This window comes from Pseudomonas moorei (genome assembly GCF_042846945.1).
Classification (GTDB): Bacteria; Pseudomonadota; Gammaproteobacteria; order Pseudomonadales; family Pseudomonadaceae; genus Aquipseudomonas; species Aquipseudomonas moorei.
In genome coordinates this window covers 6324359-6533399 of the sequence record NZ_AP035776.1, presented here as the reverse complement: position 1 = coordinate 6533399, position 209041 = coordinate 6324359, and the positions used below count along the sequence as shown (strand labels likewise).

Sequence of the window (209041 nt, the reverse complement as noted above, 5' to 3'; positions counted from 1 at the left end):
GGAAACTCCTAAGGGGCCAGACTCGTCTGGTGGACGCGATTGAATGCTTGGGCAATGCCCTGATTTATGCAGGGTTAATAAGCAAGAACGCGGCCAATGTTAAATTTACGTTATTAATCAATGGTTTATGAGTTTTTTGAAAGGCGCGGTCACGGCTGGCTGTAGCGAAATCGCTACAGCAGTGCGTAAAGAAAAAAGCTTAAGGGGATCAAAGCCTTGCGCAGCGCTGGTCGGGAAGGGGTGTAGCGATATCGTTCCGCTGTAGCGCTTTCAGTACAGATGAAGGTCGCTTTTAGAGTGATTTCTTGCTGGACACGAAGCCCGTGAGAGCGAGCTTGCTCCCACAGGGATCTGCGGTGATTCAGGCGTTGGCGGCGTCAGGCCTTGTTGGGAATGCCGTACTTGCGCAAACGGTGGGCGATCGCGGTGTGGGAGGTTTGCAGGCGGGTAGCCAGTTGGCGGGTCGAGGGATAGCTGACGTAGAGTTTTTCCAACAGATCCTTTTCGAACGCTTCCATGGCTTGTTCCAGGCTGTCGACGTCATGGTCGCTCTGGCGCGCCACCGAGGTGCCGGCGATGTCGAGGTCGCCGATGTCCACCAGGCTGCTTTCGCAAATGGCGGCGGCGCGGAAGATCACGTTTTGCAGCTGGCGGACGTTACCCGGCCAGCGATTGCCCAGCAGTGCCGGGTAAGTGCCTGGCGCGAGACGACAGACCGGCCGCTGGATCTGCGCGCACGCCTGCTGCATGAAGTAGCGGGCCAGCAACAGAATGTCCTGGCCGCGCTCGCGCAGGGGCGGGACTTCGACGTTGAGCACGTTGAGGCGATAGAACAGGTCTTCGCGGAACAAGCCTTCACTGACCATCTTCTCCAGATCGCGGTGAGTCGCGCTGAGGATCCGCACGTTGACCTTCACCTCGCGATCACCGCCGACCCGGCGGAAACTGCCATCGTTGAGGAAACGCAGCAACTTGGCTTGCAAGTACGGCGACATTTCACCGATCTCATCGAGAAACACCGTGCCCTGGTTCGCCAGTTCCATCAGTCCCGGTTTGCCGCCCCGCTGGGCACCGGTGAAGGCGCCGGGGGCATAGCCGAACAGCTCGCTTTCGGCGAGGTTCTCCGGCAATGCGGCGCAGTTCAATGCCAGAAACGGAGCGTTGTGTCGTGCACTGATGGCATGGCAAGCCCGGGCCACCAACTCCTTGCCGGTGCCGGTTTCGCCCTGGATCAGCAGCGGCGCATCAAGGGCCGCCACGCGTTGCGCGCGCACCTTGAGCGTGCGGATCACTGGCGACTCACCCAGCAACGCATCGAAACCTTCGGCGTGATCGTGGTGCAGCGCCGACAGGCGTTCGCCGATGCGGTTCGGTTGATACAAGGTCAGCAGCGCGCCAGCGTCAGTGATGGGAGTGGCGTCCAGCAGCAACGTCTGCCCGTTGACGGTAATTTCCCGCAGCGGCAACCGGAAGCCGTGTTCGAGCAGGGCGTCGAGCAGGGCCGGATCAGCAAACAGGTCGGCGACGCTTTCACCGGCCGGTTCACGACCGTACAGGGCAATCAGGGCCGGGTTGGCCAACAGCACCTTGCCGCCACTGTCCAGCGCCAGCACCGGGTCGGTCATGGCCGCGAGCAACGCGTCGAGCTGCAAGTGCCGACGCTGGCCGGGCAGGATGTCGACCACCGTCACCGCTTGCACCCCGCGCACGCTGAACAGCGCATCACGCAGCTCTTCAAGGACTTCCGGGCTCAGGGTCGGGGCGTCGATATAAACGTTGGGCGGAACCATCTCCACCGCATCCAGGTTGAGATTGCGCCCGCCGAGCAAGGCCAGGACTTCCTGGGTGATACCGACGCGGTCGATGAAACTGACGTGGATACGCATGGGGCGGCAATGAATTCTGGACGGCGAAGGGGGGCAAGTATGCCTTGGCGCGGGCCAATGGTGAAATCCCGCGCACAATTTATGGGTAATGACAAACCTTGTGCGAGCCTGCTCGTGAAGGCTATCTGACCGTCACCACCACTGTGCGCGGTGGGAACCCAATTCAGAGGCCGCGATCGTCCACTGCAGGGGGGTACCGGTGATCTTCAATGGAACCCGCAGCCGATGCGCCGGCCCCCAGGTGGTCTGCTCGAGCACAAGCCCCTGATCGCCTTCTTCCTCTGCGCGCAATAACGCTTCGGTCCCGGGTCCATTCTCGATCAGTAACTTCGCCGTGCGCGCCAGTGACAGCCGCGCCGATCCACCACTACCGTTGCTCAAGCGTTCAGCCAACAGCTGGATCGCACTGGCCGCCATCAGGTAGCCGGTAGCGTGATCCAGGGCTTGCAGTGGCAAAGGTGTCGGCTTGTCCGCGTGCTTCCAGAGCATGCCGGCCTCGGCAATTCCGCTGCTCATCTGCACCAGGCTGTCGAAGCCCCGACGGTTTTGCCAGGGGCCGCTCCAGCCATAGGCGTTCAGGCAGACATCGATCAGCCCCGGGGCCAGCCTTTGCCGTTCGGCGACGCCGTAGCCCAGGCGTTCCAAGGCATCGGCCCGGTAGCCGTGGAGCAGAATGTCGGTGTCCTTGAGCAAGTGTTCGAACACGCTGCGATCGGCCTTGTCATGCAGGTCCAGGCGCGCGCAGCGTTTGCCCAGGGTCATTTCCGGCACCACGCCGGGCTCGTTCCAGGTGGGCGGGTCGATACGCAAGACGTCGGCGCCGAGGCCCGCGAGAAAACGGCTGGCGACAGGGCCGGCGAGCACACGGGTCAAATCCAGCACTTTGATCCCGGCCAAGGGTTGCGCGACCGAACCTTGCCAGGTCTTGGCGTTCTGGCTTTGCTGGCGGGCGAAATCGATCAGCGGTTCAGCGTTCACTGCCAGTCCCTGCGGGTGAGTCTGCCATTGCGGCCAACTGCGCATCTCGGCGGCACATCCCCCGGCATCGACCACGGCCTGCTCCAGGTCACTCTTGGCCCATTGCGCGACTTTGCTCGCCATCGCTGCCCGGTCGGCACAGGCACCGAGTACCGATTCGGCAGCCGCGCGGTGATGGGGCGCATTGGTGTGCAGGCGAATCCAGCCATCGCGGGTGGCGTAGTCACCGGCGACCGGGTCCCACAGCGGCGGCACGCTCCAGCCCATCGGGCGGATCGAGGACGAGAACCAGAACGAGGCTAATCGGCGATCGACTTCAACCTCGGGCAGGCGACCGGTTTGCTGATGCAGCAACTCACTGACGGCCTGGCCGGCGGCGGCGATGCTGGCGCACGCCAGGTCGGTAACAGCAAATGCCGAGGGCAGGGCGCCACTGGCGGTGAACGAAATCGGGGTGTGGGGCAAGCCGAGTGCGGCTTGAATGGACGTGAGTAGATCAGTCATCGAAGGCCTTCCGGAGCGAGAGCCCGAGCATAGAACAAATAGATGGTCGGTCGAATTAAATCCTGTGGGAGCGAGTGAGCTCGCTCCCACAAGGGTTCTATACGCGGAACTCCCACAAGGGTTCTATACGCGGAACTGATCCATCAGCTTCATCTGGTGGGTGGTCAGGTTGTTGAGCTGGCTGCTGATCTGCGCCGATTCGTTGGCTTGCCCGGTCAAGGTTTCGGTGACGGTGCGGATTGCCGAGACGTTGCGATTGACCTCTTCGGCCACGGCGCTTTGCTGTTCGGCGGCGCTGGCGATCTGCAGGTTCATGTCGCTGATCACGGTCACTGCGTCGCTGATCTTGCTCAGGGCCTGGACGGCCTGCTGGATCTGGCCGGCATTGCTGTGGGCCTGAGTCTGGCTTGAGTGCATGGTGGCGACCACGCCGCGTGTGCCGCTCTGGATGCGTTCGATCACCAGGCGAATTTCCTCCACCGAGTCCTGGGTGCGTTTGGCCAGGTTGCGCACTTCGTCGGCGACCACGGCAAAGCCGCGACCACTTTCGCCGGCACGGGCGGCTTCAATCGCCGCATTGAGCGCCAGCAGGTTGGTTTGTTCGGCGATGCTGCGGATCACTTCCAGTACCGATCCGATCTGCTCGCTGTTGACCGCCAAGGCTTCCACTTCAGTCACGGCCTTGCTGACTTCCTCGGCCAGTTGATTGATGTCGCGGGTACTGCGCTCGATGATCTGCATGCCATCGCGGGCGGATTGGTCGGCGCCCTTGGCCGCATTTGCCGCATTCGATGCGCTGTTGGCAACGTCGTGGGCCGTGGCGCTCATTTCGTTGGATGCGGTGGCCACCTGGTCGACTTCACGGAACTGCACCAGCATGCCTTCACTGGTCTGGCGGGCGATTTCCGCAGACTGGTCGGCGGTGCCGCGAGCATCAGTGATGCTCTGCTTGATCTGCGCGATGGTCGGTTGCAGCTTGTCGAGGAAGCGGTTGAACCAGCTGACCAGTTCGCCCAGCTCATCCTTCTTGCTGTAGTGCAGGCGTTGGGTGAGGTCGCCGTCGCCGCTGGCAATCGCCTTGAGCATCTCGGCCACGCTGTTGATCGGACGGGTGACGCCCGAAGCAGTCAGCCAGATCAACAGCAAGCCGATCAGGCCGGCAATGATCGCGATGCCCACCGCTTTGATCGTGCCGCTTTGTTGGGCGTCATCGAGTACTGCTTGCAGCTTCACCGAATCGGCCAACAGCACTTGTTTCGGCAGGTCGATCACCACGCCCCAGGCCTTGGCGTCAGGAATCGGACTGACCGGGTACACCGCGCGGATCAGATCGCCCTGTTGGAGAATTTTCGGTGCGCCGCCACCCAGCAGTTGCAGGATGTCCTTGCCCTCGGCACCCAGGGTGTCGCCGATGCTTTTGCCGACTTTGCCGGCGTCAATGCTATAGGCCGCCATCACCCCGGTGCCGGAGACGATCAGCATATGCCCGGCGCTATTGAACAGGTCGCGCTGGGAGTCGACAGCCGCTGCCTGCAGGGCGTCGAGGGCGATGTCGACACCCACTACGCCAATGGACTTGCCATCCACCAGCAGCGGTACGGAAATGGTGGTCATCAACACTTCCTTGCCACCGACGGTATCGGCGTACGGGTCGAGCAGGCAGGTGCGCTTGGTGTCGCGAGGGCAGGTGTACCAGACGTTATACGGGGTACCGCTGAGGTTCAGAGTGGTCTTGGTCATGTCCTCTTCGACCATGATCGTATTGAGCGATTGCCCCCCCGCACGACTCCAGTAAGTGGCAAAACGTCCGGCTTCGTTGGACTGGCGAGCGGCGTCATTGGCGAACTCGCTGTCCTTGCCATCCAGGCCATTGGGTTCGAACGCCAGCCAGATCCCCAGGACTTTGCTGTTGCGCTCGAACGCGGTTTTCAGGCTCTGGTTCAGTTCTTCACGCAGGGCGCCCGCCTCCTGGGAGCGCTTGGCCGCCATGGTGCGCATGTCCTTGATCTGATCAGCCAGCGCCGTCACCACCGTGAGGGTCTCGCCAAATGTCTTCTGTACCCGCACCGCTTGTTCGGCAGCCTTGGCCTGCAGCAAATCCTGCACGCTGCTGGTGAGCATCTTGCTGCTGGAGGAACTGACCAGCTCATTGTTCTGATCGGTCTGGTAGACGTTCATGCCCTCGATCAGGGCGACCACGCCAAGCAGGCACAGACCGGAGAGCAAGACAATTTTCAGGCGGATGGACAGTGAGTCGAACATAGGGCGAACTCGCGAATGGATGAGGGGTGACTATGAGTCCGGGGCCGACTCGATTCGCCAAATCCATTCAGCGCATTCAATCCACATCGGCGAGGGTGGGGCATTGCATGAGGGTGATGCCGACGAACGGTAGTTGTTGAACGTTTGCGCAGGAAAATGTGCCGAAAATCAGGTTAAAAACGGGGAAAGTCGCGGCCAGACTCAGGAAGGTTGCGCAAGTGATTCGGGGCGCGACCAGATCCACAGATTACCCAGCCCCATGCCCGCAATCGCCAGGTAGATTGGCCAGCCATGATCGAGCATCACCAGCATCAACGTGGCGCACAGCAGCATGCTGACGGTGGCACTGACCTTGGCCCGGCGCGCAATGATTTTGCCATTGCGCCAGTTACTGAGGATGGGGCCGAACAGCCGATGGTTTTCCAGCCAGGCACTCAGGCGTGGCGAGCTTCTGGTCGCCGCCCAGGCTGCCAGCAGGATGAACTCGGTGGTTGGCAGGCCGGGTATGACGATGGCGATCAGGCCGATACCCAGGCTGACGCAGGCCAGCAGGCCGAAGAGCAGACGAGTGAGTTTTGATGAGGAAGGCATTTTCTCAGAGGGGCGCTCGTGAGGCGGATCGGAATCTTTCAGGTTTACTCGGTCCCTGTGGGAGCGGGCTTGCCCGCGATAGCAGTCATACAGGCAACATCCCGTTTGAATGCCTGTCCGTCATCGCGAGCAGGCTCGCTCCCACGGGGGATCAAGTTATTTCAGACCGGTTCAGCCGCAGTGGCGTAAGCCTGTTCCAGCAACAGGGTAAAGCGGTTGAACGCTTCGATGGCGCCTTTATCCAGTTCGGCTTCTTCCTGAGCACTGAGCGGGAGTCCATCGAGGGTTTTGACGAAGCTTTTCCAGCCTTCTGCGCGACCACCGGCCGGTTCGCCAAGGTGGCGGGCGCCGAAGGTTTCGCTCAGGCCGAGGCCAATGGCACGCTTGATCAGGAAGGCTGCGCCGAGTTTTGAGCCTTCGGACACGAAGAGCCAGCCCAGAGCCTGGGCTTTACTCGGGTTGAACAAGGCGCCAGAAACCGGTGCCGGCACTTCGGTGTCCAGGTCCGCCAGGTCGGCTTTTGCGGCTTCGGCCCGGCAGCGAGCTGGCAGGTCCGGGACGATGGCGGTCAGTCTGGCATCGTTGTACAGCGACGCCAGCTCCGACTGGAACAGGTATTGCGCCACCACGAAACGGGCGAAGTTGGCCTGGGTTTCGAACGGTGCATGGGCTTTGACCAGCGCATCGAGTCTGGAGTGAGGTTCGTGGGTGATCTGGTTCAGGCGTTGCGAGCGCAAGGCCGGGCGTTGAGCCGTTTCCTGAGTGGTCATGAGAAGTCCTTGAGAAAAAGTAGAGCCTGGTAACGAGACGTATGGGCAGGTGCACGACAGTAAAAATTCCTCACGGCGCAGCTGAATGAAGCTGCGTCGCGAGAAGGTCAGGATCAGATATCCCAGATCAGATTGACCGCGAAGTTGCGACCCGGTTGAGTCAGGCGATCAAGGTTGGCCGGTTGCGTCACCGAGGCTTCGCCGACGCTGTCGTAACCGCGCACGTCATTCCACAACCAGTACTTCTTGTCGGTCAGGTTGTAGACGCCGGCGCTGACGGTGACATCGTCCTTTACCTTGTAGAAACCACTCAGGTCCAGCACGCCGAAGCCCGGTGTCTTGAATTGACTGCTGACGCCGTCCGGCGACTTGAAGTTGCTGTCGTCGACACGATTTTTCTTTTTCACCAGCGTCCAGCTCAACAAGCCGCCGTAGTTGTCCTGGTCGTAACCGACTCCGAACACACCCGTCAGCGGACTGACGCTGTTGAGCGGCTCGCCGGTGTCATCGTTGCGCCCGTAGGCATAAGCCACGGAACCTTGGGTGTAGAGGCCTTGCGGCGCACCAAAGGCATCGAGGTTCAGGCGACCTTTGACTTCCGCGCCTTTGATGGTGGCGTGCTTGATGTTGGCACTCTGGAAGGTCGGTTCGTCATAACCCGGCGTGACGGCATCTTCGTTGATGAAATCGCGGTACTTGTTATAGAACACCGCCACATCGAAGGCGCCTTGCTCAAAGTTGCCGCGCAGGCCGGTCTCGTAGCTTTTGCTCTTTTCCGGTTCCAGGTTCGGATTTGGCTCTACGCGGTAACCGGTAACGGTGTTATCGAAACGCCCGTACAGCGCCTTCGCGGTCGGGGTGCGGAATCCTTCGGCGTACTGGCCGTACCAGGTGTACTCGTCGGTCAGGGCGTAGGTCAGGCCGAACTTGGGCGACACTTTGTGCCAGGTCTTGTTCTGGTCGCTGACTGTGCCGCGACCATCGGCCGCCACGGTGTTGAGGAATTCCTGGGTAATGTGCGGCTTGAGTTCGGTGTAGTCGTAGCGCAGGCCCGGCAGGAAGGTCCAACGGTTCCAGCTGATCTGGTCCTGGGCGAACAGGCTGTAGGTGTTGATGGTCGGGTCCGGGAAGTCGCTGGATTTTTTCAGCACGTCCGCTGCACTGGTGGCGCCAACCACCCGGCAGCTACCGAAGACGGCGAGGCAGGTGCCGTTGCCGCTGCGTGATCCGGTGACTTTCTGTTGCTTGATAGTGGTGCCGTAGGTCAGCAGGTGTTCGGTGTCGGCAATGCTGAATGATTTATCCAGTTGTGCATCGAAGACCCACTGCTTTTCTTCGTAGACCGTGTCTCGGGTCCGCAGCACTTTGCGTGACATCGGATAGTAGAACTCCTCGGTGCTCTGATCGGTCTTGGCAACCTGGTGATTCAGACTCCACTTGACGTTGTCCACCAGCAGGCTGTCGAGGGCGAAGCTGTGTTCCAGGCCGAATCGTTCGCGGGTGATGGTGTCGTTACCGGTGCGCCACTGGTACATGCCGCCCGGCAAGATGCTGTTGGGAATGGTCGGTTGGCCACCGAAGAACGGGCCGCCATAAGCGCTTTTCTGGTCGGTGTCGCGGTCGTCCTTGTACTTTTCGTAGACAAGGCCCAGGCGCGCATCCTCTTTGTAGTTCCAGCCGACTTTCGCCAGCACGTTGCTGGCACGCACGTCTTCCGGGTTGGCGGCGGTACGCGCCAGCCCTGTGCCGTTGTTGCTGCCATAGGATTCGGTTTCGTGGCCATCGCGCTGGCTGTAATGCAGCAAGCCATCGAACTGATCGGCGCGGCCCGCCACGGTGGCGGATTTGAGCCAGCTGTCGTCGGCGGAGCTGTAACCGGTCTTCAGCCGTGCACCGACATCCTGGCCGGGCTTGATGATGTCGTCGGGGTCGAGCGTGAAGTAGCTGACGGCACCGCCGATGGCGTTACTGCCATAGAGCACCGAGGCCGGACCGCGGAGGATTTCGACACGTTTGACGATTTCCGGGTCGACGTAGTTGCGCTGGGTCTTGGCGTAAGGGCCGTTGAAGAAGCCGTCCGGTACTTCGACGCCATCGACCTGGGTCAGGACCCGGTCACCGTCGATGCCCCGGATGTTGTAGCCACTGATCCCGCCGCGGGTGCCTGTGCCGCCCACGGCAACTCCCGGTTCGTAGCGCACCAGTTCCTTGATGGTGTTGACGTTGTTGCGATCCAGCTCTTCGCGTGTATGAACGGTGACGGTGCTGGGCACGCTGTTCACGTCCTGCTCCTGGCGGGTGGCGCTGATGGTCACCTGTTGCAGGTTGAGGGTGCCGCTGTTGTCACGCTTTTCCAGCACGATGTTGTTGTTGCCCAGTTTGCGATAGCTCAAGTCGGTCCCCACCAACAGGCGATCCAGGGCTTTCTCTGGCGGCAGCGAGCCGCGTACACCCGGCGATGCCACACCTTCGGCCAGCTCTGCCGACAAGCCAACCTGCCAGCCTGTAACAGCGGTAAACGCATTGAGCGCCGACACCAGTGACTGCGGCGCAATGGCGAACGAATAGTCGCCCATGTTGCGGCTCGGCTGTTCGGCAGTGGCGGCCATGAGCGGTGCAGTGCCGGCCATCAGGATGGCGGCGGTCAGTAGCGACAGCATGCGGGAAGGTGAAGAGGACTGGCGGGTAAGGCGAGAGGACATCGATAGCGCTCCGTGTCGCACGAATCTTTATAGGTGCTGATTGGCATGTGTAGATGCGAATCAATTGCATTGGCTATAACGAGACGTACGGGAAATGACTATCGAGTAAAAATAATTCTCATTTAATTCAGGATCACGAGCGCCGGGAACTCCCGGAGTTTGGCGGAGGTGATGTGAGCCAGTGAGCGGACTGCGTCCAGCGGCTGATCGAGGCGGTAATTACCCGTCACCGAAACATTGGCCAGTTGCTTGTTGTTGTTGATGATCCAGCCCGGATAGTAGCGACGAAGTTCCGCCAGCACCTGGCTCAGGGGGCAGTTTTCGAACACCAGTCGGCCCTGAACCCACGCCAGGTCGGTGGCGGCATTCAGCCTGGCCGGTCGGTCGAAACCGTTGGGGCCGATGCGAATGCTTTCTCCGGCGCTCAAGCGAACGCGTTCGTCGTCGCGAGTGGCGCGCAGATCGACGTCTCCGCGTTGTACTCGCACCTGAGTCACGCCATCCAGATAACGCACGGCAAATGCCGTATCCCGGACGCTCGCCGTGACCAGGCCGGCGTCGATTTCCAGCGGTTGGCCTGCATGAGGTTGCACCTCGAAATAGGCTTCGCCCTGATACAGCCGTGCCACGCGTTTTTGATCGTTGATGGTGCTGGAAAACGCCGAGTTGGTGTTGAGCAGGACTTTCGAGCCGTCCTCCAGTTGCAGGCGCTGACGTTCACCGACCACAGTCAGGTGATCGGCCTGCAGGCGCATCGGCAAATTGCTGAAACTGAACAGGCCGAGGATCAGCACAGCGGCGATGGCCAGGGCTTTGCAGTGGGGGCGCAGGTGCGAGATGACGGTGACTTTCGCCAGGGGCGTGGCCAGGCTTTGGGCGCACTGGGTGACGGGCTGGCCGTTCCAGATAGCCTGGGCCTTGGCGAACGCATTGGCATGCGCCGGATCGGCCGCGAGCCATTGGTGGAACTGACGGGTCTGTTCTTCGCTTGGGTCGTCCAGCACGATCAGCCAGTCGAGGGCCTGGTCCATCGCATCTGCACTGTCCTGCGCCGGGGAGGGCGAAGGGAGGCGGTGGGTGTCCGTCACGGTGTTTCCTCGGCAGGGGCGTGTTGAAAAGCAGTTTCAAGCGACAGGCTGCAAGCTGCAAGTCGTTCGTCGTTGGCTTGCCGCTTATGGCTTGGAGTGGCTGTTCTCTGCGACTCCGATACAAATCGTCATGATCAGCTTCAGCTCTTTTTGCACGGTGCTCAGGGATACACCGAGCTTCTCGGCGATTTCCAGATAGCTGTGACCGTGCAGGCGACTGAGGACGAAAATCTGCTGCTGACGAGGGCTGAGTTGACCGAGGCGTACGTTCAAGCGCTCAAGCAATTGTTCGGCATGGACGGCGTCCTCGGCATTGCTCGCGGGGGCGGCGACGCTTTGCACCACCTCCGGCGGCACGTCTTCGACCATGGTTCGCGAGTGGATTCGCCGCGCACGCAGATGATCCAGCGCCAGGTTGCGGGCGGTCTGGAAAACGAAGGGTTCAAGGTGATCGATGGCCCGCTCGCTGAGCGCACGGGTCACGCGCAGGTAGGTCTCCTGCAGCAGGTCTTCGGCGGTGCTGTGGTTGTTGACCATCCGCTCCAGCGTGCGCAGCAGAGAGATTCGCTGGGTAATGAAGACATCGTTGAAGCGCGATTGACTCACGGGAGAACCTGATCCATTCCAAGCGGATGATAATGCTTATCATCCGCTCTAATGGTCAAGTATTGATTTTCGAAGGGTTATGCGCGACCCAGCAGGTAAGACGCGTAATCCGGAATTCGGTGCGCATGCGCCTGATCCATCAGTGGGCTGCTGAGCAAATAGTCGGCGCTGCATTCGTTGCATGCCACCGGAATGTTCCAGACCGCCGCGACCCGCAGCAGCGCCTTGATATCCGGGTCGTGCGGCTGGGGTTCGAACGGGTCCCAGAAGAACACCAGCATGTCAACCCGCTGTTCGGCGATGCGCGCGCCGAGCTGCTGGTCACCGCCCAGCGGGCCGCTGATCATGCTCTCCACCGGCAGGTCGAGGCGTTGTTGCAACAACAATCCCGTGGTGCCGGTGGCAACCAGTTCGTGTTGCGCGAGTTTGTCTTTCTGCCGCTCGGCCCAGTCCAGCAAAAACACCTTGCAGTGGTCGTGGGCGACCAAGGCGATACGCTTGCGCGCCGCCAGGGTCTTTTGTGTAAAGCTGATGCCAATCATCGGTTGTTGCTCCAGAAATGAAATGCACCTTGTAGGAGCGAGCCTGCTCGCGATGAACCAAAGAACACCGCGGAGTATCAGATTCCCCGCGTTATCGTTCACGACCATCGCGGGCAAAGGGCGTGCTGCTTATTCAGCGTTGCACAGCGCCAGGCAGTTATCGAGCATGCGGTTGGAGAAGCCCCATTCGTTGTCGTACCAGGCCAGCACCTTGAGCAGCTTGCCGCTGACTTTGGTGTGGTTGGCGTCGAAGATCGACGACAGCGGGTTGTGGTTGAAGTCGCTCGAGACCAGCGGCAGGGTGTTGTAGCCGAGGATCTTCGAGTGCTGACTGGCTTCCTTGAGCAGCGCGTTGACTTCATCGGCCGACGCTTCGCGCTTGAGTTGCACGGTCAGGTCGACCAGGGAAACGTTGATCACCGGTACACGCACGGCCATGCCGGTCAGTTTGCCCGCCAGTTCCGGCAGCACCAGGCCCACCGCTTCAGCGGCACCGGTCTTGCTCGGGATCATGTTCTGGGTGGCCGAACGGGCGCGGTACGGATCGGTGTGGTAGACGTCGGTCAGGTTCTGGTCGTTGGTGTACGCGTGGATGGTGGTCATCAGACCGCTTTCGATACCCAGTTCGCGGTGCAGTACCTGGGCCACCGGGGCCAGGCAGTTGGTGGTGCACGAAGCGTTGGAAATAATCTGGTGCGACTGGCGCAGGATGTCGTGGTTGACCCCGTAAACCACCGTGGCATCGGCACCTTTGGCCGGCGCCGAAATAATCACTTTGCGCGCGCCGGCCGTAATATGCGCGGCAGCCTTGGCGCGGTCGGTGAACAGACCGGTGCATTCAAACACCACATCAATCCTTTCCGCGGCCCATGGCAGGTCGGCCGGGTTGCGGATGGCGCTGACCGAAATGCGGTCGCCGTTGACGGTCAGGCTTTCCTGATCATGCTGGACATCGGCTTCGAACGTGCCATGAACGGTGTCGTACTTGAGCAAGTGCGCGTTGATCGCGCTGTCGCCCAGGTCATTGATGGCGACGATCTGCAAATCCTGGCGATAGCCTTGGGTATAGAGTGCGCGCAGGACATTACGGCCGATACGGCCAAAACCATTGATCGCGATTCGAAGAGTCATTTGTCAGCGCCGCCGTCGTTTTGTTGTTGGAATTACAAGATTATTCGCAAAAAAATAGAAAACAAGCCTTTTTAGTGGCAATATTTTGTTCAATCTACAACGAGTGACCTGAATCAACTGGTCCGATTGATCAAGAAAACCGTCTGTCATCCCATCAACAACGGCTCTTGTTCAGCATAGACAATCAGGTCGCCACATCCGTTAGCCTGGAGTTCTACACATGCATCCCCGCGTCCTTGAGGTCACCGAACGGCTTATCGCCCGCAGCCGCGCCACGCGTGAGGCTTACCTTGCACTGATTCGCAGTGCGGCCAGTGACGGTCCGATGCGCGGCAAGCTGCAATGCGCCAACTTCGCCCACGGCGTGGCCGGCTGCGGCAGCGACGACAAGAACAGTTTGCGGATGATGAACTCCGCCAACATTGCAATTGTTTCGTCATATAACGACATGCTTTCGGCGCACCAACCGTACGAAGTCTTCCCGGAGCTGATCAAAAAAGCCCTGCGCGAGATCGGTTCTGTCGGTCAGTTTGCAGGCGGCACCCCGGCCATGTGCGATGGCGTGACCCAGGGCGAGCCGGGCATGGAACTGAGCCTGCCGAGTCGCGAAGTGATCGCGATGTCTGCCGCCGTGGCGTTATCCCACAACATGTTCGATGGCGCGCTGATGCTCGGCATCTGCGACAAGATTGTGCCGGGCCTGATGATGGGTGCATTGCGTTTCGGCCATCTGCCGATGATTTTCGTCCCGGGCGGGCCGATGGTGTCGGGCATTTCCAACAAGCAGAAAGCCGACGTGCGCCAGCGCTACGCCGAAGGCAAGGCCAGCCGCGAAGAGCTGCTGGAATCGGAAATGAACTCCTACCACAGCCCCGGCACCTGCACCTTCTACGGCACCGCCAACACCAACCAGTTGCTGATGGAAGTCATGGGCCTGCACTTGCCGGGCGCTTCCTTCGTCAACCCGAACACGCCGTTGCGCGATGCCCTGACCCGCGAGGCGGCGCATCAAGTGACGCGCATCACCAAACAGAACGGCAACTACCTGCCAATCGGCGAAATCGTCGACGAGCGTTCGCTGGTCAATTCCATCGTCGCCCTGCACGCGACCGGCGGCTCGACCAACCACACCTTGCACATGCCGGCCATCGCCATGGCGGCAGGCATTCAGTTGACCTGGCAAGACATGGCCGACCTCTCCGAGGTGGTCCCGACCCTGAGCCACGTCTACCCGAACGGTAAAGCCGACATCAACCACTTCCAGGCGGCGGGCGGCATGTCGTTCCTGATCCGCGAACTGCTGGAAGCCGGGTTGCTCCACGAAAACGTCAACACCGTGCTGGGCCACGGCCTGAGCCGTTATACCCAGGAGCCGTTCCTCGACAACGGCGAGCTGGTGTGGCGCGAAGGCATTACCGAAAGCCTCGACGAAAGCATCCTGCGTCCGGTGGCTCGCGCGTTCTCGCCAGAAGGCGGCCTGCGGGTGATGGAAGGCAACCTCGGCCGTGGCGTGATGAAGGTTTCCGCCGTGGCTTTGGAAAACCAGATCGTCGAAGCACCGGCCATGGTGTTCCAGGATCAGCAAGACCTGGCCGACGCGTTCAAGGCCGGTTTGCTGGAGAAGGATTTCGTTGCCGTGATGCGCTTCCAGGGCCCACGCTCCAACGGCATGCCGGAACTGCACAAGATGACGCCGTTCCTTGGCGTGTTGCAGGATCGCGGCTTCAAGGTCGCGCTGGTGACCGACGGGCGCATGTCCGGCGCGTCGGGGAAAATTCCGGCGGCCATTCACGTCAGCCCCGAAGCTTATGTGGGCGGCGCTTTGGCGCGGGTGCAAGAGGGCGATATCATCCGCGTCGATGGCGTCAAAGGCACCCTGGAGCTCAAGGTGGACGCCGAAGAATTCGCAGCGCGCACGCCGGCCAAGGGCCTGTTGGGCAACAACATCGGCACCGGTCGCGAACTGTTTGGTTTCATGCGCATGGCCTTCAGCTCGGCGGAGCAGGGCGCCAGCGCCTTTACTTCTGCCCTGGAGACGCTTAATTGAAACTGGCTTTGGTCGGTGACATCGGTGGGACCAACGCACGTTTCGCGTTGTGGAAAAACCAGCAACTGGAATCGGTCCAGGTGCTGGCGACGGCAGACCACGCCAGCCCCGAAGAGGCGATCAGCCTCTATCTGAGCGGCCTCGGTCTGGCGCCGGGGGCCATTGGTTCGGTGTGCCTGTCGGTCGCGGGGCCCGTGAGTGGCGATGAATTCAAGTTCACCAACAATCACTGGCGCCTGAGCCGCAAGGGCTTCTGTCAGACCTTGCAGGTGGATCAGCTGTTACTGGTCAACGACTTCTCGGCCATGGCCCTGGGCATGACCCGTTTGCAGCCAGGCGAATTCCGCGTGGTCTGTGAAGGGACGCCGGAACCCCTGCGCCCGGCCGTGGTGATTGGCCCTGGCACCGGTCTGGGCGTCGGCACGTTGCTGGATCTGGGTGAAGGCCGTTTCGCGGCATTGCCGGGAGAGGGTGGTCATGTCGATTTGCCCCTGAGCAGCCCGCGGGAAACCCAACTGTGGCAACACATTTATAACGAGATTGGCCACGTCAGCGCCGAAACGGCATTGAGCGGTGGTGGTTTGCCACGGGTGTACCGGGCGATTTGCGCGGTGGACGGTCATGAGCCGGTACTCGACACCCCGGAGGCGATTACCGCTGCCGGGTTGGCGGGTGATCCGATTGCCCTGGAAGTGCTCGAGCAGTTTTGCTGCTGGCTCGGTCGCGTGGCCGGCAACAACGTGCTGACCACGGGCGCACGCGGTGGCGTGTACATCGTTGGCGGGGTGATTCCGCGCTTCGCCGATTTCTTCCTCCAAAGCGGTTTCGCCCGGTGCTTTGCCGACAAGGGCTGCATGAGCGATTATTTCAAGGGAATTCCGGTGTGGCTGGTGACGGCACCGTATTCCGGGTTGGTGGGGGCGGGAGTGGCGCTGGAGCAGGCTTGAGACCGCGTCGCCTTCATCGCTGGCAAGCCAGCTCCCACAGGATCACCGGCATTTTCAGAATGTGTACATAACCCTGTGGGAGCGGGCTTGCCCGCGATAGGGCCAGAACAGGCAACAAATATTCGAAGGTCATCAGGCATAATCCGCCCAATTCAAACAACAAGGACGCCGCCCCGTGAGCTCAGTCAACAAGTCGATATTGTTGGTCGATGACGATCAAGAGATACGCGAGTTGCTGGACACCTACCTGACCCGCGCCGGTTTCCAGGTCCGTACCACGCCCGACGGTGCCGGTTTTCGTCAGGCGTTGAACGAGGCGCCGAGCGATCTGGTGATCCTTGACGTGATGCTGCCCGATGAAGACGGTTTCAGTCTGTGCCGCTGGATTCGCCAGCACCCGCGCCGGGCCCAGGTGCCCATCATCATGCTTACCGCCAGCTCCGACGAGGCCGACCGTGTCATCGGCCTGGAACTGGGGGCGGACGATTACCTCGGCAAACCCTTCAGCCCCCGTGAATTGCAGGCGCGGATCAAGGCCTTGTTGCGTCGTGCACAGTTCGGTCAGGAGCGTTCCGGCAGTGAAGTGCTGGCCTTCGATGACTGGCGCCTGGACATGGTCAGCCATCGGTTGTTTCACATCGATGGCGAAGAAGTGATTCTCTCGGGCGCCGATTTTGCCTTGCTGAAACTGTTCCTCGATCACCCGCAGGAAATCCTCGACCGCGACACCATTGGCAACGCCACCCGTGGGCGTGAGTTGATGCCGCTCGATCGCATCGTCGACATGGCGGTCAGTCGTCTGCGCCAACGCCTGCGCGATACCGAAAAACCGCCGCGCCTGATCCGTACCGTGCGCGGCAGTGGCTACCAACTGGCAGCCAATGTGGTTGCCAGCAATGGTCACTGAGTTTTTTCGCACGCTCGCGGCGAAGGTGCCGGTGCCGCGCTCGCTGCTCGGGCGCATGTTGCTGTTGACCTTGCTGGCGGTGCTGTTCGCGCAGACGCTGTCGAGCGTGATCTGGGTCTCGCAACTGCGCGCCACCCAGCTTGAAGGCCTGGTCACCAGCGCCCGCAGCCTTGCCCATTCCATGACCGCCAGTGTCAGTTACTTCCGTTCGTTGCCGGTGGCGTTTCGGCCGCTGGTGCTCGACCAGTTGCGCAGCATGGGCGGCACGCGGTTCGTAGTGACGCTCAACGACAAACCCCTGGGCATGGAAGTGTTGCCGGTTACCCCGCGCAAGGCGGCGGTGATCAAGGCGGTGGATGAAGTGCTGCGTCAGTCACTGGGCCAGGACACGGACATTTCGGTGACCTTCGTCAGCCCCGAAGACCTGCGGATCTTCAATGCCGGTCTGAAGCTCGATGAGCTGCCACGCTCCTGGGCCCATTACGCGCTGACCCTGGAGCCGGTGAATCCGCCAGTGCTGGTTACGCAAATCCAGATGGCCCCCGGCGAGTGGTTGTACATTGCTTCGCTGTTGCCCGAGCCCTACACCAGTCTTGAAGAGCAGGGCCTGCCATCGCAGCAGGTGTGGTTCATCGTCCTCACCAGCGGCTTTCTTCTGTTGTTCATCGGCTTGTTGGTGCATTGGCAGAGCCGGCCACTCAAGCGTCTGGCGCGGGCGGCACGGGATCTGTCCCTGGGCGCCGACGTCGAACCTGTGGCCGAGGGCGGAGGCAGCGAAGTGGTGGAGGTCGGTCGTGCCTTCAACACCATGCGCGAACGCATCAGCCGTTACCTGACCGAGCGCAGTCAGTTGTTCAGCGCGATTTCCCATGACTTGCGTACGCCGATCACCCGCCTGCGCCTGCGGGTCGAATTGCTCGAAGACGAAAAACTGCAGGCCAAGTTCGGCCGCGATCTGGATGAGCTGGAGCTGCTGGTCAAAGGCGCATTGCAATGTGTGAAAGACACCGACATTCACGAAAACATCGAACAGGTGGATCTCAATCACGTACTCGATTGCCTGGTGGAGCCGTACCTGGCGCCAAACGGTAACGGTCGCGTGACTCAGCAAGGGCGTGCGCTGGCGCCCTATCCGGGCAAGCCGCTGGCGCTCAAGCGCTGTATCGGCAACCTGATCGACAACGCCTTGAAGTATGGACAGAACGCTCATCTGCATATCGATGACGATGACAGTGCATTCGTGCTGCATGTCGACGATGAAGGGCCAGGAGTTCCGGAGCAACGACTGGAGCAGGTGTTCGAGCCGCACTTCCGCCTGGCCGGGCAGCAGCAAGGGTATGGGTTGGGGCTGGGCATTGCGCGCAACATTGCCCACAGTCATGGCGGCGAAGTCAGCCTGCAAAATCTGCGAGAAGGTGGCTTGCGGGTGACCCTTCAGTTACCCCGCTCGCTGGATTGACACCGACCCTGTGGCGAGGGGCAAGCCCGCTCGCCACAAGTATTCACTCAGTGTCTATTGTCACAGCCTGGTGACATAACTCGCCCCCTTCGTTACAAGCCCGCCACCGCCCGTTGTTTAGACTGCCCTGCAGTCATAACAACAAAAAAGGTCCTCCATGCACAGCTTCCAACCGGCCTTCAGCAGTTGGCTGAACGCGCCTGCTCATCAGCAATGGCTCGCCACCGAAGGCCTGCGCCTGTTGGCGTTCGCCAAGGCTTCTAAGCTTCCCGAAGGCTTCGGTAACCTCGATGAAAAAGGTCACCTGGTGGCCAATGCGCAAGCCGAAACCATGAACACCGCGCGCATGACCCACAGCTTCGCCATGGCCCATATCCAGGGCTTGCCGGGGTTTGCCGAGCTGGTGGATCACGGCATCAACGCCCTGCGCGGGCCGTTGCGTGATGCCGTTCATGGAGGGTGGTTCGCGGTCGCTGAACACCGTGACGGCAACACCGGCAAAAACGCCTATCTGCACGCTTTCGTCGCGCTGGCTGCCAGTTCCGCGATAGTCGCGCGACGGCCCGGGGCGCAAGCCTTGCTCGACGATGCCATCGATATCATCGACACCTATTTCTGGAGCGAGGAGGAGGGCGCCATGCGCGAATCCTTCAACCGCGACTGGAGCAGCGAGGAGGCCTATCGCGGCGCCAACAGCAACATGCACGCCACCGAAGCCTTCCTCGCCCTGGCGGATGTCACCGACGACAACCGCTGGTTGTGCCGCGCCCAGCGCATCGTCGAGCGCGTCATCCATGGTCATGCGGCTGCCAACGATTACCTGGTGGTCGAGCATTTCGACCGCGCCTGGCAGCCACTGCGCGACTACAACCGCGACAATCCGGCCGACGGATTCCGTCCCTACGGCACCACGCCGGGCCATGGTTTCGAATGGGCGCGGTTGCTGTTGCACCTGGAGGCGTCGCGGGTACAAGCCGGGATGCTCACACCGGGATGGCTGGTCACCGACGCAGAAAAGCTCTTTGAGCACAATTGCCGTCATGGCTGGGACGTCGATGGCGCGCCCGGCATTGTCTACACCCTCGACTGGGACAATCGCGCGGTGGTCCGCCATCGCCTGCACTGGACCCATTGCGAAGCCAGCGCCGCTGCCAGCGCGCTGCTCATGCGTACGGGTGATGAGCAATACGAGCAGTGGTACCGACTATTCTGGGAATTCTGTGACAGTCATTTCATTGACCGTTGCGATGGCAGCTGGCATCACGAACTCGACCCGCTGAACCGCCCGAGTGCCGATATCTGGGCCGGTAAACCCGACCTATACCACGCCTGGCAAGCGGTGCTGATTCCGCGCCTGCCGCTGGCGCCGAGCATGGCCAGTGCGCTGGCAACGGTGTTCCAGAGCGGTTCTATGTAACCATGCAGTGACATTCGCGCGTCCCTTCGTTACCTGCGAAGGGACATCCCCTGTTTAAAATCCTATGCAGCGCAAGCACCAGACTTGCATGCATAACAACAAGAAAGGTACTACTAGATGAATGCGATTTCTCGCCTCGCTACTGTCATTTCTCTCGCCTCAATACTCCCTGTTGCTGCATTCCCCATCAGTGCCCTTGCCGCCGATTCCAAAGGAACGGTGGAAGTTGTTCACTGGTGGACGTCGGGCGGTGAAAAAGCAGCGGTCGATGTCCTCAAGGCACAAGTCGAAAAAGACGGCTTCACCTGGAAGGACGGCGCAGTCGCCGGTGGTGGCGGTGCCACGGCCATGACCGTTCTGAAAAGTCGCGCAGTGGCCGGTAACCCACCAGGCGTCGCTCAGATCAAGGGACCGGACATCCAGGAATGGGCCTCGACCGGCCTGCTGGACACTGACGTCCTCAAAGACGTTGCCAAAGAAGAAAAGTGGGACGGTCTGCTCGACAAGAAAGTCTCCGATACCGTGAAGTACGACGGTGATTACGTGGCCGTGCCGGTGAACATCCACCGTGTGAACTGGCTGTGGATCAACCCGGAAGTCTTCAAGAAAGCCGGTATCACCAAGAATCCAACCACCCTCGAAGAATTCTACGCCGCTGGCGACAAGCTCAAGGCCGCCGGTTTCATTCCGCTGGCCCACGGCGGTCAGCCTTGGCAGGACAGCACCGTGTTCGAAGCCGTCGTGCTTTCGGTCATGGGGGTCGATGGCTACAAGAAAGCCCTGGTCGATCTGGATAACAAAGCGCTGACCGGTCCGGAAATGGTCAAGGCGCTGACCGAGCTGAAGAAAGTCGCGACCTACATGGACGCCGACGGCAAAGGCCAGGACTGGAACCTGGAAGCTGCCAAGGTCATCAACGGCAAGGCCGGCATGCAGATCATGGGTGACTGGGCCAAGTCCGAGTGGACCGCCGCCAAGAAAGTCGCCGGCAAGGACTACGAGTGCGTAGCGTTCCCGGGCACCGACAAGGCGTTCACCTACAACATCGACTCTCTGGCGGTGTTCAAGCAGAAAGACAAGGGCACGGCTGCCGGTCAGCAGGACATCGCCAAAGTCGTGCTGGGTGAAAACTTCCAGAAAGTCTTCAGCATCAACAAGGGCTCGATCCCGGTGCGCAACGACATGCTGGCCGATATGGGCAAGTACGGTTTCGACTCGTGCGCCCAGACCGCCGCCAAGGACTTCCTGGCTGACGCCAAGTCCGGCGGCCTGCAGCCGAGCATGGCGCACAACATGGCGACCACGCTGGCGGTACAGGGCGCGTTCTTCGACGTAGTGACCAACTACATCAACGACCCGAAAGCCGACCCGGCCGATGCGGCCAAGAAACTGGGCGCGGCGATTCAGTCGGCCAAGTAACCGTTAGCAACGCCGGCTCTTGCAGGAGCTGGCTTGCCAGCGAAGGCGTCATGTCAGCCGACTCATCCACCGCCTGACGCAGCGCTTTCGCCGGCAAGCCGGCTCCTACAGGGGACCTGCATGTAGTTTTTATTCCCACGTACTGGATTTCCCCATGAGTTCTGTTGCTGTGTTCAGCAAGGCCTCGCCGTTCGATGCATTGCAACGCTGGCTACCAAAACTGGTGCTGGCGCCGAGCATGTTCATCGTTCTGGTGGGCTTCTATGGCTACATCCTGTGGACGTTCGTTCTGTCGTTCACCACCTCGACCTTCCTGCCGAACTACAAGTGGGCGGGCCTGGCGCAATACGCACGGTTGTTCGACAACGACCGCTGGTGGGTGGCGAGCAAGAACCTGGCGCTGTTCGGCGGCATGTTCATCGGCATCACGCTGGTGATCGGCGTGATGCTGGCGGTGTTTCTCGATCAGCGCATTCGTCGCGAAGGCTTCATTCGCACCATTTACCTGTACCCGATGGCGCTCTCGATGATCGTCACCGGTACCGCATGGAAATGGCTGCTCAACCCGGGCATGGGCCTGGACAAACTGTTGCGAGACTGGGGCTGGGAAGGCTTCCGCCTGGACTGGCTGATCGACCCGGATCGCGTGGTCTATTGCCTGGTGATCGCCGCTGTCTGGCAGGCCTCGGGTTTCATCATGGCGATGTTCCTTGCCGGCCTGCGTGGCGTTGATCAATCGATCATCCGTGCCGCGCAGATTGATGGCGCAAGCATGCCGCGCATCTACTGGAAAGTGGTGCTGCCAAGCCTGCGTCCGGTGTTCTTCAGTGCGGTGATGATTCTGGCGCACATCGCGATCAAGAGTTTCGACCTGGTGGCGGCGATGACGGCCGGCGGCCCGGGTTACTCCTCGGATCTGCCTGCGATGTTCATGTATTCCTTCACCTTCAGTCGCGGCCAGATGGGCATGGGCTCGGCCAGTGCGATTCTGATGCTCGGTGCGATTCTCGCGATCATCGTGCCTTACCTGTACTCCGAGCTGAGGACCAAGCGTCATGACTAGTCTCGCTGCCAAACCCGCCATCAGCCTGAGTCGCATCGCGATCTACGCGGTGCTGATCCTCGCCGTGATGCTCTACCTGATTCCGCTGGTGGTCATGCTGTTGACCAGCTTCAAGACCCCGGAAGACATCAGCACCGGCAACCTGTTGAGCTGGCCGACCGTGGTCAGCGGCATCGGCTGGGTCAAGGCCTGGGCCACGGTTGACGGTTACTTCTGGAACTCGATCAAGATCACCGTTCCAGCGGTGCTGATCTCCACGGCCATCGGTGCCTTGAACGGCTACGTGCTGTCGATGTGGCGTTTTCGCGGTTCGCAGTTGTTCTTCGGCCTGCTGCTGTTCGGCTGCTTCCTGCCGTTCCAGACCGTCCTGCTGCCGGCCTCGTTCACCCTCGGCAAGATGGGCCTGGCGAGCACCACCACGGGCCTGGTGTTCGTGCACGTGGTCTACGGCCTGGCGTTCACCACGCTGTTCTTCCGTAACTACTACATCAGCATTCCCGATGCGCTGGTCAAAGCCGCGCGCCTCGACGGCGCGGGTTTCTTCACCATCTTTCGCCGGATCATCCTGCCGATGTCGACGCCGATCATCATGGTCTGCCTGATCTGGCAGTTCACTCAGATCTGGAACGACTTCCTGTTCGGGGTGGTGTTCTCCAGCGGTGATTCGCAACCGATCACGGTGGCGTTGAACAACCTGGTCAACACCAGTACCGGGGCCAAGGAATATAACGTTGATATGGCGGCGGCGATGATCGCCGGTTTGCCGACCCTGCTGGTCTATGTGGTCGCAGGCAAGTATTTCGTGCGCGGGCTGACAGCCGGCGCAGTCAAGGGGTAATCATGGCTACGCTCGAACTTCGCAACGTAAACAAGACCTATGGCGCCGGCTTGCCGGACACCCTGAAGAACATCGAACTGTCGATCAAGGACGGTGAGTTCCTGATCCTCGTCGGCCCGTCGGGCTGCGGCAAGTCGACCCTGATGAACTGCATCGCCGGCCTTGAAACCATTACCGGCGGCGCGATCATGATCGGCGACCAGGACGTCAGCGGCATGAGTCCGAAGGATCGCGACATCGCGATGGTGTTCCAGTCCTACGCGCTGTACCCGACCATGAGCGTGCGCGAGAACATCGAGTTCGGACTGAAGATCCGCAAGATGAGCCAGTCGGCCATCGATGAGGAAGTGGCTCGCGTGGCCAAGCTGTTGCAGATCGAACACCTGCTCAATCGCAAGCCGGGCCAGCTGTCCGGTGGTCAGCAACAGCGCGTGGCGATGGGGCGGGCGCTGGCACGCCGTCCGAAGATCTATCTGTTCGACGAACCACTGTCCAACCTCGACGCCAAGCTGCGGGTCGAGATGCGCACCGAAATGAAACTGATGCACCAGCGTCTGAAGACGACCACTGTCTACGTGACACACGACCAGATCGAAGCCATGACCCTGGGCGACAAAGTGGCGGTGATGAAGGACGGCATCATCCAGCAGTTCGGCACGCCGAAAGACATCTACAACAACCCGGCCAACCTGTTCGTGGCGAGCTTCATCGGGTCGCCGCCGATGAACTTCATCCCCCTGCGTCTGCAACGCAAGGACGGTCGTCTGCTGGCATTGCTCGACAGCGGCCAGGCGCGCTGCGAATTGCCGCTGAGCATGCAGGACGCCGGTCTCGAAGACCGTGAAGTGATCCTCGGCATGCGTCCGGAACAGATCGTTCTGGCGAACGGCGGAGCCAACGATCTGCCGACCATTCGCGCGGAAGTCCAGGTCACCGAACCGACCGGTCCGGACACCCTGGTCTTCGTCAACCTCAACGACACCAAGGTCTGCTGCCGCCTGGCGCCGGACGTCGCTCCGGCCGTGGGCGAGACCCTGACCCTGCAGTTCGATCCGGCCAAAGTGCTGCTGTTCGATGCCAAGACCGGGGAGCGCCTGGGGGTTGCAGGTGTGCCGAAGGCCGAAGCGCACGCCGCCAACGTCGCGCAATTCAAAGGCCGCTGAACAAGAAAACGGTAGGAGCGAGCCTGCTCGCGATGGACGTCAACGATGACACCGGAAACCTGACACCCCACGGTGTTGTCAGGTTTATCGCGAGCAAGCTCGCTCCTGCAGGGGGGATACGTGACGGGTGGCCTGTCATCCGTCGCAACCGTTGTAACCGCGTTAATCAAAAAGTTAATAACAATAAAACGAGGATGTAGGGATGAAGATGAAGAACAAGGCCCGGTTGATCTGCCAGGTGTCAGCAGCGGCAGCACTGGTTCTGGCCGGTAATGCGATGGCCGATGAAGCGTTCAGCTCCGACTCCAAGTGGATGACGGGCGATTGGGGTGGCGAGCGTACCAAGCTGATCGAGCAAGGCATCGACATCAAGATGGACTACGTCGGGGAAGTCGGCGGCAACCTGCATGGCGGGTTTAACGACGACAAGACTGCGCGCTACTCCGACCAGTTTGGCCTGGGGGCCGCGCTGGATCTGCAAAAACTGCTGGGCTGGGACAACACCCAGGCCAAGATCCAGCTCACCAACCGTAACGGCGAGAACATTTCCAATGACCGTATCGGTGACCCGCGTGCCGGCACCTTGAGTTCCTCTCAGGAAGTCTACGGTCGTGGCCATATGGTCCGTCTGACCCAGTTGTGGATTCAGCATCAATTCTTCGACAACAAGCTGGACGTCAAGGCCGGTTACTTCGGTGAAGGCGAAGACTTCAACACCTTCCCGTGCGAATTCCAGAACCTGGCGTTCTGCGGTTCCCAGGTGGGTAACTGGGCGACCAACATCTGGTACAACTGGCCGGTCAGCCAGGCGGCGATCCGCGTGAAGTACAACATCAATGACGAGCTCTACGCTCAGATTGGCGCGTACAACCAGAACCCGTCGCAGCTGGAGCACGGTAACGGCTTCAAGCTCAGCGGCAGCGGTACGGCGGGCACCGTGTTGCCGGTCGAACTGGTCTGGTCGCCGAAGGTCAACAGCCTGCCTGGCGAATACCGTGTCGGTTACTACAAAAGTACCGCCCCTGCCAACGACGTGCTCGAGGACGACAATGGCCAGAACGCCGCGACCACCGGCAACCCTTATCGCGTCCACGATAGCAAGCACGGCTACTGGTTCGTCGCGCAACAGCAACTCACCAGCCACAACGGTGATGCTTCTCGCGGTCTGAACATTGCCGCCAACGCCACTTTCCACGACAAGGACACCAACTTCATCGACAACTACCAGTCGCTGATGTTTGTGTACAAGGGCCCGTTCGACGCGCGTCCGAAAGATGATGTGGGCATCGGTTTCGCCCGTATCCATGTCAACGATGACGTGAAGAAAAACGCAGAGCTGGTCAATGCGTCCAATGGCGTTTCGGATTACAACGATCCGGTGTTCTCGCCGATTCGTGAAACCGAATACAACTACGAGATCAACTACGGTTTCCACGTGACCAACTGGCTGACCGTGCGTCCCAACCTGCAATACATCACACACCCGGGTGGTGTGGATGAAGTCGACAACGCGCTGGTGGCCGGCCTGAAAATTCAGTCGGTGTTCTGACGCTGTTGCGATAAGCTCTTCTCCATGTGCGCATTTTTGCGGACAGCCTAGGCTGTCCGCTTTTTTTTGTGCGGACCTTTGGCCAGTCGGCCGCAGTATGAGTACACCCATGTTTTTCAGGACCGTGGCACATGCTTGAGCATCCACTACAACGCTTCTTCAAATCCTTGCGCGAACGTCCGGTGTTTGCGTGGGAGCGCTATCAGAAGCGCGACGTGTTGGTGATCGATCATCCGCTGTGTCAGGCGGTGTTCAGTCGTCAGGGCGCGCAGTTGCTGCATTTCCAGCCCAAGGGTCAGAAACCGTGGCTGTGGTGTGCGGCGAAGTGGCCGCAGGTCGGTGCCATTCGTGGCGGCGTACCGGTGTGCTGGCCGTGGTATGGCCGTCATCCAAGTGAAAATGCCTGGCCATCCCATGGCTGGGCGCGGTTGATCGACTGGAAACTGATCGACAGCAGCCATGATGACGATGGGGTGCGATTGCACTGGCAGCTTCAGCTGTGCGACTGGCAAGTGGACCTGCACGCGCACCTCGGCGAGCGCATGGATCTGCGCCTGAGCACCGAGCATCAGGACAGCCTGCCGTGCCGGCTGAGCCAGGCTTTGCATGCTTACTGGCGTATTGGTGACGTCGGTGAGGTAGCGCTGTCTGGGCTGGAGGGCGCGCAGGGTTATGACCAATTGAATCGGCAGATATGTCAGCAGGAAGGCGAGTTACGCGTGGAGGGCGGCTGTCAGCGAGTGTTCCAGCACGATGGCGAACTGCAGCTCAACGACCACGCCTGGCAGCGGGCATTGTGCATCGACACGGGGGATGCGGCCGATACGGTGGTCTGGCATCCGGGCTCGCGGCCGTTGCTCGGCGTGACCTGGAATGAGGTGTCGGAGTTTGTCTGTGTGGAAGCGGCGAGCGGTGGCACCGACAGCCTGTGCCTGAAGCCGGGGGAGCGAGCGCATTTGAGCTTGCAGGCGCGGGCGGGGGGTTAGATTTGTGCTGTTGCTGCTGGCCCCATCGCCGGCAAGCCAGCTCCCACAGCGTCCGCGCCGAACCTGAAATTCGCGAACGCCCATGAAACCTGTGGGAGCTGGCTTGCCAGCGATGAGGCAGGACCGTTCAGCGCAGATTTCGGATCAATTAAACTCGTCACCCACCGGATACCGGCTCGCATTCAAACTCTCTTTGATCTTGCGCAAATGCGGCTGGAAATCCACGCCACGGCGCAAGGTCATGCCGGTGGCGAGCACGTCCAGCACGGTGAGCTGGATGATCCGCGAAGTCATCGGCATGTAGATGTCAGTGTCTTCCGGCAGCGGAATGTTCAGGCTCAGGGTACTGGCCTTGGCCAGCGGCGAGTTCTCGGCGGTCAAACCCAGCACCGACGCGCCGTTTTCCCGGGCGATGCGCGCCACTTCCACCAGTTCGCGGGTGCGTCCGGTGTAGGAAATGATCACGAACAACTCGCCGGTATGCGCCACCGAAGCAATCATGCGCTGCATCAGCACGTCGGCGTGGGCGGTCACGGCCAGGTTGAAACGAAAGAACTTGTGTTGCGCATCCAGGGCCACCGGGGCCGAGGCGCCGAGGCCGAAGAAGTGAATCTGCCGGGCCTGGATCAACAGGTCGACGGCGCGGCTGATCAGGTTCGGATCGAGGGCCTGGCAGGCACTGTCGAGGGAGGCGATGGCGCTGCCGAAAATTTTCTGGGTGTAGGCTTCCGGATTATCGTCGGCTTCCACCGCACGGCTGACGTACGCCGCGCCACTGGCCAGGCTTTGGGCCAGTTGCAGCTTGAGTTCGGGGTAACCGCTGACGCCGAATGAACGGCAGAACCGGTTGACCGTCGGTTCGCTGACCGAGGCGGCCTGGGCGAGGGCGGCGATGCTGAAGCGAGTGGCCTGCTGTGGGTTGAGCAGGATCACCTCGGCGACTTTGCGTTCGGCCTTGTTCAGCTCTTCAAGGCGATTCTGGATCTGTTCCAGTAAATTTCGCACGCGGTCCATAGTGAGTTTCCTTGATTCACCGGCGCCGATAAGCGCGCGGCTAATGCAAAAAGGGCCTTTGGTGTGGCCCATAACGGTGGCCTATCCTACTGATGGCTCTGACCGACCACCACTCGGAATCTGTATTTTGCGAAAATGTTGTGGTTATTACTACATTTTCCCTTGAGTGATGCCTTGAAAAAAGGTATTTGTAGCTTAACTTGATAAAAGAACAAACATCATGCCTTCGATTACGGTTGAACCGTGCACCTTTGCCTTGTTCGGCGCCCTTGGCGACCTGGCCTTGCGCAAGCTGTTTCCTGCCCTTTATCAACTCGATGGTGCGGGCCTCCTGCACGAGGACACGCGGATCATCGCGCTGGCCCGTGAGCCGGGCACCGAACAGCAGCACCTGGCGTTCATCGCCGCCGAGCTGCGCCGCTACGTCGGTGCCAAAGAGCTGGACGATGCCGTGGTCGAACGCTTCCTGGCCCGCCTGAGCTACCTGCACGTCGACTTCCTCAAATCCGAAGACTATGTGGCCCTGGCTGAGATGGCCGGCAGCGCACAGCGGGTGATTGCCTATTTCGCCACGCCGGCAGCGGTGTATGGCGCGATCTGTGAAAACCTGGCGAAGGTCGGCCTGGCGGAAAACACCCGCGTGGTGCTGGAAAAACCCATCGGTTCGGACCTGGAATCCTCGCGCAAGGTCAACGATGCCGTGGCGCAGTTCTTCCCGGAAAATCGCACTTATCGCATCGACCACTACCTGGGCAAGGAAACGGTCCAGAACCTGATCGCCCTGCGTTTCGCCAACAGCCTGTTCGAAACCCAGTGGAACCAGAACTACATCTCCCACGTGGAAATCACCGTGGCCGAGAAGGTCGGGATCGAAGGCCGCTGGGGTTACTTCGACAAGGCCGGTCAGCTGCGGGACATGATCCAGAATCACCTGCTGCAACTGCTCTGCCTGATCGCCATGGATCCGCCGGCCGACCTGTCCGCCGACAGCATCCGCGACGAGAAAGTCAAAGTCCTCAAGGCGCTGGCGCCGATCAGCCCGGAAGGCCTGACCACTCAAGTGGTGCGCGGCCAGTACATCGCCGGCTACAGCGAAGGCAAACCGGTGCCGGGTTACCTGGAAGAACCCAATTCCAACACCCAGAGCGACACCGAAACCTTCGTCGCCCTGCGTGCCGACATCCGCAACTGGCGCTGGGCCGGCGTGCCGTTCTACTTGCGTACCGGCAAGCGCATGCCGCAGAAGCTCTCGCAGATCGTCATCCACTTCAAGGAACCGTCGCATTACATCTTCGCTCCCGAGCAACGCCTGCAAATCAGCAACAAGCTGATTATCCGCCTGCAACCGGACGAAGGCATTTCCTTGCGTGTCATGACCAAAGAACAAGGCCTGGACAAGGGCATGCAGCTGCGCAGCGGTCCGTTGCAGCTGAATTTTTCCGACACCTGGCGCAGCGCACGGATTCCCGATGCCTACGAGCGGTTGTTGCTGGAAGTGATGCGCGGCAATCAGAACCTGTTTGTCCGTAAAGATGAAATCGAAGCCGCGTGGAAGTGGTGTGACCAGTTGATCGCCGGGTGGAAAAAATCCGGTGATGCGCCCAAGCCGTACGCGGCCGGGTCCTGGGGGCCGATGAGCTCCATTGCTCTGATCACGCGGGACGGGAGGTCGTGGTATGGCGATATCTGATTTGAAACTGCCTCAGGGCGTCAGCGCCCGTGAGTTCAAGAACCCGGCGCAACTGGCTGAAGGCCTGGCGCTGGGCGTGGCCAAACAACTGCGTGAGGCCATCGACGCCCAAGGCACCGCAACACTGGTGGTGTCCGGGGGGCGTAGCCCGGTGGCGTTTTTCCAGCACCTGGCCAAGCAGGCGCTGGACTGGTCGAACGTGGTGGTCAGCCTGGCGGATGAGCGTTGGGTACCGATCGAGCACGCCGACAGCAATGCCGGCCTGCTGAAGAAGTATCTGCTGCAAGGGCCGGCGGCCAAGGCGCAGTTCCTGAGCCTTTACAGCGCCACTGCCAACCTTGAACAGGCGGCTGAACAGGCCGACCGTTTGCTGGCTGAATTGCCGGCAATCGATGTGCTGGTGCTGGGCATGGGCGATGACGGTCATACCGCGTCGCTGTTCCCCAATAGCCCTAACCTCGCCGACGCCTTGAAAGCCGATGGCACGCGTCGTTGCTACCCGATGCTGGCGCCGACCGTGCCGCATCAGCGCCTGACCATGAGTCGTGCGCTGCTGGCTTCGGCCAAACATAAAGTGCTGTCGATTTCCGGTCAGTCGAAGCTGACCACCCTGAACACCGCACTGGCTGGTGACGATGTCGCCGCATTGCCGATTCGCGCGTTTTTGCAACCCACGTTAGAGATTTACTGGTGCCCATGAGCCAAGGAACAGCCGCTATGACAAACCCATCCCCGACCGTTTCCATGGCGGACAAAGTTGAACTGATCGACAGCCTCTGTGCCAAGGCGCGGATTCTGCCGGTGATCACCATCGCTCGCGAGCAGGACATTCTGCCGCTGGCCGATGCGCTCGCCGCCGGTGGCCTGACCGCGCTGGAAGTGACCCTGCGTTCGCAGTTCGGCCTCAAGGCCATCCAGATCCTGCGTGAGCAGCGTCCGGAACTGGTGACCGGTGCCGGCACCGTGCTCGATCGCCACATGCTGGCGGCGGCGGAAGCTGCCGGTTCGCAGTTCATCGTGACGCCGGGCATCACCCGTGACCTGCTGGAAGCCAGCGTCGCCAGCCCGATTCCACTGTTGCCGGGCATCAGCAACGCTTCGGGCATCATGGAAGGCTATGGTCTGGGCTATCGCCGCTTCAAGCTGTTCCCGGCTGAAGTCAGCGGCGGCGTCGCGGCCATCAAGGCACTGGGCGGCCCGTTCGGCGAAGTGAAATTCTGCCCGACCGGCGGCGTCGGCCCGGCCAATATCAAAAGCTACATGGCGCTGAAGAACGTCATGTGCGTGGGCGGTAGCTGGATGCTTGATCCCGAGTGGATCAAGAACGGCGACTGGGCCCGCATTCAGGAATGCACCGCCGAAGCCTTGGCGCTGCTGGACTGATCCGCTTCACCTGACACCTCGTTGTGTGTTCTACGGCTTTTCGGTGCGCTTGGTCGGCGCACCGTTTTTTTTGCCCGCAAAAAAACAGGTGTGCGAGCACGTTCGCTCCCACAGGGACATCATGCGATACATACTTACCGCATGACGTGTTTTGGCCAGTGCTAGCCTGCGTTCATCTTATGGAAGAGAGAACGTCATGGACGACAACACTTCGGCAGCACCCGTTTACCTGCTTTCCCCGGAACAGATTGCCGGCCCCTATTTCCGCAACCCGAAACTGATCAGACGCAATATCAGCGAAGGTGCCGATGGCATTCCGCTGGTGTTGCGGCTGGCCATCGTCGACGCCATGACCGGCCAGCCCGTCACCGACGCGCTGGTGGACATCTGGCACTGCAATGCACGGGGGGCGTATTCCGGCTGGAGCAAGGTCAATCCGGATGTGGAAGTTGATGCCGAAGACATCGGCTCGGTCCCGCGAACCGACGACGATACGTACCTGCGCGGCGGGCAATTCACCGACAAGAAAGGCATCGCCCGGTTCACCACGATCTGTCCGGGGTTTTATGCCGGCCGCACCTTGCACATCCATGTCGCCGTTCGCATCACCAGCGGTAACAACTACCTGCAGGAGCGACACGTCGCGTGGGTCGGTCAGTTGTACTTCCCCGAGGTCGCCGCGCGCTCGGTGCTCAATGCCCGGGAGTACAGCGGTCGCGCCATCCCCGCACTGAGTAACGATCAAGACTTTTTCTATCAGAACATGGGCGGCGAAGCCTCGACCCTGAACATCCACACTCTCGGTCGAGACTCCAATGAAGACGGCTTTTTCGGGCAGATGACCATTGGCATCGACACCTTCGCGGCGTCATCCCGGATCAAGCCCGAGGACTTCGACAAGTTCACGGTGTGAGTCAACTCAGCTCGGTCAGCGCCGTGATCAGTTGGGCCATGTCGGCAGCGGTGGTGGTCAGTCCCGGCGTAATGCGAATGCAGGGACCGCAGGCCGCGCCGCTGCGCATCACGGTGAACAGGTTGTAGTCGTTGAGCAGCCTCTCGACCATCAGCTGCTGATCGTTGTGTGCAGTGAAACGCATCGAGGTGATGCCGCAATACAGTCTTGGGTCATCCGGTGTCATCACTTCAATGCCCGGCAGCTCATGCGCTGCTCGAACCCACAGGTTGCGCAGGTAATTGAGCCGCATCCCCTTGGCGGCGGCACCGCCCATGGCCCAATGCTCCTCAAGCACCAGCGGCAGGGTCAGCAACGCCGGGATGTTCGGGGTGCTGTAAGGCGTGCGGGCGCGAATGTCGGTCATCGGGTAATGCATCTCGCCCATGTCCGGGTCGATGTCAGCGAGGCGTTCAGGGGCAATGTAGAGGAAGCCCAGGGTTAGCGGCGCGCCGATCCACTTGTGCAGGTTATAGGCGGCGAAAGCGATGCCAAGCTCTTCAAGATCGAACTCCAACTGGCCCAATGCATGGGCTCCATCGAGAATCACGTCGACCCCGTGTTCCCTGGCTGCGGCGGCAATCGCCTGTACCGGCATCACCAGACCCGTGCGATGGGTGACGTGGGTCAGGGCCATCAGCTTGAGCCGTGGATAACGCTCGAAAGCATCGCGGTAGGTGGTCAGCAAACTGTCGAAGCTGGCGGGATGCCGGTGTTCGATCTCGATCACTTCGACGCCGCGATGATGCGCCAGCCAGCGGATGGCGCCCTTGACCGTGTCGTACTCCAGATCACACATCAACACCTGGTCGCCCGGCTGAAGGCGGTTGTAGTTACGGATCAGTGACTGCAAGCCGTCCGAGGCATTACGGGTAAGCGCGACAGCTTCGGCGGGCACGTCAATCAGTTCGGCCACCTGTGCACGGATCTTCAGGCCGTCGCTCGCCTCGAAGCGCTGGCGTACGTACACCGAGTTACTGCGGTTGATCAGCTCGATGTTGCGCTGATATTCCTCGACCACCGTGCGCGACATGCGTCCGAAGTAACCGTTTTCCAGGTTGATCGGGCCGGGCTGGACATCGTAGCGATCGGCGAACGTCCGCCAGAAGGATTCATCACGGGCACGGCGGGTGTTATCGGGCATGGGCAACTCGAAGAGTGGATGTCAATGACGTGGTGCAGGTTTGCCATGTTTGGCGCGCAAGGGTTCGAGCAATTCAGACAAGCCGTTGTGATCGATTTCCTGCATCAAGGCCAACAGACCGCCCAATTCGCCGTGGGGAAATCCTTCCCGGGCAAACCAGTTCAGGTAGGGGCCGGGCAGGTCGGCAATGATTCGGCCCTTGTATTTGCCGAAGGGCATCTGGCGAGTCATCAGCAATTCGAGTTTTTCAGGGTTCATCTATCAATCGCCTGGATTCAATCAGTCTGGAAAATACAGGCATTCTGCATGCAGGCCAAATGACAGATCATGCAAAAGAAACGGATACAGATTTAGCCGATATTCATAACTGATTGAAATACATAGGGTAATTTCTCAGTCGAAAGCTGGCATGCGAGGTGCAACACCTATAGCACCTTTCATCCAACCGCAAGGAATTGAAAAATGACCGACGTGAATAAAGAAGCGATTTCTGTACTCAACGACCTGATTGAAACCAGCAAGGACGGTCAGGAAGGGTTCAAGACTTGCGCTGAAGACATTAAACACCCAGAACTCAAGACCCTGTTCGTGCAACGTTCCGCCGAGTGCGCCACGGCGGCTTCCGAACTGCAGAATGCGGTTCGTTCCATGGGCGGCGATCCGGAAACGTCCACCAGTGTCAGCGGCGACTTGCACCGTCGCTGGGTCGACGTGAAGTCGATGTTCACCGGCAAAGACGAAGAAGCCGTGCTCAATGAAGCCGAGCGTGGTGAAGACCATGCCTTGAAGGCCTACCGAGAAGCCATGGAGAAAATCAACAAGCATAACCTGGTGGGTATTCGCGACCTCGTTGAGCGTCAGTATCACGGCGTGCAACGCAATCACGATCAGGTAAAAGCCCTGCGTAACCAGGCGCGCGCACGCTCGTAAGCGTACGTTTGCTGTCAAAAACGCCAGCCAGTCTGGCGTTTTTTTGTGCCTTGGAATGAGTGCTGGACGGGATATGGATAGCTAGCTAATAATTTGTTTCTCAAGTTGTTCACCGAAGCCGTCTATCGTTAAATCGTCCCTTCAAGAGTCCATTTCGTGCCTATCACTTTCCAGGCCTTGTTTGCGCCTGACCTCCGCGCTGTGCAATTCGCGATCAAGACCCTGATCGGCGGAGGCCTGGCGCTGTGGCTGGCCTTGCGTTGGGGACTGGAGCAACCGGCCTGGGCGCTGATGACGGCGTTCATCGTGGCGCAGCCATTGTCCGGCATGGTGCTGCAAAAGGGCTTGGCGCGACTGCTGGGTACGTTGGTCGGGACGATCATGTCGGTGGTGTTCATGGGCATTTTCGCCCAGGCGCCGTGGCTGTTCCTGTTGGCCTTGGCGCTGTGGCTCGGGCTGTGCACGGCGAGTTCGACCTTGCTTCGCAGTGCCTGGTCCTATTCATTTGTACTGGCCGGCTACACGGTGGCGATCATTGCCTTGCCGGCCATTGCCCATCCGCTGACGGTGTTCGATCAGGCCGTGGCGCGCTGCACGGAAATTAGCCTGGGGATTGTCTGTGCCACCGCCAGCAGCGCCTTGCTCTGGCCGATGCGGGTCGAGCTGCAACTGGCAGATCAGGCCCGTGCGGCCTGGCGAAGTGGTATGAACGCCGCGCGCGCGACCCTGGCCGGCGATGGTCAGGCGCGAAAGGGTTTGCTGGAAATCCTCGGCCGAATCGTCGCGGTAGATGCCCAGCGCGAACACGCCTGGTTTGAAGGCCGTCGCGGCCGGCAACGTGCGCGCGCCATCAGTGGTCTGAGTCAGAAACTGTTGATGCTGCTGCGCATCGCCCGTTCGGTACGTCGTCAGTGGAAGCAGTTGGTGCCCCAGGAATCGGCGCAATTATTGCCCTGGATGAGCGAAGTCCAGGAGGCACTGAACGGTGGCGATCCCGCGACGTTGCAAGCCTTGCGCCCACGCTTGCTTGATGCGTCCCATGACCCGCACATAAGCTCCGCGCAAAGCTATTGCCTGGTGCGGCTGACCTTGTTGATGGACACCGCGCTGGCGGCCGGTATGGCGCTGCAAGCGGTGGAGCAGGGCGGTGAAACCCTTGACCCGCCACGATCCCTGACCCCGCACCGTGACTTGTCCCTGGCGCTGGTGTTCGGTGCCCGCAGCGCGCTGGCCTTTCTGGTGGTTTCGAGTTTCTGGCTGGCGACGGCATGGCCCGCCGCGACTGGGGCGTTAGTGCTGACGTGTGTGGTGTGCAGCCTGTTCGCCAGCCGTGAGAACGGCGCGCAGATCGGCATGAGTTTCATGCGCGGGATTTTCCTGGCCATCCCGGCGGCCTTCATCGTCGGGCAGATCCTGCTGCCACAATGGAGCGGTTTCGCGATGCTCTGCATGGGCCTGGGCGTGCCATTGTTTTTCGGGGCGCTGGGCATGGCCAAACCGCAGATTGGCGCCACGGCGACCTCGTTCTGCCTGCACTTCATTGTGCTGGTGGCACCGTTGAATCAGATGAGTTTTGACGTTGCGGTGTTTTTCAACAGTGCGCAAGCCATGGTGATCGGCGTGGGGGCGGCGGTGCTGGCGTTTCATTTGCTGATCCTGCGTAATCCGACCTGGCATGGCCGACGCCTGTTGGCCGCGACCCTTGACGACCTGGTGCGCCTGACCCGGCGCAATCTGGCCGGGGCCGAGAGCTGGTTCGGCGGGCGCATGGCTGATCGTTTGCTGCAATTGGCGCGGCATTATCCGGAGCTGCCGGAGCCGGCACGCAGTCGCTGGGACGATGGCTTGCTGGGCCTGGACATCGGCGATGAACTGCTGCACCTGCGCTTGAGCCTGGCGGTGGCGCAGTTACCGGTCAGCGCGCCGCAACAGCGTTATCTGGAACAACTGGAAAAAGTCCTGCAACAAGGCCCGGCCGGCAGTCGCGCCGAGGCGTTGGCCGAGTCGAGCGAAATCTTGTTGCAAACCCTGTATGCCTTGCCCCCTGACGACGCGGTGAAGCTGGCCCAGGGCGCGGTGCTGCAATTGCAAAACAGCTGGCGTGCCTGGTGCCGCCAGCAGGAGGAGGTTCATGGGCTTGCGTGAGTGGGCGGTGGGCGGCGTGCTGCTCAGTCCGTTTCTGATTTATGTGGTGCTGGCGCTGCTGGTGACGGGCGCCTTGCGCCTGCTGTTGCGGCTGACCCCGATGAGTCGCTGGATCTGGCATGAAGCTCTCTTCGATTGCGCCTTGTACGTCTGTGTATTGACCGGGATCACCGTCGTCCTCGGTCCCTTATAAGGAGTTGAATATGCGTACCCCCGTACGTGTCGCAGTTACCCTGTGTCTGGTGGCAGTGGCGATTTTTGCCGGGTTCCATTTATGGCAGTACTACATGCTCACGCCCTGGACTCGCGATGCGCGAATCCGTGCCGATGTGGTGGTGATTTCCCCTGACGTGTCGGGTTGGGTGCGAGAACTCAAGGCTTATGACAATCAACAGGTGAAGGCCGGCGATCTGCTGTTGAGTATCGACCGTGACCGTTTCGAAGCCGCGCTCGAGAAGGCTCAGGCGGTGGTGCAGACCCGCCAGCAACAACTCAGTTTGCGTGAGCGCGAAGCCAGCCGTCGTGCCAGTCTCGGGCCGCAAGCGATCAGTGCCGAACTGCGTGAGAACGCACAAATCAATGCTGGCATCGCCCGTGGCGAACTGCGTGAAGCCCAGGCTGAAGCCAAGATGGCGGAAATCAACCTGGCCCGCAGCCAGGTCCACGCGCCGCGCAATGGCCACATCACCAACCTGCGCCTGGCCGAAGGCAATTACGTAAATGCCGGGCAGTCGGTGATGGCGTTGATCGACGATTCAACCTTCTATGTGCAAGCGTATTTCGAAGAAACCAAGCTGCCGCGGATTCGCGTCGGCGATCCGGTGAAAGTCTGGTTGATGAGCGCCGGGGAGGCGTTGCAGGGACACGTGGAAAGCATCAGCCGCGGCATTACCGATCGCAATACCACGCCCGATGGTCAATTGCTGGCGGAAGTGGAGCCGACTTTCAACTGGGTCAGGCTGGCGCAACGGATTCCGGTGCGGATCAAGCTGGACAAGGTGCCCGAAGGACTGAATCTGAGTGCCGGGATGACGGCGAGCGTGCAAGTGCAGGAGGGTGAGCGCTGAATTGTGCCTGAGGCGAGGAAGCTTGCTCCCTCGCCTCAGGTTAGTGGTGGATCAACCGATGCTGATCGCCGGCAACTCGGTCAGGGTCACGCTCTGCTGTTTGCGCGGCGCCAGAATCTCCGCTTCGCCATCCACCACCAACTCATCACGCTGGTTGAACACGCGAGTGGCAATACGTACACGAAACTTCGGCAGTTTCTCGAGAATCTCCAGGCGCACCGTCAGGGTGTCGCCAATCTTCACCGGCTTCTGAAAGCTCATCTGTTGGCCGATGTAAATGGTGCCCGGCCCAGGCAACTCGCAAGCCACTGCCGCACTGATCAGTGCGCCGCTGAACATGCCGTGGGCGATACGCTCCTTGAACATGGTGCTGGCGGCGTATTCGGCGTCCAGGTGTACCGGATTGTGGTCGCCCGACATCGCGGCGAACAACTGAATGTCGCGCTCTTCGACGGTTTTGCTGTAGCTGGCGGTCTGGCCGACTTCGAGGGCTTCGTAAGGGGTGTTGGTAACCTGGGTCATCTGTCTCAATTCCTGTGACGAATAAAAAAATTCACAAAAAAGCTATTCGGTTCGGGGTGGCCGGCGGTTGCTCAGGGCCTGGGCGATCCAGGCCAGCACGTCGGCGGTCACTTCATCGCGGTTGCTCTCGTTGAACAGTTCGTGTCGCGCCTGCGGGTAAATAGTCAGTTGCAGGCTCTGGCTGCCGGCCTTGCGCAGGGCATTGGCCAGATCTTTCAGACGTTTGCCTTCGCTCACCGGATCACATTCGCCGCCGATCACCAGCAGTGGCAGGCCCGGATCGATCTGAGCGAGATTGGACGCTTTGCTGATTTGCTGCAACCCGCCGAGCAAATCGATCCACAGTTGATTGGTGCAGCGAAAGCCACAGAGCGGGTCATTGGCGTATAGATCGACTTCCGCCGGATCGCGGCTGAGCCAGTCGAACCGGGTGCGCGCCGGGTTGAATTTCTTGTTGAACGAGCCGAATGACAACCATTCGATCAACCTGCTGCGGCCCTTGGGGCCTTGGCGCATACGTTCGAAGCGGGCGATTTGACGCGCTGCGCGATAAAGCGCCACAGGCTGGAAGTTCGAACCACTGAGAATCGCCCCGTGCAGGCTGGCGCTGTGATGCAGCAGATAACCCTGGGCAATGTAGCTGCCCATGCTGTGACCCAGCAGCACAATCGGCACGCCGGGATGCTGCTGGCCGATGTGCTGGTTGAGGCACGCCAGGTCGCCTACCACTTTGACCCAGCCGTCGGTGTCGGCGAAATGGCCGAGGGTCCCGCTTTCGGCAGTTTTGCCATGTCCGCGCAAGTCCGGTGCATACACGCCGTAGCCCTGATCGCAGAATTTTTCCGCCAGGCGTGCATAGCGGCCGCTGTGTTCCGCCATGCCGTGAGCCAACAGGATCACGGCCTTCAGACTGCCTGCCGGTAGCCACTGGTTGACGAAGACACGGCTGTGGTCGCTGGTGGTCAGCCAGAAAGTGTTGTGGATCATGGCGGTTCCTTTCCATAGAGGCGGCAGTACTGCAAGGGATACGGCTTGGTTGCATTGTATAGCGCATCCTGCATCGGGCGTCTGATCAGCCCACGCCACGGCAGGAAGATTCACACGATCTATGACGCCTGTGTGCATATTTGCCTGATTCGCCATAGCTGCTAGTGTCCGTGAAGCTCCGCTTTTCGCTTTTCTGCTTGTAGAGGGATATCGAGAGAAATGACAGAAAAGCGGCCCCGGATAGGTTCAGGTAAAGAGGACAAGAACAATGCAACCTGATTTCTGGAATGACAAACGCCCGGCCGGCGTGCCCCTGGACATTGAAGCGGGTGCCTACAAGTCGGTGATCGAGGTGTTCGAACGTTCCTGCAAGAAGTTTGCTGACCGCCCGGCGTTCAGCAACATGGGTGTCACCCTGACCTACGCTGAACTGGAACGCCATAGCGCGGCCTTCGCCGGTTACCTGCAAGCCCACACCGACCTGGTGCCGGGGGATCGCATCGCGGTGCAGATGCCCAACGTCCTTCATTACCCGATCGCCGTGTTCGGCGCGTTGCGCGCCGGGTTGATCGTGGTCAACACCAACCCGCTGTACACCGCTCGGGAGATGCGTCATCAGTTCAAGGATTCTGGTGCCCGAGCGCTGGTGTACCTGAACATGTTCGGTGCCAAAGTCCAGGAAGTAGTGCCCGACACCGACCTGCAGTACCTGATCGAAGCGAAGATGGGCGACCTGATGCCTGCCGCCAAGGGTTGGCTGGTCAACACCATGGTCAGCAAGGTCAAGAAAATGGTCCCGGCCTATCACTTGCCCCAGGCGATTTCCTTCAAGAGTGCGCTGCGCCTGGGCCGGGGCCTGGGGATCAAGCCGCTGAACGCCGGCCTCAATGACATCGCGGTGCTGCAATACACCGGTGGTACCACCGGGCTGGCCAAGGGCGCGATGCTGACCCACGGCAACCTGGTGGCCAATATGCAGCAGGCGCGGGCCTGCCTCAGTCAGACCGCCGTCGACGGCCACCCGCTGCTGCGCGAAGGCCAGGAAGTGATGATCGCGCCGCTGCCGCTGTACCACATCTATGCCTTCACGGCGAACTGCATGTGCATGATGGTGACGGGCAACCATAACGTGCTGATCACCAATCCGCGGGACATCGGCGGCTTTATCAAGGAACTCAAGAACTGGCGGTTTTCGGCACTGTTGGGCCTCAACACGCTATTTGTCGCGCTGATGGATCATCCGGATTTCAAGACCCTGGATTTCTCCAGCCTCAAGCTCACCAATTCCGGCGGCACCGCGCTGGTCAAGGCCACTGCCGAGCGCTGGGAGCAACTGACCGGGTGCCGCATCACCGAAGGCTACGGCCTGACGGAAACCTCGCCAGTGGCTTGCACCAACCCCTATGGCGACCAGTCGCGCATCGGCACGGTCGGCTTGCCGGTGCCGGGCACCACGCTGAAGGTCATCAACGATGAAGGCGTCGAGCAGCCGTTGGGCGAGCGCGGCGAACTGTGCATCAAGGGCCCGCAGATCATGAAGGGCTACTGGCAGAAGCCCGAAGCCACCGCCGAAGTGCTGGATGCCGAGGGTTGGTTCAAGTCCGGTGATATCGCGGTGATCGACCCGGACGGGTTTGTGCGCATTGTCGATCGCAAGAAGGACATGATCATCGTCTCGGGTTTCAACGTGTACCCGAACGAAATCGAAGACGTGGTCATGGCCCACCCGAAAGTCGCCAACTGCGCGGTCATCGGGGTGCCGGACGAGCGCTCGGGCGAAGCGGTGAAGTTGTTTGTGGTGGCCCGTGAAACGGGTGTCAGCCTTGAAGAGCTGAAGGCGTACTGCAAGGAAAACTTCACGGCGTACAAAGTGCCCAAGCACATCGTGTTGCGTGAGTCGCTGCCAATGACGCCGGTGGGCAAGATCCTGCGACGGGAATTGCGCGATATCGCCTGATCGGTGAATGGCCGCGCTTTGCGCGGATCGGTGTAGGAGCGAGCTTGCTCGCGATGGTCTTGAACCATGACGAGTAAAGCCGGATGCCCCGCAGCGGCCTCGAGCTTTTCGCGAGCAAGCTCGCTCCTGCATAGATTTAAGCCCCGATTTTCGGGGCTTTCAGGGCTTTATAGAATTTTTGCTCTAAAATGACCGCTTGTCATTCTTGAGTCACAAAAGTGACCGTAGAGGCCGCTTTTGGCTCTAGTCGACCCTTGGCAAAGCTGCTACTCTCGGCGCGCTTTGTGACTTCTCGGCCTTGTAAAAAGCCAGACTCACCAATAAACAAACACCAATAATAATCGCATCAAATGCGGTGCTGAATTCGCGTTGCTGAGGAGTGGGCTTCCATGAACGAAGACTTTTGGAAGGATAAGTACCCAGCTGGAATTGCTGCCGACATCAATCCAGACGAGTACCCGAATATTCAGGCAGTGTTGAAGCAATCCTGCCAACGCTTCGCCAACAAGCCGGCGTTCAGCAACCTGGGCAAGACAATCACCTACGGTGAACTGTACGAATTGTCCGGTGCCTTTGCTGCTTACCTGCAACAGCATACCGATTTGCAGCCTGGCGATCGAATCGCCGTGCAACTGCCCAACGTGCTGCAGTACCCGATTGCCGTCTTTGGTGCCATCCGCGCTGGCTTGATTGTGGTCAATACCAACCCGCTGTACACCGCGCGGGAAATGGAACATCAATTCAACGATTCCGGCGCCAAGGCCCTGGTGTGCCTGGCCAACATGGCGCACCTGGCCGAGACCGTGGTGCCAAAGACTGGCGTCAGGCATGTAATCGTCACCGAAGTGGCCGACCTGCTGCCACCGCTCAAGCGCCTGTTGATCAACAGCGTCATCAAGTATGTGAAGAAGATGGTCCCGGCGTACCACTTGCCAAAAGCCGTCAAGTTCAATGACGTGTTGAGCAAGGGGCATGGCCAGCCAGTGGCGGAAGCCAGCCCGGCCAGCAGCGACGTGGCAGTGTTGCAATACACCGGCGGAACCACCGGCGTGGCCAAGGGCGCCATGCTGACCCACCGCAACCTGGTGGCGAACATGCTGCAGTGCAAGGCGCTGATGGGCTCCAATCTCAATGAAGGCTGCGAGATCCTGATCACGCCGCTGCCGCTGTACCACATCTATGCGTTCACCTTTCACTGCATGGCGATGATGCTGATCGGCAACCACAACATCCTGATCAGCAACCCGCGCGACCTGCCGGCGATGGTCAAGGAGTTGTCGAAGTGGAAGTTCAGCGGTTTCGTCGGCCTCAACACCCTGTTTGTCGCCCTGTGCAATAACGAAGGTTTCCGCAAGCTGGATTTCTCGGCGCTGAAAATCACCCTGTCCGGCGGCATGGCCCTGCAACTGGCTGCGGCCGAACGCTGGAAAGCGGTCACCGGTTGCGCCATCTGCGAAGGTTACGGCATGACCGAAACCAGCCCGGTGGCGACGGTCAACCCGATCCAGAACATTCAGATCGGCACCATCGGCATTCCGGTGCCGTCGACCCTGTGCAAAGTCATCGACGATGCCGGCGTGGAACGGCCAATGGGTGAAATCGGCGAACTGTGTGTGAAAGGTCCGCAGGTCATGAAGGGCTACTGGCAGCGTCAGGAAGCCACCGATGAAATCCTCGACAGCGAAGGCTGGTTGAAGACCGGTGACATCGCGCTGATTCAGCCCGATGGCTACATGCGCATTGTCGATCGCAAGAAAGACATGATCCTGGTGTCCGGTTTCAACGTGTACCCCAACGAGCTGGAAGACGTACTGGCGACCCTGCCGGGCGTGTTGCAATGCGCGGCCATTGGTATTCCGGACGAGAAGTCGGGTGAGGCAATCAAGATTTTCATCGTCGCCAAACCGGGCGTGAACCTGACCAAGGAACAGGTGATGGAGCACATGCGCGCCAACGTCACCGGCTACAAGGTGCCGCGCTCCGTGGAGTTCCGCGATGCATTGCCGACCACCAACGTTGGCAAGATCCTGCGTCGCGAGTTGCGGGATGAAGAGTTGAAGAAGATCAAGGCGAAGAACGCCGCCTAATCAAAAAGCCCCCGCAGATGCGGGGGCTTTTTGTTAGCGCTCTTGTGGCGAGGGAGCGGGGTTATTGGCGGAACGGCGCGAAATTGACGTTGGTGCCCGCCGGGCGCATGTCCTGCAGGTACGAGTCCTTGTCGGCGCTCAGTTCCAGGCTCAATGCAGCCTTGCGCTTGCCCTGGTTGCGCACCACCAGGCCTTCGAGTTTCTCGCGCAGGAATACTGTTGGCACTTTCAGGTGCAACAGTTCGTCGGTTTCCGGGGTGTGCATCAGCAGGTGAATCCACTCGTACTGACCAATGGCCAGACGCGCGACCGGAATATCGAACCACCAAATGTTGCGGTTGCGGTTCAATTCAGTGAAATGGCAGTTGTTGACGCCAAGCACAGCACCGCCGAGTTCCTGGTTTCTGCGGGCAATGGCCTGCTTTTTATCGAGTTTCATAACATTCCTACGGGATTGGATCTTCAGCGCCATGGCCTGAATACGTTGCGCATTCTCGGGGGTTGCCGGGCAAACATAAAGCCCAACCTGCGCTGAACGATGAAATGGCGAGGTGAAAATAAATGAAACTCCGTGCAAACGCCTCCGGTCAACCTTGTGTAACGACCTTTTTCATCGAGATGTTCACAGGAGAAACACCATGAGCAGCACTGGCGATAAAGTTAAAGGCATGGCCAACGAAGCAGCCGGTAACGTCAAGCAAGGCGTGGGCAAAGTCACCGGTAACGACAAAATGCGCGCCGAAGGCGTGATGCAGGAAAAGAAAGGCGAAGCCCAACAAGCCGTTGGTAAAGCCAAGGATGCCCTGAAGAAAGGCATCGATAAGGCGTAACTCAGCCTTTAATAAAGGCAAGAAACGGCCATCCGCGGATGGCCGTTTTTGTGTCAGCCTGAACTTGAACCCTGAAATTGTTTCAAAGTCGCCAGCTAGAGTATTTTGATGTAGAAAACGGCCCTTGAGTCGCCACGACTTGACCCACCATTTTGTTTGCGGCGAATGGAGACGCTAATGATTTTCCCGGACATGAAAGGTCTGCCCTTGCATCGTGTGATGGTGCGCACGGTCACCGAGTTCATCGACGACGAGATGTCGACCTATGCCTCGGCGCTGGCCTATCAAATGCTGTTTTCGCTGTTTCCGTTCATTCTGTTCCTGATCGCCCTGATCGGTTTCCTGCACTTGCCGGACTTCTTCTCCTGGCTGCGCCTTCAATCAGAACTGGTACTGCCGCCTCAGGCCCTGGAGCAAGTGAACCCGGTGATCGACCAGCTCCAGCAGTCCAAGGGTGGGCTGCTTTCAGTGGGTATCGTGATCGCCCTGTGGACGGCCTCGGCTGGCGTGCGGCTGATGATGAGCGCGATGAACGCCGCCTACGATGTGGTCGAAGGCCGGCCGGCGTGGAAGCGTTTTCCGCTGTCGATCATCTACACCGTCGGCGTCGCCGGCATGCTCTTGATCGCGGCCGCATTGATGGTGCTGGGGCCGCAGGTGATGAGCTGGATCGCGTCGCAAGTCGGCCTCGAATACTTCATCGTCACGCTGTGGACCATCGCGCGCTGGCCGGTGATCGTGATTCTGTTGATGGTGGCCGTGGCACTGATCTACTACGTGATGCCCGACGTCAAACAGGAGTTCCGCTTCATTACACCGGGCTCGGTACTGGCGGTGGTGGTGTGGATCATCGCGTCCCTGGGCTTCGGTTTCTACGTCAAGGAGTTCGCCAACTACAACGCCATGTATGGCAGTATCGGCGCGATCATCGTGCTGTTGCTGTACTTCTATATTTCTTCCGCGGTGCTGCTGCTCGGTGCCGAGATGAATGCGGTGATCGAGCACATGTCCAAGGAAGGCAAGGACCCGGGTGAAAAAGTCCCCGGCGAGCACGGCCCGAGCATCGAACCCAAACACCATGTGTCGGGACTGGGCCGGGATCACTCGCTCAAACCGACCACTGACGAAGCCTGACCATGATCCGTGAAATTCTGAAAATGGGCGATGAGCGCCTGCTGCGCATTGCCCCGCCGGTGCCGGCCGAGATGTTCGACAGCCCGGAACTGTGGCAATTGATCGACGACATGTTCCAGACCATGGAAAGCGTGGGCGGTGTCGGCCTGGCTGCGCCGCAGATCGGTGTCGATCTGCAACTGGTGATCTTCGGCTTCGAGCACAGCGAGCGGTATCCGGATGCCGAAGCGGTGCCGCAGACGATCCTGATCAATCCGTTGATCACCCCGCTGAGTCCGACCCTGGAAGAGGGCTTCGAAGGTTGCCTGTCGGTGCCCGGTTTGCGCGGCGCCGTGGATCGTTATCAACACATTCGCTACGAGGGCTTCGATCCCAAGGGCGAGCCCATCGTGCGCATCGCCACCGGGTTCCATGCGCGAGTGGTGCAGCATGAGTGCGACCACCTGATCGGCCGGTTGTACCCGTCGCGCATCCACGATTTCAGCAAGTTCGGGTTTACCGAGGTGATGTTTCCAGACCTTGATCCGAACGCCGACGATTAACGACGCAAAACCCTGCAGGCGCTGGCCTGTCAGCAAAAGCGACGGAGCCATCACCGCCTGGCGCCGACAATCGGGCATCAGGCGGGCGTCACTTTGCAGGTTTTACAAACCGCAGCGTCATCCGCTCCGACTTTCCGATCACCCTGTGGTCCTGACCAATGGTTCCAGGCCCATGGCGATCATCGGTTTGCTGCGGGCATAACGGCTCAGGCGCTCGGCCATGGCATAGGGCATCTGTGGATCGAAGACAAAGCCGCGACGCTCATAAAAACCGCGCAAGTCCGGGTGGCAGAACAGCCAGACGGGGTTTTCGGCGTCCTTCACCGCGGCGGCGATCAATGCAGCGGCGATGCCTTGCCCGCGACAGGCCGGATCGACAAACAACCCCGTCAGCCAATGCCCGCCGGACACCGGACGCAAACACAACGCCCCGACGATTTCGTCGCGCCGGGCAACCCACAATTGCGCGTCGCGGACCGCTTTCATCGACGATTGGTGGGCGCGATAAAACTTGTTCATCAACGGCCATAACGGCTCATCGAGCCGGGTGTACTGAGTGTTGGGCATGGGACCGGACTGTCGGTGTGCAAAGCCGGCGATTATAAAAGAACGGGACCCCAAGGATAGGTGTATACCTGATCTCACATCCCGTGTGAGTGGAGTACGCATCATGTCCAAAGGTATGGATTCAAAGAAAGCAGCGAAGAAAAAACCGGCAAAAACCGCCATTGAGAAGCGTGCGGACAAGAAGGCCAAGAAGGTCGATATTTTCGGTCATTGATCCCGTGATCAGGGAGCCCGGTCCTCGGGCTCCCGCTGTCACCCGCACCGCACCCGTTGCAACCCCTCATTGCTGAACCGATTTTGTCCTCAATACTGGCCGACTAGTGGCCTTGCTTAGCCATGACGGCTGTCTATGCTCATCTGTAACTAACTATGTCGGTGGCCTTCGGGTGACCGGCGTTTAACCGTGAGAGTGCGCATTCCAAGGCACCGAGGCGGGGCAAAATGGAGCAATCGAGTAAAGGGAGTTTGCTTTTGAGTACGTTAGGGCTGGCCCGATTCCGGGCTATCAAGAGAAGGATGTCTTGATAAGAGTGTCGTTAAAAGGACCCTCCGATTAAACATCATTTATCACCTGACAAGTCCTTCCCGTGGAGGGGCGCGTGTACCTGTTCTGTGGAACGTAGTGGTGGATGTGAAAGATCAGCAACTTTCATTAATCAAAAGACCGCGCTCAAGGTGGTACGAACATGTTCAACCTACATCACAAGGCTGACCGGCAGGAAATCGAACGTATCAGCTGTGCGCTGGGCGAGGCCAACGCCAAGTTGGCCGCCATCAGCCGTTCGATGGCGATGATTGAATTTACCCCGGACGGCATTGTGCTCGATGCCAATGAAAACTTTTGCAGCGCCATGGGTTACAGCGTTGAAGAAGTCCGCGGCAAGCACCACCGGATATTTTGTGAAGAGGCGTTTTACCGCAGCGAAGAGTACGCCAAGTTATGGCGCGACCTGGCCCGTGGCGAGCCCATCAGCGGCACCTTTTTGCGCTTGAACAAGGACGGCAAGGAGATCTGGCTCGAGGCCAGCTACATGCCGGTTTACGGCCCAGACCGGCAAGTCCGCAGTGTGATTAAAATCGCCACCGACATCTCCGCCAGAGTCTACGAAGAACACCAAAACGAAAGCATGCTCGCGGCGATCGGGCGTTCCATGGCGGTGATCGAGTTCACCCCCGACGGCAAGGTGATCACGGCCAACGAAAACTTCCTGAAAACCATGCACTACTCGCTCAATGAAATCGTCGGCCAGCATCACAGTATGTTTTGCCACCGCAGCGAAAGTGAATCTCCCAGCTACAGAGCGTTCTGGGCCTCACTCAATCGCGGGGAATACCACTCGCACCGATTCGAACGCAAAGACAAGTTCGGCCACATGGTTTATCTGGAGGCGTCCTACAACCCGTTGTTCGACACCAAAGGCCGGCTGTACAAAGTGGTGAAGTTCGCCAGCAACATCACCGAGCAGGTCACTACCCTGCAAACGGCCGCGGAATCAGCCCACAGCACCTCGGTTCAAAACGACGCCTGCGCGCGCAAAGGGTCGGAGGTGGTGCAGCAAACGGTGCAGATCATCCAGGATATTTCCCGCGACTTGAACGAAGCGGCAGTGAGCATCGATGCCGTCAGCAAACAGTCCGACATCATCGGCACCATCGTTCAGACCATTCGCGGCATTGCCGATCAGACCAACCTGCTGGCCCTCAACGCCGCGATCGAGGCAGCCCGTGCCGGCGAGCATGGGCGCGGGTTCGCGGTGGTGGCCGACGAAGTGCGCAGCCTGGCCGCACGCACCAGCCAGGCGACGGTGGAGATCGTCGAAGTGGTGCGCAAGAACCACGATTTGTCATTGAGCGCGGTGTCGAGCATGCAGTCGAGCTTGAGTCGAACCGGGCTCGGGGTAGAGCTGGCAAATGAGGCGGGGGAAGTGATTCTGGAGATTCAACAAGGGTCGCGGCATGTGGTGGATGCCATCAGCCAGTTCAATTCGACCTTGCAGTTGAATTAATTGTGATCCGATGAAAGGGGCCCCGGAAGAGGCCCCTTTTGGTTCCGGCGCCATCAAAGCGAAGCGAGGAACTTGTCGACCACCTGGCTGCTGCCTTTATCGCTGCTGCCGGTGTCTTTCTCGGTCTGTGCCAGTTTCACCTTGTCTTGCATGCGCTCGGCGATCTCTTTGCCGATCGCCAATTGTTGCGCAGGTGGCATGGCTTTCACATCGTCTTCCGTGAGTCCCATCCCTTGCAGAATACTGTCGTGCAAACGCTGTTCAGGCGATTTGCTCATGTAGTCCTTGAATTCGTCGGTGGCCGAGCCACTGCCGACCTTGTCCTGGGTGTCGGCCGGTGAGCTTGCAGTCGTCGCTTGCAGGTTCACGCGGGTCTTGGCGAAGGCTTCATCCAGGTTGTCGCTGATCGTGCTGGCCTGGCTGACCTGCTGAGTGGCGATTTGGGTGGCGGATGCCTGCACCTGCTCGCTGGCCTGCGCGGTTTGCGACTGCACATTGTTTTGCAGCGCTTGCATCATGGCGCCTTGAAGGCCGCCCTGAAGTCCGGCAGCGGCTTCGGCGTTCGGATCTTCACCGAGCCGTTTGGCGAGTGGCATGACCATGTTCGATTTTGCACTGACCAACATGATATGTAGACCTTGTGGGTAATGGCGGTGCTGTGCGTTGAGCAATTAGCATGCCTATAAGAAAAATATCTTATATATCAGCATCTTGAGTGATTTTTCCAGGCGGGCAACGAGCGTTTTCGGTCAAGCCTTGCCGCCAAACGGCAGAGTTCTACCGCAAGGGCTCACTGGCACCCTCAAGGCAGGCCATTGCAGCAATGCTTGAGAAATCCAGGGTGCTGCGCCAAACGCCTGAAATACTCGTCGATGGCCGGGAAATCGGGGCGTTCGATCGGCGTCATCAACCAGCGATTGACCGACAGCCCGACGACGATATCGGCCAAAGTGAATTTTGGCCCGGCAACATAAGCCTTGGTGCTTGCCAGCTGATGCTCGAGGATGCCCATTTTCTGATTCCAGCCACGCACGCTGACCTCCACTCGATGCGGGTCCTGGAACTCCGGATCCTTGCGCACCAATGCCATGAACGCATAGCTCCAGGACGCATTGAGCTCGATCGCCTGCCAATCCATCCACTGTTCCACTCGGGCGCGCGCGGCTGGATCGGTGGGCAGCAGTTCAGCATGGTGATGGTGGTGTTTGCCGGCCAGGTAGCGGCAGATGGTGTTGGACTCCCACAGCACCCCGTTCTCATCGATGATCACCGGCACCTGCGCATTGGGATTGAGCCGCAGAAACTCGGGGCTGTGGGTCGAGGCAAAACCGCTGCCCCAATCCTCACGCGTGTAGGACAGGTCCAGCTCCTCGCACGTCCACAAGACCTTGCGGACGTTGATCGACGAGGCTTTACCGAGAATTTTCAGTGCATGTTCCATTTTGCGACTCCGTTAGCGAATTGACGCGCTACGGGAGACTGGCAGGGTGCGGACCGGTTGGCGACATTCGTTGTTCTGAAAAGGTTAGTTGAAATCCGATGGTCCGTCCTTACGTGCTCTCGCGCACCTTCAACTCAAAACCCATGTCCTGCACCGGTTTGGCCACGGTGTTGCCGGCCATCAGCGTCAACATTTGCTCCGCCGCACGACGACCAATCGCCTCGCGCGGGGTGTTGATGCTGCTAAGGCGCGGGACCATGTGTTCCGACATGGGCAGATCGTTGAAGCCGAGAATCGCCACTTGCCCGGGAATCTTGATTCCACAGCGCATGGCTTCGAGCAATGCTCCCTGGGCCAGGTCGTCGTTGCCGAAGAAAATCGCATCGACATCGGGGTGACTGGCGAGCAGTTGCAGGAACAGTTCGCCGCCCAAGCCGACCGAGGAGGCGCGCGGGGTCAGGACTTCCAGGTCCGGGTCATACAAACCGGCCTTTTGCAGGGCCTTGCGGAAACCTTCGCCGCGCAGCAGCGTGCGCTGGTCGAGTTGCGCGCCGATGTAGGCCAGGCGCTTGCGCCCGCGGGACAGCAGGTGTTCGGCCGCCGTTTCGCCGGCAGCCAGTTGCGAAAAACCCACGCAATTGAGTCCGGCGGCGCTGTCGAGCTCCATCATGTAGACGCAGGGAATGTTGCTCGCTTCGATCATCCGCCGCGAACTTTCCGTGCGGTCGAAACCGGTCAGCAGCAAGCCGCGCGGCTGGTAGGCCATGTAGTTGCGCAGCAGGTTTTCTTCTTCGTCGCGGGAATAGTGGAAGTTGCCGATCAGCACTTCGAAGCCCTTGGGACGCAGCACCTGATGAATGGCTTCCAGGGTGTCGATGAACAACAGGTTGGACAGCGACGGCACCAACACCACCACCGAATGGCTCTGGGCCGAGGCCAGGGCGCGGGCAGCCGGGTTGACCACGTAGTTGAGTTCAAGCGCCGCTTTCTGGACTTTTTCCACCAGTTCGGCGGCCACGGTGCTGACGCCGCGCAGGGCGCGCGAAGCGGTAATCGGGCTGACACCGGCCAGTCGGGCTACTTCGTTCAGGGTAGGGCGGCCAGTGGTTCGTGTGTTTTTATCGTTTTTGGTTGAGGTCATCGACGGCTTGCCAAACAAAATTCAAGGCACTAAGGTAGCGCTGTCTCGATGCAGCTGCAAATGCGTGAGCGAGGGTTTGCCTGATCCTCGCTTTTTGGCGTTGGGAACGAACATGCTGCAACCCACAAAAATGACAAGAAGGCGTCGGCAACTTCTACTTTTGGTCTAGTGTCATACTGGCAAAGGTAGCGCTGTCTGCGCGCTGAGGTGTTACATGAATCATCCCATCACCGCCCTGGTCATCATGGGCGTTGCCGGTTGCGGCAAGACCTGCGTCAGCGAGGCCCTGTGCCAGCTCAGCGGCGCCACTGCCATTGAAGGCGACACTTTTCACCCTGCCGCCAATATCGAAAAGATGAGCGCGGGCATCCCCCTGAACGATGAAGACCGTGCCGGCTGGCTCGACAGCCTGTGCGATGAGTTGCGTCGCGTGGACGCCCTGGGTCAGCGCCCGGTGCTGACGTGCTCGGCGCTCAAACACATTTACCGCGAACGCCTGCGCAGTGCCTTGCCGGGCCTGGGCTTCGTGTTTCTTGAACTGACCCCTGAAGTCGCCGCCGACCGTGTTTCCCACCGGCCGGATCACTTCATGCCGTCGACCCTGATCGACAGCCAGTTCGCCACCCTCGAATCCCCCGTCGGCGAGCCCTTGACCCTGGCCCTCGATGCATCGACCCACAGCGTCGATGAACTGGCCGTGCAGGCGCACCACTGGTGGCTGGCCCATGGCTTGAAACGTACCGGTTGATTTTGCTCGCAGAGATAGCGCTGTCCTTATGACTTTCGAATTACCCGCTTTAATAACAACAACAACCAGGAGACACCCCTAATGTTTGGCATGTCCCACGAGACGTTCCTGCTGCTCGATGCAGTGGTCACGGTGATCGGGCTCATCGTTCTGATCACCAAGTTCAAGTTGCATCCCTTTCTTGCCCTGATCATCGCCGCCGCCTTCCTCGGGCTGACTTCCGGCATGCCAATCGGCACCATCATCAAGGCGTTCCAGGACGGCTTCGGTGGCGTGCTCGGTTTTGTCGGGATCATCCTCGCGCTGGGCACCATGCTCGGCAAAATGATGGCCGAGTCGGGCGGGGCGGACCAGATCGCCCAGACCCTGATCCGCGCCTTCGGCAAGGAAAAAGTGCAGTGGGCCATGATGTTCGCCGCGTTCCTGGTGGGTATCCCGTTGTTCTTCGAAATCGGTTTCGTGCTGCTGATTCCGCTGGTGTTCATCGTCGCCCGTCGTACCGGTGTGTCGATCATCAAGATCGGCATCCCGTTGCTGGCCGGTCTGTCCGCCGTCCATGGCCTGGTGCCGCCGCACCCGGGTCCGCTGCTGGCAATCGGCGTGTTCGGCGCCGACATCGGCAAAACCATTCTGTACGGTCTGATCGTTGCGCTGCCGACGGCCATCATCGCCGGCCCGATCTACGGCACCTTCATTTCCAAGTACATCCCGGGCAAACCTAATCAGGAACTGGTGGATCAACTGGCTCGCGAGCCGGAAGCCGGCGATCTGCCGAGCTTCGGCATCACCCTCGTCACCGTGCTGCTGCCGGTGTTCCTGATGCTGCTCAAGACCTTTGCCGACGTAGTGCTGCCCGATGGCAACTTCTTCCGCACCTTCATGGACCTGATCGGTCACCCGATCTCGGCCTTGCTGCTGGCCTTGCTGCTGTCGCTGTATACCTTCGGCTACAAGCAGGGCATCGGTTCCAGCCAGATGATGAAATGGCTGGACGCGAGCCTGGCGCCGACCGCCGCGATCATCCTGATCATCGGTGCCGGTGGTGGCTTCAAGCAGATGCTGGTGACCAGTGGTGTGGGTGACGTGATCGGCCACATGGCGGTGAACGCGCAAATCTCGCCGATCCTGCTGGCGTGGCTGGTGGCGGCGGTGATCCGCATCGCGACCGGTTCGGCAACCGTGGCGACCATCACTGGCGCAGGCATCGTGGTGCCGGTGGTGGGGATGATTCCGGGCGTGAACCGTGAGCTGCTGGTGCTGGCCACCGGTGCCGGTTCGTTGATCCTGTCCCACGTCAACGACGCCGGTTTCTGGCTGGTGAAGCAGTACTTCAACATGACCGTGGCGGAAACCTTCAAGACCTGGACCGCGATGGAAACCATCCTGTCGGTGGTGGGCCTGGGCTTCATTCTGCTGTTGTCGTTGTTCGTTTAAAGCTAAACGCCAGACACAAAAAAACCGCAGCGATGCGGTTTTTTTGTGGGTGATTTATTTGTGGGAGCGAGCTCGCGAAGGTGTGTCAGCTGCATACACGTTAACTGACCCACCATCGCGAGCAGGCTCGCTCCTACAGGGTTTTCTGTCAGGCGCTGGATTTGGCGATCAACCCATCGGCCCGGAACATCCCGCGAATGCCGCGAACGGCCTGACGAATCCGGTCCTGGTTTTCGATCAGCGCGAAGCGCACATGATCATCCCCGTACTCACCAAAACCCACGCCTGGCGAGACACAGACTTTGGCTTCGGCCAGCAGTTTCTTGGCGAACTCCAGTGAACCCAGATGGGCATAAGCCTCGGGAATCTTGGCCCAGACGTACATCGACGCCTTTGGATTCTCGACCATCCAGCCCAGCTCATGCAGGCCTTTGACCAGCACGTTACGGCGCTGGCGGTATTGCTCGGCGATGTCGAGCACGCATTGCTGGTCGCCTTCGAGCGCTGCAATCGCCGCGACTTGCAGCGGGGTAAAGGTGCCGTAGTCGTGATAACTCTTGATCCGTGCCAGGGCGTTGACCAGTTCCGGGTTGCCGACCATGAAACCGATGCGCCAGCCCGCCATGTTGTAGCTCTTGGACAGGGTGAAAAACTCCACCGCGATGTCCTTGGCGCCCGGCACCTGCATGATCGACGGGGCTTTCCAGCCGTCGTAGACGATGTCGGCATAGGCCAGGTCATGCACCACCAGCACGTCGTACTGCTTGGCCAGGGCAATCACCCGCTCGAAGAAGTCCAGCTCCACGCACTGCGCGGTGGGGTTGGACGGGAAGCCGAGGATCATCATTTTCGGCTTCGGAATCGAGCCGCGAATCGCGCGCTCCAGTTCGGCGAAGAAATCCACGCCCGGTACCAGCGGCACCGAACGCACCTGGGCGCCGGCAATCACGGCACCATAGATGTGAATCGGGTAGCTCGGGTTCGGCACCAGCACGGTGTCGCCCTGGTCGAGGGTCGCCAGCATCAGATGCGCCAGGCCTTCCTTGGAACCGATGGTGACAATGGCTTCGGTTTCCGGGTCGATGTCGACCTCGTAGCGATCCTTGTACCAGTTGGAAATCGCCCGGCGCAGGCGCGGAATGCCCTTGGACGTCGAATAGCCATGGGTGTCTTCGCGCTGGGCGACGGTCACCAGTTTCTCGACGATGTGCGGCGGCGTGGCGCCGTCGGGGTTGCCCATGCTCAAGTCGATGATGTCTTCGCCACGACGACGGGCGGCCATCTTCAGCTCGGCGGTGATGTTGAAAACGTAAGGGGGGAGTCGATCTATGCGCGCAAAGCGGCGCGGCGAACCTTGTTCGGCCATTGTTGCCTCGGATAACGTAAGCGCCCGGAACCGTCCGAGCGACGCTGGTCACTGCGGTGACCTGTGCGGAATGTACGGTCAGCTGTGGCAGACTGTCCAGCCTCCATGTAAACAAATTTTTCCGAAGGAATTGGGACGATGGAATTCACCAGCGGCTTCTTGCTGAGCCTTTCGCTGTGCCTGGACATTGGCGTGGCCAATATCGCCATGATCACCCTGGCCATGCAGCGCGGCTATTTTCAAGGCTTTGCACTGGGCCTGGGCACCTGCGTCGGCGACCTGATCTACGCGGTGCTGGCGCTGGCCGGCATGACGGTTTTGCTGCAATACGAAACCGTGCGCTGGGTACTGTGGATCGGCGGTTCGGCGTTGCTGGTGTATTTCGCGGCGAAGATGATTTATTCGGCGATCCATCATGAAGCGCTGTTGGCCGAAACCGCCGAGGTGGGTCACAACTCGCACCGCAAGGAGTTTTTCCGCGGGATCTTCCTGGCCATGTCCTCGCCCAGTGCGATTCTCTGGTTTGCCGCGGTGGGTGGCACGTTGATCGCGCGATCAGGCGGCGGTGGCCCGCTCAGTTCGGCGCTGTTCCTCGGCGGTTTTCTTTGCGCCGGTTTGCTGTGGTCCGCCGGCCTGTGCTTTGCCGCGAGCCATGGCGGCAAGTTGCTCGGCGACAAGCTGCTGCGTTACTCCTACATGGCATCGGCGGCGATCTTCTGTTATTTCGCGGTGTACGTGATTCTTTCTGGCTACAACGAGTTCGTCGGTGCGGCCGCCGTCGAACAGTTGCACGCGCTGTAGGTGGGCGAAACGGGTTTGGCTTCTATACTCCCAGCCGAACCCCTTTTTCCTTCCAGGAGTCGAGTCATGGATGAGCAAAAAAGCGTCGAATTGTTGGAACCCCGCTTCGAACACGGACACTTCCTGCTGATTGCAGGGCTTGGCGGTCCCTTCACCCCGCAGACCACCGCAGGCATTCCCGCGCTCTGGGAAAAATTCGGTCCCCACATCGGCAACGTGCCGGGTCAAAAGGGGGAAGTCACCTACGGCGTCTGCTGCAATTTCGATGGCAAGGGTGGATTTGATTACATCGCCGGGGTCGAGATCAGCAAGCTCGATGATTTGCCCGAGCAATACCGTTGGGTCGAAATTCAGCCGCAGTATTACGCCGTGTTCGAGCACAAGGGGCCGCTGGACGCCTTGCCGCAGACCTTTCGCTACATCTGCGATACCTGGTTGCCTCAGTCCGGGCACCAAGCGGCGGACGCCCCGGAATTCGAACGCTACAGCGAAGACTTCAACCCCAGGCTCAACACCGGAAAGCTGGAAATCTGGCTGCCGATCAAGGCCTGATCAGCCGCATCGAGAGATGTATCGACGATTCGTCTCTCGATGTCACGGGGAGGCTGATTTATGATCCCCGGCTTTCCCATCGCTGATTCCGAGTTGCCATGAACACCGTCATCCGTCACGTCACGCCTGCCGATCTGGACCGTTGCTACGCCATCGAAACCCTTGCCTACGAAGGCGATGAAGCGGCGACGCGGGAAAAAATCGCCACCCGCATCGCCACGTGGCCCGAAGGTTTCATCGTTGCCGAAGTGGACGGCGTGGTGGCCGGTTTCATCAATTCCGGTGCGGCGTTTCAGGTGGAGATGTCGGACGAAGCGTTCAAGGAACTGATCGGCCACGACCCGGCCGGGCCCCACGTGGTGATCATGTCGGTGGTGGTGCATCCGGATTATCAGGGGCAGGGCCTGGCCAAGCGTTTGATGGGCGAGTTCATCGAGCGCATGCGCGCAATGGGCAAGACCAGCATCAACCTGATGTGCAAGGAGCGGCATATCCCGCTGTACGCCGGGTTTGGCTTTGCCTACGTCAAGCCATCGGCCTCGGACCATGGCGGCATGGCGTGGCATGAGATGGTGCTCGTTCTCTAAACCCGACCAGACCCCCAGATGGGTGGCGGGCCTAGAACATCAACCCCATCCGCCGCTCATAACCGATCCGTCCCTTGTACGCCTCGCCGCTGTCGACAAAACCATATTTGACATACAGGGCAATGGCCGCTGCGTTGTCCGCATCCACCGACAGCTCCAGCCCGCGAATTTCCGGCCAGGCCTGGCGGGCCGCTCCGGGCAAGTCCTGCAGGCAAGCCTTGCCATAGCCCTTGCCCTGGGCGCGCTGATCGACCTGCAAGGCATGCAGGGTGGCGCTGTGTTCGTCGGCCCAGGCGGGTAATACCGGCGGGCGTTTGAGCAGCAGGAAGGCCACGGGAATCGCGTCGGCCAACAGGGCAAATCCTTTGACGCCGGGGCCGGGCCTGGACAGCAGGGTGTGCAATGCACCGTGGATGTCACCAGAAAACCTGATTTGTTCCGGATGCACTTCGATGGCCTCGACCTGCTGGCGCTGCAGCGCATTCAGGCTTTCGTAAGGCACGAGTCGGGCTGTCACTGGAGTGTCCTTTTTCCTACGGAAATGAGCCTCGGATTCTAGCGAGTTTGCGTTCATGGATTATTTTTATTTCGGCTGTCGATCGGATGGATCGCCAGACGACTAAGGGTGTCTTCACAACAAAAACCACGGAGAACCACCATGAACGCCACACACGAAATCCAGGCCCTGATCGACACTTACCGTCAGGCGGTCATCGCCAAGGACGTCGAGAAAATCATGGCCCTGTACGCCGACGACATCGTCTCCTACGACGCGGTCAAGGCGTTGCAGTTTCGCGGCAAGGCCGCCTACCGCGCGCACTGGCTGGAGTGCATGGAAATGTGCCAGGGCCCGCACACCTTTGACTTCGACCACACCAACATCGTGGCCGATGAGCACATCGCCTTTGCCCATTGGCTGGCGCACTGCGGCGGCACCAATGACAAGGGTGAAACCCAGGCATGCTGGATGCGCGTGACGGCCTGCTACCGGCGTGAGGCCGGACAATGGCGCATTGTCCACGAACACTGGTCGGCCCCCTTCGACATGATGAGCGGTACGGCCCTGTTCAACCTGGAGCCCTGAACGTCGGGCTGTTGATCGGGAAGCCGCGCCAAACGGCCAATTCACGGCCATAGTTGATCTTCGATCCTGGAGAAGCTCATGAAATATTTATGCCTGGTCTACAGCGACGAGCACCTGCTGCATTCGTTGCCGGACAGCCCGAAGGACGCGGAGTGCATGGCGTACGCCGAGTCGGTCCAGGGCAGTGGCCGGATGGTCGCCGCCGAGGCGCTTGAGTCGGTGCAGACCGCCACCACCGTGCGCATGCGCAACGGCAAGTTGTCGATCACCGACGGCCCGTTCGCCGAAACCAAGGAGCAACTGGCCGGCTTCTACCTCATCGACGCCAAGGACCTCAACGAAGCGATTCAGGTCGCCGGTGACATCCCGGCGGCGCGGGTCGGTTGTGTCGAAGTACGCCCCGTTCGCCAGTTGAATCCTTGAGATGACGGTGTCGGTCAAGGAGCGAGTCGAGCAGGTTTATCGTGAGGAGTCGCGACGGATTCTGGCGACACTGATCCGCTTGCTCGGCGATTTCGACCTCGCCGAAGAAGCCTTGCATGAGGCGTTTTTCATTGCGGTCGAGCGCTGGCAACGGGACGGTGTGCCGGACAATCCGCGGGCGTGGCTGGTGTCCACCGGGCGCTTCAAGGCCATCGATGTGTTGCGCCGGCGGGCGCGCTTCGCTGCGTCTCGTCCGCTGTTGATCGCTCAGTTGGAAGCGCTGGAGCAGGCCGACTGGAGTGACGAGGACGTGGAAGACGACCGCCTGCGGCTGATTTTCACCTGCTGTCACCCGGCACTGGCGGCGGACGCCCAGGTGCCGCTGACCCTGCGGGAAGTTTGCGACCTGACCACGGAAGAAATTGCCCGGGCCTTTCTCTCGGCACCGGCCACCATCGCCCAGCGCATCGTGCGGGCCAAAGCGAAAATCCGTGACGCGAAAATCCCTTATCAGGTGCCGACCCTGGCGGAACTGCCCGAACGCCTCGACAGTGTGTTGCGGGTGATTTACCTGGTGTTCAACGAAGGTTATTCGGCGTCCATCGGCGCGCAGGTGACCCGCGAAGACTTGACCCGTGAGGCCATTCGGCTCGGTCGTTTGCTCATGGAGTTGTTGCCGGAGCCGGAGGTGATGGGGCTGCTGGCGCTGATGCTGTTGCATGAGTCGCGGCGCCCGGCGCGCACCTCCTCGAGTGGCGAGTTGATCCTGCTGGATGATCAGGATCGAACGTTGTGGGACAGTCAGATGATTGCCGAAGGCAGTGCGTTGGTGGAGCGGGCGCTGGGCACACGGCGATTCGGTCCTTATTGCCTGCAAGCGGCGATTGCAGCGGTGCATGCCGAAGCGCCGTCGGTGGAGCAAACCGACTGGACGCAGATTGTCGGTCTCTATGACGTGTTGTTGCGCGCGGTACCTTCGCCGGTGATCGAGTTGAACCGCGCCGCGGCCCTGTCGAAGCGGGATGGGCCGTTGGCGGGGTTGGCGCTGGTCGAGGCGATTCTGGAGCGCGGTGAGCTGCTGGATTATCACTTGGCCCATTCGGCGCGGGCGGAGTTTTGCCGACAGTTGGGGCGGGTGGAGCAGGCTCGGCAGGCGTATGAGCGGGCGCTGGAGTTGACTCGGCAGGAGCCGGAGCGGCGCTTTATCCGGGGGCGGCTCAGGGGGTTGAGGTGATGCGGGTGTATCGGCGGCCTCTGGGCCGACCGGGTTTTGGGTTGATTGCGTACATATCCATTGCTGCGGTAACGGCGGCTGGCGGTTTCGCCCTTACGGCGACTTACTTTTTTTTCAAACGCCAAAAAAAAGATAAGCAAAAAAAGGCTCGCCCCGGCGTCCGGCCCCTCGCTTAGGCTCGGCGTTCCTTCGCTGCGGTATCCATCCGGGGACACTGCCCTCCGGTCTGCTTCGCGACGACCTACATGCAGCGTGTTCGACTGCGTCGAACGGCGCTGCGCGCCACTCCCCGGATGCACACCTCCACTCAGCCTCCCGAAGGGGCGGGTGGATCAAGATCAAGAGCTGCAGGCGAGCTAACGCTCGGCCTGATGAGTGGTGAGGAGCGGATGGGGGTACGCCAACTTGCTTTTCTGTAGGAGCGAGCCTGCTCGCGATGAATGACCGGACAACGCGGGCATTCAGACAGCCCGCGTCATCGTTGACGTCCATCGTCGGAACGCCGCCCGGAGCTGGCTCGCTCCTACAGGGGGCCTGGCGAATGAAGTGGATCTTGCCGGTATCGTCGTTGCCGATGTAGATACCGTGGACCCTGGCCTGCCGCACTTTGATATAGCGCGATAGCGACCTCACAGCCAGCCAATCACCCGCAGATATACGCCATCTCTGTGGGCGCTAACTCACAATCAAACCCGCGCGACCCTCAACTTTGCTGCCGTGTCGCCGCCATCACGATCTCGCGAATACAGACATTCTGCGGTTGTTGGTACGCAAATGCGATGGCCGATGCCACATCCTCGGCGCTCAATACTGTCCCGCCCATGTCCTGTTTCCAGGCTTGGTAACCCGTCTTGATCGCTTCATCGGTGGTGTGGCCGAGCAGTTCGGTTTCTACCGCGCCTGGTGCGATGGTGATGACCCGCACGTTATGCGGTGACAGTTCTTCACGCAGGTTTTCCGACAGGCCATGCACCGCGAATTTGGTCCCGACGTAGGCCACGTGGTTGGGGAATGTCTTGCGCCCGGCCACCGAGCTGACGTTGATGATCGTGCCATGTTTGCGTTCGACCATCCCGGCCACTACCGCGTGCACGCCATTGAGCAGGCCTTTCACGTTGACGTCGAGCATCTGGTCCCACTCTGCCGGGTCCTGTTTGCTCATCTCGCCCAGCAGCATCACCCCGGCATTGTTGATCAGCGCGTCGGCCGGGCCGAACTGTGCTTCGGCTTCGGCCACGGCGGCGAGCAGGGTCGTGCGATCGGTGATGTCGACGCGGCGGCTGAGGGTATTGGGCAGATCGAGTGCTTGCAGGCGTTCGACCCTCCGAGCCAGTAGCAATAGCGGATGGCCGGCAGCGCTCAGCAAGCGCGCCGCGGCTTCGCCAATGCCTGAGCTGGCTCCGGTGATGATGATCAATGGCTTGTGCATGACTGGGCTCCTGGAATCAGAAAAACAAATAACTAAACGTGGAGCGCAGTATATTTACCGCCAAAGTGGCTGAAAAATGCCTTATTTCTCTGTCTGTCATCGGAACTGTCTATGGATATCCGCCACCTCAAAGCCTTTCTCGCGGTGTTCGAGGAGCGCAACATCACCCTCGCGGCCCAGCGGCTGTTCGTCAGCCAGCCGACCCTGTCGGTGACCATCAAACAGCTTGAGGAAGAGTTGGGCGCCAGGCTGTTCGTACGCCAGCCCCGTGGTGTTGATGTCAGCGATGAGGCGCGGGTCCTGTATCCCCAGGCCCTGCGGATGGTGGCGGATGCGCAAGCCTTGAGCCGGTTGTTCCTCGGCCAGGAAAACCGCACGCCGCTGACCCTGGGCATCGAAGGCGATATCGCCGACAGTCACATCGAAGCGTTCGTGCGCATGGCCCGACAGGCACTGCCCAACCTGCTGCTGACGCTGGAGGAAGGTTGCCGTGGTGACGGACGCCTGGCGGTGGAGGAGATGTGTTGCGAGGATGAACTGTTCCTGCCGCTGTGGGAGGAATCCTATGTGATGGCGCTGCCGGTGGGACATCCGATGGCCGCGGCGCAAAGCGCACAAGCCTGGACGCCGATCAGTGACTGGATCACCTGTCCACAGCACCCGTCTCATCAACGCTTGATGGCGCTGTACGGACGCTCGCCAGACGCGGTGGCGGGGCATGCTGGCTCGTTGAAACAGGCGCTGCACATGGTGGCCGCGGGCATTGGCGTGGCGATGTTGCCGCAGTCATTGGTGAGCGGGCAGGCGCGTGTGACGACCCGTGCGATGCACTTGCCGACCCCGACGCGCCGGGTGGGTTTGTGCTACGCCGCCCAGGCGCTGGAGTTGCCGGCGTTGCGTGGGTTGCATGAGTTTTTTCAAATGAATCAGCCGATGCGGGTTGGGGCGGCGTGATCGGGTTCAAATGATGGGGGGTTCCCCCCAAACATAGAGTCTCCCACAGATTCGGCACTGGGCCTGTGATCCTCATTCCAGCATCTTGGCCAGCAACCAGCTGCCCGCCGGCCCCGGCGGATGCAGTCGCGACCAGAGGGCATCCACTGACACCGTTTTCGGCCAGCCGCGCACCGGCAGTTCCTGCAAGGTACCCGGACCGAAGCGCGCCACCAGCCAGCGTGGCAAAGGTGCCCAGCCGAATCCGCCCTGGGCCATTTCCAGCAGCATCAGATAACTCGGCGCCGACCAGACGCGGCCCTTTGCCCGGCTTTCGTAGGGATTGACGATGGTTGCCAGGCGCAATTCACGGTGTTGCTGCAGCACGTCCTGATCAATGTATGGCAGCGCTGCCAGCGGATGTTCGGGGGAGGCGAACAGCGCGATGTCCGTGCGTTCATCCACTGTGGAGCTGACCAGATCTGGTGGGTAACTATCCTGCATTTCGGCGAAGGCCACCTGCGCCCGACCGCTCTGTACCAAGGCGATGAGGTCATCGCATTCGGCGATCAGGCATTCGAGTTCCAAGTCGGGATAACGCTGCTCGAAGGCACTGAGTGACGCTTCGAAGCGATCGGACTGGTAGGTGTCGGACAACGCCACGGTCAACTTCGCCTCGACCCCTTGGGACAGTTGGCTGGCCGCCATTTCCAGGCGACTGGTAGCGGCCAGAATGTCCTCGGCGCGCTGCAACATCACGTGCCCGGCCGGGGTGAGCGTGGGTTTGCGGCTGCTGCGGTCGAACAGTGTCAGGTTGAGGTCGATTTCCAGGCTGGCCACCGCCGCACTGATGGTCGACTGGCTGCGGCCCAATTTACGCGCCGCGGCGGAAAACGAGCCTTGGGTCGCGGCCTGGACGAAGGCCTGCAACACTTCTTGAGAGGCCATGAACTATCGCCTTGATCGATGGTTATTGATTATTAAGTATCGGTTCGGGGTGGGATCATGGCAACCACAGTCACTCAAGGAGTCAGGCCATGAGCGCCAACAAATCCATCACTGAGCGTATTTTCCAGGCCATCGGTTTCGAATTGCTGGCCATCCTGATCTGCACCCCGTTGCTGGCGTGGATCATGGACAAACCGATGCTCGACATGGGCGTCGTGACCCTGGTCATGGCCGCGCTGGCCCTGGCGTGGAACGTGGTGTTCAACGGTTTCTTCGATCGGATGCTCAAGCGCCTGGCCATTGCCCATAACGCCTGGGTTCGTGTGGTGCATGCGCTGATGTTTGAAGGCGGACTGGTGGCCCTCGGGGTGCCGCTGATTGCCTGGTGGCTGAACATCAGCCTGTGGCAGGCGTTTTTGCTGGATATCGGCGTGCTGCTGTTTTTCCTGCCGTACACCTACCTTTATCACTGGGTGTATGACGTGGTGCGCGAGCGCATGGTCATTCGTGAAAGCTGCGGCGCATAAACGGCGAGAGCGAGCTGGCTCGCGAACTGATCTAGGATGGCGGTTTGTATGCAGGGTCCTGCATTTGATGTATGCGTAGTATCGCCATCAATTGATAGGCCAGACGACCGCCGTCGCGCGTTGGATAAGGCGGCTCAATTCAGGCAGTTAAACTCTTCTAGGGTAATCCCTGATTCATTTCCATCAGGAAATATTCGCGGTGGGGCTGTTTATGTTGATCGGCATAATCGGTGTCGACGAAGTAAATCTGTTCATCGGCACCGATGGTTTAACCGTTTTAATCGTTTGGGTGGGTACTCACCAAGTCTGGAGGCCTATTTGAAAGTTTTCCCTCAAAGCGACGACCATTCATACGACGCATTGTTAAAAGTTATAAGCGGAAATATGATGTATAAGGTAGGAAAGGTGATCTCATGACTTGAATATTATTCATATCAAACACCTCAAGCAAGGCTTGTGTTTCGCCAGGGAAGTGAGGGCAGTTTAATTCATCAAACACTAAAATCGAACCTTTTGATAATCTTGGCTTTATTGCTTCTAGAACATCCTTTGTTGGTTTGTAAACATCCATATCAAAAATGGCCATCGATATGAGTGAGTGAGGATTTTCTTCAAGCCATTTTTTCGAGGTCACTGAAGCATCTCCCTTGATCAGGGAATATTTTTTCAAGTGATTATTAGGGCTTAGCGATTCTTGAGCTTGAAGAAGCCGATCTAATAAATTTTCATATCCATCGTCTATATGAAAATCACCGGACTTTACTAGTTTCCCATCTTTTTCATCAATGCTGGCAAACCCATTAAAAGTGTCAAAACCGAAAATATGCCTGGAGTAGTTGTAGGGTTCCTTGATGGCTCTAAGATTTAGTAATGTTGCTAAGCTGCTACCATAATGAACGCCAAATTCGCAGATCGACCCTGCAACGGGGAGCATCTCATCGTATAGGAAATTAAGATTTAAAATTCGCGCCAGTGTGGGTCTTGTCAGAGTAGCAACTGAAGGCCAATTCCAATATTCCCCTGCGATGGTATGAATCTGACCATGAATATTCCGCAACTCTTCGTATGCATCTGCCTGATTGGAGGGGGTGAAAAACAGCTGACCGTCTTTAGTTCTCATTTGCTTTCCATTAAAAAGTTAAGGCCGCTCGAAATTAATTTGCTTTGAATCAGATAAGCCAGTTTAGAAACTTTGCTGTGGATGTTGGATATATTTTGATTTGGCCTGTGTATGAGCCCCATACCTCCGATAATAATCGCTTCGAGTGTCAGTTCAGCGTTTAGTATCCTAGACCATACCTGTCGCGAAGCTTCGTAGCCGACTGTACCGCTTTCATATTCATTTGAAGAAGTCATCAACTTGACTTGAGTGGGAGTATCAATTGCATTGTTTATAAAGGTCTCAAGTCTTCCAAGCAAAAAATCAAAGAATTCATCACTTGCGGCGTTGTAGATCTGGCTAGTTTTTATGTTGATCCCAGAGCTGCACTGAATAAACGGTCCTGGATTTCTGCGCAAAAAATCTTGCGCAAGATCATAGAGTGATGCTTTATCCCAAGAGGCAGGGTATTGGTATAGTGATTGATTCGCATAATAATATCCTTTGTCAAGCCCCAGGTGCTTAAGGTTTGCAGTGGTTGCAGCTTGATAAAGCTTGAAGCGAGACTCAATCATCTCATCCGCGCTTTGATTATCAAAGGATGGGTAGTTAACTGGAAAACTATCAGCTATGCCAAACTGGATAAAAAAATAACGACGTTCAACAGGGACGGCACTCAAGCATTCATTGAGTTTATTAGTCAGTGCAGCCGGATACTCGTGCCAATTATCATTGGCATGAATAACAGCATCTGTTTCAGACGTGATGGTGACAATCGAATCATATTCCGTGAATTCTGGATTTTTGAAGCATCTCAACTCCACCCCTTCGACATAATAAGCTTCCTCTGTCAGTTCAACCGGATAACGACCTGTGAGACGCTCAATACGCTTGGACAGTCCATTTGTCTTGAATTTCGGGACGAAGAATGAAGCGCCAGCTAGATGTTTCTGAATAAAAAATTCGTCTAGGTGGTCGTCGTGACCATGCGAGATAATGATATTAAGCTTGCTGGCTGGAAGAGAGAGTATTTTTTCAATAGTCTTTAAGTTAGGTGAGGGGGTTTGAATCCAGCCGCCAAAAGCAGGTGAAATGTACCAAGGATCAGTAAGAAAAAAACTACCATTTTCCTCTAAGAGTAATGAGGCGTGATTAACAAACTCTATATTCATCGACGGGTCCCTCATAATCATCAATTTATTATAAATTCAAAAACATACTAGTTAAAAATTATATCATTTTTGTTTTCTGAACATTTATCTATATAAAAAAGCGAATGTACCACTTTGTATGCATTGCTAGTCACCTACTAAGGTACAGCTCCTTGGTCTTGGATTTTGTCGGAAGTTTGAATAGTGATCATTCACTCCGCCGCAAAGCAGTTAAGACGCTGGAATTGACGCTATTGTAAATGGTGGATATCGCCGGCGTAGATGGCTTCTATGAAGTCAGCTTTGTGTTGAAGCTGATTGATGTACAGATTCACGATTCCACTCCTGAATGCATCGAGTCTTTTATGAGTCGGCGTCACGCTAGCAAACTGAAGGGCTGCTGGACGTGTTGCGCGTCAATAAAGCGTAAGCTCCCGGGCTTGTGAGCAAATGCCGTGCCGCTGGACGAAAAAAAATCCCGGCGTGAAAACCCGCCGGGATGATGTGCTGCGAACCCAGGCTGCGCCCTTGGGTTTTGTACCTGTGGAAGCGAGCCTGCTGGCGAAGGCGGCGTATCAGTCGACATCAATCCTGACGGTCAGGCCGCTTTCGCGAGCAGGCTCGCTCCTGCAGGTGTTTAGCGATGGTTTAGAACAACTGCGTGAACAACCAGTACAGGCTGCCCGACAGCACAATGGCTGCCGGCAGGGTCAGTACCCAGGCCATCAGCAAGTTGCGGATGGTCTTCATCTGCAGGCCGCCGCCATTGGCGACCATGGTCCCGGCCACACCGGAAGACAGCACGTGGGTGGTCGAGACCGGCAAACCGAACATGTCGGCGGCGCCGATGGTCAGCATGGCCACGGTTTCTGCCGAGGCGCCCTGGGCGTAGGTCAGGTGGGTCTTGCCGATCTTCTCGCCGACCGTCACCACGATGCGTTTCCAGCCGACCATGGTGCCCAGGCCGAGGGCGATCGCCACCGCAATCTTCACCCACAGCGGGATGAAGCGCGTGGAGTTGTCGATCTGCTGCTTGAACAGTTGCAGCTTGTTGCTGGTGTCGGCGTCGAAACTGCCGACCTTGTTCTTGTCCATCAGGCGAATGGTTTCGCTGGTCAGGTACATGTCGTTACGCACGTTGCCCACCGCTTCGACGGGGACTTTCGACAGCGAGCCATAACCCTTGACCTGGTTGCCAATGCTACCGGTCAGCGCGGCAAGGGCCGGCACCAACTGCGGCGTGACGGCCTTGCTGCGCACATAGTCGGACAACACTGCCCGTGGGTCGGCGGGCGCGGGTTGCGGGGCACTTTTCACCAGGGCTTGCTGGGTGACTTCGGCCACCGCGGCGAATTGCAACGCCTGATCGGCCGGCATGGTGCGGTTCAGGGCGTAAGCCATCGGCAGCGTACCGACCAGAATCAGCATGATCAGGCCCATGCCTTTCTGGCCGTCGTTGGAGCCGTGGGCGAACGACACGCCCGTGCAGGTCACGATCAGCAGACCGCGAATCCACCAAGGTGGCGGTGTGTCGCCTTTCGGTTCCTTGTACAGCGCGCGGTTCTTCACAAAGGCGCGCAGGGCCAGCAGCAGTAGTGCGGCGAAGCCGAAGCCGACCAGCGGCGACAGCAGCAGTGCATAACCGATCTTGGTCGCTTGCGCCCAGTCCACGCCGCTGGTGCCGTCACGACCGTGCATCAGTGCGTTGGCCACGCCGACACCGATGATCGAGCCGATCAGGGTGTGCGAGGAGGACGCCGGCAGGCCCAGCCACCAGGTGCCGAGGTTCCACAGGATCGCGGCGATCAGCAGGGCGAAGATCATCGCGAACCCGGCGGACGAACCCACTTGCAGAATCAGCTCCACCGGCAGCAGGGCGATGATGCCAAAGGCCACCGCGCCGCTGGAGAGCAACACGCCGAGGAAGTTGAAGAAACCGGACCAGACCACCGCGACGTTCGGTGGCAATGAATTGGTGTAAATCACCGTGGCCACCGCGTTGGCGGTGTCGTGGAAACCGTTGACGAACTCGAAACCCAGGGCAATCAGCAGCGCCACGCCCAGCAGCAGAAACGGCGTCCAGGTGGTCACCACCGTGCCGAGTTCATTCATGTCGTGCATCAGGCTGTAGGCGGTAAACAGCAAGCCAATGGCCAGTACCGCAAAGAACACCACAATGGTGAACAGACCAGGTTTTTTGTCCAACTGCGGTTTTGCGCTACTGACGGGCGCCTGGGTGGCGGAGAAGGTGGGCGTAGCCATCACTGACATTCCTGAGGAGGGAGGTGTATCAGTGATAATCGTTGCCAATTATTACAAGGAGACTGCTTTGGATCAGGGTTTTGGTGTTTCGTGGGCCATCGATCTGTGTGTCCGGTGATGAAGGGCGTGTCAATAATCCTGCTGCTTGCGAAACGCCCAGCGTCCGGCGATCACTGTGAAGGTCGCGACCAGCGCCACCAGGATCCAGAAGCCTTCCGGATCACCGGCCAGCGGAATGCCACCAACGTTCATGCCGAAGAAGCCGGCAATGATATTGATTGGCAGCGCCAGCACCGTCACCACCGTCAGGGTGAACAGCGTGCGGTTGGTCTGTTCGTTGATGTTGGCGGCGATCTCTTCCTGCAACAACTTGATCCGTTCACCCAGCGCCGTGAGGTCGTTGATGATCAACGCGAACTCCTCGGTGGATTTGCGCAGCTCCTTCACGTCTTCCTTTTGCAACCACATCGGCGGGCGATTGAGCAGGCGCAACAGCGACCCCGGCTCCAGCGCCAGCAGCCGTTGCAAGCGCACCAGCACCCGGCGGTTGGCGCCCAGTTCGGCGCGGTTGGTCGACAGGCGCGAGGAGAGTAATTCGTCTTCGACCTGATCGACACTCAAGCTGGTCTTGCGCACGATCTGGGTCAGCACTTCGCCCTGATCGCGCAACAGGTGCACCAGCAGTTCCAGCGGTGAGCGAAAACATTCCCCGGCCTTCACCGAAGAGCGCAACTTGTCCACCGAGTGCAGCGGTTGCAGGCGCGCACTGATGATCAGCCGGCTGCGCACGCACACCCACAGCGTCGAGACATCCGACGAAACCATGCTGCTGAGGTTGAACACCACGTCGTTGACCACCGCCAGCAAGGCCGAATCGACATGCTCGATGCGCGTCGAACGCGAGCCCTCATGCAAGGCCTCGAAAAACTCTTCGGGCAAGTCCAGGTGGCTTTTCATCCAGCGTTCGCACGCGGCGTGGGCCAGATTCAAATGCAGCCAGAGGAATTCGTCGCTGTCGTTCGGTTGCTGCAAGCACTGCAATGCCCTGGCCGAATCGATCTCGCGACCACGCTCTCCGGGACGAAAACTGAAACCGTAAAGCAGGCCGAACAGATCCGGGTCGCGGTGGCTTTGATCGATGCTGTGGTTCATGAGAGCTCGCAAGGTGAGGCGCCTGCTGCGGGTTTTACAGGTTCACTTGCGCCGCATCATCGCAAGCGCTGATGACGTTTTTGTGACGATAAAGTGAAGGCAAACGATTGCTTTACCGGCGGTCGGATTGTCCTCAAGAACGGCTCTGGCACGCCGATCTCGCTTGGGGTAAGTTGCGCGCCTTTGGCCAGAGGCCAGCGCCGCAGACAGGGATGTCCGGATACCTTTCACGCCTTGAACCGGGCGTGTTTCATTCCTGTCATGAGTACTTTCCGATGTTTTTGCAAAAGTCCCTGAGAGCGCAAATTCTCGCCCTGCTGAGCGGCAGTCTGGTCGCGATGTTGCTGATCGCCCTGGCCTGTTTTCACTTTTTGTCCAGCGGTGTCCAGAGCTACGCCAACCTGATCGAGGGGCCGTTGCGCACGTCGCAGCTGATCGATGAGGCCAACCTGCAGTTCAAAGTGCAGGTGCAAGAGTGGAAAAACGTCCTGTTGCGCGGCAAGCAACCGGCGGACCTGGACAAATACTGGAAGCAATTCGAAGACCGTCAGCGCGATGTGCAGGGCATCCTCGGTGAACTGGCCGGGCAGCAGGGCATCGAACCGCCACTGAGATCCCGTATCGAACGCCTGCGTGACGAGCATCGCCAACTGGGCGCCGCGTACCAGAAGGGCCGTGATGCCTACCTGGCAGCGGGTGCAGATCCCGTTGCCGGCGACACCGCAGTCAAGGGCGTGGACCGTACGACCAGCGATCAGATGAGCGCATTGGTCAGCGAGTTGCGCCAGCAGGGCGTGGAGCAGTCGAAACAGCTCAGCGCCAGTGCCGATCGCACCGTATTGCTGGGGATCATCGTGATGCTGGTCTCGGGGCTGTTGATTGGCCTGTTGAGCCTGTGGCTGGTCAACCGCAACCTGGTCGAGCCGATTCGCAAATTGATCGAATACGTGGCGCAACTCAGCCAGGGCAAGTTTGCCGAGCGCGTGTCCAGCAAGCGTCAGGATGAACTGGGCAAACTGGCGATGGCGGCCAATACCTTGCGCGATTTCCTCGCGGAAACCTTCAGCCGTTTGCAACGCAGTGCCACCGATCTGGACAGCGCCAGCGGCGAGCTCAATTCGATTGCCAACTTGATGGCCTGCGGCACCAACGAGCAGTTCAACCGCACCGATCAGGTGGCCACGGCCATGAACGAAATGTCCGCCACCGCCCAGGAAGTCGCCCGCCATGCCGCCGATGCGGCACGGGCCGCCGACGATGCGGATCAGTCCGCGCAGCAGGGCGAGAAAGTCATGCAGGGCACCATCCACACCATCACCCGGATGCGCGGCGAAATCGCCAACACCGCCACGGTCATTCGTCAGCTGGAAACCGACAGCGGGCGCATCGGCAAGGTGCTGGAAGTGATTCGCGGCATCGCCGAACAGACCAACCTGCTGGCGCTCAACGCCGCCATTGAGGCGGCTCGTGCCGGAGAGGCGGGGCGCGGTTTTGCCGTGGTGGCCGATGAAGTGCGCAGCCTGGCCCAGCGCACGGCGGCCTCGATCATCGAAATCAACCAGATCATCCAGACCGTGCAGAGCGGTGCTGTGGACGCGGCCCAGGCGATTGAAAGCGGTCAGTCGCGCAGTGAGGAAAGCGTGCAGCAAGTCACCGAAGCCGGTGCCATGCTCGAACGCATCACCCTGGCCGTGGAAGCGATCCGCGACATGAACCGCCAGATCGCCACGGCCGCCGAGGAGCAGACGTCCGTTGCCGAAGACATCTCGCGCAATCTGACGGAGATCACCAGCATCGCCAGTACCAACCTGGACAACGTGCAGCGCACCGAGGCGGCGAGCAACAACCTGCACGGCTTGTCGGGGGCGTTGAACGAGGTGACGGCGCGTTTGAGCGCGTGATGAAAACGGCTGTGTACCTGCTTGCTTACCGAGTCGGTACACAGTCGATCTCAAGTGCAGGCATGGCGTGGCGATGATGGGGTGAATTCGAACCACTTTGGATAACGCCCATGGTCAGCATCACCTCCGTTTCAATCGCCCAGCCACTGTCGAGCACAGCGACGGCTTCGACCAGTGCCACCAGCACTACTGAAGACACCTCCACCACGGCAGCGACCGCGACATCGGCTGCAAGCGATGGCAGCAAGGTTTCCGCTGGCGGCGCACCGGCGTCGGGTGGCAGCAGCTCCAGCAGCAGCGAAGAGTCCGATGCGGTCAAGGAACTGCGCAAGCAGATCGCCGAGCTGCAAAAGCAGTTGCAGGAACAACAGCAACAACTGCAAGCGGCCCAGGCCAGGCAGGAAAGTGCCGATGCCAAGGCGGCTGATGTGGCGGCGGCTCAATCGCAGATAGCGACAACCTCTGCCTCGTTGCAAACCGCCACCGCATCGCTGTTGCAGGCTTTGCAGGAAGAGGGCGGCAGCACGTCCGGTTCGCTGGTCAGCACGTCGGCGTGAACTGAACACGCGCACAAGCCGCACGAGGGTCGGTCGTGCGGCTTTTGCGCGTGTCGCGGTTACTTGTCTTGCTTGTTCTTCAGGACCTTGCCGGTGGCGGCATCGATGTCCACATCCCACTCGACATTCTGCGCGTCGCGCAATTCGATCTCATACTCGTAACCATTGAAAGGGTTATCCAGCTCGGTTTTGGTGATCGATGCACCCGGGTGCAGGTCCAGCGCGATTTTGTTCAGATCTTCCAACGGCTTGATCTTGCCGTCCTTGACCAGTTGCGGGATCTCGTCCACGCGAACATCGGCCTGCGCGAAACCGGCGGTCAGGGTCAAGGTAGCGGCGGTGAACAGGGCTGTCAGGGTTTTCATGGGCGTCTTTCCTTGGATGAGCTGTTTGAGTGGCGTCAGGTTAAGAGAGGCCACTTAATTCAGCCTTAATTGCCAGGCATCGCTGGCAAGCCAGCGATGCGGGCGCCCCGATCCCCGATCAAAAACCGTTGTTCTGCAGCACCTGCGCCACGCTCGCCGACGCCGGACGCTTGTAGAACTTCAACAACTCGCTCGTGCGGTTGGTAAAGATGCCGTCGACCCCGGCGTCCATGACTTTCTGGTAATCCAGCGCATCGTCGATGGTGTAGACGTGCACCAACAGCCCCTGATCGTGGGTGTACTGGTTCATCCAGGGTTTCACCAGGTCAGCGTAACTTTGATCGCCACCGCGGGTCAGGGCCGCGGACGGGCCGGTGCCGATGGCGCCCTGGGCCTTGGCGTAGTCGATCCAGCGCTCAAATTCGGCTTTGTCTTTGGGCTGCTGTCTGGCGTAGTAAGCGGCTTTGTCTTTCTCGCCGGACTCGGCAAACGGCACGTTGGAGGCCGGCTCGATGTTGCCTTCTCCGACCCATAGCAGCAGGACCTTCGGCACCTGCGGCATTTCCTTTTGCAGCAGCTCAAGGCTGCTCTTCTCGAAGGTTTGCAGGATGACCTTGCCATTGCCCTGGCCGACAGCCACCTGGCTGTTCGACGGTTTGGAACCCGCTGGAATCAGCCAGCCACGGGCCTGGAGTTTTTCCTTGAGATCGCGCTCGATGCCGGGAAACTGCTTGGGCTCCTTGGTTTCGATGTACAGGCCGGGTTTGTGCAGCGGATTGCCTTCGGCGATGTCGATGATTTCATCGAGGGTGAGGATTTTCAGGCCGGCAAAGGCAGGCCGCGCACGATCGGGATAGGCGCTGTTGAACCAGCTGCCGGCGTCCAGGGTTTTCAGTTCGGCGAGGGTGAACGCGGTGGCCGGGCTGTCCTTGCGCTCGGGGAATCGGCTGGCGACGTCGGTGGTGCGTTGCAGGTTGTTGTCGTGCAGGGCGAAGAGCACGCCATCCTTGCTGCGTTGCAGGTCCAGTTCCAGGTAATCGGCACCGAGGTCGCGGGCGGTCTTGTACGCGGCGGCGGTGGATTCCGGCGCGTCGTAGGACGCGCCACGGTGGGCAATCACCGCCGGATGCGGGATGCCCAAATGCGTCGCCAGTGCGGCGGGGCCGGGTTCGCTGGCGGTCTGGTTTTGGGCTTGGGCCTGGCCCAGGCCGAGCAGCATACTCAACAGCAGGGCGCTTTTGCTGAAGGTAGTGGACATGGTCGAAATCCTTTCGCGATGGGTTGTCGAGGCCCTCTCTTGTAGCAACTGAGCGTTACAAGTGCCATCGCCTGATCGACATCCCTCTGTTCAACGTGTTTTTTTGCAGTACCCTTGGCCCCGGCAACTTCCCCGGCAGAGGGAAACCCACTCGCCTTCCTTGCTTGTAAACCATCCATCACCTTTTGTGAGGTTTTCATGCGCATCACTTCCCAGCTCATCTGCCAGGCCGCCGACCAACTCAAAGGTTTCGTCGGGCTCAATCGCAAGACAGGTCGTTACATCGTGCGCTTCAGTGAAGACGCTTTCGGCATGGACGTGGCCGATGACGGCATCATTCCCGCCAGCGAATTCGTCTGGGCGCCCGGTGCCGACCAGACCATGACCCTCAAGCGCGAGTTGATTCAGTTGTTGCTGGATCAGAACATCGATGACCGGATCAACATCACCGAGCCGTTGCGGGTGTACATGCAGCGGCGGGAAGTACCGGAGATTTTGGCGGTCAGGCAATCGGTGCGGGGTTGAGTGCGTGCGGTGAATCGACTGGCCCCATCGCGAGCTTGCTCGCGATGGCTGCCTCAATAACACCGCATCAACTACCGCTGGAACTCGTAAGCCCGCTCAACCCGACACACCCGCGTATGACAATGCGCATACCAGGTCGAGCGTCCCCGTTCGCGAATCGCGCTGTGCTCAGGATGCTGTTTCCACGCCAGAATCGCCGCTTCACTGGCCCAGTACGACACGGTAATCCCCAGCCCGTCATCGCCCCGGGCCGACTCCACTCCGAGGAACCCCGGCTGCTGGCGGGCCAGTTCGACCATGCGCTCGGCCGCTTCGGCATAACCCTGGTCACCTTCGGTACGCAACGAGGTGAAGATCACGGCGAAGTAAGGGGCCGGCGGCGTGTTGGCAATCATGAGGGCTGCCCCGTGGTGGCCTGGATGAAAGCCCGTACCAGCGGCGGCAAGGTGTCTTTGAGCGCGGCGCGTTCTGGCTGGAACAAGGTGGCGACAAAGAACGGATGCCCGGCGAGTTCTACCGCTCGCAAGCCGTGCGCCGAATCCTTCCCAACGCTGTGAAGGTCATGCCTGAACAGTGCTCGTTCGAACTCGGGATTCACACCGTAATTGCAGCGGTAGCCTTCACGTATTTCAGACGTTTCGTACGCCTTGGCGATCAACGAACCTTCACGCAAATGAATGCTGTCGATGGCCTCCACCAGCGAGCAGGCCAGCGGCGTGAGCAAGGCCCGCGCAGCGTTGGGCGATGTCTCGCCATGTTCGGCATCCGCCCAGCCCAGCACGTTGCGCGCATATTCCAGCACGGCGTGTTGAAAGCCGCCGCAGGTGCCGAGGAAAGGTCGCCCTTGTTCGCGGGCAAAACGAATCGCCCGTAACGCGCCGTCCATATTGCGGTAGGGGCTGGCAGGCACACACCAGAAACCGTCGTAGCCATCGAGCGGGGTGTCGGCGTGGATGCTGTCAGTCGCCAGCCAATGTCCTTGCACGTTGTGGCCGCCGTGTTCGGCAGCCATGTTCAGGGCCACGGGAATCGCTTGGTGTGCGGTGACGTGCGGGTCGTAGTCGCCGATCAGGGCGATGCGGATGACGCGGTTTTCCATGAGCAACCTCGGCGCTTGTTGATTCCTGGCGCTCACTATAGATTGGCGTTCACGCACTCAATATGGGCGTTTTCCCAAGTGATCAATGCAGCGACGCACTATCGACTGGACTACCCGGACCTGGCGCTGATTCTTGCACTGGTGCGCGGTGGCTCTCTGGCTCGGGCCTCGCAGCTGTTGCGGGTGGATGTCTCGACGGTGTTTCGGGCGGTGCGTCGACTGGAAGCTGCGTTGGGTCAGCTATTGTTCGAAAAAAGTCGCGCCGGCTACCTGCCGACCAGCCTGGCGCAGGCCCTGGCCGAACAGGCCGAGCGCGCCGAACAAGCACTGGAAGCCGCGCGCATTGGCGTGGAGCAGGGCGGTGAAGTCATCAGCGGCACCGTGCGCCTGACCTGCACCGACTCTGTCCTGCAAGGTTTGTTGCTGCCGGCGCTGGCGCCGTTCATGCCCAACTATCCGGCGTTGACCATCGAACTCAGTACCTCCAACGACTTCGCCAATCTCAGCCGCCGCGACGCCGACATCGCCCTGCGCCTGACCCGCACACCGCCCGAGCATTTGGTCGGGCGGCGATTGGCGGCCATCTCCTACCGGGTGTGCGCCAGCGCGAGCTATCTGCAATCGGTCGATACCCGTGACCTCGCCGCACTGACCTGGATCGCCCCGGACGAATTCCTGCCCGATCACCCGACCATCGCCTGGCGTCGTCAGGCATTGCCCGGCGTGACGACCGCTTATCGCTGCAACAGCATGCTGTCGGTGACCGAGCTGGTGCGGGCAGGGTTGGGGGTGGCGGCGCTGCCGGATTTCCTGATCCGCGACGGATTGCAGGCGCTGGGTGAGCCACTGCAGGGTTGCGACACTGCGTTGTGGCTGCTGACCCGCCCGGATTGCCGCGCCTTGCGCTCGGTGGTCACCTTGTTTGATGAACTGGGGCGGGCATTGAAGCTTGCCTTGGAAAGGTCAGCTTTTTGAGGGGGCCGAATTCAACACGTGTTGATGCATTTCCGAGGTCAGGTTTTCGATGCGTTCGCTCAGCTCCTTGGTCAGTTGAGTCAGGCGAGTGTTTTGTTCGAGTAATTGCAGCAGTTGCGCATTGTTCTTCGCCGCCTCTGCCTGTCGCTCACTGTTGGCGGTCGCCAGCGCTTCACGATGCTGGGCATCGGCATCGGACTGCGCTTTATCCCGTGCCGCCTGACGGGTCTGGGCCAACAGAATCAGCGGTGCGGCATACGCCGCCTGCAGGCTGAACGCCAGGTTGAGCAGGATGAAGGGATAGACATCGAAGTGGGTCACACCGGAGATGTTAAGGGCAATCCACACCGCGACGATCAGCGTTTGGGCACCGAGAAAAGTGGGCGTGCCAAAGAACCGCGCAAAGGCCTCGGCGCGCAGGGCGAACTTGTCATCGCCAAAGGTCGGCGCCAGGTGGGCGTGAGGACGATGAAAGCGCAGGTGATCGACGGGGGAGTCGGGTTTGTTTTTGGGTGTCGTGCTCATGGTGATCTCTGCTGGAGGCTGGGGCTTGGGCTCACTATAACCCCGACGTCAGTTTCATTCTGAAACACATTGCGCCGATTCATCCGCAGCCGCCCAACGCGAGACAACGCCAGCACATTGTCATTTATTGCAACTGGTAGCAGGCCAGGAACATATCCAGTGCCGACTCCACGACGGTGCCCTGCATCTCTGCGGACAAGCCCGGCAACCCCATGGAAACCTGCGGCCAGAACGCGAAGGATTTGAGCAGGCCCTGGACCTGTTGCGCAGCAAACCCGGGATCGACAGCTTTCAACCGACCATCGGCCTGGGCGGCACGAATCCACACCGTCAGGTTTTCTTCGCGCTCACCCATGCGAGCCACCATATTTTGTGCGCGCTCGGGGGAATGGATGGTGGCCGCGATTGCCACTCGTGCCAGGTTGAGAAAGTTGTCATCGCCCAGCATCTGCATTTTCGCCATCAGGTGCAGGCGCAGTTGTTCCCGCAGCGGTTGGTCAGAGCGATAGGGCGTTTCCTGCTCTGCCATTACGCGTGCCCACAATTGATTGAGGATTTCGGCGAACAACTCTTCCTTGCTGGGGAAGTGGTTGTACACCGTGCGCTTCGACACGCCGGCAGTGGCGGCGATCTTGTCCATGCTGGTGATGTCGAAACCGTTGGCACGGAATTCGGCAATGGCCGCCTGGATGATGGCGTCGCGTTTTCGGTCGGTGAGGCGCTGTGGAGCTGTCATAAGTACGCTTCGGCAGAGGTAAGTGGAAAATTACACTGGGCAGTTTACTTGTCATCCGCTTTGATGCAACCTAGAAACTACACTGTGCAGTGTAATGTTTTGTTAATCCTGCCCAGTGATAAACAGAACCATCCGGCTGATGCGTGCGTGCCTTGGCCATTTATCGTCCAACCTTGAGAAATCGGTTTCTTGCGGTTTTTCTGGAGTCATTCAGTCATGGCCAATACCACTTCCCCCGCGGACATCGTTGCCGCCTCTGAAGCGTCCCGTCAGACAGAAGGGCAATACCTCAACCATGCGCCGTACAAGCGCGAAGGCTTTCGCAAGACCCTGCGCATCCTGTGGAACGTGATCTTCCACAAGCCGCGCGACACCCGGCCGAGCGCCCCCGTGCCGGTGCAAACCCTGACCCAGGCGGCGCTGATTGCCGCGCCGAACCACAGCGTCTATCGCCTTGGCCATTCCACGGTGCTGCTCAAATTGCGGGACAAGTTCTGGATCACTGACCCGGTCTTCGCCGAACGTGCGTCGCCTGTGCAATGGGCCGGCCCCAGGCGCTTTCACCAGCCGCCGATCAGCCTCGAGCAATTGCCACCGATTGAAGCGGTGATCCTGTCCCACGACCACTACGATCACCTGGACTATCAGGCCGTGCTGCAACTCGCCGACAAGGCCAAGTACTTCCTCACGCCGCTGGGCGTGGGCGACACCCTGATTAAATGGGGCATCGACGCCAGCAAGATCCGGCAACTGGACTGGTGGCAGGACACTGAAGTCGATGGCATTCGTTTCGTCGCCACCCCTTCACAACACTTCTCCGGTCGCGGCCTGTTCGACGGCAACAGCACCCTCTGGGCTTCGTGGGTGATGATCGACGGCCACACGCGCATCTTCTTCAGCGGCGACAGCGGCTACTTCGAAGGCTTCAAACACATCGGCGAACAATATGGCCCTTTCGACCTGACCCTCATGGAAACCGGCGCCTACAACGTCGAGTGGCCCCACGTGCACATGCAACCGGAACAAACCCTGCAAGCCCACATCGACCTCAAGGGCCGCTGGCTGCTGCCGATTCACAACGGCACCTTCGACCTGTCGATGCACGCCTGGTACGAACCCTTCGACCGCATCCTGGCCCTGGCCTGGGATCGCAGCGTTTCGATTACCACGCCGCAGATGGGCGAGGCGTTCAACCTCATGTACCCGCAGCGCGGTGGTGCGTGGTGGTTGGAGGTGGAGGGGGAGAGTGATCGGGTGACTGTGCAGAATGCATAAGTTGCGTTGGATAGTTGGCGTTTCAGGTAAAAACGACGTCAAGCCGGCCCTCTTTTCGTGATCGGGGGGCCGACTTGACGACGATTTGCACATCGCGCCCCAGCAGCAACAGACACTCCATCATCTTGGCTTCACTGATGCCTCGGAACTTGCCGCGCAGCATCTCGGAAAGTTTGGGCTGCGACAGCCCTAAAATTTCCGACGCCTGGACCTGGGTTAAATGGCGTGCCTTGATGATTTCACCAATTTTTGCGGCCAGCTGGGATTTGACCCGCATTTCGTTGGAATCGGGAGTCCCCAGGTCTGCGTAGACGTTCCCGCTGCTTTCTTCGATTTCAATCATTTCCTGATCCTTTCGCATGATCCTGCGCGGCTTGAAGCCTCATCCTGATCAGATCGATGTCGCACTGCGCGGTTCTGATGCCACTAGTCGACTTTTTCTGAAAGCAGTGCAGAACATAAATGGCACTACCGAAACGAACGGTATAAGCGGCGCGGTAGGTATTCGTGTTGAAGTCCTCAATCAACTCTAGGATCCCGGCACCTCCAAAGCCCTTGAGAGGCTTGGCGTCAGGATGTTTCTTACCGCTTTGCGCCAGATCTAGAGCGTGCCCAAAAACATCCTGTACATCTGCGGGAAATTGCTTGAGATCTTTCTTGCTGCTACCGACCCACAGGAGTGGCTTCCTTGTACTCATGCGAAAATATACCTATATGGGAATAATCGTCAATCGATGCCTTCGATTACTCAACCATCGCAAAATCCGCCCGCTCCATTGGATTGGGGGTACAACCTCTCAGATTCATCCCGCGCCCCGGCGCAAACCCCGGGAAGAACACCAGCCCCTCGGCTTCAAACCGATACGCCAGTGTCAGCCGGGTGACGTCCCGCACATCCTGCTCTGCTTCGAAGCGCTGAATGGCCTCCACCGAAACCCCGGATTCGCGAGACAGTTCCTCCACGCTCCAGCCCAGCATCGCTCGGGCCTGGGCGCAGTGGGCCGGGGTGAATTGGAAAAGGGCGATACGTTCCAGGGTGATTTTCATCGCTTGAGAGGCCATGGTGTTCTCCGGGCTCGAGAGTGTTGATCCAAAATATACTGTGTTTTTGTACAGTTGTTTTGAGCCCGGATCAATTTGATTTTTCGATTTCTGCTATTTCGCCCCTTCCAACCAGACGGATGGCGGCTGACCCAAAAGGCGTCGGAACATGGTCGAGAAGGCCGCCGGGCTGTCGTAACCGAAATCCAGGGCAATGCTGGTCACCGGTTCACCCGCGACCAGCCGCGCAAGCGCCAGCACCACACAGGCGCGTTGCCGCCATTGGCTGAAACTCAAGCCGGTCTGTTGGCGAAACAGGCGATTGAACGTGCGCAAACTGACATGCAATTGATCGGCCCATTGTTGCGGCGATTGGTGGGCGTCGGGTCGCTGCACAAAGGCCTGGCACAACGCGAGCAGGCGCGCATCGAGCGGTAGCGGGATATGCAACGGCAGGTGAGTGCTGAGCGCCAGTTCGTGCAGCAGCAAATCGACCAGGGCGGCGTCGCGACTGTTTTCGGCGTACTCCAGCGCCATCTCCACTGCTTCCATCAACAGGTGCCGCATCAACGGCGACACACTGATGACCTGACAGCGCTGGCCCAAATCGATCGCACTCGGCTCGATGTACAAGCTGCGAGTGCTCACCCCCAGCATCAAGACCTCATGCGCCACCCCCGCCGGAATCCATACCGCCCGTTGCGGCGGCACCACCCAATTGCCGTCATGCGTGCTCACTTGCATCACCCCCGTGGCGCCATACAACAACTGCGCGCGACGGTGTGTATGACGGGGCAACCATTGGCCGTAGGCATAATCCGTACCGATGGCGACCACCGGGCGCGGCGTGGCGTCCAGCAGATCAATCGAAATATTGCGCATTGGGCCCCCCACGGTTGGCGTAAACGCAAACATTATTGGCTGACTTGCTGAAGCAGGCCAAGGCGCAGCGCTTTATCGTCGACCGCTCTCAATCAACGGACGACGCGCAATGTTCTATCTATGGCTGACACTCTTCGGCTGCATGAGCGGCGTTACCGCCGTGTTGTTTGGTTTTGGCGGCGGCTTCGTGGTGGTGCCATTGCTCTACCGCATGCTCATGGCCAGGCACGGTGTCGGCGACCCCATCGGCCAAGCGGCGATGCACATTGCCGTTGCCACCTCGACCTGCGTGATGATCGTCAATGCCCTGATCGCCACCGGAAAACACCACCGCGCCGGTCATCTCATTCGCCATTACCTGTGGCCGTTGGGCGGCTTCATTGGTGTGGGAGCGGCACTTGGCGCCATGGCCGCGATGCAGGCCAGTGGCCAACTCATTCGTTTGGCCTTTATCGCCTACCTGGGGCTGACCATTCTGGATTGCCTGTTCAGAGACGGCTTTCTCACACCTACCCAGCCGCGAAATCCACGGCGATTGAGTCGGTCAGAACAGTCTGGCGGCGGTGTGGGAATCGGCCTCATTGCCACCTTTCTCGGCGTGGGCGGCAGCGTCATGACCGTGCCGTTATTGCGTCGATGCGGACTGAGCATGTCCCAGGCGACATCCATGGCTAATCCGCTGAGCTTGCCCGTGGCGCTGGCGGGGACCCTGACCTACATGGCCATGGCCGGCTTCAGCGCGTTTGATCTGGGGCCGTGGTTTGTCGGATACGTGGATCTGCTGGCGTTTGCGGTGTTGACGGTTGGATCGGTGGTGGGGATTCGCCTGGCCACGCCCTGGATCGGGCGCATACCGGACTGGATTCACGCGCGGGTGTACGTCGGGTTACTGGTGCTGGTGATGATCGTCATGCTTTTCCCTGCTTTGGCGAGTTGAAGCCGCGCACAATACTTGGGCATCTCAGGGAGTTGTTTCTGATATCCACGTTCCGGGACTCGATTCCGCAACCTGACCTCGCCATAATCCGCCCCGAAATTTACCAGCGCCGTTCTCAAAATACGGCGCTACCACCGACTCATTCAAGGATCGATCCATGCTCAAAGGACTGTTGCGCCTGGCACCTCACGCCGCAGTGCTGTTCACACTGGCTTCCACTGCCCATGCCGAAGATAGCCGGCAGGTATTCACTGGCACCCTAGGCAAAATGCCGATCGTGGTGGAGCTCAACACCACACAGCAGGACGAAGTGACGGGTCGCTATTTCTATGAGAAGTACCACCGAGACTTGGCGCTCAGCGGCTCGCTGCAAGACAACAAGCTGACCCTCGTTGAGGGCGACAACCGCTTCGACGACGCTAAGCCGTTGCCAACCTTGAAGTTGGAACAGACCGCCAACGGCTGGCAGGGCGAGTGGCAAAGTCCGCAGGGCAAGATGCTGTTAGTAAAACTCTCGCAGGCCAAATTACCGGCAGCGACGTCGAGTGCGTTGCCCTTCATCGCCGGGCTGCCGAAGACCAATCCATACGAATATTTGCGCCTTCAGGGACTTAAGCTCAAACCCGCGAAAACACAAAACTTCATGGGCTATGAGCTGCAATGGTGGACGGAGCCTGAGTCGAAGCTCTCTATGTTCAGCGTGGAGTCCGGCTATGCAAAAGAGGATCAGCAGCGGATCAATGAACACCTGCTCGGACGGCTATGGAGTGAAGTGATCAGCTATCACAGCTGTCTGTTGTATGGCGGGGAATTTGCCGAATTCGAACAAAGAGCTACCGCCTCGTTTATCTCGTCCGACGTGGTTAGCCTGGACATTTTCACCGCTTACAGTTGTGGCGGTGCCCACCCGGACTTTGGGAGCTCTCCGATCAACCTCGACGTACACACGGGTGAGCTTTTGAAACTCAAAGACGTGCTGTGGGTTGGTGAGCCCAATAGCGCGGCAAGTGAATACGATCAGCAAAAAGTCATGGTGCCGTGGCTGATCAAACAATTCACTGCGCTCTACCCAGATGAAATGAAGAAGCCCGCCGAAGATGACGGCGACTGCGATTACACCGATGAAAGCATCTGGGGTTATTCGAACTGGCGCTTCACACCGAAAGGTATTTACCTCGGACCTTATTTCGCCCGCTACCAGCGCAGCTGCGATGGTCCCGAATGGCCGGTGCTGCCGTACTCGCTGGTCAATCAACACCCTGGTGCAGTCAAACTGCGACTGCCCCAAGGCTAGCCGTCACGCCAGCCCCGACGCCTCCCGCACAATAAAGTGATCCAGATTCTCAATGTTGGCACTGAACACCCCGAACGTCTGCTCGGGGTTTTTCTTGCTTGGCACCTGCTTCAGCTCGGGCGTCACGCCATAAAAGAAGCAATACAACTCGCGCCCGCTCTCGATGGCGTGCTTGATCTCCTCCAGGAACGCCTTGCGCTTGCGGTAGGTGTCGATCAGCTTCTTGCTCAGGTAAACATTGACCGAGTAAGGCTTCTTCTCGAACCAGACCTTCTTCTCGAAATCGATGCGGAAACTCTGGGTGTAGTCCTTGATTTGCTTGATCTTGCCCCAGTAAATCAGCCCCTTGTTGTCCTGCAGGTACTCGATCTTCTTGAAAAACGCGGCGTACGTTGCCGTGTGCTCGCCGATCTTCAACGGCATGCGCTTGAGCAGGTCCTTGTCGTCGAAGTTCGACACGAAACACTCCACCGGGTGGGCGAAGACGCTGGTCTTGTCCGGCGTCGAATCGTGGCTCGGCGGTTCGACACTATTGGCGGTCGAAGGCGTTGCGGGCTCATGCCCTTTACTGTCGGGCGCCACCGCCGCGTTGGATGGCTGGCGCACATACGCACGCCGAGTCAGTAACAATTCCGACGGGAAATGCTCCTCGCGACCGTCATCCGTTTCCGCCCCATCCGCCTCCACACCCGATGCCGGCGTCTTCAGGCTGACATAAGGACAACCCTCGACATGCCGCGTACTCGGCAAGTTCTTGAAGTGCGGCGTACGCACGTAATTCACATTCTTGGCATTGAACGTCCCCAACTCGTTCGCCACATCGAACGCCAAACGACAGGCATCGTTGGGGCACTGGAAGTGTTCCTTGGCGGAATCGAAGGCCATGGTCTCGTCGAAATTCAGATCGCGCACGTCATAGATCGACAGCTTGGCGTCGAGGCTGAGGCAGTAGGCGAGGTCGAATTTCATGGGCGGGCTCGGGTCCGTGAGGGGAAGGGTATTAATAGCGGGCGGCGGGGTGGGTTGCACTTACTGTTTTCAACACATTACTAAGCAACGGCAACCATAAGTTCTGTGAGCGTGCCTCCTCGCGATTCGCGAAATCAACACACCAACCCAGTCAGGCACCAAACCCCATCGCCACAGGTTTCGATTACTCGGGAATTAACCGTGGAACCTTCTTATAAAGCGAAGCCGTGAACTGTTCGCTGTCGCTCGAATGATGACAGCGACGATGACAGTTCGGGCACAACGCAACGGCGTTGGTGACTTGATCCGAGCCTTTGTCGGCAAGCGGTTTAACGTGGTGAACTTCCAGATAAGGCAAGCCAAGCTTCTGAAACGGAGCGGGTTCGCCACAGCCATCGCAATGACCTTCGGCTTCGTTGCGCACCCACGCCCTGACCTCCGGATCACGCACATAGACCGTGCCAGAGCTTGTTGCTCGCTTCGGTTTCTTAATGCCTTTTGGCGGTTCCTTATTCTGTTTTTTCTGAAGCAACGCAGCGCGACGTTCTAGCGTTTCTTCATCCGCAGTCGGAGCAGTGGGATCGTCAGGTTGAACGCCTCGCTCAGTGAGTGCTTCTCGAATTAATTGCTCAACGTTCGAACCGACGTTTTTGGCAGGCTTGTACCCCTTGATGAACTCCCGATCCATCTTCATCAGAACAGTAGAAATGTTCTGCATCCGGAATTCGACAGAGCCTTTAGTGCGGGTGGGTAAAGCCGTTTCGCGCAGAGCAAGATTCACTTCAGTCTTAACGAACTTCTGGCCGTTCAGCTCTAGGGCGAGCATTTTCAGATAGGCATCGACTGCAGCCTTAATCTCAGAAACGCTCCAGTCGCTGTCCTTTTTCTTTTCGCTCATAAGATCGCCGAGGGTTGAAAACCCTCGGACGATACTGAGTGGCCACTACGGCTGTCTACGAAAATTCCTACAGAAAATAGCGACGGATCTCTCGGTCATTCCTACAAACACGCCACCTAGCCCATCAAATGCTTCGACGACTGAAACACCTGGGCTACCTTCCGCCACCAAGGCTTAGCCATCGGTACGCGCCGCTGCGTTTGATCGTTTAACAGATACGGCATGTCCCGAAGTCGAATCCAACCTTCATTCTGCCAATGCAGCAGACTCAACGACATTTCCGGCCAATCCAATAAGCTCAACATCGGCCGATCCGAGTTTTCAGATTGCTCCGCATCGCGCAAGGCCGGCACCACCTGATGGGTTAACCACTCACGCAGCAAGCGATTTCCCGGAACGTAGTGATACACCAACAACGCATAGACACCGGACTCGCTGACTATCAGCTGTTTTTCTGGTTGCCGAAAATATTCAATCCACACAACGCGACGCTGGTCTTTGTCTAGTTTGCTGACCATACGATCACTCAGATGGACACCCATCAAGCGGCCGATATCGCGGGCGCTGAACCATGGCTGATTTTCAAGGAGGAGGGCGTGGAGGTGGAGGTTGTGGCGGGTGAAGATCGTCGGCCCATGAGGATCGCGCAAGATTGATCGGTGTGGAGTTTCTGTAGACATATCCCTTACCTCTACGTTGAAGTTGAAGAGGGCCAGAGCCCGACGTAGAGGATCTAAGAAATCCCAACGAGCCGTTCTCCTGCACATAGAGACGCGCATAAATAGCTGATATCAGCATGCGTTCTATGAGGAGGTTGGCTTCTACGTTGGGCGTTTCTTAGGCACCTGCGACAAAGATTAGAGACGCTTTGAACAGCAATCAATTCAGAATCCGCTGGAAGTCCTGTGAGAGGTTTAGCCGCTACTAAGAGTGTGAGTAGGAGTTTTCCTACTCCCAAAAAAAGCCCCGTTCTGATCGATGATCAGAACGGGGCTTTAATTTTCGATTTTCCGATTCACATCTTCAAATCACGGCGGCCTGAGGAATCAATCCCAGCTCAACGCCCCACCAGTCTGATACTCAATAACCCGCGTCTCAAAGAAGTTCTTCTCTTTCTTCAAGTCCATGATCTCGCTCATCCATGGGAATGGGTTAGTGGTGCCTGGGTACTCTTCTTTCAAACCGATTTGCGACAGGCGACGGTTGGCGATGAACTTGAGGTAGTCCTCCATCATGGCCGCGTTCATGCCCAGCACGCCGCGAGGCATGGTGTCGCGGGCGTATTCGATTTCCAGTTGAGTGCCTTGCAGGATCATCTGGGTTGCTTCTTCCTTCATTTCGGCATCCCACAGGTGTGGGTTTTCGATTTTGATCTGGTTGATCACGTCGATGCCGAAGTTCAGGTGCATGGATTCGTCGCGCAGGATGTATTGGAACTGCTCGGCGACGCCGGTCATTTTGTTGCGACGGCCCATGGACAGGATCTGGGTGAAGCCGCAGTAGAAGAAGATGCCTTCCAGAACGCAGTAGTAGGCGATCAGGTTGCGCAGCAGCTCTTTGTCGGTTTCGACGGTGCCGGTTTCGAACTTCGGATCGGAGATCGAACGGGTGTATTTCAGGCCCCAGGTGGCTTTTTTCGCGACCGATGGGATCTCGTGGTACATGTTGAAGATTTCGCCTTCATCCATGGCCAGCGATTCGATGCAGTACTGGTAGGCGTGGGTGTGGATCGCCTCTTCGAACGCCTGGCGCAGGATGTACTGGCGGCATTCCGGGTTGGTGATCAGGCGGTAGACGGCCAGGACCAGGTTGTTGGCGACCAGGGAGTCGGCGGTGGAGAAGAAGCCGAGGTTGCGCATTACGATGCGGCGCTCGTCGTCGGTCAGGCCTTCCGGGTTTTTCCAGAGGGCGATGTCGGCGGTCATGTTGACTTCTTGCGGCATCCAGTGGTTTGCGCAGCCGTCCAGGTACTTCTGCCAGGCCCAGTCGTACTTGAAGGGCACGAGTTGGTTGAGGTCGGCGCGGCAGTTGATCATGCGTTTTTCGTCAACGGCGACACGGGCGGAGGCGCCTTCGAGTTCGGCCAGACCTTCGGCGACGTCGAGTGCGTCCAGGGCAGCCTTGGCACGGGCGACGGCGGCGGAGTCAGTGGCGGTGACGGCACGGGCTTCCAGGGCGGCGGCACCGCCAGCGCTGTCGAGACGGTCCATATTGGCTTCGGTGGCGTGGCCAGCGTTGGCGCTCTTGACCGCTACTTCCGTGTCTTCTTTGTCGAATTCGTCCCAGCTCAGCATGACGTGTCGTCTCCTGCGTGAGGGCCAGATTGCCCGTGTGAAATTGATAGGTTGGTCTTTCACACGGCCGTACTGGCCGCGATGGATCTTAAGGAATCGTTTTTTGCAGCAGCTAAGGCAGGCAATAAAACAGAATTTGTACGGGGTTCCGAGAGCCACTGATGGGCGCAGAAAGCATCGAACGCTTCTGCGGGGCTTCAGACTGGCTTTTCATCCCTGTAAGGGAATATTGCAGGCCCGTTTAAGGCCGCATTATAGGGAAGTTTTCGGTGACGTGGTGCGGCGAAATGGCTCACGGATCGGTCGACAGGGACCGTTTTTCGGTCGGAGCGAGGGTTTACAGGGCTTTGGCCGGTGCAGATTTTTTTTCGTAAATGTTTGCCCTGGTTTATTTTTGCTCAAGAAATAACCAGAAAAGGCTTTTTTCACTACATCTTGTGTTTCGAAGGGGGTTTCTCAGGCTCCAGACACAACTAAGCCCGACCGAAGTCGGGCCGGGAGCGACCTTCAGTGATCAACTGAGATTGGCCGACTCGGTGCGCGCAAAACCCTCAGCCGTGACAGTGGCCGAGCCAGTATGGTCGTAGCCGTCGGCGGCCACTGCCGAACCCGTCATTGGGTAACCGTCAGCGACAAAGGTGGCCGAGCCGGTGTGGTCAAAGCCATCGGCGGCGAAGGTGTTGGCAGCCAGTACCGAGAGGGTCAGGGCGAGGATCAGTTTGCTTTTCATGGGAGTGACTCCAGGTTTGTTGGCGTTATGTGCCTTGGGTAGGGTTTTCATGCTATGCCTGACAAATCGATTAGAAATCGCACATAAATGCTTAAAGCAATCGTATTTGTAGATGTATAAGGTTCGGCGCTTCAGCGGCCTGATACTTCGGGCGGTTGGGTCGAACCTTGGGGAAATGAGGGGCGGGTGAATCAGCCGCTGGAGCAGCCGTTACCCATGACGCTGTAGCGCAGGATATGACGTTGGCCTTTGGAGTCGTCGTACTCCATTTTCATCGGGACAACTTCACAAACATTGGGGACTTCGCTTATGGATACAACTTTGGCGATATCCAAGTGCATTGAGTAAGTGTATTCCTCTACGGCGGGTTGCTGCTGCGCGACATCAGTCGAGACCTCATCTGCCATGGCGGTTGCGCACAGACTGCTGAGGGCCAGAACCAATAAAGCTTTCATTTAAGTTTTACCTTTCTAAGGTCGAGTGGGGTCACGCAACCTTTTTGGGGTTGCGTGTGGAGCCGAACTACTTTGATGTTGGGTTAACTGCCTTCGTGGGGGCTGTAACTTGTTTAACTCAGTTTGCCGGGTTGGCGAGGCAGATTTTAGGGGCGGGGGGCTTATTCATATAGCCATGCTTTTGATAAACACCTTTGACAGATTCCGTAACAATCCCGTGCAGGCGCGAACTTGCTCGTGATGAATCGTGGGGAGAGGCGGGGTGTCAGGTTTAGCGCGTTATCGTTCACGACCATCGCGAGCAAGCTCGCTCCTACTTCGTTTGGGGTAAGACGCGGCGGGCACTGTGTGGGAGGGTGGTGCTCTATTCAGGACATTTTGTATGGGCTTGTTACTACCATCGTCGAATGGTTCTATAGGGCCGGCCCGGGCTACAACGGGGTCATACAAAAACAACTATTCCACCGAGGTAAGAAAGATGAGTGCGGCTTCCCTGTATCCCGTTCGTCCCGAGGTTCTGGCCAACACGCTGACCGACGAGGCGACCTACAAGGCCATGTACCAGCAGTCGGTCGTCAACCCCGACGGCTTCTGGCGCGAGCAAGCCAAGCGCCTCGACTGGATCAAGCCGTTCACTACGGTGAAGCAGACGTCCTTCGACGATCACCATGTCGACATCAAATGGTTCGCCGACGGCACCCTCAACGTTTCCTACAACTGCCTCGACCGTCATCTGGCCGAGCGCGGTGATCAAGTCGCGATCATCTGGGAAGGCGATGACCCGGCGGAGAGCCGCCACATCACCTACCGCGAACTGCACGAACAAGTGTGCAAATTCGCCAACGCCCTGCGCGGCCAGGACGTGCACCGCGGCGACGTGGTGACGATCTACATGCCGATGATCCCCGAAGCCGTGGTCGCCATGCTGGCCTGCACCCGGATCGGCGCGATTCACTCGGTGGTGTTTGGCGGTTTCTCGCCCGAAGCCCTGGCCGGGCGCATCATCGACTGCAAGTCGAAAGTGGTGATCACCGCCGACGAAGGCATTCGTGCCGGCAAGAAGATCCCGCTCAAGGCCAACGTCGACGACGCGCTGACCAACCCGGAAACCAGCAGCATCCAGAAAGTCATCGTGTGCCAGCGCACCGGCGGCAACATCAAGTGGAACCAGCACCGCGACATCTGGTACGAAGACCTGATGAAAGTGGCGGGCACCGTCTGCGCGCCGAAGGAAATGGGCGCCGAAGAAGCGCTGTTCATCCTCTACACCTCCGGCTCCACCGGCAAGCCCAAGGGCGTGCAGCACACCACCGGCGGCTACCTGTTGTACGCGGCCATGACCCACGAGCGCGTGTTCGACTACCGCCCGGGCGAGGTCTACTGGTGCACCGCCGACGTCGGCTGGGTCACCGGGCACTCCTATATTGTCTACGGCCCGCTGGCCAACGGCGCGACCACGCTGCTGTTCGAAGGCGTGCCGAACTACCCGGACATCACCCGGGTGGCGAAGATCGTCGACAAGCACAAGGTCAACATCCTCTACACCGCCCCGACCGCCATTCGCGCCATGATGGCCTCGGGCACCGCCGCCGTGGAAGGCGCCGACGGCAGCAGCCTGCGACTGCTCGGTTCGGTCGGCGAGCCGATCAACCCGGAAGCCTGGGACTGGTACTACAAGAACGTCGGCAAGTCGCGCTGCCCGATCGTCGACACCTGGTGGCAGACCGAAACCGGCGGCAACATGATGAGCCCGCTGCCGGGCGCCCACGCCCTCAAGCCGGGTTCGGCGGCCCGTCCGTTTTTCGGCGTGGTGCCGGCGCTGGTGGACAACCTGGGCAACATCATCGAAGGCGAGGCCGAGGGCAACCTGGTGATCCTCGATTCGTGGCCAGGCCAGGCACGTACGCTGTACGGCGATCACGACCGCTTCGTCGACACCTACTTCAAGACCTTCCGTGGCATGTACTTCACCGGTGACGGCGCCCGTCGCGATGCCGACGGCTACTACTGGATCACCGGTCGCGTGGACGACGTGCTCAACGTCTCCGGCCACCGCATGGGCACCGCCGAGATCGAAAGCGCCATGGTCGCCCACCCGAAAGTCGCCGAGGCGGCGGTGGTTGGTGTGCCGCACGACATCAAGGGGCAGGGGATTTATGTCTACGTCACCCTGAAAAACGGCGAGGAGCCGAGTGAGCAGTTGCGTCTGGAGCTGAAGAACTGGGTGCGTAAAGAGATCGGTCCGATTGCCTCGCCGGATGTGATTCAGTGGGCGCCGGGCTTGCCGAAAACCCGTTCGGGCAAGATCATGCGCCGCATCCTGCGCAAGATTGCGACCGGCGAATACGAGGGCTTGGGGGACATCTCCACCCTGGCCGATCCGAGTGTGGTGCAGCATTTGATTGATACGCACAGGACCATGAATGTTGCGTAAGTAGCGTTCGGCGTCATCCAAAGCCCCGCCAGGTGTTGAGCCTGGTGGGGTTTTTTAATGTCTGGATTTTTGTGTTGGCAGTTCCGGCCTCTTCGCGAGCAGGCTCGCTCCCACAAGGAATCTGAGGGAATGCAATCATTGCGTTCGACACAAACCCATGTGGGAGCGAGCCTGCTCGCGAAGGCGGCCTGTCGGTCGCCCCTGATGCAACAGCCAATAATTATCGGTTTCCTCTGTAGGCTGTTTCCCGCTGTTACCCCTGACCCTTCAAGTTACCAAATGTGTAACCGCCTGCGCCGATACGGGGCATAGGGAAACGCCTGACCCCGTATCAGGGCGTTCAAAACGTCACTGAAAAATAAGAATCAACGCTGCGCTTGCCGGATTAGAAGGGTTTGCCAATAATAGGCCCGCAATTTGCAACGTAGATCGGTTCACTGTCTTTTTCTCTTGCATGATTTTGCAGGGCTGTCAACGTGCTCAACCGGCTTTCTCAGTGCTTCTGTAACTAGTTGTCGCATTGAAGAAATATCGGCTTCGGGCCTGTCGTTAGAATGCCGATCACTCGCTCGTCGTTGCCCGTGTTGAAATTTCGCACCTGCAATGTAGGACGCAGCAAAACTTTCCGGTTCCACTCATTCGCATATTGGGCTGTCGCTCACTCTGCCGTTTTAGCCCTTTACCGATGGAGTCCCAAGATGAAGAAACTCGTGCTGCTTGGCGCCCTGGCACTGTCCGTGCTGTCCCTGCCAACCTTCGCCGATGAAAAGCCTCTGAAAATTGGTATCGAAGCGGCTTACCCTCCGTTCGCTTCCAAGGCTCCGGACGGCAGCATCGTTGGTTTCGACTACGACATCGGCAACGCTTTGTGCGAAGAGATGAAGGTCAAGTGCGTATGGGTCGAGCAAGAGTTCGACGGTCTGATCCCGGCGCTCAAAGTGCGCAAGATCGACGCGATCCTGTCGTCCATGTCGATCACTGAAGATCGCAAGAAGTCCGTGGACTTCACCAACAAGTACTACAACACCCCGGCCCGCCTGGTCATGAAGGAAGGCACTCAGGTCAGCGAAGGCCTGACCGAGCTCAAGGGCAAGAACATCGGCGTGCAACGTGGTTCGATCCACGAGCGTTTCGCCCGCGAAGTCCTGGCCCCGCTGGGTGCCGAGATCAAGCCTTACGGTTCGCAGAACGAAATTTACCTCGACGTGGCCGCCGGCCGCCTCGACGGCACCGTGGCAGACGCTACCCTGTTGAATGACGGTTTCCTGAAGACCGACGCCGGTAAAGGCTTCGCGTTCGTGGGCCCGGCTTTCACCGACGTCAAATACTTCGGCGACGGCGTAGGTATCGCGGTTCGCAAGGGTGACAAGGCTGAGCTGGACAAGCTCAACGCCGCCATCGCCGCCATTCGTGAGAACGGCAAGTACAAGCAAATCCAGGACAAGTACTTCGATTTCGACATTTACGGCAAGTAAGTACGTCGCAACGAAAAGTCCGAAATGGCGCAAGCAACAGGATCTCTGAGGTTTGCGCCATTTTTTCATCCCAACTTTCGAGGACCTGAATCATGTTGAAAGGCTACGGGGCTGTCATCCTCGATGGCGCTTGGCTGACGCTTCAGCTCGCCTTGTCGTCCATGGCCCTGGCCATTGTCCTTGGCCTGATCGGTGTGGCACTGCGCCTTTCGCCGGTGCGCTGGCTGGCCTGGCTGGGCGATCTGTATTCCACCGTGATCCGCGGTATTCCCGATCTGGTGCTGATCCTGCTGATTTTCTACGGTGGTCAGGACCTGCTGAACCGCGTCGCACCGCTGCTCGGCTTTGACGAGTACATTGACCTGAACCCGCTGGCCGCCGGTATCGGCACCCTGGGCTTCATCTTCGGTGCGTACTTGTCGGAGACCTTCCGTGGCGCGTTCATGGCGATTCCCAAAGGTCAGGCCGAAGCCGGCATGGCGTATGGCATGAGCAGTTTCCAGGTGTTCTTCCGCGTGTTGGTGCCGCAGATGATTCGTCTGGCGATTCCAGGCTTCACCAACAACTGGCTGGTACTGACCAAGGCAACCGCGCTGATTTCGGTGGTGGGCCTGCAAGACATGATGTTCAAGGCCAAGCAGGCGGCAGACGCCACCCGTGAGCCTTTCACCTTCTTCCTCGCAGTGGCGGCGATGTATCTGGTGATCACCAGTGTCTCGTTGCTGGCATTGCGTCACCTTGAGAAGCGCTACTCGGTAGGCGTAAGGGCGGCTGATCTATGATCTTCGACTACAACGTCATTTGGGAGGCCTTGCCGCTGTACTTCGGCGGCCTGGTGACCACCCTCAAACTGCTCGCACTGTCACTGTTCTTCGGCTTGCTGTGTGCATTGCCGCTGGGCCTGATGCGCGTTTCGAAAAATGCTGCCGTCAATATGACGGCCTGGCTCTACACCTACGTGATCCGCGGCACGCCGATGCTGGTGCAGCTGTTCCTGATCTACTACGGTCTGGCGCAGTTTGAAGTCGTACGGGAAAGCTTCCTCTGGCCGTGGCTGTCGAGCGCGACCTTCTGTGCGTGCCTGGCGTTCGCCATCAACACCAGTGCGTACACCGCCGAAATCATTGCCGGCAGCCTGCGCGCCACGCCGAACGGTGAGATCGAAGCCGCCAAGGCCATGGGCATGTCGCGCTTCAAGATGTACAAGCGCATCCTGCTGCCATCGGCCCTGCGCCGGGCGCTGCCGCAGTACAGCAACGAAGTGATCATGATGCTGCAGACCACCAGTCTGGCGTCCATCGTGACCCTGATTGACATCACCGGTGCCGCGCGCACGGTCAATGCCCAGTTCTACTTGCCGTTCGAGGCGTACATCACCGCTGGCGTGTTCTACCTGTGCCTGACCTTCATTCTGGTGAAGGTGTTCAAACTGGCCGAGCGCCGCTGGCTGGGCTACCTGGCCCCGCGGAAGCACTGATATGGAACGCATTGATCATTCTTTGCCGTGGAGCCACCTGGGCAGCGAACGCCAGATTTCGGTGTTCCGCTTCGGCTCCGGTGAGCGCAAGGCCTACATCCAGGCCAGCCTGCACGCCGACGAACTGCCGGGTATGCGCACGGCCTGGGCACTGAAAAAGCGCCTGGCCGAACTGGAAGCCCAAGGCTTGTTGAACGGCGTGATCGAACTGGTGCCGGTGGCCAATCCACTGGGCCTCGGTCAACTGCTGCAAGGCAATCACCAAGGGCGTTTCGAGGCGGGCAGCGGCAAGAACTTCAACCGCGATTTCGTCGAGCTCAGCGCGCCGGTGGCTGCTGAAGTCGCCGGGCACCTGGGTGATGACCCGCACGCCAACATCCGTTTGATTCGCCAGGCCATGAGCGATGCGCTCGCCGCATTGCCACCGGCCAGCAGCCAGTTGCAGGGCATGCAGCGCATTTTGCTCAGCCATGCCTGCACCGCCGATGTGGTGCTGGACCTGCATTGCGACGCTGAAGCGGCGCTGCACATGTATGCCTTGCCGCAGCATTGGCCGCATTGGCGTTCGTTGGCCGCGCACCTGAATGTGCGGGTTGGTCTGCTGGCGGAGGATTCCGGCGGCAGCTCCTTCGACGAAGCCTGTTCGCTGCCGTGGTTGCGTTTGTCGCGCCTGTTCCCGGATGCGCAGATTCCGCTGGCGTGCCTGGCGACCACTCTGGAGCTGGGTGGTCAGGCCGACACCGGTCGTGCCGAGTCCGAGGCTCACGCCGAAGGCATTCTGGCATTCCTCGCCGAGCAGGGATTGATCAGCGGTGAATGGCCTGCACCTGCGCAGGACGCATGCGAAGGCATGCCCTTCGAAGGCACTGAATTGTTGTTTGCGCCGCACCCAGGTGTGGTGAGTTTCCTGCGCAAGCCCGGTGAATGGGTGGAAGCCGGAGACGAGATTTTTGAAGTGATCGATCCGCTGGCGGATCGGGTCAGCACGGTGTGTGCTGGTACGTCCGGGGTGCTGTTTGCCATTGAACGGCTGCGTTACGCCCAACCCGGTTTCTGGCTGGCCAAGGTGGCGGGGCGCGAAGCGCTGCGTCACGGGCGCTTGCTCAACGACTGACTGACTGCTTTTGTGAGAACCGACCGCATGTACAAACTTGAAGTCCAAGACCTGCATAAACGCTATGGCAGTCACGAAGTGCTCAAGGGCGTGTCCCTGAAAGCGGCAGCGGGTGATGTGATCAGCATCATCGGCTCCAGTGGCTCCGGCAAAAGTACCTTCCTGCGTTGCATCAACCTGCTGGAGCAGCCGCACGCGGGCAAGATCTTGCTCAACAACGAAGAACTGAAACTGGTGGCGAACAAGGACGGCGCACTCAAGGCTGCCGATCCGAAACAGCTGCAACGCATGCGTTCGCGCCTGTCGATGGTGTTCCAGCATTTCAACCTGTGGTCGCACATGACCGCGCTGGAAAACATCATGGAAGCGCCGGTGCATGTGCTGGGCGTGTCCAAGGCCGAAGCGCGTGAAAAGGCCGAGCACTACCTGAACAAGGTGGGTGTGGGTCATCGTAAGGATGCTTACCCGGGTCATATGTCCGGCGGTGAACAGCAGCGTGTGGCGATTGCCCGTGCGTTGGCGATGGAACCGGAAGTGATGCTGTTCGACGAACCGACCTCGGCCCTCGACCCGGAGCTGGTCGGCGACGTGCTGAAAGTGATGCAGGCCCTGGCTCAGGAAGGCCGGACCATGGTGGTGGTGACCCACGAAATGGGCTTTGCCCGTGAAGTGTCGAATCAGTTGGTGTTCCTGCATAAAGGTGTCGTCGAAGAAAGCGGCAACCCGCGCGAAGTGCTGGTGAATCCGCAATCCGAACGTCTGCAGCAATTCTTGTCGGGCAGCCTGAAGTAATCAGGGCTGACGTTGTGCACAGGGATAGTGCATGCTTCGCAGCCTAGAGATCGATCCCCGGTCCCTGTGGGAGCTGGCAAGCCAGCTCCCACAGGGGACGATGCTGGTTTCGAGATTTGCGTTCATTTACGGGCTAGCATTGGCCCATGCCTTCATCATTGTTTTTCGCTTCGGATTGCCCGCCATGACTGCCCATCGAATTGGTTTCCTTGTTTGGCCCAGCACTAAAGCACTGACGCTTGCGCTGGCTGAGGAGGCCTTGCGTGTTGCTCAGCGTGTGCATCCGGAGGTGGTTTACGAACTGTCGTTCCTGCAGGCCGAACCGCCTGCCGAAGGTGCCTGGCAATTGCCTGGTGAGGCGTGGACCGGCAAGCTCGAAAACTTTCAGAAACTGTTCCTGCTGGCAGATGAACCACCGACCAGCCTTGCTCCGGCGCTCAGCAGTGCGCTGAAGCAATTGGTGCGTGCCGGCTGTGTGATCGGCGGTCTGTCGGCGGGTGTCTATCCGTTGGCGCAACTTGGTTTGCTCGATGGCTATCGCGCGGCCGTGCATTGGCGCTGGCAGGACGATTTCGCTGAACGCTTCCCGAAAGTCATCGCTACCAGCCATCTGTTCGACTGGGATCGTGATCGTTTGACCGCGTGCGGTGGCCTGTCGGTACTCGATTTGCTGCTGGCGGTGCTGGCTCGCGATCACGGCGCCGAGCTGGCCGGTGCGGTCTCCGAAGAGTTGGTGGTCGAACGTATCCGTGAGGGGGGCGAACGCCAACGCATTCCGTTGCAGAATCGTCTGGGCTCCAGTCATCCAAAGCTCACCCAGGCGGTGTTGCTGATGGAAGCCAACATCGAAGAGCCACTGACCACCGACGAAATCGCCCAGCACGTGTGCGTGTCCCGTCGGCAGTTGGAGCGGATTTTCAAGCAATACCTCAACCGTGTACCGAGCCAGTATTACCTGGAACTGCGCTTGAACAAGGCCCGGCAGATGCTGATGCAAACCAGCAAGTCGATCATCCAGATCGGCCTGTCCTGCGGCTTTTCCTCGGGGCCGCATTTCTCCAGCGCCTACCGCAACTTCTTCGGCGCCACGCCGCGGGAAGATCGCAACCAGCGGCGCAGCAGCAGCCCGTTCGAGTTGTCCTCGGTGCCGTCGGAGCGCGGTTGATCCGCGCCTGACAGGGTTACTCGTCCGGGTCTGATTCTCCGGAAGATGACGCCTCCAGCTCGGCCCGCTCGATCACTTCCTCGACCCCGAAGTCGACGTTGGTCAACCTGAAATATTCAATCAGGATTTTCAAGCTGGCTTCGTTGAACGGATTGTTGCGCAGGTTGATGGTTTCGGCTGCCTCCATCGGCAACTCGAGGATATCGGTGGGGATCCGGGTGATCTGGTTACCGCTCAGATCAGCTGTGTCCAGGCTCTTGAGTTGCAGCAGGCCGGCAGGTAGTTCGGTGAGCCCGCAATTGTCCAGTTGCAGGCTGGCCAGCTCGGTCATCTGAGTGACATCCGGTGCGAGTCCCAATGGATTGTTACTCAAGTCCAGAAAGTCCAGTTGAGTCATCTCGGACAGGTTCAGGACGCTCTGCGCCGTCAGGGTGATGTTGCAATCGGGAAGGTTCAGCGAGGTCAGTTCGCCCATGCGGAAAATCGCGTCCGGGATATTGCCCAGATGAAAGTCGCGGATGCTGAGGGTCTTGAGTTTCGGGAAGCTTTCCAGGAACGGGCTGACGCCCATGGTCATGCCGCTTTCGCTATTGAGATAAACCATCGTGACATGGCTGAAGTCTGCACTCAGTGCCGGCAAATCAGCGTTAATGTGGGTGTCCAGGCTCAAGTCGTAGCTGGGCTGCAGCAAGTCGCTCATGTCATCGGCCCCGATCTCCCGACGCCAGCATCGCAGCACGAGCTGTTTGAATTCATCACGGGCCCAATGCTCGTTCAGCAGTTGCTGCGCGTTGAAAGGTTGTTGGGTGACGGGGTGGAGAGCGGGAATGTCGGCGGTCCAGGCAGCCAGTTCAGTTTCCAGAGTGGCAAGTTCGGCTTCCAGGCGACTCAGTTCGGCCCGCCCCTCGTCCAGTGTTCCAGGCAGCGAATACACGAATTTGCTCGCTTCTTCCTGGTCCATCATCGGATAAAGCGCTTGCGCACGTCGCAGGTCCGCCGCCTCGGCAAAGATGCCAAAGTCCTGGCCTGTCGCCAGGTAGTGTTGCTTGAGGCGTTCGCGGGATGCGGACGACAGTGTGTTATTGCCCAGGTCGAATCCTTCCTGACTGTCGGGTGGAAGTGAGAAAAGAGCTGTGGGCAATTCTTCGATCCGGTTGTCATTTAGCAGTGCAGTACGCAGACGCGGGCGAGTCAGCAAGTCCCTGGGCAGCTCGGGGAGGCCGGTGTGTGAGAGGTCTATGTAGTTCAGGTTGGGCATGCTGCCGACGTCCGCCACCAGGCCCAGCGGATTGTTATACATATCCAGTGTGGTCATTTGATTCTGTGCGGCGAGCGTGGCGTGGGCTTCGGGGCTGAGGCTGATCGCGCAATCGCTGAGAATCAGTTCTTCCAGTTGTAGCTGCGCGAGCACATCGGGAAGTCGACCCAGGTTGAAATAACGCAATTTCAGGGCTCGCAACCCGCTAAAACTGCGCAGAAACGCCTGCGTACCCCGCGTGGCGCCACAGCCATCCATGGTCAGCGTCTGAACACGACTGAAGTCGGCGGTCAGCGCTGGCAGCTCGCCAATAATCGGTTGATAGAAATTGAAGTCGGTCGTTGCGAATCCGTTCTGCGTGGGTGTCCATTGACGTCGCCAGCACTCCATCAGGTCGATCATGAAATGCCTTCGAGCTTGCATCTGGGTGGTGAGCTGTTCAGGCGTAAGCCTGGTTTGGGTTTCAGGCAGGAACGGCGGAACATCGTTGCACCAGGGAGACAGGGTGTCGTAGAGCCGCGAATATTCAACCATGAGTCGATTCAGTTCTGCCCGTGGCCCTGTCGGGTGTTGTTGCAGGCGCTCGACAAAGGCATCGAGTTCCTCGGCCGACAATTGCGGAAACAGGGACTGGACGCGGGCCTGCAGGGTGGGGGTATGGGTGGGAAGGTGCCGATAACCATCGCCGCCGCCCAACAGCCGCATGACCTTCGGATCATAGGCAGGTTTGAAATTGGACTGTTGAGCCAGTCGTGTGCGCAGCGCCTCGCGGCTCAGGGTGTGTTGGCGAATCAACTGTTTGAGCCGTGCCTCGTCGCCAATCTGGACGTTCAGCGCCATGCGCTCGCTGTCGGGCAACGCCTGTAGCAGGCTGTTAAAGAATGTGGTCGAACCGCTGAGTTCTTCTCCGTCCTGATCGAATGGCTGATAGGCGCCGTCTTCGCCGAGCACCAGTATTTTGCGCACGCTGGCGTCGGCGCTGCCAAGGCTGTCAATCAGGCGCCCGTCAGGGCTGTAGTGGCGAATTTCCAGACGCAAATGGCCGGTCCAGCCTGGCAGGTTTTCCAGAGAGTGCAGGGCCAGGCAATCGGTGTCGATGTTGTCCTCGGTCGACGGCAACTCAAGCCCTTCGTAGGCGCGTGTCACGCGCACTTGCAACCTGGCCTCCTGGCTCAGCTCCGCCAGTCTGGGGGAAACCTTTCCGCCCTTGAGTTGTTGCAGCTCCAGGTCGTTGGCCGTTGCGGCAATGGCTTCTGCGATGGTGGTCGGTAATCCGGGTTCGGCATCAATGAGCATTTGTGCCATGGAGTGAGCGCCACGCTCGAGTGTGCGGTAGCGCTGTTCGAACAGGCTCTGTCGCTTGCGTTGGGCGAGTTGGGCCAGTTTCTGGCGCAGGCTGTGCGTACGACTTTCGAGGCGGGGGGAGGGCAGGCCGAATTCTTCGCCCATCAAGGTTCTTGCTTCTTCGTCCGACAGGGCAAGCAGGAAGGTTTTTAGCAGATCGCCGTCCTTGAGGTTCGCGATATCGATTGGCACCCTCGGCACATTCGGTGCTGGACTTTGCCAAAGTATGTGCGCCTCGCCATCCGTCAGTTGCAGCCCTTTGGTTTTCGGCCAGTAGCCGTTGGCGTTGAGTAATTCGAGCTGGGTGACGGGGTTGGCCTTCAGATACACCTCAGGCCGGTCACTGCCGATTTGCTCGATAAAGGTTTGAATATCCTGATCGATCTTGAAGCGTTTGAGGGTGTCGGCCAGGAGTGGCGGTACCTGTGCGGCATTCATGTGCATCTGGCGCAGGACATTTTCGTGAGTGCCGCTGATGGAAAGCATGCCTTCGCATTCGCGCTCGGAAAAGCGTTGCATGTCCGGCCCGATACGGCGAAGCAAGGTGGCCTTGTCCCAGCTCAGGGGCTGGTCGACCTCGGTTTGCCAGGCGCCGGCCCTGTTGTGTTTGAGCGCGGGTTTGTAGGCTTCGGGGCGGGTCGGATGGTCGATACGATGCTCGCCCGTCAGTGGATTCTCGCTGACGGCGTAGCGTTTGTTCTCCAGGGATAGCAGGGTTTTGTCCTGATGACGGTGCAGCCCGAGCGCGTCCGGTTTTGATTCGTCGGGCAGCACGACGGGATGCTCGTAGGCGGTGAGGTCGGGTTGCCAGTAGCGGGGTTCGCCGTTCGGTCGTTTCACCGAGTTGAAGCGGTCGAAGAACTGCACGGTTTTCCCGGGCAGCGCCGCGCGCAGTTCTCCTGCGGCAATCATCCCGCCCACCGCAAACGTGCCCATCTGTACGGCGGATTCAACGACGCCCATCAAATGCCCGAATGCTTCGCGACCCTGACCCTCGGCCCAGTCGACGACGCATTCGAAGGTTTCGTCGAGCAACTGGTACGCCATGTAACCGAGCATCAACTCGCCAAGCAAAGGCACAAACGGCAGGGCAATGAAGGCAGCGATGTTCAACAGTGTTGAAGCGATTTCGGTGAAGGAATCCCAAAGTGCCCAACGGGCTCTCTGGTCGACCGTTGCCGTGGAGACCGCGATGACCCGCGCGTCGTTGAGAATCTTGTTGAGCTTCGACTGATACTGGTGAGTCCACAGGTCGCCCTTGATCGGCATTGAGGCGATACGCAGGTTGGCTCGTTGGTCGGGTTGCTCGCGCCAGGTCGGGCGCGGATCACCCGGCTCAACGGGTTGCCAGGTGATGGGCGCCAGTTGACTGTTCAATTGGACGAAGAAGTGGCCGCGATCCTCATGGTCGATGAAGCGGCTGAAGAACTGTTGATAGGTGGGCGCGCGCAGGCGCGTGCTCAGTTCCTCGGCAAAAGCGGCGGATGAGGGGTATTCCTTGACGGGATGTTCGGGGTCATCAGGGATGTAGGCCACGACCCTGGCCACTTCGCGTGCGCTCTCAAGGTCCGGGGCAAATAACAGAACGCCGGTCAGACGCGCGTTCATGATGGTCAGCTCGTGGCAGCCCCATGGCTGGCCGCGCAAGCGCAAATAAGGCAGATCGTCCAGCAGGCCAAGAATCAGCCGATGGGCATCACTGCCCAGCAGTTTTTGCATCTGCGCCATATGCAGGGCGGCGATCAGAGCGGTTTTCTGGCTGTCCTGGATTTTCGGTTGCAGCAGTGCCGCCGCCACTGGGTTGCTGATGCCCAGGTTGTCCTCCAGATACTCTTTATAACGCTGGCCAATATCCAGCTCCCGGCACAGGCGGGTGAAAGCCGTGATGGGCATTTGTTCCGTCATCTGCGGCAAGGTATCGAATCGCTCGTCGGCGGAGGGGGGCGTGATGTAAGTCGAGGCGGGCTCGAAGGCGTCCGTTTCGGTTTCGGCGCTTTCGAAGTTGTGCAGTGCAGCATCGAGCAGCGATACCGTCCAGACGCGCGCGGCCCCTGACTTCAATCGCAGCCAGGGAAGGTGGGTGGGGATATAAAGACGCAGGCAGGTATGGCGAACGTCCAGCTCCAGACCGAAATCGCGCTTGAGCGCGGCTTGCAGCAGCGGCTCGGCGAAGTCGGCGGGGCTTTGCAGATTCGCCATCATCCGATCGACCCGATTCTGGCTGGTCGCATGCAGGGCGATGAGTTTGCGCGGTTCCGCCTGCTGATGGGGTGGGGCGTCCTTGAGGTTGGCCGGCATGCCCGGGCTTATATGACTCAGTGCCTCACGCCGCTGGGGCGTTGCCTGGCGCAGCCAGGACGGGATGACGTTGATCAGATGCTGATAGTGGGCGTCCGGCCGGAGAGCATCGGTCGCCAGGGAGGTAGGTTGGATCGTCATGGGGGCGGTGGGCCGTCGAAGTTTGATAAGGCCCTTAGGAAACCGCGCGAGGGCGGATGACGTGCGGTACATATTTACCTCACTCGACCAATCGGCATCGGTTACAGCGGAGCAAGCCTGCCGCAAACGCTCGCCGCCAGTTAAACTGCGCCTTTGCGACCCTATATGTCGCATTGCCGTAAACCCGGGAAAATCCGGGGTTTGCGCTATAAGAAGTTGTCGCTTGGCGGCAAGGCCGGGCTGAAAACTGTCCTTACAATCCCCCCATCGCTCGCCAGTTTCAGGCGAGTGTTCGTCTTCAGGAGACTCCGATGTCCGTTGAGCACGCTGCGGTACAACGCGCCGATTTCGACCAGGTAATGGTTCCCAACTACGCGCCTGCCGCTTTCATTCCAGTGCGTGGCGCCGGTTCCCGCGTATGGGACCAGTCCGGCCGCGAGTTGATCGACTTCGCCGGCGGGATTGCGGTAAACGTATTGGGCCATGCGCATCCGGCGCTGGTCGGTGCGTTGACCGAGCAAGCCAACAAGCTGTGGCATGTGTCCAACGTGTTCACCAATGAGCCGGCCTTGCGCCTGGCCCATAAGCTGATCGATGCCACTTTTGCCGAGCGCGTGTTCTTCTGCAACTCCGGTGCTGAAGCCAACGAGGCCGCTTTCAAGCTGGCCCGTCGCGTTGCGTTCGATCGCTTTGGCAGCGAAAAATACGAAATCATTGCCGCGCTGAACAGCTTCCACGGTCGGACCCTGTTCACCGTGAACGTGGGTGGCCAGTCGAAGTACTCCGACGGCTTCGGTCCTAAAATCACCGGCATTACTCACGTCCCTTACAACGATCTGGCTGCTTTGAAAGCCGCCGTTTCCGACAAGACCTGTGCCGTGGTGCTGGAGCCGATCCAGGGTGAGGGCGGCGTACTGCCGGCCGAACTGGCCTACCTGCAAGGCGCCCGCGAGCTGTGCACCGAGCACAATGCGCTGCTGGTGTTCGACGAAGTGCAAACCGGCATGGGCCGCAGCGGCAAGCTGTTCGCCTATCAACACTACGGCGTGACGCCGGACATCCTGACCAGCGCCAAGAGCCTGGGCGGCGGTTTCCCGATCGCGGCGATGTTGACCACCGAAGACCTGGCCAAACACCTGGTCGTCGGCACCCACGGCACCACTTACGGCGGCAACCCGCTGGCGTGCGCAGTCGCGGAAGCCGTGATCGACGTGATCAACACCCCTGAAGTGCTGAATGGCGTCAAGGCCAAGCACGACAAGTTCAAGGCCCGCCTGGAACAAATCGGCGAGAAGTACGGCCTGTTCACTCAGGTGCGTGGCCTGGGCCTGCTGATCGGTTGTGTCCTGAGCGATGCCTGGAAAGGCAAGGCCAAGGACATCTTCAACGCCGCTGAAAAAGAAGGCCTGATGATTCTGCAAGCCGGTCCGGACGTGATTCGTTTCGCCCCGAGCCTGGTGGTTGAAGACGCCGATATCGATGCCGGTCTGGACCGCTTCGAACGCGCCGCAGCTAAGCTGACACAAGCCTGATAGACCTTTCGACGCCTGACCATTCAGGCGTCGAACCCAATTCTGATGCCGGACCCGCTTTCCCGTCGGAGCGAGCCTGCTCACGATGGTGTGTCAGTCGACATCATTGTTGCTGATCCACCATCGTGAGCAGGCTCGCTCCTACAAGGGGCCGGCTTATTTTCCTCGAAGAGTTTTTTAAAAAAGGAGTGACACCATGCTGGTGATGCGCCCCGCGCAAATGGCTGATCTGGGCGAGGTACAGCGTCTGGCTGCGGACAGCCCGATTGGTGTCACTTCCCTGCCGGATGACGTTGAACGCTTGAGCGACAAGATCGCGGCAAGCGAAGCCTCATTCGCCGCCGAAGTCAGCTTCAACGGTGAAGAGAGCTATTTCTTCGTCCTCGAAGACACCGCGACCGGCAAACTGGTCGGTTGCTCGGCAATCGTCGCGTCGGCCGGCTATTCCGAGCCGTTCTACAGTTTCCGTAATGAAACCTTCGTGCACGCTTCCCGCGAGCTGAAGATTCATAACAAGATCCACGTGCTTTCGCAGTGCCACGACCTGACCGGCAACAGCTTGCTGACCAGTTTCTACGTACAGCGCGAGTTGGTGGGTTCGCCTTGGGCGGAACTCAACTCCCGTGGTCGCCTGTTGTTCGTGGCCAGCCATCCGGAGCGCTTTGCCGATTCCGTGGTGACCGAGATCGTCGGTTACAGCGATGAAAATGGCGATTCACCGTTCTGGGACGCCATTGGTCGCAACTTCTTCGACCTCAACTACGCCGAAGCCGAGCGTTTGTGCGGTCTGAAGAGCCGGACGTTCCTCGCCGAGCTGATGCCGCATTACCCGATTTACGTGCCGTTGCTGCCGGATTCCGCCCAGGAAGCGATGGGGCAGGTGCACCCCCGGGCGCAGATCACGTTCGACATCCTCATGCGCGAAGGCTTCGAGACCGATCACTACATCGACATTTTCGACGGCGGTCCGACCTTGCACGCCCGTGTCTCGGGGATTCGTTCGATTGCCCAGAGCCGTGTGGTGCCGGTGAAAATCGGTGAGCCGGTCAAAGGCGCCCGTCGTCAATACCTGGTGGCCAACGCCCAGTTGCAGGATTACCGCGCGGTATTGCTCGAGCTTGATTACGCACCGGGCAAACCCGTCACCCTGGATCTGGAAGCTGCCGAAGCCCTGGGCGTCGGTGAAGGTGCGAGCGTGCGCCTGGTGGCGGTTTAACGCCTGCTTCAAAGAATGCTTAGAAAGCAGCGAGTTTCGCGGGTGGCGCAAGCGACCCGATTGAGGAGATAGCATGATCGTTCGTCCCGTACGCAGCAGCGATTTACCCGCTCTGATCGACCTGGCCCGCAGCACCGGCACCGGCCTGACTACCTTGCCAGCCAACGAAGAGCGCCTGGCCCATCGGGTCGGTTGGGCCGAGAAGACTTTCCGCGGCGAAGCCGGGCGGGGCGATGCGGACTACCTGTTCGTACTCGAAGACGACGACGGTCGCGTGGTGGGCATTTCCGCCATCGCCGGTGCCGTAGGCCTGCGTGAGCCTTGGTACAACTTCCGCGTGGGGCTGACGGTCAGCGCCTCGCAGGAGCTGAAAATCTATCGCGAAATCCCGACGTTGTTCCTGGCCAACGACCTGACCGGTAACTCGGAGCTGTGCTCGCTGTTCCTGCACGCCGACTACCGCAGCGGTCTCAATGGCCGCATGCTGTCCAAGGCGCGGATGCTGTTCATTGCCGAATTCCCGCACCTGTTCGGCAACAAGATCATCGCCGAGATGCGCGGTGTGTCCGATGAAGCGGGGCGTTCGCCATTCTGGGAGAGCCTGGGTCGGCACTTCTTCAAAATGGAATTCAGCCAGGCCGATTACCTGACCGGCGTTGGCAACAAGGCGTTCATCGCCGAGCTGATGCCGAAATTCCCGTTGTACACCTGCTTCCTCTCTCCAGAGGCGCGCAACGTGATCGGTCAGGTTCATCCTGACACCGAGCCGGCGTTGGCGATGCTCAAGAGCGAAGGTTTCAGCTATCAAGGCTACGTCGACATCTTCGACGCCGGCCCGGCCATCGAGTGCGAAACCGGCAAGATCCGCGCGGTGCGCGACAGCCAGGCTCTGGTGCTGGCCATCGGCACGCCGGGTGATGACGCCACGCCTTTCATTATTCACAACCGCAAGCGCGAAGACTGCCGGATCACTGCCGCACCCGCACGCTTCGCCGCCGGTACGCTGGTGGTCGATCCGCTGACCGCCAAACGTCTTCAACTCAACGCCGGCGATCAAGTGCGCGCCGTTCCGTTGTCCGCTGCTCGGGAGTCGAAATAATGAAGTCGCTTTACATTGCAGGTGAATGGCTTGCCGGTCAGGGCGAAGCCTTTGAGTCGCTGAACCCGGTGACCCAGCAGGTGATCTGGTCCGGCGAAGGCGCCACCGCCGCTCAAGTTGAATCGGCCGTACAAGCGGCGCGCCAGGCGTTTCCGGGCTGGGCCCGTCGGACCCTGGAAGAACGTATTTCGGTGCTGGAGGCTTTTGCCGCGGCGTTGAAGCACAACGCTGACGAACTGGCCCGCACCATCGGCGAGGAAACCGGCAAACCCCTGTGGGAAGCGGCGACCGAAGTCACCAGCATGGTCAACAAAATTGCGATCTCGGTGCAGAGTTACCGCGAACGTACCGGCGAGAAGAGCGGCCCGCTGGGCGACGCCACCGCTGTTCTGCGTCACAAGCCACATGGCGTGGTGGCCGTGTTCGGTCCCTACAACTTCCCAGGTCACCTGCCCAACGGCCACATCGTGCCGGCGCTGCTGGCCGGTAACACGGTGCTGTTCAAGCCGAGCGAGCTGACGCCGAAAGTGGCCGAGTTGACGGTCAAGTGCTGGATTGAAGCCGGTTTGCCAGCCGGTGTGTTGAACCTGCTGCAAGGCGCTCGCGAAACCGGTATCGCCCTGGCGGCGAACCCTGGCATCGACGGTCTATTCTTCACCGGTTCCAGCCGTACCGGCAATCATCTGCACCAGCAGTTCGCCGGTCGTCCGGACAAGATCCTCGCGCTGGAAATGGGCGGCAACAACCCGCTGGTGGTCGATCAGGTCGCCGATCTCGATGCCGCTGTGTACACCATCATCCAGTCGGCATTCATTTCTGCCGGTCAACGTTGCACCTGCGCGCGCCGTCTGCTGGTGCCGCAAGGCGCTTGGGGCGACACCCTGCTGGCGCGTCTGGTGGCGGTCAGCTCGACTCTTTCCGTCGGGGCCTTCGATCAGCAACCTGCACCGTTCATGGGCTCGGTGATTTCCCTCGGCGCTGCCAAAGCACTGATGGACGCCCAGGCGCAATTGCTGGCTAACGGCGCGGTGTCGTTGCTGGAGATGACTCAGCCTCAGGCGCAATCTGCTTTGCTGACCCCCGGCATTCTGGATGTGACCGCCGTGGCGGATCGCCCGGACGAAGAGTTGTTTGGGCCGCTGCTGCAAGTGATCCGCTACGCTGATTTTGAATCGGCGATTGTTGAGGCTAACGACACTGCCTACGGTCTGGCCGCTGGCCTGTTGTCGGATTCCGAATCACGTTATCAGCAATTCTGGCTGGAGAGCCGGGCCGGTATCGTCAACTGGAACAAGCAGTTGACCGGTGCTGCCAGCAGCGCGCCATTCGGTGGTGTCGGCGCCTCGGGCAACCATCGGGCCAGCGCCTACTACGCTGCGGATTACTGCGCGTACCCGGTGGCCTCGCTGGAAACCCCGAGCCTGGTATTGCCTTCGGCCTTGACGCCGGGTGTCCAGCTTTAGTGCGCCAAGAGGCCCTTCGGGCCTCATCGCCGGCAAGCCGGCTCCTACAGGATGCATGTGATTTCTGTGGGACCTGGCTTGCCAGCGATCGGTCGCGAAGCGGCCGCCAATGCTTTGTTATTGATGCCTATAAAAAACAGATTCTCGTGGAGCCTCGCTGATGAAATCCTATGAAGTCAATTTTGACGGTCTAGTGGGGCCGACCCATAACTACGGTGGCCTGTCCTACGGCAACGTGGCGTCCCAGAGCAACAGCCAGCAGTCTTCGAACCCGAAGGAAGCTGCGCTGCAAGGCCTGGCAAAAATGAAAGCGCTGATGGAAATGGGCTTTCAGCAGGGCGTGCTGGCACCCCAAGAGCGCCCGGACGTAGCGGCACTGCGTCGCCTGGGTTTCAGTGGTACCGACGCTCAAGTCATCGAGCGCGCCGCCAAAGACGCCATGCCTCTGCTGGTTGCCAGTTGCTCGGCTTCGAGCATGTGGGTGGCCAACGCTGCTACCGTCAGCCCAAGTGCGGACACTGCCGATGGCCGCGTGCACTTCACCGCCGCCAACCTGAATTGCAAATACCACCGCAGCATCGAACACCCGACTACCAGTCGCGTACTGGGTGCGATGTTCGCCGACCAGAAGCACTTCGCGCACCACGCGGCTCTGCCGGCCGTGGCGCAGTTCGGTGATGAAGGCGCAGCCAACCACACTCGTTTCTGCCGTGAGTACGGCGAAGCCGGCGTTGAATTCTTCGTCTTCGGTCGCAGCGCGTTCGACACCCGCTACCCGGCACCGCAAAAGTACCCGGCGCGCCAGACCCTCGAAGCATCGCAAGCCGTTGCCCGTTTGCACGGTTTGAGCGATGACGGCGTGGTCTACGCCCAGCAGAATCCGTCGGTGATCGACCAGGGTGTATTCCACAATGATGTGATTGCCGTCGGTAATGGCGAGGTGCTGTTCTATCACGAGGACGCGTTCCTCGAGACCGAGCAGATGCTGGCCGAATTGCAGGGCAAGCTCGCCAGGGTCGGTGGCCAATTTCAGTCGATCTGCGTGCCGCGTTCCGCTGTAACCGTAGAAGACGCCGTTCGCTCTTACCTGTTCAATAGCCAGCTGCTGTCCCGTCCGGACGGCTCCATGCTGTTGATCGTGCCGGAAGAGTGCCGTGGCAATGAGCGTGTCTGGCAATACCTGCAGGGTTTGACCAGCTCCGGCGGGCTGATCCGCGAAGTGAAAGTCTTCGATCTCAAGCAGAGCATGCAGAACGGTGGTGGCCCGGCTTGCCTGCGTTTGCGCGTCGCTCTCAACGAAACCGAACTGGCGGCGGTCAATCCAGGGGTTATCATGACGGCACCGTTGTATGGCACGCTGACCGAATGGGTCGACAAGCACTACCGCGACCGCATGACCGAAAACGATCTGGCGGACCCGCAATTGCTGCTTGAGTGCCGGACGGCACTGGATGAACTGACACAAATCCTTAAACTGGGCTCGGTTTATCCATTCCAGATCAATTGATCGACGGCGCGCTCGGGCACGACAGCGCGCCGCTTCATCTCCAATGAGAGCGTAATTACATGAGCGACAAACTGCAGCTGATCCTTGAAGACACTGATGGCACGCAACTGGAAACTTCCTGCACCCGCGTCGCGGTCATGTGGCAAGGCAAAGAGCTGTGGATCCAGCACGATGGTCGTGGTCAATTGCTGATTGGCGTGGACGTCGAAGAAGGTGACGCCGAATACGCCAACCTGCTGCTGCGCCCATTGGCGACTAATCTGGTAAGTCTGCAACTGGAAATGGAACCGGCTGAGCTCGGTGACGACGATCACGTCCATGGTCCGGATTGCAATCACGATCACTAAGGAAACCGCTCTATGCTCGCCCTCGGCAAACTGCTTGAACTGACCCTCGCCGGCCGCGAACCGGCGGAGAAGACTCAACTGACTGTCGAAGGCGTGCGCATGCGCTGGTTGAGCGAGGGCGCGCTGGAGGTCCGGCCGCCTGAAGCTCGCGACAATGGTCTGGACCTGCTGCTGTCGGCGGGTATCCACGGTAACGAAACAGCGCCGATCGAGCTGCTCGACCGTCTGTTGCATGACATCGCTCGCGGTGATCTGAAACCGCGTGCTCGTATTCTGTTCCTGTTTGGCAACCCCGAAGCGATTCGCAAAGGCGAGCGCTTTGTCGAGCAGGACGTCAATCGGCTGTTCAACGGCCGTCACGAACAAAGCAGCGGCTCCGAAGCGTTGCGCGCCTGTGAACTGGAGCGCCTGGCGGCGAGTTTCTTCAGTCTGCCGGACCGCGACCGCCTGCACTATGACCTGCATACCGCCATTCGCGGCTCGAAAATCGAGCAGTTCGCGCTGTATCCGTGGAAGGAAGGTCGTCAGCATTCACGCCAGGAGCTGGCCCGTCTGCGCGCTGCGGGCATGGAAGCGGTGCTGCTGCAGAACAAGCCGTCCATCGTTTTCAGTTCCTACACCTACGACAAACTCGGTGCCGAGTCCTTCACGCTGGAGTTGGGCAAGGCGCGGCCATTCGGGCAGAACGACGGGGTGAACGTGTCCCGGCTGGAAACTCGCCTCAAACAGATCATTGAAGGCTCCGAGCCGGCGCTGAATGAAGTGGCGCTGGATGGCTTGAAACTGTTTAGCGTCGCGCGGGAAATCATCAAGCACAGCGACAATTTCCGACTGAACTTGCCATCGGACATTGAAAATTTTTCGGAACTGGAAGTGGGTTATCTGCTGGCCGAAGACATCGCCCAGACCCGCTGGATCATCGAGGAAGAGGGCGCCCGGATCATCTTCCCGAACCCCAAGGTGAAGAATGGCCTGCGTGCCGGCATTCTGATCGTGCCGACCACCGACGAAAATCTGGCCTGACCGGATAACCCCCTGTAGGAGCGAGCTTGCTCGCGATGGACTAGAGAACGCTGCGGGGTATCAGATACGCAGCGTTATCGTTGCAGACCATCGCGAGCAGGCTCGCTCCTACAGGTTTTTGCGGTGTTTAGACTGCTACCGCACGTGGTTCAGTGCGGCGCAGGCTGCGGATCTTGAGCAGCGTATCCGCGCAAGTCTTCGCCGCTTCCTGGCCTTTATGCACGAAATGCTCGAAGAAGAACTTGTGGTGTTCTTCACCGGCATGGAAGTGGTGCGGGGTCAGGGACACCGAGAACACCGGCACTTCGGTTTCCAGCTGAACCTGCATCAGGCCGCTGACCACTGACTGGGCGACGAATTCGTGACGGTAGATACCGCCGTCCACCACGAGGGCTGCCGCTACGATGCCGGCATAACGGCCGGTCTTGGCCAGCAGCTTGGCGTGCAGGGGCATTTCAAAGGCGCCGCCGACTTCGAAGAAGTCGATGTCGGATTCCTGATAACCCTGAGCAATCATTTCGCTGACGAAGCCTTTACGGCTCTGATCAACAATATCCTTGTGCCAGCAGGCCTGGATGAACGCAACGCGTTCGCCGTGATGGTTTTTGCTTTTGCTGTCGATTGCGGTGGGTTGCATGTTCTGACTCCTGTTTGTGTGAAAAACAGGGCGTTATGAATCGAATGGGATTTAAGGGTACGCAGGCACAAGTGCCTGCGGACGGCGCTTTGGTACAGAGCCTAGGCGGCGCCAATCCCGTTCTCTCTTCATCCGGACTATGACCGTCGGCCCCGGGATCACACCGGGTCTGCTGACCTTGCCGCCAGTCACCGCCGAAGCCGTACTGTCACCAAGCGCTCGCGGGCTATGCGCGTTGCGCGCAATTACCGCCGGTGGGGAGTTGCACCCCGCCCTGAGAACGTTTTGCCGCCAGATTGTTTGGCGGCGCAGCGTTTTTAACACATATTTCCTACGCACGCATCGATGCTTTCTGATGAATCTAATCGAATTATTCACTGGATTAAGCCGTCTTTTCCTTCCTTGAGGGTTGATTATTCATCGGCATGACCGCAGTAATTCTCTTCTGAAAGGGAATTCCCCTGATTACCGAGGCCAGATTCATGAGTGTTATCGATCTTCGCAGCGACACGGTCACCCAACCCACCGCCGGCATGCTCGACGCGATGGCCACAGCGGCCACCGGTGATGACGTCTATGGTGAGGATCCGACGGTCAATCGGCTGGAAGCCGAATTAGCCCGGCGTCTGGGTTTTGCCGCGGCGCTGTTCGTACCGACCGGCACGATGAGTAATTTGCTGGGACTGATGGCCCACTGCGAGCGCGGTGACGAGTACATCGTCGGTCAGCAGGCACACACTTATAAATACGAGGGTGGCGGCGCGGCAGTGCTCGGTTCGATCCAGCCGCAGCCACTGGAAGTGCAGGCCGATGGTTCGCTGGACCTGGCGCAGGTCGCTGCTGCCATCAAACCGGATGATTTTCACTTTGCCCGGACCCGGCTGCTGGCGCTGGAAAACACCATGCAGGGCAAGGTCTTGCCGCTGGAATATCTGGCAAGGGCGCGCCGTTTTACCCGTGAGCACGGGCTGCAACTGCATCTGGACGGCGCGCGGCTGTACAACGCAGCGGTCAAGCTCGGGGTCGACGCCCGGGAAATCACCCAGCATTTCGACTCCGTCTCGGTATGCCTGTCCAAAGGTCTGGGCGCGCCGGTGGGTTCGGTGTTGTGCGGCTCGGTCGAGTTGATAGGCAAGGCTCGGCGCCTGCGCAAGATGGTCGGCGGCGGCATGCGGCAGGCCGGGATTCTGGCGGCGGCAGGCCTGTACGCGCTGGATAACAACGTTCAGCGGCTGGCTGATGACCACACCAATGCGCAGTTGCTGGCCGAGGGCCTGCGCGGGGCAGGTTTTGAGGTCGAGCCGGTGCAGACCAACATGGTCTACGTGCAGATGGGCGACAAGGCCGAAGCGATCAAGGCGTTCGCTGACGCGCGCGGGATCAAGTTGAGCGCGGCTGCGCGTTTGCGAATGGTCACGCATATGGATGTCAGTGCGGCGCAAATCGAGCAGGTCGTCGCGACATTCGTCGACTTTTCGCGCAAGTGATAGCGTTAGCGCTCCAATTGACTGTTTCTATCGTATAAACACGCTGTACCCCGCGCGCAGGGCCGATATAATGCGGCCCTTTGCCGTCGCTTCGTCTGTTGACGTTTCGAACAGGCCTTTGGCCGCAGCCTCCGTGGAAGAACCTAATGAAAAGCGCAGAAATCCGTGAAGCCTTCCTTCGCTTCTTCGAAGAGCAAGGCCACACCCGTGTAGCCTCCAGCTCTTTGATTCCGGGCAACGACCCAACCCTGCTGTTCACCAACGCGGGGATGAACCAGTTCAAGGACTGTTTCCTGGGCCAGGAAAAGCGCGCGTACACCCGCGCGGTCAGCAGCCAGAAATGCGTGCGCGCCGGCGGCAAGCACAACGACCTGGAAAACGTCGGTTACACCGCCCGTCACCACACCTTCTTCGAAATGCTGGGTAACTTCAGCTTCGGTGACTACTTCAAGCGTGATGCCATCACCTACGCCTGGACCTTCCTGACTTCCGACAAATGGCTGAACCTGCCGAAGGAAAAGCTCTGGGTCACGGTCTATGCCAGCGATGACGAGGCGTACGACATCTGGACCAAGGAAATCGGCGTTCCGGCCGAGCGTATGGTTCGTATCGGCGACAACAAAGGCGCGCCTTACGCGTCCGACAACTTCTGGACCATGGGCGATACCGGCCCGTGCGGTCCTTGCACCGAGATTTTCTACGATCACGGCGCCGATATCTGGGGTGGCCCACCGGGCTCGCCGGAAGAAGATGGCGACCGTTACATCGAAATCTGGAACAACGTGTTCATGCAGTTCAACCGTACCGCCGATGGCGTGCTGCACCCGCTGCCAGCGCCGTCGGTAGATACCGGTATGGGCCTGGAGCGGATCAGTGCGGTGCTGCAGCACGTGCACTCGAACTATGAAATCGACCTGTTCCAGAGCCTGCTGAACGCATCGGCCAAGGCCATCGGTTGCACCAACGACGCACAGGCTTCCCTGAAAGTCGTGGCTGACCATATCCGTTCTTGCGGTTTCCTGATCGCTGACGGTGTGTTGCCGTCCAACGAAGGTCGTGGCTATGTACTGCGCCGGATCATTCGTCGCGCCTGCCGTCACGGCAACAAGCTGGGCGCCAAGGGCAGCTTCTTCTACCAGATCGTCGCGGCGCTGGTTGCCGAGATGGGCGAAGCCTTCCCTGAGTTGAAATCCCAGCAGGCGCACATCGAGCGCGTTCTGAAGGCTGAAGAAGAGCAATTTGCCAAGACCCTGGAGCAGGGCCTGAAAATCCTCGAGCAGGATCTCGCCGAGCTAAAAGGCGACGTGGTACCGGGCGATGTCGTGTTCAAGCTCTACGACACCTATGGTTTCCCGATGGACCTGACCGGTGACATCGCTCGCGAACGCAACCTGACCATCGACGAAGAAGGTTTCGAGCGCGAAATGGAAGCCCAGCGCGTCCGCGCTCGTTCTGCCAGCTCCTTCGGCATGGACTACAACAGTCTGGTCAAGGTGGATGTTGATACCGAGTTCACCGGATACCACGCCACCAGCGGCTCGGCGAAAGTCATTGCCCTCTATAAAGACGGGCAATCGGTCGATGTATTGAGCGAAGGCGAAGAGGGCGTGGTGGTTTTGAACCAGACCCCGTTCTACGCTGAGTCCGGCGGCCAGGTCGGCGATTGCGGTTACCTGCAAGCCGGTGCTTCCCGCTTCGACGTACGTGACACCACCAAGACCGGTGGCGCGTTCCTGCATCACGGTGTGCTGGCGTCGGGTAGCCTGTTGATCGGTGCGCCGGTAGAAACCCACGTTGAGGCTGACGTGCGTCACGCCACCTCGCTGAACCACTCGGCCACCCACTTGCTGCACGCCGCATTGCGTCAGGTGCTGGGCGATCACGTTCAGCAGAAAGGCTCGCTGGTTGACAGTCAGCGCCTGCGTTTCGACTTCAGCCACTTCGAGGCGATCAAGCCGGAACAGCTCAAGGCGCTGGAAGAGATCGTCAATGCCGAGATTCGCAAGAACTCTGCGGTTGAAACCGAAGAGACCGATATCGAAACCGCCAAGAAGAAAGGCGCCATGGCGCTGTTCGGCGAGAAGTACGGCGACAACGTTCGTGTGCTGAGCATGGGCGGTAATTTCTCCGTCGAATTGTGCGGCGGTATCCACGCTAACCGTACCGGCGACATCGGCTTGCTGAAAATCATCAGCGAAGGCGGTGTGGCGTCTGGTGTGCGTCGTATCGAGGCAGTCACCGGTGCTGCGGCACTGGCCTACTTGAACGCTGCAGAAGAGCAACTCAAGGAAGCGGCCAGCCTGGTCAAGGGCAGCCGCGATAACCTGATCGACAAGTTGTCGGCTGTGCTGGAGCGCAACCGTCTGCTGGAGAAACAACTCGAGCAATTGCAAGCCAAGGCTGCCAGCGCCGCGGGCGACGATTTGTCGGCGCAAGCGCAGGACGTCAACGGCGTGAAAGTGCTGTCCGTGCGTCTGGACGGTCAGGACGGTAAGGCGCTGCTGGCGCTGGTCGATCAACTGAAAAACAAACTCGGCCGCGCAGTGATCCTGCTCGGCAGTGTCCATGAGGAAAAGGTCGTACTGGTTGCAGGTGTAACCAAAGACCTGACTGGCCAACTCAAAGCCGGTGATTTGATGAAGCAAGCCGCTGCGGCGGTGGGCGGGAAGGGCGGTGGTCGTCCAGACATGGCGCAGGGCGGCGGTACCGACGCTGGCGCACTGGATGCAGCACTGGCGCTGACCGTTCCATTTGTAGAGCAGGGTTTATAAGGCAGTGCTTTCGGCCCGCAGTCTAGTGGCGGGCCGCAACGCTGTTTGAGTGATTATTTGGGCGCCCTTCATGGGCAGAGGCGGCTTTGAAATGGCTTTGATCGTACAGAAATTTGGAGGCACCTCGGTCGGCACTGTCGAGAGAATCGAGCAGGTCGCCGACAAGGTTAAGAAATTCCGCGATGCTGGCGATGACCTGGTGGTTGTGCTGTCTGCAATGAGCGGCGAAACCAACCGTCTGATCGATCTGGCCAAGCAAATCAGTGGCGACGGACAACCGGTTCCGCGCGAACTGGACGTGATCGTTTCTACCGGTGAGCAGGTGACGATTGCCCTGTTGGCCATGGCGCTGATCAAGCGCGGTGTGCCGGCGGTGTCGTATACCGGTAATCAGGTGCGGATTCTGACGGATAGCGCTCACAATAAAGCGCGTATCTTGCAGATCGATGACCAGAAGATTCGCGGCGACCTGAAGGCTGGCCGTGTGGTTGTCGTCGCTGGTTTCCAGGGTGTCGACGAGCACGGCAACATCACGACCCTGGGTCGTGGCGGTTCAGACACCACCGGCGTAGCACTGGCGGCAGCCTTGAAGGCTGATGAGTGCCAGATCTACACCGACGTCGACGGCGTCTACACCACTGACCCGCGCGTCGTGTCCGTGGCTCAGCGCCTGGACAAGATTACCTTCGAAGAGATGCTGGAAATGGCCAGCCTCGGTTCCAAGGTTTTGCAGATCCGTGCGGTCGAGTTCGCCGGTAAGTACAACGTTCCGCTGCGCGTACTGCACAGCTTCAAGGAGGGTCCGGGCACCCTCATTACTATTGATGAAGAGGAAACCATGGAACAGCCGATCATTTCCGGCATCGCTTTCAACCGCGATGAAGCCAAGCTGACCATCCGTGGCGTGCCAGACACCCCGGGCGTTGCGTTCAAGATTCTCGGCCCGATCAGCGCCGCGAACATCGAAGTCGATATGATCGTGCAGAACGTCGCGCACGATAACACCACCGACTTCACCTTCACCGTGCACCGTAACGACTACCAGGCCGCGCAATCGGTGCTGGAAAACACTGCTCGCGAGATCGGTGCCCGTGAAGTCGTGGGTGACACCAAGATCGCCAAGGTTTCGATCGTCGGCGTAGGCATGCGCTCACACGCAGGCGTAGCTAGCCGCATGTTCGAATCCCTGGCCAAGGAAAGCATCAACATCCAGATGATCTCGACCTCGGAAATCAAAGTCTCCGTGGTGATCGAAGAGAAGTACCTGGAACTGGCTGTGCGCGCCCTGCACACGGCTTTCGAACTGGACGCACCGGCCCGCCAGGGCGAGTGATGCGTTTGCCAAAAGGCGCGGTCTGACCGCGCTTTTTGTTTTTTGAATGGCGTGACCCTCGAGACTGTTCTTTTGCTCGCGCTAGTCAATACTCAGGCATGTAGGCCATGACCGATTTTGGTTGTAGGTCGAGTGCCTTTTTTTTGCAGACTGTTGTCCCTGAAATGTAAGGCGTGAGGAGAAAGGTATGCTGATTCTGACTCGTCGGTGCGCAGAAAGCCTGATTATTGGTGATGGCGAAATCACCGTGACCGTGCTCGGCGTCAAAGGAAATCAAGTGCGTATTGGTGTGAACGCCCCCAAAGAGGTGGCTGTGCACCGTGAGGAAATCTACCTGCGTATCAAGAAAGAGAAGGACGAAGAACCAAGCCATTAATTTTTATCGTTTTTTATGTTTGCAAACGGGGAAGAAGCTGGTTAATATACGCCCCGTGTTGCGGAGAGCTGGCCGAGTGGCCGAAGGCGCTCCCCTGCTAAGGGAGTACACCTCAAAAGGGTGTCGGGGGTTCGAATCCCCCGTTCTCCGCCATTATTTTCGTAGTACGTTGTAATCTGGCTTCTTCGGTAAGTTGTTGAAATTACTAGAAAAAAGCGCTTTACAAACAGATTGAACGGCCTATAATGCGCGGCAACAAATGCACTCGTAGCTCAGCTGGATAGAGTACTCGGCTACGAACCGAGCGGTCACAGGTTCGAATCCTGTCGAGTGCACCATTTAAGAGTTGTTTGCAGTAATGTGAATGACTTGGCTTAAACCAGTTGTGATCTGGTATAAAAACACAAAATGCACTCGTAGCTCAGCTGGATAGAGTACTCGGCTACGAACCGAGCGGTCACAGGTTCGAATCCTGTCGAGTGCACCATACAACAGAAAGCCCGCATTTAATGCGGGCTTTTTGCCGTCTGGGATTTGGCTTTTCCTTTCGTGCACCCTCTTGCATCAAACTCTACGTTTGCACTTCGACCTCGCTTGGTGTCATAGCGAAAGCTCGTGGCCGAATTCCGGATGCTGATCTTGTCTGGTTTGCCCAAGGCGCTTTCGACGTCTTGTTGGCTCATGCCGGCAACGATGCGCTGATTGATGATTGCTTCTCGGCGTTCCCTGGCGCTGATCAGGTTTCCACATTTGTCTTCTGGCTGACCGATGACAGCCGGTTCGCGGTTTGTGAGTTTTCTTCCTGCTATTTCTCGATGGCTGGCTTCCGGTATGAGTGCGAGTGCCGTGCCGGGTGAGTAGGTTTGTACTTCCTGGGGTGAAAGCTGCTCACCGGCTTTGCAGCTCATTGTGGTGAAGGTTATGCGTCCGCCTGGTGCCTCACAGCGATGGATAGTGGTAGCGCGCTGCAAGTGGCAGGCAGAGAAGGGGGATCAGTAAAAGGCGGGATGATTTTTGTAGCATTCGACGTCCTCCGTGACAGTACTCGTCCAAAGGTAGCTGCTACATTTTCAGTTGCCGGTGTGTTTTCTTTTCAGGATGAGTCGTCGCAGTTTGAAGGATCAGGATGGCACTCAAGATTGTTTCGCAAGCGCTTGTTTCAGCCACGATTTTTTAACGTTTAAAACCGTCGGGCGGTGTTATCATTGCGCCCGTCAGCCCCGCCGGGGCTTGTGGAATACCTCCATGGACTTACCCAGTAGTTACTCAATACCCCGTTTTTCCAATCATGAATTGACTGATTGATGCTTCCGGCGTGCCCCGCTGCTGGGAGTGGAGTTCGCCTATGTCTGAAGTTGAAGTAAAGAAAACGCAAGAAAGCTTGCAGGACCGCCTTGCTCAAGTTGTTGAGCTGTTGCAGCGTCAGCGAGTAGTAGAAGACCTGACTCATCGCCAGGAAGGCCCGCATCACGATCGGGTCGAGAATCTGGTTCACCGGCAGAACCTCGTCGAATTGCAACGCAAACTCGATGATCTGCACTCCGCTGACGTCGCCTATATCCTTGAAGCCTTGCCACTGGACGATCGTCTGACGCTTTGGCAGTTGGTCAAGGCTGATCGTGACGGCGACATTCTTCTTGAAGTATCTGACTCGGTCCGTGAAACCCTGATCGCCGACATGGACGATCAGGAGCTTCTGGCCGCTGCCAAGGACATGGATGCCGACGAACTTGCTGACTTGGCCTCTGAGCTGCCGCGAGATGTCGTCCATGAGCTGATGGAAACGCTCGATGGTCAGCAGCGTGAGCGTGTTCGCTCCGCATTGTCCTACGACGAGGATCAAGTCGGTGCATTGATGGACTTCGAGATGGTGACCATCCGCGAGGATGTCAGTCTCGAAGTGGTTTTGCGCTACCTGCGGCGTCTCAAGGAGCTGCCCGGTCATACCGACAAACTGTTTGTGGTTGATTACGACGGCGTCCTCAAGGGGGTTTTGCCGATCAAGCGTTTGCTGGTTAACGACCCGGAAAAGCAAGTATCTGAGGTTATGGCCAGCGATCCGGTGAGCTTTCATCCGGATGAGGAGGCCTATGATGCCGCGCAGGCGTTTGAGCGATACGATCTTATTTCTGCACCTGTTGTAGACAAAAACGGGAAATTGATCGGTCGACTGACTATCGATGAAATGGTCGACCTGATTCGTGAGGAGGGTGAGAGCGAAGTTCTCAATATGGCGGGTCTGCGCGAAGAAGAAGATATTTTCGCGTCCGTCTGGAAGTCCCTACGTAACCGTTGGGCCTGGTTGGCGGTGAATCTGATCACCGCATTCGTCGCATCTCGGGTGATTGGCCTTTTCGAGGGCTCAATCGAGAAGCTGGTGGCGCTTGCGGCGCTTATGCCAATTGTGGCGGGTATCGGGGGCAATTCCGGCAATCAAACCATCACCATGATTGTTCGGGCGATGGCGTTGGATCAAGTCAGTACCGGCAATACGTCACGGCTGATGCGCAAAGAGTTGGCGGTTGCGCTGATTAATGGTCTGATCTGGGGTGGTGTGATCGGCATTGTCGCCTATCTTCTGTACAGCAGTTGGTCTTTGGGTGTGGTAATGACCGCAGCCATGACGCTCAATTTACTGCTTGCGGCGTTGATGGGCGTTTTGATCCCCATGACATTAGTGCGGCTTGGGCGCGATCCTGCCATGGGCTCCAGTGTGATGATCACGGCCGTGACTGACAGTGGTGGGTTCTTTATCTTCCTTGGTCTGGCAACGATCTTCCTGCTCTGAGATGCTTTTTTAAAGCCCGCTTACCGGCGGGTTTTTTTATGCCTGAATTTTGGGCAAAAAAAAGCCAGCGATTAGGCTGGCTTGAGCTTTCAGGTAATTACGAGGCGTCTGCGGCCATTTCGGCGTCATGTGCAATCAGCGAAACGAGTGCGTTTTGCTGGCGGTGGGAGAGTTGGCGGAAGCGTTGCAGCAATTCACGTTCGTGCAGTGAAAGTTCCGGGCTGTCCAGGCGCATGCTTAATTCTTCGCCCAGTGCACCCTCCTGAATGAGGCTCTGCTCAAGGCGCGCGATGATTTCGGAGTTCATGCTACGGTGATGATTGCGAGCCACCTCGGCAATGCGTTCACGCATTCCGTCTGGCAGACGTACGACGAACTTGTCAGCCGTACGGCTGGAATAAATTGCCTGTTTCAATGGGCGCATATATTTAACCGGTTAGTTCAGGGGAGCGGTTCTCGGGATTGGCCGCAGGATGTCTGATAGGACAAGCGCTCTGGCCAAATGTTCAACCTGAATTGATAAAGGCCCGCATCATGCCTCAAATTAGCCAGATCCTTGGCGTCAATTCTGTGACAAATATTGAACTGGATAAAGGCGTTATGCCAGCACCAATTATCAGAAATGCGGGCTGGGTTGAAAAGTTTGCCCAAGCGCGTATTGCTGACCGCGTCCTTCTGCCCGACAGTGGATGTCATGAAATCTGAAGGGCAAGTCATGCGAATTCAATTACTGTTCCTTACCTCTACAGGATAGTGGCAAATGGCCGATTTACTAGGGGTAGCTGCGCAGTCAATGCTTTTTAGGATGGATGGTGAGTCGTTCGCCATAGGGTGGGCGTGGATCCTTGGGAAAAACATCGTCATGCGGGTGGGCTTTTTTGCGTCGCGGTGAGCTCGCGATGAAGCGGAGGCATCTGCCTACACTTAAAATGCCTAAGGACGACATGACAAAGGCATGGTTGCCCGTTAACATGCACGCCGTCCCTTGCTTCGCGTGTTCTCGCGGGCAGCTTGTGTCTCAGTAGCTCAATTGGATAGAGCATCCCCCTCCTAAGGGGAAGGTTGGCAGTTCGAACCTGCCCTGGGACACCATTTCATTTGTAATTTCCAATTTCATCATTGCCTGTTGGTCATTATTCGGTGACTGCTGCGTATTGTCGTTCCTTTCCGCTTAGTCGCTTCTATATAGAGAGGCGATAGGGAGAGGGTCTTTCCTCCCTTCCGTAAGTAATTGATATAAAAACCAAATCAGTGCTTGACGGCAGATTCTGGAGGCCTATAATTCGCCCCACTTCCGGCGCAGTCGAAACGGAAAACTCCTTGATAAACAATGAGTTACGCAGTTTTCGGCAGCAGGTTGCTTCAGGTCATCGAAGTACGAAGGAAGTTGAAAAAGAGGTGTTGACAGCAGCGAGTAACGCTGTAGAATTCGCATCCCGCTGACGAGAGATCGAAAGCGCAAGTGGTTGAAGTTGTTAAGTTTTCCTTGAAAACTTCTGAAAATAATCACTTGACAGCAAATGAGGCTGCTGTAGAATGCGCGCCTCGGTTGAGACAAAGCTCTTAACCAACCGCTCTTTAACAACTGAATCAAGCAATTCGTGTGGGTGCTTGTGGAGTCAGACTGCTAGTCAACAGATTATCAGCATCACAAGTTACTCCGCGAGAAATCAAAGATGTAACCAACGATTGCTGAGCCAAGTTTAGGGTTTTCTCAAAACCCAAAGATGTTTGAACTGAAGAGTTTGATCATGGCTCAGATTGAACGCTGGCGGCAGGCCTAACACATGCAAGTCGAGCGGATGAAGAGAGCTTGCTCTCTGATTCAGCGGCGGACGGGTGAGTAATGCCTAGGAATCTGCCTGGTAGTGGGGGACAACGTTTCGAAAGGAACGCTAATACCGCATACGTCCTACGGGAGAAAGCAGGGGACCTTCGGGCCTTGCGCTATCAGATGAGCCTAGGTCGGATTAGCTAGTTGGTGAGGTAATGGCTCACCAAGGCGACGATCCGTAACTGGTCTGAGAGGATGATCAGTCACACTGGAACTGAGACACGGTCCAGACTCCTACGGGAGGCAGCAGTGGGGAATATTGGACAATGGGCGAAAGCCTGATCCAGCCATGCCGCGTGTGTGAAGAAGGTCTTCGGATTGTAAAGCACTTTAAGTTGGGAGGAAGGGTTGTAGATTAATACTCTGCAATTTTGACGTTACCGACAGAATAAGCACCGGCTAACTCTGTGCCAGCAGCCGCGGTAATACAGAGGGTGCAAGCGTTAATCGGAATTACTGGGCGTAAAGCGCGCGTAGGTGGTTTGTTAAGTTGGATGTGAAAGCCCCGGGCTCAACCTGGGAACTGCATTCAAAACTGACAAGCTAGAGTATGGTAGAGGGTGGTGGAATTTCCTGTGTAGCGGTGAAATGCGTAGATATAGGAAGGAACACCAGTGGCGAAGGCGACCACCTGGACTGATACTGACACTGAGGTGCGAAAGCGTGGGGAGCAAACAGGATTAGATACCCTGGTAGTCCACGCCGTAAACGATGTCAACTAGCCGTTGGGAGCCTTGAGCTCTTAGTGGCGCAGCTAACGCATTAAGTTGACCGCCTGGGGAGTACGGCCGCAAGGTTAAAACTCAAATGAATTGACGGGGGCCCGCACAAGCGGTGGAGCATGTGGTTTAATTCGAAGCAACGCGAAGAACCTTACCAGGCCTTGACATCCAATGAACTTTCCAGAGATGGATTGGTGCCTTCGGGAACATTGAGACAGGTGCTGCATGGCTGTCGTCAGCTCGTGTCGTGAGATGTTGGGTTAAGTCCCGTAACGAGCGCAACCCTTGTCCTTAGTTACCAGCACGTCATGGTGGGCACTCTAAGGAGACTGCCGGTGACAAACCGGAGGAAGGTGGGGATGACGTCAAGTCATCATGGCCCTTACGGCCTGGGCTACACACGTGCTACAATGGTCGGTACAGAGGGTTGCCAAGCCGCGAGGTGGAGCTAATCCCATAAAACCGATCGTAGTCCGGATCGCAGTCTGCAACTCGACTGCGTGAAGTCGGAATCGCTAGTAATCGCGAATCAGAATGTCGCGGTGAATACGTTCCCGGGCCTTGTACACACCGCCCGTCACACCATGGGAGTGGGTTGCACCAGAAGTAGCTAGTCTAACCTTCGGGAGGACGGTTACCACGGTGTGATTCATGACTGGGGTGAAGTCGTAACAAGGTAGCCGTAGGGGAACCTGCGGCTGGATCACCTCCTTAATCGACGACTCAGCTGCTCCATAAGTTCCCACACGAATTGCTTGATTCATTGAAGAAGACGATAGAAGCAGCCCGAAATTGGGTCTGTAGCTCAGTTGGTTAGAGCGCACCCTGATAAGGGTGAGGTCGGCAGTTCGAATCTGCCCAGACCCACCAATTTTGTGTGGGAAACGCCTGTAGAAATACGGGGCCATAGCTCAGCTGGGAGAGCGCCTGCCTTGCACGCAGGAGGTCAGCGGTTCGATCCCGCTTGGCTCCACCACTACTGCTTCTGAAGTTTGAAAGCTTAGAAATGAGCATTCCATCGAGCCGATGGTGAATGTTGATTTCTAGTCTTTGACTAGATCGTTCTTTAAAAATTTGGGTATGTGATAGAAAGATAGACTGAACGTTACTTTCACTGGTAACGGATCAGGCTAAGGTAAATTTGTGAGTTGCTCTTTGAGCAATGCGAATTTTCGGCGAATGTCGTCTTCACAGTATAACCAGATTGCTTGGGGTTATATGGTCAAGTGAAGAAGCGCATACGGTGGATGCCTTGGCAGTCAGAGGCGATGAAAGACGTGGTAGCCTGCGAAAAGCTTCGGGGAGTCGGCAAACAGACTTTGATCCGGAGATGTCTGAATGGGGGAACCCAGCCATCATAAGATGGTTATCTTAAGCTGAATACATAGGCTTAAGAGGCGAACCAGGGGAACTGAAACATCTAAGTACCCTGAGGAAAAGAAATCAACCGAGATTCCCTTAGTAGTGGCGAGCGAACGGGGACTAGCCCTTAAGTGGCTTTGAGATTAGCGGAACGCTCTGGAAAGTGCGGCCATAGTGGGTGATAGCCCTGTACGCGAAAATCTCTTAGTCATGAAATCGAGTAGGACGGAGCACGAGAAACTTTGTCTGAATATGGGGGGACCATCCTCCAAGGCTAAATACTACTGACTGACCGATAGTGAACTAGTACCGTGAGGGAAAGGCGAAAAGAACCCCGGAGAGGGGAGTGAAATAGATCCTGAAACCGTATGCGTACAAGCAGTGGGAGCAGACTTTGTTCTGTGACTGCGTACCTTTTGTATAATGGGTCAGCGACTTATTTTCAGTGGCGAGCTTAACCGAATAGGGGAGGCGTAGCGAAAGCGAGTCTTAATAGGGCGTCTAGTCGCTGGGAATAGACCCGAAACCGGGCGATCTATCCATGGGCAGGTTGAAGGTTAGGTAACACTGACTGGAGGACCGAACCGACTACCGTTGAAAAGTTAGCGGATGACCTGTGGATCGGAGTGAAAGGCTAATCAAGCTCGGAGATAGCTGGTTCTCCTCGAAAGCTATTTAGGTAGCGCCTCATGTATCACTGTAGGGGGTAGAGCACTGTTTCGGCTAGGGGGTCATCCCGACTTACCAAACCGATGCAAACTCCGAATACCTACAAGTGCCGAGCATGGGAGACACACGGCGGGTGCTAACGTCCGTCGTGAAAAGGGAAACAACCCAGACCGTCAGCTAAGGTCCCAAAGTTATGGTTAAGTGGGAAACGATGTGGGAAGGCTTAGACAGCTAGGAGGTTGGCTTAGAAGCAGCCACCCTTTAAAGAAAGCGTAATAGCTCACTAGTCGAGTCGGCCTGCGCGGAAGATGTAACGGGGCTCAAACCATACACCGAAGCTACGGGTATCACTTAGGTGATGCGGTAGAGGAGCGTTCTGTAAGCCTGTGAAGGTGAGTTGAGAAGCTTGCTGGAGGTATCAGAAGTGCGAATGCTGACATGAGTAACGACAATGGGTGTGAAAAACACCCACGCCGAAAGACCAAGGTTTCCTGCGCAACGTTAATCGACGCAGGGTTAGTCGGTCCCTAAGGCGAGGCTGAAAAGCGTAGTCGATGGAAAACAGGTTAATATTCCTGTACTTCTGGTTATTGCGATGGAGGGACGGAGAAGGCTAGGCCAGCTTGGCGTTGGTTGTCCAAGTTTAAGGTGGTAGGCTGGAATCTTAGGTAAATCCGGGATTCCAAGGCCGAGAGCTGATGACGAGTGTTCTTTTAGAACACGAAGTGGTTGATGCCATGCTTCCAAGAAAAGCTTCTAAGCTTCAGGTAACCAGGAACCGTACCCCAAACCGACACAGGTGGTTGGGTAGAGAATACCAAGGCGCTTGAGAGAACTCGGGTGAAGGAACTAGGCAAAATGGCACCGTAACTTCGGGAGAAGGTGCGCCGGTGAGGGTGAAGCACTTGCTGCGTAAGCCCACGCCGGTCGAAGATACCAGGCCGCTGCGACTGTTTATTAAAAACACAGCACTCTGCAAACACGAAAGTGGACGTATAGGGTGTGACGCCTGCCCGGTGCCGGAAGGTTAATTGATGGGGTTAGCTAACGCGAAGCTCTTGATCGAAGCCCCGGTAAACGGCGGCCGTAACTATAACGGTCCTAAGGTAGCGAAATTCCTTGTCGGGTAAGTTCCGACCTGCACGAATGGCGTAACGATGGCGGCGCTGTCTCCACCCGAGACTCAGTGAAATTGAAATCGCTGTGAAGATGCAGTGTATCCGCGGCTAGACGGAAAGACCCCGTGAACCTTTACTATAGCTTTGCACTGGACTTTGAATTTGCTTGTGTAGGATAGGTGGGAGGCTTTGAAGCGTGGACGCCAGTTCGCGTGGAGCCATCCTTGAAATACCACCCTGGCAACTTTGAGGTTCTAACTCAGGTCCGTTATCCGGATCGAGGACAGTGTATGGTGGGTAGTTTGACTGGGGCGGTCTCCTCCTAAAGAGTAACGGAGGAGTACGAAGGTGCGCTCAGACCGGTCGGAAATCGGTCGTAGAGTATAAAGGCAAAAGCGCGCTTGACTGCGAGACAGACACGTCGAGCAGGTACGAAAGTAGGTCTTAGTGATCCGGTGGTTCTGTATGGAAGGGCCATCGCTCAACGGATAAAAGGTACTCCGGGGATAACAGGCTGATACCGCCCAAGAGTTCATATCGACGGCGGTGTTTGGCACCTCGATGTCGGCTCATCACATCCTGGGGCTGAAGCCGGTCCCAAGGGTATGGCTGTTCGCCATTTAAAGTGGTACGCGAGCTGGGTTTAGAACGTCGTGAGACAGTTCGGTCCCTATCTGCCGTGGACGTTTGAGATTTGAGAGGGGCTGCTCCTAGTACGAGAGGACCGGAGTGGACGAACCTCTGGTGTTCCGGTTGTCACGCCAGTGGCATTGCCGGGTAGCTATGTTCGGAATAGATAACCGCTGAAAGCATCTAAGCGGGAAACTAGCCTCAAGATGAGATCTCACTGGAACCTTGAGTTCCCTGAAGGGCCGTCGAAGACTACGACGTTGATAGGTTGGGTGTGTAAGCGCTGTGAGGCGTTGAGCTAACCAATACTAATTGCCCGTGAGGCTTGACCATATAACACCCAAGCAATTTGCGCTTAAAAGCCAGATTGCGGTGTGTGAAGACGCAATGAACCGAAAGTTCGCACAACACACAAACTATCGCATACCCAATTTGCTGAAGCGTCGAAAGACGGTTCGGTACCCGAATTTCTTGACGACCATAGAGCATTGGAACCACCTGATCCCATTCCGAACTCAGAAGTGAAACGATGCATCGCCGATGGTAGTGTGGGGTTTCCCCATGTGAGAGTAGGTCATCGTCAAGATTAAATTCCGAAACCCCTATCTGCGTATGCAGGTAGGGGTTTTGTTTTGTCCGCAGGAAAGTGCCGTGATGGGCGGAGAGCGCCTGACGGTTGTGCCAGATTCCCGAGGCATTGCATTAGAAGCCTGTTTCGCAACGAAAAAGGGCAATTACCCTCCCGCCGCTTCAAGAGAATGGCACCACTGGCCGATAACTCATTTGGGCGCAGTGAGCTTGATTTCTCGCCATCTCTTTTCGTCGCTTCGTTCTGAGAAAATCGCTTGCTAGATAATGGCTACTCGCTATCATCTGCGCGCCGAAAAAGGCATAGAGTCTGCTCTTGTTTGCGTATTGGCCTTGTGGTTTTTCTTCTTAAATTGCCTGGAAATCTTCGATGCTGTCGTATCACCAAAAGAGCTTTTTGATCGTCGATGATTTTTCGGATTTCCGCAGTTCGGTCAGATCCATGTTGCGGGAGTTGGGTGTCAAGGATGTGGACACTGCCGATACCGGTGAGCAGGCGCTGCGCATGTGTTCGCAGAAGTCCTACCATTTCATCCTGCAGGATTTTCACCTCGGAGATGGCAAGAAGAACGGCCAGCAGGTACTCGAAGACCTGATGATCGAAAAGCTGATCAGCCATGAAAGTGTATTCGTCATGGTCACCGCTGAAACCAGCCAGGCAATGGTACTCAGCGCCCTGGAGCATGAGCCCGATGCTTACCTGACCAAACCTTTCAACCGCTCTGGCCTGGCTCAGCGCCTGGAGCGACTGGAGCAGCGCAAAACCTTGCTCAAGCCGATCCTCCAAGCCCTTGATCGTGGCAAGCCGGTTGAAGTCCTCAACGCCTGCATTGCCCTGTGCAAGCAAGACATCCGTTACTCGCCACTGTGCCTGCGCTATCGGGCTGATGCCCTGCGTGACCTCAATCAGAATGAGGCGCTGGAGCGCCTCTACGACAGCATCATTGCAGATCGGCCTTTGCCTTGGGCCTTTGCCGGCTTAGGTCAATTGCTGTTCAAGCGGGGTCAGGTTGCGCAAGCTAAAGGCGTCTACGAAAAAGCACTGAAAGTGTTCCCGATGATGCCGGCGCTTTACGACGGGATGGCGGATGTGCTGGTCGCCGAAGGTGATACCAAGGCCGCGCAGGCGGTGTTGGAAGAAGCGATTCGCTTGTCGCCACTGGCGGTGCGCCGACAAGCGCAGTTGGGCAAGTTGGCGATGACCAACGAAGATTTTGACACAGCCTCCAAAGCCTATCGTCAGGCTGTCAGCCAAGGAGCGCAGTCACGTTTCAAGGATGCGGAAAGCAACCTCGGGCTGGCCCATGCCTTGATCAGCAAAGGCAGTGAAAAGGGTCTGGATACGCGAACTCGCCTGGAGATCAATACGACACTGAGCGCTGTGGCCAAGGAAAATCCGTCCGACCCCGGTCTGCAAATTCGTGCGCGGTTAATGAAGGCTACCAGTCTTCTGCTCAACGACGGCGAAACTGCTGAAAAGCTTACTGAACAAGCAATGATGCGCCTTGAAGGCATGGAGCAATTCATGAGCGCGGAAGCTGCACTTCTGGTAGCCAAGCAACTACAGATGCTCGGACAACCCAGCGCAGGCGCCTCCATGTTGAAAAACTGTGCGGAAATCTATGGTGACGATCCAACCGTCATGAAGGGCATCGCCAAGCTGACCGACGATCCGGCTATCCTCAACTCCGGTAACGCTGCTGCCGACCTCAACCGTCAAGGCGTACGCGTGTACAAGACCGGTAATCTGGTCGAGGCCCGGGAAGTGTTCCGCAAAGCCCTGGCGCTACAGCCGAAAAACATCAGTATCGCGTTGAACCTGGCGCAGGCATTGCTGCATGGCACTGATACCAACGTGCCATCTGCCGAGCTCGAAGAATGTCGGACCTGCCTGAAAATGGTTGGTTTGATGCCTGACACCGATACCCGTTATCCGCGTTATAAGAAGCTTAAAAGCAAGGCGTTTGGCGAATGAACGACAACCAGCAGGCGTTGGATTTTTCTACGGTGATTGCTTCCACCGTACATGACATGAAGAACTCGTTGGCGATGCTGATGCAGGCCCATAGCCAATGGTTGGCGAATCTGCCCGGCACGGCCCGTCATTCCGCGGAGCAGGGCGTGATCGAGTTCGAGTTCGCTCATCTCAACGGCATGCTGGTGCAGTTGCTCGGACTGTACAAGTTGGGTGTCAATCAAATGCCCCTGCAACCGGCCTACCATGAACTGGATGACTTCATCGAGGCACAATTAGCGTGTCATCAGGACGTGTTCGCCAGTCGTGGTATTGCCGCTTCTTTTGAGGTCGATCCGCTGAGCCCTCTGGGTTTCTTCGATCGAGAGTTGATTGCATCGGTATTGGCCAACAGCATCAACAACGCCATTCGTTATGCCCGGCATGCGCTATTGATCACGGTCAGTGACGAGGCTGGGCAATTGGTACTGACCATCAACGACGACGGCGAAGGTTATCCGACCGAGATGATCGAGCGGCAGGCGGAATACGTGCAGGGCATCAATCAAAGTAGTGGTAGCACGGGCCTGGGTCTTTACTTTGCGGGACGGATCGCGGCCTTGCATCAGCGAAACGGCGTCGGCGGGCATACCAGAATCAGCAACGGCGGCCCGTTGGGGGGAGGCGTGTTCAGTCTTTACTTGCCCTGATCTTGCCGCTTTGGCATACAGCTTTTTGTTTGGCGCTGCTTGATATTCCGAACGCGCGGAGCCTATTTTGTACGGGTCGCCGTTCACGGCTCGCGTAAAAACAAGGATTGCGTCATGACAACGGATGACCTGAGATCACTCGCGCAACGATTGACGGGTATTGATGAGATTGAATGTGTCACGCCCGATTTGAATGGTGTGCCGCGGGGCAAAGTGATGACCGCCGAGGGATTCCTCGAAGGTCGGCGTTTGCAGATGGCGCGGGGTGTCTTGCTGCAATGCATCATGGGAGGTTATCCACCAGCACGTTTTTACGGAAGCGATGACGGCGACCTCGCGCTGGTTGCTGATCCTGCGCAGATTCACCGTTTGCCGTGGAGCAAGCAACCACGCGCATTTGCCATTTGCGATGCAGTCGAACTGACCGGCACCGGCTCCAATCTTTCGACTCGCGGTCAACTCAAATCAGTGATCGCGCGTTACTCCGCCCTTGGTCTGGCACCCGTTGTGGCAACCGAACTGGAGTTCTTTGTCTTCGCCCCCAATACCGACCCGACTCAGCCTTTCCAGCCGCCGAGGGGGCTGGATGGACGTCGCGAGGACGGTCATTCAGCGTTCAGTGTCAGTTCCAATAACGGCTTGCGACCCTTCTTCAGTGAGGTCTACGAATGCATGGCGGCTTTGGGGCTGCCGCGCGATACCTTCATGCATGAAATGGGCGTCAGCCAGTTCGAGATCAATTTGCTGCACGGCGATCCGCTGCTATTGGCCGACCAGACCTTCCTGTTCAAGCATTTGCTGAAAGAAGTGGCGCTCAAACACGGCCTCACGGTTGTCTGCATGGCCAAGCCGTTGGCGCACACGCCAGGCAGTTCGATGCATATTCACCAGAGCATCGTTGATATGGATAGCGGACGTAACGTATTCAGTGGCGAAGACGATCAACCGACGGCGACCTTCCATCATTTCATCGCCGGACAGCAGATCTGCATGGCCGATTTCACTGCGCTGTTTGCACCGAACGTGAACTCGTATCAGCGCTTGTTCCATCCCTTCGCATCACCGAATAATGCCTGTTGGTCCCATGACAACCGGGCGGCAGGCTTGCGTATTCCGGCCAGTTCGCCGGTCGCTCGTCGGGTCGAGAATCGCTTGCCGGGGGCTGATGCCAATCCTTATCTGGCAATTGCCGCAAGCCTGGCGGCGGGACTCTATGGCATTGAACGACAACTGGAACCGAGCGATCCGATCCAGGGCGAATTTGAAGTGCCGGACAATCTTTCGTTACCCTGTACCTTGCATGCAGCTCTGGTGCGTCTGAAACGTAGCCAATTGGCGAAGGAACTGTTCGGCTCGGAGTTCATCGAAGGCTACATTGCTTCGAAGACCCTGGAGCTGACCAGCTTCCATGATGAAATTACTCCCTGGGAAAGGCGTGTTCTAGCGGCCCAGGCCTGACGAAATGTCGACATCGGGCTATCGTTTGGATAGCCCGTTTCTCACTGCAAGGAGCCGCTCGGAACGCCGATGCGCCAAATCTGGAAATCCTTTCGAGCGCTTTATTTCGCCTCGCTGATGATGTTGATCGGTTCAGGCTTGTTGAGTACTTACCTGGCGTTGCGCCTGGCTGCCGACCATGTCGATAGCCTTTGGGTCGGTGCGTTGATGGCTGCCAACTATTTCGGTCTTGTGCTGGGTGGCAAGATCGGCCATCGACTGATCGCCCGGGTTGGTCATATTCGAGCTTATTCGGCCTGTGCCGGGATCGTTGGCGCGGCAGTGCTGGGCCATGGCCTGGTGAACTGGTTGCCTGCCTGGCTTTTCCTGCGGGTGATCGTCGGCCTAGGCATGATGTGCCAATACATGGTCATCGAGAGTTGGCTCAACGAACAGGCCGACACCAAGCAGCGCGGGATGGTGTTCAGCGGCTACATGATTGCTTCGTATCTGGGGTTGGTGCTTGGACAACTGATTCTGGTCATGCACCCAGGACTGGGGCTCGAGCTGCTGATGTTGGTCGCTCTGTGTTTTACCTTGTGCCTGGTGCCGGTGGCCTTGACCCGACGCATTCACCCGGCACCGTTGCATCCGGCACCGATGGAGCCTCGGTTCTTTATCAAGCGGGTGCCGCAGTCGTTGAGTACGGTGTTGGGAGCGGGGCTGATCGTCGGCTCGTTTTATGGCTTGGCACCGCTGTATGCCTCGCAGCAGGGGTTGTCCACCGAACAGGTCGGTCTGTTCATGGGTAGCTGTATTTTTGCCGGGTTGCTGGTGCAGTGGCCTCTGGGGTGGTTGTCCGATCGCTATGACCGGGCGCTGTTGATCCGCAGTTTCGCTTTCAGTCTGGCGCTGGCCGCTTTGCCGCTGGCGATCATGGAGCGGGTGCCGCTGGAGGTGTTGTTCATCGCCGGTTTTCTCTGCTCATTGGTTCAGTTCTGTCTGTATCCGTTGGCCGTGGCATTTTCCAATGACCACATCGAGGGGGATCGTCGGGTATCGCTGACTGCGATGTTACTGGTGACCTACGGGGTTGGTGCCAGCATCGGACCGCTGGTGGCCGGGGTGTTGATGAAGTTGTTCGGCAGCCAGATGCTTTACGCATTCTTCAGCTTTTTTGCGTTGGTCCTGGTGTGGCGAATTCGTCCGAAAGCGGTGACCAACCTGCACCAGGTGGAAGATGCGCCGCTGCACCACGTTGCCATGCCGGACAGTATGTCGAGCTCGCCACTGGTGGCTGCACTCGATCCGCGGGTGGATGAGCAGATGGTGCAGGAACAGATGCAGAACCCGATACCTTCCGAACCGGAGTCTGCATCGGAGCCTGAAGCAGATACGCCTCCGGAGCAGCCGGACACGGGCAGCGAAAAAAGTTTCACCGAGGCCAGGCCATAACATTGAGGCAAAAAAACGGGCAGTCACCGCAAGGGACTGCCCGCTTTTATTCAGACTTCTGTTTCAGAAGTCATCTTTGTCGAAGCGCCGCGCTTCGCGTTGCAGCTGATAGACGAACCGTTCGACCTGCCGTTGCACCAATCCGCTCATGTTATGGAAGCGCACACCGGCGAAGGTAGTGGAGATCTTTTCTTCAAAGTGCAAGTAACGCAACTCAACCGGGGCCATCATCTTGCCAAAAGGCAGGGCGGCCACGAAGCGGTCATAGACTTGACCCAATTGCAGGCTTCCAGAGATGTCGCCAGAGAAGCGCAGCTTGCAACCGGTAGCCGAGATGTCTAGCAACTTGCCGCTGATCGGTGCCTTGAGTTTCTCGCCATCCAGGTCGACGTCGACCAATTGTGCCAGTTTCAACGCAGCGCGGAACGCATTGCGGCGCTGATGGTAGACCACTTCATCGGGCAGTGCGCCGCGATAGCAACGAGTACCGCCGGATTCGTCGATGGTCAGCGGACCGTTGCTTTCCCAGGCAATACGCACGCCTTCGTGGAAGCCTTCGACCTTGAAGGGTTCGCCGGCCAACAAGTAACGTTCGCCGTCTCGGGGAATCATTTCGTCCAGGGCAATCATCTTGCTTTCACGATCAACGTCCACCAGATAGCTCTGGAAGCGCTGGCTGCGCTCATGAAACGTAATGATCAGCGGGTCATGACTTTCTTGCAGCTGGCGCAGGTTGCTGGAGATTTCCAGAGGCGTGCTAAGCACCTTGGGTGGCTGCGGAGCATCATCCGCATTTAAGGCATTGGACACGGTTAATCAATCTCCAGACAAGTTTTGACTACGGCTAGCCAGCATTTTGCCAGCATGTTTCGCGTCTTGATAGAGCGTGCTCATCGACAAGCTTAAGCCTGACTGAGCGGGCGCGGTTTCACAAGCTTGGAGAATGATCCGCTGGCATCGTAGAGCGCAGGAGGTTCGCCGCCGGTAAGAATTTTCAGCTGGGCAGCCGTAGCGGCTTGCTGTATCAGGATCGACTGACCGTTGCTGGCATTGGTGGTCTGGCACTGGGCCAGGAGGTTGGTCAGCACGTCGCTCTGCGCCAGCAACTGTTCGCCAATGCTCGAATGGCTGGCCAGCTGCTCCAGCCCGCTACGGTTGGTTGGCAAGTTGAGGCTGGCGAGAATTTCGCTGCGCTTGCGGCCATGCTGTTCGAGCAAAATGATCAATGCCTGTTTCTGTGCCAGAACGTTTTCGAGCAGGGGCATGTCGCGACCATGCAGGGCGAGGGACTCGGTCTGCAGTAACTCCAGCAATTGTTGCGCTGGAGCAAAATCGTCGGTGATCAGTTGCAGTAAATTAGTGTCGTGCATGGCTGGCCTTGGTTTTTAAGCGTCCAAAAGCCTGGCGCAGGCCGTGGGCCTAGCGCTGGGCTTCGAAGTTGAGCAGTTTGCTGGCTACACGGTTGCTGTCGACTTTGTAGCTGCCATCGGCAATCGCTGCTTTCAACGCGGCCACGCGGGCGTTGTCGACGACAGGCTGATCGCGCAGCGTATCAGTGACCTTTTGCAACTGTTGAGCCTCATTGCTGAGATGTACCGATTCCCCGCTCTTAACGGTGCTGGCCTGTTCGGCCGGGGTATTCAGCGCTGCGGACTTGCCGGCGTCGGCCGTTTCCTTGCTCGCGCTGGTACGTGTACTGCCCGTAAGTGACGAGGAGCTGTTCAAACGGCTGAAATCGATGACCATGATAAAAAACCTCTGGGAATTTGGACGCTTGCCCTGTTTTCGGCCATCCCCTGCAAAACTTTAGGCCCATTTATCCGGGAGCTTGCGCGCGTCGGCGCTTGCCCCGCATGGAGCACAGTTTAGGGAACAGCCTCAGGAAGCGCCATCTTCATGAACAGGGAGCCCTACATGGCTACTTCCACCTGCCCCGGCGCGGTGACCTGAGCTTTGATGACCCGCTGCGAGTTGAGGTTCTTGACCCGGATCTGTTCATTCAAGCCACCGTTGGCCAGCGCTTCGCCTGGCATTCGCACGCTGAGCGTACCACTGCGCGCGGTAATCACCACCTGATCGCCCTTGCGAACGACTTCCGCTTGCTCCATGTGCACCAGGGTAATGACCTGGTCGGCGACCATTGGTCGGGTAAGTTTTTGCCCGATCGCCTGATCCACCGAGGTCAAATATCCCTGGTTGATCAGGCTGATATCGCGCTCACGCAATGTCACGTCTCCAGGCTCGACAATGCCGGCGCGGCGCAGGGGGCGGGTGGTGGTCACAACGTCACGAAACAGGCGTACTTGAGCGGGTACGAAGACGGTCCAGGGGGATGCTCCCTCACACCGGACCTTGACCGTTACCCGGCCCAGTGGCTTGGCCGGACTCTCCAGCGAGGCTGTCAATTCCTTGTCGCACATCGGCATGCGCATGCGCGGATCGAGCTGGTTAACCTGGATTTCATAGCGACCTTCCGTTTGACTGGTGGCCAGATAGTCTTCTACGGTGAACTCAAGAAAGCCTTGGGTGACGCCGATAAGCATGTCAGGCAAGGTAACTGGGTCAGCAAGGGCAGGGCTGCCAGCGTTGAACAGGCACACAGTCGCCAGCACGCCGAGTAATCTGCGGTAGGGTGTGGTAAGGCGTCGAAAAAATGTCGGTTCTCTGTTCATAGAGAGATAAAAAGCAAGCGCCGTGCCGTTTAGAGATGAATGTGCGTCGCAACAACACTTAGCGTTGGTGTAGGAGTCTGGGCATGGCTGGTGTAATGGATTCGGTAAACCAGCGCACGCAACTGGTGGGGCAGAATCGCCTTGAGCTGTTGTTGTTCCGTCTTGACGGCCAGCAGCTCTATGGGATCAACGTGTTCAAGGTCCGGGAGGTGCTGCAATGCCCCCAACTGACACTGATGCCCAAGTCCAGTCCTGTCGTGTGCGGCGTGGCGAATATTCGGGGGGCGACCATTCCGATCCTTGATCTGGCGATGGCGACCGGCTCCGGGGGCTTGAAAGACAAGAACAACCCTTTCGTGATCATCACGGAGTACAACACCAAGACCCAGGGGTTCCTGGTGCGCTCGGTGGAACGCATTGTGAACATGAACTGGGAGGAGATTCATCCGCCGCCCAAGGGCACTGGCCGCGATCACTACCTGACGGCCGTGACTCGCGTCGACAATCAACTGGTCGAAATCATCGACGTCGAGAAAGTGCTGGCGGAAGTGGCGCCGACACCGGAAGCGATTTCGGTTGGTGTGGTGGATGTCGAAACCCAGCACAAGGCGCTCTCTCTGCGTGTGTTGACAGTCGATGATTCGTCGGTGGCACGCAAACAGGTCACGCGCTGCTTGCAAACGGTTGGCGTCGAAGTGGTGGCGTTGAACGACGGTCGGCAAGCGCTGGATTACCTGCGCAAACTGGTCGACGAGGGCAAGAAGCCGGAGGAAGAGTTCCTGATGATGATTTCCGACATCGAGATGCCGGAGATGGACGGATACACCCTGACGGCGGAAATCCGCAACGACCCTCGCATGCAAAAGCTACATATCATCCTGCATACTTCGTTGTCGGGTGTGTTCAATCAGGCGATGGTCAAGAAAGTCGGTGCCGATGACTTCCTCGCCAAATTCCGTCCTGATGACCTGGCATCCCGGGTAGTCGACCGGATCAAAGCAGCAGACATTAGCTAGGGGCGTTCGGCCCCCGGCAGTCAACACGATTTAAGAGGCGGCAGCATTGTCAACGGGTAATTTGGATTTCGAACAGTTCCGGGTATTCCTGGAAAAAGCCTGTGGCATTTTGCTCGGTGAAAACAAGCAGTATCTGGTATCGAGCCGTCTCAACAAACTGATGGAGCAGCAGGGTATCAAGTCGTTGGGTGAGCTTGTCCAGCGCATGCAGACCCAGCCGCGCAGCGGTTTGCGCGAGCAGGTGGTCGACGCAATGACCACCAACGAAACCCTGTGGTTTCGTGATACCTACCCCTTTGAAGTCTTGAAGAACAAGGTACTGCCCGAAGCGATCAAGGCCAGTCCCGGCCAGCGTTTGCGCATCTGGTCGGCGGCATGCTCGTCGGGTCAGGAGCCGTATTCGCTGTCGATGTCCATTGATGAGTTCGAGCGGGCCAACATGGGCCAGTTGAGGATGGGGGTGCAAATCGTTGCCACCGATCTTTCCGGCACCATGCTGACCAACTGCAAGACCGGCGAGTACGACAGCCTGGCCATTGGTCGCGGTCTGTCGCCCGAGCGACTGCAGCGATATTTCGACCCGAAAGGGCCGGGGCGCTGGGTCATCAAGGCACCGATCAAGAGTCGGGTGGAGTTTCGTTCGTTCAATCTGCTGGACAGCTACGCCAGCCTGGGCAAGTTCGATATCGTGTTCTGCCGCAACGTCCTGATCTACTTCTCTGCCGAAGTGAAGAAGGACATCCTGTTGCGTATTCACAGCACGTTGAAGCCTGGCGGTTATCTGTTCCTTGGTGCTTCAGAAGCGCTGAACGGATTGCCGGATCATTACCAGATGGTCCAGTGCAGCCCTGGGATCATTTATCAGGCGAAGTGATTTTGTCGGCGTCATAAAAACGGGAGTCCTTATGGGGCTCCCGTTTTTTTGTGTCTGGCGAGTACCGCGCCAGGAGTTGGCAAGTGGTGTACTCGGGATTGGATGCCAGGCGGCAGAAAAGCGGCATCCGGCGGAAACCCGTTGCCGCTTTTCTGGCATTGCCGCCTAGCCTCTGCCCGCAAAGCCCCGGTTTACGGGGTTTTCTGACTTGGCATGACGCTTGCTATGTCCATCGTACGAAAAATCAGGTCACCCGAAGGTTTCCCGACATGAGCATCAGCTTCGATAAAGCGCTCGGTATTCACGAACAGGCACTGGGCTTTCGCGCCCAGCGCGCTGAAGTCCTGGCCAACAACATTGCCAACGCCGACACCCCGAACTACAAGGCCCGGGATCTGGATTTCTCCAAAGTGCTCGCGGCACAGAGCGAGAAAAACCAAAACGGCACCATCGCCTTGAACATGACCAACAGCCGTCATATCGAAGCGCAAGGGCTGGGCAATGCTGACGAATCGCTGATGTACCGCACGCCGATGCAACCGTCGATTGACCAGAACACCGTGGACGCCCAGCTGGAACAGTCGAACTACGCGGAAAACGCGATTGGCTTCCAGGCCAGCTTCACCCTGCTCAACAGTAAATTCAAAGGGCTGGTGTCAGCCCTGCGTGGAGAGTAAGCCATGTCTCTATCCAGTGTTTTCAACATTGCCGGTAGCGGCATGAGTGCGCAGACCACTCGCTTGAACACCGTCGCTTCGAACATCGCCAACGCCGAAACCGTCTCGTCGAGCATCGACCAGACCTACCGCGCGCGTCACCCGGTATTCGCCACCATGTTCCAGGGCGGCCAGAGCGGCGGCAGCGATTCGTTGTTCCAGAACCAGGACGCTGCCGGTCAAGGCGTGCAGGTCATGGGCGTGGTCGAAGACCAGAGCAACCTCGAGGCGCGCTACGAGCCGAACCATCCGGCCGCCGACGCCAAGGGCTACGTCTATTACCCGAACGTCAACGTGGTGGAAGAGATGGCGGACATGATTTCCGCGAGCCGCTCGTTCCAGACCAACGCCGAAATGATGAACACGGCCAAAACCATGATGCAGAAAGTCCTGACCCTCGGTCAGTGATAAGGGGCGATTCAAATGAGTGTTAGCGATACCACCAGCAGTTTGAGCCTCAACGATATCCTGGCCAACTCCTCCATCAAGACCAACACCACGACGAATGGTCTGGCGTCAGCAACCAGCAGTGCTACGGGCAACCAAGCCTTGGGCAAGGACGCGTTCCTGCAATTGCTGGTCACGCAGCTGAAAAACCAGAACCCGCTGGAGCCGCAGGACAACGGCGCGTTCGTGGCCCAGTTGGCCCAGTTCAGCAGCCTGGAGGGGATCACCACGCTCAACACCACCGTGAGCGGTCTTGCCAGCAACTACAACTCGTCGCAAGCCCTGCAGGCTTCCTCGCTGGTGGGGCGTTCGGTCATCGCGCCGAGCGACAAGGCTGTGGTCGACACCACCAAGAGTCTCAGCGGTACGGTCGTCGTTCCGTCTTCGGTCGCCGACGTCAGCCTGAAAATTACCAATGCCGACGGCAAGACCGTACGCACCATCGACATGGGGTCTCAGAGCGCGGGCAATGCCAGCTTCATCTGGGACGGCAAGGACGATTCCGGTGTAACGGTTCCTGCGGGCACGTATAGCTTCGGGGCTGCGAGCACGATCGACGGTCAGTCCGTATCGCTTGTCACCAATCTGCCCGCCACGGTCAACAGTGTGACCATCAGTCAGACCGGCGGTGAGTTGATGCTCAATCTGGCCGGGCTGGGCAGCGTCGCCCTGTCCAAAGTACAAACCATTGGTATGTAAAGCCGACTAACCCGGCACAAAGGAGTGGATTATGTCTTTCAACATCGGCCTTAGCGGTCTCTTTGCAGCCAACAAACAACTGGACGTAACGGGCAATAACATCGCCAACGTCGCGACCACCGGTTTCAAATCGTCCCGTGCAGAATTCGAAGACGTGTACTCTGCGACTCGCCTGGGTACTGGTAGCAAGACCGTCGGCAACGGCGTACGTCTGGCCAACGTCTCCCAGCAGTTCAGCCAGGGTGATGTGAACAACACCGGTAACGTGCTCGACATGGGGATCCAGGGCAACGGCTTTTTCGTCCTGAGCAACAATGGTTCGCTGACGTACACCCGTGCCGGTACGTTCAAGACCGACAAGGACGGCTACGTCACCAACAGCGACGGCACTGCACGCCTGCAAGGTTACGGCGTCGACTCCAATGGCAAGATCGTCAATGGTGTATTGACCGACCTGCGAATCGATACATCCAACCTGGCACCAAAATCCACCAGCAGCGTTTCATCGACCATCAACCTGAACTCGACGTCGCCGGTAATCGACCAGACAGTCGCGGCGAACGCTTTCGATCCGTCCAAGACCGCGACGTTCACCAAGTCGTTCAGTACCCCGATTTACGATACTCAGGGCAACCAGCACACCATGGATCAATACATGGTCAAGACTGGGGCGAACACTTGGGATACCTATACCCTGATCGATGGTCGCAACCCGGACGGCAGTGACCCTACTGCTGCCGCGACGCCTCCGGTAGCATCGACGATGACGTTCGATAGCAGCGGAAAGCTGGTATCGGTCAGTACACCTCCTGGTCCGGTCATCAGCAGTGACCTGAAGATCAGCAACTGGACGCCGGGTACCGTGACCAATGGCGTGTGGGCAGCCAATGGGGCTTCTGCCGATCCGGCAGGTGTGACCATCGCCATGGCCAACACCACTCAGTTCAACGCTGACACCGCACGTTCGATTCCGTCGCAGAACGGTTACGCCACCGGCCAGATCACCAACCTGACCATCGACGGCAGTGGTGTGTTGCTGGCCAACTTCAGTAACAACCAAACAAAGCCCATCGGCCAGATTTCGCTGGCCAGCTTCACCAACGAACAAGGCCTGCAGCCCGTTGGCGGTACCAGTTGGAAAGAGACCTACGCGTCGGGTATTCCAGGCTACGATGCACCGCAGACCGGTACTCTGGGCTCGCTGGTTTCCAACTCTCTGGAAGAGTCCAACGTCAATCTGACCAACGAGCTGGTTGACCTGATCAAGGCGCAGAGCAACTACCAGGCGAACGCCAAGACTATCTCCACCCAAAGCACCATCATGCAGACCATCATTCAGATGACCTGATACTGGATAGCGCTGCATAAAAAGCCCCTCGTCAGAGGGGCTTTTTTGTGGAAGCTGAATTGGTCGACCCTGTAGGAGCGAGCGTGCTCGCGATGGACGTTAACGATCACGCGTTCCTGCTGATTAACCGTGTTGCTTTCGCGTACATCACGAGCAAGTTCGCTCCTGCGAGAAGCAAAAGAAAACCCCCGATCGGCCAGAGGCCCACCGGGGGTTTCAGACAAGCACCTTACGACGCTTGCAGGTTCAGCTTATTGGCAAGCTTCGCAATCCGGCTCGTCAATGGCGCAGGCCTTCGGCACGGGCGCTGGACCTGCTGGCGCAGCCAGGACCGAGTCGTCGCCGTGGTTGCCGCCACTGGAAACAGCGTTCAGCTTGCCGGTGTTGATGGTCGACTTTTCGGTGCTGGTCGCGGCCAGGGCGCGGAGGTAGTAAGTGGTTTTCAGACCACGGTACCAGGCCATGCGGTAGGTCACATCCAGCTTCTTGCCTGAAGCGCCGGCGATATACAGGTTCAGGGACTGTGCCTGGTCGATCCACTTCTGACGACGGCTTGCCGCGTCAACGATCCACTTGGTGTCCACTTCGAAGGCCGTCGCGTAGAGCTCTTTGAGTTCTTGCGGGATGCGTTCGATTTGCTGCACGGAACCGTCGTAGTACTTCAGGTCGTTGATCATGACCGAGTCCCACAGACCGCGAGCCTTCAGGTCGCGAACCAGGTACGGGTTGATCACGGTGAATTCGCCCGACAGGTTCGATTTCACATAGAGGTTCTGGTAGGTCGGTTCGATCGACTGCGATACGCCAGTGATGTTGGCGATGGTTGCGGTCGGTGCGATGGCCATGATGTTGGAGTTACGAATACCTTTTTGAACGCGGGCGCGCACTGGGGCCCAGTCCAGGGTTTCGTTCAGGTCGACGTCGATGTACTTCTGGCCGCGTTGCTCGATCAGGATCTGTTGCGAATCCAGCGGCAGGATGCCCTTGGACCACAGCGAACCCTGGAAGGTCTCGTAGGCGCCGCGCTCGTCGGCCAGGTCGCAGGAAGCCTGGATCGCGTAGTAGCTGACCGCTTCCATCGACTTGTCGGCGAACTCGACGGCAGCGTCGGAACCGTAAGGGATGTGCTGCAGGTACAGCGCGTCCTGGAAGCCCATGATGCCCAGGCCGACCGGACGGTGCTTGAAGTTGGAGTTCTTCGCTTGTGGCACCGAGTAGTAGTTGATGTCGATCACGTTATCGAGCATGCGTACGGCAGTGTTCACAGTGCGTTGCAGCTTGGCGGTGTCCAGCTTGCCGTTGACGATGTGGTTCGGCAGGTTGATCGAGCCCAGGTTGCAAACGGCGATTTCGTCCTTGTTGGTGTTCAAGGTGATTTCGGTGCACAGGTTCGAGCTGTGGACTACGCCGACGTGCTGCTGCGGGCTGCGCAGGTTGCACGGGTCTTTGAAGGTCAGCCATGGGTGGCCGGTTTCAAACAGCATGGACAGCATTTTGCGCCACAGGTCTTTGGCCTGGATGGTCTTGAACAGTTTGACCTTGCCAGGGTATTCGGTCAGGGCTTCGTAGTACTCGTAGCGCTCTTCGAAGGCCTTGCCGGTCAGGTCGTGCAGATCCGGAACTTCAGACGGCGAGAACAGGGTCCATTTACCGTCATCGAAGACACGCTTCATGAACAGGTCAGGAATCCAGTTGGCGGTGTTCATGTCGTGGGTACGACGACGATCGTCACCGGTGTTCTTGCGCAGCTCGATGAACTCCTCGATGTCCATGTGCCAGGTTTCCAGGTACGCACAGACAGCGCCTTTGCGCTTGCCACCCTGGTTAACGGCGACGGCGGTGTCGTTCACGACTTTCAGGAACGGTACAACGCCCTGGGATTTGCCGTTGGTGCCCTTGATGTAAGAGCCCAATGCACGAACAGGTGTCCAGTCGTTGCCCAGGCCGCCGGCGAATTTCGACAGCATGGCGTTGTCGTGGATCGCGTGGTAGATGCCCGACAGGTCATCCGGCACGGTGGTCAGGTAGCAGCTCGACAGCTGCGGACGCAGGGTGCCGGCGTTGAACAGCGTTGGAGTCGAGGACATGTAGTCGAAGGACGACAACAGGTTGTAGAACTCGATCGCGCGGTCTTCCTTTTGCTTCTCTTCGATCGCCAGGCCCATGGCCACACGCATAAAGAAAATCTGCGGCAGTTCAAAGCGCACGCCATCCTTGTGGATGAAGTAACGGTCGTACAGGGTTTGCAGGCCCAGGTAGGTGAACTGCTGGTCGCGCTCGTGGTTGATTGCCTTGCCCAGTTTTTCCAGGTCGAAGTCGGCCAGAACCGGGTTCAGCAATTCGAATTCGATACCCTTGGCGATGTAGGCAGGCAGGGCCTTGGCGTACAGGTCGACCATTTCGTGGTGAGTGGCGCTTTCGGCGACGCCGAGGAAGCCCAGGCCTTCGGCACGCAGGGTGTCCATCAGCAGGCGGGCAGTGACGAACGAGTAGTTCGGCTCACGTTCGACCAGCGTACGGGCAGTCATCACCAGGGCGGTGTTGACGTCGGTCAGGGCCACGCCGTCGTACAGGTTTTTCAGGGTTTCGCGCTGGATCAGGTCGCCGTCGACTTCTTCCAGGCCTTCGCACGCTTCGGTGACGATGGTGTTCAGGCGGCCCATGTCGAGCGGCGCCAGGCTGCCGTCGGCACGTGTGATGCGGATCGAAGGGTGAGCGTTGACCGCTTCTTCGGCCGGGGCACGTACGGCGCGTTCCTTGGAGCGGGCATCACGATAGATCACGTAGTCGCGAGCGACCTTCTGCTCGCCGGCGCGCATCAGGGCCAGTTCGACCTGGTCCTGGATTTCTTCGATGTGGATGGTGCCGCCCGATGGCATGCGACGCTTGAAGGTTGCGGTGACCTGTTCGGTCAGGCGGGCAACGGTGTCGTGGATTCGCGACGAAGCGGCAGCGGTGCCGCCCTCAACTGCGAGAAACGCTTTGGTGATGGCGACGGTGATTTTGTCATCGGTGTAAGGAACGACAGTGCCGTTACGCTTGATCACGCGAAGCTGGCCCGGCGCGGTGGCGGACAGATCCGAATTCGAATCAGCGGCCTGCGGCAAGGTGCCCTTCGGGTTCTCGCGAGTTGTGTCGGTTTGCATGGGTGTCTCCACGTTCTCTATGTTTGTTTGGGCACCATCACGGTGCCCACCGTTCCGTCCTGAAGCACTACAACCGGCGAATGCCGGGCATAACAACTTCGGGACAGTAGGAAGGGTGCTATTTGGGCGCCGCTTCCATGCCGAAGTCTTTGGCCGCACGCCTTGGGCGAGAGGCCGGGGTCCTTTGAGGTGACAGTTGGGGACTGCAACACCCGTACCGTTTTCACCCTTATGGGCCGAAATACAGTAACCATCCGCACGCGCGGTTTGGGCTTTCGAAATTACGTTTGGTTCAACCGGACGGTGGCAAGAAAAGCGCTTGAAATTGGTGTCCGGTTTGTGTTTGGTTTTTTGCGCAAAACCCTACATCTAGGGTTTTTTTGGCGCCGGGGTACAAGATAATGCGTTTTAGGGGGGGATTGCAACGTACTACCTGTGGATAAACCTGTGCGTAAATTGTGTGTGAAAGAGCGAATCGGCGTGTAGGCCGCAATGCTGCTGGACCGAACCTTTTTTCATCAATTTTCAGTGATCGAAAACGGCCGGGTGGATTTTTAAGGGCGCGAACCCTATCACAAAAAACCGACTTGTCCGAACGCATTTGCCGGCTTGTGTTCTGCGCGAGCGACGTTTATACAATCGGCCAGCATGTAGACAATTTATCCTCCCCAATCATTACAAAAAGACGGGAGGACCCTTCCTTATTAGAGTTCTTGGCAAATAGAGGTCCCCCGTGGAGCAAGAAGCCTGGCAGGTATTGATTGTCGAGGACGACCAGCGTCTGGCCGAACTGACCCGCGATTACCTGGAAGCCAATGGCCTGCGCGTGTCCATCGAGGGCGATGGCGCCCTGGCCGCAGCCCGAATCATCAAGGAAAAACCGGACCTGGTGATCCTTGACCTGATGCTGCCCGGTGAAGATGGCCTGAGCATTTGCCGCAAGGTCCGCGACCGTTATGACGGCCCGATCCTCATGCTCACCGCCCGTACCGACGACACTGACCAGATTCTCGGCCTCGACCTGGGCGCCGATGACTATGTGTGCAAACCGGTGCGTCCGCGTTTGCTGCTGGCACGCATCCAGGCGTTATTGCGGCGCAGCGAGGCGCCGGAAGCCGCGCCGGAAAAACAACGTCGCCTGCAATTTGGCCCACTGGTCGTGGATAACGCATTGCGCGAAGCCTGGCTCAACGATACGGGCATCGAATTGACCAGCGCCGAATTTGACCTGCTCTGGCTGTTGGTGGCCAACGCCGGGCGCATTCTATCCCGGGAAGAGATCTTCACCGCCTTGCGTGGCATCGGCTATGACGGCCAGGACCGCTCCATCGACGTACGCATTTCGCGCATTCGCCCGAAAATCGGCGATGACCCGGATCACCCGCGGCTGATCAAGACAGTACGCAGCAAAGGCTATCTGTTCGTCCCAGAGGCCTGCGTAGACTCGTCCCTGTGAACTCGATCTTCCTGCGTATCTACGGCGGCATGTGCGCCGCGCTGATCCTGGTGGCGGTGCTCGGGGTGCTGGCGTTGCACATGCTCAACCAGGTACGCAGCGAGCAGTACCGCGAGCGCCTGGCCCATGGCACGTTTTCGCTGATGGCCGACAACCTGCAACCGATGAACGAGACCGAACGCCATCGTGCCTTGCTGGTGTGGGAGCGGTTGCTGGGAATTCCGCTGGCGCTGAAAACCTTCAGTCAGACCGACCTTGACCTGACCCAACGCACCCGTGTGCTGCATGGTCAGGCGCTGGTGGAGCAGACCGGCCCGCATGCGGCCAAGGTGTACCGACTGGTCAGCGACAAGGAACAACTGGTGCTCACGGGGGAAGTCCAGCAAATCAGCGAGCAACTGGCCCGGGCGACGATTTACCTGTTGACCGACGAGTTGGTGCGCGTACCGGTGGCCGAGCAACCCGAGCGCTTGGCGCAACTGAAGCAGGACAAGGGCTTCGGTTTCGATTTGCGTCTGGTCACGGTCGATGAGGCGGACATGGACGAGGACCAGAGTCGTCGCATTTCCGAAGGCGACACGGTGATGGCGCTGGGCAAGGAAGGCGATTCGATCCGTGTGTTTGCGGGGATGGTTGGCACGCCGTGGGTACTGGAAATCGGCCCTTTGTATCAGATGAATCCTTATCCGCCGGAGTGGCTGGTGCTGATTGCCGCGCTGGGCCTGACCCTGATCGGTTTGATCGTTTACCTGCTGGTTCGCCAACTGGAGCGCCGCTTGCGCGGTCTTGAAGCAGCAGCCACGCGCATCGCCAAGGGCAGTCTGGAAACCCGCGTGCCGGCGCGCGGTGCTGACTCGGTAGGGCGTCTGGCGTCGGCGTTCAATGGTATGGCCGAGCACTTGCAACAATTACTGGCGATACAGCGTGAGCTGGTGCGCGCCGTTTCCCACGAACTGCGGACACCGGTGGCGCGCCTGCGTTTCGGCCTGGAGATGATCGGTTCGGCCACCACGCCGCAAGCGCTGGAAAAATACTGTGAAGGCATGGATCACGACATCGAGGATCTCGACCGACTGGTTGACGAAATGCTCACTTACGCACGGCTGGAGCAGGGCTCGCCGGCGCTGAACTTCCAGCGCATCGACCTGGATGCGCTGGTCAATCAGGTCATCGAGGAGCTGGCGCCGTTGCGTGCCGATGTCACGGTGCAGCGCGGGTTGTGCCTGTCGGCGGCCGATTGCGACGACGCCTGGGTCGAGGCCGAGCCGCGCTACCTGCATCGGGCACTGCAGAATCTGGTCAGCAATGCCATGCGTCATGCGCAATCACGGGTGACCATCAGTTATCAGGTTGGCCAGCAACGCTGTCGTGTCGATGTCGAGGATGACGGACCGGGCGTGCCGGAAATCGCCTGGGAGAAAATCTTTACCCCGTTCCTGCGTCTGGATGACAGCCGTACCCGCGCATCGGGTGGACATGGCTTGGGGCTGTCCATCGTGCGGCGCATTATTCATTGGCACGATGGCCGGGCGTTGATCGGCAAAAGCAAGAGCCTGGGGGGCGCGTGTTTCAGTTTGAGTTGGCCGCGCAATCAGGAGAAGCGATGAGATGTGCGCTGGATACGGGCCGCCATCGCCGGCAAGTCGTCCAAAACAGAAGTGAATGCGCCGCTAACCTGCGGGCGCCAGCTTGCCGACGATGGTGCCCTCAGGCCCGGATACTCACCAGACTCAACAACTGCCCGTCCCTGACCCCGAACTGCGCATCAAGCTCGGTGCCATTGCGCCACTCGGCGGACAGGTTCGTCAGTAATCGCAGCCGCACGTCTCCACGCTCGGTCCACTCCAGTACTTCGGCGTGTTCAAAGTAGAAGCGCTGCTGAACGATCGGATAGAGGGCCTTGAACAGGCTCTCTTTCACCGAAAACGTCAGGGTCACCCATAACGCCAGTTGATCGTGACGGCCGGCCGCCATGCGCTGCAGTTCCGGCGGGGTGAGGATCTCTGCGGCCAGACGCTCGGCCCGTTCGGCGTTGAGCAGGTTTTCCAGGTCCATCCCCAGGCCGCGCCAATGGCTTTTCTTCGCGACGATAGCGGCGGCGCGGCCCGTGCTGTGGGTGATCGAACCGCAAATGTGTGCCGGCCAGACTGGGGCCCGGTCTTCACCGATGGCCGGGCTGAGGTTCAGACCTTCCAGTTGCTGCAGCGCGGCACGGGCACAGACACGACCGGCGAGAAACTCGGCCTGGCGCTTGGCAACCGAGCGCTGGATGGTCGCCGGCGCTTCAATGGCGCTGCGCTGGAAATCATCGCTGAGCAGTTGTGAGGTATTGAAGTGCGTGCTCAGCAGCACGGTGTCGGGCAGCACATACGGCAGCGGCCAATGAGCATCGAGTGGGGAGCAGAAAGCGGGCAGGGCGGGGACGGAGTTCATGTCGGGCATTTTGCCGGGTTGGATTGACGCTGGGTAGTAGTTAAGGGCTTTGTGGCGAGGGAGCAAGCTTCCTCGCCACAGGCATGTTCGGCTCCCGACGTTGGGTGTGTCAGCTAAATATCTTTTTGAAAAACGCCTGCATGTCCGCCCAAGACTTTTCATCCGCCGCCTTGTTGTAACCGATGTCCGGCCCGCCATGATCGCCGTGGCTCAAGCGATCGGCATCAGGGTTACTGAAACCGTGCTTGGCACCGTCTAGGCTGACGAACGTGTAGTCAGCCCCGGCCTTGTCCATTTCGGATTTGAACGCAGTGACATTTTCGGAGGTGATCATGCTGTCCTTGGCGCCGTGTTCGACGAGAATTTTTGCTTTCACACTGCCCGGCGTAGCAGGCGTGTTGGTCGCCAGTGCACCGTGAAAACTGACGACACCCGCCAATGGCACACCCTGACGCGCGGCATTAAGCACCACGCCGCCGCCGAAGCAGTAGCCGATGGCGGCCATTTTATCAGGGTTGGTTTGCGGCTGTTTCTTCAGCAGATCGAGCCCCGCCTGGAACCGCGCACTGGCCGCTGCACTGTCCTTCAATACCGCTTGCATGAATGCCATCGCGTCGTTGGGGTGTTCGGTGTTCTTTCCATCGCCATACATATCAATGGCCAGGGCACTGTAGCCCAGGCCGGCCAGATCCCGGGCCCGGCGTTTGGCGTAGTCGTTCAGCCCCCAGAACTCATGCACTACCACGACACCAGGGCGCGGCCCCTTGATTGCATCGTCGTAAGCGTAATAGCCGATCAGTTTCGTGCCGTCGGCACTCTGATAAGGAATTTCCTGAGTCTTGATGGCGGCCTGGCTAAGCCCGCTCAGGGTCAGCAAGGCGAGAGCAAGGAATATACGCATGGTCGAATCTCCTGTTGAAGCTCATTGTAATACTCGGGGCGAGTTGGTTCAGCTTAGGTTAAGCCCGCGTTCAGGGTGAGTTCAGGGCTGCGTGAGTAGTCTTGCCCCGTAGCCAACAAACAAGTAGCTCACAAGGAGTTCTACCATGAATGGATTCAAAAACTTGCTTCTGGCATTCACCGTTTTGAGCGCAAGCTCGGCAGCGTTTGCATCCGACGATACTTTCGGCAGCCTTACCTTTGGGCAGACCAGTGACAAGATCAAAAAGTCCCACGCCCTGAACGACAACCTTAACCATCCAAACGCCGATGGCGTGATTGGCAAGGACAACACCTGGGGAGTGCGCCTGGGGCAGCAAAACAGCCAGGGCCGCTATTACGCCACTTACGACAACGTGTCGGGCTCGCACAATGGCATTAAACTTCGTCAGGAAAATCTCCTGGGCAGCTACGATCTGTTCTACCCGGTGGGTGGCGATACCAGGCTGTTCGGCGGCGCCTCCGCCGGACTGACCAGGATGACCCAGGAATCGCCAGGCTTCAGTCGCGATCGAAACATCGGTTATGCGCTGGGTGGACAGGCGGGAGTTTTACAGCAGATTTCGCGAAATACGTCCGTTGAACTGGGGTACCGTTATCTGCGCAGCAATGCCAGCACCGAGATGAGCGAGCGCGGTGGTAGCAAACAGGGTTCGCTAAGCCTGACCAGCAGCGCCCAGACATACGTTTCCGCCAACTACGCGTTCTGAAAAAAGCGTTCGCGACAGGCCGGCCCCGGATCAACCAGGAGGTTGAACCGGGGCCGGCCCGTAAACTATCGAGGTGCGCTGTTCGTACCTCTGGAGAAATTGATTTGCCTTGGAGCGCGTTATGAAACTGCTGGTCGTTGAAGATGAGGCCCTGTTGCGTCATCACCTGCAAACCCGGTTGACGGACAGTGGCCATGTCGTCGAGTCTGTGGCCAATGCCGAAGAGGCTTTGTACCAGACCGAACAGTTCAATCATGACCTGGCGGTGATCGACCTCGGCCTGCCGGGCATAAGCGGGCTCGAGCTGATTCGTCAACTGCGCTCGCGCGGCAAGACCTTTCCGATCCTCATCCTCACGGCGCGTGGCAACTGGCAGGACAAGGTCGAAGGCCTCGCCGCTGGTGCCGACGACTATGTGGTCAAGCCGTTCCAGTTTGAAGAGCTCGATGCCCGGCTCAATGCGTTGCTGCGTCGGTCCAGTGGTTTCACCCAGTCGACCATTGTCGCGGGCCCATTGCTGCTCGACCTCAATCGAAAACAGGCAAGCCTTGATGAGCAGCCGCTGGCGCTGACAGCGTACGAGTACCGTATTCTTGAATACCTGATGCTTCATCACCAGCAAGTCGTGGCCAAGGATCGTCTGATGGAGCAGCTGTATCCGGACGACGATGAGCGTGATCCAAATGTGATCGAAGTGCTGGTTGGCCGCCTGCGACGAAAACTCGAAGGTCGTGCGGGCTTCAAGCCGATCGATACCGTGCGGGGCCTCGGCTACCTGTTCAATGAGCGCTGCAGTTGATTCGTTCCCTGCGCGTCCGCTTGATGCTCGCCGCCACCATTCTGGCGGTGTTGTTCATGCTCGCGTTGCTGCCGGCGATGCAGGGTGCGTTCAGCCTGGCACTGCAGGATTCTATCGAGCAACGACTGGCGTCGGACGTTACGACGCTGATTTCCGCTGCGCGAGTGGAGAACAACCGCTTGCAGATGCCGGCACAATTGCCCGACGAGCGCTTCAACCTCACCGATGGCCGTTTGCTCGGTTATATCTATGACCGTGAAGGTAATCTGGTCTGGCGGTCTAAGGGCACTCAGGAAGAAAACATCAATTACAAACCGCGCTATGACGGGCACGGTAATGAGTTCGCAAGAATCCGTGAAGCCAATGGCCAGGAGTTCTTCGTCTATGACGTCGAGGTCAAGCTGCTCGGCGGTAAAAACGCGGCGTTCAGTATTGTCACGCTGCAACCGGTGCGCGAATACGAACACACCCTTGAAGGCCTGCGGGAAAACCTCTATCTGGGGTTCGGCGCGGCGTTGCTGGTGCTGCTGGCCTTGCTGTGGATTGGTCTGACGTGGGGCTTGCAGGCATTGGGCCGCCTAAGTAAGGAGCTTGACGAAATCGAAGGCGGCACCCGCGAAAGCCTCAGCGAACAACATCCTCGCGAACTGTTGCGCTTGACCGGTTCTCTGAACCGCTTGCTACACAGCGAGCGCGAACAGCGTAGTCGTTATCGTGATTCCCTCGACGATCTGGCGCATAGCCTGAAAACCCCATTGGCGGTGCTGCAAGGCGTCAGCGAAGACATGGCACAACGCGCCGAAAATCGCGAGCAAGCCTGGGTCCTGCAAACCCAGATCGAACGCATGAGTCAGCAGATCAGCTATCAATTGCAGCGCGCCAGCCTGCGTAAAAGCGGTCTAGTACGGCATCAGGTGTCCCTGCAGCCTGTGCTGCAAAGTCTGTGTGACACTCTGGACAAGGTTTATCGTGACAAGCGCGTGCGAGTCGCCATGGACTTGCCGCCGCAGTGTTACATGCCAATAGAGCAGGGCGCCTTGCTGGAGATGATGGGTAACCTGCTGGAGAATGCCTATCGCCTGTGCCTTGGCGAAGTGCGAATCAGCGTGCGTCAGACCTTGAGTGGTATCGAGTTGTGCGTCGAAGACGACGGCCCCGGCGTCCCGCCCGACCAGCGCGCTCGAATCCTGCAACGCGGTGAGCGCCTTGACCGGCAACATCCGGGACAGGGCATTGGCCTGGCAGTGGTCAAGGACATCATTGAAAGTTACAGCGCCAAACTGACCCTGGACGACTCACCGATGGGGGGCGCGGCATTCCGGATTCACTTTCCGGCGGTTTGATCCTCGTTTCAAGCTTCGCGAGCCCAGGCTTCTGCAGGCTCGTTTAATTTCCCTGAGCGCGGTACGCCCCCGGCGTCAGCCCCGTCCATTTCTTGAACGCACGATGAAACGCCGAGGGCTCGGAAAACCCCAGCTGTTCGGCAATCTGTTGCAACGACAGGTCGGCGCGACTCAAGTGATAAATCGCGATGTCGCGACGCAACTGATCCTTCAACTCCTGAAAACTGCTGCCTTCTTCGCGCAGATGGCGGCGCAATGTCTGCGGGCTGATGTGCAGGTGCGCGGCCACGGCTTCCAGATCCGGCCAGCGCGAACTGTCGCGACTGAGCAGCCTGCGCAGCTGACTGCTCAAACTGTCGCCATCGTCGGGGCGCGACAGCAGATCGGCAGGGGAGCGCTCAAGGAAATGCTTGAGCGTCCGCTCGTCCTGTAGCAGCGGCATGTTCAGGTAGCGACTGTGAAACAGCAGGCTGCTGTGGGCGGTTGAAAATTCTAGCGGGCAGGAAAAAAGCAAATCATATTCGGCCCCGTGCTCCGGTCGCGGATAGCTGAACGTGGCCTGCTCCAGGCGTATGCGCTGGCCGATCAGCCAACTGCCGAATCGATGCCAGATCACCAGCAGGCTCTCGGTGAGGAAATGGTCTGGATCCCACAGATGCGCATCTTCCAGGCTCAGGCGGATCATTTCATCTTCGCGCGTCAGGGTCAGGCGCGGGGCATCGGGGAATAGGCTATAAAACAATAAGCCGCGATTAAGTGCCTTTTCCAGATTACGGCAATGGATCACGGCATGACACATCATCGCGAAGCTGCCCGGCTTGCTCGGGCCTTGCCCGAAACCCAGGTACTCATCGTCCAGTGCCTGCCACAGTGCCTGGATCAGTTGGGCGAACTGTTCAGGAGCGATGCGCGCCCGCGGCTCGTCGAGCAATTCGGGGCTGATCCCCAACTGCTGCAGCAGACCCGAATAGTCGTAGCCGCATCGCTGCGCACCACCAAGAGCGGCACGGGCGAAATGACTGGCGATGGTACGTTCGCGCATAGAAGACAGCCCATCCATTGAGCGACGGATGGTAGCTGCGGGAATTGCTGATGAACAGGGCGGATATCCGCCAATTTGCAGGACGCGATCCGTCGGATGGGCGGAAATCCGCCACTGCTTTGTAACGGACGGGTGGCAAGGGAATCCCTGCAAACCTTGATGTCAAAAGGCTTGCAGGGTTTTCGCGGAACGTGGCACGGGCCTTGCGATACAACAAGTAGATGCTTGCCGTCGCGCAGCTCGAAAAACAAATCCCTCCAGTGCAGGAGGGTTCGCAATTCAGGTGTCGTGGACAACAGATGGATGTTGTCACCGCGCACTCTTGAGGAACTTTGCAATGACGACTCGTCAGCCACTGTACAAATCCCTGTATTTCCAGGTGATCGTTGCAATTGTCATCGGTATCTTGCTCGGTCACTACTATCCACAGCTCGGTGTGGCGGTTAAACCACTGGGTGACGGGTTCATCAAACTGATCAAAATGATCATCGCCCCCATCATCTTCTGCACCGTCGTCAGCGGTATCGCGGGCATGCAGGACATGAAGTCGGTCGGCAAGACCGGCGGTTACGCGCTGCTGTACTTCGAAATCGTTTCGACCATCGCCCTGCTGGTGGGCCTGGTCGTGGTCAACATCGTGCAGCCAGGCGCTGGCATGCACATCGACGTCAGCACGCTGGACGCCTCCAAAGTCGCCACCTATGTGGCGGCCGGTGCCGATCAAAGCGTCGTCGGCTTCCTGCTCAACGTGATTCCGACCACCATCGTCGGCGCGTTCGCCACGGGCGACATTCTGCAAGTGCTGATGTTTTCGGTGATCTTCGGTTTCGCCCTGCATCGCCTGGGTGCCTACGGCAAGCCGATCCTGGACTTCATCGATCGATTTGCCCACGTGATGTTCAACATCATCAACATGATCATGAAGCTCGCCCCGATCGGTGCCTTTGGCGCCATGGCGTTCACCATCGGTGCCTACGGTGTCGGCTCGCTGGTGCAACTGGGTCAGTTGATGGCCTGCTTCTACATCACTTGCCTGCTGTTCATCCTGATCGTGCTGGGCGCTATCGCTCGGGCCCATGGCTTCAGCGTGCTGAAAGTAATTCGCTACATCCGTGAAGAACTGCTGATCGTGCTGGGTACTTCGTCCTCCGAATCGGTACTGCCTCGCATGCTGATCAAGATGGAGCGTCTGGGTGCGCAGAAATCCGTGGTGGGTCTGGTGATCCCGACCGGTTACTCATTCAACCTCGACGGTACTGCGATCTACCTGACCATGGCGGCCGTGTTCATTGCCCAGGCGACTGACAGCCACATGGACATCACTCACCAGATCACCCTGCTGGTGGTACTGCTGCTGTCCTCCAAGGGGGCTGCGGGCGTGACCGGTAGTGGTTTCATCGTGCTGGCCGCTACCCTGTCTGCCGTTGGCCACCTGCCGGTTGCCGGTCTGGCGCTGATCCTTGGTATCGACCGCTTCATGTCCGAAGCCCGTGCGCTGACCAACCTGGTGGGCAACGCCGTTGCCACTCTGGTGGTGGCCAAGTGGGTCAAGGAGCTGGACACCGACGTGATGCACGCCGAACTGGCCTCGGGCGGTCGCGGCATTGCCGATGAGCCTAAAGATGATGTTCTGGGCCACGTCGAAGGGGCAACCCCGACTAGCGCCAAGTAAACCTTGGCATGATGAAGGAACCCGCTTCGGCGGGTTTTTTCATGCCCGGGATTTGAGCGCAACGGTCAGCTCGACTGGCGCATAAGGTGATTGCTGCATGGCGGCCGGTTGCCTAGGCTGGTGCATCGTCAATGGAGAACGCACATGCCCGGTCCACTTGCATCTCTCAAGGTTCTGGATTTCTCGACATTGTTGCCGGGGCCATTCGCTTCGTTGTTGCTGGCGGACATGGGCGCCGAGGTGCTGCGCATCGAGTCGCCGACTCGCATGGACCTGCTACGCGTGCTGCCGCCCCATGACCGGGGCGTTTCCGCCAGTCATGCCTACCTCAATCGCAACAAGCGCAGCCTGGCACTGGACCTCAAACAGCCCGAGGCGCTGGAAGTGATCAAGCAGCTGCTGCAGGACTATGACATCGTCCTGGAACAATTTCGTCCAGGCGTCATGGAACGATTGGGCCTGGGCTATGAAGCCTTGAAAGCGATCAACCCGAAGCTGATCTATGTGTCGATCACCGGCTACGGCCAGACCGGCCCCTACAAGGATCGCGCCGGGCATGACATCAACTACCTGGCCCTGGCCGGGCTCTCGAGCTACACCGGCCGCGCCGACAGCGGCCCGTTGCCCTTGGGCGCTCAGGTGGCGGACGTCGCCGGAGGCTCGCTGCACGGGGTGATCGGTCTGCTGGCGGCGGTGATCGCCCGACAGCAAACCGGTCAGGGGCAATATCTGGATGTGAGCATGACCGATTGTGCGTTCAGCCTGAACGCCATGGCGGGCGCCGGGTATCTGGCATGCGGTATCGAGCCGGGTCGGGAAGACCAGGTGCTCAATGGCGGCAGTTTCTACGACTATTACCGCTCGCGGGACGGGCGCTGGTTGTCGGTGGGCAGCCTGGAGCCGGATTTCATGAAGCAGTTATGTACGGCGTTGGGGCTGGAGAAACTGGCCAGTCTCGGCTTATCGCCGCAACCGGCCCAGCAAAAGCGCCTCAAGGAGGCGCTGAGGGTCGAGTTCGAGAAGCGCGATTTTGCCGAATTGTGTGCGTTGTTTGCCGAGCTGGATGCCTGCGTCGAACCGGTATTGAGCCTGAGCGAGGCGGTGCAGCATCCGCAAATGCAGGCGCGGGAGTTGGTGACCGAGGTGCCACGGGGGGACGGTACGAATCAAGCACAGATGGCGTGCCCATTGAAATTTTCGCAAGGTTTGCCGCCACCCAGACATATTGGCGCGGCGCTGGGGCAGCATACGGATCAGGTGTTGGATGAGTTGGGGTATAGCGCTGAGCGGATTGCTGAATTACGGCGTGCCAAAGTGGTCCTTTAGTGCCCGCGATGAGGCCAGCACGGGTACCCAAAAAACACTACTCGACCCGCATTTCCCCACTGAACACCAACGTATTCCGACAGCGCCGACACAAATACCGCCGGCCCTGTCTCACCAGGCTGTGGCGCTGCGCTGAAAACGGAAAATCGCTGTCTGCGCACGGGCATTTATAGATGTAACGGGTCACGCTGCGGCGTTTGACGTCATATGTGTGGCAACGGTTGGGCGGCAGTTCGTACACGCCGCGCATGATTAGTTGCCACTCTTCGCCATGGGGCTGGATGCGATCGCCGAACAGCTGATGGGCGATCAGGTGCGCGACTTCGTGGGCCACGGTTTGCTTGAGGAAGTCTTCGGTGTTTTCCCGATACAGTTGCGGATTGAAGCGCAGCAGGTTCTCGTGCAAATGCGCGACGCCGGCTTTTTGCCCACGCAGCTTGAGGCTCACCACGGGGCGTTTGAAAGGTCGTTTGAAAAAGGATTCGGCTTGTTGGAAACAGTCTTCGACGCGGGAATTGAGTTGCTCGGGCATGCTTGATGGATCTCCAGAGACGTCGAGTATGCCGCAACCCTCGGGCCTTGCGAATTGCCGAAGCGCCGAATGGTCGTTGCCGTTCTCCAGGCTGAAGAATTAAAAGGCCGCCTTGCGGCGGCCTGTGTTGGCAGATCTTGTTTTTTTGGGGGGTGTTGCTAATTGGTATAGACCGGCCCCACGCCGAGTCCCCAGACAATCACGGTGAACGCCATGATGGCCACCAGCACCACCAGGCCTACGGCAAGTACCGAGCTGGAAAACAGAAAGCCCTCGTCGGATGGAATGTTCATGAACGTCGGTAGCCCGACATACAGCAGGTAGACCGTGTAGCAGATCGCTGCGGTGCCGACGATCATTCCCAGCCACATATGCGGGTAAAGGGCTGCGAGGCCGCCAATGAACAGCGGAGTCGCCGTGTAGGTCGCAAACGCCACACAGCGTGCCAGGCTTGGATTGGCGTCATAGGTACGGGCCATCCAGTGAATGAATGCGCCCATGACCGCCACACCGCCCAGCATGGCCAGATACGACATGATGGTCATCCATAGCGCGCTCTCCTGGGTCAGCATCACCGGCGCTCGATTGCCAATGACCCAGCCGACCTGTGTGGTGCCGATAAACGCCGACACCGCAGGGATCGCCGCCAGAATCAGCGTGTGCGTCAGGTACATGTGGCTGATGCTTTCCTCCTGGTCGCCACGGATTTCTTTCCATTCCTGATCAGGGTGGGTGAAAAGCCCCACTACGTGATGGATCATGCCAGTCACTCCTCTTTTTTTACCGTCGCCCCCCAGTGGAGCGCCTACGGGCCTAGCAGGCCAAGGTAAGTTATAGGTCTGGATATGAATGCGACCTTATGTCGCAGTATAGGAAGGAGTTTCCCTGGAAGGAGTAGGGTCATTAGAGCAAATCGCGCTGTAAACAAGGGTCTTAATCGCCATGGGGTCTGTGTGAGACCGGATTTGCGGCGACCAGGCAAGTTCCCTTGCCACGAGGATTCCGAGGGCCTTCGCCAGCGGGGCGTTTTTGCGTAAAATGCCGGCCTTTCGTCACACCTCACGGATTTCGCGTCATGGGCACTCTTACGGTCAACCAGAACAAACTGCAAAAGCGCCTTCGCCGTCAGGCCGGTGAGGCTGTTGCCGACTTCAACATGATTGAAGACGGCGACAAGGTCATGGTCTGCCTGTCTGGTGGCAAAGACAGCTACACCATGCTCGATGTGCTGATGCACTTGCAGAAGGTTGCGCCGATCAAGTTCGAGATCGTGGCCGTAAACATGGACCAGAAGCAGCCGGGCTTCCCTGAGCACGTACTGCCTGCCTATCTCAAAGAGCTGGGCATCGAGTATCACATCGTCGAGAAAGACACCTACTCGGTGGTCAAGGAGCTGATTCCGGAAGGCAAGACCACGTGCTCACTGTGTTCACGTCTGCGTCGCGGAACGCTTTACACCTTCGCCGATGAAATCGGCGCGACCAAAATGGCGCTCGGTCACCACCGTGACGACATTGTCGAGACGTTCTTCCTGAACATGTTTTTCAATGGCTCGCTCAAGGCCATGCCGCCAAAACTGCGTGCCGACGATGGCCGCAACGTGGTGATTCGCCCGCTGGCCTACTGCAACGAAAAAGACATTCAGGCCTATTCGGACCTCAAGCAATTCCCGATCATTCCGTGCAACCTTTGCGGTTCCCAGGAAAACCTGCAGCGTCAGGTGGTCAAGGAAATGCTGCAGGACTGGGAGCGCAAGACCCCTGGCCGTACCGAAAGCATTTTCCGCAGTCTGCAGAACGTGATCCCGTCGCAGCTGGCGGACCGCAACCTGTTCGACTTCACCAATCTGCGTATCGACGAAAGCGCTGCATCGCGCTTCGTCAATGTGGTTAACCTCTAACCACAATTACGGTGGGAGCGAGCTTGCTCGCGATGGCGTCGTGTCAGTCGACAACACTACCGGCTGACACATCGCCATCGCGAGCAAGCTCGCCCCCACTTTTGGTTTTCGTTTCAATCCTCAGGAGAGGGCATGCGCGACTACAAGTGGCTGAACGAATACTGCTTGAACCGTTTCGGTTCGGCGGCTGAACTGGAAGCCCATCTGCCCGTTCCCAAGACCCCGGCGCAATTGCGCAAAATCAGCGACGATCGCTATCTCTCGACCATGGCATTGCGCGTGTTTCGCGCCGGGCTCAAGCACAGCCTGGTCGATGCCAAGTGGCCGGCCTTTGAAGAGGTGTTCTTCAAGTTCGATCCGGAAAAAGTCGTGCTGATGAGCGCTGAACATCTGGAGCGCCTGATGCAGGACGCACGGATCATCCGCCACCTGGGCAAACTCAAGAGCGTACCGCGCAATGCGCAATTCGTGCTGGATGTGGCCCATGAACAGGGCAGCTTCGGTGCGATGATCGCCGATTGGCCGGTGACCGATATCGTCGGGCTCTGGACCTTCCTGAAAAAGCGTGGCTCTCAATTGGGCGGTCTTTCGGCGCCGCGCTTCTTGCGCATGGTCGGCAAGGACACCTTTGTGCCGAGCTACGATGTGGTGGCGGCATTGAATGCGCAGAACATCATCGACAAGGTGCCCGGCAGTCTGCGGGATCTGGCGTTGGTGCAGGATGTGTTCAACAAGTGGCATGAAGAAAGTGGCGGGCGGCCCATGAGTCAGATTTCGATGATGCTGGCTTACACCGTGAATCATTGAGACCGAATCGATTCCATCGCGGGCAAGTACGGCGATTCGACTTGCCGGCGATGGCGACAGATCAGGCGGCAGCGATTTCGCCTTCGCCCGCCAGCTTGCGGTTCAACTGAAACCGCCAGCGCACATACAGCAGTGCCGAGCAGAATACCGCCAGGCTCGCGCCCATCTCCAGAAGGCCGAAAATCTGCCGGTTCGGGTCGTAGGCAGCCAAAGCGCCTTTGATGAAATACAGGTTCACCACAAAACACATCCACGAATGCCCACGGGCGCTGCCGATAATCATGCCCGGTGCCAGCAACAGCAAAGGCACCAGTTCGATCAGCAGAATCACCCAAGGTCGCGCGCCATGCAGATCGGCAACTATCAAGTAGTAGACGCAAAGCAGGCCTGCCAAGCCGAAAAAGCACAGCAGGCTGATGACGCGCATGGCTCGAACCCGGGGTTCGAGCCATGCGATGGAAGGCAGGATCTTCGGCTTCTTGGCCACTTCAGCGCTCCAGTTTCAGGGCAGTCTTGGCCAGGCGTGAGCCCAGCGCGCGGCACAACGCCACTTCATGGGCATCCAGACCGCTTTTGCCATCGGCGCCTGCATGGTGGCTGGCGCCATACGGCGTGCCGCCACCCTGGGTTTCCAACAGCGCAGATTCGCTATACGGCAGGCCGGTGATCAACATGCCGTGGTGCAGCAGTGGCAGCATCATCGACAGCAGGGTGGTTTCCTGACCGCCGTGCAGGCTCGCGGTGGAAGTGAAGACCCCGGCCGGTTTGCCCACCAGCGCGCCCGTCAGCCATAGATTGCTGGTGCCGTCGAGAAAGTACTTGAGCGGTGCCGCCATATTGCCGAAGCGGGTGGGGCTGCCCAGCGCCAGGCCGGCGCAGTTCTTCAGGTCATCGAGGGTGGCGTAGAGCGCGCCTTCATCGGGAATCTCTGGCGATACGGCTTCGCACTCGGTGGAAATCGCCGGCACTGTGCGCAAGCGGGCTTCAAGGCCGGCCTGTTCGACGCCGCGGGCAATTTGTCGGGCCATCTCATTGGTCGAGCCACTGCGGCTGTAGTACAGCACCAGAATATAGGGTGCAGTCACGGCAGCAGCTCCAGGATCTGCTCCGGCGGACGGCCGATGACGGCTTTGTCGCCGACTTCGAGAATCGGTCGCTCCATCAGTTTCGGGTGAGCGGCGATGGCGGCGATCAATTGCGCTTCGCTCAGGCTGCTGTCGGCCAGGTTGAGGGTCTTGTACTCGTCCTCGCCAGTGCGCAGCAGTTGCCGGGCACTGATCCCGAGTTTGCCCAGCAGGCTCTGGATTTGCGCGGCGTCCAGTGGCGTTTCGAGGTAGCGCACCACGGTCGGCGTCAGGCCACGGGCTTCAAGCAGTTCGAGCGCACCGCGGGATTTCGAGCAGCGCGGGTTGTGATAAAGCGTCAGATCGGTCATGAGCGGGTCGCATCTTGCGTAAGGTGGCGGCTATTCTAACTGTGCAGCGCGCAATCCAGAACCTCGGGAGGCGATGGGTCGCAGGCGCATTCAATTTTTGACAAGGAACACAACATGACTAGGCGACTGGCAGCGGCATTGGCGATCATCGGAGCGTTGATGCTGGGGGGCTGCGGTAATGACTATGGCATTGACCAGAACGGTCAGAAAATCGCCTCCGATCGTCTGGACGGCAAGTGGCTGGTGCTTAATTACTGGGCGGAATGGTGCGGCCCGTGCCGTACCGAAATCCCGGAACTGAACCAATTGGCCGATCAGATCAAGGACAAGAAGATCGGAGTGTTCGGCGTCAACTTCGACAATGTGCAGGGCGAAGAGCTCAAAGGCGCCAGCGAAAAACTCGGGATCAAGTTCACCGTGTTGGCGCAGGATCCTGCCGAATTGTTCGATTTACCGCGCAGCGAAGCGTTGCCGGTGACGTACATCATCGATAACAAAGGCAAGGTGCGCGAACAATTGATGGGCGAGCAGACGGCGGCGGGGGTGATGGCGAAGCTGGAGGCGTTGCAGGCTAAAAATTAAGGATAAGGATCACGGCCAAGCTTTTCAGCGATAAGCACCTGCTGAAAGCTTGACCGGGAACAGAGTATCTACAGGGGAAGGGATCAACCCTCTTCAAGCCACCAGCGCAGTGGCTTGCCTTCGGCCGGCCAGAAACGCATCTGGTCGATCGGCGAGACGTCCCAACGCTGTACGTTTTCCAGCGCTTGCAGGAAACGTTTTTCCTGTTCCATCAACGCTGGAGCGCAGAGTTTTCGGGTACTGCCGACTTTGCCGAAGCTGAGTTTGTCGCCTTCGAGCGTATAAGGCGCGAACCAGTGGTTGCAGCCGCCGTTACCGTAGGCCCGGCCGTCCTCACCCAGGGTGATGGTCAGGTGGCTGTAGTCCATCAGCGGGCGTTCGCCGATCCACTCCAGGATGTAGCTGCGGTTCTGTTGCAATTGCACCGGTTCGGCGGCGCAGCCAACCAGGCTGGCACCGACCATCGCGGTCAGAGCGAGGCGTTTCATCACGCGGGCTCCTGGCATTTCGGGCACAGGTGTTTCTCGCCAACCGACTTCCAGCCCAACTCGGCAATCCGCGCAGAGGCCGCTGGTTTTTCCGCTTTATTGCCCAGTTTGGCGTCGACCGCGAATTCGAAGCTCAGCTCTTTGGCGCAGCTGTCGCAATTCACTTGCCAGGTGTGGATCGCCAATTCGCCGAACACCGGACCACTGGCCACCGCGACCCATTGGCCCGGTGGGTTGATCAGGTGGCGAACCGTTTCGACGGTCAGGCGCATGGACAAGTCCTTGGCGCCTTTGAGGGTCACAATCAGCACGTCGTTGTTGCGAATCGAGCCGCCGTTGCCGGTGACTTGATAACGCCCCGGCACCAGGGCGCGGCATTCGGTGAGGGTGTGTTGCGGGTTCATCAGGCTGTAGCGGAAATCGTGTTCGACCATGGGTCCTCCAAATATGCGCGATATGCTAGCACGGGCATACGCGCAGCATGGCGCGGGCATATGACCTTCGATCAGGTTCAGTCGCCCTCGACCCTGTTTTCGGGGTTGCCGGCCATCCATGCCGAGATATTGCGCAAGGTGGTCGCGGCAATCGCGCCCAGGGCTTCGCGGGTCAGGAAGGCCTGGTGTGCGGTCACGATCACGTTGGGGAACGTCAGCAGTCGCGCCAGCACATCGTCCTGCAATGGCAAGTCGGAGCGATCTTCGAAGAACAGCTGTGCTTCCTCCTCATAGACATCCAGCCCCAGATAACCCAATTGACCCTCCTTCAAGGCGTCGATCAACGCTGGCGTGTCCACCAGGCCACCGCGTCCGGTGTTGATCAGCATCGCCCCCGGCTGCATGTGCGCCAGTGATTCGCGGTTGATCAAATGCTTGCTCTCTTTGTTGAGCGGGCAATGCAAGCTGATGATCTGCGACTCGGCCAGCAGTTGCGGCAAGCTCAGATAACGAGCGCCCAGTGCCTCGACTTCCGAGTTGGGGAAGGGGTCGTAGGCCAGCAGTTTGCAACCGAAACCGTTCATGATTCTGGCGAAGGTCGCGCCGATTTGTCCGGTGCCGACCACGCCGACAGTCTTGCCCACCAGGTCGAAGCCGGTCAGGCCGTGCAGGCTGAAATCGCCTTCGCGGGTGCGGTTGTAGGCGCGGTGCAAGCGACGGTTAAGCGCCAATATCAGGGCTACCGCATGTTCGGCCACCGCATGCGGCGAATAGGCCGGGACGCGCACAATCGCCAGCCCCAGGCGTTTCGCCGCCGCCAGGTCGACATGGTTGTAGCCGGCCGAGCGCAGGGCGATCAGGCGAGTGCCGCCAGCGGCAAGGCGTTCGAGCACCGGGGCGCCGAGGTCATCATTGATGAAGGCGCAGACCACCTCGTGGTGCTCCGCCAATGCTGCGGTATCGAGGCTCAGGCGTGCCGATTGAAAGTGCAGCTCGATATCGGCGGGCAGATCCGCGGCGAGAAAGCTGTCACGATCATAGGTCTGGCTGCTGAAAAGAATCGTGCGCATGCTGTCCTCCTGGAAAGTGCATCAGGCATTGATACGTGCCTGGGCGGCCAGGCGATTGATTGCCCGGTCGAGTTCTTCGAGAGCGCCGAAGGCTTTCGGGTCCTGTTGCTTGAGCAGGGTTTCGCTGCGCTGGCAGGCAGCGCGCAGTTGTGGAACGCCGCAATAGCGGGTGGCGCCGTGCAGGCGATGGACTCGTTCGATCAGGGCATTGTGGTCGTGGCTTTCCTGCGCCTGTCGGATCGCTTCACGGTCTGCTTCCAGCGACGCCAGCAACATCGCCAGCATGTCCGCCGCAAGATCGGCCTTGCCGGCGGCCAGGCGCAAACCTTCTTCGTGATCGAGCACCTGCAATTCAAAGGCACCGCCGTGGCTCTCGCCTGAACGCTCCGGCCGCTGGTTGCGCAGCGCCAGGCCACTCCATTTCAGTACCACTTGCGCCAGTTGCCGCTCGCTGATTGGTTTGGTCAGGTAGTCATCCATGCCGCTTTGCAGCAAGGCGCGTTTTTCGTTGGCCATGGCATGGGCGGTGAGGGCGACGATGGGCAGCGGCGTGCAATGCCGTTCGCTTTCCCACTGCCGAATCGCTTCAGTGCTTTGACGTCCGTCCATGCCGGGCATCTGCACGTCCATCAACACCAGATCGAATGTCTCGTTCTGCACCGCTTTGACGGCGGCATAACCACTTTCCACTGCGAGCACCTTGGCGCCCATGTCTTCGAGCAGGGTTTGCACCAACAGCAGATTGGCGGGATTGTCGTCGACGCACAGCACCTTCGGCGCACGGCTGGAAACCGGTTCGCCGGGTTCGTTGCGCGACTGGCGCGGGTTAACCAGATCGGACAGCGCGCGACGCAGTTTACGGGTGCAGGCCGGTTTGGCCTGCAGTTGGCTGTGGGGGTTGGGAACCGAGAGGTGGAACAGCGTCTGTTCCGTGGTCGGGCACAGCACCAGCACTTTGCAGCCCAGGTGTTCGAGGTCCCAGATGTACTGGTTGAGGCGTTCCGGCGGCATGTCGTTGCTGGTGACTCCCAGCACGGCCAGGTCGATCGCCTGTTCAGTCTGGTGGACGCCGGTTACGCCGTTGGTCAGGCTTTCCAGGTTGTTGAACGGTGTGACGTCAAGGCCGCAGTCTTCCAGTTGATGCTGCAACGCCTGGCGGGCCAGTTCGTGGTTTTCCAGTACCGCCACCCGCCGTCCAAGCAACGGTGGGCCGGGCAGGTCCTCGGTGTCGTCGCGGGTCTTGGGCAGGTTGAGGCTGATCCAGAATTCCGATCCCTCGCCCGGCGTACTGTCAACGCCGATCTCTCCCCCCATCTGTTCGATCAGGCGCTTGGAGATCACCAGCCCCAGCCCTGTGCCGCCAGGTTGTCGCGACAGCGAATTGTCGGCCTGGCTGAAGGCCTGGAACAGCGCGCGCACGTCCTGGTTCGACAGGCCGATGCCGGTGTCCTGAATGCTGATGCGCAACTGCACGCTGTCTTCGTGTTCTTCTTCGAGCATGGCCCGGGCGACGATGGTGCCTTCGCGGGTGAACTTGATCGCGTTGCTCACAAGGTTGGTGAGGATCTGCTTGAGGCGCAGCGGGTCGCCCACCAGTGACAGTGGCGTGTCGCGGTAAACCAGGCTCACCAGCTCCAGCTGTTTGGCATGGGCGGCTGGGGCGAGGATGGTCAGGGTGTCCTGCAGCAAGTCGCGCAGATTGAACGGAATATGGTCGAGCACCAGTTTGCCGGCCTCGATTTTCGAGAAGTCGAGGATTTCGTTGATGATGCCCAGCAGGCTGTCGGCGGACTTTTCGATGGTGCCCAGGTAGTCGAGCTGGCGCGGGGTCAATTCGCTTTTTTGCAGCAGATGAGTGAAACCGAGGATGCCGTTGAGCGGCGTGCGGATTTCATGGCTCATGTTGGCGAGGAACTCGGATTTGATCCGGCTCGCCTCCAGCGCTTCCTTGCGCGCCAGATCGAGTTCGATGTTCTGGATTTCGATGGTTTCGAGGTTCTGGCGCACGTCTTCGGTGGCCTGATCGATGCTGTGTTGCAATTCTTCCTGGGCATTTTGCAGGGTGCCGGCCATGCGGTTGATCCCTGACGCCAGTTCATCCAGCTCTTGGCTGCCGAGGGGCGGCAGACGGGTTTCCAGATGTCCGTCCTTGAGCTGAGCCACGGCTTGCTTGATCTGACTCAGCGGCCGATTGATGGTGCGGCCCATACGCAATGCCAGCAGCGCCGCGCCGCTCAGGCCGGCTGCAATCATCAGCAGGCTGGCAAACAGGCTGCGGTAGCCGCGTAGCAGCATGCTGTTATGGGACAGTTCGAGTTCGACCCAGCCCAGGAGGCGGTCGGTTTCATCGGGAATCAGGTCGCCGGCCAGGTTGCGGTGTTTGCCGAAAACCGGCAACAGATAGCGCGTGGCGTCACTGCCGCTGCGGCGCAGCATCTGCGTACCATCGCCCGACGGTGTCTGGGTGACCATGGTTGGGCCGGCGTGGGCCAGCGGCGTACGGTCCGGTGCGAGAAAGGTCACGGCACGCACATCCGGTTGCTCCAGGGACTGCGTGGCGATGCGCTCCAGCAGTTCGCTGTTCTTGTGTCCCATGGCCGGGGCCACCAGCGGTGCCAGTTGCTCGGCGATCATTTCGCCGCGCTGCATGAGTTGGGTTTGCAGGTCGGATTGCTGCATCCAGGTAAAATAGCCGCCCAGGACCAATGCCATCAGGCTGGTCGGCAATAGAGTCAGCAACAGCACGCGGCCTTTAATTCCAAGATTCTTGAGCACGCACTTCTCCTGCATCCCGCTATTTATAGAGCTGCACGTGCGTCCGGCACGCGCCACTTGCGCAGTGTAGCGATTTGCAGGCAGGCAATCTTCGTAAAATTGTTGTCGTCATTCGTCGCTCATCCCGGCGTCTTTTCGTTCAGCTCAAGCCCTTGGGTTGCCGTGGACGGTGCAATCTTGAATAATTATCAACTGAGAATTATTTGCAGATACTCATGACGCCTATTGCAGTTGGCCATCCACGTATCCTCTCCATTGAAGACGACCTCGTCCTCGGTGCATATGTTCATGAACATCTGGGTCGCAGCGGCTTTCAGGTGACCTGGTGCCAGAACGGCCAGGAAGGTCTGAAGGTTGCCCGCGAGCAAGCCTTCGATGTGGTGCTGATGGATATTTTGCTGCCAGGCCTGGACGGGCTGTCGGTGTTGACGCAACTGCGCCGCAGCCATTCCACTCCGGTCTTGCTGATGTCGGCGCTTGGCGCCGAAGAGGATCGCATCAGCGGCTTTCGCCTCGGGGCCGATGACTACTTGCCCAAACCCTTCAGCATGGTGGAGCTGCGGGTGCGCATTGAAGCGATCCTGCGCCGGGTCGCGCTCGACCGTCGGCCGATGCCGACAGCGGTTACCCCCTCGATGGACAGCCTGCATTTCGACGATGAACGCTTCGACGTGTTTTATACCGGGCAGGCCGCGGGCCTGACCCGCACCGAATATCGACTGCTGGAAACCCTGGACCGCCATGGCGATGAAGTGTTGAGCAAGGCCTTCCTCTATCAGTATGTACTGCAACGAGGCTACGCCGCCCATGACCGCAGCCTGGACATGCACATCAGCCAGATTCGCCGCAAGCTCAAGGCCATCGGCTACACCGAGCGTGAACTGCGCACGGTCTGGGGCAAGGGCTACATCCTGAGTGCCACCGATGACCTGTAACTTTCCGGGACGGCATTCGCTGTTCTGGAAACTGGCTTGCCTGTTGGTGGCGTTCTGTCTGCTGATGATCTGGTTGAGCTGGTCCTGGGGCCGCTACATGGAAGAGCAAAACCAGTATCTGTCGGATGAGGCTCGCAACACCTTGAGACGCTATGCCGCCGAAGCCGAGCAAGCGTGGCAGCAGGGGCAGCAGGCGGGCGTCGATCGCTGGCTGAAAAATATGCGCCAGCAGGAATCCGGCTGGGTTGGCGTCATCGATGGAGATTTGCAGTCGCTCAGTAGCCAGCCCCTGAGCGACGAAGAAGTCCAGCAGCTGACCTTTCTGCGCCGTATCGATTGGCCCATTCACCGCAAAGGCCTGCCATGGCTGCGTCTGCCGTTTCCCGGCGATTCGTACGCCGGCAGTCTGGTGATTGAATTGCCCCAGCGGTACATGCCCGGGCGCTACACAGTTTTCTGGCGGGTGATCACCAATGGGGTGATTCCTGGGCTGTTCACTCTGCTGCTGTGCGTGGGGCTCTACCGTTTACTGGTGGTGCCGCTCAATCACCTGCGTGAACAGGCCAATGCCTGGCGTGCCGACCAGTTGAATGTGCGGCTGTCGAGTCGCACCACCAATCGTACGGATGAATTGGGCGAGTTGGGCAGGGCCTTCGATCACATGTCCGAACGCCTGCAAAGTACGGTGGCCTTGCAACAGCAATTGCTGCGCGACCTGTCCCACGAATTGCGCACGCCACTCAGTCGCCTGAGAGTTGCCAGTGAAAGCGAGCAGGGGCTGGAGCCATTGCGCGAACGCATTGGCCGTGAGGTCGATGGCATGCAGCGTCTGGTGGAAGACACGCTGCAACTGGCCTGGCTCGACACCGGGCGCACTCGACTGCCCGATGAAGCGATCCAGATTCAGGCGCTGTGGGAAATGCTCATGGAAAACGCCTGTTATGAAAGTGGCTGGCCCGAAGCGCAGCTGCGATGTTCAGTGGATGCGTCCTGCTGGGTACGTGGCCATCTCAACACCCTGGCCCAGGCCCTGGAAAACATACTGCGTAACGCCATTCGACATTCACCCGCAGGCGGCATTGTCCACCTCGGCGGTCGGCGTGATGGCCGCTACTGGCATTTATGGCTGGAAGATCAGGGTGGTGGCGTGGCGCAAGATGATCTGGAGCGGATTTTCCGGCCGTTCACTCGGCTCAATGGCTCGCGGCGGGGGAATGGCGGGTTTGGGTTGGGGTTGAGCATCGCGAGGAATGCAGTGCTGCGTCAGGGTGGGGCAATCTGGGCGGAGAATACCGGGAAGGGGCTGCGGATGAATATGCGCTTGTTGGCCGATGACACCGTCGAGAGCACCCACCTTCTGCAAATTCCGCCCTTATACCCATAAGCCATAAGCACCACACTTTGCGTGATATGGCCTGACCCGGTTTGCCGGTATGATAGGCGCCCCCGCAGTCTGGATTGCGAATACGCCATGACCTTGCAGTACCCAACCATCGCCGATTGCGTCGGCAACACTCCGCTGGTCCGTTTGCAGCGCTTGCCTGGCAACACCAGCAACACCCTTTTGCTCAAGCTCGAAGGGAACAACCCGGCGGGTTCGGTCAAGGACCGTCCGGCGCTGTCGATGATCACCCGCGCCGAACTGCGCGGGCAGATCCACGCCGGCGATACGCTGATCGAAGCGACCTCGGGTAATACCGGGATCGCCCTGGCCATGGCTGCCGCGATCAAGGGTTACAAGATGATCCTGATCATGCCGGACAACTCCAGTGCCGAACGCAAGGCCGCGATGACCGCCTACGGTGCCGAGCTGATTCTGGTCAGCCAGGAAGAAGGCATGGAAGGTGCCCGCGACCTTGCCCAGCGCATGGAGGCCGAAGGCCGTGGCAAGGTGCTGGATCAGTTCGCCAACGGCGACAATCCCGAGGCGCACTACACCACCACCGGCCCGGAAATCTGGCGCCAGACCCAGGGCACCATCACCCATTTCGTCAGCTCCATGGGCACCACCGGCACGATCATGGGCGTCTCGCGCTATTTGAAAGAGCAGAGCGAGAGCGTGCAGATCATCGGCTTGCAGCCAATGGAAGGTTCGGCGATCCCGGGCATCCGTCGCTGGCCGCAGGAATATCTGCCGAAGATCTACCAGGCCGATCGGGTGGACCGTATCGTCGACATGGCCCAAAGCGAAGCTGAAGACGTGACCCGTCGCCTGGCCCGCGAAGAAGGCATTTTCTGCGGCGTATCCTCGGGCGGCGCGGTGGCGGCGATGCTGCGTCTGTCAAAAGAAGTTGAAAACGCGGTGATTGTCGCGATCATCTGCGACCGTGGCGACCGATACCTGTCGACCGGCATTTTCGACGCGCCCAACTGATGGCCAAGCACGAAAGAGGCCTGCGCTTCCAGCCCACCGGCGGCAGCAAGGCCCCGCAAGTCCCGACCGGCAAAAAGCAGCGCCTGACCATCGAGCGCCTGGCCAATGACGGTCGCGGTATCGCGTTTTTCGAAGGCCGCACCTGGTTCGTCATCGGCGCGTTGGCCGGTGAAGAAATCGAGGCGCGCGTGCTCGGTGCCCACGGCAAAGTGGTCGAGGCGCGCACCGAACGGGTGTTCAAGGCCAGCGAACTGCGCCGCCCGATGCCGTGCGCCCATGCCGGCCGCTGCGGTGGCTGCAGCGTGCAGCATCTGCCGCACAACGAACAGCTTGCCCTGAAACAGCGCATGCTCGCCGAGCAATTATCGAAGGTCGCTGGCGTCGAACCCGAAGAATGGGCGGCTCCTTTGAGCGGTCCGGAATTCGCTTATCGTCGCCGGGCCCGAGTGGCTGTGCGCTGGGACATGAAGGCGAAAAAACTCGAAGTGGGTTTCCGCGCCGCCGGCAGCCAGGACATCGTCGCCATTGATCAATGCCCGGTGCTGGTACAACCCTTGCAGCCCATCATGGCCGGTTTGCCGGAAATGCTGCGGCGCTTGAGCAAGCCTCAGGCACTCGGTCATGTGGAGTTGTTCAGCGGTTCATCGCTGGCCGTGTTGCTGCGGCACATGGCGCCGTTGTCCGAAAGTGACATGACCATCCTCAAGGATTTCTGCGCTTTGCATGAAGCCCAGTTGTGGCTGCACGGTGACGGCGAGCCGCAACCGGTCGAGGCCGATCAGTCGTTGGGCTATCGCCTGGAACCGTGGAATCTGGAGCTGGCGTATCGGCCCGGGGATTTCATTCAGGTCAACGCCGGGGTCAATGAAGCGATGGTTGCCCAGGCGCTGGCATGGTTGAAGCCAACTGCGGATGAACGCGTTCTCGACTTGTTCTGTGGCCTGGGCAACTTTGCCTTGCCGCTGGCGCAGACCGTACGTGAGGTGGTGGCAGTGGAAGGGGTGCAGGTGATGGTCGAGCGGGCAGCCGCGAACGCCGTTAGCAATAATCTGCATAACGCGAAGTTTTTTCAGGCCGATTTATCCCAGCCTTTGACCGACGCCGAATGGGCCGCCGAAGGCTTTTGTGCGGTACTCTTGGACCCACCCCGTGACGGTGCTTTCGAGGTGGTACGCAAGCTTAAATCTCTGGGCGCCGAACGGTTGGTGTATGTATCGTGCAACCCGGCAACTTTGGCGCGCGACACGGTCGAATTGATCAAGCAGGGCTACCGGTTAAAACGTGCCGGGATTCTCGATATGTTTCCTCAAACGGCACATGTCGAGGCCATGGCGTTATTTGAAGCGAGCTAGGAAGGCTCGTCTGGTCCGACTGGCCCGCCCGTGCAGCCGCGCACCAGCCCGACGTGGGCTCATGGGCATCGAAGGTCAGCGATTTTGACGCATTGAATCTGCGTCGTAGGGAAGGTAAGCAAGATGGTACAGGTGAGAGCACACCAGCCGATCAACACCGACGGCAGTATCAATCTCGAGGCTTGGCTCGATCACGCGGTCAGTGTCGATCTGGCACTGGATCGCGAAGCCTTGAAAGAAGCCTGCGAGTACGCTCGTGAGGCCGAACAACAAGCCAACGCAGCGAAGAACCTGTGGTCGGAAGGAAACTCGAGTTTCCGCACCGGCCTTGAGATCGCCGAGATTCTCGCCGACCTCAAGCTCGATCAGGATTCGCTGGTCGCCGCGGTCTTGTACCGTGGCGTGCGCGAAGGCCAGATTCAACTGCCCGCGGTCAGCCAGCGCTTCGGTCCGGTGGTGGCCAAACTCATCGACGGCGTGCAACGCATGGCGGCGATCAGCGACAGTCTGAGTCCGCGTAAATCCATGGTGATGGGCACTCAGGGCCAGGTCGAAAACCTGCGCAAAATGCTCGTGGCCATGGTCGACGATGTTCGCGTCGCGCTGATCAAACTGGCCGAGCGCACTTGCGCGATCCGTGCGGTGAAAACCGCTGACGACGAGAAGCGCAACCGCGTGGCCCGCGAAGTCTTCGACATCTATGCGCCACTCGCCCATCGCCTGGGTATCGGTCACATCAAGTGGGAGCTGGAGGACTTGTCCTTCCGTTACCTTGAGCCTGACCAGTACAAACAGATTGCCAAGCTGCTCCACGAGCGGCGCCTGGATCGCGAGCGATTCATCAGCGACGTGATGAGCCAGCTGAAAAACGAATTGCAGGCGACCGGCGTCGAGGCCGACATCAGTGGCCGGGCCAAACACATCTATTCGATCTGGCGCAAAATGCAGCGCAAGGGTCTGGAATTCAGCCAGATCTACGACGTGCGCGCCGTGCGTGTGCTGGTCCCGGAAATGCGCGACTGCTACACCGCGCTGGGTATCGTCCACACCTTGTGGCGGCACATCCCGAAAGAGTTCGATGACTACATCGCCAACCCCAAGGAGAACGGTTACCGCTCGTTGCACACGGCGGTGATCGGCCCGGAAGGCAAGGTGCTGGAAGTACAGATCCGCACCCACGCGATGCACGAAGAAGCCGAGTTGGGTGTTTGCGCGCACTGGCGTTACAAAGGCACCGACGTCAAGTCCGGCTCCAACCACTACGAAGAGAAAATTTCCTGGCTGCGTCAGGTGCTCGAGTGGCATGAAGAACTGGGCGACATTGGCGGTCTGGCGGAGCAGTTGCGGGTCGATATCGAACCCGATCGGGTCTACATCTTCACCCCTGACGGTCACGCCATCGACTTGCCGAAGGGCGCGACGCCGCTGGACTTTGCCTATCGCGTGCACACCGAGATCGGTCACAACTGCCGTGGCGCCAAGATCAATGGGCGCATCGTGCCGCTCAACTACAGCCTGCAAACCGGTGAACAAGTCGAGATCATCACCAGCAAGCACGGCACGCCGAGCCGGGACTGGCTGAACCCGAACCTGGGTTACGTCACCACGTCGCGAGCACGGGCGAAGATCGTCCACTGGTTCAAATTGCAGGCGCGCGACCAGAACGTCGCTGCCGGCAAGACCCTGCTGGAGCGTGAACTCAACCGCCTTGGCTTGCCGCAGGTGGACTTCGACAAGTTGGCCGAAAAGGCCAACATGAAGACCGCCGAGGACATGTTCGCCGCGCTCGGCGCCGGCGATCTGCGCCTGGCGCAACTGGTCAACCTGGCGCAGCAACTGGTCGAGCCGGAGCGCGGCAACGAGCAGCTGGAACTGATTCCGCGCAAGGCCACCGGTTACAAGCCAGGCAAGCGCGGCGATATCCAGATCCAGGGCGTCGGCAACCTGATGACCCAGATGGCGGGCTGCTGCCAGCCATTGCCGGGCGATGCGATCGTCGGTTACATCACCCAGGGCCGTGGCGTGAGCATTCACCGCCAGGACTGCGCCTCGGTGCTACAACTGGCCGGGCGCGAGCCGGAGCGGATCATCCAGGTCAGCTGGGGGCCGGTGCCGGTGCTCACTTACCCGGTGGACATCGTCATTCGCGCCTACGACCGTTCCGGTCTGCTGCGTGACGTGTCGCAGGTGTTGCTCAACGAGCGGATCAACGTACTGGCGGTCAACACACGCTCGAACAAAGAGGACAACACCGCGCTGATGTCCCTGACCATCGAGATTCCGGGCCTGGATGCGCTGGGGCGGTTGCTGGGGCGGATTTCCCAGTTGCCGAACATCATCGAAACCCGGCGTAACCGTACGCCATAAAACGGGAGCGCTTTTCTGTAGGAGCGAGCCTGCTCGCGATGGACGTTAACGATGACGCGTGCTGTCTGGATGAAGGCGCCGCCCTCTGATCCATCGCGAGCAGGCTCGCTCCAACAGGGAGCGGACAGAGATTGAACGATGTATTCACTCGAAGACCTGCTGCACCTCATGAACCGCCTGCGCGACCCGCAGTACGGTTGCCCGTGGGACATCAAGCAAACCTACGCCACCATCGTCCCGCATACCCTGGAAGAAGCCTACGAAGTCGCCGACGCCATCGAGCGTGGTGACTTCGATCACTTGCAGGGTGAGTTGGGCGATCTGCTGTTCCAGGTGGTTTACTACAGCCAGCTGGCCCGGGAAGAAGGGCGTTTCGAATTCGCCGGTGTGGTCGACAGCATTACCCGCAAACTGATTCGCCGGCATCCACACGTGTTCCCCACCGGCGATCTGTACGCGCCGCTGGATGTCCCGCGTTTGAGCGAAGAGCAGGTCAAGCAACGCTGGGAAGAGATCAAGGCCGAAGAACGGGCCGAGAAGTCATCCGCGCCCCAGCAACTGTCCTTGCTTGATGATGTTCCCGCCGCACTGCCGGCGTTGTCCCGTTCAGCCAAATTGCAGAAGCGTGCCGGGCAGGCTGGTTTCGATTGGCCGGATGCCTTGCCGGTGCTGGACAAGGTCCGTGAAGAGCTTGATGAAATACTCGAGGCGATGGCCGACAACGACCCGGGCGCGATTGCCGACGAGGTCGGCGACCTGCTGTTTTCCGTGGTCAATCTGGCGCGCCACCTCAAGGTTGATCCGGAAACCGCGCTGCGTGGGGCCAACAGCAAGTTCGAACGACGTTTCCGATTTATCGAACAGGCATTGCGCGACACCCATCGTCCCATGGAAGATTGCACCCTCGAAGAGTTGGACGCCCTGTGGGGCGAAGCCAAACGTCAGGAAAAGAATTTGCCCAGCTGCGGTTGAGCAGTTGCCTAAGTGAGTAATAAGCACCATGAGCATTTCCCTTCGCGACCAGTTGCTCAAAGCAGGGCTGGTCAACCAGAAGCAGGCCAAGCAGGTCAGCAAAGAGAAACAGAAGCAGCAGCGTCTGGCCCACAAAGGCCAGATCGAACTCGATGACTCCCAGCAGCGTGCGGCTCAGGAAGCCATGGCCGAGAAGGTCAAGCGCGATCAGGAACTCAACCGTCAGCAGCAGGAGAAGGCCGAGGCAAAAGCCCGTGCCGCGCAGGTCAAGCAACTGATCGAAGTCACGCGCCTGCCGAAATTGACGACCGAGGACTACTACAACTTCGTCGACGACAAGAAGGTAAAGCGAATCTCGGTCAACACCCTGATGCGCAATAAGCTCAGCAACGGTTCGCTGGCCATCGTGCACCACGGTGGTGGCTATGAAGTGATCCCGCGTGAAGCGGCCCTGAAGATCCAGGAGCGCGATCCGCAACGTATCGTGCAACTGAATGTGCAGACCGAAGAAGTCGCGGCCGAGGACGATCCGTACGCGGCCTATCAGATCCCTGACGATCTGATGTGGTAAGTCGTTAACGACTGCAACAACGACAAACCCCGCTCATGGCGGGGTTTGTCGTTTTCGATGCTGTCATGGCTTATGCGGACTGCTGCTCTCGTTGCCGTTCCAGCAGTTCCAGTTCGGCCCTGTAGTTGTGAGCGTCGATTTCGTTATGGAACATCCCGACCAACAAGCCCTGTTGATGCACATCCCAGATGCGGATACCGGCGGCTACGCCTTCGTGGGATTTATGTGAATCGTCGCGTTCAGTTACTTTTACAGTCATCTGCTAGCTCCAATCTTGTTTATCTGCAGCAAGGCGTGTGCAGGGTTCTGTTATATGTTTTGTTAGCTTGCTAAGTAAACTCTTCGATTTGGAAACAGACTTTTGCAAAATCGGGCAAAGTCTCGCAGGCCTTGCAGGCCGCGACATTCAGTCGCAGGCCGTTAAGTTTCATGACAAAAGCTTCATGTTCGCATTGAGGATAACCCCCCGGTTCGACACTGGCCGGACCCCCTGTGGGAGAGAGGTTGCTCGCGATGAGGACGCATCACTGATACACCGCCAACGTCGGAGCGCGCCCGGAGCAATCTCGCCCACGGGGCTTTGCGTTTTCCAGGCAAAAAAAACGCCCCGAACCAGTCGGGGCGTTTTCGTGTGCAGCGAAACGGCGGGGTATTACTTACCCTGCCAGCGCTTCAGTACCAGCGTGGCGTTGGTGCCACCGAAACCGAAGCTGTTGCTCATCACGGTGTTGAAGGCGACATCTTCACGAGTCTTGGTCAGGATTGGCAGGTCAGCCACTTCCGGGTCCAGTTCGTCGATGTTGGCGGAGCCCGCCATGAAGTTGCCTTCCATCATCAGCATGCAGTAGATCGCTTCGTGAACGCCGGCGGCGCCCAGGGAGTGACCCGACAGGCTCTTGGTGGAGCTGATGGCTGGAGCCTTGTCACCGAAGACAGCGCGCACACCTTTCATTTCCGCAACGTCGCCAACCGGAGTCGAGGTGCCGTGGGTGTTCAGGTAGTCGATCGGAGCATCAACGGTGGACATCGCCATCTGCATGCAGCGGATGGCGCCTTCGCCGCTCGGGGCGACCATGTCGTAGCCGTCGGACGTCGCGCCATAGCCAACGATTTCCGCGTAGATTTTCGCGCCGCGGGCCAGAGCGTGTTCCAGCTCTTCAACCACGACCATGCCGCCACCGCCAGCAATGACGAAACCGTCACGGTCGGCGTCGTAAGCGCGGGAGGCTTGCTCCGGGGTGTCGTTGCGCTTGCTGGACAGTGCGCCCATGGCGTCGAACAGGAACGACTGGCTCCAATGCTCTTCTTCACCGCCGCCGGCGAATACGATGTCCTGCTTGCCCATCTGGATCTGTTCCATGGCGGTACCGATGCAGTGAGCACTGGTGGCGCAGGCAGAAGCGATGGAGTAGTTCAGGCCCTTGATCTTGAATGGCGTGGCCAGGCAAGCAGAAACGGTGCTGCTCATGGTCCGCGTTACACGGTATGGGCCGACGCGCTTGACGCCTTTCTCGCGCAGGATGTCCAGCGCTTCCATCTGGTTCAGCGTGGAGGCACCGCCGGAACCGGCGATCAGGCCGGTACGCGGGTTCGACACTTGCTCTTCGGTCAGGCCGGAGTCAGCGATGGCATCTTTCATGGCCAGGTAGGCGTAAGCCGCCGCGTGGCCGACGAAGCGATAGATCTTGCGATCGATCAGTTCTTCGAGGGGAAGGTCGATGGAGCCGGAAACCTGGCTACGCAGACCCATTTCAGCATATTCCGGGTTGAACCGGATGCCAGGGCGGCTTGCACGCAGGTTAGCGGAGACGGTCTCTTTGTCATTGCCCAGGCACGAAACAATGCCCAGACCAGTGATAACGACGCGGCGCATGCGGATAACCCTTAGAAGTTGTCAGTGGAGGTGAAAACGCCGACCCGGAGGCCTTCGGCGGTGTAGATCTCGCGACCGTCGACAGTGACCGAACCATCGGCGATGGCCAGGTTCAGCTTGCCCTTGAGCACGCGTTTGATCTGGATGTTGTAGGTGACTTTCTTGGCGGTCGGCAGGACCTGGCCGAAGAATTTGACTTCGCCCGAACCCAGGGCGCGGCCGCGGCCCGGCAGGCCTTGCCAGCCGAGGAAGAAACCGACCAGTTGCCACATGGCGTCGAGGCCCAGGCAGCCCGGCATCACCGGATCGCCTTCGAAATGGCAGGCGAAGAACCACAGGTCCGGGGTGATATCCAGCTCGGCGACCAATTCACCTTTGCCGTACTTGCCACCCTCTTCGTTGATCAGGGTGATGCGATCAACCATCAGCATGTTGGGGGCGGGCAGTTGCGCGTTACCTGGGCCGAACAGCTCACCGCGACTGCAGCGCAGCAGGTCTTCCCGGGTAAAGGCGTTTTGTTTGGTCATGCGAGCTCCTCAATAGTCCCATGCGGCAGGTGGGGCAAATCTTCCCGGCCGATCGAAGCGTTCATGCCTCGAACCGGCAGCCTACTCATAGACTATTGCGTTGTGGTGAAAGTCACAGCACCAAGGACATGAATGTACACTTGTGCACTGAAATTTTTATTCAAGCCCCTTTTCGGGCCTGTTCGGGTGCCTAAGACTGCCGCACTTTCGACTTTCACGCCAGTCACAGATGGTCGAAAGGCCTGTACTACTGCACCCAGCGTTGCAGAATTTGCTGAAGATCAACCCGTTTGAAGGGCTTGGCCAGGTAATCGTTCATCCCCGCCGACAAGCAGGCTTCACGGTCGCCCTGCAAGGCATTGGCGGTCAGGGCGATGATCGGCAGGTCGGTGCAGCCGGGCAGTTGGCGGATCTGGCGAGTGGCCTCGTAGCCGTCGATGATCGGCAATCGGCAGTCCATGAGGATCGCTTCGAAAATCAGGCTCTCGGCACTGCGCACGGCCTGCGCACCATCGGCCGCGACACTGACCGTAAAGCCCAGGCTGCGCAACATGGCTTCGATAACCGTCTGGTTGACCGGATTGTCCTCGACCAGCAACACATTGCGGCCCTCACCGTCACCCTTGCCGCTGGGCGCGCGGAGTGAACGTGCCGGCAATGGCTTTTGGTAGAGCGCCAGAGGAATTTCCAGCGTGAATACCGAGCCCCGGCCTTCCTCGCTTTGGGCACGCAAGGTGCCGCCCATGCGTTCGGCCAGGGTGCGGGCGATCGGCAGGCCCAGTCCGGTGCCTCCGTAACGCCTTGAAATGGAACTGTCAGCCTGCTGGAACGCGTTGAACATCAATTCCAGGCTTTGCGCCGAAATGCCAATTCCGCTGTCACGTACGGTGCAGGTAAACCACAACAATTCGTGATCGAGGGATTGCCACTGCGATTCGATGGTGACGCGACCCTGCTCGGTGAACTTCAGCGCATTGCCGACCAGATTGACCAGAATCTGCCGGATGCGCGTTGGGTCGCCCTGAACCTGAAGCCCGCGCATGTCGTCGGGGATCTGCAACTGCAGATCGAGCCCGCGCTGCACGGCGCTGTGCTGGAATGACTGCGCGCAGGCGCTGATCAGGTCCGCCAGGTTGAACGGAATATGTTCCAGCTCCAGTTCCGAACGTTCGATGCGCGAGAAATCCAGAATGTCGTTGATGACTTTCAGCAGGTGTTCGGTGGACTCGGATGCCAGTGCGGCGTATTCGACCTGTTCCTCGGTCATGTCGGTGGTTTCCAGCAACTGCAGCATGCCCAGCACACCGTTCATGGGCGTGCGCAGTTCGTGACTCATCATGGCGAGGAAATCTGACTTGGCGTTGTTGGCCTTTTCCGCTTCTTCGCGGGTCTGGATCAATTGCGCCATTGCCTGCTGCTGTTCACGGCTGGCCTGTTCGAGGCCGCTGGCGAGGTTGTTGATGTGTTGCGACAGGGCGCCCAGCTCGGTGTCGTCGACGATGGGCAAGGGGGTCTTATAGTCGCCGTTCTGGATCGCCTTGACCGCGTCGCCGATGTCCCGGATCGGTTGTGAGAGGCTTCCCGCCAGGCGCCGGGCGACCAGAAAGGTGAATAACAGCGCGAACAGCGCCAGAATGCCGGCCTTGAGCAGGATTTCCTGCTGGCGCTGACTGAACGCGTCACTGGACAGTCCGACGATCACCCGACCCAGATAGTCTTCGGCAGGAGCCGTGGCCGCGCTGTTGCCACTCTGGAAAAAATCATTGTGCAGTGGTACCCGTTGCAGCCGCACCGGCGCCTGGAACACTTCGACCTGGCGTGGGCGGGCCGACGGTTGCTCGACGTGCACCAGAATCCGGTTGGCGCTGTCCTGGATTTCCAGAAAATGTACATTGGGCGTTGCCAATGTGGCCTTCAGCAGGCTGTCCAGCACTTCATTGTTGCCGGATATCACCCCGTACTCGGTCGCCGGCGCCAGTTGATTGGCGATCAACTGACCTGTGTGGTTGAGCTCCTGGCGCAGGTCCTGGAGCCGTACGAATGTGAAGAAGCTGATCAACAGCAGTGTCAGCAGCAGGGCAGGGCCGAGGCTGATGAGCTGGGTCCGGGTGTTGATGTCCCAACGACGACGGAAGGTCATGGGCGGCGTTCTCCTTCTGCCAACAATGCTGCGACAGAGGCTTCATTGATCTGTTCGATACCCAGCGAGCGCGCCACTTGCGCGTTGCTCGAGACTTTGAAGCGCCGCGCGTAGTGCGTGCGTGGCCAACTGGCGGGTGGCTGGTCGAGCAAGTCGCCGAGCATCGCCAGCCAATCGCTTTGATCACTGTAGGTGCTGGCCAGGCTCCCGGCCTTGACGAAGCCGGCATTGGGGCCGATCAGCGCCATTTGTCGGGCATAGCTGCTGAGCAGCAGATTTTTCGCGGTTTTCGGGTTGTACAGGTCCGGATCGTCTAAGCCCAGCAGCACATCGCTGTTTTTCAGCAGGTTCTGTAACGGACGGTTGTCGAGGGTGTTATCCCAGCGCTCGGTGACCACTTCAAGACCCAATGGCAGAGCGGCCTGGCGCAGTTCCTTGAGCAAAAACTCGCTGTGGTTGTCGAACAGCACGCCAACCCGTTTGACCTGAGGCAAAAGGATTTGGATCAGGTGCAATTGACGGCCCAGGGGCGGATCGCTCCACAGCAGGCTGAGGTGCGCCGGCAGGGCGTCGCCCAGGTGTTGCCGCGCCTGCAGGCGGCTGATGCGCAGCACCAGTGTCGCCGGACCATGGCTGTCTTGCAGGCGCCAGTCGAGGCTCGGCAGGTCGAGCAGAATCAAGCGGATATTGCCAGGCAGCTTGCCCGGTGCCGGCAGGTCGGTCAGCGGCTGGAAACGCACGTTGTCGCCAGGTCGCAATTCGCGCAAGGCCTGGGTGAAGGACTGCACGCCGGGGTTGTCTTCGATACCGGTGAGCAGAATGTCCGCAGCGTGGACCGCCAGGCTGCTCAGCCAGCCACTGACCACCAGGCACAACATGACCAGTAGATGGCCAACGGTTGGCGTCCTGGGCAACCGATAATGCTGCATCTTAAAACGCCAGTTCCGCGCTGAAATACATCACCCGGCGCTCGTCGTAGTGGTTGTCGACGAAGCTGGTGGGCTGATTGTCGAGTCTTTGCTCAAGCACGCCGGCCAACTCCAGGTTGGCCTTGCCCAGGCGGATGTGTTTGGCGATGCATGCATCGACTCGTTCAAAGCGGTAGTCGTTGAGGGCGTCGTCACTATAGTAGAGGCGTGCACTGTTCCATTCGTGGTCCGAATCGGCGGAGCCGCTGTGACGCGCAGTCTGCTGCGCATCCAGGGAGGCGCTCCCCGGCACGGCGGCCGGTGATTGTTTCAGGCGAGTAGCCGTGAGCACTGGCGGGAGCGTTTCGCTGTCGAGGAACAAGTCGTCAGCCTGCAATGGCGAGCTGAGAGCCAGCGCCATTACCAACGGCGAGCGAGGTGAGGAAGAACCCAGTGGCACGACGCTTCCTTGTTAGCGAGTGATGGCGCGCATGTTAAACGAGCTGTAAGACTTTTCCAGTCACGATGTCAGCATTTTCCGCGGCTTTGTTGGACTTCTTTGCACATGCGCCGCTAATTGACGCGGGGGCTGGCCGCCACTGGGCCGCTCCGTATAATGCCGACATCGCCACTGGTATGGATTAACGGATTGCATATGACTGAACAGCGCCCGATTGCGGTCCTGGGAGGCGGAAGTTTTGGTACCGCCGTGGCTAATCTGCTGGCTGAAAACGGTCATCAGGTCTTGCAGTGGATGCGTGACCCCGAGCAGGCCGAGGCCATCCGGGTCAATCGTGAGAACCCGCGTTACCTCAAAGGCATCAAGATTCTGCCCGGTGTGACACCGGTCACGGATCTGCAAGCCACCCTGGAGGCCTGCGACCTGTGTTTTGTCGCACTGCCATCCAGCGCGTTGCGCTCGGTGCTGGCCCCGCATGCCGAGCGTTTGCGCGGCAAGTTTCTGGTCAGCCTGACCAAAGGCATCGAAGCCCACACCTTCAAACTGATGAGCGAGATCCTTGAGGAAATCGCTCCGCAAGCACGCATCGGCGTGTTGTCCGGGCCGAACCTGGCCCGAGAAGTGGCCGAGCACGCACTGACCGCCACAGTGGTCGCCAGTGAAGACGAAGAGCTCTGTCAGCGTGTTCAGGCCGCGTTGCACGGTCGTACCTTTCGCGTCTACGCCAGCGCCGACCGTTTCGGTGTGGAGCTGGGCGGGGCGTTGAAAAACGTCTACGCGATCATCGCCGGCATGGCAGTGGCGCTGGGCATGGGGGAAAACACCAAGAGCATGCTGATCACCCGGGCATTGGCGGAAATGACCCGCTTCGCGGTGAATCAGGGCGCCAACCCGATGACCTTTCTGGGGCTGGCGGGCGTGGGTGATTTGATCGTCACCTGCTCGTCGCCGAAAAGCCGTAACTATCAGGTCGGTTTCGCCCTCGGCCAGGGTTTGAGCTTGGACGAGGCGGTCAATCGCCTGGGCGAAGTCGCAGAAGGCGTCAATACCCTGAAAGTGCTCAAGGCCAAGGCTCAGGAGGTCGGTGTGTATATGCCGCTGGTCGCCGGGCTGCATGCGATCCTGTTCGAAGGGCGCACGCTGGAGCAGGTGATCGAGCTGCTGATGCGCGCGGAGCCGAAGACGGACGTCGATTTCATTTCCACCAGCGGCTTCAACTGAGCCCTCTATGTAACAGGAACGGAGCGAGACATGAGCGATCAAAAAATAGAAGCCAAATACGAGTCCATCCTGCTGCGGGTACTGTGGATGATCGTGTTCTTGCTGGTCTGGCAAGTGGCGCAGTTCATCCTTGGCGCCGTGGTGCTGGTGCAGTTGATCTATCGTTTGATCTATGGCGCCCCGAGCGCCAGCCTGATGAATTTCGGCGACAGCCTGAGTCAGTTTCTGGCCCAGATCGGTCGTTTCGGCAGTTTTCACAGCGACCAGAAACCCTGGCCGTTCGCCGACTGGCCAACGCCGCGTACGCCGGAAGGTGAAGCGCCGCACGTCGTGGCGCCAGCTCCGCATCCGGCCCGAGATGAGGAACCCAAGCTATGAAACTCTGGGTATTGCGTCATGGTGAAGCTGAACCTCACGGTTCCAAACACCATGATTCGGAGCGGGCGTTGACCGCCCACGGTCGTGAAGAAGTACTGCGCAGCGCGGCGTTGTTGATGGGCCAGCCGCTCACCGCAATCTATGCCAGCCCCTACTTGCGAGCGCAGGAAACGGCTCAACTTGTACGAGACGCACTGGGTTTCGAACCGGAGATCCGTACCGTCGAATGGCTCACGCCGGAAACTGATCCAGACAAGGTGGCCGAGCAACTGGTGTCGGTGAGTAATGTCTTGCTGGTCAGTCACAACCCGCTGGTGGGGAACCTGCTGAGCTACCTGCAACATGGCGCCGGGCATCCGCCGGAGAAGGTCGGTACCGCCGGACTGGCCGAAATCAATGGCGATGAATTGCTGATCGGGTCGATGAAGCTCAAGGGCATCAAACACCCGTAACCGTTTAGCAGGAATACGATCAAACGTTTTTCTGCGAAATAGTCAACCAAGCACTTGCTTGGTTGACTACGCTTGCTCCAGACCAAAATAAAGGAGCGAGTCGCATGTCTGCTGCTTTTCGTTTGCCTCTGGACGTTTTCTACGAGCGCGAGGCCTGTCATCCCCGCCAGCGCTTTCTGGTCCAGCCCGTGGGGGGCGGGGAGGTCGAAACGCTGACCTGGGCCGACGTCGGCCATCAGGCCCGATGCGCCGCTCACTGGCTGCGGGCGCGGGAGTTGCCCCAGGGCAGTCACATCGCACTCATCTCGAAAAACTGTGCCCACTGGATAATTGCCGACCTCGCGATCTGGATGGCCGGGCATGTATCAGTGCCGCTGTACCCGAATCTGACTGCCAAGTCCGTGGCCCAGGTGCTGGAGCATTCGGAAGCGGCGCTGGCCTTCATTGGCAAACTCGACGATTGGCCGAGCATGTCCAGTGGAGTCAGCACGGATCTGCCGACCATCAGCCTGCCGCTGCATCCGCCGGGCAGATTCGATTTCAGTTGGGCCGAGCTGCAACGCAGTTCCCCCATCCAGGACGACCCCAAACCCGCCGCCGATCAACTGGCGACCATCATTTACACCTCCGGCACCACCGGGCTGCCCAAAGGCGTAATGCACAGTTTCGGCAACCTGGGGTTTGCCACGACCCATGGCACCCGATTGTTCGGCCTCAACGAGTCAGACCGGCTGTTGTCCTATCTGCCGTTGTGCCATGTCGCCGAGCGGATGTTCGTCGAGCTGGCGTCGATCTATACCGGGCAGATGGTATTTTTTGCCGAAAGCCTCGACACGTTTCTGACCGATTTGCGCCGCGCCCGACCGACCGCGCTGTTTGGCGTACCGCGGATCTGGACCAAGTTTCAGATGGGCGTCTACAGCAAGATCCCGGCAAAGCGTCTCGACTTCCTCCTTGGCCTGCCGATCATTGGCAAGCGGGTCGGGCACAAAGTCCTCGCCGGCCTGGGGCTGGACGCCTTGCGCGTGGCCCTCTCCGGCGCGGCGCCAGTGCCGCAGGCATTGCTGTTGTGGTACCGCAAGCTCGGGCTGGATGTGCTGGAGGTCTATGGCATGACCGAGAACTGCGGTTACTCGCACATTGGCCTGCCGGGCCAGAACAAACCGGGGTGGATCGGCAAGCCCTGTCCGGAAGTCGAGGTGCGCATTGACGACTCGGGCGAGGTCCTGGTGCGCAGCGGCGCGACCATGCTCGGCTATTTCAAGGAGCCGCAGAAAACAGCCGACACCATCACCGAGGATGGCTTCCTGCGCACCGGCGACAAGGGCGAGCAAGACGCCGAAGGCAATCTGCGACTGACCGGACGCCTGAAGGAAATCTTCAAGACCAGCAAAGGCAAATACGTGGCCCCGGCTCCCATCGAAAATCGTTTGGCGGTGCATTCGCGGATTGAACAGGTGTGTGTGGTCGGCGATGGCTTGATTGCGCCACTGGGGCTGTGCGTGCTGTCGGCGGTCGGGCAGCAGGATGCGGATGGTGCGGCGCGCGCCAGCCTTCACTCAAGCCTGGAAAAGTTGCTGGAGGAGGTCAATGGCGCCCTCGACAAGCACGAACGCTTGCGGCGTCTGGTGGTGGTCAAGGACAGCTGGGCGGTGGAAAACGGCTTCCTCACGCCGACCCTGAAAATCAAGCGCAACGTGATAGAAGCCACTTACGGCGAGCGTTTCGCGGAATGGAGCGAGCGCAGCGAGGCGGTGCTGTGGCAGGATTGAGTCACGAACAAAACCAACAAAGGAAAGTAGCGATGAGTTTGTGGCGCACCACTCCCAACATCGAGCAGTTGAATGCCATCCAGAAAAACACCATTGGCGAAGTGCTGGATATCCGCTTCGAAGCCTTTGACGACGAGTCGCTGACCGCGAGCATGGTCATCGACCATCGCACCCATCAGCCTTATGGTTTGCTGCACGGCGGCGCCTCTGTGGTGCTGGCCGAAACGGTTGGCTCCATGGCCAGTTACCTGTGTATCGACGCCAGCAAGTTCTATTGTGTGGGCCTGGAAATCAACGCCAACCATCTGCGTGGCCTGCGCAGCGGGCGGGTGACGGCGGTGGCCAAGCCGATTCACATCGGCCGCACGACCCATGTCTGGGACATTCGCCTGACCAGCGACGAGGGCAAGGCCAGTTGTGTGTCTCGGTTGACCATGGCCGTGGTGCCGTTGGGGCAAAATCCACCAGCGCGTTGATCCCTGTGTTGTGGCGAGGGAGCTTGCTCCCGTTGGATCGCGAAGCGGCCCCAATCACACTTGCCCGGGGCCTCCGCACATGACGGCTGCTGTGCAGCCGAACGCGAGCAAGCTCGCTCGCTATGGGTTTATGGGTTTGGCCGGACTGTCATCATTCCTGTCAGTTACGGTCATTGCTGCGGGGCGCGGTCTTGCGGACAATCGGGCTTTGGTTTCGTTGATGGATCATCGGTATGTCGCAGCAGATATTTTTCGCCCACGCCAACGGGTTTCCTTCGGGGACCTATGGCAAGTTGTTCGCGGCGCTGGCGCCCGAGTATCAGGTGGCGCATCTGGAGCAGCATGCTCATGACCCGCGTTTCCCGGCAGACGACAACTGGTACAACCTGGTAGACGAACTGATCCATCACCTGGAGCAGCAACCGGAACCGGTCTGGGGCGTAGGTCATTCCTTTGGCGGCGTACTGCATCTGCACGCGGCGTTGCGCTGCCCTGAACTTTATCGCGGCGTGGTGATGCTCGACTCACCGGTGCTGACCCGTACCGATCAGTGGGTGATCCGGGCCGCCAAGCGCTTTGGGTTCATCGACCGGCTGACCCCGGCCGGTCGCACCCTGGGACGGCGTGAAGAGTTCGCCGATCTGGAAAGCGCCCGTCACTATTTTGCCGGCAAGACCCTGTTTCGCGGCTTCGATCCGGACTGCTTCGATGCTTACCTGCAGCACGGTTTGTACAAGGTGGGCGACAAGCTGCGCCTGCGCTTCGATCCGGCCACGGAAATCAGCATTTACCGTGGCGTGCCCCACACCAGCCCTGGCCGACCACGGCAATTGAAAGTGCCTTTGGCGGTGGTTCGCGGGCGCAGCAGTCGGGTGGTGATGCGTCATCACGCCAGTTCGGTCGGGCGCCTGCCATTGGGCGAGTCCTTGACCATGCCCGGTGGCCACATGTTTCCTCTCGAACGTCCGCAAGACACCGCGATGTTGCTGAAAAAACTGTTCAGCCGCTGGGACGGTCGTCGCCAACAGGATTGCGCATGAGCCAGGTCGTTGAAGAAGTGCGCTTGAGCCTGCCGCACATCGAGCTGGCGGCGCACTTGTTTGGCCCGGAAGAGGGTTTGCCGGTGATTGCGCTGCATGGCTGGCTGGACAACGCCAACAGCTTCGCGCGCCTGGCGCCCAAGCTCAAAGGCTTGCGCATCGTCGCCCTGGACATGGCCGGTCACGGACATTCCGGGCATCGCCCGACCGGTGCCGGTTATGCGATGTGGGACTACGCCCACGATGTCCTGCAAGTCGCCGAACAGCTTGGATTAAAGAGGTTTGCGCTGTTGGGACACTCCATGGGGGCCATCGCGTCTTTGATCATCGCCGGATCGTTGCCGGAGCGAGTGACTCATCTGGCGCTGATTGACGGCATCATTCCACCTACGGACAAAGCCGAAAATGCGGCCGAACGCATGGGCATGGCCCTGCAAGCGCAACTGGATCTGCGGGACAAGCGCAAACCGGTTTACGCCACTCTCGATCGGGCCATCGAGGCGCGAATGAAGGGGCTGGTGGCGGTCAGTCGCGAAGCCGCCGAACTGCTGGCCCAACGGGGCCTGATGCCGGTGCCGGGGGGGTACACCTGGCGCACGGATAACCGCCTCACGCTGCCATCGCCGCTTCGTCTTACCACTGAGCAGGCCATGGCCTTCGTGGATCGAATCAGTTGCCCGGCAAAACTGGTGGTTGCCGCCGATGGCATGCTCGCCAAACATCGTGAGCTGCTGGAGCGTCTACCCTTTAGCCGGGAACAGCTGCCAGGCGGCCATCATTTGCACCTGAATGACGAGTCCGGTGCCGATCTTGTCGCAGACTGTTTCAATCGGTTCTTCGCCGTTCCTTGACTTGCGCCGGGCAACTGTCGAGGCTGGGCGGGTTGAAATGGGAGACAACCATGATAGATCTCTACACCGCTGCGACCCCGAATGGCCACAAGGTCTCTATCGTGCTCGAGGAACTCGGCTTGCCCTACACGGTGCACGCGTTGAGTTTCGATAAAAAGGAACAGAAGTCCGCGGACTTCCTGAAGATCAACCCCAATGGCCGAATCCCGGCGATTGTCGATCGTACTAACGGTGATTTCACCGTGTTCGAATCCGGCGCGATCCTGATTTACCTCGCTGAAATGACTGGAAAGCTGTTGCCCGCCGACCCGAAAGGGCGTTCGGTGGTGATGCAGTGGCTGATGTTCCAGATGGGCGGCATCGGTCCGATGCAGGGGCAGGCCAATGTGTTTTTCCGCTACTTCCCGGAAAAGCTCCAGGGCGCCATCGACCGCTATCAGCATGAAACCCGCCGTCTCTATGAAGTACTTGATACACGCCTGCAAGCCGTGGAGTTTCTCGCCGGCGAATACAGCATTGCCGACATCGCGACGTTCCCATGGGTGCGTGGCCACGAGTGGTCCGGTGTGTCGGTGGACGGTTTGTCAGCCTTGCAACGCTGGATGGCGACGATGGAGGCGCGCCCGGCGGTGCAACGCGGACTGCGTATTCCCGAACGCACCGATGACGCCAGTGTCGTCAAGGGCGCCCAGGCCATGCTGATCCGATGAGTGTATCGATGCGTTCCCTCAACCTGCTGACGCTGTGCTGTTTCAGTCCTCTGTTGTTTGCCGCCGATATTCCCGGCAGTCAGGACTTGCCGATTCTGCCGCGCATGACCGATGCGCAGATCGTCGACTATCGCCCCGCAGCCGAGCTCGAGCGGATTTATCCCTTGGGTTCGATCCGCAAAATCAGCGGTCAGCTGCGCTTCGATGGGCAGGTCAGCGCCCGCGGCAATGCCACGTCGGTGACCTATGAGTTGCCGCCGGAGCATTCGGCGACAGAAGCCTTCACCGACGCCCGCGAAGCCTTGCAGAAGCAGGGCGCCCAACTGCTGTTCTGGTGCCAGGCCCGTGATTGCGGCGAGAGCAGCCTGTGGGCCAATGAAGTGTTTGGCAACGCCAAACTCTATGGCTCCGATAACGAGCAGGCGTATTTGCTGTTGCGGCTGGCGGCACCGAAGAACGATACGCTGGTGGCGCTCTACAGCATCACGCGTGGCAATCGCAAAGCTTACCTGCACGTCGAGCAGTTTGACGCCGCGGCGGCACTGGGTGATTTGCTGCCGACCTCCGCAACCCTGTTGCGCGAGCTCAAAAGCACTGGCGAACTCGATTTCCCCAAGCTGACCGACGCACCTGACGAGATCTGGCTGCGCTTGATCTCCCGTGGCCTGAATCTGGACACGACCCTGCGGATCAGTCTTTCCGGGCCGAAAGCCGAAGCCTGGCGTCAGGCGTTGATCGAGCAGGGCGTACGGGCGGCTCGGATGGAAGCCGGCCACGTCGAAGGCTCTGGCCTGCATATTGAACTGCTGCGTTAAGCTTGATCGGGTGAACGCGTTCGGCGCGTTCGCCTACTTTTTTGCGAACTGACTTTTCTTGAGATTTCGATGATCAATAACGACCGGCTGTTGGTGCAGATCCTGCTCCTGGTGCTGTTTGGCGCAAGTTTCTGGGTGATGGCGCCGTTTTGGTCGGCGTTGTTCTGGGGCGCGGTGCTGGCATTTGCCAGTTGGCCACTGATGCGTTTGCTGACGCGCTGGCTCAATGGCCGCGAGTCCCTGGCGGCAGCCATATTGACTGTCGGCTGGATGTTGCTGGTGGCGGTGCCGTTGGTGTGGCTGGGGTTCAACCTGGCGGACCACGTGCGTGATGCCGTGGCATTCATCAAGGACGTGCAGGTCGATGGCTTGCCTGAAGCCCCCGTCTGGCTCGGCAGTGTTCCCTTGGTGGGCATGCGACTGGTCGGAATCTGGAACAGTGTCGATCAGCAGGGGGCGGCGATGATGGTGTCGCTCAAACCCTACTTCGGTCAGGTCGGCAACTGGTTGTTGGCACGTAGCGCACAGATCGGCAGCGGTATTCTCGAACTGACCCTGAGCATTGTCTTCGTATTCTTTTTCTATCGGGACGGGCCGCGATTGGCGGCGTTTGTCCATGGCTTGCTCGAACGCCTGATCGGCAAACGGGCCGGGTACTACATCGAACTGGTGGCGGGCACGGTGCAGCGGGTGGTGAACGGGGTGATCGGCACCGCGGCTGCCCAGGCGGTTCTGGCGCTGATCGGGTTCCTGATTGCCGGCATACCGGGGGCCCTGGTGCTCGGGATCGTCACTTTCCTGCTCAGCCTGATTCCCATGGGACCGCCGCTGGTGTGGATTCCGGCCACTGCCTGGCTGGCCTGGAAAGGTGAGTACGGGATGGCGGTGTTCCTCGGGATCTGGGGCACATTCATCATCAGCGGGGTGGACAACGTGCTCAAGCCGTATCTGATCAGTCGAGGCGGTAATCTGCCGTTGGTGATCGTGTTGCTGGGCGTGTTCGGCGGGTTGATTGCCTTCGGCTTCATCGGCCTGTTCATTGGTCCGACGTTGCTCGCGGTGGCGTACAGCTTGCTGACCGACTGGAGCAAAAGCCATTCACGGGTCGATGATCGTCGCTGAATACGAGAGAGATCGCGGGGATAGAGAACACAGACTCGCGTTGGTCCATCGGACGGATGATGGGGACCGACAAACCAACGCCAGGCTGTAAAAGCGGCTCGGGCTTCCTTGCCCGAGTCGTAAGGCGGGGAATCAGAACTTGGCTTCGGCATCCAGTTGCAGGGTGTTGATGTCCGAATCTTTCTTGTTGATGTTGGCGTTGGTGTAGTCCGAGTTCGCCATGAAGTAAGTAGCACCGAGGGTGAAGTTCTTGTCCAGCTCGTAGCTTACTTTCAACTTGCTGCCGCGCGAGCCGGTGTAACCGTTGGCGAAGTCGGAGTCGGTGAAGGCGCCGACCACAGCGTTTTGCTGTACATCGCGGTAGTTGTAGTCGATAGCGAAGCCGTAGACCTTGGTCTTGACGCCGGCCAACCAGCCAGTGTCCTGGTTGTTGCTGGCTTCGCTGTTGTTCACGTATTGGCCGTAGATCGACAGCGGCAGCGGCAGACCGCTTACGTCCAGCTGACCAAAGCCTTCGTACAGTTTGAATTCTTCGCCCGGGGTGTTGCCGTTGACGGCCAGTGCGCACGGTGCGGTGACTGTGCCACTGCCAGGGCAGGCACTGCTGTCAGCGTTGTCGTAGGCGTAGATACTGCCGCCCAGGGTCATTTTCAGATTATCGGTCAGTGCGAAGCGACCACCCAACTGGCCAGCGTACAGACGCAGGTCATGTTTGAACTGCACGCCCTCGCCGTCGACGTTGTCCTTGAGGGTGTAGTGACCGGCGCTGCCGAACAATTCGGTGCTGCCGCTCAGCGGGTATTTGTAAGTGACTGCCAGACCTTCCGGGTTGATATCGCTATCCCAGATGATGTCGCCCATGCTCACCCATGGCTGAGACATCTTGCCGCCGATCAGGTGCAGGTTCTTGATGGCATCCGGGTGGTAGTCGACGTAACCCTGATCCAGCCAGATCGCCTTCTTGTCGAAGTAGTTGTTCAGGTCCTGGTTGGTGGAACGCGCGTCATCGTTGCTGCCGGTGGCAATACGAATGCCGGTATCGACTTGCGGGTTGATTTCGCTGTAGGCACCCAGGCGGGCACGAATGCGCTGACGGTTCTGGTCCTTGCTGTTGGGTACGCCGTCGTTTTGAACGGTTTCCTGACGGAAGCGCACGTCTCCCTTGAACTGGGTCTTGGCAGCCCACGCCAGTTTCTGGTCGAAGGTACTCAGCTCGTTGGTTTTCTTGGCAGTCGCCGCGATTTGTTCGTTGGTTTCCTGTTGGGCCTGTTGGGCGATCTGCTGATCCTTCTGATCCTTGGCCAGCTCGGCTCGCAGTTCGCTGTACTGCGCGTTGGTAATCGAACCGTTGGCCTTGAGCATGTCGAGCAGTTTGGCGTCAACCGCGGCGCTGGCAGGAACACTCATGGCCAGCAGCAAGCCACCGCACAGGGCTGCCGCAGTTTTCGTGGAAGCAAGACGCATATCAATCTCCGAAGATGAGAGTGGATGACTTAGCCATCCAGGGCACAACCGACCATTGATGGACGGAAAACAGTGGCCGGGCTATAACCCGGCGCTCTAAAAACAGGCGCAAGTATCGCGACGGTTTATTACAGGGCGGTGGCAATGTGATGGCTTGTCGATGACGATGCAGAGTCGTCGCGAACTATTGAGATAGAGCGCTGTCGTCGATTTGATCGTGTGCAAAAGATGGCGATAAGCGATACTCGCGAGGCTTTCACGCCATGAACGAGTGAGGATGGTGATGCCGTTGCAACGCCTGCAAAGTCTGTCCGAAATCGCCCCGCAAACGTGGGACGCCCTGGTGCCCGAGACTCAGCCATTTCTGAGTCACGCATTCCTGAGCGCGCTGGAAGACAGTGGCAGTGTCGGCCCGCATACCGGCTGGCAACCCGAACATTTGCTGCATGTCGAAGGCGATCGACTGATCGCCGCATTACCCGGTTACCGCAAATGGCATTCCTACGGCGAGTACGTGTTCGACCATGCCTGGGCCGATGCCTGTGAGCGTGCCGGCATCGATTACTACCCCAAATTCTTGAGCGCCGTACCGTTCAGCCCGGTCAGCGGACCACGCCTGCTGGCGTCCAGCGTCGAGGACGGGTTCGAACTGCTGAAGAGCCTGCCGGGTTATCTGGAGATCGAAGGGCTCTCCAGCGCTCACATCAACTTCACCGATCCGTTCACTGACGCGGCACTGGCCGAACAGCCCGGCTGGTTGCAACGCATCGGCTGTCAGTACCACTGGCAGAATCGCGGTTATCGGGATTTCCAGGACTTTCTCGATGCCTTGAGTTCGCGCAAGCGCAAGCAGATGCGCAAGGAGCGTGAACAAGTGGCGGGGCAGGGCTTTGAGTTCGAATGGCTCGAAGGTCGGCAACTGAGCGAAGCACAGTGGGATTTTGTCTATGCCTGCTACGCCAATACGTACGCGGTACGCCGGCAAAGACCCTATCTGACCCGGGAATTTTTCAGCCTGCTGGCCGAGCGGATGCCGCAATCGATCCGCGTGGTGCTGGCCAGGCAGGCCTCACGACCAGTCGCCATGGCGTTCAGCCTGGTGGGGGGCGACAGTTTCTACGGGCGTTATTGGGGCTGTCTGGCGGAGTTCGATCGGCTGCATTTCGAGACCTGTTTCTACCAGGGCATGGACTATGCGATTGCCAACGGTTTTCAACACTTCGATGCCGGCGCTCAGGGCGAGCACAAGTTGATTCGCGGGTTTGAACCGGTGATTACCCATTCCTGGCATTACTTGCGCCATCCCGGGTTGAAAGCCGCGGTCAAAGACTTTCTGCACCAGGAGCGGCTGGGTGTGCTGGCGTATGCCGAAGAGGCGCGGACGGCCTTGCCCTATCGGCAGGAGTGATTTGAAGATTCAATCGATTCCGACAAACCCACCCGTCTGATGCTGCCACAGCCGCGCATACAAACCGCCCAGCGCCAACAGTTCAGCATGGCTGCCGGTTTCGGCAATCTTGCCATTCTCCAGCACCACCAACCGGTCCATGCGCGCGATGGTCGAGAGCCGGTGGGCGATGGCGATCACGGTTTTGCCCTGCATCAGGGTTTCCAGGCTTTCCTGGATCGCGGCTTCGACTTCCGAGTCCAGGGCTGAAGTGGCCTCGTCCATGATCAGGATTGGCGCGTCCTTGAGCAGCACGCGGGCGATGGCGATCCGCTGGCGCTGACCGCCGGAGAGTTTCACCCCGCGCTCGCCGACATGGGCATCGAAACCGGTGCGACCCTCGGCGTCCGACAGGGTCGGAATGAAGCCATCGGCTCGCGCCTTGTGCACAGCCTCCCAAAGCTCGGCGTCGGTCGCGTCGGGCTTGCCGTAAAGCAGGTTCTCGCGGATCGAGCGATGCAGCAGGGATGTGTCCTGGGTGATCATGCCGATGCGCTCGCGCAGGCTTTCCTGGCTGACGTCGGCGATGTTCTGACCGTCGATCAGAATCCTACCGCCTTCGACATCGTAGAGGCGCAACAGCAGGTTGACCAAGGTCGATTTACCGGCACCGGACGGGCCTATCAGGCCGATTTTTTCGCCGGGTTTGATGCTCAGGTTAAGGCCGCCGATGATTCCGCTCTGCTTGCCGTAGTGGAAGTCGACGTTCTCGAACCGCACTTCGCCACGGGCAACGGTCAAGGGTTTGGCCTGATCGCGGTCGGTCACCGAGACGGGTTGCGAAATACTCTGCAAGCCGTCCTGAACCATGCCGATGTTTTCGAAGATGCCGGTGACCACCCACATGATCCAGCCGGACATGTTGACGATGCGGATCACCAGTCCCGTGGCCAGGGCGATGGCGCCCACGGTGATCAGCGATTGCGTCCACAGCCACAGCGCCAGGCCGGTGGTGCTGACGATCAGCAAGCCGTTCATGCTGGTGATGACCACGTCCATGCTGGTCACGACGCGTCCCGCCAGCTGGGCTTTTTCAGTCTGTTCCTTGATCGCCTCGCGGGCGTATTGCTGCTCGAAATGAGTGTGTGCGAACAACTTCAGGGTGGTGATGTTGGTGTAGCCGTCGACGATGCGCCCCATGAGTTTGGAGCGCGCATCGGAGGACACGACCGAACGCTCCTTGACCCGTGGCACAAAGTAGTAGAGGGCGCTGATGAAGGCGACGATCCAGCTCAGCAGCGGGATCATCAGGCGCCAGTCGGCCTCGGCGAACAGCACCAGGGAACTGATGGCGTAGATCAACACGTGCCACAACGCATCCACCGCCTGCACGGCCGAATCGCGCAGGGAGTTGCCGGTCTGCATGATGCGTTGGGCGATACGCCCGGCGAAGTCGTTCTGGAAGAAATTCAGGCTCTGTTTGAGCACGTAACTGTGGTTCTGCCAGCGGATCAGGCTGGTCATGCTGGGGCTCAGGGTCTGGTGCACCAGCAGGTCATGCAAGCCGACGAACACCGGGCGCAGGACCAGCGCCACCACGACCATCCAGGTCAGTTCGAGGCCGTGTTCCTTGAAAAAATTGACGTTCGGGGTGCCTTGGGCCAGGTCGATGATGCGGCTCAGGTAGCTGAACAGCGCGACTTCGATCAGCGCGCCAACCAGGCCGACGATCAGCAGGGCGGCGAAGCTCGGCCAGACCTGCTTGAGGTAATAGGTATAGAACGGCAGAACCCGATCCGGCGGAGCGGGCGTCGGGGCGTCGCGGAACACATCGATCAGTTTTTCAAAACGGCGATAAAGCATCGGTTCTTCACCCGCGAACGGGGTCTCCTTTAAACGGTATGAGCGTTGCCGGCATCGCCGGCAACGGCTCGGACATCCTTGTCCAGCTTAGTCTCAGTCGATGCGCTTGGCCGACTTGATGAACACCGGATCGGCCGGTACATCCTTCATGCCGCCACGGACGGTGGTTGGCGAGTTGACGATGATGTCCACCACGTCCATGCCTTTGACCACTTTGCCGAACACCGCATAACCATCGCCCTGGTCGAGGAAGTCGTTGTCCTTGACGTTGATGAAGAACTGGCTGGTGGCCGAATCCGGCACCGAGGTGCGGGCCATGGACAGGGTGCCACGCACGTTATGCAAGCCGTTTTTCGATTCGTTCTTGATCGGTGCCTTGGTGTCTTTTTGCTGCATTTGTTGAGTGAAACCGCCGCCCTGGACCATGAAACCCGGAATCACACGGTGGAAAATCGTGTTGTTGTAGAAACCGCTGTCGACGTAGTCCAGGAAGTTCTTGGTACTGATCGGGGCCTTGACCGGGTCCAGTTCGATCTCGATCTGGCCGTTGGTGGTTTCCAGCAGAACATGGGGCGCCTTGGCGGGCGTTGCCGCCATCAGGTTGGCGGCAAACAGAACGGAGCCAGCGACGAGGGCGATTTTTTTCAGCATGGGTCAGTGATCCTGAGGGTGGTGGTATCGACGGCGGCAAGAAACTCGAGCAGCGTCTGGTTGAAAAGTTCGGGCTGGTCCAGCGGGGTGGCGTGACGCGAATCGGCGATCACCACCAGCCGCGCATCGGGCAGCAGTTTTACGTAGTTTTCCTTCAGCGAGACCGGTGTGTAGTCATGGTCGGCGCTGACGATGAGGGTTGGACAGGATACCTTCGACAGTCGTTCCTGAACGCCCCATCCCACGATGGCATTGAAGCTGGCGAGATAAGCATGTTTGTCGTTTCTTGCCCAGCGTTCGGCCATTTTTTCTCGCAGGTCCGCCTGCTCGGGCCTGGGGAACAATTTACTGCCCAAGGCTTTGCCAATGGTGCCAAGACTGAGTACGCGCATCAGGCTCCAGCGTTTGAACCACTGCCAATAATCGTCGCGGCTGCGCAGTTTGACCTCCGGGGCGCTGTTGACGATGCACAGGCTTTTGAGCAATTGCGGCTGATCCACAGCCAGTTGAAAGCCGATCATGCCCCCCATTGAAAGCCCCACATAGTGAGTCGGGCCGAGATTCAGGTGCTCGATCAACGCGATCAGGTCGGCGCTGAACCCGGCGATGCTGTAGCGCTCGCGGGGTTTATCCGAGCGACCGTGGCCGCGAACGTCCGGGACGATGACCCGGTAACGGGCAGCCAGCGCGGGGATCTGTTTTTCCCAGTCCAGGGTACTCGAACCCAGGCCGTGGACCAGCAGCAACGGCGTACCGTGGCCATATTCCTCATAGTGCAAGTTGCAACCATCGTGTTCGAAATAGGCCATGCATACACTCCGTGTCAGGCTTGTTCAGGCGCGGCGAAGGGGGCGTCCAGTGGTGCGGTATCGAAGGTGCGCAACAGTTCGATGAGAATCTGCGTCGCCGGGCCCAGGGGTTTGTCCTTGTTCGAATACAGGAAGAAGCTCGGGCTTCGGCTGCCGCCCTGATCCAAAGGTAGCAGCTTGAGCGTACCTTCCCTGAGTTCACGTTCGATCGTATGTCTGGGCAGCCAGGCGAAGCCCAGGCCACTGCTGACAAACGTGGCGGCGGTGGCCAGGCTGCCGACGGTCCAGCGCTGTTCGGCACCGAGCCAGCCGACGTCCCGGGGCTGTTGCCGACCGGAGTCGCGGATCACCACTTGCATATGGCTTTCCAGATCCTGGAAATTCAGCTCGCGATTGAGGCGATGCAGCGGGTGTTCGGGGTGGGCCACCGCGACGAATTCGACATCGCTCAATTCCGTTCCCAAATAACCGGGAATGCTGAACCCGGTAATGGCCAGGTCGGCCACGCCTTCCAGCAGGACCTCCTCCACCCCCGACAGCACTTCCTCGCGCAAGCGCACACGGCACCCGCGGCTTTGCGGCATGAAAGCGGTCAAGGCGCGGACCAGGCGGGCGCTCGGATACGCTGCGTCGACCACCAGCCGCACCTCGGCTTCCCAGCCTTGCTCCATGTGATGGGCCAGGTCTTCCAGTTGACTGGCTTGTTTCACCAATTGCCGGGAGCGGCGCAGCAGCACGCCACCGGCCTCGGTCAACACCGCCTTGCGACCGTCGATGCGCAGCAGTGGCACGCCGAGCTGGTCCTGCATGCGCGCCACGGTATAGCTGACCGACGACTGCGAGCGATGCAGCGCCTCGGCGGCCTGGGCGAAGCCACCGTGATCGACGACGGCTTGCAACGTTCGCCATTGATCAAGGGTCACGCGGGGCGCTTTCATGATGAGCTCCTCTTGTCCTAAGCTGGCAGCCCTTATTGGAGACTGCTGAATGAAAAAATTCTGTTGTGTGGTGTTGGCGATGCTGCCGCTGACTGCGTTTGCCTATCAGATCGATGTCGAAAAGCAGCTCAATGGCTTGAGCATCGACTACAACACCTATGACACCGATAGCGATATCGCCACCATTCAGGTGAACAACTACGGCAGCACCGATGCGACCTGTAAGGTGGTTTTCTACAACGGCCCGGAAGCGCCGCGCACCCGTAATATCGAAGTGGCCGCTGGCAAACACAAAACCGCGACGGCCAAGTTCAGCCGTTCGATCATCAAGATGCGTATCAAACTCACCTGCACCCCGAAATGACTGCACGAGCAAGCTTGCTCACGACAGCGTTGGGGGCAGTCGACAGCCCTTTTTTACTCGTCGCTATCGCGAGCAAGCCTGCCTCTACAACGCATGATCCGCTTATAAACGAATTTATCGATAGTTTATAGCAATTATTTGCGCTTTTTCATCGATATGACACTGTTTAACCTTCACTCCATCGACTTACAGCATTCTCAGATGGAGGCTACATCCCATGTCCCGCGTTCTGATCATCGAAAGCAGCGCACGTCAGCAAGACTCGGTTTCCCGTCAACTGACCCAAACCTTCATCAGCCAGTGGAAAGCCGCTCACCCGAAGGACGAAATCACCGTTCGTGACCTGGCTGTCAACCCGGTCCCGCATCTGGACATCAACCTGCTGGGCGGCTGGATGAAACCCGCCGAACAGCGCAGCGACATCGAACAGGTTTCCCTGGAGCGCTCCAACCAGTTGACCGACGAACTGCTGGCCGCCGATGTCCTGGTGATGGCCGCGCCGATGTACAACTTCGCCATCCCGAGCACCCTCAAGGCCTGGCTTGACCACGTGCTGCGTGCCGGCGTGACGTTCAAGTACACCGAAACCGGTCCTCAAGGTTTGCTCAACGGCAAGCGTGCTTACGTGTTGACCGCTCGTGGCGGGATCTACGCCGGCAGCGCCGCGGATCACCAGGAACCCTACCTGCGTCAGGTCATGGGCTTCATCGGCATCCACGACGTCACATTCATTCACGCTGAAGGCATGAACCTGGGCGGTGACTTCCAGGAGAAAGGCCTCAACCAGGCGAACGCCAGGCTTGCTCAAGTGGCCTGACCCGTTAATCGCCAGATAATCACTGGATGGTCTAGTGACCTGGCGCAACCCTTCAAGCCTGTACGCGCATCGAACCTCCCTTTGCACTTGTTGCTCCTGAGTGCTGTAGCCCGATTGAACGCTTTAGCGAGATCGGGCTTTTTTTTGCCTGGAATTTTGTATCGTTTGAGTGTTCGCGATCACCGGCAAAACCCGCTATCTTCGCCGCCATTCGAAACGAGGCGAGCATGGGCTATCTACTTTTTGTCACGCTGATCCAGGCGTTTTCCTTCAGTTTGATCGGCGAGTACCTGGCCGGTCATGTCGACAGTTACTTCGCGGTACTGGTGCGCGTGCTCCTGGCGGGGCTGGTGTTTATTCCGCTGACGCGCTGGCGCTCGGTGGAGCCTGCGTTCATGCGCGGCATGTTGCTGATTGGTGCGCTGCAGTTTGGCGTGACCTACGTTTGTCTGTATCTGAGCTTCCGTGTGCTGACGGTGCCTGAAGTGCTGCTGTTCACGGTCCTTACGCCGCTGCATGTGACCCTGATCGAAGATGCGCTGAACCGCCGATTCAACCCATGGGCGTTGGTGGCTGCACTGGTGGCGGTGGCCGGAGCCGCGGTGATTCGCTACGACCGGATCAGCCCGGACTTCTTCATGGGGTTCCTGCTGCTGCAACTGGCCAACTTCACCTTTGCCGCCGGGCAGGTGCTTTACAGGCACCTGGTGGCACGCCACCCCAGCGATCTGCCGCACTACCGGCGCTTCGGTTACTTCTACCTGGGTGCACTGGCGGTGGTGTTGCCGGCGTTTCTGCTGTTCGGCAAACAGAACTTCTGGCCGCAAGCGCCGCTGCAATGGGGCGTGCTGCTATTCCTCGGACTGGTTTCCACCGCACTGGGCCTGTACTGGTGGAACAAGGGCGCCTGCCTGGTGAACGGCGGGACGCTGGCGGTGATGAACAACCTGCATGTGCCCGTAGGGTTGCTGCTCAATCTGCTGATCTGGAATCAGCATGAGGACCTGGGGCGGTTGCTGCTCGGTGGATCGGTGATTCTGATGGCGGTGTGGATCAGTCGGCTGGGCATGCGCAAACCTTTGACCGTCCACTAAACCTTGTGGGAGCGAGTTCGCTCCCACCGTTTTTTGTGGTGTCACATCACGTGTTTTTCCGCCTCGGGAATGTGGCTAGTGCCCAACACGGCCGGCAGCAACCCGGCGCGTAAATCCGTCCCGCTCGGTTGTTGATACAGATTCAGTCCGAACTCCGGCAACACCGCCAGCAGGTAGTCGAAAATATCCCCCTGAATCCGCTCGTAATCGGCCCAGGCCGTGGTGCGGGTGAAGCAATAGATTTCCAGTGGAATCCCCTGAGCGGTGGTCTGCATCTGGCGCACTATGCAGGTCATGTTCGGCTGGATCTCCGGGTGGCTCTTCAGGTACGCCAGGGCATAGGCTCGAAAGGTCCCGATGTTGGTCATCCGGCGACGGTTGGCCGACATCGCCGCGACATTGCCCTGGGCTTCGTTCCAGGCCTTGAGCTCGGCCTTCTTGCGACTCATGTAGTCGGTCAGCAGATGCACCTGGGACAGTTTCAGTTCTTCGTCATCGCGGATGAAGCGCACGCCACTGGCATCAATAAACAGGCTGCGCTTGATCCGTCGGCCCCCCGACTGCTGCATGCCGCGCCAGTTCTTGAACGATTCTGACATCAGGCGCCAGGTCGGGATCGACACGATGGTTTTATCAAAAGAGGGTAGTAGTGACCCATCTGGACAAATGGACACGTCCATCCCAGCAAACTCGGCCCTTCAGCCACTTCGCACCGAGTCCATAAATTTCAGCCCAAAATGGACACCCTTCTGCTGATCACAGGGCGGGCGGATCATGTCATGACGGCGGCTAAAATTTCAGCTGAGGCCAAGCAGCATCGATTAACTTTGCTTTGACCTCGCAGGACAGACGTCAGCCTGGATGGCTACCCACCTGAGTGCGTTTACCCGGCTGTCTTTGAAGAAGGCAAATCCAGGCCTTAAACCATCACATAGGCTTTTTCCACCACGACGAAGCGAAGCGGAATTTCGGATCCTCCACCTTGGGTCTAACGGCCCGTTCATCATTAATGACGAACGACTTGGCCATCAGGTCGCGAACGCCGCCCAAACGCTCCATCGACGTCAGCTCAGCGGTTATGTCTTTCACGACGGTGGTAAATGCCTTAGTGGACTGTGATTTCATGAATTCGGGCGTGGACAGGGCAAATTCCTTGTCTGGCAGCCCAGGTAGCCCGACCAAGCTGGTGAGCGAGCTCACTGCCTTGATGAGGAAGCTCCCTTGGATCCCCTGATTCGACGGCACGCCGTATTTCCGCTTTAGGTCACCGCAGATTTTCTCGATGTCCCCGAGAAGATTTGTGATCAGCTTGTTTCCGGTGGCCATGCCCTGTTCGTCAAAGCCGATTCGAATGGCTTTGAGCGTCTCGCGGATGGTGACGAAATGGTTTTCGCTACGGATATGCCTAGCGGCTTCTATCGCAGCGGGTACGCTGCCTGCGTTCTGTGTCAACCACGCCGAGAACAACGGCAGATCCAAGGCAACCGTCTGCGTCGCACCGTGCTGTTGGATTTCGGAGATGCTGGTTCGAGTTTTATTCGCAAGGTTGGCCAGGAGCCGTGCTGTGAAGTCGTGACTGAAGGCGCCAGATTTCTTCATCCAATGCATCTGGTAGGCATGTCTGATGGGGTGGATGAAGGAATCAGCCTGAAGGTGCTTGGCAGCGCTTGTGTAGTAGATAGATTTGTAAGCGAGCCAGTTAAGTGAAGCGACGAACATCTCTAGCTGCCTCGTGGAACCGCCTAGACCTCCTGCCTCCTTGGCCGCGAAATCGGTCTTACTGAACTCATGGCCGTCCGACCCTACGAGCTTGACCTCTTGTGACCATCGCCCCTTTGTCTCCGCCGAATCGGCCAGCTCTGCAAAGATCGCTGCGCTTAGCGCGCTATATTTCTCATAGGCATCGGTGCCACGGTATCCCAGCATTTTCATGGTCAGGTAGTACACGCTGGAGGCTTTATCCCAGGTGCAGACCATGTTCATTTTAAGCTGCTCCAAGAGAACACCGAAATCCTCATCAACAAATTCGCCGCCGCGAATTTCAGGGCGGATCAGCGCTGCTTCCCTCTGGGCAACCTCGTCGACAGTCTTGAGTCCGTATTCTGTAGGGTCTACAAACCTCAGGTAGGGAAACTGCTGCTTTCGGCTTTCTATGTGCTCAGGCTTGTAGTTATCGATACAGAGCAGTTCATCGTAGAAGAGAACTCCCTGCAGAAAATTTTCCACGGCGCACAGGTCGCCATTGATCGTGTCGCTGTTCTGAACCGTGACCGCTCCGGTTGCACGTTGAACAGCGGTCAGGGTGGCGTTATCAATCAGTGCGTACGTCATGGAGTCTTTGCCTTGTCCTCTGGTGAGCACGACTATAACCATTTCAGCTCACAAAACGGACGAGCACCGGAGATGCAGGTGTGCGGATTCGTCATTTGGTGCAGAGCACGCTCGCCGAGCTGGCCGAGGCGCAGCGAATCACTAAGGAAATCATCCCGCCTGGTACCGTCATCCGCATCGATGATCGGAGCGCCGGGTCTGTTCCGGATGTGAAACTCAGCAATCTGCAGCGTCGCGCTCTGGAATATTTTCGATTGGATGATTTCCTTCGCGGCTGGAAGATGCAGCGCAGTAAGATAGGTGACGTCCTCGATCCTAATGGGCGCGTCGTTCCCACAGGTTTTTTGTAGTGTTACATCATGCGTTTTTCGGCTTCGGGAATGTGGCTTGCACCCAGCACTGCCGGCAGCAACCCGGCCCGTAAATCCGTACCACTCGGCTGCTGATACAGGCTCAAGCCAAACTCCGGCAGTACCGCCAGCAGGTAGTCGAAAATATCCCCCTGAATCCGCTCGTAATCGGCCCACGCCGTGGTGCGGGTAAAGCAGTAGATCTCCAGCGGAATACCCTGGGCCGTGGTCTGCATCTGGCGGACCATGCAGGTCATGTTCGGCTGGATCTCCGGGTGACTCTTCAGGTAGGCCAGCGCATAGGCGCGGAACGTGCCGATATTGGACATCCGCCGGCGGTTGGCCGACATGGCCGCGACGTTGCCCTAGGCTTCGTTCCAGGCCTTGAGTTCGGCTTGTTTGCGGGTGATGTAGTCGGAGAGCAAGTGCACCTGGGACTGCTTCAGTTCCTCGTCGTCACGCAGAAAGCGTACGCCGCAGGCGTCGATGAACAGGCTGCGTTTGATCCGGCGACCACCGGAAGCCTGCATGCCAGTTCTTGAACGGCTCGGACATCAAGCGCCAGGGCGGGATCGAGACCATGGTCTTGTCGAAAGAAGTTTTGTAGTAGTGACATGGAGAGTAAAATTGATAGCTAAAATCTATATATATCAATGAGTTAATGTGATTTCGTTAAACTCCATTTTTGTGATGGGCTTATGGACAGGTAAGGACTCTAAACAGCAATTACTGCTACCGCTTGAAGAGCATTTTTGGCGAGTTGAGGCAGGAAACCAAGAGGTGGCAGCTGAAAAATAGAGAACTCTTCTACAGATAATATCCTCACTACTGACAAGCTATCGACGGACAATCTTGAGGCTGCATTTTGGCTTCAAATACCGTTGGAACCAGAGCGCTTGGAAGATGCCCTGGGACGCGCTATTTTACTGGCACTATGACAGTGTGGTCGTCCTCTGCGGAATGATCCTGGCGATACAGGGAGTTTGGATGGGCATCAGCGTACGCATCCTGCAAGCGAACCACGGCGATTGCATCTTGGTCACACATGAGGGCCCGGATGGCGTGTTTAACTTGCTGATCGATGGTGGGAATGCGGCTACCTTCAAGTACGGCTCTCCACCGATACGCAAGGGAGCACTCTGCATCGTTCTCGATGAGCTGAAAGCTAAAGGCCAACACATTGATCTCGCGATTTTGACCCATATTGACGATGATCATATTGGCGGGCTACTGCGAGCATTCAAGGCCCCCGGGTATCTGAGTGATATGGTCAAGTCCATATGGTTTAACTCTTCACGGCTGATTACCGATCATTTCAATGCGCCGGCAATACCTGCGAACGACCTTTATCTAAGTGGCGACGCGCCTGAGACCAGCGTTAGGCAAGGCAAATTGTTCGAGACGCTGTTGGAGGAAATTGGCTGTGACCGCGCTCCTCTTGTGATGGCCGGTCAGACAATTCAGAGCGGCCCGTTTACATTTACGATTTTGTCGCCAAATGAAGAAAACCTTCAGAAACTTCTTTCTGTTTGGCCGAGAGAAAAGAGCCCTGCCGAAACTTCCCGAGAAACGGACTACGTGCTGAGCTTCGAGGACATTTTGGCTAACGACTCATTTGAGGCGGACAAATCTATACCAAATGGTAGTTCGATCGCTTTTATCCTTAAGGCCGACGACAAAACCATGCTGTTTCTGGGTGACGCGCATGACGGAGCAGTAATATCAATGCTACGCACGCTGGGCTATAGCGCCGATTCGAAACTCTCGGTTGATTTGGTGAAAGTTTCGCATCATGGAAGCCAGTACAACACAAGCCGGGAATTTCTTGAGCTGGTGGCGAGCGACCGTTTTATAATTTCTTCCAATGGATCGATCCATGGGCTGCCAAACAAGAGGGTGATAGCTAGAATTTTGGCTGGGAGCGACGCGAGTATTTTCTTTAATTATAGTAAAATTATTGGGCAGATATTTTTGAGCCATGAAGAAGACGCCTATTCCGAGCGCCTAATAGGGCTTTGTGAAGAGATTGTTCTTTAATATGACGACTGATGAGCAAATTATTTCTTACGCCGTTAAAGTAAATACGGGTAGTGGCGTTCTTATAAGTGCATTGTCGCAAGACTTTTCGTATGTTTTAACGGCTCACCATGTGGCAGGGGAGCGTGCGGAGATCAGCCGGAACGGGCGAGTGATCAATGTCATCGGATCCCCTTATCACCATCCCGAGGTCGACTGCTCCATTATCAAAGTCGAGTTTCAAGCAGACATCAAACAGCGTACTTTGATGGAGGCGTTGCCGGCGGGTTCTGCGATCTCCTACGTTGGTTACCCTAGATCGAATCATGGAACGGACAGACCGTTCAAAATTTACACAGGAAGTTCTAACGACGTAGCGCATCAGGTCATTGTTTGTAATTTGACTGGCAACCCTGGACAGGAATCGATTGAAGGGATGTCCGGTGGGGCGATCTACCACATTGGCGGGGATGTTGCGCATTTGTGGGGCGTCGAAGCTCGGATGGACGACGAAGATCCAGAAGCGAGATATGGGAGAATCCGTTGCTTTCCCATCAGTCGTTTCCAAGAGATCATCGAGGCTCATAATCTTGTGCAAATCGCGCCTTTTTACATGGCGTGCTTCTCGAACTTCAAGGACGATATATTTTGTTTCAATGCTGCGAATCCAGCGAACGTTCTAAATCTACGTCAGAAGCTAAATGAGCAGGCAGAATGGCTAATCGAGAAAGGCATGCCTGCGCCGCATGATTTGATGGTGCGGTATCGAAGAGAACTTTTGATTGGTGATGATGAGCCTAGCGATACTGTTTTGAGTAGGGAAATGTGGGTCGCTTACTTCGAATTTGTGATTGTCTGCTCAATACTAGATGATGTTGACGTTGTTGACGATGTCTATCTAGAGTTGCTTGATCGTAAGCGTCGATTTATGTATTCAAGTAGCAGTGAAAATTGGATACGGAAGTTGTCGGATATATTTAAGGCAGCGAGGGGTATGCTTGAGACCAATGGCGCTATGCTTATTAACTCTCCGGAAGAAAATGCAGTAGACGTACCTGATCCAGATGACCTTAAGGAGGTTATCGATGATATCGCTTCCTCGCCAAAATTTAGAGAGTTAGCCAGGATTGATAACGCGCGTGGCGAAATATGGGGTACGTACTCAGTAGCGCACTTAAAAGGGCTTCGTAATAAACACGTTTTGGCTAAGCACCGAGAGTATGGAAGCGTCAATATCGGCGGTCAGCTGACAAAATTCAAGGGTTATTATGGTAGCTTTATCAAAGACGGCTCATGACCTGGGGTTTCTACAGTCTGAGTTTGAAGATGTAAGATTTGAACTCTTCTCTTGTGATCAGTTGCAGTTCATAAATTGCATAGTTTGCTGGTTTGGCTCTTCTGGAGAAATGGCCGCGAATTGGAAGGCTATTCAAAGTATAGTGTCACTCAAATTTAAGCCTGGAGCTAAATTTTCTAGGTGGAATATTTACTTGGTTATGTTGTGCCCGGATCGCTTGGATATTCGCGAGAAGTATGTGATCGAAAATGATCGGTACGCGGCGAGAAAGGTTGTTCTGGATAGTCAGGGAGATCAACCGACTATCGAAAGGGTTGAGAAGCTGATCAATGTGGAGTTGTTCGGAGCTGATTTGAAACTTCAGGAAACTCTCCCTAAGGTTCAGGCAGGGATAAAACTTTCCATTGCTTCATTGATTAAGAATGCGCCTATAGACTCTACAAGTAAGTCGAAGGAGAAACGGGGCGAAATCGTAAACAAACTAATCGAGTATTATAGGCGAAATGAAAATAAAGAAAGTTGAGATTGAAGGTTTTCGCGCCTATAAATATAAAAAGGATGGAAGCTTCGATTTTACCCTTGATGGTGAGATACCATCGAATTTTGTTGCGATCTATGCTCCAAATGGGTTTGGGAAAAGTTCATTTTATGATGCTGTGGAATGGGCGCTAACGGACAGTTTGGAGAGATATGCGGGTGAACATAATAAAAAAAATAATCAAATAGCAGCCCGTGGAACTAAACAAGATCGGATTCCTTTGAAGATCTTGCGCAACAAAGATGTCCCGGATGAGGTTTTAACCCGAGTGGAAGTGATGACTACTCGCGGGAATTTTCCTAGGGAACTCCCGAAGTTGAAGTGGAACTCGACTGATCTAGCCTTAGGCGTTTCTAAGGGTAAAAAAGGCAAAGAAGCCAGAATATTTAGCAAAATCATACTCTCCCAAGATGCTATTGATCGTTTCTTGCGCGAAGCTAAGCCGCAAGAGCGGTATGAGCTGTTCATGCAGCACTTCGGCGGTGAAGCCGAGGCTTTACGCCAAGAGCTTACCGCAGTTATAGCTGAAAATAAGCTGACTTTGGATGGTCTTCGGAAGCAGCGGACTGAGGTCAAGAAAGAGCTTAACGCCCCAGTCGATTCCGCAATTTTTGATAAATTCAATTCGCTAGCTGTGAGCCTGAACCAGAGTGGGGAGTCAATATCTCTAGTTTCTGCGAATTTTAATGCAAGTTTAGAGCATCAGTTACTTGCATCTATCATTGAACGAAAACATACCTTGGCTTCTTTCCATACGGCGCAGCGTCAACGCGAGTCAGCGCTGTTAGAACATTCCTCCAGGCTTGATGAGTTACAGTTTCATCTTGATGTAATCTCCGAGCAAAGTCCTCGATTGGCTAGGCTGGCGAAAGGTGTCAAAGATTCGCAGAATTACCAATCTCTTTCCGCTGCTCACAGCAAAAACCTCGCAGACTGGCAAAAATGGACTGGTGAATTCACGGAACTGGAAACAATTGAAAAATTGCTTCCAAGTTTCCTATCTGACGAATCGGTGTATAAAAGAGCGACAGTTGAGCAAACCACGCTAGAACAGCAGCAGAGCGGAATTGCCGTAGAACTTAGAACGGCCCAAGAATCTGATAAGCAACATCGTGATGCTCTTAGTCAGGCTGATCAACGATCATTGGCCTTGCGGTCGATGCTGTTAAATAGCGCTGGTGTTTATGCAGAGATTGCAGTGCATCAGGCTGGTCTGTCTGGTCAGCAATCAGACCTACAGAGCAGGATGGCAACGATAAAGGTCGACAGGGGTGATCATGAGCGTATTACTGTTGAGCTAACTAAGCTCTCCGCGACGACAATAAACGCCAAGACGTTGATGGAGCAAAGTACGAATCTACCCCTTCTACCGACTAACCGTCTCTCTGAAGTCTATTCCGCTCATCAAGAGTTAGACCTACTACAGCAGCATGATCAAACGATCAAGAATACTCAAGTAGCGCTTACCCGGCAAAAAGAGGGTGTTGAGCGTATAGTCTCTCAAGGGCTAATTTATCTGGGTGAATGGCCTAGCGATAAGTGCCCACTTTGCCGAGTAGTACACGATTCTCCTGAGGCCTTGACGTCGGCCATAAAAAACAACGATCTGCTAACTGAGGCGGCAAGACAAAACGCAATCCAGCTTGAGCAGATTACGTCTCGGGTGACGGTGCTTAAGGGTGTTATTGACTTAGCAGTTGCCGAAGCTAAGGATCGACTCGGTAAGAAGGTGATCGAACTTAGAACTAAGCTTGACCAACTTGCCTCAAAAATCAATAAAGTTGAGCGAGAATGTTATTCGCTTAGGGCCTCAATAAGCGCGACTGAGCAGACGATTCAAGCACTCCAGCTGAGAGTTTGGAATCTCAGTTCCGAGGAACTGCACGCGCGCGCAGGAGCTGAACTCGATAGTCTTTCTAGTATTCGAGTGTCCCAAGTCGCTCAGCTTGAGTTGGTCAAAAATGCTGTAGTTGGGTTTCAAGCCCAACTGCAAAAAGTCAATGCAAGGTTAGAGGAGCTGCGCTTTCTTCGGGAAAGCATCACCTCAAAGGATCAATACAACAAGGTATTGGCCTTCGCATTGAAGGAGGCCGTTCGTGAGTTTACGGAACTCCCCGCGCATTGTGGTCAAAAACGTGATCAGCTCAGTCGCTCTCTCGCAGAAAGCTCGGGGGAACTTGAAAGGCTGTCAGTGGATTGCCATGAGCTCCAACAGGTGATGCTCGCAGATGGAAATTGGGTAGATTTTCAGCAGTTGGCCACCCAGAGAGATACTGCTTCTAAATCCGTTAGCGACGCAACGTTCGCCGTGGAATCGTTCTTGGCAAGCCTCGGTAGATTGCTTGGTGAGGAGCTCACTGCCAGTCCAGATATGATTCGTACGGAGATCGCATCAGCTCTGGGATCATCGACTGCGCAATCCGCCGATTTGGCAGCTAAAATCGATAAATTTGATCTGCTAACTGAGCAATTAAAAGCTTTCAAACCCTACCTGGACAGCTTAGTCTTGCGCGAGCGTCTTTCTGATATCGAGCGTAGGCTCGCTGAACATCAGGTGGTCGACAAAAAACTATCGGAAGATCGAGAGAGCATATTTGAAGAGCTGCGAGCGCGAATTGGATCTTTCTTCTTTACGGATTTAATCAACGCGATTTATAGCCAAATAGACCCCCATCCTTCATTTAAGAAAGTAGAGTTTATCCCTGATTTTGATGGTTCGAATCAACCTGGGTTAAACATTATACTTAAAGATGGTGAGGGTGATTTGATTTCACCGATGCTCTACTTTAGTTCGGCCCAGCTTAATATTCTTAGTCTTAGTGTATTTCTGGCCAACGCCCTACATGCCAGGGACGAGAAGAATGTCCCGTTAGACGTCATACTGATCGATGACCCTATTCAGTCAATGGATTCAATTAATGTCCTTGCGGTTATAGATCTCCTTCGGAACGTCTCGCTGCGTTTTGATAAGCAAATAATCATATCGACACACGACGAGAATTTTTTCGATTTGCTCAAGCTGAAGATACCTTCGGAGGTATTTGGGTCTAAGTTTTTGCAGTTGGAAAGCTTCGGTGTTGTCAGTCAAATCCAGGATGCCCATGATTTCGTCGCGGGATTGTCAAAGGTAGTCTTACACGCTGACGGTAATACGGACGGCGAAGGGAAGGATTAATACTTGTTGTTTTCCGCCAAAGGGGGAGAGCTATTTCCCCCTTTGGCTACCAACCAATTGACCCCATAGGGGTACGACGGGTGTGCACCGTATGGGCAGGCGTCGGTGTGTGAGGTATGCATCGGCCTAGACTGCGTACCATTAGCTTCCAACTGACCGAAAAAGTGGGCGGGCAGACGTCTCCAATCTATTATTGGAGCTCCATTTCAATATTTATTAAGATTAAAGCACAGGCTATGTCTAACCCAAGGCTATGCTGTCAATTACACCTCAGGTGAGGTTTGCATGATTTTTGAAAAGAACTCACGCATCTTTGTATTTAGGTGTATGGGAACACCTGGCTCCGCAGCTAATATTGTCGCAGCGACACCTGCAATTCCTGGGATTTCAAAAGACTTCTGGATTTCTGGTATGACTAAGTTGGCTCTATTGAAGGCTAGTTTTGATTTAATTTGTTTTTTCCACTTTACTTGGCTCCATTCCGTGAGCGGTTTTTCAAGCGCGGTTCGGAACTGAGATTGCGCCGCCATTTCCAGGAAACGAACTGTTATTTCGAACAATTGAGTTAGGAATAAATCAGAGCGTGTGAGAGCCGTATGGATGGTGCTTGTAATGTCATTAGCTTCGTCATTAGGATCAGGCGACAGGATTTTATCGATCCAAGTGACTGCTCCACTTAAATTTTCATGCTTTTCAATGTTTTCTCGTAGAGCTTTCAAATCTGAGATATTACCGGATAGAGCTGCAGAAATACCGAAGGCGTAAATTGCGGATCTTTGAAATTTTACAAGTCGTTCTGATTGCAAAATATTTTTTGATGATATTGGTACGATGGCATATACAAGAGCTTCTGTAGCCGTGAGAGTTTCTCCATTTGCCTTATCGAAGGCGTAGGCCACGAAATCCAGCCAGCGATTTAGTTGGTCGGCGAATCCGTCTACGATTAAATACTTTATCGAGTTGTTGAGAATATACGATCTAAAAGTTAACTCAAAGGATGGAGCAGTTTTTCCATTCAGTCTTGTTTCTAGGTTGTTAAGTGCCTGTGTTGGCCCTACGGCCTCTGATTCGGCGGTAGCAAAGAGGTACCAGGTTGCCTCTAGAGGAGCTCGTGGAAGTTTAACGATGTCCTCAGGTGGATTTGGGTTACTACACATTCCAGCAACCATGGATGTAGGTTCGCCATTGATGATGGGCTCATTCTCTGCACCGATTATTTGAACGTGAAGCCACAGCAGTCCATGACGAATAACTCTGCTGCAGTAAGCTGCCTGTAGCGAATCCTCTGAGTCAACTTTGGGTAGTTGCTCAATTACGTCACGATATACATTGATAGCCGCGCCTAGATCTCCCGCTTTGTACAATGCCAGAGCAGAATCGGCCTTCAATCCCAGAGCGATAGCGTTAAAGGATCCGCTTGCTACTGCCAATGCATCCTTGTGGGCTTGAAAAAATTGAGACGCCGCCGCTTTCCAGTCGCCTGTTTCGGCAAAGCTAATACCTGTTTCTCTACGCAAAAACATTCGTTCTAACGGTTCGAATTCATCAACTTGTGAGTCAATGTCCCTCACTATCGAAATGACGTCATGGTGTTTGCGCTGGCGAAGATAGATCTTTGATCGTGCTCTGGCTAAGTCGATTACAGCCCCAAACTCTGTCTCTGCTTGCTTGATTAATTCAAGGGCGCTGTCAGGATCTCCTGAGTATTCATCGAGCATGATGCTCGCCGCAACCAGGAGAAAAATTGTGAGTTGTGCATGACCCCAACTACGGGTGAGTTTCGCCATCTGCTGATAACTTTTGGAGGCGCTGCGACCGTCGATTTTGCCTGAGCGAACTTCTTCAAGCCAAGGGCCATTTACTAGTGCAGCGGTTCCTTCACGAGTAGTGAGGGTAAAGCTAAGATATTCCTCACGCTCCTGCCGATCTAAGTGATGCAACTCGTCGAATAAGTTTTGCTGTGCATGCACACTGCCAATTCGCATAGCTTGCGCGATAAACAGTCCACCATTTTGATCCGATTTATTAATGGAGGGGAGGAACTCTGTTGTTTTTGCGAGGGAAGCTCGAAATTTTCGGAGAAGGCTGAACCAGTTTGGGAGTATCGTGGGGAGGTCATTGAGGCATAATGCTTTGCCCATTGCTATAGACTGGAACATGCCTTCATCTTGAGGGTCGAGTTTCTTTATCTCCGATTCAAGGGTTTTCCACACGTTTAATGGATGCGTTGTTTTGTTGTCAAGAGATGCAGCAATCGCGAACTGGTTCAACCTGAATAGAATTGCTATTGCTGGATCTTTGGGAATAATTGATGAATCCAGAGATGCAAAGCGCAGGCTAGGGAACCACTCTGCAATGATCTTTAGTTCTTCATGTTTTGCTCTCAGTAGCGCTCCGCCTAACTGGACTAAAATATTATTACTTTTACCTTTGATGCTATGAAGGAACAGATCGTCCACGGTCGTCACGTCGAGCTTGCCAGTCTCAAAAAGACTTTCAGCAAGCACTCGATGAACTGCTACCTGTTCCGTAGGAAGAAGTGTGTTTTCACCCGCATTAGCAATCAATGGGGACACCCTCAGCAATCCGGAACCGAGTTTGTCGATCCAAGGGCCTATCAAAGTGTCCAAGTGTTCGCCGGCAGAGTGAATTTGGGGTTCGATCTCTCCTAATTGCAATGCACTCTTTCGCTTGAAGCGGCCCACGGCCAGACTAGTTCGATACAAAAACTTCCTTGGTTCAACATCTAGAGCGTTCACTAAGTTTTGACGGATCGCCTCGCGCTCTTCCTCAATGTCGACACCAATTTCAGTTTTGGTGAGGTCATCAATGTCCGTGGTTGGCCATCCCCTTTGCTTCAATCCAGTGAGTACCACCCTAACCAATTGCGGGTGTCCGTTGCCGCCCGCGTATCGCACAAATGACGTCCATCGGGAGGCATCCCCTCCAATCATTTGTACAAGGCTGGCAACCTCAGGATGACTCAGCGCGGGGATTTTGAGGCTTGCTCTAGGATCTAAGCCGAGCTTTTCAAGTGCGCTGAAAGACAACTCTTTGTAGCAAGTCACGATGCAGGCTGAGTTGTGCCTTTTGAGGCTGCGGAGCAGCCGAGCAAGAGCCGCAGTGACCTTCGGTGTATTTAGTTCGTTAAGGTCGTCCAAGATGATGCCAGCCAGAGGGGTTGCGGCCGTTTCACCCAAAGCTTTATTTAGCCGAATTTCACACACTTCAGCAGCTACATCTCGAAGATCAACCAACATCCATTTGCCTCCGCTGTCTTGTGCAGAGAGCTTGGCCACCACTGATTTACCCATGCCAGTACCGGCTGATAGGATGGCGACGGAGGTCGATTCCAGGATTTTGGTTACAGCTTGAACAACGTCTTGTCGCGGTAATAGAAGAGTGGGCAGTGGCACGTCACCTAAGGGTTCTAACGTGGCCGGCAGTGCTAGGTCTTGTAACTGATGTTGGCCCGCCTGCTGAGCCATGATGCTCTCAAGCAAGCTATTGGGCAGTGATGAGCGACCGGCATCTGCGCACAAATTCAGTAGCGCGGCCGAATCCAAATACCGTG

General features: G+C 58.3%; 182 protein-coding genes, 6 tRNA genes, 3 rRNA genes, 9 pseudogenes and 1 riboswitch (1 of these 201 only partly in view). Of the genes and pseudogenes, 118 read left to right on the top strand and 82 right to left on the bottom strand.

The features are described 5' to 3' along the window. Window positions 1-377: 377 nt before the first annotated feature. The 11 genes and pseudogenes from ACGJAX_RS30510 to gap all read right to left on the bottom strand — a co-directional run bounded on the left by ACGJAX_RS30510 (window position 378) and on the right by gap (window position 13060). Entirely contained in the window at window positions 378-1886 is a 1509-nt protein-coding gene (locus tag ACGJAX_RS30510) for a sigma-54-dependent transcriptional regulator (protein WP_090324754.1), read from the bottom strand. Between the two features lie 132 nt (window positions 1887-2018). Next, complete coding sequence (locus ACGJAX_RS30505; RefSeq protein WP_390957129.1) at window positions 2019-3368, bottom strand: CoA transferase; 1350 nt, start codon at window positions 3366-3368, stop codon at window positions 2019-2021. Window positions 3369-3491: 123 nt separating this feature from the next. Next, a pseudogene (locus tag ACGJAX_RS30500) lies at window positions 3492-4025 on the bottom strand (methyl-accepting chemotaxis protein); the annotation flags it as partial. 372 nt (window positions 4026-4397) lie between these two features. Further along, a pseudogene (locus ACGJAX_RS30495) lies at window positions 4398-5357 on the bottom strand (chemotaxis protein); the annotation flags it as partial. Between the two features lie 474 nt (window positions 5358-5831). Then, complete coding sequence (locus tag ACGJAX_RS30490) at window positions 5832-6221, bottom strand: DUF454 family protein (RefSeq protein ID WP_390957128.1); 390 nt, start codon at window positions 6219-6221, stop codon at window positions 5832-5834. Between the two features lie 161 nt (window positions 6222-6382). Then, the gene (locus ACGJAX_RS30485) at window positions 6383-6991 is read right to left on the bottom strand and encodes a biliverdin-producing heme oxygenase (RefSeq protein WP_390957127.1); all 609 of its coding nucleotides are present in this window, start codon (window positions 6989-6991) and stop codon (window positions 6383-6385) included. A 113-nt stretch (window positions 6992-7104) separates the two neighbouring features. Next, a complete protein-coding gene (locus ACGJAX_RS30480; RefSeq protein ID WP_390957126.1) occupies window positions 7105-9693 on the bottom strand; it encodes a TonB-dependent hemoglobin/transferrin/lactoferrin family receptor in 2589 nt (862 codons plus the stop codon). Window positions 9694-9815: 122 nt separating this feature from the next. Continuing rightward, complete coding sequence (locus tag ACGJAX_RS30475; protein ID WP_390957125.1) at window positions 9816-10781, bottom strand: FecR domain-containing protein; 966 nt, start codon at window positions 10779-10781, stop codon at window positions 9816-9818. Between the two features lie 84 nt (window positions 10782-10865). Next, entirely contained in the window at window positions 10866-11387 is a 522-nt protein-coding gene (locus ACGJAX_RS30470) for a sigma-70 family RNA polymerase sigma factor (RefSeq protein WP_390957124.1), read from the bottom strand. Between the two features lie 77 nt (window positions 11388-11464). Then, window positions 11465-11929: a methylglyoxal synthase gene (locus tag ACGJAX_RS30465; protein WP_090324741.1), complete on the bottom strand. Its 465-nt coding sequence runs from the start codon at window positions 11927-11929 to the stop codon at window positions 11465-11467. Window positions 11930-12058: 129 nt separating this feature from the next. After that, window positions 12059-13060, bottom strand: coding sequence for a type I glyceraldehyde-3-phosphate dehydrogenase (gap, locus tag ACGJAX_RS30460; protein ID WP_090324740.1), 1002 nt, complete (start codon window positions 13058-13060; stop codon window positions 12059-12061). A 220-nt stretch (window positions 13061-13280) separates the two neighbouring features. On the opposite strand from gap, the gene edd reads away from it, so the two are divergent. The 11 genes from edd (at window position 13281) to ACGJAX_RS30405 (ending at window position 26855) form a co-directional block, all read left to right on the top strand. Continuing rightward, the gene (edd, locus tag ACGJAX_RS30455) at window positions 13281-15107 is read left to right on the top strand and encodes a phosphogluconate dehydratase (RefSeq protein ID WP_390957123.1); all 1827 of its coding nucleotides are present in this window, start codon (window positions 13281-13283) and stop codon (window positions 15105-15107) included. Beyond that, on the top strand, window positions 15104-16054 hold the full coding sequence (locus ACGJAX_RS30450) for a glucokinase (protein WP_247257800.1): 951 nt from the start codon (window positions 15104-15106) through the stop codon (window positions 16052-16054). The genes edd and ACGJAX_RS30450 overlap by 4 nt, the downstream gene beginning before the upstream one ends. A 175-nt stretch (window positions 16055-16229) precedes the next feature. Beyond that, a complete protein-coding gene (locus ACGJAX_RS30445; protein WP_090324737.1) occupies window positions 16230-16961 on the top strand; it encodes a response regulator in 732 nt (243 codons plus the stop codon). A 31-nt stretch (window positions 16962-16992) separates the two neighbouring features. Next, a complete protein-coding gene (locus tag ACGJAX_RS30440; RefSeq protein WP_390960033.1) occupies window positions 16993-18420 on the top strand; it encodes an ATP-binding protein in 1428 nt (475 codons plus the stop codon). A 157-nt stretch (window positions 18421-18577) separates the two neighbouring features. Next, window positions 18578-19837, top strand: coding sequence for an AGE family epimerase/isomerase (locus tag ACGJAX_RS30435; RefSeq protein ID WP_390957122.1), 1260 nt, complete (start codon window positions 18578-18580; stop codon window positions 19835-19837). A gap of 117 nt (window positions 19838-19954) precedes the next feature. Then, entirely contained in the window at window positions 19955-21256 is a 1302-nt protein-coding gene (locus ACGJAX_RS30430) for an ABC transporter substrate-binding protein (protein WP_090324731.1), read from the top strand. A 154-nt stretch (window positions 21257-21410) separates the two neighbouring features. Further along, the gene (locus tag ACGJAX_RS30425; protein ID WP_090324730.1) at window positions 21411-22319 is read left to right on the top strand and encodes a carbohydrate ABC transporter permease; all 909 of its coding nucleotides are present in this window, start codon (window positions 21411-21413) and stop codon (window positions 22317-22319) included. Then, window positions 22312-23157, top strand: coding sequence for a carbohydrate ABC transporter permease (locus ACGJAX_RS30420; RefSeq protein WP_047532453.1), 846 nt, complete (start codon window positions 22312-22314; stop codon window positions 23155-23157). Before ACGJAX_RS30425 ends, ACGJAX_RS30420 begins: the two co-directional genes overlap by 8 nt. 2 nt (window positions 23158-23159) lie before the next feature. Next, window positions 23160-24320 carry a sn-glycerol-3-phosphate ABC transporter ATP-binding protein UgpC gene (locus ACGJAX_RS30415; protein ID WP_390957121.1) on the top strand — a complete coding sequence of 387 codons (1161 nt, stop codon included), beginning with the start codon at window positions 23160-23162 and terminating at the stop codon, window positions 24318-24320. A 202-nt stretch (window positions 24321-24522) separates the two neighbouring features. Next, window positions 24523-25869 (top strand): carbohydrate porin, encoded by a 1347-nt coding sequence (locus ACGJAX_RS30410; RefSeq protein ID WP_090324725.1) that lies wholly within the window; start codon window positions 24523-24525, stop codon window positions 25867-25869. A gap of 131 nt (window positions 25870-26000) precedes the next feature. Beyond that, entirely contained in the window at window positions 26001-26855 is an 855-nt protein-coding gene (locus ACGJAX_RS30405; protein WP_390957120.1) for a D-hexose-6-phosphate mutarotase, read from the top strand. 144 nt (window positions 26856-26999) lie between these two features. Here the strand turns inward: ACGJAX_RS30405 and ACGJAX_RS30400 are convergent, their stop codons facing one another. Next, the gene (locus tag ACGJAX_RS30400; protein WP_170948639.1) at window positions 27000-27860 is read right to left on the bottom strand and encodes a MurR/RpiR family transcriptional regulator; all 861 of its coding nucleotides are present in this window, start codon (window positions 27858-27860) and stop codon (window positions 27000-27002) included. Window positions 27861-28089: 229 nt separating this feature from the next. Between ACGJAX_RS30400 and zwf the strand changes: the two genes are divergently transcribed. The 4 genes from zwf to ACGJAX_RS30380 all read left to right on the top strand — a co-directional run bounded on the left by zwf (window position 28090) and on the right by ACGJAX_RS30380 (window position 31855). After that, complete coding sequence (gene zwf, locus ACGJAX_RS30395; protein ID WP_090324722.1) at window positions 28090-29559, top strand: glucose-6-phosphate dehydrogenase; 1470 nt, start codon at window positions 28090-28092, stop codon at window positions 29557-29559. Beyond that, window positions 29546-30259 (top strand): 6-phosphogluconolactonase, encoded by a 714-nt coding sequence (pgl, locus tag ACGJAX_RS30390; RefSeq protein ID WP_090324721.1) that lies wholly within the window; start codon window positions 29546-29548, stop codon window positions 30257-30259. Before zwf ends, pgl begins: the two co-directional genes overlap by 14 nt. Window positions 30260-30276: 17 nt before the next feature. Next, the gene (locus ACGJAX_RS30385; RefSeq protein ID WP_090324719.1) at window positions 30277-30942 is read left to right on the top strand and encodes a bifunctional 4-hydroxy-2-oxoglutarate aldolase/2-dehydro-3-deoxy-phosphogluconate aldolase; all 666 of its coding nucleotides are present in this window, start codon (window positions 30277-30279) and stop codon (window positions 30940-30942) included. 196 nt (window positions 30943-31138) lie between these two features. Further along, complete coding sequence (locus tag ACGJAX_RS30380) at window positions 31139-31855, top strand: intradiol ring-cleavage dioxygenase (protein WP_247257794.1); 717 nt, start codon at window positions 31139-31141, stop codon at window positions 31853-31855. Window position 31856: 1 nt separating this feature from the next. Here ACGJAX_RS30380 and ACGJAX_RS30375 read toward each other — a convergent pair whose 3' ends face one another. Together ACGJAX_RS30375 and ACGJAX_RS30370 are read right to left on the bottom strand one after the other, a co-directional pair. Beyond that, window positions 31857-33038 carry an aminotransferase class V-fold PLP-dependent enzyme gene (locus tag ACGJAX_RS30375; protein WP_390957119.1) on the bottom strand — a complete coding sequence of 394 codons (1182 nt, stop codon included), beginning with the start codon at window positions 33036-33038 and terminating at the stop codon, window positions 31857-31859. A gap of 21 nt (window positions 33039-33059) precedes the next feature. Next, entirely contained in the window at window positions 33060-33296 is a 237-nt protein-coding gene (locus tag ACGJAX_RS30370; protein WP_247257792.1) for a DUF3820 family protein, read from the bottom strand. Window positions 33297-33500: 204 nt separating this feature from the next. Between ACGJAX_RS30370 and ACGJAX_RS30365 the strand changes: the two genes are divergently transcribed. The 4 genes from ACGJAX_RS30365 to ACGJAX_RS30350 all read left to right on the top strand — a co-directional run bounded on the left by ACGJAX_RS30365 (window position 33501) and on the right by ACGJAX_RS30350 (window position 37180). Further along, the gene (locus ACGJAX_RS30365) at window positions 33501-33968 is read left to right on the top strand and encodes a PA2169 family four-helix-bundle protein (RefSeq protein WP_390957118.1); all 468 of its coding nucleotides are present in this window, start codon (window positions 33501-33503) and stop codon (window positions 33966-33968) included. A gap of 156 nt (window positions 33969-34124) precedes the next feature. Next, on the top strand, window positions 34125-36113 hold the full coding sequence (locus ACGJAX_RS30360; protein WP_390957117.1) for an FUSC family protein: 1989 nt from the start codon (window positions 34125-34127) through the stop codon (window positions 36111-36113). Next, on the top strand, window positions 36100-36306 hold the full coding sequence (locus ACGJAX_RS30355; RefSeq protein WP_090324710.1) for a DUF1656 domain-containing protein: 207 nt from the start codon (window positions 36100-36102) through the stop codon (window positions 36304-36306). The genes ACGJAX_RS30360 and ACGJAX_RS30355 overlap by 14 nt, the downstream gene beginning before the upstream one ends. Window positions 36307-36316: 10 nt before the next feature. Continuing rightward, entirely contained in the window at window positions 36317-37180 is an 864-nt protein-coding gene (locus ACGJAX_RS30350) for an HlyD family secretion protein (protein ID WP_090324709.1), read from the top strand. 51 nt (window positions 37181-37231) lie between these two features. Here the strand turns inward: ACGJAX_RS30350 and ACGJAX_RS30345 are convergent, their stop codons facing one another. Beyond that, window positions 37232-37702 (bottom strand): MaoC family dehydratase, encoded by a 471-nt coding sequence (locus ACGJAX_RS30345; protein ID WP_090324707.1) that lies wholly within the window; start codon window positions 37700-37702, stop codon window positions 37232-37234. 42 nt (window positions 37703-37744) lie between these two features. Beyond that, window positions 37745-38689: an alpha/beta fold hydrolase gene (locus tag ACGJAX_RS30340; RefSeq protein WP_390957116.1), complete on the bottom strand. Its 945-nt coding sequence runs from the start codon at window positions 38687-38689 to the stop codon at window positions 37745-37747. 268 nt (window positions 38690-38957) lie between these two features. Between ACGJAX_RS30340 and fadD2 the strand changes: the two genes are divergently transcribed. Next, entirely contained in the window at window positions 38958-40646 is a 1689-nt protein-coding gene (gene fadD2, locus ACGJAX_RS30335; protein ID WP_390957115.1) for a long-chain-fatty-acid--CoA ligase FadD2, read from the top strand. A gap of 389 nt (window positions 40647-41035) precedes the next feature. Beyond that, window positions 41036-42733, top strand: coding sequence for a long-chain-fatty-acid--CoA ligase FadD1 (fadD1, locus tag ACGJAX_RS30330; RefSeq protein WP_248916781.1), 1698 nt, complete (start codon window positions 41036-41038; stop codon window positions 42731-42733). A gap of 61 nt (window positions 42734-42794) precedes the next feature. Here fadD1 and ACGJAX_RS30325 read toward each other — a convergent pair whose 3' ends face one another. Next, window positions 42795-43172 carry a hypothetical protein gene (locus ACGJAX_RS30325; RefSeq protein ID WP_090324700.1) on the bottom strand — a complete coding sequence of 126 codons (378 nt, stop codon included), beginning with the start codon at window positions 43170-43172 and terminating at the stop codon, window positions 42795-42797. Window positions 43173-43371: 199 nt separating this feature from the next. Here ACGJAX_RS30325 and ACGJAX_RS30320 point away from each other — a divergent pair, with 199 nt between their 5' ends. The 3 genes from ACGJAX_RS30320 to def all read left to right on the top strand — a co-directional run bounded on the left by ACGJAX_RS30320 (window position 43372) and on the right by def (window position 45239). Beyond that, window positions 43372-43563, top strand: a complete 192-nt coding sequence (locus tag ACGJAX_RS30320) for a CsbD family protein (RefSeq protein ID WP_090324694.1) — start codon at window positions 43372-43374, stop codon at window positions 43561-43563. Window positions 43564-43740: 177 nt separating this feature from the next. Continuing rightward, window positions 43741-44697: a YihY/virulence factor BrkB family protein gene (locus ACGJAX_RS30315; protein WP_247257787.1), complete on the top strand. Its 957-nt coding sequence runs from the start codon at window positions 43741-43743 to the stop codon at window positions 44695-44697. Window positions 44698-44699: 2 nt separating this feature from the next. Further along, window positions 44700-45239: a peptide deformylase gene (gene def / locus ACGJAX_RS30310; RefSeq protein WP_390957114.1), complete on the top strand. Its 540-nt coding sequence runs from the start codon at window positions 44700-44702 to the stop codon at window positions 45237-45239. A gap of 138 nt (window positions 45240-45377) precedes the next feature. On the opposite strand, the gene ACGJAX_RS30305 is transcribed toward def, so the two are convergent. Beyond that, a complete protein-coding gene (locus ACGJAX_RS30305) occupies window positions 45378-45806 on the bottom strand; it encodes a GNAT family N-acetyltransferase (protein ID WP_247257785.1) in 429 nt (142 codons plus the stop codon). 686 nt (window positions 45807-46492) lie between these two features. Between ACGJAX_RS30305 and ACGJAX_RS30300 the strand changes: the two are divergent. Both ACGJAX_RS30300 and ACGJAX_RS30295 read left to right on the top strand, forming a co-directional pair. Next, window positions 46493-47221 (top strand): annotated as a pseudogene (locus tag ACGJAX_RS30300) (PAS domain-containing protein); the annotation flags it as partial. An 18-nt stretch (window positions 47222-47239) separates the two neighbouring features. Then, complete coding sequence (locus ACGJAX_RS30295) at window positions 47240-47812, top strand: methyl-accepting chemotaxis protein (RefSeq protein WP_245706751.1); 573 nt, start codon at window positions 47240-47242, stop codon at window positions 47810-47812. A gap of 53 nt (window positions 47813-47865) precedes the next feature. Here the strand turns inward: ACGJAX_RS30295 and ACGJAX_RS30290 are convergent, their stop codons facing one another. The 3 genes from ACGJAX_RS30290 to ACGJAX_RS30280 form a co-directional block, all read right to left on the bottom strand. Continuing rightward, window positions 47866-48438: a hypothetical protein gene (locus ACGJAX_RS30290; RefSeq protein WP_390957113.1), complete on the bottom strand. Its 573-nt coding sequence runs from the start codon at window positions 48436-48438 to the stop codon at window positions 47866-47868. A gap of 176 nt (window positions 48439-48614) precedes the next feature. Continuing rightward, complete coding sequence (locus ACGJAX_RS30285; protein WP_090324678.1) at window positions 48615-49253, bottom strand: glutathione S-transferase family protein; 639 nt, start codon at window positions 49251-49253, stop codon at window positions 48615-48617. 109 nt (window positions 49254-49362) lie between these two features. Beyond that, on the bottom strand, window positions 49363-50394 hold the full coding sequence (locus tag ACGJAX_RS30280) for a LacI family DNA-binding transcriptional regulator (RefSeq protein ID WP_247257778.1): 1032 nt from the start codon (window positions 50392-50394) through the stop codon (window positions 49363-49365). 214 nt (window positions 50395-50608) lie between these two features. On the opposite strand from ACGJAX_RS30280, the gene ACGJAX_RS30275 reads away from it, so the two are divergent. Further along, window positions 50609-51142 carry a gluconokinase, GntK/IdnK-type gene (locus ACGJAX_RS30275; protein ID WP_390957112.1) on the top strand — a complete coding sequence of 178 codons (534 nt, stop codon included), beginning with the start codon at window positions 50609-50611 and terminating at the stop codon, window positions 51140-51142. Window positions 51143-51223: 81 nt separating this feature from the next. Beyond that, window positions 51224-52576: a gluconate:H+ symporter gene (locus ACGJAX_RS30270; protein ID WP_390957111.1), complete on the top strand. Its 1353-nt coding sequence runs from the start codon at window positions 51224-51226 to the stop codon at window positions 52574-52576. Window positions 52577-52724: 148 nt separating this feature from the next. Here ACGJAX_RS30270 and alaC read toward each other — a convergent pair whose 3' ends face one another. After that, window positions 52725-53942 (bottom strand): alanine transaminase, encoded by a 1218-nt coding sequence (gene alaC / locus ACGJAX_RS30265; RefSeq protein WP_047532424.1) that lies wholly within the window; start codon window positions 53940-53942, stop codon window positions 52725-52727. 138 nt (window positions 53943-54080) lie between these two features. Here alaC and ACGJAX_RS30260 point away from each other — a divergent pair, with 138 nt between their 5' ends. The 3 genes from ACGJAX_RS30260 (at window position 54081) to ACGJAX_RS30250 (ending at window position 55882) form a co-directional block, all read left to right on the top strand. After that, complete coding sequence (locus ACGJAX_RS30260; protein ID WP_128605608.1) at window positions 54081-54743, top strand: LysE family translocator; 663 nt, start codon at window positions 54081-54083, stop codon at window positions 54741-54743. 66 nt (window positions 54744-54809) lie between these two features. Next, on the top strand, window positions 54810-55295 hold the full coding sequence (locus ACGJAX_RS30255; protein ID WP_247257775.1) for a GyrI-like domain-containing protein: 486 nt from the start codon (window positions 54810-54812) through the stop codon (window positions 55293-55295). Between the two features lie 98 nt (window positions 55296-55393). Continuing rightward, window positions 55394-55882 carry a GNAT family N-acetyltransferase gene (locus ACGJAX_RS30250; protein WP_390957110.1) on the top strand — a complete coding sequence of 163 codons (489 nt, stop codon included), beginning with the start codon at window positions 55394-55396 and terminating at the stop codon, window positions 55880-55882. Window positions 55883-55913: 31 nt separating this feature from the next. On the opposite strand, the gene ACGJAX_RS30245 is transcribed toward ACGJAX_RS30250, so the two are convergent. Then, entirely contained in the window at window positions 55914-56399 is a 486-nt protein-coding gene (locus ACGJAX_RS30245; protein ID WP_090324668.1) for an N-acetyltransferase, read from the bottom strand. A 141-nt stretch (window positions 56400-56540) separates the two neighbouring features. On the opposite strand from ACGJAX_RS30245, the gene ACGJAX_RS30240 reads away from it, so the two are divergent. The 3 genes from ACGJAX_RS30240 to ACGJAX_RS30230 all read left to right on the top strand — a co-directional run bounded on the left by ACGJAX_RS30240 (window position 56541) and on the right by ACGJAX_RS30230 (window position 58623). Continuing rightward, window positions 56541-56966, top strand: a complete 426-nt coding sequence (locus tag ACGJAX_RS30240) for an SgcJ/EcaC family oxidoreductase (protein WP_390957109.1) — start codon at window positions 56541-56543, stop codon at window positions 56964-56966. 78 nt (window positions 56967-57044) lie between these two features. Continuing rightward, the gene (locus tag ACGJAX_RS30235) at window positions 57045-57389 is read left to right on the top strand and encodes a YciI family protein (protein WP_247257772.1); all 345 of its coding nucleotides are present in this window, start codon (window positions 57045-57047) and stop codon (window positions 57387-57389) included. Between the two features lies 1 nt (window position 57390). Continuing rightward, a complete protein-coding gene (locus ACGJAX_RS30230; protein ID WP_247257771.1) occupies window positions 57391-58623 on the top strand; it encodes an RNA polymerase sigma factor in 1233 nt (410 codons plus the stop codon). 537 nt (window positions 58624-59160) lie between these two features. On the opposite strand, the pseudogene ACGJAX_RS30225 reads toward ACGJAX_RS30230, so the two are convergent. Both ACGJAX_RS30225 and ACGJAX_RS30220 read right to left on the bottom strand, forming a co-directional pair. After that, window positions 59161-59247 (bottom strand): annotated as a pseudogene (locus ACGJAX_RS30225) (NUDIX hydrolase); the annotation flags it as partial. A 79-nt stretch (window positions 59248-59326) separates the two neighbouring features. Continuing rightward, a complete protein-coding gene (locus ACGJAX_RS30220; RefSeq protein WP_390957108.1) occupies window positions 59327-60052 on the bottom strand; it encodes an SDR family oxidoreductase in 726 nt (241 codons plus the stop codon). A 111-nt stretch (window positions 60053-60163) separates the two neighbouring features. On the opposite strand from ACGJAX_RS30220, the gene ACGJAX_RS30215 reads away from it, so the two are divergent. Continuing rightward, window positions 60164-61006, top strand: a complete 843-nt coding sequence (locus ACGJAX_RS30215) for a LysR family transcriptional regulator (RefSeq protein ID WP_390957107.1) — start codon at window positions 60164-60166, stop codon at window positions 61004-61006. Between the two features lie 72 nt (window positions 61007-61078). On the opposite strand, the gene ACGJAX_RS30210 is transcribed toward ACGJAX_RS30215, so the two are convergent. Next, window positions 61079-61933 (bottom strand): LysR family transcriptional regulator, encoded by an 855-nt coding sequence (locus tag ACGJAX_RS30210; protein ID WP_248916770.1) that lies wholly within the window; start codon window positions 61931-61933, stop codon window positions 61079-61081. Window positions 61934-62022: 89 nt separating this feature from the next. Here ACGJAX_RS30210 and ACGJAX_RS30205 point away from each other — a divergent pair, with 89 nt between their 5' ends. Beyond that, entirely contained in the window at window positions 62023-62460 is a 438-nt protein-coding gene (locus ACGJAX_RS30205) for a multidrug/biocide efflux PACE transporter (RefSeq protein WP_090324656.1), read from the top strand. 370 nt (window positions 62461-62830) lie between these two features. On the opposite strand, the gene ACGJAX_RS30200 is transcribed toward ACGJAX_RS30205, so the two are convergent. The 4 genes from ACGJAX_RS30200 to ACGJAX_RS30185 form a co-directional block, all read right to left on the bottom strand. Further along, window positions 62831-63580 carry a class I SAM-dependent methyltransferase gene (locus ACGJAX_RS30200; RefSeq protein ID WP_390957106.1) on the bottom strand — a complete coding sequence of 250 codons (750 nt, stop codon included), beginning with the start codon at window positions 63578-63580 and terminating at the stop codon, window positions 62831-62833. After that, entirely contained in the window at window positions 63577-64731 is a 1155-nt protein-coding gene (locus ACGJAX_RS30195; protein ID WP_390957105.1) for an MBL fold metallo-hydrolase, read from the bottom strand. Before ACGJAX_RS30195 ends, ACGJAX_RS30200 begins: the two co-directional genes overlap by 4 nt. A 627-nt stretch (window positions 64732-65358) precedes the next feature. Next, the gene (locus ACGJAX_RS30190) at window positions 65359-66972 is read right to left on the bottom strand and encodes an inorganic phosphate transporter (protein WP_390957104.1); all 1614 of its coding nucleotides are present in this window, start codon (window positions 66970-66972) and stop codon (window positions 65359-65361) included. A gap of 129 nt (window positions 66973-67101) precedes the next feature. Continuing rightward, on the bottom strand, window positions 67102-68124 hold the full coding sequence (locus ACGJAX_RS30185; RefSeq protein WP_090324653.1) for a transporter: 1023 nt from the start codon (window positions 68122-68124) through the stop codon (window positions 67102-67104). A gap of 275 nt (window positions 68125-68399) precedes the next feature. Between ACGJAX_RS30185 and ACGJAX_RS30180 the strand changes: the two genes are divergently transcribed. Both ACGJAX_RS30180 and ACGJAX_RS30175 read left to right on the top strand, forming a co-directional pair. Next, window positions 68400-70025 carry a methyl-accepting chemotaxis protein gene (locus tag ACGJAX_RS30180; RefSeq protein ID WP_390957103.1) on the top strand — a complete coding sequence of 542 codons (1626 nt, stop codon included), beginning with the start codon at window positions 68400-68402 and terminating at the stop codon, window positions 70023-70025. A gap of 110 nt (window positions 70026-70135) precedes the next feature. After that, a complete protein-coding gene (locus tag ACGJAX_RS30175) occupies window positions 70136-70582 on the top strand; it encodes a hypothetical protein (RefSeq protein ID WP_390957102.1) in 447 nt (148 codons plus the stop codon). Window positions 70583-70641: 59 nt separating this feature from the next. Here ACGJAX_RS30175 and ACGJAX_RS30170 read toward each other — a convergent pair whose 3' ends face one another. Both ACGJAX_RS30170 and ACGJAX_RS30165 read right to left on the bottom strand, forming a co-directional pair. Further along, window positions 70642-70947, bottom strand: a complete 306-nt coding sequence (locus tag ACGJAX_RS30170; protein WP_390957101.1) for a PepSY domain-containing protein — start codon at window positions 70945-70947, stop codon at window positions 70642-70644. Window positions 70948-71065: 118 nt separating this feature from the next. After that, window positions 71066-72205 carry a glycerophosphodiester phosphodiesterase family protein gene (locus ACGJAX_RS30165; RefSeq protein WP_390957100.1) on the bottom strand — a complete coding sequence of 380 codons (1140 nt, stop codon included), beginning with the start codon at window positions 72203-72205 and terminating at the stop codon, window positions 71066-71068. A 198-nt stretch (window positions 72206-72403) separates the two neighbouring features. Here ACGJAX_RS30165 and ACGJAX_RS30160 point away from each other — a divergent pair, with 198 nt between their 5' ends. Then, window positions 72404-72730 carry a DUF2025 family protein gene (locus tag ACGJAX_RS30160; RefSeq protein WP_090324645.1) on the top strand — a complete coding sequence of 109 codons (327 nt, stop codon included), beginning with the start codon at window positions 72404-72406 and terminating at the stop codon, window positions 72728-72730. Window positions 72731-72801: 71 nt separating this feature from the next. On the opposite strand, the gene ACGJAX_RS30155 is transcribed toward ACGJAX_RS30160, so the two are convergent. After that, window positions 72802-73125 carry an antibiotic biosynthesis monooxygenase gene (locus ACGJAX_RS30155; RefSeq protein ID WP_390957099.1) on the bottom strand — a complete coding sequence of 108 codons (324 nt, stop codon included), beginning with the start codon at window positions 73123-73125 and terminating at the stop codon, window positions 72802-72804. Next, window positions 73122-73829, bottom strand: coding sequence for a CTP synthase (locus tag ACGJAX_RS30150; RefSeq protein ID WP_390957098.1), 708 nt, complete (start codon window positions 73827-73829; stop codon window positions 73122-73124). Before ACGJAX_RS30150 ends, ACGJAX_RS30155 begins: the two co-directional genes overlap by 4 nt. A 15-nt stretch (window positions 73830-73844) precedes the next feature. Between ACGJAX_RS30150 and ACGJAX_RS30145 the strand changes: the two genes are divergently transcribed. After that, entirely contained in the window at window positions 73845-74804 is a 960-nt protein-coding gene (locus ACGJAX_RS30145; protein WP_390960030.1) for a LysR substrate-binding domain-containing protein, read from the top strand. On the opposite strand, the gene ACGJAX_RS30140 is transcribed toward ACGJAX_RS30145, so the two are convergent. After that, entirely contained in the window at window positions 74793-75329 is a 537-nt protein-coding gene (locus ACGJAX_RS30140; RefSeq protein ID WP_248916762.1) for a DUF1003 domain-containing protein, read from the bottom strand. The two genes, ACGJAX_RS30145 and ACGJAX_RS30140, sit on opposite strands and share 12 nt — an antisense overlap. A gap of 124 nt (window positions 75330-75453) precedes the next feature. Beyond that, a complete protein-coding gene (locus ACGJAX_RS30135; RefSeq protein ID WP_390957097.1) occupies window positions 75454-76065 on the bottom strand; it encodes a TetR/AcrR family transcriptional regulator C-terminal domain-containing protein in 612 nt (203 codons plus the stop codon). A 216-nt stretch (window positions 76066-76281) separates the two neighbouring features. On the opposite strand from ACGJAX_RS30135, the gene ACGJAX_RS30130 reads away from it, so the two are divergent. Continuing rightward, complete coding sequence (locus ACGJAX_RS30130; RefSeq protein ID WP_390957096.1) at window positions 76282-77340, top strand: MBL fold metallo-hydrolase; 1059 nt, start codon at window positions 76282-76284, stop codon at window positions 77338-77340. A gap of 22 nt (window positions 77341-77362) precedes the next feature. Here ACGJAX_RS30130 and ACGJAX_RS30125 read toward each other — a convergent pair whose 3' ends face one another. The 4 genes from ACGJAX_RS30125 to ACGJAX_RS30110 form a co-directional block, all read right to left on the bottom strand. Continuing rightward, complete coding sequence (locus tag ACGJAX_RS30125; RefSeq protein WP_090324633.1) at window positions 77363-77683, bottom strand: helix-turn-helix domain-containing protein; 321 nt, start codon at window positions 77681-77683, stop codon at window positions 77363-77365. Next, window positions 77676-78038: a type II toxin-antitoxin system RelE/ParE family toxin gene (locus ACGJAX_RS30120; protein ID WP_390957095.1), complete on the bottom strand. Its 363-nt coding sequence runs from the start codon at window positions 78036-78038 to the stop codon at window positions 77676-77678. Before ACGJAX_RS30120 ends, ACGJAX_RS30125 begins: the two co-directional genes overlap by 8 nt. A 46-nt stretch (window positions 78039-78084) precedes the next feature. After that, window positions 78085-78402 (bottom strand): helix-turn-helix transcriptional regulator, encoded by a 318-nt coding sequence (locus tag ACGJAX_RS30115; protein ID WP_090324630.1) that lies wholly within the window; start codon window positions 78400-78402, stop codon window positions 78085-78087. Window positions 78403-78495: 93 nt separating this feature from the next. Next, a complete protein-coding gene (locus ACGJAX_RS30110; RefSeq protein WP_090324628.1) occupies window positions 78496-79263 on the bottom strand; it encodes a helix-turn-helix domain-containing protein in 768 nt (255 codons plus the stop codon). Window positions 79264-79372: 109 nt separating this feature from the next. On the opposite strand from ACGJAX_RS30110, the gene ACGJAX_RS30105 reads away from it, so the two are divergent. Together ACGJAX_RS30105 and ACGJAX_RS30100 are read left to right on the top strand one after the other, a co-directional pair. Then, on the top strand, window positions 79373-80200 hold the full coding sequence (locus ACGJAX_RS30105; protein WP_390957094.1) for a TSUP family transporter: 828 nt from the start codon (window positions 79373-79375) through the stop codon (window positions 80198-80200). 157 nt (window positions 80201-80357) lie between these two features. Continuing rightward, complete coding sequence (locus ACGJAX_RS30100; RefSeq protein WP_390957093.1) at window positions 80358-81494, top strand: hypothetical protein; 1137 nt, start codon at window positions 80358-80360, stop codon at window positions 81492-81494. A gap of 3 nt (window positions 81495-81497) precedes the next feature. Here ACGJAX_RS30100 and ACGJAX_RS30095 read toward each other — a convergent pair whose 3' ends face one another. The 6 genes from ACGJAX_RS30095 to ACGJAX_RS30070 all read right to left on the bottom strand — a co-directional run bounded on the left by ACGJAX_RS30095 (window position 81498) and on the right by ACGJAX_RS30070 (window position 86840). Continuing rightward, complete coding sequence (locus ACGJAX_RS30095; protein WP_390957092.1) at window positions 81498-82463, bottom strand: hypothetical protein; 966 nt, start codon at window positions 82461-82463, stop codon at window positions 81498-81500. 184 nt (window positions 82464-82647) lie between these two features. Then, on the bottom strand, window positions 82648-83361 hold the full coding sequence (locus ACGJAX_RS30090) for an HNH endonuclease (RefSeq protein WP_390957091.1): 714 nt from the start codon (window positions 83359-83361) through the stop codon (window positions 82648-82650). A gap of 116 nt (window positions 83362-83477) precedes the next feature. Continuing rightward, a complete protein-coding gene (locus tag ACGJAX_RS30085) occupies window positions 83478-84041 on the bottom strand; it encodes a BRO family protein (RefSeq protein WP_390957090.1) in 564 nt (187 codons plus the stop codon). Window positions 84042-84407: 366 nt separating this feature from the next. Continuing rightward, window positions 84408-85655, bottom strand: coding sequence for a ribonucleotide-diphosphate reductase subunit beta (locus ACGJAX_RS30080; RefSeq protein ID WP_090324615.1), 1248 nt, complete (start codon window positions 85653-85655; stop codon window positions 84408-84410). A gap of 514 nt (window positions 85656-86169) precedes the next feature. Continuing rightward, entirely contained in the window at window positions 86170-86385 is a 216-nt protein-coding gene (locus ACGJAX_RS30075) for a hypothetical protein (RefSeq protein WP_248916752.1), read from the bottom strand. A 191-nt stretch (window positions 86386-86576) separates the two neighbouring features. After that, window positions 86577-86840, bottom strand: a complete 264-nt coding sequence (locus ACGJAX_RS30070; RefSeq protein WP_390957089.1) for a DUF2790 domain-containing protein — start codon at window positions 86838-86840, stop codon at window positions 86577-86579. A 478-nt stretch (window positions 86841-87318) separates the two neighbouring features. Here ACGJAX_RS30070 and acs point away from each other — a divergent pair, with 478 nt between their 5' ends. The 7 genes from acs (at window position 87319) to argR (ending at window position 95297) form a co-directional block, all read left to right on the top strand. After that, complete coding sequence (gene acs / locus ACGJAX_RS30065) at window positions 87319-89274, top strand: acetate--CoA ligase (RefSeq protein WP_090324592.1); 1956 nt, start codon at window positions 87319-87321, stop codon at window positions 89272-89274. 698 nt (window positions 89275-89972) lie between these two features. Further along, the gene (locus ACGJAX_RS30060) at window positions 89973-90749 is read left to right on the top strand and encodes an ABC transporter substrate-binding protein (RefSeq protein ID WP_047532380.1); all 777 of its coding nucleotides are present in this window, start codon (window positions 89973-89975) and stop codon (window positions 90747-90749) included. Between the two features lie 92 nt (window positions 90750-90841). Continuing rightward, window positions 90842-91531, top strand: coding sequence for an ABC transporter permease (locus tag ACGJAX_RS30055; protein ID WP_047532379.1), 690 nt, complete (start codon window positions 90842-90844; stop codon window positions 91529-91531). Then, a complete protein-coding gene (locus tag ACGJAX_RS30050) occupies window positions 91528-92226 on the top strand; it encodes an ABC transporter permease subunit (RefSeq protein WP_390957088.1) in 699 nt (232 codons plus the stop codon). Before ACGJAX_RS30055 ends, ACGJAX_RS30050 begins: the two co-directional genes overlap by 4 nt. A 1-nt stretch (window position 92227) precedes the next feature. After that, window positions 92228-93340: a M14 family metallopeptidase gene (locus ACGJAX_RS30045; RefSeq protein WP_390957087.1), complete on the top strand. Its 1113-nt coding sequence runs from the start codon at window positions 92228-92230 to the stop codon at window positions 93338-93340. 27 nt (window positions 93341-93367) lie between these two features. Next, complete coding sequence (locus ACGJAX_RS30040) at window positions 93368-94132, top strand: ABC transporter ATP-binding protein (RefSeq protein WP_090324587.1); 765 nt, start codon at window positions 93368-93370, stop codon at window positions 94130-94132. A 184-nt stretch (window positions 94133-94316) separates the two neighbouring features. Then, a complete protein-coding gene (gene argR / locus ACGJAX_RS30035) occupies window positions 94317-95297 on the top strand; it encodes a transcriptional regulator ArgR (RefSeq protein ID WP_047532376.1) in 981 nt (326 codons plus the stop codon). Window positions 95298-95313: 16 nt separating this feature from the next. Here argR and ACGJAX_RS30030 read toward each other — a convergent pair whose 3' ends face one another. Beyond that, the gene (locus ACGJAX_RS30030; protein WP_390957086.1) at window positions 95314-100338 is read right to left on the bottom strand and encodes a dermonecrotic toxin domain-containing protein; all 5025 of its coding nucleotides are present in this window, start codon (window positions 100336-100338) and stop codon (window positions 95314-95316) included. Between the two features lie 311 nt (window positions 100339-100649). On the opposite strand from ACGJAX_RS30030, the gene ACGJAX_RS30025 reads away from it, so the two are divergent. The 7 genes from ACGJAX_RS30025 (at window position 100650) to astE (ending at window position 108525) form a co-directional block, all read left to right on the top strand. Next, on the top strand, window positions 100650-101870 hold the full coding sequence (locus ACGJAX_RS30025; RefSeq protein WP_090324584.1) for an aspartate aminotransferase family protein: 1221 nt from the start codon (window positions 100650-100652) through the stop codon (window positions 101868-101870). Window positions 101871-102066: 196 nt separating this feature from the next. Next, entirely contained in the window at window positions 102067-103086 is a 1020-nt protein-coding gene (aruF, locus tag ACGJAX_RS30020) for an arginine/ornithine succinyltransferase subunit alpha (protein WP_390957085.1), read from the top strand. Window positions 103087-103159: 73 nt separating this feature from the next. Continuing rightward, complete coding sequence (gene astA, locus ACGJAX_RS30015) at window positions 103160-104185, top strand: arginine N-succinyltransferase (protein ID WP_090324582.1); 1026 nt, start codon at window positions 103160-103162, stop codon at window positions 104183-104185. Then, on the top strand, window positions 104182-105648 hold the full coding sequence (astD, locus tag ACGJAX_RS30010) for a succinylglutamate-semialdehyde dehydrogenase (protein WP_390960029.1): 1467 nt from the start codon (window positions 104182-104184) through the stop codon (window positions 105646-105648). Before astA ends, astD begins: the two co-directional genes overlap by 4 nt. 160 nt (window positions 105649-105808) lie before the next feature. Next, window positions 105809-107155, top strand: a complete 1347-nt coding sequence (gene astB / locus ACGJAX_RS30005; RefSeq protein ID WP_247258098.1) for an N-succinylarginine dihydrolase — start codon at window positions 105809-105811, stop codon at window positions 107153-107155. 59 nt (window positions 107156-107214) lie between these two features. Then, complete coding sequence (locus tag ACGJAX_RS30000) at window positions 107215-107502, top strand: topoisomerase II (protein WP_090324577.1); 288 nt, start codon at window positions 107215-107217, stop codon at window positions 107500-107502. 12 nt (window positions 107503-107514) lie between these two features. After that, entirely contained in the window at window positions 107515-108525 is a 1011-nt protein-coding gene (gene astE, locus ACGJAX_RS29995; protein ID WP_248916911.1) for a succinylglutamate desuccinylase, read from the top strand. A gap of 127 nt (window positions 108526-108652) precedes the next feature. Here astE and ACGJAX_RS29990 read toward each other — a convergent pair whose 3' ends face one another. Further along, window positions 108653-109162, bottom strand: coding sequence for a 6,7-dimethyl-8-ribityllumazine synthase (locus ACGJAX_RS29990; RefSeq protein WP_090324574.1), 510 nt, complete (start codon window positions 109160-109162; stop codon window positions 108653-108655). A 115-nt stretch (window positions 109163-109277) separates the two neighbouring features. After that, a riboswitch (FMN riboswitch) is annotated at window positions 109278-109448 on the bottom strand. Window positions 109449-109644: 196 nt separating this feature from the next. Between ACGJAX_RS29990 and ltaE the strand changes: the two genes are divergently transcribed. The 7 genes from ltaE to ACGJAX_RS29955 all read left to right on the top strand — a co-directional run bounded on the left by ltaE (window position 109645) and on the right by ACGJAX_RS29955 (window position 115616). Beyond that, the gene (gene ltaE, locus ACGJAX_RS29985) at window positions 109645-110649 is read left to right on the top strand and encodes a low-specificity L-threonine aldolase (RefSeq protein WP_390957084.1); all 1005 of its coding nucleotides are present in this window, start codon (window positions 109645-109647) and stop codon (window positions 110647-110649) included. A 146-nt stretch (window positions 110650-110795) separates the two neighbouring features. Next, window positions 110796-113420, top strand: coding sequence for an alanine--tRNA ligase (gene alaS / locus ACGJAX_RS29980; protein WP_390957083.1), 2625 nt, complete (start codon window positions 110796-110798; stop codon window positions 113418-113420). Between the two features lie 91 nt (window positions 113421-113511). Next, a complete protein-coding gene (locus tag ACGJAX_RS29975) occupies window positions 113512-114753 on the top strand; it encodes an aspartate kinase (RefSeq protein WP_007934911.1) in 1242 nt (413 codons plus the stop codon). A gap of 187 nt (window positions 114754-114940) precedes the next feature. Beyond that, the gene (gene csrA, locus ACGJAX_RS29970; protein WP_002554426.1) at window positions 114941-115129 is read left to right on the top strand and encodes a carbon storage regulator CsrA; all 189 of its coding nucleotides are present in this window, start codon (window positions 114941-114943) and stop codon (window positions 115127-115129) included. A gap of 62 nt (window positions 115130-115191) precedes the next feature. After that, a tRNA-Ser gene (locus ACGJAX_RS29965) sits at window positions 115192-115282 on the top strand. Between the two features lie 108 nt (window positions 115283-115390). Then, window positions 115391-115467, top strand: a tRNA-Arg gene (locus tag ACGJAX_RS29960). Between the two features lie 72 nt (window positions 115468-115539). Then, window positions 115540-115616 (top strand) — tRNA-Arg (locus ACGJAX_RS29955). A 19-nt stretch (window positions 115617-115635) separates the two neighbouring features. Here ACGJAX_RS29955 and ACGJAX_RS29950 read toward each other — a convergent pair. Next, window positions 115636-116152: pseudogene (locus tag ACGJAX_RS29950) on the bottom strand (cell envelope protein SmpA). A 322-nt stretch (window positions 116153-116474) separates the two neighbouring features. Between ACGJAX_RS29950 and mgtE the strand changes: the two are divergent. Beyond that, window positions 116475-117917, top strand: a complete 1443-nt coding sequence (mgtE, locus tag ACGJAX_RS29945) for a magnesium transporter (RefSeq protein ID WP_247258094.1) — start codon at window positions 116475-116477, stop codon at window positions 117915-117917. Between the two features lie 97 nt (window positions 117918-118014). On the opposite strand, the gene ACGJAX_RS29940 is transcribed toward mgtE, so the two are convergent. Continuing rightward, the gene (locus tag ACGJAX_RS29940; RefSeq protein WP_003178899.1) at window positions 118015-118341 is read right to left on the bottom strand and encodes an Arc family DNA-binding protein; all 327 of its coding nucleotides are present in this window, start codon (window positions 118339-118341) and stop codon (window positions 118015-118017) included. 110 nt (window positions 118342-118451) lie between these two features. On the opposite strand from ACGJAX_RS29940, the gene ACGJAX_RS29935 reads away from it, so the two are divergent. The 11 genes from ACGJAX_RS29935 to ACGJAX_RS29885 all read left to right on the top strand — a co-directional run bounded on the left by ACGJAX_RS29935 (window position 118452) and on the right by ACGJAX_RS29885 (window position 130396). Continuing rightward, the gene (locus ACGJAX_RS29935; protein ID WP_162842380.1) at window positions 118452-118622 is read left to right on the top strand and encodes a hypothetical protein; all 171 of its coding nucleotides are present in this window, start codon (window positions 118452-118454) and stop codon (window positions 118620-118622) included. 310 nt (window positions 118623-118932) lie between these two features. Beyond that, window positions 118933-119009: transfer RNA gene (locus ACGJAX_RS29930), tRNA-Arg, on the top strand. Window positions 119010-119650: 641 nt separating this feature from the next. Beyond that, window positions 119651-121187, top strand: a 16S ribosomal RNA gene (locus tag ACGJAX_RS29925). A gap of 80 nt (window positions 121188-121267) precedes the next feature. After that, window positions 121268-121343: transfer RNA gene (locus ACGJAX_RS29920), tRNA-OTHER, on the top strand. A 30-nt stretch (window positions 121344-121373) separates the two neighbouring features. Then, a tRNA-Ala gene (locus ACGJAX_RS29915) sits at window positions 121374-121449 on the top strand. 244 nt (window positions 121450-121693) lie between these two features. Further along, window positions 121694-124585 (top strand): 23S ribosomal RNA (locus tag ACGJAX_RS29910). Between the two features lie 137 nt (window positions 124586-124722). Continuing rightward, window positions 124723-124838: ribosomal RNA gene (rrf, locus tag ACGJAX_RS29905) — 5S ribosomal RNA — on the top strand. The 16S, 23S and 5S rRNA genes sit together here with 2 tRNA genes alongside, the layout of an rRNA operon. Before the next feature lie 372 nt (window positions 124839-125210). Beyond that, the gene (locus tag ACGJAX_RS29900; RefSeq protein WP_090324564.1) at window positions 125211-126815 is read left to right on the top strand and encodes a tetratricopeptide repeat-containing response regulator; all 1605 of its coding nucleotides are present in this window, start codon (window positions 125211-125213) and stop codon (window positions 126813-126815) included. Next, the gene (locus ACGJAX_RS29895) at window positions 126812-127504 is read left to right on the top strand and encodes a sensor histidine kinase KdpD (protein ID WP_248916510.1); all 693 of its coding nucleotides are present in this window, start codon (window positions 126812-126814) and stop codon (window positions 127502-127504) included. The genes ACGJAX_RS29900 and ACGJAX_RS29895 overlap by 4 nt, the downstream gene beginning before the upstream one ends. Window positions 127505-127720: 216 nt before the next feature. After that, complete coding sequence (locus ACGJAX_RS29890; RefSeq protein ID WP_247257936.1) at window positions 127721-128962, top strand: glutamine synthetase family protein; 1242 nt, start codon at window positions 127721-127723, stop codon at window positions 128960-128962. A 69-nt stretch (window positions 128963-129031) separates the two neighbouring features. Continuing rightward, window positions 129032-130396 carry an MFS transporter gene (locus ACGJAX_RS29885; protein ID WP_090324559.1) on the top strand — a complete coding sequence of 455 codons (1365 nt, stop codon included), beginning with the start codon at window positions 129032-129034 and terminating at the stop codon, window positions 130394-130396. A gap of 63 nt (window positions 130397-130459) precedes the next feature. Here the strand turns inward: ACGJAX_RS29885 and ACGJAX_RS29880 are convergent, their stop codons facing one another. From ACGJAX_RS29880 to flgA, 4 genes are all read right to left on the bottom strand, one after another. Next, the gene (locus tag ACGJAX_RS29880) at window positions 130460-131206 is read right to left on the bottom strand and encodes a flagellar brake protein (RefSeq protein WP_090324558.1); all 747 of its coding nucleotides are present in this window, start codon (window positions 131204-131206) and stop codon (window positions 130460-130462) included. 92 nt (window positions 131207-131298) lie between these two features. Further along, complete coding sequence (locus ACGJAX_RS29875) at window positions 131299-131766, bottom strand: flagellar export chaperone FlgN (RefSeq protein ID WP_390957082.1); 468 nt, start codon at window positions 131764-131766, stop codon at window positions 131299-131301. A 49-nt stretch (window positions 131767-131815) separates the two neighbouring features. Then, a complete protein-coding gene (gene flgM, locus ACGJAX_RS29870; protein ID WP_247257879.1) occupies window positions 131816-132142 on the bottom strand; it encodes a flagellar biosynthesis anti-sigma factor FlgM in 327 nt (108 codons plus the stop codon). Between the two features lie 164 nt (window positions 132143-132306). Next, window positions 132307-133068, bottom strand: a complete 762-nt coding sequence (gene flgA / locus ACGJAX_RS29865; protein ID WP_090324553.1) for a flagellar basal body P-ring formation chaperone FlgA — start codon at window positions 133066-133068, stop codon at window positions 132307-132309. 83 nt (window positions 133069-133151) lie between these two features. Here flgA and ACGJAX_RS29860 point away from each other — a divergent pair, with 83 nt between their 5' ends. The 6 genes from ACGJAX_RS29860 (at window position 133152) to flgE (ending at window position 138168) form a co-directional block, all read left to right on the top strand. Next, window positions 133152-134084: a chemotaxis protein CheV gene (locus ACGJAX_RS29860; protein WP_090324552.1), complete on the top strand. Its 933-nt coding sequence runs from the start codon at window positions 133152-133154 to the stop codon at window positions 134082-134084. A 46-nt stretch (window positions 134085-134130) separates the two neighbouring features. Beyond that, on the top strand, window positions 134131-134958 hold the full coding sequence (cheR, locus tag ACGJAX_RS29855) for a protein-glutamate O-methyltransferase CheR (protein WP_247257881.1): 828 nt from the start codon (window positions 134131-134133) through the stop codon (window positions 134956-134958). A 269-nt stretch (window positions 134959-135227) separates the two neighbouring features. Continuing rightward, window positions 135228-135635, top strand: coding sequence for a flagellar basal body rod protein FlgB (gene flgB / locus ACGJAX_RS29850; RefSeq protein ID WP_247257882.1), 408 nt, complete (start codon window positions 135228-135230; stop codon window positions 135633-135635). Window positions 135636-135638: 3 nt separating this feature from the next. Beyond that, window positions 135639-136082: a flagellar basal body rod protein FlgC gene (flgC, locus tag ACGJAX_RS29845; protein WP_034146132.1), complete on the top strand. Its 444-nt coding sequence runs from the start codon at window positions 135639-135641 to the stop codon at window positions 136080-136082. Window positions 136083-136097: 15 nt separating this feature from the next. After that, the gene (flgD, locus tag ACGJAX_RS29840; protein ID WP_390957081.1) at window positions 136098-136820 is read left to right on the top strand and encodes a flagellar hook assembly protein FlgD; all 723 of its coding nucleotides are present in this window, start codon (window positions 136098-136100) and stop codon (window positions 136818-136820) included. 31 nt (window positions 136821-136851) lie between these two features. Then, a complete protein-coding gene (flgE, locus tag ACGJAX_RS29835; protein ID WP_390957080.1) occupies window positions 136852-138168 on the top strand; it encodes a flagellar hook protein FlgE in 1317 nt (438 codons plus the stop codon). A gap of 251 nt (window positions 138169-138419) precedes the next feature. On the opposite strand, the gene ACGJAX_RS29830 is transcribed toward flgE, so the two are convergent. Further along, the gene (locus ACGJAX_RS29830) at window positions 138420-141314 is read right to left on the bottom strand and encodes a ribonucleoside-diphosphate reductase subunit alpha (protein ID WP_390957079.1); all 2895 of its coding nucleotides are present in this window, start codon (window positions 141312-141314) and stop codon (window positions 138420-138422) included. A gap of 733 nt (window positions 141315-142047) precedes the next feature. On the opposite strand from ACGJAX_RS29830, the gene ACGJAX_RS29825 reads away from it, so the two are divergent. Then, on the top strand, window positions 142048-142770 hold the full coding sequence (locus ACGJAX_RS29825) for a response regulator (RefSeq protein WP_090324542.1): 723 nt from the start codon (window positions 142048-142050) through the stop codon (window positions 142768-142770). After that, window positions 142767-144377 (top strand): ATP-binding protein, encoded by a 1611-nt coding sequence (locus ACGJAX_RS29820; protein WP_247257885.1) that lies wholly within the window; start codon window positions 142767-142769, stop codon window positions 144375-144377. The genes ACGJAX_RS29825 and ACGJAX_RS29820 overlap by 4 nt, the downstream gene beginning before the upstream one ends. Before the next feature lie 100 nt (window positions 144378-144477). Here the strand turns inward: ACGJAX_RS29820 and ACGJAX_RS29815 are convergent, their stop codons facing one another. Both ACGJAX_RS29815 and ACGJAX_RS29810 read right to left on the bottom strand, forming a co-directional pair. After that, window positions 144478-145203: a 4'-phosphopantetheinyl transferase superfamily protein gene (locus tag ACGJAX_RS29815; protein WP_390957078.1), complete on the bottom strand. Its 726-nt coding sequence runs from the start codon at window positions 145201-145203 to the stop codon at window positions 144478-144480. 109 nt (window positions 145204-145312) lie between these two features. Then, window positions 145313-146104 (bottom strand): dienelactone hydrolase family protein, encoded by a 792-nt coding sequence (locus ACGJAX_RS29810; protein ID WP_390957077.1) that lies wholly within the window; start codon window positions 146102-146104, stop codon window positions 145313-145315. Window positions 146105-146249: 145 nt separating this feature from the next. Here ACGJAX_RS29810 and ACGJAX_RS29805 point away from each other — a divergent pair, with 145 nt between their 5' ends. The 3 genes from ACGJAX_RS29805 (at window position 146250) to ACGJAX_RS29795 (ending at window position 148994) form a co-directional block, all read left to right on the top strand. Then, window positions 146250-146852, top strand: a complete 603-nt coding sequence (locus ACGJAX_RS29805; protein ID WP_390957076.1) for a hypothetical protein — start codon at window positions 146250-146252, stop codon at window positions 146850-146852. A gap of 121 nt (window positions 146853-146973) precedes the next feature. Beyond that, entirely contained in the window at window positions 146974-147651 is a 678-nt protein-coding gene (locus ACGJAX_RS29800; RefSeq protein WP_247257888.1) for a response regulator, read from the top strand. Continuing rightward, window positions 147648-148994 carry an ATP-binding protein gene (locus ACGJAX_RS29795; protein WP_390957075.1) on the top strand — a complete coding sequence of 449 codons (1347 nt, stop codon included), beginning with the start codon at window positions 147648-147650 and terminating at the stop codon, window positions 148992-148994. The genes ACGJAX_RS29800 and ACGJAX_RS29795 overlap by 4 nt, the downstream gene beginning before the upstream one ends. Window positions 148995-149037: 43 nt before the next feature. Here the strand turns inward: ACGJAX_RS29795 and ACGJAX_RS29790 are convergent, their stop codons facing one another. Continuing rightward, window positions 149038-150036, bottom strand: coding sequence for an AraC family transcriptional regulator (locus ACGJAX_RS29790; RefSeq protein WP_090324531.1), 999 nt, complete (start codon window positions 150034-150036; stop codon window positions 149038-149040). Between the two features lie 337 nt (window positions 150037-150373). On the opposite strand from ACGJAX_RS29790, the gene ACGJAX_RS29785 reads away from it, so the two are divergent. Together ACGJAX_RS29785 and ACGJAX_RS29780 are read left to right on the top strand one after the other, a co-directional pair. After that, window positions 150374-151708, top strand: coding sequence for a C4-dicarboxylate transporter DctA (locus ACGJAX_RS29785; RefSeq protein WP_390957074.1), 1335 nt, complete (start codon window positions 150374-150376; stop codon window positions 151706-151708). A gap of 144 nt (window positions 151709-151852) precedes the next feature. Next, window positions 151853-153034 (top strand): CaiB/BaiF CoA-transferase family protein, encoded by a 1182-nt coding sequence (locus tag ACGJAX_RS29780; RefSeq protein WP_247257891.1) that lies wholly within the window; start codon window positions 151853-151855, stop codon window positions 153032-153034. Window positions 153035-153071: 37 nt separating this feature from the next. On the opposite strand, the gene ACGJAX_RS29775 is transcribed toward ACGJAX_RS29780, so the two are convergent. Together ACGJAX_RS29775 and ACGJAX_RS29770 are read right to left on the bottom strand one after the other, a co-directional pair. After that, window positions 153072-153566, bottom strand: coding sequence for a SprT family zinc-dependent metalloprotease (locus ACGJAX_RS29775; protein WP_247257892.1), 495 nt, complete (start codon window positions 153564-153566; stop codon window positions 153072-153074). 158 nt (window positions 153567-153724) lie between these two features. Next, window positions 153725-154327, bottom strand: coding sequence for a Yip1 family protein (locus ACGJAX_RS29770; protein WP_010457124.1), 603 nt, complete (start codon window positions 154325-154327; stop codon window positions 153725-153727). A gap of 314 nt (window positions 154328-154641) precedes the next feature. Between ACGJAX_RS29770 and ttcA the strand changes: the two genes are divergently transcribed. Together ttcA and ACGJAX_RS29760 are read left to right on the top strand one after the other, a co-directional pair. Then, on the top strand, window positions 154642-155466 hold the full coding sequence (ttcA, locus tag ACGJAX_RS29765) for a tRNA 2-thiocytidine(32) synthetase TtcA (RefSeq protein ID WP_247257893.1): 825 nt from the start codon (window positions 154642-154644) through the stop codon (window positions 155464-155466). A gap of 132 nt (window positions 155467-155598) precedes the next feature. Further along, window positions 155599-156273: a DNA-3-methyladenine glycosylase I gene (locus tag ACGJAX_RS29760; protein ID WP_390957073.1), complete on the top strand. Its 675-nt coding sequence runs from the start codon at window positions 155599-155601 to the stop codon at window positions 156271-156273. A 61-nt stretch (window positions 156274-156334) separates the two neighbouring features. On the opposite strand, the gene ACGJAX_RS29755 is transcribed toward ACGJAX_RS29760, so the two are convergent. From ACGJAX_RS29755 to arsC, 3 genes are read right to left on the bottom strand one after another with little or no spacing between them, the layout of a single operon-like run. After that, window positions 156335-156760, bottom strand: coding sequence for a DUF2069 domain-containing protein (locus ACGJAX_RS29755; RefSeq protein ID WP_090324521.1), 426 nt, complete (start codon window positions 156758-156760; stop codon window positions 156335-156337). A gap of 1 nt (window position 156761) precedes the next feature. Further along, window positions 156762-157358: an NAD(P)H:quinone oxidoreductase gene (gene wrbA, locus ACGJAX_RS29750; protein ID WP_090324520.1), complete on the bottom strand. Its 597-nt coding sequence runs from the start codon at window positions 157356-157358 to the stop codon at window positions 156762-156764. After that, window positions 157355-157708: an arsenate reductase (glutaredoxin) gene (gene arsC / locus ACGJAX_RS29745; RefSeq protein ID WP_090324518.1), complete on the bottom strand. Its 354-nt coding sequence runs from the start codon at window positions 157706-157708 to the stop codon at window positions 157355-157357. The genes wrbA and arsC overlap by 4 nt, the downstream gene beginning before the upstream one ends. A gap of 114 nt (window positions 157709-157822) precedes the next feature. Between arsC and ACGJAX_RS29740 the strand changes: the two genes are divergently transcribed. Further along, a complete protein-coding gene (locus ACGJAX_RS29740; protein WP_090324517.1) occupies window positions 157823-158290 on the top strand; it encodes a TlpA disulfide reductase family protein in 468 nt (155 codons plus the stop codon). Window positions 158291-158373: 83 nt separating this feature from the next. On the opposite strand, the gene ACGJAX_RS29735 is transcribed toward ACGJAX_RS29740, so the two are convergent. The 4 genes from ACGJAX_RS29735 to ACGJAX_RS29720 form a co-directional block, all read right to left on the bottom strand. Continuing rightward, window positions 158374-158778, bottom strand: a complete 405-nt coding sequence (locus ACGJAX_RS29735; RefSeq protein WP_090324515.1) for an META domain-containing protein — start codon at window positions 158776-158778, stop codon at window positions 158374-158376. Then, complete coding sequence (locus ACGJAX_RS29730) at window positions 158778-159212, bottom strand: hypothetical protein (RefSeq protein WP_090324513.1); 435 nt, start codon at window positions 159210-159212, stop codon at window positions 158778-158780. Before ACGJAX_RS29730 ends, ACGJAX_RS29735 begins: the two co-directional genes overlap by 1 nt. Window positions 159213-159289: 77 nt before the next feature. Further along, on the bottom strand, window positions 159290-160282 hold the full coding sequence (locus tag ACGJAX_RS29725; RefSeq protein WP_390957072.1) for an NAD(P)-dependent oxidoreductase: 993 nt from the start codon (window positions 160280-160282) through the stop codon (window positions 159290-159292). Between the two features lie 21 nt (window positions 160283-160303). Continuing rightward, window positions 160304-163057: a response regulator gene (locus ACGJAX_RS29720; protein ID WP_390957071.1), complete on the bottom strand. Its 2754-nt coding sequence runs from the start codon at window positions 163055-163057 to the stop codon at window positions 160304-160306. Window positions 163058-163272: 215 nt separating this feature from the next. On the opposite strand from ACGJAX_RS29720, the gene ACGJAX_RS29715 reads away from it, so the two are divergent. The 7 genes from ACGJAX_RS29715 to ACGJAX_RS29685 all read left to right on the top strand — a co-directional run bounded on the left by ACGJAX_RS29715 (window position 163273) and on the right by ACGJAX_RS29685 (window position 171628). Then, window positions 163273-163992: a response regulator gene (locus ACGJAX_RS29715; RefSeq protein WP_390957070.1), complete on the top strand. Its 720-nt coding sequence runs from the start codon at window positions 163273-163275 to the stop codon at window positions 163990-163992. Beyond that, window positions 163982-165376: a histidine kinase sensor domain-containing protein gene (locus ACGJAX_RS29710; RefSeq protein ID WP_390957069.1), complete on the top strand. Its 1395-nt coding sequence runs from the start codon at window positions 163982-163984 to the stop codon at window positions 165374-165376. Before ACGJAX_RS29715 ends, ACGJAX_RS29710 begins: the two co-directional genes overlap by 11 nt. A gap of 87 nt (window positions 165377-165463) precedes the next feature. Then, the gene (gene cysM, locus ACGJAX_RS29705; protein WP_090324505.1) at window positions 165464-166366 is read left to right on the top strand and encodes a cysteine synthase CysM; all 903 of its coding nucleotides are present in this window, start codon (window positions 165464-165466) and stop codon (window positions 166364-166366) included. Next, window positions 166366-167718 carry a 23S rRNA (uracil(1939)-C(5))-methyltransferase RlmD gene (gene rlmD / locus ACGJAX_RS29700; protein WP_090324503.1) on the top strand — a complete coding sequence of 451 codons (1353 nt, stop codon included), beginning with the start codon at window positions 166366-166368 and terminating at the stop codon, window positions 167716-167718. The genes cysM and rlmD overlap by 1 nt, the downstream gene beginning before the upstream one ends. Window positions 167719-167841: 123 nt before the next feature. After that, window positions 167842-170085: a GTP diphosphokinase gene (relA, locus tag ACGJAX_RS29695; protein WP_090324501.1), complete on the top strand. Its 2244-nt coding sequence runs from the start codon at window positions 167842-167844 to the stop codon at window positions 170083-170085. Window positions 170086-170223: 138 nt separating this feature from the next. Next, entirely contained in the window at window positions 170224-171057 is an 834-nt protein-coding gene (gene mazG, locus ACGJAX_RS29690; RefSeq protein ID WP_090324500.1) for a nucleoside triphosphate pyrophosphohydrolase, read from the top strand. Between the two features lie 28 nt (window positions 171058-171085). Further along, complete coding sequence (locus ACGJAX_RS29685; protein ID WP_090324498.1) at window positions 171086-171628, top strand: DUF2058 domain-containing protein; 543 nt, start codon at window positions 171086-171088, stop codon at window positions 171626-171628. A gap of 70 nt (window positions 171629-171698) precedes the next feature. Here ACGJAX_RS29685 and ACGJAX_RS29680 read toward each other — a convergent pair whose 3' ends face one another. The 6 genes and pseudogenes from ACGJAX_RS29680 to ACGJAX_RS29655 all read right to left on the bottom strand — a co-directional run. Beyond that, complete coding sequence (locus ACGJAX_RS29680; protein ID WP_090324496.1) at window positions 171699-171887, bottom strand: hypothetical protein; 189 nt, start codon at window positions 171885-171887, stop codon at window positions 171699-171701. 393 nt (window positions 171888-172280) lie between these two features. Further along, window positions 172281-173501 (bottom strand): beta-ketoacyl-ACP synthase I, encoded by a 1221-nt coding sequence (gene fabB, locus ACGJAX_RS29675; RefSeq protein WP_090324493.1) that lies wholly within the window; start codon window positions 173499-173501, stop codon window positions 172281-172283. Window positions 173502-173512: 11 nt separating this feature from the next. Continuing rightward, complete coding sequence (gene fabA / locus ACGJAX_RS29670) at window positions 173513-174028, bottom strand: 3-hydroxyacyl-[acyl-carrier-protein] dehydratase FabA (RefSeq protein ID WP_090324492.1); 516 nt, start codon at window positions 174026-174028, stop codon at window positions 173513-173515. A gap of 247 nt (window positions 174029-174275) precedes the next feature. Next, window positions 174276-176168, bottom strand: a complete 1893-nt coding sequence (locus ACGJAX_RS29665; protein ID WP_390957068.1) for an ATP-binding protein — start codon at window positions 176166-176168, stop codon at window positions 174276-174278. Next, complete coding sequence (locus ACGJAX_RS29660) at window positions 176165-177097, bottom strand: ABC transporter substrate-binding protein (RefSeq protein ID WP_390957067.1); 933 nt, start codon at window positions 177095-177097, stop codon at window positions 176165-176167. Before ACGJAX_RS29660 ends, ACGJAX_RS29665 begins: the two co-directional genes overlap by 4 nt. 1 nt (window position 177098) lies before the next feature. Then, window positions 177099-177422, bottom strand: a pseudogene (locus ACGJAX_RS29655) (TonB-dependent receptor); the annotation flags it as partial. Between the two features lie 309 nt (window positions 177423-177731). Here ACGJAX_RS29655 and ACGJAX_RS29650 point away from each other — a divergent pair. From ACGJAX_RS29650 to ACGJAX_RS29605, 10 genes are all read left to right on the top strand, one after another. Then, the gene (locus ACGJAX_RS29650) at window positions 177732-178757 is read left to right on the top strand and encodes an NAD(P)H-dependent glycerol-3-phosphate dehydrogenase (RefSeq protein WP_247257904.1); all 1026 of its coding nucleotides are present in this window, start codon (window positions 177732-177734) and stop codon (window positions 178755-178757) included. 30 nt (window positions 178758-178787) lie between these two features. Next, a complete protein-coding gene (locus tag ACGJAX_RS29645) occupies window positions 178788-179135 on the top strand; it encodes a DUF4389 domain-containing protein (RefSeq protein ID WP_090324485.1) in 348 nt (115 codons plus the stop codon). Continuing rightward, a complete protein-coding gene (sixA, locus tag ACGJAX_RS29640; RefSeq protein ID WP_390957066.1) occupies window positions 179132-179587 on the top strand; it encodes a phosphohistidine phosphatase SixA in 456 nt (151 codons plus the stop codon). The genes ACGJAX_RS29645 and sixA overlap by 4 nt, the downstream gene beginning before the upstream one ends. A gap of 104 nt (window positions 179588-179691) precedes the next feature. Beyond that, entirely contained in the window at window positions 179692-181359 is a 1668-nt protein-coding gene (locus ACGJAX_RS29635; RefSeq protein WP_390957065.1) for an AMP-binding protein, read from the top strand. A gap of 32 nt (window positions 181360-181391) precedes the next feature. Further along, window positions 181392-181835: a hotdog fold thioesterase gene (locus ACGJAX_RS29630; protein WP_090324480.1), complete on the top strand. Its 444-nt coding sequence runs from the start codon at window positions 181392-181394 to the stop codon at window positions 181833-181835. 233 nt (window positions 181836-182068) lie between these two features. Then, window positions 182069-182875, top strand: coding sequence for an alpha/beta fold hydrolase (locus ACGJAX_RS29625; RefSeq protein WP_390957064.1), 807 nt, complete (start codon window positions 182069-182071; stop codon window positions 182873-182875). Further along, window positions 182872-183726: an alpha/beta fold hydrolase gene (locus tag ACGJAX_RS29620; RefSeq protein ID WP_390957063.1), complete on the top strand. Its 855-nt coding sequence runs from the start codon at window positions 182872-182874 to the stop codon at window positions 183724-183726. The genes ACGJAX_RS29625 and ACGJAX_RS29620 overlap by 4 nt, the downstream gene beginning before the upstream one ends. 50 nt (window positions 183727-183776) lie before the next feature. Then, on the top strand, window positions 183777-184436 hold the full coding sequence (locus ACGJAX_RS29615; RefSeq protein WP_090324475.1) for a glutathione S-transferase family protein: 660 nt from the start codon (window positions 183777-183779) through the stop codon (window positions 184434-184436). Window positions 184437-184444: 8 nt separating this feature from the next. Then, a complete protein-coding gene (locus ACGJAX_RS29610; protein ID WP_390957062.1) occupies window positions 184445-185251 on the top strand; it encodes a DUF4892 domain-containing protein in 807 nt (268 codons plus the stop codon). 69 nt (window positions 185252-185320) lie between these two features. Continuing rightward, entirely contained in the window at window positions 185321-186373 is a 1053-nt protein-coding gene (locus ACGJAX_RS29605; RefSeq protein WP_090324472.1) for an AI-2E family transporter, read from the top strand. A gap of 132 nt (window positions 186374-186505) precedes the next feature. Here the strand turns inward: ACGJAX_RS29605 and ACGJAX_RS29600 are convergent, their stop codons facing one another. Continuing rightward, window positions 186506-187837, bottom strand: a complete 1332-nt coding sequence (locus ACGJAX_RS29600; RefSeq protein WP_390957061.1) for a putative porin — start codon at window positions 187835-187837, stop codon at window positions 186506-186508. 283 nt (window positions 187838-188120) lie between these two features. On the opposite strand from ACGJAX_RS29600, the gene ACGJAX_RS29595 reads away from it, so the two are divergent. Then, the gene (locus ACGJAX_RS29595) at window positions 188121-189245 is read left to right on the top strand and encodes a GNAT family N-acetyltransferase (RefSeq protein WP_390957060.1); all 1125 of its coding nucleotides are present in this window, start codon (window positions 188121-188123) and stop codon (window positions 189243-189245) included. Window positions 189246-189254: 9 nt separating this feature from the next. Here ACGJAX_RS29595 and ACGJAX_RS29590 read toward each other — a convergent pair whose 3' ends face one another. The 4 genes and pseudogenes from ACGJAX_RS29590 to ACGJAX_RS29575 all read right to left on the bottom strand — a co-directional run bounded on the left by ACGJAX_RS29590 (window position 189255) and on the right by ACGJAX_RS29575 (window position 193485). Continuing rightward, window positions 189255-191087, bottom strand: a complete 1833-nt coding sequence (locus ACGJAX_RS29590) for an ABC transporter ATP-binding protein (RefSeq protein ID WP_247257911.1) — start codon at window positions 191085-191087, stop codon at window positions 189255-189257. Between the two features lie 93 nt (window positions 191088-191180). Then, the gene (locus ACGJAX_RS29585) at window positions 191181-191738 is read right to left on the bottom strand and encodes a peptidylprolyl isomerase (protein ID WP_390957059.1); all 558 of its coding nucleotides are present in this window, start codon (window positions 191736-191738) and stop codon (window positions 191181-191183) included. 3 nt (window positions 191739-191741) lie between these two features. Further along, window positions 191742-192547, bottom strand: a pseudogene (locus ACGJAX_RS29580) (alpha/beta fold hydrolase). A gap of 14 nt (window positions 192548-192561) precedes the next feature. After that, window positions 192562-193485, bottom strand: coding sequence for a LysR family transcriptional regulator (locus ACGJAX_RS29575; protein WP_090324462.1), 924 nt, complete (start codon window positions 193483-193485; stop codon window positions 192562-192564). Window positions 193486-193534: 49 nt separating this feature from the next. Between ACGJAX_RS29575 and ACGJAX_RS29570 the strand changes: the two genes are divergently transcribed. The 3 genes from ACGJAX_RS29570 to ACGJAX_RS29560 all read left to right on the top strand — a co-directional run bounded on the left by ACGJAX_RS29570 (window position 193535) and on the right by ACGJAX_RS29560 (window position 195760). Further along, window positions 193535-193849 (top strand): 3-phosphoglycerate kinase, encoded by a 315-nt coding sequence (locus ACGJAX_RS29570; RefSeq protein ID WP_090324461.1) that lies wholly within the window; start codon window positions 193535-193537, stop codon window positions 193847-193849. 217 nt (window positions 193850-194066) lie between these two features. Then, window positions 194067-194666: an FMN-dependent NADH-azoreductase gene (locus tag ACGJAX_RS29565; protein ID WP_090324459.1), complete on the top strand. Its 600-nt coding sequence runs from the start codon at window positions 194067-194069 to the stop codon at window positions 194664-194666. A gap of 227 nt (window positions 194667-194893) precedes the next feature. Next, window positions 194894-195760 (top strand): carboxylate/amino acid/amine transporter, encoded by an 867-nt coding sequence (locus ACGJAX_RS29560; RefSeq protein WP_390957058.1) that lies wholly within the window; start codon window positions 194894-194896, stop codon window positions 195758-195760. 41 nt (window positions 195761-195801) lie between these two features. On the opposite strand, the pseudogene ACGJAX_RS29555 reads toward ACGJAX_RS29560, so the two are convergent. Both ACGJAX_RS29555 and ACGJAX_RS29550 read right to left on the bottom strand, forming a co-directional pair. Next, window positions 195802-196401, bottom strand: a pseudogene (locus ACGJAX_RS29555) (mechanosensitive ion channel family protein); the annotation flags it as partial. A gap of 286 nt (window positions 196402-196687) precedes the next feature. Continuing rightward, on the bottom strand, window positions 196688-198091 hold the full coding sequence (locus ACGJAX_RS29550; RefSeq protein WP_390957057.1) for a hypothetical protein: 1404 nt from the start codon (window positions 198089-198091) through the stop codon (window positions 196688-196690). An 80-nt stretch (window positions 198092-198171) separates the two neighbouring features. On the opposite strand from ACGJAX_RS29550, the gene ACGJAX_RS29545 reads away from it, so the two are divergent. Then, window positions 198172-198441, top strand: a complete 270-nt coding sequence (locus ACGJAX_RS29545; RefSeq protein ID WP_390957056.1) for a hypothetical protein — start codon at window positions 198172-198174, stop codon at window positions 198439-198441. A gap of 2 nt (window positions 198442-198443) precedes the next feature. Here the strand turns inward: ACGJAX_RS29545 and ACGJAX_RS29540 are convergent. Beyond that, window positions 198444-199038, bottom strand: a pseudogene (locus ACGJAX_RS29540) (mechanosensitive ion channel family protein); the annotation flags it as partial. Between the two features lie 390 nt (window positions 199039-199428). Between ACGJAX_RS29540 and ACGJAX_RS29535 the strand changes: the two are divergent. Genes ACGJAX_RS29535 through ACGJAX_RS29520 form a run of 4 tightly spaced genes read left to right on the top strand, consistent with a single transcriptional unit; the run spans window position 199429 to window position 205467 of the window. Further along, window positions 199429-200478 carry an MBL fold metallo-hydrolase gene (locus ACGJAX_RS29535; RefSeq protein ID WP_390957055.1) on the top strand — a complete coding sequence of 350 codons (1050 nt, stop codon included), beginning with the start codon at window positions 199429-199431 and terminating at the stop codon, window positions 200476-200478. A gap of 1 nt (window position 200479) precedes the next feature. Next, the gene (locus tag ACGJAX_RS29530) at window positions 200480-201754 is read left to right on the top strand and encodes an ABC-three component system protein (RefSeq protein ID WP_390957054.1); all 1275 of its coding nucleotides are present in this window, start codon (window positions 200480-200482) and stop codon (window positions 201752-201754) included. Then, the gene (locus ACGJAX_RS29525; RefSeq protein ID WP_390957053.1) at window positions 201726-202277 is read left to right on the top strand and encodes an ABC-three component system middle component 1; all 552 of its coding nucleotides are present in this window, start codon (window positions 201726-201728) and stop codon (window positions 202275-202277) included. Before ACGJAX_RS29530 ends, ACGJAX_RS29525 begins: the two co-directional genes overlap by 29 nt. Beyond that, complete coding sequence (locus ACGJAX_RS29520) at window positions 202258-205467, top strand: AAA family ATPase (RefSeq protein WP_390957052.1); 3210 nt, start codon at window positions 202258-202260, stop codon at window positions 205465-205467. The genes ACGJAX_RS29525 and ACGJAX_RS29520 overlap by 20 nt, the downstream gene beginning before the upstream one ends. Window positions 205468-205730: 263 nt before the next feature. Here the strand turns inward: ACGJAX_RS29520 and ACGJAX_RS29515 are convergent, their stop codons facing one another. Continuing rightward, window positions 205731-209041 carry the 3' portion of a tetratricopeptide repeat protein gene (locus tag ACGJAX_RS29515; protein WP_390957051.1) on the bottom strand. The gene runs 580 nt beyond the window's last position, so only the last 3311 of its 3891 coding nucleotides appear in the window; the start codon falls outside the window, past its right edge — the gene reads right to left on this strand; the stop codon is at window positions 205731-205733.

Excerpts from the sequence above, each read along its gene's own strand:
- ACGJAX_RS30510 (WP_090324754.1), bottom strand. The coding sequence starts at position 1,886 with ATGCGTATCCACGTCAGTTTCATCGACCGCGTCGGTATCACCCAGGAA.
- ACGJAX_RS30505 (WP_390957129.1), bottom strand. The coding sequence starts at position 3,368 with ATGACTGATCTACTCACGTCCATTCAAGCCGCACTCGGCTTGCCCCAC.
- ACGJAX_RS30490 (WP_390957128.1), bottom strand. The coding sequence starts at position 6,221 with ATGCCTTCCTCATCAAAACTCACTCGTCTGCTCTTCGGCCTGCTGGCC.
- ACGJAX_RS30485 (WP_390957127.1), bottom strand. The coding sequence starts at position 6,991 with ATGACCACTCAGGAAACGGCTCAACGCCCGGCCTTGCGCTCGCAACGC.
- ACGJAX_RS30480 (WP_390957126.1), bottom strand. The coding sequence starts at position 9,693 with ATGTCCTCTCGCCTTACCCGCCAGTCCTCTTCACCTTCCCGCATGCTG.
- ACGJAX_RS30465 (WP_090324741.1), bottom strand. The coding sequence starts at position 11,929 with ATGATTGGCATCAGCTTTACACAAAAGACCCTGGCGGCGCGCAAGCGT.
- gap (WP_090324740.1), bottom strand. The coding sequence starts at position 13,060 with ATGACTCTTCGAATCGCGATCAATGGTTTTGGCCGTATCGGCCGTAAT.
- edd (WP_390957123.1), top strand. The coding sequence starts at position 13,281 with ATGCATCCCCGCGTCCTTGAGGTCACCGAACGGCTTATCGCCCGCAGC.
- ACGJAX_RS30435 (WP_390957122.1), top strand. The coding sequence starts at position 18,578 with ATGCACAGCTTCCAACCGGCCTTCAGCAGTTGGCTGAACGCGCCTGCT.
- ACGJAX_RS30430 (WP_090324731.1), top strand. The coding sequence starts at position 19,955 with ATGAATGCGATTTCTCGCCTCGCTACTGTCATTTCTCTCGCCTCAATA.
- ACGJAX_RS30425 (WP_090324730.1), top strand. The coding sequence starts at position 21,411 with ATGAGTTCTGTTGCTGTGTTCAGCAAGGCCTCGCCGTTCGATGCATTG.
- ACGJAX_RS30420 (WP_047532453.1), top strand. The coding sequence starts at position 22,312 with ATGACTAGTCTCGCTGCCAAACCCGCCATCAGCCTGAGTCGCATCGCG.
- ACGJAX_RS30415 (WP_390957121.1), top strand. The coding sequence starts at position 23,160 with ATGGCTACGCTCGAACTTCGCAACGTAAACAAGACCTATGGCGCCGGC.
- ACGJAX_RS30410 (WP_090324725.1), top strand. The coding sequence starts at position 24,523 with ATGAAGATGAAGAACAAGGCCCGGTTGATCTGCCAGGTGTCAGCAGCG.
- ACGJAX_RS30405 (WP_390957120.1), top strand. The coding sequence starts at position 26,001 with ATGCTTGAGCATCCACTACAACGCTTCTTCAAATCCTTGCGCGAACGT.
- zwf (WP_090324722.1), top strand. The coding sequence starts at position 28,090 with ATGCCTTCGATTACGGTTGAACCGTGCACCTTTGCCTTGTTCGGCGCC.
- pgl (WP_090324721.1), top strand. The coding sequence starts at position 29,546 with ATGGCGATATCTGATTTGAAACTGCCTCAGGGCGTCAGCGCCCGTGAG.
- ACGJAX_RS30385 (WP_090324719.1), top strand. The coding sequence starts at position 30,277 with ATGACAAACCCATCCCCGACCGTTTCCATGGCGGACAAAGTTGAACTG.
- ACGJAX_RS30380 (WP_247257794.1), top strand. The coding sequence starts at position 31,139 with ATGGACGACAACACTTCGGCAGCACCCGTTTACCTGCTTTCCCCGGAA.
- ACGJAX_RS30375 (WP_390957119.1), bottom strand. The coding sequence starts at position 33,038 with ATGCCCGATAACACCCGCCGTGCCCGTGATGAATCCTTCTGGCGGACG.
- ACGJAX_RS30370 (WP_247257792.1), bottom strand. The coding sequence starts at position 33,296 with ATGAACCCTGAAAAACTCGAATTGCTGATGACTCGCCAGATGCCCTTC.
- ACGJAX_RS30365 (WP_390957118.1), top strand. The coding sequence starts at position 33,501 with ATGACCGACGTGAATAAAGAAGCGATTTCTGTACTCAACGACCTGATT.
- ACGJAX_RS30355 (WP_090324710.1), top strand. The coding sequence starts at position 36,100 with ATGGGCTTGCGTGAGTGGGCGGTGGGCGGCGTGCTGCTCAGTCCGTTT.
- ACGJAX_RS30350 (WP_090324709.1), top strand. The coding sequence starts at position 36,317 with ATGCGTACCCCCGTACGTGTCGCAGTTACCCTGTGTCTGGTGGCAGTG.
- ACGJAX_RS30345 (WP_090324707.1), bottom strand. The coding sequence starts at position 37,702 with ATGACCCAGGTTACCAACACCCCTTACGAAGCCCTCGAAGTCGGCCAG.
- ACGJAX_RS30340 (WP_390957116.1), bottom strand. The coding sequence starts at position 38,689 with ATGATCCACAACACTTTCTGGCTGACCACCAGCGACCACAGCCGTGTC.
- fadD2 (WP_390957115.1), top strand. The coding sequence starts at position 38,958 with ATGCAACCTGATTTCTGGAATGACAAACGCCCGGCCGGCGTGCCCCTG.
- fadD1 (WP_248916781.1), top strand. The coding sequence starts at position 41,036 with ATGAACGAAGACTTTTGGAAGGATAAGTACCCAGCTGGAATTGCTGCC.
- ACGJAX_RS30325 (WP_090324700.1), bottom strand. The coding sequence starts at position 43,172 with ATGAAACTCGATAAAAAGCAGGCCATTGCCCGCAGAAACCAGGAACTC.
- ACGJAX_RS30320 (WP_090324694.1), top strand. The coding sequence starts at position 43,372 with ATGAGCAGCACTGGCGATAAAGTTAAAGGCATGGCCAACGAAGCAGCC.
- ACGJAX_RS30315 (WP_247257787.1), top strand. The coding sequence starts at position 43,741 with ATGATTTTCCCGGACATGAAAGGTCTGCCCTTGCATCGTGTGATGGTG.
- def (WP_390957114.1), top strand. The coding sequence starts at position 44,700 with ATGATCCGTGAAATTCTGAAAATGGGCGATGAGCGCCTGCTGCGCATT.
- ACGJAX_RS30305 (WP_247257785.1), bottom strand. The coding sequence starts at position 45,806 with ATGCCCAACACTCAGTACACCCGGCTCGATGAGCCGTTATGGCCGTTG.
- ACGJAX_RS30290 (WP_390957113.1), bottom strand. The coding sequence starts at position 48,438 with ATGTTGGTCAGTGCAAAATCGAACATGGTCATGCCACTCGCCAAACGG.
- ACGJAX_RS30285 (WP_090324678.1), bottom strand. The coding sequence starts at position 49,253 with ATGGAACATGCACTGAAAATTCTCGGTAAAGCCTCGTCGATCAACGTC.
- ACGJAX_RS30280 (WP_247257778.1), bottom strand. The coding sequence starts at position 50,394 with ATGACCTCAACCAAAAACGATAAAAACACACGAACCACTGGCCGCCCT.
- ACGJAX_RS30275 (WP_390957112.1), top strand. The coding sequence starts at position 50,609 with ATGAATCATCCCATCACCGCCCTGGTCATCATGGGCGTTGCCGGTTGC.
- ACGJAX_RS30270 (WP_390957111.1), top strand. The coding sequence starts at position 51,224 with ATGTTTGGCATGTCCCACGAGACGTTCCTGCTGCTCGATGCAGTGGTC.
- alaC (WP_047532424.1), bottom strand. The coding sequence starts at position 53,942 with ATGGCCGAACAAGGTTCGCCGCGCCGCTTTGCGCGCATAGATCGACTC.
- ACGJAX_RS30260 (WP_128605608.1), top strand. The coding sequence starts at position 54,081 with ATGGAATTCACCAGCGGCTTCTTGCTGAGCCTTTCGCTGTGCCTGGAC.
- ACGJAX_RS30255 (WP_247257775.1), top strand. The coding sequence starts at position 54,810 with ATGGATGAGCAAAAAAGCGTCGAATTGTTGGAACCCCGCTTCGAACAC.
- ACGJAX_RS30250 (WP_390957110.1), top strand. The coding sequence starts at position 55,394 with ATGAACACCGTCATCCGTCACGTCACGCCTGCCGATCTGGACCGTTGC.
- ACGJAX_RS30240 (WP_390957109.1), top strand. The coding sequence starts at position 56,541 with ATGAACGCCACACACGAAATCCAGGCCCTGATCGACACTTACCGTCAG.
- ACGJAX_RS30235 (WP_247257772.1), top strand. The coding sequence starts at position 57,045 with ATGAAATATTTATGCCTGGTCTACAGCGACGAGCACCTGCTGCATTCG.
- ACGJAX_RS30230 (WP_247257771.1), top strand. The coding sequence starts at position 57,391 with ATGACGGTGTCGGTCAAGGAGCGAGTCGAGCAGGTTTATCGTGAGGAG.
- ACGJAX_RS30220 (WP_390957108.1), bottom strand. The coding sequence starts at position 60,052 with ATGCACAAGCCATTGATCATCATCACCGGAGCCAGCTCAGGCATTGGC.
- ACGJAX_RS30215 (WP_390957107.1), top strand. The coding sequence starts at position 60,164 with ATGGATATCCGCCACCTCAAAGCCTTTCTCGCGGTGTTCGAGGAGCGC.
- ACGJAX_RS30210 (WP_248916770.1), bottom strand. The coding sequence starts at position 61,933 with ATGGCCTCTCAAGAAGTGTTGCAGGCCTTCGTCCAGGCCGCGACCCAA.
- ACGJAX_RS30205 (WP_090324656.1), top strand. The coding sequence starts at position 62,023 with ATGAGCGCCAACAAATCCATCACTGAGCGTATTTTCCAGGCCATCGGT.
- ACGJAX_RS30200 (WP_390957106.1), bottom strand. The coding sequence starts at position 63,580 with ATGAGAACTAAAGACGGTCAGCTGTTTTTCACCCCCTCCAATCAGGCA.
- ACGJAX_RS30195 (WP_390957105.1), bottom strand. The coding sequence starts at position 64,731 with ATGAATATAGAGTTTGTTAATCACGCCTCATTACTCTTAGAGGAAAAT.
- ACGJAX_RS30190 (WP_390957104.1), bottom strand. The coding sequence starts at position 66,972 with ATGGCTACGCCCACCTTCTCCGCCACCCAGGCGCCCGTCAGTAGCGCA.
- ACGJAX_RS30185 (WP_090324653.1), bottom strand. The coding sequence starts at position 68,124 with ATGAACCACAGCATCGATCAAAGCCACCGCGACCCGGATCTGTTCGGC.
- ACGJAX_RS30180 (WP_390957103.1), top strand. The coding sequence starts at position 68,400 with ATGTTTTTGCAAAAGTCCCTGAGAGCGCAAATTCTCGCCCTGCTGAGC.
- ACGJAX_RS30175 (WP_390957102.1), top strand. The coding sequence starts at position 70,136 with ATGGTCAGCATCACCTCCGTTTCAATCGCCCAGCCACTGTCGAGCACA.
- ACGJAX_RS30170 (WP_390957101.1), bottom strand. The coding sequence starts at position 70,947 with ATGAAAACCCTGACAGCCCTGTTCACCGCCGCTACCTTGACCCTGACC.
- ACGJAX_RS30165 (WP_390957100.1), bottom strand. The coding sequence starts at position 72,205 with ATGTCCACTACCTTCAGCAAAAGCGCCCTGCTGTTGAGTATGCTGCTC.
- ACGJAX_RS30160 (WP_090324645.1), top strand. The coding sequence starts at position 72,404 with ATGCGCATCACTTCCCAGCTCATCTGCCAGGCCGCCGACCAACTCAAA.
- ACGJAX_RS30155 (WP_390957099.1), bottom strand. The coding sequence starts at position 73,125 with ATGATTGCCAACACGCCGCCGGCCCCTTACTTCGCCGTGATCTTCACC.
- ACGJAX_RS30150 (WP_390957098.1), bottom strand. The coding sequence starts at position 73,829 with ATGGAAAACCGCGTCATCCGCATCGCCCTGATCGGCGACTACGACCCG.
- ACGJAX_RS30140 (WP_248916762.1), bottom strand. The coding sequence starts at position 75,329 with ATGAGCACGACACCCAAAAACAAACCCGACTCCCCCGTCGATCACCTG.
- ACGJAX_RS30135 (WP_390957097.1), bottom strand. The coding sequence starts at position 76,065 with ATGACAGCTCCACAGCGCCTCACCGACCGAAAACGCGACGCCATCATC.
- ACGJAX_RS30130 (WP_390957096.1), top strand. The coding sequence starts at position 76,282 with ATGGCCAATACCACTTCCCCCGCGGACATCGTTGCCGCCTCTGAAGCG.
- ACGJAX_RS30125 (WP_090324633.1), bottom strand. The coding sequence starts at position 77,683 with ATGATTGAAATCGAAGAAAGCAGCGGGAACGTCTACGCAGACCTGGGG.
- ACGJAX_RS30120 (WP_390957095.1), bottom strand. The coding sequence starts at position 78,038 with ATGAGTACAAGGAAGCCACTCCTGTGGGTCGGTAGCAGCAAGAAAGAT.
- ACGJAX_RS30115 (WP_090324630.1), bottom strand. The coding sequence starts at position 78,402 with ATGGCCTCTCAAGCGATGAAAATCACCCTGGAACGTATCGCCCTTTTC.
- ACGJAX_RS30110 (WP_090324628.1), bottom strand. The coding sequence starts at position 79,263 with ATGCGCAATATTTCGATTGATCTGCTGGACGCCACGCCGCGCCCGGTG.
- ACGJAX_RS30105 (WP_390957094.1), top strand. The coding sequence starts at position 79,373 with ATGTTCTATCTATGGCTGACACTCTTCGGCTGCATGAGCGGCGTTACC.
- ACGJAX_RS30100 (WP_390957093.1), top strand. The coding sequence starts at position 80,358 with ATGCTCAAAGGACTGTTGCGCCTGGCACCTCACGCCGCAGTGCTGTTC.
- ACGJAX_RS30095 (WP_390957092.1), bottom strand. The coding sequence starts at position 82,463 with ATGAAATTCGACCTCGCCTACTGCCTCAGCCTCGACGCCAAGCTGTCG.
- ACGJAX_RS30090 (WP_390957091.1), bottom strand. The coding sequence starts at position 83,361 with ATGAGCGAAAAGAAAAAGGACAGCGACTGGAGCGTTTCTGAGATTAAG.
- ACGJAX_RS30085 (WP_390957090.1), bottom strand. The coding sequence starts at position 84,041 with ATGTCTACAGAAACTCCACACCGATCAATCTTGCGCGATCCTCATGGG.
- ACGJAX_RS30080 (WP_090324615.1), bottom strand. The coding sequence starts at position 85,655 with ATGCTGAGCTGGGACGAATTCGACAAAGAAGACACGGAAGTAGCGGTC.
- ACGJAX_RS30075 (WP_248916752.1), bottom strand. The coding sequence starts at position 86,385 with ATGAAAAGCAAACTGATCCTCGCCCTGACCCTCTCGGTACTGGCTGCC.
- ACGJAX_RS30070 (WP_390957089.1), bottom strand. The coding sequence starts at position 86,840 with ATGAAAGCTTTATTGGTTCTGGCCCTCAGCAGTCTGTGCGCAACCGCC.
- acs (WP_090324592.1), top strand. The coding sequence starts at position 87,319 with ATGAGTGCGGCTTCCCTGTATCCCGTTCGTCCCGAGGTTCTGGCCAAC.
- ACGJAX_RS30060 (WP_047532380.1), top strand. The coding sequence starts at position 89,973 with ATGAAGAAACTCGTGCTGCTTGGCGCCCTGGCACTGTCCGTGCTGTCC.
- ACGJAX_RS30055 (WP_047532379.1), top strand. The coding sequence starts at position 90,842 with ATGTTGAAAGGCTACGGGGCTGTCATCCTCGATGGCGCTTGGCTGACG.
- ACGJAX_RS30050 (WP_390957088.1), top strand. The coding sequence starts at position 91,528 with ATGATCTTCGACTACAACGTCATTTGGGAGGCCTTGCCGCTGTACTTC.
- ACGJAX_RS30045 (WP_390957087.1), top strand. The coding sequence starts at position 92,228 with ATGGAACGCATTGATCATTCTTTGCCGTGGAGCCACCTGGGCAGCGAA.
- ACGJAX_RS30040 (WP_090324587.1), top strand. The coding sequence starts at position 93,368 with ATGTACAAACTTGAAGTCCAAGACCTGCATAAACGCTATGGCAGTCAC.
- argR (WP_047532376.1), top strand. The coding sequence starts at position 94,317 with ATGACTGCCCATCGAATTGGTTTCCTTGTTTGGCCCAGCACTAAAGCA.
- ACGJAX_RS30030 (WP_390957086.1), bottom strand. The coding sequence starts at position 100,338 with ATGACGATCCAACCTACCTCCCTGGCGACCGATGCTCTCCGGCCGGAC.
- ACGJAX_RS30025 (WP_090324584.1), top strand. The coding sequence starts at position 100,650 with ATGTCCGTTGAGCACGCTGCGGTACAACGCGCCGATTTCGACCAGGTA.
- aruF (WP_390957085.1), top strand. The coding sequence starts at position 102,067 with ATGCTGGTGATGCGCCCCGCGCAAATGGCTGATCTGGGCGAGGTACAG.
- astA (WP_090324582.1), top strand. The coding sequence starts at position 103,160 with ATGATCGTTCGTCCCGTACGCAGCAGCGATTTACCCGCTCTGATCGAC.
- astB (WP_247258098.1), top strand. The coding sequence starts at position 105,809 with ATGAAATCCTATGAAGTCAATTTTGACGGTCTAGTGGGGCCGACCCAT.
- ACGJAX_RS30000 (WP_090324577.1), top strand. The coding sequence starts at position 107,215 with ATGAGCGACAAACTGCAGCTGATCCTTGAAGACACTGATGGCACGCAA.
- astE (WP_248916911.1), top strand. The coding sequence starts at position 107,515 with ATGCTCGCCCTCGGCAAACTGCTTGAACTGACCCTCGCCGGCCGCGAA.
- ACGJAX_RS29990 (WP_090324574.1), bottom strand. The coding sequence starts at position 109,162 with ATGCAACCCACCGCAATCGACAGCAAAAGCAAAAACCATCACGGCGAA.
- ltaE (WP_390957084.1), top strand. The coding sequence starts at position 109,645 with ATGAGTGTTATCGATCTTCGCAGCGACACGGTCACCCAACCCACCGCC.
- alaS (WP_390957083.1), top strand. The coding sequence starts at position 110,796 with ATGAAAAGCGCAGAAATCCGTGAAGCCTTCCTTCGCTTCTTCGAAGAG.
- ACGJAX_RS29975 (WP_007934911.1), top strand. The coding sequence starts at position 113,512 with ATGGCTTTGATCGTACAGAAATTTGGAGGCACCTCGGTCGGCACTGTC.
- csrA (WP_002554426.1), top strand. The coding sequence starts at position 114,941 with ATGCTGATTCTGACTCGTCGGTGCGCAGAAAGCCTGATTATTGGTGAT.
- mgtE (WP_247258094.1), top strand. The coding sequence starts at position 116,475 with ATGTCTGAAGTTGAAGTAAAGAAAACGCAAGAAAGCTTGCAGGACCGC.
- ACGJAX_RS29940 (WP_003178899.1), bottom strand. The coding sequence starts at position 118,341 with ATGCGCCCATTGAAACAGGCAATTTATTCCAGCCGTACGGCTGACAAG.
- ACGJAX_RS29935 (WP_162842380.1), top strand. The coding sequence starts at position 118,452 with ATGCCTCAAATTAGCCAGATCCTTGGCGTCAATTCTGTGACAAATATT.
- ACGJAX_RS29900 (WP_090324564.1), top strand. The coding sequence starts at position 125,211 with ATGCTGTCGTATCACCAAAAGAGCTTTTTGATCGTCGATGATTTTTCG.
- ACGJAX_RS29895 (WP_248916510.1), top strand. The coding sequence starts at position 126,812 with ATGAACGACAACCAGCAGGCGTTGGATTTTTCTACGGTGATTGCTTCC.
- ACGJAX_RS29890 (WP_247257936.1), top strand. The coding sequence starts at position 127,721 with ATGACCGCCGAGGGATTCCTCGAAGGTCGGCGTTTGCAGATGGCGCGG.
- ACGJAX_RS29885 (WP_090324559.1), top strand. The coding sequence starts at position 129,032 with ATGCGCCAAATCTGGAAATCCTTTCGAGCGCTTTATTTCGCCTCGCTG.
- ACGJAX_RS29875 (WP_390957082.1), bottom strand. The coding sequence starts at position 131,766 with ATGCACGACACTAATTTACTGCAACTGATCACCGACGATTTTGCTCCA.
- flgM (WP_247257879.1), bottom strand. The coding sequence starts at position 132,142 with ATGGTCATCGATTTCAGCCGTTTGAACAGCTCCTCGTCACTTACGGGC.
- flgA (WP_090324553.1), bottom strand. The coding sequence starts at position 133,068 with ATGAACAGAGAACCGACATTTTTTCGACGCCTTACCACACCCTACCGC.
- ACGJAX_RS29860 (WP_090324552.1), top strand. The coding sequence starts at position 133,152 with ATGGCTGGTGTAATGGATTCGGTAAACCAGCGCACGCAACTGGTGGGG.
- flgB (WP_247257882.1), top strand. The coding sequence starts at position 135,228 with ATGAGCATCAGCTTCGATAAAGCGCTCGGTATTCACGAACAGGCACTG.
- flgC (WP_034146132.1), top strand. The coding sequence starts at position 135,639 with ATGTCTCTATCCAGTGTTTTCAACATTGCCGGTAGCGGCATGAGTGCG.
- flgD (WP_390957081.1), top strand. The coding sequence starts at position 136,098 with ATGAGTGTTAGCGATACCACCAGCAGTTTGAGCCTCAACGATATCCTG.
- flgE (WP_390957080.1), top strand. The coding sequence starts at position 136,852 with ATGTCTTTCAACATCGGCCTTAGCGGTCTCTTTGCAGCCAACAAACAA.
- ACGJAX_RS29830 (WP_390957079.1), bottom strand. The coding sequence starts at position 141,314 with ATGCAAACCGACACAACTCGCGAGAACCCGAAGGGCACCTTGCCGCAG.
- ACGJAX_RS29815 (WP_390957078.1), bottom strand. The coding sequence starts at position 145,203 with ATGAACTCCGTCCCCGCCCTGCCCGCTTTCTGCTCCCCACTCGATGCT.
- ACGJAX_RS29810 (WP_390957077.1), bottom strand. The coding sequence starts at position 146,104 with ATGCGTATATTCCTTGCTCTCGCCTTGCTGACCCTGAGCGGGCTTAGC.
- ACGJAX_RS29805 (WP_390957076.1), top strand. The coding sequence starts at position 146,250 with ATGAATGGATTCAAAAACTTGCTTCTGGCATTCACCGTTTTGAGCGCA.
- ACGJAX_RS29800 (WP_247257888.1), top strand. The coding sequence starts at position 146,974 with ATGAAACTGCTGGTCGTTGAAGATGAGGCCCTGTTGCGTCATCACCTG.
- ACGJAX_RS29790 (WP_090324531.1), bottom strand. The coding sequence starts at position 150,036 with ATGCGCGAACGTACCATCGCCAGTCATTTCGCCCGTGCCGCTCTTGGT.
- ACGJAX_RS29785 (WP_390957074.1), top strand. The coding sequence starts at position 150,374 with ATGACGACTCGTCAGCCACTGTACAAATCCCTGTATTTCCAGGTGATC.
- ACGJAX_RS29780 (WP_247257891.1), top strand. The coding sequence starts at position 151,853 with ATGCCCGGTCCACTTGCATCTCTCAAGGTTCTGGATTTCTCGACATTG.
- ACGJAX_RS29775 (WP_247257892.1), bottom strand. The coding sequence starts at position 153,566 with ATGCCCGAGCAACTCAATTCCCGCGTCGAAGACTGTTTCCAACAAGCC.
- ACGJAX_RS29770 (WP_010457124.1), bottom strand. The coding sequence starts at position 154,327 with ATGATCCATCACGTAGTGGGGCTTTTCACCCACCCTGATCAGGAATGG.
- ttcA (WP_247257893.1), top strand. The coding sequence starts at position 154,642 with ATGGGCACTCTTACGGTCAACCAGAACAAACTGCAAAAGCGCCTTCGC.
- ACGJAX_RS29760 (WP_390957073.1), top strand. The coding sequence starts at position 155,599 with ATGCGCGACTACAAGTGGCTGAACGAATACTGCTTGAACCGTTTCGGT.
- arsC (WP_090324518.1), bottom strand. The coding sequence starts at position 157,708 with ATGACCGATCTGACGCTTTATCACAACCCGCGCTGCTCGAAATCCCGC.
- ACGJAX_RS29740 (WP_090324517.1), top strand. The coding sequence starts at position 157,823 with ATGACTAGGCGACTGGCAGCGGCATTGGCGATCATCGGAGCGTTGATG.
- ACGJAX_RS29735 (WP_090324515.1), bottom strand. The coding sequence starts at position 158,778 with ATGAAACGCCTCGCTCTGACCGCGATGGTCGGTGCCAGCCTGGTTGGC.
- ACGJAX_RS29730 (WP_090324513.1), bottom strand. The coding sequence starts at position 159,212 with ATGGTCGAACACGATTTCCGCTACAGCCTGATGAACCCGCAACACACC.
- ACGJAX_RS29725 (WP_390957072.1), bottom strand. The coding sequence starts at position 160,282 with ATGCGCACGATTCTTTTCAGCAGCCAGACCTATGATCGTGACAGCTTT.
- ACGJAX_RS29715 (WP_390957070.1), top strand. The coding sequence starts at position 163,273 with ATGACGCCTATTGCAGTTGGCCATCCACGTATCCTCTCCATTGAAGAC.
- ACGJAX_RS29710 (WP_390957069.1), top strand. The coding sequence starts at position 163,982 with ATGACCTGTAACTTTCCGGGACGGCATTCGCTGTTCTGGAAACTGGCT.
- cysM (WP_090324505.1), top strand. The coding sequence starts at position 165,464 with ATGACCTTGCAGTACCCAACCATCGCCGATTGCGTCGGCAACACTCCG.
- rlmD (WP_090324503.1), top strand. The coding sequence starts at position 166,366 with ATGGCCAAGCACGAAAGAGGCCTGCGCTTCCAGCCCACCGGCGGCAGC.
- relA (WP_090324501.1), top strand. The coding sequence starts at position 167,842 with ATGGTACAGGTGAGAGCACACCAGCCGATCAACACCGACGGCAGTATC.
- mazG (WP_090324500.1), top strand. The coding sequence starts at position 170,224 with ATGTATTCACTCGAAGACCTGCTGCACCTCATGAACCGCCTGCGCGAC.
- ACGJAX_RS29685 (WP_090324498.1), top strand. The coding sequence starts at position 171,086 with ATGAGCATTTCCCTTCGCGACCAGTTGCTCAAAGCAGGGCTGGTCAAC.
- ACGJAX_RS29680 (WP_090324496.1), bottom strand. The coding sequence starts at position 171,887 with ATGACTGTAAAAGTAACTGAACGCGACGATTCACATAAATCCCACGAA.
- fabB (WP_090324493.1), bottom strand. The coding sequence starts at position 173,501 with ATGCGCCGCGTCGTTATCACTGGTCTGGGCATTGTTTCGTGCCTGGGC.
- fabA (WP_090324492.1), bottom strand. The coding sequence starts at position 174,028 with ATGACCAAACAAAACGCCTTTACCCGGGAAGACCTGCTGCGCTGCAGT.
- ACGJAX_RS29665 (WP_390957068.1), bottom strand. The coding sequence starts at position 176,168 with ATGACCTTCCGTCGTCGTTGGGACATCAACACCCGGACCCAGCTCATC.
- ACGJAX_RS29660 (WP_390957067.1), bottom strand. The coding sequence starts at position 177,097 with ATGCAGCATTATCGGTTGCCCAGGACGCCAACCGTTGGCCATCTACTG.
- ACGJAX_RS29650 (WP_247257904.1), top strand. The coding sequence starts at position 177,732 with ATGACTGAACAGCGCCCGATTGCGGTCCTGGGAGGCGGAAGTTTTGGT.
- ACGJAX_RS29645 (WP_090324485.1), top strand. The coding sequence starts at position 178,788 with ATGAGCGATCAAAAAATAGAAGCCAAATACGAGTCCATCCTGCTGCGG.
- sixA (WP_390957066.1), top strand. The coding sequence starts at position 179,132 with ATGAAACTCTGGGTATTGCGTCATGGTGAAGCTGAACCTCACGGTTCC.
- ACGJAX_RS29635 (WP_390957065.1), top strand. The coding sequence starts at position 179,692 with ATGTCTGCTGCTTTTCGTTTGCCTCTGGACGTTTTCTACGAGCGCGAG.
- ACGJAX_RS29630 (WP_090324480.1), top strand. The coding sequence starts at position 181,392 with ATGAGTTTGTGGCGCACCACTCCCAACATCGAGCAGTTGAATGCCATC.
- ACGJAX_RS29625 (WP_390957064.1), top strand. The coding sequence starts at position 182,069 with ATGTCGCAGCAGATATTTTTCGCCCACGCCAACGGGTTTCCTTCGGGG.
- ACGJAX_RS29620 (WP_390957063.1), top strand. The coding sequence starts at position 182,872 with ATGAGCCAGGTCGTTGAAGAAGTGCGCTTGAGCCTGCCGCACATCGAG.
- ACGJAX_RS29615 (WP_090324475.1), top strand. The coding sequence starts at position 183,777 with ATGATAGATCTCTACACCGCTGCGACCCCGAATGGCCACAAGGTCTCT.
- ACGJAX_RS29610 (WP_390957062.1), top strand. The coding sequence starts at position 184,445 with ATGCGTTCCCTCAACCTGCTGACGCTGTGCTGTTTCAGTCCTCTGTTG.
- ACGJAX_RS29605 (WP_090324472.1), top strand. The coding sequence starts at position 185,321 with ATGATCAATAACGACCGGCTGTTGGTGCAGATCCTGCTCCTGGTGCTG.
- ACGJAX_RS29600 (WP_390957061.1), bottom strand. The coding sequence starts at position 187,837 with ATGCGTCTTGCTTCCACGAAAACTGCGGCAGCCCTGTGCGGTGGCTTG.
- ACGJAX_RS29595 (WP_390957060.1), top strand. The coding sequence starts at position 188,121 with ATGCCGTTGCAACGCCTGCAAAGTCTGTCCGAAATCGCCCCGCAAACG.
- ACGJAX_RS29590 (WP_247257911.1), bottom strand. The coding sequence starts at position 191,087 with ATGCTTTATCGCCGTTTTGAAAAACTGATCGATGTGTTCCGCGACGCC.
- ACGJAX_RS29585 (WP_390957059.1), bottom strand. The coding sequence starts at position 191,738 with ATGCTGAAAAAAATCGCCCTCGTCGCTGGCTCCGTTCTGTTTGCCGCC.
- ACGJAX_RS29575 (WP_090324462.1), bottom strand. The coding sequence starts at position 193,485 with ATGAAAGCGCCCCGCGTGACCCTTGATCAATGGCGAACGTTGCAAGCC.
- ACGJAX_RS29570 (WP_090324461.1), top strand. The coding sequence starts at position 193,535 with ATGAAAAAATTCTGTTGTGTGGTGTTGGCGATGCTGCCGCTGACTGCG.
- ACGJAX_RS29565 (WP_090324459.1), top strand. The coding sequence starts at position 194,067 with ATGTCCCGCGTTCTGATCATCGAAAGCAGCGCACGTCAGCAAGACTCG.
- ACGJAX_RS29560 (WP_390957058.1), top strand. The coding sequence starts at position 194,894 with ATGGGCTATCTACTTTTTGTCACGCTGATCCAGGCGTTTTCCTTCAGT.
- ACGJAX_RS29550 (WP_390957057.1), bottom strand. The coding sequence starts at position 198,091 with ATGACGTACGCACTGATTGATAACGCCACCCTGACCGCTGTTCAACGT.
- ACGJAX_RS29535 (WP_390957055.1), top strand. The coding sequence starts at position 199,429 with ATGGGCATCAGCGTACGCATCCTGCAAGCGAACCACGGCGATTGCATC.
- ACGJAX_RS29530 (WP_390957054.1), top strand. The coding sequence starts at position 200,480 with ATGACGACTGATGAGCAAATTATTTCTTACGCCGTTAAAGTAAATACG.
- ACGJAX_RS29525 (WP_390957053.1), top strand. The coding sequence starts at position 201,726 with ATGGTAGCTTTATCAAAGACGGCTCATGACCTGGGGTTTCTACAGTCT.
- ACGJAX_RS29520 (WP_390957052.1), top strand. The coding sequence starts at position 202,258 with ATGAAAATAAAGAAAGTTGAGATTGAAGGTTTTCGCGCCTATAAATAT.